The organism is Natrinema sp. CRL1 (assembly GCF_059162405.1).
This window is the reverse complement of record NZ_JBLVOY010000003.1, coordinates 55,472-277,149: the sequence shown is the minus strand read 5'-3', so window position 1 is coordinate 277,149 and position 221,678 is coordinate 55,472. Positions and strand designations below refer to the sequence as shown.

The following is a 221,678-nucleotide window of genomic DNA, read 5'->3' as shown; positions in this document are numbered from 1 at the left end:
CGGCGTCTCCTCGCGCTCGCTCGATACGATGGTCTGGGCGGCTCGGGACGCGGGTGCCCACGGCGCGAAGCTCACCGGGGCCGGCGGCGGCGGCTGTATCGTCGCGCTCGACCCCACAGAAGAGACGGAGACGGGACTGTCCTTTACGCCGGGCTGTAAGGAGGCCTTCCGCGCGGAACTCGCCGAAACCGGGGTGAAGCGGCTCGAATGATCGTCCTGAAACTCGGCGGGAGCGTCATCACCGAAAAGGACCGTCCGGAGACCCTCGACGGCGCGACCCTCGAGCGAGCGGCCGACGCGATCGCCGCGGCGATCGATGCCGGGCTCGAGGATCTCGTGGTCGTCCACGGCGGCGGGAGTTTCGGACACCACAACGCCAGCGAACACGGCATCAGCACGACTGATGGGACCCACGACGCGAGCGCGGCACTCGACGTCCACGGTGCGATGAAAACGTTGAACCAGTTCGTTTTGAGCCGCCTCCTCGAGCGCGACGTGGACGCGGTGCCGGTCCACCCGTTCTCGGCGGCCCACCGGGATAGCGCGGGGGACCTCGACCTGCCGACCGGCCAGATCGAAACGATGCTCGGCGAGGGGTTCGTCCCGGTCATCCACGGCGACATGATCGCCCACGCCGGCGCGGGTGCGACCGTGATCAGCGGGGACGAACTGGTCGCGGCGCTGGCTCGTGACCTCGAGGCCGACCGGGTCGGTCTCTGCTCGACGGTTCCCGGCGTGTTAGACGACGATGATGGGGTAATCGGCCGGATCGACGATTTCGAAACCGTCGCCGACGTGCTCGGGGCCAGCGACGCGACGGACGTGACCGGCGGGATGGCCGGCAAGGTGCAGACGTTGCTCGAACTCGAGGCCGAGGCGTCGATCTTCGGGCTCGAGGAACTGGAATCGTTCCTCGAGGGCGAGAATCCGGGGACGACGATCGACTGAACTCATCGCGGTCGGTGGATCGTGATAAGAACGATAGTAGCAACTGAAACAATTCCCACACTGATCGCGAAGCTGTCATCCAATTTGGTCTGCAGTGGCTTTCGGTGAAGGTGTCATAGAACCGTGCAGACATCAACAGTGTTGACCTCACCTATCGTTAAATACAGAAGGTGTATTAATTAATAATGCCACAGGTACAATGGGATTGTCAGAACGAGCATGAATGGGGTGAATAAGTCACCTTCAGTGACACGTAGGTTAGCTATGTCCCCGAAGCGGCGAACCATTCTCCTGGGCGGTGCGGCGGTGGCTGGGTTTGGAGCTATTAGCTATCACCAATTGACAGCCTGTGACGAGATTGCTTGCTTTTCATTTGAGTATCAAGGTGCTGATGACGCACCCAACAGATTAGATATTCAGCATACGGGTGGACAGGAGACCCTGCAAGCGGGTGACGTGTACTTTAGCGAGGTTGTTGTCGATTGGGAAGCCCGAGAGACAGATACCCTCGCGTGGTCTGAGTTGGATGATGAAATGGAGCCAGGTGACACGATCGATGGGGATGAAATACGGCTCATGACGAAGACCGATATTGTGGAGATTCACTGGCGTCAGGGTAATGGCGAGGAAGTCATCGGAGCCTGGGTGTACGATGACGATGTTTCATAAGCAGACCTACCTAGCGGCTGGTTCGATCATACAACTGTTAAAATAAACCCCGTAGCAAGAATTCTGTGACGCCATTTTTCAGTGGCTACGAGAGTGGCGTTCGAAATTCGCCGGCGGCTCAGCGGGTCCAGAACCCGCCCGTGAACATGACGAGCACGGGGATAATCTCGAGGCGGCCGATCCACATCAGGAAGATCATCAGGAGCTTCGAGGGGATCGGGAAGGCCAGATAACTGCCGAACGGGCCGAGGAATCCGAACCCGGGGCCGATGTTCCCGATCGTCGCGAGGCTCGCGCTGAACGCCTCAAGCGGCGTTACGTTGTCGATGGCGGCGACGCGACTGGCGTCGAGGGCGATGAGCAACGTTGCGAGCGCGAAGATGAGGAGGTACATGAACGTAAAGCCGAGCACGCCGCGGATGGCGTCCTCGTCGACGACGTTGCCGGCGAGCCGGATCGGGCGGACGACCTCGGGGTGGGAGGCCGTAAACAGCTCTCGGCGGAGCACCTTGAAGACGATCAGCCACCGGACGACCTTGACGCCGCCGCCGGTCGAGCCGGCACAGCCACCGACGAGCATGGCGAACAGAAGAACGATCTTACCCGTCGAACTCCACTCGACGAAGTCACTCGTCGCGTACCCGGTCGAGGTCAGCAGCGACGCGATCTGGAAGGCGCTCTGTCGCAGCGAGTTCTCGAGGACACCATCGGTCACGCCGCCGAGGTCGCCGAGGGCCGGCGCGGCACCGGTATAGAGGATTCCAGCCAGGAGAACGGTCAGCGCACCGATCGCGCCGATATAGGCGCGAAACTCCGAATTGCGGACGAAGCGGTGGCCCTCTCCGCTGAAGACGTGCCAGAAGAGGGCGAAGTTCGTCCCCGCGATGATCATAAACGGGATCGCGGTCCACTGGACAATCGCGGAGAACGCCGCGACGCTGTCGGCCTCTGGCGAGAACCCGCCCGTCGGAAGCGTCGTGAACCCGTGGGCGACGGCGTTGTAGAGGTTCATTTTGGGTGCCATCCCCGCGTGGTGGAGCCCGTAGAGAATGGCGATATACACGATGGTAAAGGCGAAGTAGACGAGCCAGAGGATCCGCGCCGTTTCGGCGATTCGCGGCGTGAGCTTCTGTAGCTCCGGTCCCGGTGCTTCCGACTCGACGAGCTGTGCGCCGCTGACGGCGATCTCCGGCAGGATCGCGACCATCAACACGATGATCCCCATCCCGCCGAGCCACTGGGTGAGCTGTCGCCACATCATCACGGCATGGGAGTGGCGCTCGAGCGAGATCTCGCCGAGCACCGTCGCCCCAGTCGTCGTGAATCCGGACATCGACTCGAAGAGGGCGTTGACGGGATGGGCGAGCGTCGATTCGGTCCCCCAGCCCGCGAGCACGTACGGCACCGCGCCGACGACCGCGACGGCCAGCCACGAGATCGCCACGAACAACATCGCCTCGCGGACCTCCAAGTCCGGTTCGGGCCTGAGTTGCTCGAGGCCGTGACCGACGGCGATCGTCAGCGCGATCGTCGCGACGAACGGGAACGCGGGATCACCGTAGATGAGCGCCACGACGAGCGGGATCACCAGCGGGACAGAAAGATACTTGAGGACGGTTCCGACGAGCGCCAGACTGGCCCGCCAATCAGTACGGAGCCGCATAGCACACCCCGATTTCGCAGTCACGTCTGGACACGATATCTAACGGCATTTCGATTCGGTCGTATTAATCCATCGTAAGCACACGTCACTGCAACGGTCGTCGATCCCGTCTCCCCGCGAATCGTGGTGTAACTCGGATCAATTCGGCGTGAGACTCCCGTATCAATAGACCGTCGCAAGAGACTATATACGAACGGCGCGTATACTCCACCATGAGCGTTCGACTACCAAGCGTTCGCCATCCGCACTCGTTTTACGACGTGTTCAGCGTCGTCGCCGCGGCGGTGGCGATCATGGCCCTCGTCCTCGCGGTGCGATACGGGTCGGTCATCCGACTCGAGCTGGTCGTCTTCATGGCGATCGTCTTCCTGTGGGTCGGCTGGGCGATCGAACGGATTCTGGCCGAATCCGAAGCGCGGTCGAAACGGCGACGGCAGACGCCGCCATGGAAGTAACCCCGTCGCGGTCGGCTCCTCGATACCGGCCTGCGCGGTGACGGGACGAAGACGGGCCGGCCGGTTCGGACTCGAGGTCGACGGTCCTGTTCGGGTTCAGTAAAACGATATATTTTCAACGGATACTCGACAAGATCGGTGTAATGTATATCGTCATCGTCGGTGCGGGCGATATCGGGATGCCGCTCATCGATATCGCGACCCAATCGGGAAACGAGGTCGTCGTCATCGAGACCGACCCCGAACGCGCGGATCGGGTCGCCGGTGAATACGATTGTCTGGTTCTGAACGACGATGCGACGGCCCACGATGCTCTTTTAGATGCCGGAATCGAGAAAGCCGATGCCCTGATCAGTACGACCGACCGGGACCCGACCAACATCATGGTCTGCCTGCTCGGGCAGGAACACGAGGTCCCCACGATCGTCTCGGTGGTCCACGATCCCGAACACATGAACGTGTTCCGCCAGATCGGCGTCAACACCATGGAAAACCCCCAAGAGCTCATCGCCGAATACCTCTACCGAGCGGTCGCTCGCCCGGCAATCGTCGACTACATGCAGATCGGCGAGCAAGCAGAGGTGTTCGAGATCCGGGTCACCGAAAACACGCCGATCGACGGGAAGACGCTCATCGAGGCGGCGGACGAGAACCTCCTCTCCGAGGACGTACTGATCGTCGCGATCGAACGCAACGGGCGAGACCAGCCGATCACGCCGCGAGGCGGGACGACGGTTCAGGCCGGCGATTTGCTCACGGTCTACTCGGCGTTCGGCGCCGATCCCGAACTCACCGACGTGTTCGGCCACCCCGAAGACCGATTACGATGATGGCGGACGCGAGCGGGCGGGACACCCGTCCCGATCGACCGCGACGGATGGCCTCGAGCGAGCGGCCCCGAACTCGAGGGCGTGATCGGCGGCGCGGTGCAGACTCGAGTTCGACGGGTGCGAGGAGGGACGCATGAACGAGGCGGCGGAAACGATCGGTCGGGACTTGGGGCGCATGTTTCAGGCACTGGCCGGTCTCCTGTTCGTCTCGATCCTCATTCCGCTGGTCTGGGGCGAGTACTACGCGATTCCGGCGTTACTCGTCTCTGCGCTGATCCCGTTCGGTATCGGCTACGTCCTGAGTTCACGGTTCCGGAAGGCGGCCAAGCCCGGCAAGCTCCACGGGATGATCATCGCCGCGCTGGGCTGGTTCTGTGTCGCGATTTTCGGCTCGCTTCCCTTCGTCTTCATCGCGTGGACCGTCGAGTTCGCGCCGCCGGCTTTGGGTGGCGCGTCACAGGCGTCGACGTCGACGCTCGCGGCGTTTACGAACCCGCTCAATGCGCTGTTCGAGAGCATGAGCGGCTTTACTGGCACCGGGCTGACGATGACCGATAACGAGGAGGTCCTGCCCCGTACGCTCCAGTGGTGGCGCTCGTTCATCGAGTGGGTCGGTGGCGTCGGCGTGATCGTCCTCACGACGGCGATCCTCGCCCGGCCGGGAAGCGGATCGCTTACACTCTATGAAAGTGAGGCCCGCTCAGAACGGATCCATCCGAGCATCGTCTCGACAGTGCAGACGATCTGGTGGATCTTCATCCTGTTTACCTTCGTCTCGATCCTGCTGCTCTGGGTCGTCGGGATGCCGATCTGGGGGGCGATCAACCACGGGATGACCGGCCTCGCGACCGGCGGGTTCTCGATCACCGACAACTCGATCGCCACCTACGACAGCGCCGCCATCGACTTCGCGTTGCTGCCGATCATGCTGCTGGGCAGCATCGCCTTCCCGGTCCACTACCTCATCTTACAGGGCGACCTGCGGAACCTCTACGCTGACCTCCAGACCCGCTGGGTGTTCATCTACATAGGGATCGGGACGGTTCTGCTCACCGCGTTAGTGTACGTCGGCGACACGTACGACTCCCTGTTTACGGCGTTCCGGTACGGCTCGTTCCAGTTCGTCTCGGCGGCGACCTGCGCCGGCTTTCAGACCGCCGTCGACGCGACCAACGTGGCCCTCGGACGCTGGCCGACCCAAGCCCAGCTCACCGTCTCCTTCGGGATGCTCATCGGCGGCGCGGCCGGATCGACCGTCGGTGGGATCAAGCTGATCCGCGCGCTCACGCTGCTGAAGGGCATCCGATTCCGTATTTCGGACGTCTTCTATCCGGAGACTGCCGTTCGCCGGCTCCGAATCAACGGCCGCCGTCTCAACGAACAGGAGGTGCGCCAAGAATTCGAGGAAGCGGCGATCATCACCGCCCTCTGGTTGATCTTCCTCGGAATCGGCACGTTCGTGCTCCTCCTGTTGCTCCCCCAAGGCGAGTACACCCTCGAGAACGTGCTCTTCGAAGTCGCGAGCGCACAGGGGAACGTCGGCCTCTCCGCAGGCATCACCGGCCCCGAATCGCTGCCGACGCTCGGCAAGATCATGTTCCTGTTCAACATGTGGATCGGCCGCCTCGAGATCATCCCGGTGTTGGTGTTGCTACGAGCCGGCTTCCGCCGCGGAGGGCTCTACTAATGCTTGGAAGCGAGCTGCCGATCGTCGGCGAACTTCTCGAGTCGGGTGCCGAAGATCGGGTCTTCGATTCGCTCCTGCTCGTCGGCCCGCTCCTGATACTCGTGATCGCGGTCGCCGGCAGGTCGATGCTGACGACCGGACTCGCCGCCGCCTACGTCGTGTTCTTCGTCGCGTACGTCCTCTACCGCGGCGTTCGGCACTGAAGCGGGCGTTCGAACGCGAGGTCGGGGGATCGGGAATTGGGCTCGAGGTCGGGGATCGGGAACGCGAGTCTCGAGCGGCCGCAATCCCGAGTTGCGGATACTATCCGGCGACGGGTTCGTCTACTAGCTATCCGACGGCGATCGACTGCGCACCTCGAAAGAAGACGACCAGAGGGGGTTCCTAAATCAGTTCGACGACCTCGTCGAGCGCGGCCGCGTCGACGAAGACGATGACGTGGTCGCCGGGCTGGACGACCGTGGACCCACGCGGCGTGATGTGTTCGCCGCCCCGGGAGATCGCACCGATGACGACGCCGTCGGGGAGGTCGTTCGTCGCAGCGGCGATGTTCCGGCCGACGAGGACGCTCTCTTCCCCGACCTCGATCTCGATGACCTCCGCCCGGTCGTGCTCGAGCATCGCCACCTTCTCGGTGTTATCGGTCCGGGTAAAGCGGACGATTTCCTCGGCGGTCTCCTCGCGGGGGTTGATCGCGACGTCGACCCCGACGGTCTCGAAGAGGTCGGCGTACTCGGGGTTCTCGATGATCGCGACGGTCCGATCGACGCCGAGCCGGTCGGCGAGCAGGGAGACGAGCAGGTTCTTCTCGTCGCTGTCGAGGGCGGCGATCACGACGTCGGCCTCGCCGACGTGCTCGCGGGCGAGGAACTCGGAGTTGGTCGCGTCGCTTTCCATAACCATCGTGTTCGGCAACTCTTCGGCGACCTCGCGGGCCCGGTCGTGGTCGCGTTCGATCAATCGCGGCCGGAACCCGTGGTCCTCGAACTCGCGAGCGGTCTGGAAGCCGATCTCGCTCGCGCCGACGATGACGACCTCTTCTGCCTCGTCCGGCGTGCAGGCGACCTCGTCGGCGAACTCATTGATCGACTCCGGACTGCCGATCACGACGACCCGGTCCCCGCCTCGAATCACCGTGTCGCCTCTCGTGACGACCATCTCGTCGCCCCGGAAGATCGCGGCGAACGTGAGCGAATCGTAACAGTCGGCCTCGCTGACGGTCAGATCGGCGATCGGGCTGTCCGTCACGATATCGAACTCGGCCATACGGACGAGCCCGCCGGCGAACGTATCGACGTCGTGAGCGCTCGGAAGTCCGGAAATTCTGAAGATCGCCTGTGCAGTCAGCAGGTCCGTACAGACCATGAAATCGACGCCGAAGGCCCCCTGTGACCCCTGCCACGTCTCGAGCAGCGTGCGACGGCGGACCCGCGCGATGGTAAACACCTCGCTCGTCGCCTTCGCCGCGCCACAGACGACCGCGTTCGTCTCGTCGTTGTCCGTACAGGCGATGACGAGACTCGCCTGTTCGAGGCCGGCCTCGCGCAGCGTCTCGAGGTCGGTCCCGTCGCCGTGGATCGTGAGCACGTCGAGCGAGTAGGTGAGTTCTTCGACCAGTTCGGCGTCCTGATCGATGACGGCTACGTTGTGGCCGTCTTCCAGATTCGCGGCGATCGATCGGCCGACCTCGCCGGCTCCGACGATGATTACGTACACGACGATCCCTCCGAAAGCATGATAGTGGCAACCGGTTTCGGAGCGACCGGCAAATGGATTGCGGTGTCAGAAGGGGGCGGGCCGATTCCAACGAAGATGGCCTCAGTCGGCGATACGGGCTGCGTGAGGCGAAACGAGCTAACCCACTGCGTTTTTAACACCCGGGCGTGTATGGGCCAGTAGCGAAACCCGCGGGCAAGTGCGTTCGGGGCTTGCGATGTCGCGAGCTATCGAAGACGGAACCGCCGTCACGCCGAGCGCATAGCGGGATGGCCGACGCGCTGCAAGACGCCGGGGCCGTACACGACTAGGCGTCCGCGGACCGTTTCGATGAGAGTCCATTCAGCGGCTTTCAGTGCTACGAACCATGGAAATCGAAATCGCAACCATTGGCGGCTACGAAGAAGTCGGACGGCAGATGACCGCCGTCCGCGCCGGCGACGACGTCGTCATCTTCGACATGGGTCTGAACCTGTCACAGGTTCTGATCCACGACAACGTCGAAACCGAGCGGATGCACAGTCTCGACTTGATCGACATGGGCGCAATTCCGGACGACCGGATCATGAGCGACCTCGAGGGCGATGTCAAAGCCATCGTGCCGACTCACGGCCACCTCGACCACATCGGTGCCATCTCGAAGCTGGCACACCGATACGACGCGCCGATCGTCGCGTCGCCGTTTACGATCGAGCTGGTCAAACAGCAGATCGAGGGCGAACAGAAGTTCGGCGTCGAAAACGACCTCGTCAAGATGGAGGCCGGCGAGACGATGTCGATCGGTGACCGCAACGAACTCGAGTTCGTCAACGTCACCCACTCGATCATCGATGCGATCAACCCCGTCCTCCACACGCCCGAGGGGGCCATCGTCTACGGCCTCGACAAGCGGATGGACCACACGCCGGTCATCGGCGACCCGATCGACATGGAGCGGTTCCGCGAGATCGGCCGCGAAGGCGAGGGCGTCCTCTGTTACATCGAAGACTGTACCAACGCGAGCAAGAAAGGGCGCACCCCCTCCGAGAAGGTCGCCCGCGAACACCTCCGGGACGTTCTCTACAGCATCGAGGACTACGACGGCGGTATCGTCGCAACCACCTTCTCGAGTCACATCGCCCGCGTGAAGAGCCTCGTCGAGTTCGCGGACGATATCGGTCGCCAGCCGGTCTTGCTCGGCCGCTCGATGGAGAAGTACTCCGGGACCGCCGAACGGCTCGACTTCGTCGACTTCCCCTCGGATCTGGGGATGTTCGGCCACCGCAAGTCTGTCGACCGCACGTTCAAGCGGATCATGAACGAGGGCAAAGAGAACTACCTGCCGATCGTCACCGGCCACCAGGGCGAACCGCGTGCGATGCTCACCCGGATGGCCCGCGGCGAGACCCCATACGAACTCGAGGAAGGGGACAAGGTTGTCTTCTCGGCTCGCGTCATTCCGGAGCCGACCAACGAGGGCCAGCGCTATCAGGCCGAAAAGCTACTCGGCATGCAGGGCGCACGGGTCTACGACGATATTCACGTCTCCGGCCACCTCAACCAGGAGGGCCACTACGAGATGCTCGACGCGCTCCAACCCGAGAACATCATCCCGGCCCACCAAGATATGAGCGGCTTCTCGAGCTACGTTAACCTCTGTGAGAGCGAGGGGTACAAGATGGGGCGAGATCTTCACGTGACGCGCAACGGCAACCTCATCCAACTAGTCGACTGATATGACGAGTCCCGAGGCACGCGAAGAGGCGGTGCTCGAGGCGATTCGGCAGCGCCGCGAGCAGGTTAACGAAGCGATTCCAGAGGAGTTACCGATCCAGCGGCCCGAACGGCTCTACGAGGCCTCCCGATATCTGCTGGACGCAGGCGGCAAGCGGCTGCGGCCGGCAGTACTCTTGACGACCGCGGAGGCACTGACCGATACTGAGCCGCTGTCGGCGGAGTACCGGTCGTTTACATCGCTCCAGCAGGGCCACGCGGTGGACGTAATGGCTGCCGCGGTCAGCGTCGAGGTCATCCAGTCGTTTACCCTAATCCACGACGACATCATGGACGACGACGACCTCCGGCGCGGTGTCCCGGCCGTTCACAAGGAATACGACCTCGAAACGGCCATTCTCGCGGGCGATACGCTCTACTCGAAGGCCTTCGAGATCATGCTCGAGACCGGCGCGGAGCCGGACCGCATCGTCGAGGCCTTAGACGTGCTCGCGACCACCTGTACGAAGATCTGCGAGGGCCAGTCCCTCGACGTGACGTTCGAGGAACGGATCGACGTTTCACCGGACGAATACCTCGAGATGGTCGAGCAGAAGACGGCCGTGCTGTACGCTGCCTCGGCGTCGCTTCCGGCGATCCTGTTGGGTGCCGACGAGGAGACGGTCGACGCGCTCTACGGCTACGGACTCGACATCGGCCGCGCGTTCCAGATCCAAGACGACGTGCTCGATCTGACCGTGCCGAGCGAGCAACTCGGCAAACAGCGCGGCAGCGACCTTGTCGAAAACAAACAGACCCTGATTACCGTCCATGCCCGCGAACAGGGCGTCGACGTTGACAACCTGGTCGACACCGACGACGTCGATGCGGTCACCGAGGCCGAGATCGACGAGGCCGTCACCGAACTCGAGGCCGCCGGGTCGATCTCCTACGCCAACGAAACGGCCCAGGACCTCGTCGAACAGGGGCAGAACCGACTCGAGGTGCTGCCGGACAACGAGGCCCGTGACCTGCTCTGTGAGATCGCGGATTACCTGATCCAGCGCGGGTACTGAGACGCCCAGCGCGCTCGCGGCGGCTATTCTTGTCTCGGTCCACGAGTTTCTAACAGTCTGCCGCTCGAGCGAGAGATCGTATCGTCTGCCGGCCGAACTCAGCGTTCGATATCGTCCGGGTCTTTTTGCAGGTTCCTCCCCGAGCGGTGAGTATGACTGACGACTCCCCGCACGGATCGACCGGGACCCCCTCTCGACGGCACTTTCTCGGCACGGCCGCGGCCGTCGGCACGGCCGCGACCGCCGGCTGTGTCGGCTCGCTGCTCGGGACGACCGGAGCGGACGAGAACGAAATCGAGCCAGTCGAGCCGAGCGAGCCCCGGAAGGGAACGCCCGGCGAGTTCTACGCGCTCGTCGAACGAAACGACCTGGCAGTCCAGTCGCTTCGCAAAGACGGCTCCGATCTGGTACTGATCTACGAATCCAACGCCGCGACCGAATCGGAGTCGACGACGGAACTCGAGGTCATCACGACCGTCTACAACGAGAACCTCGTGAAAAACGACGCGGGGATCGACATGCTCTACGCGGAGGTAGCGAACCCGTTCGACGGGCAGGCACACGGCTGGGGCGTCAAGACCGAGTGGTGCGAGCGGTACAACGCGGCCGTCGAAGGCAGCGGCAACGAGAGCAGTAGCGACGACGGCGACTCGAGTGACGGAGCCGCGGGTGACGGCGGGTCGATGGACGACGGCGAGGACGCCGAGACCAACGAATCCACGGGCGGCGAGTCCACCGATGATGGTTCGGACTCCGAGGGCGGCGAAACGGACGCTACCGAGAGCACGACCGGCAACGCGAGCGCAAACGAGACCGACGGTGGGACGGCCGCCGCGAACACGGCCGCGATGGTCCTCATGAGCAACGTCCTCAACTCGAGAGTGTACGCCGAGGATCTCGAGGACTGAGACCGAAACTGCGCCCGCGGTCTTCGGACCGGACGACACGGCGAATCGCGAGGGTTTTGGGCCGGGCGCGACTATCCCGAGGTAATGAACGACGAGTTACGCGAGCGCGTCGAGCGCGAGGCCGAAAAGCACGCGCTGTTAAACGCCGTCAAACACGAGAGCGACGCCGATGTCGGCGCGATCATGGGGCCGCTGATGGGCGACAATCCCGACTTCCGCGAGCACGGCGACGAGATCCCGGGGATCGCCGGCGGCGTTATCGGTCGGGTCAACGACCTCGAGTACGAGGAAAAACGCGAGCGCCTCGAGGAACTCGCACCCGAGGAACTCGCGGAGATCGAGGCCGAAGACGAGGACGACGAACACGACCTGCCGGACCTGCCGAACGCCGAGGAATACGACGAGATTCGGATGCGGTGTGCACCGAACCCGAACGGGCCGTGGCACGTCGGCCACGCCCGGATGCCCGCGGTCATCGGCACCTATCGCGAGCGCTACGACGGCTGGTTTTGCGTGCGCTTCGACGACACCGACCCCGAGACCAAGCGCCCCGATCTCGAGGCCTACGGCGCGATCCTCGACGATCTGGACTATCTCGGCTTCGAACCCGACGCGACGTACAAGGCGAGCGACCGGCTCGAGACCTACTACGATCATGCCCGCGACCTCATCGAAATGGGCGGGGCCTACACCTGCTCGTGTTCGGGCGAGGAATTCTCGGAACTGAAAAATTCCGGCGAGGCCTGTCCCCACCGCGACAAGGACTCGGAGACGGTGCTCGAGGAGTTCGAGGCCATGATCGACGGCGAGTACAGCAGCGGCGAGATGGTCCTCCGCGTGAAGACGGACATCGAACACAAGAATCCCGCCCTGCGTGACTGGGTCGCCTTCCGGATGATCGATACGCCCCATCCCCGCGAGGAAGCCAGCGAGTACCGCTGCTGGCCGATGCTCGACTTCCAGTCCGGCGTCGACGACCACCTGCTCGAGGTCACCCACATCATCCGCGGAATCGATCTGCAGGATTCGGCCAAACGCCAGCAGTTCGTCTACGACTACTTCGGCTGGGAGTACCCCGAGGTCATCCACTGGGGTCACGTCCAACTCGACGACTACGACGTCAAAGTAAGCACGTCGACCATCTCGGAACTGATCGAGAACGGGGAACTCGACGGCTGGGACGACCCGCGAGCACCGACGCTGAAGAGCCTGCGCCGCCGGGGCATCCGCGGCGAGGCCATCGTCGAGGCGATGACCGGCCTCGGCACCTCGACCACTGACGTCGACCTCGCGATGAGTTCGGTGTATGCGAACAACCGCGACCTCATCGACGAGGAGACCGATCGCCGATTCTTCGTTCGCGACGGCAATCAGATCCCCCTCGCCGGAGAGCCGCCGGCCGAAGCGACCCCGCCGCTGCACCCCAACCACGAGGAGCGCGGCGTCCGCGAGATTCCCGTCGGCGACTCGGTCATGCTCGAGGTAGACGACATTCCCGACGGCGAGGACGGAGACCAGCGCATCTGGCTGAAAGGATTCGGCTGTTTCCGCTTCGACGACGGCGTCCTCCGGTACACGGACGACGACATCGACGCGGTCCGCGAGGGCGGCGTCGACGTCGTCCACTGGGTTCCCGCGGACGAGAGCGTCCCGGTCCGCATGCGGACGATGGACGGCGACGTTCGAGGTCACGCCGAACCGGGCGTCGGCGACCTCGAGCCCGACGAAATGGTGCAGTTCGAGCGCGTCGGATTCGCGCGAATCGACCGACACGAAGCCGAAAGCGACGACGAGGACGAGGAGACGGTCGCGTACTACGCCCACCCCTAATCGGGATCGCCGCCAGTCGAGTATCCTATAGTAGCCACTGAAACGATTTACACACTGATCGCGACTCGGTCGTGCGATCAGGTGTGCACTGACTGTCAGTGGCTACTATATTTTGAGCCGTTTCGTGACGCGCTCGTCCGAACCGTGACGTTCAGTTCCGTCGTTCGGCCGAATTTGACCTGCACGTTGCCCGCGACGTGTCGATACCCGGCCGCATCGATCACGAGACGGTGCTGGCCGTGCTCGAGTTCGAGGGCGAATTCGCCCTCCCCGTCGACCGATACTCGCCGGTCGCCCGTCCGGATCGTCGCGTCGGTGACGGCGGCTCCGCTCGCGTCGACGACGCGGCCCTCGATTCGCCCCGACGGCGAAATCTCGCCGTCACCTTCCTCGAGTTGGACCCAGCCGAAAGCGGTCTCGCCGTCTTCGACCAGCACTTCCTGATAGCCGTCGCTGTACCCCTCGGCGTCCGTGACCAAGATCTCCCACCACCCTTCGCTCACGTCGAAGCCGCTCCCCCAGCGGTCGCCGTCGGGGACAGAGCCGCGCGGTGCGGTGACGTCGTACCGGCCGGCACCGAAAACCGTGATCTCACACGGGATCGTGCTACCGCCACCGACCGGCGTCGCGTACACCTCGAGTTCGCCGGTTCCCGGTCCCCACTCGGGCTCGAGGTCGAACTCCCTCGTTTGGGTCTCGTTGCTCCCAACGGCGACGCTGGTCGATACCGGTGTGTATCCGGGAGCGGTGACCGTGAGGGTGTACTCGCCGGGAGTGAGGGCCAGCGTGTACGCGCCCGTTTCGCTGGTCGCGGTTTCGGTCCCGTCGTTGGCCGCCACCGTCGCTTCAGTGACCGGTGTGCCGAAATGGGTTACCGTTCCCTCGAGCCGTCCCGCGTTGGTTTCACTGGCAGCCGCCGCGGTGATTCCGGACGCAGTTGCGAACAGTCCCGACCCGAGCAGCGCCGCCCGTCGGAGAACCTGCCGGCGATAGTTCGACATGGGTATCGACCGTACTGCCGGGAGGTTCCTGCATAACAGTTCCGTCCGAGAAAACCGTCAGAAGCGCCGATAGACGCGGAATACTGTCTTTCCGGTACCTCAACCCAATCGCGGAGACGGCTCAGTCTCGTAGTCGGCACACGCCATTCGCTCGCGCGAACGATACCCACCGATACACTCTCGCCGCGACTCAGAGCACGAAGACGGCCACGACGAACCCGAGCAGGATCGAGGCCGTCAACAGGACCTGTACCGCCGTCGAGGCGAGGGTCCCGAGGGTCGTGTAGACCGCCGAGCGAGCGCTCCCCTCGAGTTCCTCGCCCCGAGCGAACTCGAGGACGAAGACGGTGCCGAAGAGGCCGGCGAGCAGCCCCAGCGGGCCGGTAACGAGCATGAGGGCGATCCCGACCACGGCGGCGACCGCCGTCGTCACCCACGATGCGCCGCCGGCGCGTGCGGCGATCGACCCGCCGAAGAACTCGACGAGCGCGGTGACGACGGCGATAAAGGCGAGCACGGCGAAGGTGAGGGCGCTCAGTTCGGCGGGCCCGCTACCCCACCAGTAGACGGCGAGGCCGGCCAGCGAGAGGAAACCGCTCGGCACCATCGGGACGGCCGCGCCGACGATTGCACCGGCGAGCAACGCGATCGCGACGACGAGAGCGACATCGACCATACCGGGGCGACGGCGGACCGCGGCAAAGGCCTACCGCCTTCAGTAGCTACTATAGGCGGCCGGCTCCGACCCCATCGATATGGCGCACTCGCGCGGAGCGATCATCGTCGGCGCGTCGTCGGGGATCGGCGAAGCGCTGGCCCGACGACTCGCAGCGGACGGCTATCGGATCGGCCTGACGGCACGGCGGACGGAACGATTGCGGGAGATCGGCGGGGAACTGCCGACCAAATCGTCCGTCGCGACGATGGACGTCACGGAACCCGACGCCGCTCGAGACGCGTTTTTCGAACTGGCCGAGGCGATGCCCGCGGTCGATCTCGTCGTCGTCAGCGCCGGGGTCGCGAGCGTCAACCGGGACCTCGAGTGGGAACCGGAACGACAGACGGTCGACGTCAACGTGGGCGGCTTTACCGCCATCGCAACGGCGGCGATGGAGTACTTCGAGCGCGACCGGGACCCCGCGAGCGGGACCGACGGGCACCTCGTCGGGATTTCATCGGTCGCGGCACACATCGGCAGCGGCGACGTGCCGGCGTACAACGCGTCCAAGGCCTACGTTTCGACGTATCTCAAGGGGCTTCGGTATCGACAGTCCGATCGAGACGCCGACGTGACGATCACGACCGTCGAGCCCGGCTTCGTCGACACCAAACTCTCGCTGGGCGGGTTCTGGGAGTGTTCACCCGAGACGGCGGCCGAGCAGATCGCTCGAGCGATCCGGACCGAGCGGACGCACGTCTACGTGACGCGGCGGTGGCGAGTCGTCGCGTGGGTACTGGAGCTCTTGCCGGAGCGGCTGTGTCGGCGACTGTTCTGAGTTCGGTGTGACCCCGGTATTTTCCACCAGAACAATCACCGTATTCTACATGAACGACTATATCAGCGGTTCCCGATAGGCCGTTCCACAGTGACAGATCAAACCGAGAGTGAGATCGTCCATCGCACGCTCGATCCGGACGGCGACAACCCGACAGTACAGGTCATCGAAGCGGTCATGGACCTCGAGGGCGTCGATTCGACCGAGCTACCGACGATATACGACTGCATAGACGGGATGCTCAACGAACTGTTTTCGAATCCGCCGTCACCGGAGGCACAGATGGAGGTCGAGTTCAGTTATCACCGGTATCGAATCACCGTCGAGCAAAACGGGACGGCGAAATTCGTGAAAACCGGGTAAGCGGGTATTTCACCGCCGGGAGAGCCCTTCGACGCTCACTGAGTAGCGAACGGGAAGTCCGACTCGAGCGCGGTCGCGTGGAGTCTGTCGCGACATCGTGGCGTCGCCACGCTTTCCCGGCCGATTCGGTTGCGGTACTGAACGCAGCCCCATCGAATCACTCGTCGGCGAACCGGTCCCGGACCTCGAGCGCCGCGTTCGTCCCGTAGAAATCGACGAGCGGGCGGAAGGCGTCGCCGAGTGCGCGCATGCACTGACTCGAGGAGTGATAGCCGAGGTGGTCGGCGACGGCGGCCACGTCCCGGCCCTGCAGCACGCGGCAGACGAGCAGGCGTTCCTCCCGTTTCGTCAGGCCGATCGCGTCGGGGTTGTCGACGAAGTACCGCACGGCGAGGTCCCTGAACGGGCCGGGATCGATGGCGAACAGCCCCGGGCCGTAGGCCGCGCTCGCGACGAGGTCCCACTCGTGGTCAGTCAGCGCGAGCGGCGGTCCGGCGTCTGCGTCGACGCTCCGGAGCGCTGCGCGAGCCACGTCGGGCTCGAGGTCGTCGAGTGAGTCCGAACAGAGCGCGGCGAACCGGCGGACGAACCGATCGGCGTGGCGGTCGTGTAACGCCTTCCCGGCGTCGCTCGTCGGCGCGAGCATGAGTACGGAGTACTCGCCGCTGGCGTCGTTGCGGGTCGTCGAGACGAAGACCGTTCGGTAGCCGTTCTCGCGCCAGAACGCGAGCAGGCTGGGCGTCGCGCCGAAGCCGGTGCCGAGCCAGTCGATGCCGCCGGGCTCGTCGCCGGCGTCTCCCCCGTCGGCGAATTCCTCGTGTACGTACTCGAGCAGGCGCGACCCCAGCCCCCGGGAGCGGGCCGCGTGGTGGGTCGCGATGCGGACGACCCGGAGGCCGGCCGGCTCGCCCGCCGCCTCGTCTCGGAGTTGGCTCGTCAGCACGTCCGGCAGCATGTTGCCCCGCACCCGGCCGCCCTCGTACATCATCGAGCGGGTGTCGGCCGGCAGGTTCCCTTCGCGTGCGAGCAGGGCGACGCTGACGACGTGGCCGTCGTGAAGGAGCGCCCGCGCCTCGAGGTTGGGCGCATCGAGTAGCCGCGCGAGGTCGTTGGGTTCGGTCCGGTAGTGGGCGAGGACGAGCAGCCCGAACGCTTCCCGCAGCAGGCGGTCGTCGGCGAGGAGGGCGTCGGGCTCGAGTCGCCGGTACTCGACCGATTCGGGTGTCGCGTCGGCCACGAGCGGGTCGACCGGCGGCCGAGCGTCGAGCAACAGCGCGCGGAAGGCCCACACCTCGACGGGATCGCCCGCCGCGTACCGGATCGGCTCGACGAGCGTGCAGTCGGTCACCGTGTGGTCGCTCTCGGCGAGGTGGTCCCGGAATCGGACCGAAAAGCCCCGCCCCGCGCCCTCGTAGCCGTGGATAGTCGTCGCGAACGCGACGCGGTCGGCCGCGAGCAGCGAGTCGAGCGTCGCGACCGGGAGCGCGGCGGCCTCGTCGACGATGACGATATCGGCCGACTCGAGGTTGTCGACGGCCGTGCTCGGCTCGAGAAATCGAATAGATCCCCCGGCGGCCGTCTCGATACGTTGGGGTTCGACAGTCGGGCCGTGCTCGGAGTCGTCCGCGAGCGTCGTACAGAGTTCCGCCGCCCGGTCGAACAGTTCCGCGGCGTTCCGCGCGGCGGGGGCAGTCACGAGCACGTCTTCGCCGTCGGCGGCGAATGTCCCCGCAGCCAGCCCCGCGGCACTCGACTTGCCGCGGCCGCGGTCGGCCTCGAGAACGACGGCCTGGCCATCCTCGAACAGCGACTCGAAGGCGGCGACGGCCTCGACCTGATCGGCCGTCAGGCAGGCCTCGTAGGTGGCGGCCGGAAACCGGTGATCCGACGGGGGAGCCGGCGCTGCCGTCGCCAGTCGGGGAGCCGGATCGGTCAGTCCGTCGGTCTCGAGTCGATCGGCATCGAGGTCGACGATCGCGATCCCGCGGTGGGCCCGCAGCGTCTCGACGAGCCGGCGTCTGAACCGGCCAGTGACCGCGTCCAGTTCGAACGGCGGGATGGCCAGCGACGCGTCGAACTCGCCGCGACGGGCCGCCCATGCCTCGAGCGGCGGCGTCAGCAGTATCAGGAGGCCGCCGCCGTCGACCGCGCCGGCGACTTTCCCGAGCGCGTTCGGCTGGAGTTCCGCGTGGGCGTCGACCGCGATCGCGTCCCGCGTCGTCCCGAGGAGGTCGTCCGCGCTGACCTGTCGAAGTTGTTCACAGCGGAGTCGGTCGTCGGGGCCGACGAGGGTCGTCCCGGTGATCGGGATCGACAGCGTCTCGAGGATCGACTCGAGAGTATCGTACCCTCGCTCGCGGTCGCCCGCGAGCACCACTAGCCGTCGCTCGTTCGCTCGTTTGGCTTCCTCGCGGAGCGATTCGGCGAGGGCGGCCGCGTCGACGTCCATGCGTTCGCTGGGGCTTCTCGAGAGTAATAGGCACCGGAACGTGCCGACGGCGACGAGTTCACGGCCGATCCGTGCCGAGCGCACATGTACGGGAGTACCGTTATCGGGATCTCGAGCAGGGGTTTCGGTATGTCAGACGCATCCGACGACCGCCCGCTGGTGTACTCCTGTTCGGGCTGCTCGAGCGCAGCGCAGATGGCGAACGATCTGGCCGTCTCGTTAGACAGGGACGGCGTCGCCGAGATGTCGTGTATTGCCGGGGTCGGCGGCGACGTGGCCCCACTGGTCGACACCGCGACCTCTGGCCGGGAGATCGTCGTCATCGACGGCTGCCCGCTCGAATGCGCAAAACAGTGTCTCGATCATCACGACGTCTCGCCGGGCCTGCACTACAATCTCGCAGCGGAGGGGGTGGCGAAGGAGTACCACACGGACTACGACGACGACGAAGCCGAGACGTTGCGGCGAGAACTGGAATCGGACATCGAAGAGCATATGAAACAGAACTGATTGGTCAGCACGGATTTGGGGCATCTGGCCGTGCGGTGGTATCCCACGGCCTCGTGCGTTTGAACACGCTTTTAAGGGGGGCAGCGCTATTCGAGTGTACACCCTACGCGGGGTTGATGATGCTCCTAGCTTCACAGGACTTCCGCCGGAATCGGTCCGGCACGGGTACCCAGTGCCCGGACGGCAGGGGAGCGCGAGCCCACGTGTAGGAGAGGTGAACAACCAATGTCAGTCTACGTCAATACCGACATCCCAGCCGACCTCGCCGACGACGCCCTCGAGGCGCTCGAGGTCGCACGAGACACCGGACGCGTAAAGAAAGGAACGAACGAAACCACGAAGGCGATCGAGCGCGGCAACGCCGAGCTCGTCTACGTCGCCGAAGACGTCTCCCCCGAGGAGATCGTCATGCACCTGCCCGAACTCGCCGACGAGAAGGGTATTCCCGTCGTCTTTATCGAGACCCAAGACGACGTCGGCCACGCGGCCGGCCTCGAGGTCGGCTCGGCCGCCGCGGCGGTCGTCGACGCCGGCGAGGCAGACGACGACGTCGAGGACATCGCCAGTAAGCTCGAGGACCTCGACTGAGGTGATCAGAGATGAGTGCTGAAGAGGAAGAAAGCGGCTCCACGCCCGCCGAGGTCATCGAGATCGTCGGCAAGACCGGCATGCACGGCGAAGCCATGCAGGTCAAATGCCGAATCAAGGAGGGCGAGAATCAGGGACGCATCATCACCCGTAACTGCCTCGGCCCGGTCCGCGAAGGGGACGTACTCCAACTTCGCGAGACCGCCCGCGAGGCCGACTCCATCGGAGGACAATAATGGTCGAGAAACGAACCTGCGACTACACGGGCGAAGAGATCGAACCCGGAACGGGCATCATGTACGTCAAAAACGACGGCAGCGTGCTCCACTTCGTCGACTCCAAGGCGGAGAAAAACTACAAGCTCGGGCGCGAACCGCGCGACCTCGAGTGGACCGAAGAGGGTCGTCGCGGCAAGGGTCCCGCACAGGACGACACGCCTGCTGCGGCGGACGCCGACGAGACCGAGGAGGTCGAGGTCGGCGAGGACGAGGACCTCGAAACGGAGTCCGACGCAGAGGGCGAGGAAGACGTGCCCGCCGAGGACGAGACCGAGGAAACCGAGGCCGAGGAAGCATGAGCGATCACGAGCGAACCTTCGTGATGGTCAAGCCCGACGCCTTCGCGCGCGGTCTCGTGGGCGAAGTCGTCTCTCGACTCGAGGACCGCGGGCTCAAACTCGTCGGTATCAAAGTCGAGACCATGCCCCGTGAACGAGCGGAAGAGCATTACGGTGAACACGAGGACAAGCCGTTCTACGACGACCTCGTCGACTTCATCACCTCGGGACCGGTCGTCCCGATGGTCTGGGAGGGCCAAGACGCGACCCGACAGGTCCGCCAGATGATCGGCGAGACCGACCCGCTCGAGGCCGAACCCGGCACGATCCGGGGCGACTACGCGCTCGATCTCGGTCGGAACGTCGTTCACGCGGCCGACCACGAGGACGAGGGCGCAAACGAACGCGAAATCGGGATCCACTTCGACGACGACGAACTGATCGACTACGATCAGCACGACGCCGAGTGGCTCTACGAGTAAGCTTCTCGACGGCTTGAGCGCCGTTTCATTTTGGAGAGAAACTGGTAGTGGGCACGATTCGTCGCGAGTCACGATAGGTCCGCTGCGAGCGGAATCGCTGATAGCGGTCCAGTACCCGCCGTTCGTCGAGTCGTCGGGCCGGCACGATTCCGTCTTCACGAATACCATCGGATTTAACACACGTATCTTTCTAGGGAGACGTAAGGTCTAATGCGGGGGCTGTGGTAGGATCCCGTGGTGGTTTCGAATGGTAACATACGGTAGGTGGTTCGTGAATGCGTGAAACGGAGGGCGAGGCGGCGGCATTAACGGGGGAGGCAACGCCCTCGTTGAATCTCGTTTTCGATCTGCTCTCGAACAGTCGGCGACGGTACGCACTCTACTACCTCAACGACCAGTCCGACGGTGTCGCAACGATTGAGACCCTCGCCGAGAACGTTCTCGCCTTCGAACGGACGATAGACGGCGGCGAGACGGATGCGGCAGAAACGAGTGCGGTCGCCGACTCCACGTCGGTCGACCGACAAACGACGGTCCTGACGGAACTCCAGCACAGCCACCTTCCGAAACTCGAGGACGCGGGAATCCTCGAACACGATCGGCGAAGCGAGACGGTTCGGTACTGGGGCCAACCGTCGCTCGAGGAGTGGCTCGAACACGCCCGCCACAAGGAACTCGAGTAGTCGCCGGGAGTCGGCGGCGATCGAACCGACGGGGGATGGCAAGCGGGAGTTGCTGAAAGCTTTAAGACTGCGTCCGTGGTTGAACCAGTGGAGTGTCGGTAAATCGCATGACGGAGCGGCCGTGACTTTATGAGGTGTGATATCGTCTCACTCCTCAAAACTTAACAAGCGAGATACCGATACAGAACGTGAGGTGCATACTATGGCTGATCACGAACTTCCACCACTACCGTACGATTACGACGCGCTCGAACCGGCTCTGTCCGAACAGGTACTGACCTGGCATCACGATACGCATCATCAGGGCTATGTCAACGGCCTCAATGGTGCCGAGGAGACCCTCGCCGAGAACCGCGAGGACGGCGACTTCGGCTCGACGCCGGGAGCGCTCAAAAACGTCACCCACAACGGCTGTGGTCACTATCTCCACACGCTGTTCTGGGAGAACATGTCGCCGAACGGCGGCGGCGAACCCGAGGGCGACCTCGCCGATCGCATCGAGGAGGACTTCGGATCCTACGAGGGCTGGAAGGGCGAGTTCGAGGCCGCAGCCGGTGCCGCCGGTGGCTGGGCGCTGCTGGTCTACGACCCGGTTGCAAAGCAGCTCCGCAACATCGCGGTCGACAAGCACGATCAGGGTGCGCTCTGGGGCGCACATCCCGTGCTCGCGCTGGACGTCTGGGAGCACTCCTACTACTACGACTACGGTCCGGACCGCGGGGACTTCATCGACGCCTTCTTCGACGTCGTCAACTGGGAGAAGGCCGAAGAGGAGTACCAGACGTGCCTCGATCACTTCGAGTGATCTAGCCGGCAGTAGACGCGACGAGTTGTCAATCTCGACTTTTTGCGGACCACGTCCAATAGCGGATAGCGACGACAGCGGTCGCGTTCACTCGTCCTCACCCGTTCGCTCGAGACACCGATCAGCCATTTCCTCGAGAACTCGACTGTCCGTTCCCGACACCGCACGGACTGTGAGTGAGGACCACGGTTTAACTACGTGTATCACGATGAATGGTTACATATGGCCGCCGAGGACAGCAGCGTCGATGCGACGGTCGAGGATCGGAGTCGAGAGCGACAGGGTACACCGCTCGAGACGGGACCGGACGATGACGGCGAGGCACTCGCGGTCGACCTTCGGGCCGCCTGCGACGGTGACGTGCGGTTCGATGAGTACACGCGCGTTCTCTACGCCACTGATGGAAGCATCTACGGCGCGCAGCCGGCGGGCGTCGTCTTCCCGCGGGATACCGACGATGTCCGTGCAGCAATGCGTGTCGCAGCGAACCACGACGTGCCGGTTCTCCCACGAGGGGCCGGCTCCTCGCTTGCCGGACAAACGGTCGGTCCGGGCTGTGTCGTCCTCGATCTATCGCGACACATGGACAAGATCCGAGCGATCGATCCCGAGGCGCGGACCGCCGTCGTGCAGCCGGGTGTCGTCCAGGACGACCTCGACGCCGCACTCGAGCCCCACGGTCTTCGATTCGCCCCTGACCCGGCTTCCTCGAACCGGGCGACGATCGGCGGCGGGATCGGGAACAACTCGACGGGCGCACATTCGGTGCGGTACGGAATCACGGACGCCTACGTCGAGGAGTGCGAGGTCGTCCTCGCCGACGGCTCGGAGATTCGCACTCGAGATGTCGTCCTCGATAGCCCCGAATGGGATCGCATCGTCTCGAAAGACGACCGCGAGGCCGAGCTTTACCGGACGGTGCGATCCCTCGTCGAGGACAACGCCGCGGAGATCGAGGAGCGGTATCCCGATCTCAAGCGGAGTGTCAGCGGCTACAACCTCCAGAAAGTGATCAGAGAGACCGCAGACGGGGATCGAGTCATCAACCTCTCTAAACTGCTCGTGGGGGCCGAAGGAACGCTCGGCGTCGTCGTCGAGGCGACGCTCTCACTCGTGACCCGACCCGACGAGACCGCACTCGCGGTCTACTGTTACGACGACCTGCTCGAGGCGCTGTCGGCCGTTCCCGCGGCGCTCGAACTCGAGGCCAGCGCGGTCGAACTCATGGACGACGAGGTGTTCCGGCTGGCCGCGGCGTCGGCGGAGTACGCCGAGTACGCGGAGCCGATTCCGGCGGGGACCGAGGCGGCGCTGATGCTCGAGTTCGACTCGGAAGTCGTCGACGATCTGCCGGATGCGATCGCAACTGCGACGGCCGGTCTCGTCGACGACGGGGCGGCCTTTGGCTCGATCGAGGCGTTCTCGCCGGCGAAACAGGACCAGCTCTGGAAGCTTCGAAAGGCTGCCATCCCGCTGTTGATGAGCATGGACGGTGACCCGAAGCCGTACCCGTTCGTCGAGGACGCTTCCGTGCCGCCGGCGGAACTCGCCGAGTACGTGGCCGGCTTTCGGGAGATCCTCGAGGACCACGATACCACGGCGGCTTACTTCGCCCACGCGGGGGTCGGCACGCTCCACATTCGACCAGTGTTGAACCTTAAGGCCGAAGACGATGTCGAGAAAATGCGTGCGATTGCCGACGACGTCACCGATCTCGTCCGCGAGCACAACGGCTCCTTCTCGGGCGAGCACGGCGACGGTCTCGCGCGGACGGAGTTCAACCCGAAGCTGTACGGGCCGACCCTCTGGGATGCTTTTCAAGACCTCAAATCGGCGTTCGATCCGGACTGGCGGCTGAATCCCGGAAAGGTGGTCTACCGCGACGAGGATCCGACCGACATCCGCGACCATCTCCGATACGGCCCGGACTACGCCGCGCTCGAGCCCCGAACGACGCTGGATTTCGACGACGAGGGCGGGTTCGCCGACCTCGTGGAACTCTGTAACGGCTGTGGCACCTGCCGGCAGACCGACGGCGACGTGATGTGTCCGACATACCGGGCGACGGAAGAAGAGATCGCGACCACGCGGGGGCGGGCTAACCTGCTCCGCGCGGCGATCAGCGGCGAGATCGATCCCGACGAACTCTACGGCGAGCGGTTTCAGGACGAGGTGCTCGATCTCTGTATCGGCTGCAAGGGCTGTCAGAGCGACTGTCCGACCGGGGTCGATCTCGCGAAGCTCAAAGCCGAGGTGAAACACCAGTACCACGACCGCGAGGGGACGAGCCTACGCGAACGGCTGTTTACGAACATCGACCGGCTCGCCGCGGTCGGGAGTACGTTTGCGCCGCTTACGAACCGCGCGACGGAACTACCGGGTGCCAGAACCGTCCTCGAGAAAACCGTCGGAATCGCACCCGAGCGCACGTTGCCGACGTTCCGGCGGGAGTCGCTGGTCGATTGGTTCCGGCAGCGAGGGGGGCCACAGGTGGCCGCCGGAGACGCGACGGCCGGCGTCGTCCTTTTTCCCGATACGGAGACGAACTACTCGAATCCCGAACTCGGGAAGGCAGCCGTCGAGGTCCTCGAGGCCGCAAACGTCCGGGTCGCGATTCCGGACCTCGGCCCGACCGGGCGGGCAGCCTACTCGACCGGCATGCTCGATGTCGCGGCGGAGCAGGGCCGGGACCTGCTCGGGGACCTCGAGCCCTATCTCGATCGCGGCTGGTCGGTCCTGTTCGTCGAGCCCTCGGATGCGGCGATGGTCGTCGACGAGTACCGGAGCCTGCTCGCGGACGACCGGGTCGAAACGCTCGCGGCGAACGCTTTCGGCGTCTGCGAGTACGTCGACGAGCGGCGGCTGGACGAGGACCTGCCGTTCGCTCAGTCCGAGAACGCGGACACGCGACTGACCTTCCACGGCCATTGCCACCAGAAGGCCCGCGGCGCGGACCACCACGCCGTCGGCGTGCTCCGACGGGCCGGCTACGCCGTCGAGCCCGTCGATTCGGGCTGTTGTGGCATGGCCGGCAGCTTCGGCTACGAGACCGAACACTACGATCTCTCGAAAGCGATCGGCTCGCTATTGCGCGAGCAACTCGAGGCCAGTGCGGCCGGGCGGGCGGACGGTGACGGCGAGTCGATCGTCGTCGCCCCGGGGACCTCCTGCCGAACGCAGGTGGGCGACTTCGAGGGGTACGATCGGCCCGCACACCCCGTCGAACTGCTCGCGCGTGGCCTCGAGTCGTAGCGGCCGGTGAGCCGCTACCGGCGATCTGGGTGAACTCGCTGCCGGTGGCGGGGGCGAAACCGGCGTGGACGATATCGCGACTCGAGCGCGAACGAATCATTTAGGCGTCGGCCCCCGGTACAGAAGGTATGCCCGTCCCGAAATCGGAGTTCGAGGAGCTGCCGCCGTGTGACTTCTATACGCCGGCGGAACTCTTCGAGGACGACCAGATGTACACCGTCTACGAGATTGCTCGCATGCTACAGGGAGTCGAGCCCGACGCCGAACTCGACCCCGAGACCGAGAACATCCTGCTGGACTGGGCGATTCCGTGGGTTATGACCAACGCGGACGACCTCGTGGTGGCCGAGCCGCGAGACGAGGACGAACCCGGCTACTACGGCCTGAAAGAATGATCCTCCTCGTGGTCGGTGCCGACCGCGTCGACGCCGGCAAGACCACGTTTTCGGCCGGCCTGCTCGAGCGAACCGGAGCCGTCGGCTACAAACCCCGCGCCGGCAACGACTTCTGGTTCGACCACGACGACTGTCAGCGAGCGCTCGCCGACGGCCGACTGTACGGCAAAGACGCGGCCCGGCTCTCGGCGGCGGACGGCCGCAACCGCCCGCCCGAGCGACTCAATCCCGTCCACCGGCTGTGGCGGCCCGCCCCCGACGGCGGGACCGGACTGTTCGGCCGTGCCGACAGGGAATTCCTCGTGGATCGGGTCGGTCGCGACGGCGACGACCCGCTGTTCGTCCACAATGCGACCGCCGAGATCCCGGACGCGGTCGCCGAAGCGCTCCCGCTCGAGGAGGCGATTCCCGTCGAGACCGTCGACGAGTTTAACGACCTCGCCCGACAGCAGTACGTCCCCGCATTCGAGCGACTCGCCGCCGATATCGAGGCGACCGACATCGCCGTCGTCGAGTCCTACAGCGACATCGCACGGCCGCTCGAGGCGCTCGATCCGTCTTCGGTCGCCGCGGTCGCGGCCGTCGAACCCGGCCGCGTGCGGACCTACGCCGGCGACCGCTACTGTCGCGCCTGCGAGATCGCGAGTTCGAGTCCCAGAGACGGGGCCGTCGAGAAGCGCGTCGGCGACGCCCTCGACTATCTCGACCCGCTCGAGCGCGTGTCGCTGCCAGCACTCGGGAAGGACGCCAGAACCGATCCCGCGCAGGTTGCGGACGCGTACGCCGACGCCTACGACGCGGTACTCGACGCCGCCGCCCAACGCTAACCTCACTCGAGTCTGGCGCTTCCGGTCGCAAGCGGCGGAAGAGTGAACGCCGGACAACGGCTGACTCGCTCGTGCTCGGTCCGACTCAGGACTGCCGCGCCATCCGAGCCGAGCGTTCGACGTGATCGTATGGGTCACTCGTCACGCTCGGCCCGTGGCCGGTGTGCATTGCCGCGAGGGTCGGGTCGATCCGCTCGAGCACGCGGTCGATGCTCTCGATCAGGGTCGCCCGATCGCCCTCCTCGAGATCGGTGCGGCCGAAGCTCCCGTTCTGGAAGATCAAATCACCCGCGAAGAGGATTCCCGGCCCCTCGGCGTAGAAACAGAGGTGGTCGTCCTTGTGACCGGGCGTGTGAAGCGCGACGTACTCGTGGTCGCCCAACCGGACCCGCTCCTCGTCGGCGATCGCGTGGTCGACGCCCTCGATCGAGGTGTCGTACCCCCACGCGTCGACGCCGAAGGCGTCTTTGACCGCCTCGAGATTGCCGACGTGGTCGCGGTGTGTATGTGTGAGGATCACTGCCTCGAGGTCGTCGACCTCGGAACGGACGGCGTCGACCACATCGAAGTTTGCCCCGGTATCGACGAGCACGGGTCGGTCGCCGGTCACCAGAAAGACGTTGCTCGTAAACGCTTGGACGTTCCGCGCGAGATTGGTGATCACGGGATCTGGTATGTGGCCGACTGATTTGTGGGTATCGACACGAACAACGACGACGGAAAGAGAAACTGAAAGCGAGTTATTAGCCGTTTACTCCGCCGAAAATCCCGAACAACCGCGTCCGATCCGGGCGACCGCAGTATTCACAAGCATTTTTAGCTCCGGCACGTAGTGGTAGACGAATGAATCGGCCGGTCTCCGTCGGACTCGTCGCTCTCGTGATCCTCGCGTCCGTTGCCGGCGTCAGCGGATCGGTCGTCTCGACAAGTACCGGCTCGGCCGCCCCCTCGGCGACGGAGCCGGCCCCAGTCGAGAGACAACTCGAGACGACGGCTGACGGTGCGGAGACGAGCCCGTTCGTCTCGCAGGAAGCCCAGAACTTCGACAATCGAACGTTCGACATCACGATTTACGAAAACGGAAGTGCAACGTGGACGTTCCGGTACGAACGCTACTTCGCGAACGAGGACAACGCCACGGAGGCCGAAGCAAACTTCGAGACTTTCATGGATCGCTTCGAAGCGAACGAAACCGGCCTCTACGACCAGTTCATCAACCGGTCACAGTTACTGACCGAAGCCGGGGCAGCGGAGACCGACCGAGAGATGACGGCCACCGATTTCCGACGATCGGCCCGAATCGAGGAGTGGCCGAGCAAGCGCGGCGTCGTCGAAATGTCGTTTACGTGGAACGGGTTCGCGGCCGTCAACGAGGACACCGTCGTCGCGGGTGACGTGTTCCAAGACCTCTATTTGCCCTCCGGGCAAGCGATCGTGTACGAAGCCGGCGGCGATCTCACCTTCCGCTCTATCGAACCGAACGGAGAGTACGCGGGAGACTCGCTCGAGTCGGCGAATTCGGTCCAGTGGAACGGCCAAAACCAGTTCGTCGATGGCCGGCCCCGCGCAGTTTTCGATCGACCCGGCGGTGTCGCGGCCACCAATAGCGGTGGCGACGACCCGATTGCGGCGATGACCGGTTCCGACATCATCTGGTATCTCGCCGGTGGGCTCCTCGTCGCCGGGATCGGAGTCGCAGCCGTCGTCTGGTATCGGCGATACGGCCCTGGGGCGGACGATCCCACCGATACCAGCGGCCCAGCAACGCACCCGTCGGAATCGGATCGATCGCCTGCGGCAGACACCGGTGCACCGACACCGAACACCGATGCGACGCCCGACTCCGGGGACGCCACCCCGCTCACCGACGACGCGCTCATGACCGACGAGGACCGCGTCGTCAAGCTCATCCGCGAGAACGGCGGCCGGATGAAACAGGTCAACATCGTCGACGAAACTGGCTGGTCGAAATCCAAGGTCAGCATGCTGCTTTCGGACATGGAAGACGACGGCACCATCAGCAAACTCCGCGTCGGCCGCGAGAACATCATCAGCCTCGAGGGCTTCGAACCCGAAGCGACGAAGTCGCCTTTCGAAGAGTGACATCCCGACACCGCGTCGCTGACAGGATCTCGCGTGGGACAGTCCGACACTCTCGAAACGAAACGGAATCCTTAAACATCGTACTGCGCTACGATTGAGTGGAGACAAAGCCCGCTCCGATGGTGTAGTCCGGCCAATCATATTGCCCTCTCACGGCAATGACCAGGGTTCGAATCCCTGTCGGAGCATTCTACCCCGCCGCCTTCTCGTGGTTTTCACCGTGAACTAACCACAGGTAAACGTATGTTCACGGGCAATGCGGTTCAGATGGTGCACCGACCCCGGCGCCGTCTTGCGATTACACTGCGTCGTGAGGCAATGAAGTTCAAGGGGGAAGATCGGCCGCCGTCTTGCGATTGCCGAAATCGAGAGGCAATGATCTGGGTTCCCGTCACGGAGGTCAGGCAATGAAAGACGCGGACCAGGCAACCGACCCCCTCGAAGACATCACGCTCATCCCTGGGCCGACAGAAGAATTGCTAAATGAGCGGCAATTCCTCGACTACCGAAGTGAGCGAGAACAGTGCCTTGATTGGCTGTTAACATTCGGCATAGATCCGAAGACAGCTGATGGGTACGCAAAAACAACCGTCAGCAATCGCGCGTTCCGAATGGACCAGTTCTACCGCTGGGCCTGGGAGCAGGAAGGCGGGTACACTACAAGTCTCACTCACGACCACGCTGACAATTACTTGCGCCACTTAGCTGGCCAACAGAAGTCAAACGCGCACAAGAATTCGTGTCGGAAGGCCTTGATGATGCTTTACAAGTGGCGCCATCATCAACGGGGTGCAGACAAGTGGGAGCCAAAGATTACGTTCTCACGCAAAAACCAATCAACGACGCCACGGGATTACTTAACGCGCGAAGAGCGGACTGCCATCCGCGACGCGTCACTGGAGTATGGAAGTGTCCCTAGTCGTGATAGCGTTCACGGTGACGAACGAGACCAGTGGGTTGCGTACCTGGCACAACGATTCGAGAAGCCGAAAACAGAAGTGACGAAAGCAGATTGGGAACGCGCGAACAAATGGAAGATACCGAGCCTTGTCGCCGCGAGCCTCGATGGAGGTCTACGCCCGATCGAGGTTGAACGCGCACGAACGTCGTGGGTGGACGTCGACAACGGTGTCCTTCGAATCCCGAAAGAAGAGTCCTCGAAGAACACAGAGCACTGGATCGTTAGTCTCCAGACCCAGACTGTCGAGATGCTGGATCGCTGGTTGACACAACGAGCAACGATCGAAAAGTACGATGACACGGATGCACTTTGGTTGACGAGAAGAAGCAACCCGTACCAGACCTCGTCACTCCGGAATTTGCTTCACCGACTCTGTGAGATTGCAGGAATCTCCACAGAGAATCGGCAAATGAGTTGGTATGCCATCAGACATTCGACAGGAACGCATATGGCGCGTGAGGAACGAGTGGCTCGGTCCCGAGAACCTCCAGGATAGTCGCCATAGGTGACCGTACGAGATACTCAATGTAATAATTGGTGTACGCTGAGGTGAGTGAGGTGTTGGACGAGGTGATGAGAGAAGTACTTGGGAAGGATACGGATTGGAGAAGAACTGGTGACAAACGGTCTGCTTCGAACTCCTCGTACGTCTATTTCTGTCCTCAGGAATTGCTATCGGAAGTGATCAGATCAGATAATTCGAAGAGGAGGACGTCGTCACGCGCATCGGCGGTGCGTTCGAGGTCGTCGGTGTATCCGGAGCGGCTGAACAAGATGTACAGCGTCTCCCCGTCTGCTGGCTCTTCTGACCACCGTACTTCTGACGCTGTTCGTTCGAGATCGGCGAGGACAGCTTCGCTCACTGGTCGAGAAGTGAACTTGCACTCGCCTGTGACGAGCCCCTCATCAGTGAGGCCAACGACATCCAGTTCGTGTTCCTTGAACCACCACTGCCCGATATCAAGGAACCGTCGCTCGATGAGATCCGGGAGCTCGCGCTGGCAGAGGCGTTCAAACAACGGGCTCACGTAATCCGCTAGCTCGGGCGCGATGAGTTCGTCGTACGCGTCGTCGCCGAGTATACGAAGTTGATCCTGGTTGCCATACACGAACCGGAACCAGAACCGGAACAACGGAGCTGCGACGCGATATCGACCGCGTTTTGAAGATGTCGGCGATTCCGTTACGGGGATGTGGCGCTCGACGAGGCGGAGCCGGCGGAGTTTTTGAAGGTATGTGCTGAGCGATCCGGACTCCACGCCAGCCATGCCTGCGATTTCGTTCGGGGTGCGACGCCCGTGGGCGAGCGCACGGAGGATACTGAAGTACGTATTCGGCTGTCGGAGTTCGGTACGGAGCAGGAACTCGGGCTCGGAGTATAGGAGACCACGCTCCGACAGAATTGCTTGCTGGACGTTCGTTCCTAACGGTTGGTCAGGGTCGATGGTCTGGAGGTAGTACGGTGTGCCGCCGTAGATCGACCACGCGGTGATGGCAGTTTCGGGATCGTACTCGGGGAAGAACTGCCGTGTATTGGCTACGTCGAGTGGTTTGAGATCGATCGTTGCCGTCCGCCGACCGTACAGCGGTGCGCTTCCAGAGAGTACCTTGTCCTCCATAACGCTGATTGACGAACCGACGAGCACGAGTGTAATCCCCGTGTCCTCTAATTCCATGTCCCAGACGCGTTGGATCCGTGAGGGGAGTGATTCGTCTTCCTCGATGAGGAACGGGAACTCGTCAATAACGACGATCGCGTCTTCCTCGCCGAGTGCTTCAAGAAGGGCTTCCCAGTCGCGGCGGACATTCCGCAACGACGGGAACTGTGCGGTGGCGGTGTCGACGAACTGTTCGAGTTGGTTCTGTGCTGTGGACTCGACTGCTTGGTAGTAGACAGCGTCGTCCCGATCAGCGATGGACTGGCGAACGAGCTCGCTCTTACCCAGGCGACGGCGACCGTAGATCACGACGAAGTCCCCCGTCTCAGACTCGTAGCAGTCTGTGAGTTGATCGAGTTCGATGTCTCGATCAACGAATTGCTCCATACAGCCAGTAGCATCTCCGACTAAATGGAATTTTCGATTTCAGAAATCACGATTTCCGAACGTGTGGTTTCCTTCTACAGAGAGAAGCTGAAGGGAATGTCCCAGACGCTGTGAAACGGGGCCCACTCCTTTGTAGGCCGTGGAATTTTCCGTCTCTATAACCCTCTGCACCATCTATGGCTGGATTGACCCAGCGAACGACACAGGCGATCGATGATATGTGGCAGTCGATATGGAACAGCTCGAGTTGCGCCGAGAAAGCCGTGATCGCCATCGTGCTTTAGGTCACCGGATTGGCCATCCCGATGATCCCGATCGTCTGGATCGCCCCGGATTATTGCCAGCTAATCAATAGAGCAACGGGGAGAAATACGCACTGTCTATTCAACGAGATTCTGTCAACAACTCCGATAGAGGAGGAACATGTCTACGCTCCGTTCGGACACATAGCACAGTCCCAGAGGGTGTCATAGAACTCTCTCCACGGTATTGATTACACCCACACGATGGTGAATTGGCTGATAAGTAGGGATGCGAACTTATCGAAGCAGTCGCATTGTTAATAGAATCACGATAGGACAGAGGAACAAAATCAAACACCCACCGAGAAGTAACAATTCCAGCGGGAGAATAAAGATAAGCAGCAGCACAAGGTTGCTAAGCAGCAGTGCGATAATCAGATTGAGGCGGAAGATAATCTGTTTATTGCCCATTGTATAGGTGTTTTAACTATTCCTTCATATATCTTATCTGCTAACTACTTGTCCTGTACTTAGCGAATTAGGATGCCTGCATAGTGGGTGTGAGAGGTGTTCTACGACACCCTACAGTCCCATGGTACACTGACGCGGAACGCTACTGTGTATCCGGTCTGTGGAACACAGACGTGATACAGAATCATGGTTCTGTACCGCGGTACAGTATCTTGATCTGCTGATCAGGTACTGTCCGATGGTACGGTATCACGGTACTGGTACCCGTTACAGTCCCATCGAAACCGACCTCAATACAGTACAATACAGACGTGAGTGTCCCGAGCGATATTCCAGGATCATGGCTACAGCCAGCCGATGCTATCACGATCCGGATGTCGAAATAATACCGGTTTGGTGAATTCTCCCCTCGCTTATAAAGGGAACGAGGCAATCTTTATCGGAATGAGGGTTCTGGATGAATAGAACCGTGGTTAACTTAAAGAATCTCGAAATTGGCGATCCCGGTTCGGTGCCTCTATTTGCCCACAACGAACACTCATCTGGGTACGCTCAATCGAGTCACAAATCGTTAGGATAGGTCGGGTGTCCCGCTAAGGCAATTAACTGGGTGTCTTTTTAATCTCCAGACCATAGTATCGCTCACACGGTCGAAAACCATGGTCTCAGCGGACGGGTAATTGAGTGAGACGGGAATTGACAGTGGGGCAAAGTATACCCTCTCACGGCAATGACCTGGGTTCGAATCCCAGTCGGAGCATCCCCCGTTTTCACTCGGTTATTTGATCTCTACTCGAGGGTCTCGACTATACTTCGTTTGACTGTTCCAGAGCGGACTCCGTGACCCGCTTATTTTTGTAGCGTAGCAACCACGACCGGCACATGGTCGACGCTGACGTGACGCCGGTCGCAATTCCGCTTACTACCGGAAACCCAGACACCGTAACGGTTCCCGCCGAGACGCACGTGATGTACTGGTGTCGGCTCAGTCCGGTCGTTCGGGACGAAAAGCTATCGACACAGGAACGGGAGCGCCAGCAGTCTCAGCTTTTCCACTCGCTACTGGACGATGTCGATGTCGGGCTGACCGTCGACGGTAACGCTGTCCATCTCGTTGGCGAGGTGATCCGGCCGGATGGCGATCGAGAGTACGGGTTTTGGACCCTTGGGGACCCACTCTCACCGGGCGAGCATACCGTCTCGGTATCGTTCACGGCGACCGGCGACTCTACCGTCGACGGCGACCGCCCGCTGACGTACCGTCAGTATCCGTCCGACGAACCTGTCCGAGTGACTGCGGAACGAACTCTCACCGGTGAGACGACGGTCCGTGCGATCGAAACAGGGCCGGAGCGCTTTCAGTCGGACAGCGACCCATTCTGGAACCGGCGGGACGTGTACGTCCCGCATCAGGGGCAGGGCTCAGAGTGAACGTCGCGGTCTAAATCCGTCTCGGCGTCGGCCGGGGAACGGATTCCGCTGATGCAGCCGCCATCTTATTGCTTGTACCGGCTCGGGACGTAGTCGTCGACGGACTCGGGGACGGCGTCGAAGACGACCGGCGCGGCGTTTGCGAGTCGTCGGCGAAGGAGGACATACAGCCCGCCGACGACCAGTGCGGCACCGACGAGCCACCGGAACGGCCCATCGAGAAGTATCCACAGCGGGATACCGGCGGTCGTCGCGAGCAACAGGTCTTCCGGCGCGCCGTCGTACCGAATCCACCGCTTTGGCGCTCGCCAGCGGCGTTGTACGTGATCGTAGACCGCTCGGTCGGAGGTCCCCTCCCACGGCCGAAGCTCGAGGCCGCCGCCGTAGCGGTCCATCCGACAGTGAAGGGCGGCCCCGACGAACAGGAACGCGGCGGCGACGAGCCACGGGGCCGCAACGAGTGCCGCCGCGATCGTGATCGGGACGGCGGCGATGGCGTAGATCGTCGGATAGTGGAGCGTCCGGCGGTGGCCCGCATAGAGGTCGAAATCGGGGGCCAGACTGCCGACGAACGCGCCGACCAGTGCCGCCGGTGCGAGATCCGGGGCGACCGCGACGAGCGGCGCTGCGATCGCGAGTCCAACGAGCGCGTGCGTCGGAAGCATCATAGCAACCGGAAGGGGAGTCGGAGAGATAAGCCCACCGGCGGATTTATGATTCGATAGTGTCTGGCATCCGGACATGCCGGGCAATAGCGGGAATCCGTCCCGGGAGGCCCGTTCGGACGACGCGAAAGCGGTGTTCGAACGGCTGTTCCGGAGCGGGCGACTCAACGGCCTCTTCGCGTGGCTGGTGGTCGGCGTCCTCGTGACGGTCTTCCTCGAGAGCGCGCTCGATCTCGACTATCAGTGGCTGGTCTTCGTGACCGGCGTCGGCGTGATCGTGTTGATTCCGCCCGCGGCCTACCGCGACTGGCGGATCATGCTGCCGTGGGAACTGCTCGCCCTCGCAACGTTACCCATCCTCGTTCGGGGCTTGTTCGGCGGGAGCGTCGGAACGTTCGCCGCCTACCTCGCGGTCGCCGGGCTGGCGTTGCTCGTGACGGTCGAACTGCACATGTTCACGTCGCTGCGAGTCACCCAGTGGTTCGCCGTCGCCTTCGTCGTGTTACTGACGTTGGCGTCGGTCGCGGCATGGACCGTGCTCCGCTGGAACCTCGATCGAATCGTCGGCACCTCGTATCTCTCGACGAACGAGGCGTTGATGGCCGAGTTCCTCTCCGTGACCGTCGCCGGGCTGGCCGCCGGCGTGTTGTTCGACGCGTATTTCAGACGCCGCGATCGACAGCTCCGGCGCGCGCTCAGGCAGGTGGTGCGCCGATGACGCGGCTTCCGCGGCCCTCGATACGGAACCAGCGACGGCTCACGCGAACGATGCAAGTCGTCTTGGTCGCGCTCGTCGGGTACGGCCTCCTCGACGGACAACCGAAAGCGATCGTCAACGGGAGCGTCGCGCTCCTGATCACGTTCCTGCCGGCGCTGTTAGAACGTAACTACGACCTGCCGTTGGATCCGTGGCTCGCCCTCTGGATCACGTCCGCCGTATTCCTCCACACGCTCGGGTCGGCCGGGCTGTACGGACGGGTCGGCTGGTGGGATCACCTCACGCACGCGCTGTCGGCGTCGCTTATCGCCGGCGTCGGCTACACGGTCGCTCGAGCGATCGACCTCCACGCCGACGACATCCACATCCCGAGCCGAATCGCGTTCGTCTACATCTTCGCGGTCGTGATGGCCTTCGGCGTCATCTGGGAACTGTTCGAGTTCGGCCTGGACATCCTCGCCGCGGAGACGGGCCTAACCATGCCGCTGGCCCAGCACGGACTCGACGACACGGTCCGCGATCTGATGTTCAACTCGCTTGGCGCGCTCGTCGTCGGACTGTTCGGACAGGTCCACCTGACCGATGTCGCCGAGACGGTCCGGGAGCGGCTGCTATCGGTCTCGTCCTGACAGGGCGAGGCGGTCTCTCTGTTTCTCGTCCGCCGACGGCGAAACGGACTCGCACAATTACTGACCTCGATCGGGGTCCGCAGAGAACCCGAGGTGTCCCGTTGGAAACTGCCAGAGAACCGGCACCGAATCCGCATGCGGATCGAACGCGGTGTAGGCAAACGCCTGCCACAGCACGCGCTCGGGATAGGGACGATCGGACAGGTCGACGCCCAGCGACGCCGCGAGAGCCTCGTGATCGAGTTCCCCGTTCGCCGTCGGAACGGCAAGCGGGGATGGGACGCTCTCGAGGTCGAGGCCGAACGACGGGAACAGCCGATAGTCCGCCCCGAGTGCCGGATGGTGTAGCTCCCGTTCGCCGGGGAATCGAACGCGGAGTTCGGGCGTCGTCTCCGTCAGTCTGTCCTCCCCGTCGACTCGTTCTACCGTCCGTTCGGCGAGCGAGACGTGTCGTCGCGTCCCCGCCGGAACGACGACCACGGAGCCCTCGACCAGCACCTCGAGTCGGGACTCGGATAGCGCCCGGATTCGAACGTCGGGCACGGCGTACGACTCGATCAGCGCTCGCGTCGAATCGCCGGCGATCGTCCCCTCGACAGTCACCGCCGTCGTCCCGTCACGTCGCGACACGAGGTCGAAGTCGGTCGACGCTCGAGCCGTGACTGGGGAAAGCGAATCCGGCGTCGCACAGATCCCGCTCCACTCGCCGGGGTCGCTCGATCCGGGCTCGAGGGTCGGCCGCCAGTAAACGACCCGATGGGTCCCCTCGAGCGCGTACGGGACCGCGGCCGGAAAGAACGACTCGCCGTACGCGGTCGGCTCGAGATCCGGGTGCTCGAGCGCGAGTTCGACGTACGGACGGCGCTCGACGATCGGTTCCGCGGGGTTCGCGCCGGATGCCCGTTCCCAGCGGAGTTCCGTCGGTCGGTCGACAGCGGCTGCTGGTTCGTCCATCGGGTACTCGCCACAACTCGGGGTCGGCCGACCGAAACGCTGTTTCCGGAGATGTTCGGCCCGCGCTGTGCCGCGAGGCGAATATGTCCGCGATCGAACTTAGCGTCCGTGAGCGATACCCTTCGAGTGAGACCAGCTATGCCTGATTCACGGACGGGCGTTCGGACGACCGTCTCGACCGATCTCTTCGACAGATACCTCCTGCCGAAGATCGCACTCGCCGTTATTCTAACCGGGTCGTTGCTCGGCACATGGGTGTCCGGGCGGTTCGGCGGCCAGTCGATCGCCGTCACGCTCGCCAAGTGGTCGTACCTCGTCGCGGTGGGCGTGCTCACTGGCGGGCTCGTCTGGAAACACTGCTTCGTGCGGCCGCGGGATCTCGGGGCAAACGCCGGCGACTACTGCGGGGAGATGTACGCGCGATTCGATCGAATCGCGGTCGGGGCCGTCGCTGTCCTCGCGGTGGCCGGTCCGATCGTCCTCGCGGCGTACGTCTCGGCGCTCGGAACCGGGCCGCTCACGGTCGGGTTGGGGGCCGTGCTCGCTGCATTGCTCGGGACCGTCGCCGTGACGGCGCACCGTTCGGCGGCCGCCGAGGCCCAGTTTCGGAGTCCAGCCGGACTCTTCGCCCTGGCACTCGCGCTGGCGGTCGTCGCGGGAACGGGCATCGCCGAGGTGAGTCTGCGCGGGTTCGACCCGGTCGCCGCGGGCGTCCGAACGACACACCTGTTCGCGTTCGCCGCGTGGATCGGGGGTGCCGTCTGGAACATCTTTATCGCCGTCCCGACGGGACAGCAGCGACCGACGACCGCCGTCGTTCGCGCGGCGGGTGACCAACTCGAGCGTTTCCGGTGGACGGTTCGGTTCATCATTCCGCTCATCTTCCTGACTGGACTGTATCAGGCCATCACCGTCCTCGGCGTCAGTCTCGAGAGCTACGCGGTGACACCGGTCGGGTGGGCCGTGATCGCCAAGATCGGCATCATCGGGCTGTTAGCCGTCATCTTCAAACTCTGTCCGATGTGGCGGGCCTGCTCGCCCATCGAGGGCGTCTGCGACCTCGAGGAGACCGGCACCGGTTTCGGGTCGGGAACCGCCGGCGGGGGAGACGACGATGACTAAGGTCGAGACTCCCGAGACGGCCCCCAACGTCGAACCCGATTTGACTGTCGACAACCGGGGCCGGGGCTGTGCGAGCGGCATCGCTCGCGTCCAACGCGCGCTCGAGGACCTCGAGACCGGGTCGATACTTCGCGTTCGGAGCACGGACCGACGGGCGAAACGCGAGTACTCACAACTGGCGGCACAGACCGATCACGAACTGCTGGCGATCGAAACGAACCGGGACAAGCTGATTCGAAAAGAGTACACGACGTACCTCGAGATACACCGCTCCTGAGGCGGTCGCCCGCATCCCGGTTTCGACGCGGATCCGTCGAACGCAGTACGTTCCGGCGGCCGCTATCGTCGGGGACTCAGTCGTCCCCCGGATGTCGGCGCGCGATCATGCCGAGACTGATCCACGAGATGACAACGTCGCCGTCCTGCGTGATTCCCTCGAGGCGGCTATCGACGTAGCCACGCTCGTGATCGCTCTCGGAGACGCGCTTGTCGATGACTTCGGTGCGAATCGACAGCGTGTCGCCGGGCCTGACGGGCCGTTTCCACCGGAGTTCGTCGACCCCGCGGGCACCCATGCCGGCTTGGTCCTGCATCGGGCCGTCCACGAGCATTCGCATACACATCGCGGCGGTGTGCCAACCCGAAGCGACCAGTTCGCCGAACGCCGACTCTTCGGCGGCCGCCTCGTCGGTGTGAAACGGCTGGGGATCGTACTGTTCCGCAAACTCGAGGATCTCTTCTTTCGTGACGTGATACTCGCCGAATTCCCGGGTTTCGCCGACCTCGATATCTTCGTAGTAACGCATAGCCGTGTGGTGTGTGACGTATCGGCAAGAACCTGTGGGCAGAGGCAGAACGGAGCACGGTTATGCGATGCTCGCGGCCGCGGAAGGTAGTCCGTCGGCTGTTGGCAGTTCGGCGAATCGGTCGTCGAACTGCAACAGAGCGGAGTCGATCGCGATCATGGGACGGCGCTGGTGTCGGGCCGTCTGTAGCCGAACTTTCACAACATCTATTCGTTGCCGGGTGGGTGGTTTCGGTATGACCCTCGAGGAGCAGGCCGTTCTCGTCACCGGTGGCGCAGGCTTTATTGGCTCGAATCTGGCGAACCATCTCGCCGAGACGAACGACGTGACCGTCGTCGACGACTGTTATCTGGGGACGCCGGAAAACCTGACCGACGACGTCGAGTTCGTCGATGCGAGCGTTCTGGACGACGATCTGCCGGCGGACGTCGACGTGGTGTTTCACTTGGCGGCGCTGTCCTCGTACGCGATGCACGAGGAGGATCCGACGACGGGTACCAGAGTGAACGTCGAGGGGTTCGTCAACGTGGTCGAGCAGGCCCGACAGGAGGGCTGCGAGACAGTGGTCTACGCCTCGACGTCGTCGATCTACGGTAGTCGAACCGAGCCCTCGCCCGAGGCAATGGATGTCAGCGTCAACACCGGCTACGAAGCCTCGAAACTGGCCCGCGAGCGCTACGGGGAGTACTTCTCGAATCACTACGACATGTCGATGGCCGGAATGCGATTTTTCTCGGTCTATCAGGGCTACGGCGGAGCCGAGGAACACAAAGGCGAGTACGCCAACGTGATCGCGCAGTTCGCTGACGACATCGCTAACGGCGAAGCGCCGGTCCTGTACGGCGACGGCACCCAGACGCGGGACTTTACCCACGTCTCCGATATCGTCCGCGGCCTCGAGTCCGCCGGCGCGGCGGAACTCGACGGGATTTACAATCTGGGGACCGGTGACGCCTACGATTTCAACACGGTCGTCGAGATGCTCAACGACGAACTCGGTACCGACGTGGAACCGGAGTACGTCGAGAACCCGATTCCGGATTCGGTCTACGTCCACGACACCTGTGCCGACGCCTCGAAGATCCGCGACGAAGTCGGCTGGGAACCCCGGATCGATTTCGAGGAGGGCATTCGTCGCGTCTGTGCCCAGTACACCGACGAGTAACGGTTATCGCACGCCGTCGACCGTCGATAGTTGTCGCTGGCTGTTCGTCTCGAGACCGTTCAGTTCGAACTCGAGCGACTGTCGACTTCCGTGCGAGATGTTTTGCCATGATATAAATAAGAGAGGATCCCCTTCTCGACGTATACGCCATGATGAATTATGGACAATTAGCGTCTGTCGGCCTGAGATTTTCGATACCGCGCGCTCGTTAGTCGAGGGATGTAATTTACATTCGTAGTAAATTCCTCGTCTCAATCTGGTGGTTTTCACGCTGATTATCCGCACTGATTGCCGAGTCGACATTGCGTGTTCGTCGACTGTCGAACTCTGTTAATAGTCATCACGCGGGGCGATGAACGGACGATTCAGTGCTCCTGCGAGGGATTTTTACCATGGCATGTTCATCCCCATGATATGCGACTTCACAACAGGGATGTCCGACAGGACGTCCGCGAACTGGGTGCGTTACTCGGGGATGTTCTCGAGGAACAAACGTCTCGCAGAGCGTTCGAGACCGTCGAATCGTGTCGGCAGGCCGCCATCGAATACCGGTCGGGCGAACTCGAGTCCCGGGACCCTCTCGTTACCGAACTCGAGAACCTCTCGCCACACCAACAGCGGATCGTCGCCCGCGCGTTCACGACCTACTTCGAGTTGATTAACCTCGCCGAAGAGCGCGAACGGGTCCGGACGATTCGGACTGAATCCCAGGAGGGAACCCTCGAGGACAGCCTCGAGACGGCGGCCGAAGAACTCGGAGAGGCCGACCTCGAGACCGTCCAGCAGGTATTAGACGACGTACTGATCGAGCCGACGTTTACAGCCCATCCGACCGAGGCGCGCCGCAAGACGGTCAAGTCCAAACTCCGCGAGATTTCGACGTATATCGAAACGCTGGACGAACGGCTGCTAACCGACAAGGAAGAGAGTCAGGTCTGGCGGGACATCGACGCGGAGGTGACGAGCCTCTGGCAGACCCCTCAAGTCCGCAATCGACAGCCCGAACCCGAAGACGAGGCCCGCAACGTCCAGTGGTACCTCGAGAACACGCTGTTCGACGTGGTCGGGGAGGTTTACGACGAACTCGACGACGCCATCGACGCGGAAGTCCCCGGCGACCTCGAGATTCCGAAACTCTTCGAGTTCCGGTCGTGGGCGGGCAGCGACCGCGACGGCAACCCCTACGTGACTCCCGACGTGACCGCCAACACGCTCGAGCGCCAGCGGTCGGTCATCGTCGAGCAGTACCGAACCCAACTCAAGCGCCTGTCGGGTGTCCTGAGTCAGGACGGGAGCCGGATCGACGCCGGTTCCGCGTTCCAGGCCTCCCTCGAGGCGGATCGGGAGCGGCTGCCGGGCAGCGCCCGCACGGCCGAAGAGCGCTATCCCGGCGAGCCCTACCGACAGAAGCTCAAGCTCATGCGCGAGCGGCTGCGCCGCGTCGGGGACGTTCGCCCGGGCGGCTACGACGAGGTCGACGACCTCCTCGAGGACCTCGAGGTAATCGCGGCGAGCCTGCGAAACAACGGGGCCGAGAGCGTCGTCGACGCCCACGTCGATCCCATCCGCCGACAGGTCGCCACGTTCGGCTTCTCGCTTGCGAGTCTCGACCTGCGCGAGCACCAGGCGAAACACACCGACGCGATCGCCGAGGCCCTCGAGGCCGAGGGGATCGACTACCACGGGCTCTCGGAGGACGAGCGCGTCGAGTTCCTGACCGACGCCGTCCTCCAGGAGGAATCGGTGATCGATCTCGGTGACACCGCGGACCTCTCGGACGATTCGGCGCGCGTCCTCCGGCTGTTCGACAGCCTCGCCGACTGGCAGACCGAGTACGGCAGTCACGCTATCGACACCTACTGTATCTCGATGACCGAAGAACCCAGCCACGTCCTCGAGGTACTGTTCTTGGCCGATCAGGCCGGAGTGGTGTCGCTACCCGAGCACGCGGGTATCGACATCGTCCCGCTGCTGGAGACCGAATATGCCCTTTCAGGGGCCCGCCGGATCATGGGCACGCTGTTCGAAAACGAGGCCTACGCGCAGGTCCTCGAGGCCCGCGGGCAGACCCAGGAGATCATGCTGGGGTACTCGGACTCGAACAAGGAGAACGGCTTTCTGGCGGCGAACTGGTCGCTGTACAAGAACCAACGTCGCCTCGGCGAGATCTGCGACGACCACGACGTGACGATGCGGCTGTTCCACGGCCGCGGCGGCTCGATCTCGCGCGGTGGCGGGCCGATGAACGAGGCGCTGCTCGCGCTGCCGAATTCGACGGTGACTGGCCAGGTCAAGTTCACCGAACAGGGCGAAGCCATCGCCGAGAAGTACGCCAACCCGCGCATCGCCGAGCGCAACATCGAGCAGATGCTCAACGCCCAACTGCGGGCGCGCAAGCAGGCGATCGACCAACCGGAAGAAGAGGTCCGTGAGGAGTGGGTCGACGCCATGGAGATCATGGCCGATACCGCCCGGCAGGAGTACCGCGACCTCCTTGAGAGCGAAGGATTCGTCCAGTACTTCGAGCAGGCGACGCCAATCACGGTCATTGAAGACCTCGATCTGGGGTCGCGGCCGGCGTCTCGATCGGGCGAGCGCACGGTCGAGGACCTGCGGGCGATTCCGTGGGTGTTCTCGTGGACCCAATCGCGGTGTATCCTCCCGGGCTGGTACGCTATCGCGACCGGTATGGAGGCCTATCTAGAGGATGGCGGGTCGATGGAAACCCTCCGAGCGATGTACGACAAGTGGCCGTTCTTCCGCACCACCCTCGACAACGCCGCGCTCTCGCTGTCCCGGACCGAACTCGAGATCGCCGAGCGGTACGCGGAGATGGCCGACCCCGAACTCCGCGAGCGGTTCTTCCCCCGCGTCTCCGCGGAGTACGAGCGGGCCGCGGAGCTGATCACCGAAATCGGCCAGCGCGACCGCCTGCATACTCGCGACTGGCTCGGCGAGAATCTGGACCGCCGGAACCCGTACGTCGACCCGTTGAACGTCCTTCAGGTCCACCTGCTCAATCGGAACCACCGAACGGATATCGAAGAGCGGACGCTCCGACTCACCGTCAAGGGAATCGCGGCCGGCATGAAGAACACGGGATAGAGGAACGCGAGTTCGCTCGAGGTTCGAACTGATTGCCGCTTCGATCGCGTGAGCGAACCGGTCACAGGGAGCGGGGAAATCGAAACGGGTAAAAACGTCACTCGGGTAGGTAGGAGTGAGCCGAGATAGCCTAGCCCGGCCAAGGCGGTAGATTCGAAATCTACTGTCCTCACGGACTCGGGAGTTCAAATCTCCCTCTCGGCGCTTTTCCAGCAGCAAACCGATGAGCGCCGCGTAGCGGCGCGAATCAACATCTGTCGTGGTAAAACGACTACAGAAATTTGAACGAATCGGGGTTCTGCGCCGAGGGCACAGATTCCCGAGCGGTGTCTAAATTTCCCTGTCACACTTTGTAGCGACACACGGCGACGAAAGCGGAATTTCCTGTGGCCGCTGGATGCGGGCAGTCCATACCGGTAGTCGGATGTGAGCAGCCGCTGTTCGGTTGCTTCTCGAGTCCCATACTGCGGGGAGCTCAACGTCCGAGCGACTCCTCGCCCGTCATTCGCAGGCAGGGTCACTACGGCCATACTAGTGATATGTGCAGTGATTCAAGCCACAATGATCGCCACTCGAGACCCGACAGCTACGACGGGGTGGGACCGATGAGTTTCGACGACGAGCCGGCAGACGAGGAGGCGTTTCATCCGCTCGGAGAGGCGTGGCAAGACGAACTCGAGGACGTACTCGAGGACACGGAGTACGACACGGAACTCGGGATGGAGATGGCGAAAGACGCCATGCGGGTGACCAAGGGTGAGCTAGCGGAGGAGGAGTTCCACGAGCGGTACCACGACGACGTCATGGAAGAGTTCGGCGAGGACGAACGACCGATCGCCAGCCCGGACGACGGCGACGAGGGTGGGATGGGATCGATGCTTTCGCAGTTGGGTGCCAGCCAGGAGTCTCGACGGGAGATGCTCAAGAAAGCGAGCGCGGGTGCCGGCTTCCTCGGACTCGGCGCGTGGGCCACAGTGGAGGACCGCGAGCCCGCCGATATCGCCGCCGAGGAGACGACCGAAACCGAAGACACCGGGGGGACCCAGTGGGGGATGACGATCGACCTCGAGCACTGCGACGGCTGTCTCTCATGTGTGACCGCCTGCAATCAGGAACACCAGTGGGACGAGGGAGCCAACTGGATGTACGTCCTCGCCTACGAGGACGGCAACGTCGAGTCGCCGGATCCGGACAATTTCGACAGCGTTCGGGATTTCAACTATCTGGTGCGGCCCTGCCAGCACTGTACTGACGCTCCCTGCGAGAAGGTCTGCCCGACGACCGCCCGCCACACGCGCGATGAGGGTGGACTCGTTCTGACGGACTACGAGGTCTGTATCGGCTGCCGGTACTGTCAGGTCGCCTGCCCCTACGGCGTCAACTACTTTCAGTGGGACGAGCCCGATGTCGAGCGAGAGGAGCTCGATTCGGAGGGGATCTACGACGAGCGCGGACGGCCGGTCAGTCGGCGCGCACCGCGGGGCGTCATGTCGAAGTGCGTTTTCGACCCAGCTCGCCAAGACGGCAACGCCGGCGAGGAACTCGTCGGAACGACCGCCTGTGAGCAGGCCTGTCCGCCGAACGTGATCCAGTTCGGGGACAAGAACAATCCCGCGAGCGATCCGCAGCGATACGAGGAGAATCCGAGTCGGGCGCGGACGGTAATCCTGCTGAACTCCGAACTCCCGTCGCCGAACTCGGTCGAATCGTCACTCGAAGGTGTCGACAACGATCTGGACGCCGTTCTCGACGCCGTCGACGACCTCACCGAAGAAATGGTCGCCCTCGCGAAAGGGGTCGAGTTGACGGTCGAGGAGTACGAGCAGGACGCGCCCGCGGGCGATACTCTGCCGGACAAGGAGGAAACGGTGCTTGCCGTCGTCAGCGCGATCGAGGACAGCGGGCTCGACCTCGAGAGTCAAGCGATCCTCCTTCGGCTCGAACTCGCGGAGGAACCCGAGGACGGCGAGGAATTTCAGGGGCCGAGCGAGGAACTCGTACAGGAGCGATTTGATGGGTTCGCCGACGGCCCCGAATCGCAGTTCGAACTCCTCGAGGACATCGGGACGAACCCGAACGTCACCTATCTCGGGAACCAGCCGGGGCCAAACGCCGAGCAGGTCGAAGGGCCGACCAGCTACGAGGACGTTGGCATGGTCGACGTTCGACAGGAGGTCCTCGACGAGCAGACGATCGGTCTCGATTACTCCTAACCGGCGGCAGGGGCCGGCTCGAGTTCGGATTGCTCCCGCTTCCGGTCGACCAGCGGGAATCAAACGTCAAAGCCGAAGTTAAAGTCGCCTTGCCACTGCAATCGCGTCCCCCGAAAGTCGGTCCCGCCGCGGTGGCGATTGCCCGTCCACAGAACCGTCGAGAGGGTCGTCTCGGGGTCGCTCGTGACGAGTCCTTCGAAAAACGAGCTCTCGACGGTGTGGTCGGCTCCGCTCTCGGCGAACCGAAGGCTCGCGCCATCGGGGTCGATCGCGCAGTTCTCGAGTGTGAGCCGGTCGAGATCGTCGCCGCCGTTGGTGACGAAGACGCCGTGTCGATCCGTCGACGACTGCGGCGCGATATCGAACTCGCAGTTGTCGAAGGTGACGTTCGACGATCTGACGTAGACCGCGTAATCGGATGTCGACGGGCTCGAGCGGTCGGTAATCGTACAGCCATCGAACGCGGTCGGCGCGTCATCGTTGTCGTTGACACGGATCGCCCGGCCGTCGGTGCCTTCGTCGGTGATGTGGACGTCGGTCAACCGCGCCGGCCCGTCTTGAGTCAGGCGGACGATTTCGGTGTCCTTCTTGATCTGGTTGTTCACCAAGAGCTGGGATACCAGTTGCCCGCCGCCGTTCTCGAGCCAGAGGCCGGACCACGGGAACCCGGGGTGGTCGGTCATGGTGACCTGGCAATCCTGAACGTAGTCGTTCGGGCCGATTCGGATGCCAGCGCCGGCGCAGTTACGAACGTGGCAGCCGGTGATAATGTTTCGGCCGTCGTCGCCCGAGACGTAGATGCCGTTGTCGATGTACTCCGAGACCTGACAGCCGTCCCAGTAGTTCGTACCATGGTTGTAGACGTCCGAACTGAACGGGATCGCGTGGCCGACGTGGGTCGATCGGTCGTACGCCGTATCGCCGTTGTTGAGGTGGCAGCCGCTGATGACGTTGGTCGTCGAGGACCGAACGCCGTCGACCAGAATCGTGTGCCGGTCGCCGCCGTACTCGGGGTTGAGCTTGTCCCGTTTTCCCCGCATCGAGATGTTCTCCATGTGCCCGTACCGATAGGTGAACCAGCGGGCGATGCCGGCGTCGTAGTCGCCCCGAATATCGACCCGGAGGTCGCGCATGACGGTCCGTTGGGCGTGGGGGAGTGACGCGTCAAGCGATCCAACGGTCATCAGTCGGTCGGTGTCCTGATCGGCGACCTCGAGAGCGGCGAAGGGAGCGCCGACGATGCCCAGGAATTCGTGAGCGTCGAAGTGGACGTCGTCGGTTTCGACGCGCCACGTTCCCGCGGGAATCTGATAGCAGTGGTTTCGGTCCGGTGGCGCGAACGAGGCGTAGTGGGTCTCGATCGCACCCCACAGGTCGTCTCTTCCGGGTTCGACGCCGAGGTCCTCGCGGACGTCGACGTAATTCGGATTCGTCTCGCCTCGCACGGTGACGGTCTCCGAACCCGACTCGGTTGCCGAGAGCGACGCCCCGAAATCGACTTGGCTCACGTCGTCGCTGACTGCGGTTCCCGAATCGCTCACGCGGATCCCGCCCGCAGAACCATTGTCGTTGCTCTGTGCCACAGCGACGCCGCCTCGTGAACCCGTCCCGGCGGCCCCGATGATCGAACCACCGAGTCCCAGCGTACCGAGCAAGCGAACGTACGAACGGCGCGTTGTCTCACCAGTAGCGCTAGCTGATCGATCTCGCTGATGGTTATCTTCCATCACGCCAGAAGTGTCACGGATTCGTACGATTTGTTATAGCCGGTCTACCGACACTTGCGGCACTAGCAACCGCTCGCACTCCGTTTCCTGCCTGCAATCGTTCCGAACGGCTCGGTAGGGCCCGACATATCCAGCTGCAGTCATCCCGATGCCGTCGTGGAGAAATCGGCGACTATACCGCGTCAGATCAAACGCGTCTCGATCCGATCGGAGCGGCAAGCCGACAGCTACGGACGGCTATAGTAGCCACTGTCACTACACACCCGATCACAAGACTACTTCGACGATTGGTGTGTTATTCGTTTCAATGGCTACTGTCGTTCAGCGCTCTCGACTGGCCGAACTGCCGCGCATTGGATCGACTCGAGTCGAATGGCGGCCGACGAATCGTCGAAAGAACGGCTGCTCGGCAGCGGTCGCTGGTCGGTGCCGTCGAGTGGGAACTGAAAACCGCGAGGCGCGCAGTCGCTCAGTCGTCGGCCGGCGCGAGCGGCTGCTGGTCGGACGCGAGCAGTCGGTCGAGCGCGTCGACCATTGCCGTGACGCTCGCCCGGGTGATGTCGGCCTCGCTGCGGGCGACCGTCACCGAGCGATCGTTGCGAACCATCGTCACCTCGACGGTGACGACGGCGTCCGTGCCGCCGGTGACGGCGTCGACGTGATAGGACTCGAGTTCGGCATCGGCCATCGAGCCGAGCGCCTCGCGGACGGCGGAGACGGCGGCGTCGACGGGGCCGGAACCGGTGCCGCTGGCGACGCGTTCCTCGCCGTCGACGGACAGCCGGACGCTGGCCGTGGGGACGGCACCGCCGCTAGTGGCCGAGAGATCGAGCAGGTCGACGACGCGCTCGCGGTCGTCGCCGGTGACGTCCTCGGCGATCGCCAGCAGGTCGGCGTCGGTGACCCGGCGGCCGCGATCGCCGAGCTCGGTCACACGGTTTGCGATTTCGGCGATGTCATCGTCGTCGGCCTCGACGCCGTGTTCCTCGAGCGTGGCCTTGACGCCCGCGCGGCCGGTGTGTTTGCCGAGCGCGAGCCGGCGTTCCCGCCCGACGGTCTCGGGCGCGTAGGGCTCGTACATCTTGTCGTCTTTGAGGGTGCCGTCGGTGTGGATGCCGCTCTCGTGGGTGAAGGCGTTCTCGCCGATGACGGCCTTGTTCGGCGCGAGTTGGATGCCCGTCGCCCGAGAGACGATCTGTGCCAGATCGTACAGCTCCTCGAGTTCGAGCGTCTCGAGGTCGTAGACGTGCGAGAGGGCGATCGCGACCTCCTCTAAGGCGACGTTGCCGGCGCGTTCGCCCAGTCCGTTGACGGTGCAGTGAACGAGGTCGGCACCGGCCGAAATCGCCGCGAGCGCGTTGGTCACGCCCAGTCCGAGGTCGTCGTGGGTGTGTGCGCTTACGGGTCCGAGTTCTGCGAGCCGGGAAACGGCCTCGTAGGTGTGTTCCGGCCCCGTGTGGCCGACGGTGTCGGCGAAGCAGAACCGTTCTGCGCCCGCGTCGAGGGACGTTTCGGCTAACGCCTCGAGGTAGTCCAGGTCCGCGCGGGAGCCGTCCTCGCCGATGACCTCGACCCAGAGGTCGTGGTCTTTCGCGTAGGCGACGAGTTCGGCGGTCTTCTCGAGGTTGTCCTCGCGGGAGGTGCCAACCTTGCCCTCGACGTGGCGGTCGCTGGCGGGGACGACGATGTGGACGCCGTCGACATCGCACTCGAGTGCGAGGTCGATGTCGCCTTTCATCCCGCGGCAGAAACTGGTGACGCGGGCGTCGAGATCGAGGTCGGTCACCCGCGAAATCGCCTGTCGCTCACCCGCGCCGGTACAGGCGCTGCCGGCCTCGATCACCGAGACGCCGGCGCGTTCTAACGAGCGGGCGATCTCGACTTTCTCGTCGGGGGAAAGCGAGACGCCCGGCGCTTGTTCGCCGTCGCGAAGCGTCGTGTCGAGAAGGCGCACTGTACGGTCCGATTCGATCGTCTGTTCGGCGGAGTGAGGTACGGGCACGGGTGATGAAGTAGGCTTAGTTTCGTCGGAGAATTTCGCATCCAGCCGGGTTGCCCCGACTTCCTCTATCCTCGTCGTGCGGCGGTGAGACGGAATCTCGTGCCATTGTACTGTGGGCTAACGTATCATGCTGACTTAAATCCGCCGGTCACGGCTCGGTGCAACCGGGTTCGGTGTCCCGCGCTCTCGGCGCGAAGCGTCTCGTGATCGCCGCGACGACCCGGTCCGTTCACTCGTCCTCGAGAACCAGCCGATCGCCGGGCTCGACACCGGCCGCAGTGCCGGCGGGAAGTTCAACGATCAGATCGGCCTCGGCACGAGCGAAACTCCGCCACGGGCGGAGGGTTTCGACGCGCTGGACGACACCGTCGGTGATCCAGACGGCGTCGATCGGGAAGAAGACGAACAGCATGTGGAGGTCCCGTGTCGTCGCCGACCCGAACTGGAACGCCAGCGCGTAGTCGTCCGGAATCGATCGCCGGAACATGAGCCCCAGCGTCTGGCTCACGATCGAGTCCGCGAGGTCCACCTGCGTCGCCAGTACCCGAGCGTCGCGGTCAGTGTCGTCGGCGTTGGAATCGTCGTCAGCAGAGACCGGGTCGTGGACGAGTCGCACGCCCTCGAGTCGGAACGGCGATAGCAAAAACCTTCCCGCCGATGGCGATCCCCCGGGTCGAACAGGTTGGTCGAGTCCGCGGACGCCGGCCCGGTCTCGCGGTCGATCGGGCGCGATCAGCCGAACGCCGCCGCGACGAGACTGACTGTCGAGACGGTATTGATCAGGACGTGTGTGACCGCGCTGCTGGCGGTCCCCCACCGATGGCGGACGACACCGAAGAGGAAGCCGAGGGTTAGCAGCGTCGTGACGCGGACCACCGACAGATCCACGACCACGTGCTTGCCGGCGAACAGGATCGCCGTCACCGCGATCCCCGCGGGAGCACCCCACTCGGCGACGAGATCGGTCTGGACGATTCCCCGCCAGACCTGCTCCTCCGCGATCGGGACGACCAGCCCGTTCCCGACGAGTAACAGGAGCGCGGTCCACACGGGCAGTCCGCCGCGGCCCGTCGCGGTGGTGTTGTCGAGACCGAACAACGCCGCATCGACCTGTGCAGCGCCGGCGACCAGTACGAAGCCGACGACCGCCGCGAGGATGCCGGCTCCGAGGGCTCGCGGCGCCCACTCCCACCCCCAGCGCTCGCGGTCCTGTCCCCGCTCGAGCGCGTACCAGGAGAGAACCGCCGCGATAGCGGGGAATCCAACTGCGAGGGCGAGGGCATCGACCAGCCCCGAATCGACGCCGACGGCAGCACCGGCGAAGACGAGACCGCGTCGAAGCGCGAACTCGAGGACGATCCATCCGGCGACGACGACGGCGGCGAGTCTAACAGAGTTCGACTTGCTCATAGATTCGAGTTGTAAACATAACATATTCTAACTTTCCGTGTCGGACCGCAGCCGCCGGACGCCAGCTTCAACTACCCGGTGACCCAAGGACGGCCGAGCGACGATGGAGAAAACGCCGCAGGGAACTTCGGTCGGCGTCGACGACCCCTACGAGTTCGCGGGGCTCTGTGACCATCTCACCGGCGAGGGCCAGTGCCGGTACGCCCTCGAGCACCACGGCCACGACCCGGAATTCGGTCGCGAGCGCGCGGCCGACGACTACGCGTGTCCCGTGGTCGACCCCGAATCGGACTGGGCGTGGGGCGACTGTCCGCACTTCCGCTCGCGCAACCGCGACCGCGAGTGCGTCCGCTGCGGGCTCGAGGAAAAGCGGATGGCCCACGACGACGAGCGCCCGCTGCTCGAGGAACACCACCTCTCGTATGCGCGCGACGGCGAGAGCCTCTCCCACGAGATCACGATCTACCTCTGTCGATGGTGTCACGCCAAAGTCCACAACTCGTGGGCGCGGATCACCGACGACGCCGCGCCCGAACCCGACGCGATCGCCGCGCTCGAGGACCGTCGCGGCCGCGAGCAGTCTGAACTGGGCTTCGAGTCGGCGGCCGACCGATACGACAGCGACGACGGATAAGCGGCGTTCGTTCGCTGCGCGGGGATTCAGACGAGTTTTCGAAGAAGGCCGTAGACCGCATCCCGCAGTCGATCCGGCAGGTAGCGCGCGTAGAGTCCGTACTGGGCGAGCGGGCCGACCGGGTACCGCGCCGGCGGATCGGGACTGGTCGCGGATTCGACGATCGCTTCCGCGACATCTTCGGGATCGGACGCGAACGGCCCGCCACCGCCGCCGATCAGTTGCGCGTCGTCGTAGAGGTCGTACAGCGACTCGTATGCCGGCGTCCGCTCGTCGTCGGGCAGTTCGTCGTCGACGCGGTCGGTGAAGTTCGTATCGACCGGGCCGGGTTCGATCACGACGACGTCGATCCCGAACTCGTCGACTTCGGCGCGCAGGGAGTCGCTCATCGCCTCGAGCGCGTGTTTCGAGCCGGCGTAGGAACCCGCGCCGGGGAACGAGATCCGCCCGATGACACTCGAGACGTTGACGATCCGCCCCTCGCCCTGTGCTCGCATGTGCGGCAGCGCGGCGCGGGCGAGCCGGTGGGGGCCGTAGACGTTGACGTCGAACTGTCGGTGGAGATCGACCGTCGGGACGTCCTCGAGCGGCCCCATCTGGGCGTAGCCGGCGTTGTTGACGACGCAGTCGATCGCGCCGGCGACGTCGACGACCCGCTCGACGACCGACGCGACCTGTTCGGGATCGGTGACGTCCAACTCGAGGGTCTCACAGCCCGCCTCCTCGAGGGCCGCGATGTCGTCGACGTTGCGCGCCGTCGCGAAGACCTGCCAGTCCTCGGCGAGGAAGGCCTGTGCGGTCGCGCGGCCGATGCCTGACGAACAGCCGGTGATGAGGACCGATTTCTTGCGCGTGTAGCGGTCGTCGTCGGTTCCGGCGGTCTCGCGGCCGCGGTCGTCCTCGACGACGGTCCCGTCCGGCCCGTCATCGGCTGTCCTCTCGACGTCCTCAGCGGTGGCCATGTGTGACGGGTTCGAGAGACGATACCTAAGTATCGACGGTTTGTCGCGCTATCCGTACTGTCCGTATTCGGAGGGTATCGCAGAGGGGAAAATGGTGTACAACGGCACTGAACGGCACTCTGAAAGCCCCAGTTCCTTTCTCCCGCCCACAGCGATCGGTTTGGCGAGCAGCTGTGACCGATGGCTAGGTCGGCTTAGTCGCCGAGGGTTTGCTTCGCATCGTCTGCGTATTTGTCCGCCAGTCGGACCGGCTCCGGGAGTTTGTACGATGAGGACAGCGCAAGCGCGATGTCGGCGGCGGTCTCGGGGCCGACGCGGTGACCGGGGCTGACGTAGAGCGGGTTGATGTACCGGTTCGGCGACTCGTACTGTCGGGTCTGGACGGCGTAGCCGAGCAGGGTCCCGTCGGGCGCGTCGACCCTCGAGTTGGATTCGATACCGACCGTGGTCCCTTCGGGGAGGTCCTCGAGATTTCCGCGCGGAGACCCACAGAGCAGGCTCTTGGCGACGCCGATGCTTGGCACGTCCTTGACCACGCCCATGTGGGTCGCGATGCCGGCCTGCCGGAAGTGGATGCGGCCGCTGCCGTCGAACAGGAACAGGTCCGGCTCGACGGACAGTTCCTCGATCGCCGCGAGGATCGGCGCGCCTTCGCGGAAGGAGAGAAGGCCGGGGATGTAGGGGATCTCGAGGGGCGTCACGGCGAAGACGCGCTCGATGACCTCGCCGCCGCGCATCGCGACGACGGCGGAAAGCGCGCGGTCCTGCTCGCCGTCCGCGTTCGTGAGGAACGATTGGTCGACGCCGACGACGACCGGTGGTCGCCCGCCGCTCGAGGTCGCCGCGAGCGGGTTCGAGAGCGCGTCGGGGTCGAACGCGAACTCGTCGTCGAAGACGGCGACGTCGGCGATCTCGCGCTGGAGCGTTTCCATTTCATCGCGCGAGAGGCCGGCGTCGGGGGCGAGATCGGGACGTGGCTGACTCATCTGAGTGGAGATAGACGCCGGGTGAAAATCAGTTGCGGGGGTATGGCGGGACGACGGTACCGCAGAGGGGTCGAGCTATCAGAACCGACGGCGACCGCCGGGTCCGCCGGGACCGCCCGGCCCGCCGCCACCACCGCCGAACTGCAGTTGATTCGGCGCGCTGACGTTCCGGTTTCGCTTGACGTACTCGCCGTAGCCGAGGCCGATCACGAGGCCGACGAGGTGGGCCATGTGGGCGATTCCGCCGCCGCCACCGCCGGTCGAGAGGAATGCGACGCTAATGAACGCGTAGCCGGCGGTCAACAGCCAGATCGGCACCGGGAGAATGAAGTAGAGGTACACCTTGAGTCCGGGGTTCAGGACCGTCAAGACGCCCATAATCGCGAGTGCTGCACCGCTGGCTCCGAGGACGGCCGTCGGATTTCCTTGGGCGATCGAGATCCCGACCTGACTGAGCCCGGCGAGGACGCCGCTGACGATGAACAGGATCGCGAAATTCCGCGAGCCGACGTAGCGCTCGACGAGCGGGCCGAAGAAGAATATCACGATGCTGTTCCCGACGATGTGCATGAAGTTGTACGGGCTGTGTGCGAAGATCGACGTGATCCACGTCCAGACGTATTCGACGTGCCCCGAGGACAGCGTGAACACCGTCTGGTGGATGGATGCACCCCCGATTAACAGCGTGGCCCACTGGGCCAGAAACGTCAGCCACATCAACGCGAGGAACGTGTAGGTCGCGTTCCCGCGGAAGTACGCGAGCGGGCCGCCCGGCCCGGTATCGATCGGGAGCTTATCCGTGAGACTCGAGGCCCGAGCGGTGCTCTCGCCGGAACTGACGCTGTCGTCGAAGCCACTGTCGAAGACGCCCTGTGGATCGTTCCAGTCTTGCAGCCCCGAGCAGTCGTGGTTCTCGGGGAGCCGGTGGTCGGCACAGTAGGTCCCACCGCAGTGCCGACAATTGTACGGCATGTTTTCGTCCTTCCCACACACGTCGCACTTGGCCATTGACCGGGGGTATGTGGGGAGCCGCTAAGGGATTTGGGGTTTGACGTGATAACGATCGGCGCGCAACCGGCCAAAAGATCGGCGCTGGGCCCCTGGCGCTGGCGACAGTGCCGTGTAGACTGTACATTTTTGCCTCCCCGTCCCCCATCACCGGACGTGCAAGAGTACGAGCGCAAGCAACTGCTCGAGCGCGTCGAGCGCGAGGGCGCGACCGTCGGCGCGGACATTCCGGAGACGATCACGGTCCAGGGGGAGGAGATCGACCTCCGGACGTTCGTCTTCGAGATCAAGCGCCGCGAGACGGTCCCGGCCGGCGAACGCGACCGCGTCGAGCAGGCAAAGCGGAACCTGCGACGCGAGCGACTCGAGCGACTCGAGCGGATCGAAGAGGACGATATCAGCCGCGAGGTGGGCGACGACCTCGCCCAGAGTATCATCGGCATCGACCGGGCGTTAAACGCCCTCGAGAGTCTGGGGCCGACGGACTTAGAGCGCGAGCAGCAGGTCCAGCAAGCCCAGGATCGCAAGCGCTGGATGTCGTTCCTCAAGAAGGCGCTGGGACAGGACGACGACACCAGTTCCCGGAGGGGCCGATGACGACCAACGCCGAACTCGCCGCCCGCTTCGAGGAGTTCGCCGACCTGCTCGAGGCCGACGGCGTCGAGTACAAACCCCGCGCGTACCGCCGTGCGGCCGAGAACATCCGCGCACATCCCGTGCCGATCGCCGACCGAATCGAGGCGGGCGACCGCACGGCCGTCGAGAACATCGACGGGGTCGGCGACGCCATCTCCTCGAAGGTCGTCGAGTACGTCGAGACCGGCGAGATCGACGAACTCGAAGAACTGCGGACCGACCTCCCGATCGATATCGCCGACATCACCCGCATCGAGGGCGTCGGCCCCAAGACCGCGGGTAAGCTCTACCGCGAACTCGGCGTGCAGACCTTAGATGACCTCGAGGCGGCTGCTGAAGCCGGCGAGGTACAGGAAGTCAAGGGCTTCGGCCCGAAGACCGAACAGAACATCCTCGAGAACCTCGAGTTCGCCCGGACCGTCGGCCAGCGCCAGTTGCTGGGCGAGGCGCGACCGCTCGCCGACGACGTGCTCGCGTTCCTCGGGTCGACCGATGCGGTCGAGCGCTGCGAGGTGGCAGGGTCGATCCGGCGGTGGCGCGAGACGATCGGCGACGTGGACGTGCTCGCGGCGACGAACGCGGGCGAAGCTGTCGTCGAGGCGTTCGTCGACTGGGATTCGGTCGACGACGAGATCGAATCCGGCCCGGAGAAGGCAAGCGTCCGCGTCGGCGAGAGCCGCGTCGATCTGCGCGTGGTCGTTCCCGAGGAGTTCGGCGCCGCCTTGCAGTACTTCACGGGAAGCAAGGACCACAACGTCGCCCTGCGCAACTACGCGATCGACCGCGGGATGAAGTTGAACGAGTACGGGGCCTTCGATGTCTCCGACGTCGAGGACCCGGAGGGCGGACAGCGCGTCGGCGAGCGCGTCGCCGGCGAAACCGAGGACGGGATGTACGAAGCGCTCGGCCTGCCGTGGATCCCGCCGGAACTCAGAACGGATCGCGGCGAGATCGCCGCCGCGGAACGCGGCGAGTTGCCCGCGCTGATCGTGCGCGAGGACATCCGCGGCGACCTGCACAGCCACACCGAGTGGTCCGACGGCAACACCGACGTTGCCGCGATGGTCGACGCCGCCGCCGAGCGGGGCTACGACTACTTCGGGATCGCCGACCACGCCGAAGGCCCCGGAATCGTCGGCGGCATGGGGCTCTCCGACACCGAGATCCTCGAGTACGCCGAGGAGGTCCGCGCGGTCGGCGACGAGGCCGAGATCGAGGTCTTCGCCGGCATCGAAGCGAACGTCGACGCCGACGGCGAGATCGACCTCTCCGCAGAGGTAATCGAAACCTTGGACGTGATCGTCGCCTCGACCCACAGCGCCCTCGATCAGGACGCCGAAACCGCCACCGAGCGGCTCGTCCACGCCGTCGAGAACCCGGCGATCGACGTGCTGGGCCATCCCAGCGGCCGCCTGCTCAACCAGCGCTCCGGGCTCGAGTTCGACGCGACCGCGCTCGGGGAAGCCGCCGCCGCCCACGGCACCGCACTCGAGGTTAACTCCGATCCCCGCCGGCTGGATCTGTGGGGCAGCGCCGTCCAAGCCGCGCTCGAGGAGGGCGCGCCGATTTCGATCAACACCGACTCCCACCGGCCCGCGACGCTCGAGTACATGCGCTGGGGCGTCCACACCGCGCGCCGCGGGTGGGCAGAACCCGACGACGTGATCAACACGTGGGCGGTCGGGGACCTTCGCGAGTTCCTTCACTGATCGATTCTGACCTTCCCCTGAGAACGCACCAAACCGATGCGACTCCTCCTCGATGTCATGTGCGGCGGGCTCGTCGCTTACCTGCGAATATGTAACCACGACACCGCCTACGCCGGCGGTCGCGGACTCGAGGCCGACGACGATCTGCTCGCCGTCGCCCGGGACGAGGGCCGTACGGTCGTCACTCGAGACGTCGAACTCGCGGCTCGTGCCGACGAGGCGATCTTGCTCGAGTCCCGCGAGGTCGACGCCCAACTCGCCGAACTAGACGCCGCCGGACTCGCCTTCTCGCCGGCGGCCGAACCCGCGTTCTGTGGTCGCTGTAACGGCCCGCTGGCGGATGTCGATCCGGCGACTTCGACGCCGGCGTACGCCCCGGATCCCTCGGAAGTCGAGATGTGGGTCTGTCGCGACTGCGGGCAGTATTTCTGGCGCGGCAGTCACTGGGACCGAGTCGTAGCGACGCTTTCGGAAATCTGAGACGCGAAGCCGTCGCTATCGAACGGGAGGGCGCGGACGACAGGGAGTTCTAATAGACGGCGACATCGTCGAACCGGCCGTCGTAGGCGATGTGCTGTGGATGTGTCGGCTCCGTCCCCGAGAGAAACAGTCGGTCGACCTTCTTCCACGTGTTCTCGTAGACGAGGTGGCCGAGCTCCGCCGTCGTCGTCGCCCACCGGTCGAAGCCGTTATCGTAGACGACGCGGCGAGCGATGCCGTCCTCGAGTGCGGTCAGGAGAGCAGCTTCGCTCTCGATGGTCGCGTCGAAGGCGGTGTGGGCCACGCCGACGGATCGGGGGAGGTGGGCGTACGAGGAGGTAAACGGCGGCATCGACAGGTCGTCGGCGAGTTCCCGCGCCCGGCGATTGTCCGGCGGGAAGTGGCGCGGGTTAAAGATTTCGATCGCGTCAATCGTCTCCGCATACGTTCGGAGGTCTGCCTCGTCGAGGCTCACGTTCGCAAAGTCCGGGTGGGGGACGAGCACCGTGGCGTCCTGGCGCTCGAACTCGGCCATCGCCGACTCGAACGGGATGAAGTCCGGCACGGGCTCCTCGAGGCCCAGCGCGAGGACGTGTCTCCGGTTTCGCCACGTCCCGGTAAACACCTCGCGGGCGGGGATCACCAGCAGATCCTCGCTCGAGTACGCGGCCGCCCGCTCGCGGATCTCGGGAAGGCGGGTAAAGTGAGGGGCGTAGACGATCGCATCGAGGCCGGCCCGCTTGGCTCGCTCGACGACGCGATCGGAGAGCACCTTCACGTGACAGTCGATTCGGAACGTCACTCCATCGGTCACGACCACTACTTCCGGGACAGCCGAGTTATGAATTCTGATTCGGCGGCCACTCGAGAGTCCCCTTGATCGCGTCGACGATGGGGACGACTGGCTCGTCCGGGTCGATCGAGATGAACAGCCCGTCCTCGCCGACGTAGACCCGGAGGATCTTCAAAAAGTCCATCGACGTGGTGATGTATTCGACTCGCTCGGCTTCGGGAAACAGCGTGTTCCGGAAGAGTTTGCTCTGCATGAAATCCATGTGGACGTTCGTGTGAATCTGCTCGAAATGCTCGAGCATCGCCTCGCGGCTGTCGTACATCGAGATCGTCCGGTCGTCGATGTACAGCGGCCGAAACGACTCCGTGTCGTACTCACAGAAGGCGTACAACGGCCCTGACACCGTCTCTTGGACGACACGGCGAACGCGGTCGGCGTCGAACGTGGCCAGTGTCGACCTGTTAGTCGCCGGCATGACCGATGAGATGTGCCGCAGGGTCGAAGGGTTGTCGGGCACACCTCTTCGAGCCGAGAGGAATCGCTGCGAAAGGATCATTAGGGCGGCCGTTCGAGTGGCAGTATCGAATGGCCTGGGAATGCGGAATCGACGGCTGTGGCGCAGTTTTCGAGGACGTCGAGTCGGCCGTCGTCCATCAGGCGACGGAACACCAGCGCCGCGAGTGTAAGGTCTGTGGGACCGTCGTCCCCGACGGCTATCTCGCGATCCGACACGCCTTTACCGACCACAGCCGCGCCGAATACGTCCGCGCCTACGGCGCTAGCTCCGAGGAAGTACGGGAGCGCGAAGAGCTACTCGAGGAGATCGAATCGGAAGCGGACATGCAAGCGATCGCGACGGAACTGAAGCGGTAACGAGCGGTCTCGGAGTCGACCCGTCTCGGAACCACGGCCGGTTTCTCGCTAGATTTGACCCTCTTTCTCGGAAAATGGAGTAGAAAACGGTCTCAGTGCTCATTCGAGGCTGAACACTGAGAGAACCGACTCGCTATCGCTCGTCGGACGAGCACGCGAATCTGGTCGCCCCGCACCGTCACGGGAATCGGAACCGTCGCGCTCCTAAATTTTACATCGTCGGGTCGCCTCGCATCGGCGACTACTCCTCGCAAAATTTAGTATAAAACTTCCCTCGGCGCTCGCTGCTCACGGGTGCGCAGCACCCGTTCGCATGGTCCGATGAACTACCGCTCGTCGGAATCGAGCACGCGAATCTGGTCGCCCCGCACCGTCACGGGAATCGGAACCGTCGCCTCGTACAGTTCGACGGTGACCTGATCCTTGCCCTCGTCGATCCGCTGGACCTGCGCCTTCTCGCCTTTGAATGGGCCGGCGATGAGTTCGACGATGTCGCCCTCGGCGATCCCTTCGACATCCGGCTTCGGCGAGAGGAAGTGCTCGACTTCCGAGATGTCGGACTCGCCGGGGACGATGCTGCGCGCGTGAGGAATGTCCTCGAGGACGCGGTTGAGGACCGCGTTGCCTTCGGCTTCGACCATCACGTAGGAAGTCAGCGAGTCGGGGGCGAGGGCGGCGTGGATCTCCGGCTCCTCGCGGTTGATGATCATGTCCGCGACGGTGCGCTCTTGACTCGCCGTCGTTTTGACAGCAAAGATCCCCATTAGACGCCACCCGGCAGTAACAGCATGATCGCACCGATGAGGAATCCGACGAGACCGACCAGGAGGATCCCTGCACCGGCGATTTTCGACACCTGGAAGAACTCGTTAGTCGTGGGTGTCGTCGCCATTTTCAACACCCGAATGTACGAGGTGAGGTCGTACGGAACGTCCATATCTGTCTATTCACAGCGTAGGGTCTTTTATCTGTCTTTCGTGTCTCGTGAACGTTCCCGGGCGACCGCCGGCGCTGTCGGCAGACGTTGCACTCGACGGCCCCGCGTCCAAACGGCTCGGCGACGAACGTCGCTGCATGGCCGAAGACGACTCCGACAGAGCACACGAGTACGAGGCAGAACGAGAAGCCGAAATCGAGGACGAACTCGAGCGGATCGACCGCGATCCGGACGAAGTCGACGAGGGCGACGGCACTCTCGGCACGCAGAACGCGCCCCGCGAGGACGCGGACGACCTCGAGGAAGCCGAAGAGGCAGACGAGTCCGACGCAAACGAAAACGCGGACTGAGGGCAGCGATCCGCTGCGAGGCGACCTACATCTCGAGCGGGGAGCCGATGTCGATTATAGTAGCTCTTGAAACGATTTACACACCGATCGCAACGCTATCCTGCGATCGGGTGTGCATTGACTTTCAAGAGCTACTATAGGGATCCGTTGGCGGCGGTGCCTCGCGCGGGCCGCCGATCGGGGTCCGCGGTTGCTCGGCTTCCGGCCGTTCTGCCAGCGTCAACTCGACGGACTGGCGCTCGCCGTCGCCGATGATCTCGAGTTCGATCGTCTCGCCGGGCGACGCCTCGAGAGCGAGATACGACGAGAGCGCCGACTGGTTCGGGATCTCTTGGCCGTCGATGGCGACGATGACGTCACCGCTGCCCGGCCGAGCCGTACTGGCCGGCTGGAGGACCCCGTCGGCGGGGCCATCGGGGACGACCTCCATGACGAGCACGCCGGTCGCCTCCTCGAGGCCGATTTCGGCGGCGATTTCCGGACCGACGGGCTGGACGCCGACACCCAGGTAGGCGTGGTCGTACGAGCCGTCCTCGATGAGCGCGGGCACGACGCGATTCGCCAGCGCCGCGGAGATGGCAAAGCCGATGGTCTGGCCGGCACCGGCGAAGACGACGCCGAGTACCTCGCCCTCGAGGCTCACGAGCGGCCCGCCGCTGTTCCCGGGGTTGATCGGCGCGTCGGTCTGGATCGCGGCCGGGATCGAGAAGCCGGAGGGACTGGGTAGCGAGCGGCCGGTCCCGCTGACGATTCCCTGTGAGACCGACGCGTCGAGCCCGAGCGGGTTGCCGATCGCGAGCACCTCTTGGCCGATGATCGGCTCGGACTCGGCGAGCGAGAGGGGAGAAGCGACATCGGGCATGTCCTCGACGCGGAGGACCGCGAGGTCGCTGTAGGCGTCCGTCCCGACGATCGACGCGGGTCGCCACTCTTCGTTGCTGAACTGGAGTTCGATGCCGCCCTCCGTGGCAGCCTCGACGACGTGGTTGTTCGTCAGGACGTATTCGTCGTCGATGACGAACCCGGTTCCGAGTCCACCGCCGCCGGTTCCGGGCCCGCCCGTTCCGGTGACGGTAACGAGAACGACCGAATCGATCGTGTCGCGGTACACCGCTGCATATTCGCTGCCGACCTCATCTGCCTCCGGCTGTCCCGCCCCCTCCGAGGCGTTCGAGGCGTTGGACTCGTCTTGAGCCACGCCGGCACTGGAGCCGCCGAGACCGAACGCCGCGGCGACCCCGGCCGCACCGACCACACCGGTCGCACGCAGTAACCGTCTTCGAGTGCAGTGATCTGGATCTGAAGCCACGCCCATTGCCACCCCAACGAACGGTATAAAACGGGTCCCGGCAACAGCCGATTATCGGGCCGCATCCAGCGTGGTCGCCGAGAGCGTTTCGCCCGCTTGCACTATCACTCGCTTCGCGCTGCCTCGACGGCCTCGACGAACGACGCCGCCGTCTCTCGAACTCGATCCATGTCGCCGTCGGCGACGGCGGAATCGTCCACGAGAGCACCGCCAGCACCGACGGCCACCGCGCCGGCCTCGAAGAAGTCGGCGACGTTATCCCGGGAGACGCCGCCCGTCGGGATAATGTCGACGTCGCCCAGCGGCCCCGCGAGCGCGCCGATGTGGTCCGGGCCGACCGTCGACGCGGGGAACATCTTGAGGAGGTCCGCGCCGGCTTCCATCGCCGTCACGGCCTCCGTCGGCGTCATGACCCCGGGCGCGACGAGGACGCCGTGGCGGTTGCAGGTCCGCACCACGTCCGCGTTCGTATGCGGCGAAACGACGAACGACGCGCCCGCGTCGATCGCGGCCTGTGCGGTCGGCGCGTCGAGGACGGTCCCCGCCCCGACGACCGCATCGGTGTCCGCGAGCTCGCGGTCGACGGCCGCGATCTGCTCGGCCGCGCGCGTCCCGTCCGCCGTGATCTCGAGTGCGTCGACCCCGGCGTCGTAGATTGCACGAGCGACCGGGACGATCTGGTCCTCGTCGATACCCCGGAGGACTGCGATGACGCCGCCCTCAGTGATCCGCTCCCTGACGGTTGCCTTCTCGGTCATTCGTCCGCCCCTCCCGCGACCGCCGTTCGCCGCTCGTTCTCGAGCCGTTCGCACCGTGTACCGTAACGTTCCATCACGGCGAACTCCGTGCCGTACCTTCAATAAATTTACTCACGGTCGAAAAAGCAGACAAGGTCGGTACCGTTCACTCCTCGGGCGGCGATCGGATCCGCGAAGCGTCGTCCTCGCGGCGTCTCGGTTTAGGCCTCGTCGAAGAGTTCCTCGCCCTCGACCATGTGCTCCTCGACGACGTCCATGTCGAGCGTGACGCCAAGTCCGGGCTCCTCGGGGATTTCGATGTAGCCGTCCTCGATGACGTCTTCCTCGACGAGGTCCTCCCACCAGTCGAGTTCGTAGGAGTGGTATTCGACGGCAAGCGAGTTCGAAATGGCCGCGCCGACGTGGGATCCGGCCATCGTCGCCACGGGCGAGGCGACGTTGTGCATCGCGACCGGGACGTAGTACATGTCCGCGAGATCGGCGATCTTTCGGGTTTCGCGCATCCCGCCGACCTTGGGCATGTCCGGCGCGACGATGTCCAGTGCCTGCTCCTCGATCAGGCGGCGCTGGCCGTGCTTGCGGTAGACGTTCTCGCCGACCGTAATCGGCGTCGACGTGTTCTGGGTGACCTCGCGCTGGACGTCGTGGTTCTCCGGCGGGACGGGGTCCTCGAGCCACCAGATATCGTACTCCTCGAGTCGCTTTGCGAGCCGCTTTGCGCTGCCGCCGGAGAAGGTCCAGTGACAGTCGAAGGCGACGTCGGCGCGGTCGCCGACGCGTTCGGTGACTTTCTCGACGATTTCGGCCTTGTGCTCGATTTCGGGCTCGCGGAGGTGGCGGTTCGCGCGGTCTTTCTCGTGCCCGCTGGGCACGTCGAGGTCGAATTTCAGGGCGTCGTAGCCGAGGTCCTCGACGACGCGTTCGGCCTCGTCGGCGCAGGCCTCGGGATCGGCCTCGTCCTCGGTGTGACAATCACAGTAGACGCGGACCTCGTCGCGGTACTTGCCGCCCAGCAGCTGATAGGCCGGCACCTCGAGGATCTTCCCGGCCAGATCGTGCAGAGCGACCTCGATACCCGAGATCGCGGTGACGGTGACGCCGCCGATCGAGCCCTCGCCGGACATCTTCTGGACGAGGTGTTCGGTCAGTCGGTCGATGTCGAGCGGGTTCTCGCCGACGAGGAACGGTGTCATCCGCTGGATCAGTTCCGGGACGCCAGCGCCCCAGTAGGCTTCCCCGGTGCCGACGATGCCGGAATCGGTGTAGATTCGGACCAGCGTCCACGGGAAGTTCCCGTCGATCATCGTCGTCTGGATGTCGGTGATCTCGATGTCTCGGCCGCCGCCGCGCTCGTTCGTGACACCCATCGTTTCTGCCGAGAGGTCCCGCATCGTGTACTCGGCGTTCGGATCGTGTAGTTGCGAGTAATCGATTCCCATGGGCACCAATTCACTCGGAAGTTAGTAATAGTTTCTACCTCCGACAGGAGGTCTCGCCGGTATCTCCGGTCGAGGACTGGAAGCGGGCAGGGATGAATTCACTGCTTGCAAGCGGTAGTGTCACCCGCCCCAATGAGTGTCGTTGCCTACTGTCAGTCGCCGCTACTGCCGACCGCTGGCGGGTCGCACGCGCTCGAGTTCGTCGCCAACCTCCTCGAGATCGGCATCCAGCGCCGATGTCGCGGCGAAAGCCGCCCGCTTCTCCGCGGTCCGGCGCTCGATCGCCTGTGGGCCGACGGCGAATTCGATCCGGGTCACGTCCGACTCGGGACTCGAGCCGCCGAGCACCGTGACGGGCCCGACCTCGCGGGTGTTCCGGACGTGGGTGCCGCCACAGGCCGATACGTCCCACGGGTCCGTCGGGCCGGCCGTCCCGGAGAGACGGTTTCCGCTTCGGTTGTCGTTCTCGGCTTCGATCGTGACGAGGCGGACTCGTCCCTTTTGGACCGCACCCGCATCGGCCGCTCTCTCGGCGTCGAACGCGACCGCGTCGCGCTCGCGGGCCGCCGAAATCGACACGTCGTCCCACGACACCGGCCGCGACTCCCAGACCACGCGGTTGACGGTCTCGTCCAATTCGATCAGCGTCTCGTCGTCGAGAGCCGTACCCGTCTCGAGGTCGAGACGAACCGTCTCCGGGCCGATTTCGAGGCCAACATAGGCCGCCCCCTCGAGCAGTCGCCGGGCGGCCCCGACGAGGACGTGACTGGCGGTGTGGGCCCGCATGCAGTACATCCGAAAGGACCAGTCGACCGAACAGAGGACGCGGTGGCCCGGTTTGAACGACGGTTCCTCGACCAATACATGGACCTGTTCGCCGTCGACGAACTGCACGTCCGCGATCGCGATATCGCCGATCGTGCCGCGGTCTGCCGGCTGTCCGCCGCTCGCGCCGTAGAAGTGACTGCGCTCGAGCCAGACCCGTCGGCCGTCGATCGACATCACCTCGGTCTCGAACCGCGTGGCGTACGGCTCCGCTGCCGCCCGTTGCCCGGTCATCGGTCACAGTCTGTCGTCTGCGCTTAAAAGTCTGCTCGCCGAGAGGGTCACGACCTCGAGAAAATTCTCTCGCTTACTCCGCGAGAGTTACGTCGAGGCGCTCCTCGAGGGCCTCGATCAGCCCGCCGCCGACGCCGGCTTGGGTGGCACGTCCTTGTTCGACAGCGAGAACGTCTTTGGCCGGTGCACCGAGTTCCTCGGCCAGTTCCTCGCGCTGGAGGCCGGCGTCTTGCCGGGCCTCGACGAGCGCTTCGCCGTAGTCCGAGACGAGATAGGGCAGCGGGTCGTCGTCGTAGTTCGTCCCCTCGCTTTCCCAGTGTTCGGAGTCGCCATCCCAGACCGGGTTCGCTTTCGCGACGTTCTGGGCCGCCTTCCGCTTGCGACTGGTCTCGTCGTTCGAGCCGGCGTCCTGGTCGCTCCGATTCCGATTTTTGTCCCGCCCGTGCGTCTCGGAATCGTCGTGGGGCGCACAGTCCGGACAGACCTCGAGTTCGGCTCCGGCGACCGATGCGAGCGTAAGCGAGTCGCTCTCGGCACCGCAGAGTTCGCAGTTCGTCCCGCCACCACCACCGGACGAACCGGTCGAGTATTTGGCCATGCGAGGCTTTGGCATCTGTCGCATTTCAACTGTTCGGTAGTGCAGGCGGTCCGCGCCGTCACACCACGGCACGGTCGGCCACTCGAGGCCTCGTCTCGAGCTGACCAGCGAAAAATCAGCGGTCGAAGTGCTTCCGAATAGTCGCCCGCAGCGGCAGTCCCAGCGCGCCCGCAAGCGGGAAGAGTACGAACGCGGCGAGATCGATCGGGAGCGAGGCGACGCCGGCCGCGGCGATGCCGAACCCGGCCAGTGGCGCGAGGACCGGGAGGACGTAGCCGTAGGACGGTTTCCAGCCGGGCCCGCGTCTGGTTCGGCGGACGATCACGCCGAACAGCAGCGGCATGAGTACCGCACCAGCGAGCAGGGGGCCACCGACCAACGTCGTCGTCGCACCGAGCGCGAACGCGACGACGATCGTCTCGTTGATCGTCAGCCGCCCCCACGTGTTCTCTCTGGAGACTCCGCGAACGACGAGCAGACTCACCAGTGCGAGCGCGACGACACCCGCCAGCGCGCCGTACCATACCGTCGTCTCGAGCGGCGGGGTGACGAACTCGACACCGTGAACGAACATCAGCGTCGTCTCGAGCCCGTGGCGGCTCGCCGAGAGCAGCGTCCAGAGCCCGGACGGGTCGGCACCGATGGACTGAATCTCGGCCCATAGCGAGCCGAGGGGCTCCCGATTCTCGAGGCCGAAGTGGCCGAGGCCGGCGGCGTAGACGAGCACGGAGAGCCAGATCAGCGGCAGGGAAAAATTCTGCCGTCGCCACCAGCGGGTGATGGGGTTGCCGGCGGTATCGGCGGTTCCGGACCCGGAACCGGTCGCGGTCCCGCCGGATCGAGCGGTTCCGCGAGCGGATCCGCTGTCGGTCCCACCGGTTCGGTTACTGGTCCCCGAACCGCTACCGGCGGCAGACCCCGTTCCCGTTCCGGAGCCGGTTCCAGTCCCGGTACTGGCCGTACTCGAGGCACCGCTCGCGGTCCCAGTTGAGGCTGACGCCGTTCCGGCCGTCGATGTCGTCCCGCTCGAGCCGGTGGTCGACGACGACCGACCGGCGGTCGACGAACTGGACGCCGCGGCACCGGCCGACGACGACGCGGTCGACGCTTCGGCGGATGCCGTCTCCGATTCCGAATAGCTCAGTTCCGTGCCGCTCGAGTCGTCCTCGTCTTCGTCGTCGCTCTTCCAGACGTCTGGGGAGGGGAGGCCGCTGGTACGCTTCGCGACGTAATCTTCGTGGCCGAGTCGGTCGTAGGCCTGCCGTTCGACCGGATCACCGAGGATGTCGTAAGCCGTTTTGACCGCGGTGAACTGGGCCTGTGCGCGGTCGTCGTCGTTCAGATCGGGGTGGTAGACGCGGACCTGGTCGCGATAGGCGTCCTTGATCTCGTCTTGGGAGGCGTCGGGCGGGATCTCGAGAAGGTCGTAGAAATCTTCTGTCATATGAGCATGAGGCCGATGTGGTCTGTGACGATGATTATCGGGGCGGGGTTATAATTTCGGTGTTCTTTCCAGTTCGGTATACTGTTGGCTCGAGATGGGTGGCTGTTTCGGCCGGTTGCGGTCCGTGGATGGCCGCTTACGAAAAGTCCGCGAGGGAGGTTTGCCCAACCAAGCGGTCGCCACTGGCCGGATCCGGCTCCGGATCGGAGTCCGCCTCGGGCCCGAGTTCGACCGCGGACTCCCGTTCGCCCTCAGTCTCGGGGTCAGATTCGGAATCGGGTTCCGGGTCGGACCCGGCCGCGGACTCCCACCCCTCGAGGCTGGTCTGGTCGGCCGTCGCGAACTCGAGGTTTGCCACCCGGACCCCAAGCTTGCGGACGGGCTCGCGCTCGAACTCGGCGAACAGGTCGCGAGCGATGCGGTCGACGAGGTCGGGGTCGTCGATCGGGCCGGGCAGCGATTTTTCGCGGGTGTTGACGTCGTAGGGTGGCGTGACGGCTTTGACGCCGATGGTCCGGTACAGCGCGCCCTCGCGGCGGGCGCGATCCGCGACGGCCGCCGCGAGCGTCTCGATCAGATCGTACTTCGGGTCGGGGTCCTCGACCGGTTCGGCGAAGGCCGATTCCCGCGAGAAGCTCTTGGGATCGCCCTTCGGCTCGACCCGGCGGTCATCCTCGCCGCGCGCGCGGTCGTACAGTTCCCGGCCGCGCTCGCCGAACCGCTCGACCAGCGGCTCCGGATCGGTCGCGGCCACGTCGCCCGCCGTTTCGAGGCCCATCTCCCGGAGCTCGCGGGCCGTTACGGGGCCGACGCCGTGGAGCAGGTCGACCTCGAGGGGCGCGAGGAATTCCCGGATGTCGCCGGGTTCGACGACGGTGAGCCCGTCGGGTTTGTCGAAGTCGCTGGCGATCTTGGCCGCGCTCATCGTGGGGGCGACGCCGACGCTGACGGTGACGCCGACCTCCCGGCGGATGCGGTCCCTGATGTGGCGGGCGAAGCCGTCCGCGACTTCCCACGCGGTCCGTTCGGTCACGTCGAGGTAGGCCTCGTCGATACTGACCTCGCGGACGACGCCGGCGCAGTCGTGGAGGATCTCCCGAACCTCGGCCGCGACGGACTCGTAGTAGTCCATGTCGACGGGCCGGTAGTAGCCGGTCTCCTCGCGTGAGAGGTCGGAATCGTCGATCGCCCCGTCTTCGAACGCCGCGCGTCTGGGGAGTCGCTCGAGGGCCGTCGAGATGGCCTGTGCGCTCTCGACGCCGAACTCGCGGGCCTCGTAGCTGGCGGTGGCGACGGCACCGATCGTCTCGCCTTCCTCGTAACCCATGCCGACAACGAGGGGTTCCTCGCGGAGTTCGGGCTCGCGCAGTCGCTCGCAGGAAGCATAGAAGCAGTCGGCGTCGACGTGACAGACGATGCGGTCCTCGTCGGCCTCGCGCTCGACGCCCGGCAGCCGCGGCCCGTCGGACATTCGTCTACCGGTGGATTCGTCCGGACCGACGTGAACGTTGCGCCCGCGATGTGGGTGGGCTTGCAGTCACGGCCGACGGTTGGCGGTCGCGATAGGCGAACCGCCGCCCGGCAGCGCCGCTACAGTTCGCGCGCCATCATCACTTCGTCGACGTACTCGCCGTCGATCGTGTAGTGGTCCCGACGGATCGCCTCGGTATCCCAGCCGTGTGCGGTCAGGAACTCGAGTGCGGTGTCGTTGACGACCGGGACGCTGTTGTAGAGTTTCCGGTAGCCGTTCGCTTCGGCCCACTCGAGGCCGCGCTGTAGGAGTTTGCTGCCGATCCCACACCCCCGATGGGCCTCGCGGACGCCGACGGTCTGCTGGGCGACTTCCCGAACCGGATCGGTCTGCTCGCACTCGAGGTGTGTCCAGCCGACGACCTCGCCGTCGACGGTCGCGACGAAGAACGTCCGGGATTGGACCGCGTTGTGTCTGGTGACGGCGTCTTCGTACAGCAGTTGCTCGGCGATCGTCTCGGCGACGACGTAGGTCTCCGCTGCCGTAACGTCGCGGATGGTGTCGACGAGGCCGTCGAAATCCGCCTGCCGAGCGGGGCGAACGGTGACGGTGAGATCGTCTAACTCGTGTTTCTCGACCGCCCCGAACTCGAGTGCGATCCGGAGCGTGCCGCCCTCCTCCTCGAGATAGCCGTCCGATTTCAACTCCTCGAGGCGGGTTCGAAACTCCTCGGCGGGCAGGGTGAGGATCTCCAATACTTTGTGGCGCTCGACGGTTCCGTGCCGTTCGACGTACTCGTAGATGCGTCTGCTGGCGTCGGACGCAAACGTCGGCCGTTCAATCGCGTCCATACCCCCGATACGCGGGCCGGCCGCTTAGTCCTTGTTCATTGGTATCATGGACCAACTGTGGCGGACCGGTCACGATCGATCGCGGCCCGGCCACTCCGCGGCGAGTCGGAAGACTCCCAAGAACCGTCCTCGAGCCGGCATCCTGCGAAGAAGACGGCCGACGGCCGCCACGAACCGGTATTGGATCGCTGGACTCAGTTGTATTCCCGCCAGCGGTTCCCACAGTCGGTGCACTTGAAAAAGCGCGTCGGCGGCTCGTCGGCCGAAGCGGTTTGCTTGAGGGTGTACCACGCTTCCTCGGCACCGCACTCGTCACAGATCACGTCGTTCGCCTTCGGCTTCCCCTCGAAGTTGGCCTCCTCGCTGGACTCGATCACGTCGGCGTCGGTCTGTGACTCCGTCGTGACGAAGGCGTCTTCCTGCTCGCGGTCCCGCTCGTTCGAGGCCCCGCAGTCGTCGTTCGTACAGACCATGCGGTCCCCCGCCGCCTTCATCATCGAGCCGCAGTCGTCGCAGAATTGCATATCGATCCGCTACGGGCTCGGGAGGCAAAAACGCTCCACTTCGATCGACTCGAGCGGCCTCAGTCCGTCGTCCGGACTCGAGCCCCGGCCTCGGCCGGCTCCGCAAGGATAACCCGTCCGCCGAGTCCGCGGTCCGCGAGCGCGTCTTCGGCCGCGGCCTCGGCCTCGGCGGCGTGGGCGGTATCGGTCACGCCGTAGACGACCGGGCCCCACGACGATTGGCCGACGCCGGAGAGGACCGGGCAGTCCTCGAGCGCCTCGACGAGTTCGCCCGCAGGCGGCCGGAAGACGCCGCCCTGGGCGTCGGCGTACCACGCCCCGTTCTTGCGGCCGATTTCGGCGATCGCCTCGCCGAAGGGCTCGAGGCGGCCCGCGGCGGCAGCCGGCAGCAGTTTTCGGGTGACGACGCCGGCGAGTTCGTCGGCGACGGCGGGATCGGCGCGTTCGACGACCGAGCGCATGCTCGCATCCTCGTCGTCGCCGCTGCGGCCGGGTTCGGCGTTGGGGACGACGACAAGGAATCGCCATTCCGGCGGCAGGTCGTGGCGGGCGACGACCGGCGGCACCGTCCAGTCGCCCTCCGCCGGCGGCTCGGTGGTAAACCGGTTCGTCGGATGGCCCGCGTCGACGACGAAGCCGCCGCCCTCGAAGGTCGCGACGCCGACGCCGCTGCGGCCGCCCCGCCCCATCGCCGGCGCGCGCTCCCGAACTCGCGGCTCGAGGCCGTGGGCTCGCGCCGTCGCCGTGAGCACGGCGAGGGCGAGTTGGGTCCCGCTGCCGAGTCCGACGTGGCGCGGCAGGGACTCCTCGAGTGAAAGTGCGACGCCTGGGACCTCGAGAATGTCGACTGCGCGGCGCGCGTACGTCCGAAGCAGCGGATCGGCAGCCTCGACGGCGGCGGCGGGCTCGGCCGTAACGGTCGCTCGCGGTTCCGCGAGTCCGACGCCGATGCCGCCGTAGAGCCGCTCGCGAGCGAGCGAGAGGTTCTGGAAGCCGACGTGGAGGCGTGCGCCCGCGCTGACGGTCGCGGTCGTCATGGGTCGTGATCGTGCCCGGCTACGAACCCCCTCGGGAAGGGGGTTTCGACGGTGGCAACGACTGAGACGGGTTGCTGTAACGGTTCACCGGCCCAACCCCGATCGCACTGGGGTTGGGCCGGCACTGACTTACAGGAGGCCGTCTGCGAGCGTCACGACAGTGTGGCCGCGCGGCGCGGTCGACAGACACAGCGGTTATGTCGGTCGCCCCGACAGTCCCCGACGATGTCGTCAGTCGACGCCTCAGTCGTCGTTCCCGCCCGCGAGGAGGGCACCCGCCTCGAGCGAACGCTGGACTCGCTCGCGGCACAGACCTTCGACGACCGGCTCGAGGTCATCGTCGTCGCGAGCGGGGCGACGACGGAGCGCGTCGCTCGAACGCATCCGGCGGTCGACCGCGTGTTGATCGACGACCGTCGGGCGGGTCCCGGGCCGGCCAGAAATCTGGGTACGGCGGTCGCCGGTGGCGAGGTGGTGTTGTTCACCGACGCCGATACGGTGGTTCCGCCCCAGTGGGTACGCCGCCATTACCGTCACTACGCGGCTCCCGAGGTCGTCGGCGTCGGCGGGCCGCTCCGGCCGCTCGAGGGTGGGCTCCGTCACCGCGCGCTCTTTCGGGTCCTCTCAGACTGGTGGTATCGGGCCTGCTGGCCGGTCGGGTTCGTCCAGCAGGCGGGCTGTAACTGCAGCGTCCGCCGGACGGCGTTCGAGGCGATCGGTGGGTTCGACGACGACTTACGGTTTCTCGAGGACACCGACCTCTCCTTGCGGCTCTCCCGAGAGGGACCGATCGTCTACGATCACACCTGCCCCGTCGAAACGTCGGCCCGCCGGCAGAGTCGGGTCGGCTATGTCCGGCTCTTCTGGACCTATCTCGTCGGCTACCTCGAGTACGCGCTGCCCGGGTCGTCGCCGACTCGAGACTACTTCTGACGCAGCGAACGACAACCCCCCGTTCTCGCCCGAACGTGTTCGTCCGGACGGAACTGCCACGAACGATTGGCCGAGAAAGGGTGACTTATACCCCTCCGACGCAAGGTCCGACCATGAGCAGCGACGACGAGTTCGACTACGGAAAAGACGAGCAGTTGCGGAGCCGCGAGGTGACGGAAGGTCCGGACAAAGCCCCCCACCGCGCGATGTTCCGCGCGATGGGGTTCGACGACGAGGACTTCGGGTCGCCGATGATCGGCGTGCCGAACCCAGCGGCCGATATCACGCCGTGTAACGTCCACCTCGACGATGTCGCCGACGCCGCACTCGAGGGGATCGACGACTCCGGCGGCATGCCCATCGAGTTCGGGACGATCACTATCTCCGACGCTATCTCGATGGGGACCGAGGGGATGAAGGCCTCGCTGATCTCCCGGGAACTGATCGCCGACTCCGTCGAACTGGTCTCCTTCGGCGAGCGCATGGACGGGCTGGTCACGATCGGCGGCTGCGACAAGAACATGCCCGGCATGATGATGGCCGCGATCCGAACGGATCTCCCCAGCGTCTTCCTCTACGGCGGCTCGATCATGCCCGGCGAACACGAGGGCCGGGAGGTCACCGTCCAGAACCTCTTCGAGGGCGTCGGTGCCGTCGCCGACGGCGAGATGGAAAGCGAGGAACTCGACGAGATGGAGCGCAACGCCTGTCCGGGCGCGGGCTCCTGTGGCGGCATGTTCACCGCCAACACGATGGCCTCGATCTCCGAGGCGCTCGGCTTCGCGCCGCTGGGCAGCGCCAGCCCGCCCGCCGAGGCCGACTCGCGCTACGACGTCGCCCGCGAGGCCGGCGAACTCGCCGTCGAGGTCGTCGAGGAGCAACGCAAGCCCTCCGACTTCCTCAGCAAGGAGTCCTTCGAGAACGCCATCGCCCTGCAGGTCGCCGTCGGCGGCTCGACCAACGCCGTCCTCCACCTGCTGGCGATGGCCGCCGAAGCCGGCGTCGACCTCTCCATCGAGGAGTTCGACGAGATCAGCCGGCGCACCCCGAAGATCGCGAACCTCCAGCCCGGCGGCTCCCGCGTCATGAACGACCTCCACGAGGTCGGCGGCGTCCCGGTCGTTCTCAACGCCCTCTACGAGGCCGACCTGCTCCACGGCGACGCGCTGACGGTCACCGGCAACACGATCGGCGAGGAACTCGAGGCGCTCGATCCGCCGACGATCGAGGACCTCGACGTGGACTTCCTCTACACCGTCGACGAGCCGAAAGACGAGCAGGGTGCGATCCGCATTCTGACGGGTAACCTCGCGCCCGGCGGCTCCGTCCTCAAGGTCACCGGCGACGACGAACTTCACCACGAAGGCCCCGTCCGCGTCTTCGAGAACGAGGAAAACGCCATGGCGTACGTCCAAGAGGGACACGTCGAGAGCGGCGACGTGATCGTCATCCGCAACGAGGGGCCACAGGGCGGCCCCGGCATGCGGGAGATGCTCGGCGTCACGAGCGCGGTCGCCGGACAGGGCCACGCCGAAGACGTAGCGCTCATCACCGACGGCCGCTTCTCCGGCGCGACGCGCGGGTTCTCGATCGGCCACGTTGCCCCCGAGGCGTTCGCCGGCGGCCCCATCGGTCTCATCGAGGACGGCGACGTGATCACCATCGACATCGAAGACCGGACCCTCGCGGTGGACCTGAGCGAGGAAGAACTCGAGGCCCGCCGTGAGGAGTGGGAACAACCCGACCCCAACTACGACAGTGGTGTGCTGGCGAAATTCGGCAATACGTTCGGCTCGGCGGCCAACGGCGCGGTGACCAACCCCGGCGTCAAAGAGGAGTAATCGGCGGACGTATCCGATCGGGCTAATTCACCCGCTTACGGGTGACAATTACGCGATACCGCCCCCTTCGATTTCCTGCACGAGTCTTTCCCGCCTCTGTGACCGACTACCAGGTAGACAGACGAATGTGTAAATACTGCCTCGAGTGTGATTGGCAGGCGAGTACTGCCGACGGCTACACGGAGAAGGAGGTGTCTGAAAAGGCGATCGAGCACTTCGTCGAGACGGGACATACAGTCGATTCGCTCCGGCTGCCGCCGCCAGTCATCCTCGAAAACTGAACCGATCGAGTCATCGGCCGAGCAATCAACTGGGCCAGTACCGGCCCGATGACGATTTCTCGACGCTGCCGTCGTCCGCGAGCTGCCCGCGAGACGACTCTCTTCTCTCGACCGTCTCACCCGCGGCGCTCGAGGATCCGATCGATGATCAGCCGCGTCGAGAGCAGCTGTTCGTCGGCGTTGTCGCCCGCCTCTCGAGCGCTCGCCCGACGGACCTCGCAGTCGATGCCGCGGGACTCGAGTTCGGCCGCGATGGCTGCGTCGTCGTGGTGCTGGTCGTGGCCCAGCGCGATCACGTCCGGGTCGATCTCCTCGATTGGGACGAAAATGTCCTCCTCGTGGCCGAGTCTGGCCTCGTCGACGGTCTCGAGCGCGGCGACCATATCCCGACGCTGAGTGGCCGGACAGATCGGTGTCTCCTTGTGGTCGACGTTGGTCGTGCGCGCGACGATGACGTGGAGTTCGTCGCCCATCGCGGCGGCCTCCTTGAGGTAGTGGACGTGGCCGGGGTGGAGGATGTCGAAGGTTCCCTGGGCGATGACTGTCTGACTCATGATCGCCTCGCATCCGATCGGGCGGCGTGTGGTTTCCGTGGCGATCCCGTCGTCGGTCGTGCGGTAGTCACTGATAGCATCGTCTCGAGAGGCGAGGGGTGGCTCATCGCAGTTCCTCGTCGATGTCCGCCTGCGTGAAATCGAAGAAGTCGTCGGTCTCGGGCAGGTCGACGTCGATCACGTTCAGTTGGGTCGGCTTCCCTTGGGAATCGAAGGCCTTCCAGTCGGTCCGGCGGTAGGGCGCGCCGATAATGACGTGGACGCTACCCCGGCCGAACGTGTCCAGATCCGCGTCGCTCGGGCGAATAACGCCGTTTGGATGGGAGTGGATGCTCCCCAGCGCCTTCACGTCGTTGGGAATCTGGTTCGTCTTGACGGTCGCGCTGACGCTGTTGGACTCGGTGCCGGGCACCACGAGAATATCCGTGATGACCAGCCCCTTTCGGTCCAGATCGAGTCGCTCAGCCTCGGTTCCCCGCAGAAACCCCATGTACTCGTTCGGGTGGGTGGCCTCCGAGGATTCGAGGGCGAACTCGAGGGTTTCCTCGGCAATACCGAGGATCTCGCTCGAGCGAAACAGCGCGTCGAACAACCCCATACTCCCACCTGCGGTCTTGCGGTTGCTAAACGTTCCGATGCGCCGGTTTGCCTCGACCGGCACCCACGGCCCTACGCGTCCGGAACCGCGTCTTTCGGAATGATGCCGTCGACATCGGCGCACAGGACGTCCTCGCCGTCTTCGTTCGTACAGACCGCGGTACTCTGGACGTCGTAGTACGCATCGCGTTCGGTTACCGACTCGAGGCGACAAGTGCAGGTGATCCGCTCGCCGGTGTGGACCGGTTGTACGAACTCGAACTCCATTCCGCGGGCGATGTAGTTGAGTTCGCCGCCGATCTTCGTCGGCAACGTTGCGGTGAGCAACCCCTGTGCGGTCAGTCGTCCCGCCTCGTCCGGCTCGGTGTGGATCGGCTGCTGATCGCCCGATAGTTCGCCGAATTCCCGAACGTCCTCGTGATCGAAGGTCCGTTCGACGGTGTACTCGTCGCCCTCCTCGGGCGGGTGTGAAACGTCCATGCTGTGAATGGTCCCGACGATACCTTTTGTAGCTACTGCTCAGACCGCCGTGATACTCGAGATCGATAGCCCCGACCCCGCTGGGGACTGGCATCGCCGATTATCGACGGGGTGTGGAGGCAGCGGCGACAGGCACCATCGTTTCGACCAGCTACCGCTTCCGCGGGACCCCCGCCGTTCGAGGCCCCATCGCTTCTTGACAAGGGTTATACGCGACCACCCCAAACAGCGAACCAAGATGACGCGTGACTCCGCCGGGGAACCCGGCGCAGACGACGGGGATTCCGTCGTCTACGATCTCGCTTCCGATTGTACCGCCGACGATGTCGAGCAAGGCCGTTACTATCTCGCCGAAATCAACGGTATCGTCGACTACGGCGTTTTCGTCGATCTCTCCGACTCCGTCTCCGGACTCGTCCACGAATCCGTCCTCGAGGGCACCTTCGCCGTCGGCGACGAACTCGTCGTCGAACTCGAGAGTGTCAGAGAAAACGGTGACATGGCCTTCGAACCAGCCGATGTCGAGGACTACGAGGTCGAAACGGTCGGCCACGACTACTCGCTGACCGGGACCGACCGCCTCGAGAGCGCCATCGGCGAACAGATCCACCTCGAAGGAACGGTCACGCAGGTCAAACAGACCGGCGGCCCGACGATCTTCCACGTCTCCGACGAGCAAGGCGTCGTCCCCTGTGCCGCCTTCGAGGAGGCCGGCGTTCGCGCCTACCCGACCATCGAGGTCGGCGACGTCGTCCGAGTCACCGGCGCGCCCGAACACCGAGAGGGCTCGGTCCAGATCGAGGTCGACGGCCTCTCGAAACTCGAGGGCGAAGACGCCGCCGAGGCCCGCGAGCGACTCGAGGACGCGCTCGACGCCCGCGCCGAACCCCACGATGTCGAGCCGCTGATCGACTGGCCGGCATTCGAGAAGCTGCGCCCGGACTTAGAGGAAGTCGCTCGACTGCTCCGCCGAACGGTTCTCGAGGGACGGCCGATCCGCGTGCGCCACCACGCCGACGGCGACGGGATGTGCGCCGCGGTCCCCGTCCAAATCGCGCTCCAGCGGTTTATCGCCGATGTCCACGAAGACGAGGACGCCCCGCGCCACCTCATCAAGCGGCTGCCCGCGAAAGCGCCGTTCTACGAGATGGAAGACGCCACGCGGGATCTGAACTTCGCGCTCGAGGACCGCGAGAAACACGGTCAGCAACTCCCGCTCTTGTTGATGCTCGATAACGGCTCGACGGCCGAGGACGTCCCGGCCTACGAGACGCTGGCCCACTACGACATCCCGATCGTCACGGTCGACCACCACCACCCCGACCCGGACGCGGTCGAGGATCTGCTCGACGCCCACGTCAACCCCTACCTCCACGACGAGGACTACCGGATCACGACCGGGATGCTCTGTGTGGAACTCGCGCGGATGATCTACCCCGATCTGGGCGACGAACTCCGACACGTCCCCGCCGTTGCCGGCCTCTCGGATCGCTCGAAGGCCGACGCGATGGACGACTACATCGAGTTGGCCGCCGAGGAAGGCTACGACGAACAGCGCCTGCAAGACGTCAGCGAGGCGCTGGACTACGCCGCCTTCTGGCTGCGCTACAACTCCGGCGACCAGCTGATTCAGGACCTGCTGCAGGTCGACGGCGACGACGAACAGCGCCACCGCGAACTCGTGGACTTCTTCGCCGACCGCGGCCGCGAGGAAGTCGACGAGCAACTCGAGGCCGCGATGTCCCACCTCGAGCACGAAACCCTCGACAACGGTGCTCACCTCTACCGGATCGACGTCGAGAACTACGCCCACCGGTTTACCTACCCCGCACCGGGCAAGACCACGGGCGAGATTCACGACCGCAAGATCGAGGAGACCGGCGACCCGGTTATCACGGTCGGCTACGGCCCGGACTTCGCCGTGCTCCGCAGTGACGGCGTCCGGCTGGACATCCCGAACATGGTCTCCGAACTCGAGGCCGAGATCGCCGGCGGCGGCGTCTCGGGCGGCGGCCACCTCGTCGTCGGCTCGATCAAGTTCGTCACCGGGCGGCGCGAAGAAGTGATCGACGCCCTGGTCGAGAAGATGGCCGAGGCCGACATCGACGAAGCGCTCTCGAGTGCGGCCCCGATCGACGACTGAGACGCGACTCGACGAGGTCGGATCGGCGAAAAATTCGTTTTCTAGCAGTACTGGATCTCTGTCTCGAGGAGCCGAATCGCCGGCTCAGTCAGCGCCGTGACGCGGCGTGTAGCCGCAGTCGTCACAGGCGAGTGACTCGTATCGGGCCGAGAGCGAGCCCGAACATTCGGGACAATGGTATTCGGATTCGAGTGAATGTTGACTGATTGCCATATGTGACTCGAGGAGGCGAGCGCTGATAAGTTCGCCTATTATGGCGATTCGAGACTGCATAGTGCTAGAATGCGTCGACATATCACGAGCGAACTATCGTTGAGAATTTCCCGTTCGCCGGCGAGTCGCCGACGGGCGCGAGTGGTAGCAGTAGATAGTAGTACGGTTTCTGTCTATGAACTTGTGAAACTCGCGATACGTACGGGTGTGCACGGACCGTTTAGCAACGGGGAATAAATAATATATTACAGAGATACAAAACATACTATATGGCATCTACTCGGCGGAATCTCATACGTGGAAGTTGTAGTGCGATAACATTGCTTTCCGGATGCACTAACCTCGGCAACAATACAGTCACTGTTTCTGAAATAGATGTAGAATTGGTGAATAATACAGACGACGACCATATATTCCACGTCGCTATTGAAACAGCAGATGGGCTTCAAGAATGGATCCCACAAAAGGTACATTCGGAGGCGGGGACGGTACGGACAATAGAACCACCTCAAGACGAGGATCTCATCGCAATCCACGGTTTCGTTGACGACCAGTCCTTTTCTGGGGAGTTGAATGGACTCGATTCTAGTGATGACTGTATACACGTGATAACTGAGTACGGGGCTACCGTAGGAGGTGGGCCCACACTCGTATATAAGCCATCAGAGAGTTGCTAAGGAGAAGTACGGGTTCGATTCGTCTACGTAGTTGCCGTTCAGTACAATTAGGCCCCTATAGTATCATTACCATATGGTATATTTGATGGTGGTTCGCAGATACACTTATCCGATCGGGTGTATCAGTTTCGCGCCCAATTCCGAATAAAGGAGCGTAGGACCAACTACTGTTAGAACTGGTAGCGGCGCTCGTCGTCCATCGACGGATACTGGTCCGCACCGGTCATCTCCTCGAAGGTCATCCCCGAGAGGTACTCGTCGTAGGTCACGTCGTAGGCCGTCCGTAGCTGGAAGTCGAGCTTGCCGGTGTCGACGGTCGACTGAAAGAGCATGTGGACCGCCCGGCGGACGAGTTCGTCCGTCTCCTCGGGTTCTAAGGCGGCCTCGAGCAAGGCGAGTTCGTTGCGCGTCTCGCTGTCGAGCGAGACGGAGAGAGTGTCGCCGATATCGGTGTACGAGTCCGTGACGTCGTCGGTGAGATCGTCGAGGCTCATACGGGAGGGGACTCGAGCCCGTCGGATAGACCTTTCGTGGTCGTCCGAACGCGTCACGACGGGCTGTGCCGGGCCGAAATCGGATCCGTGTGGCGTCCGCGGACCATCACTCATAAACCGTGGCTTCCCTAACCCTCGCCGATGACAACAGGGGCCCAGGAGTGGGCGTTGCCGGACGATCTCGAGGGAGTTCACGAGGCGCTGATCGCGTGGTACGAGGACGACCACCGCGAGTTCCCGTGGCGACGCACGGACGACCCCTACGAAATCCTCGTCAGCGAGGTCATGAGCCAGCAGACCCAACTCGGCCGCGTCGTCGAGGCCTGGGAGGGCTTCCTCGAGCGGTGGCCGACCACCGCCGAGTTGGCCGACGCCGACCGCGCGGACGTCGTCGGGTTCTGGACCGACCACAGTCTGGGGTACAACAACCGGGCGAAGTACCTCCACGAGGCTGCCGGTCAGGTTGAGGAGGAGTACGACGGCGAGTTCCCCGAAATGCCCGACGAGCTGCAGGAGCTGATGGGCGTGGGTCCGTACACCGCCAACGCAGTGGCGAGTTTCGCGTTCAACAACGGCGACGCAGTCGTCGACACGAACGTCAAACGAGTGCTATACCGCGCATTCGACGTGCCGGACGACGACGCGGCCTTCGAGGACGCGGCGAGCGATCTCATGCCCGACGGCGAGTCGCGGGTCTGGAACAACGCGATCATGGAACTGGGCGGAATCGCCTGCGAGCAGACGCCGAAGTGTGACGAGGCCGGCTGTCCGTGGCGGGAGTGGTGTGGGGCCTACGCTAGCGGGGATTTCACCGCCCCCGACGTGCCGACGCAACCGAGTTTCGAGGGGAGCCGCCGGCAGTTCCGCGGCCGCGTGATCGGCACACTGCGAGAGTACGACGAACTCGAGCTCGATACCCTCGGCCACCGCATCCGAGTCGACTACACCCCCGACGGCGAGTACGGCCGCGAGTGGCTTGCGGGCCTGCTGACCGACCTCGAGTCGGACGGGCTAGTCGAATTTGACGACGGCGGGGCCGAGCCGGTCGCACGGCTCCAGCGCTAACCGAGCGGTTCATCGAGAGTCAATTCCGTTGCCGTGTTTGCTCGAGTCGGAAACCCGTCTCCCATAGTAAGCGAACTCGGTCCGCCGCCGGGCGTGCAGCCGTCGCAGACTGCACCGGCGAAGACAACGGGCGGCGGTCGCCGTGCATTCCCTGTCGGTCAGTTTCGATCGGTGACCGGTCGAAAGAAGATGGCGACGGTACTTGTACCTGCCCGGGAATTGCACGGATTGAGAACACTCCCGATCGGCGGCAAGTCGCTCGGTTCTCGCGTCTCTTATCTCGCTCTGTGTAGGCCCCACAAAGGAGAAGTACGGAGCCACATCCACCGAATTCGGACGGTCATAACGCCGCCAAATCGGTTTTCGCGGACCGAATGGTTATTGCAGTGAACCGTCGGTCGAGAGTGAGAGTCACCGGAATTGGGTGGCGGGAAAGGCTACCGGAAACCAAATCCGTCTATACGTCTCTGTGGTGGGCTTTGGTGATGACCACAGTCGTCGAACTCGGGATTCCGGCCGATCGGCTCGGGCTCGCTCGCACGTTCGATCGAGCGTCGGGCTTCGAGTTTCAGGTCGGCGGAATGATCGGTGGCTCGCCGCCGCTCGTCTGGACGAGCGGCTCGGACCGCGACAGCGTTCGCCGGGCGCTCGAGGCGGATCCGTCGGTCGACGTGATCGCGAGCGTCGCCGACGACACCGGAGAGTCTACGACGGACGACGGAACCGCGTTCACCCAACGCGACCGCTGGCTGTTCCGCCTCGAGTTCGGCGACGGCGTGAAACTGTTCGAGCAGATCGTCACCGAAAACGACGGTGCGATCCTGACCGCGCGGGGCCGCGAGGGCCAGTGGGCGGTGAAACTGCTCTTTCACGATCGGGAGTCAGTCTCGGCGTGTCACGACCTGCTCGAGCAGTACGAGTTCGGGGCCAACGTCACCCGAATCAGCGGGGTCAACGACCTCGCGAGCGCGCGGACGCCGCTGACGGAGACGCAGTACGAAACGATTCACAAGGCCCACGAACTCGGCTACTTCGACGTTCCGAGAGGAGTGACACTCAAGGAGTTGGCCGCGGAGCTAGACGTGTCACATCAGGCGCTCTCCGAGCGACTCCGGCGGAGCCACGCTGCCCTCGTCAGTGCGGAGTTAACCGACCGGACCGCGCCGATGGAGATCGATCCGTGAACCGACTGCGTCTCGGCGACTCGAAGAAGAAGTCACACGCCTGAGCATGAACTGGAATGCCGCGTCACCGCTCTCCTCTCTTGCTCTCGACGTCTCAGTGCTCTCGCGAGGATAATGGACATAAGACTAATTGGGAGACTATTTTGATTACTACATTCGGCTCTTCACCCAGTATTGGGTCTATTTGAGTCAACGAATAGCTTTATTACTGGACAGACCAATAACAGACCGTCGGCGTGGTGCCGACCGACCGACGCACCGTACGTCGCTGTGAGCCCCGGTGGATCACCCGGACGCAACTACCGATTCGCGGTCATTCGTGGCTGTGTGGCCGCTCGAAATCGGACCACCAATGGGCCGTCTCACGGCCCGAAATCGGCTTCTCCGACGGCTGAATCCCGCCGAGCCAGTGCCTAGTTTTATCTGTTGGACGAGAATACAGTCAGGCGAGAGTCGAAGTGATCGGACGCAGCCGAACGGACGGCGTCGACGAACCGCCTCGAGCGTCCGATACGAACGCCGGTCCGTCGGAGCTCTCGCTGGACGATATCTATCACCTCTTACAAACGAAACGCCGTCGAGACGTGCTCCGATATCTCCGCACAGCGGACGGGCCTGTCCGGTTGCGCGAACTGGCCGAACAGGTCGCGGCGTGGGAACAGGAGACGACTGTCGACCAGCTCAGTTCGAGCGAACGCCAGCGCGTCTATATCTCGCTGTACCAGTCCCACCTTCCAAAACTCGACAACCACGGAATCGTCGACTATGATAAGGACCGCGGCAGGGTCGAAGCGACACCGCTGACCCCACAACTCGACGCGTACCTCGAGCCCGCTCGGAAAACCGACTCGGCCGACCCGTGGCTCCGGCGGTACATTGGGACAGCCACATTCTGTACGCTCGCGGTTGGAGCAATCGCGACGGGGCTCGTCCCGGTGTCCGGACTGGTCGGCGCGGGATTCGTACTCGCCTCGTTTGCGGTCGTCACGGGTGCATACGCGTGGTCGGCCGGCGTGTTCCGTCGATAACTAGTTCTCGCGCCGCGAGGTCCTACCGAGCGGTTGCGACGGGTTCGAAACCGGCAGCCGAGCGACGACCGTCAGTCGGCGCGGGAGGGGGCTGCCGCGTTGGGCTCGGGGGACTGCTCGAGGAGTCGATGGGCATGAAAGGCGACCGAGAAGTCCTGCGGGCTCGGGAGCGCGCAGGCGAGCCAGCCGATTGCCGCCGCGGCGACGACCGGCGTGTCGGTCGTCACGTAGCCGACGGCGGCGAGTCCGAAGACGGGAATCGCGAGGAGGGCGGGCGCGAGCGCCGCGAGGCGAAGCGTCCACGGTGGTTCGCCGCCGGTCGGACGGGGGTAGACGGCGGCCCACGGACGGGTCGTCAGGAGGGCGAGGACCCCGTCGGGGCGACCGGGGAAATAGGAGACGGAATACTCGACGCGTGCCAGTCGAAGGGCCGCCGCGTGTGTCCACTCGTGGGCTACCAGTCCGACCGCTACCGCGAGGGCGAGCGCACAGCCAGCAACCACCACGTTCGATCCGATCATTGCGACGCGAGATGCACACTGCCGGCGTCGGCCGGCCGGGGCGCTCATCTCGCGTCCGGTGTCGATGGGTTCCCGGCTGAAGGTCCCCCGCCTGTACCAGTTGTCGCCTTAAGAGCCGAAGACAGCGAGACGAGGACTTCGATCTCGGCTCGAGTCCGGTCGCGTTCGCAACCGCTCGACACGAACGAACTCCGAGCGTCACACTGGGAGATTCCGGAGTGGCATACCGGGGAGACGGGCCAGTCGCGACGAGGCGGTCGGCCAGCCAAGAACTATATATTGATGAATGGTGCCATACACCATGGAATCGACTGAGACCCTCGAGTTCGGTCACGCAGACCGGAAAGGGATCTACGAGTACGTCGAACGCCACGGCGCGGTCGATCCCGAGGAAACTCGGGACCGACTCGGCCTCGATTCGAGCAGGTTCCGCCATCACATCGCGATCCTCAAACGGGACGGGCGACTCGAGGAAGCGAACGGAAAACTACGAGTCACGATCGATGCGGGTGCTGAAGAAGAGTATATCGCCGACGACCTCGAGTTCCACATCCGGCCGGCGCGACAGGAGGATCTGGCGGGGATCGTCGGTGCGATCCGGCAGGTCGTAGCGGAGAGGACGTACATCGAGGCCGAGAGTGTCGCCGACGAGATCGACCACGAGAACGCCTTGCTCCGGCACAACGAACTCCAGTCGCGGCTGTTTTTCGTCGCCACGGTCGACGACGAGGTCGTCGGCTGGGTCCACCTGCACGCGCCCGAGATCGACAAACTGAGCCACACCGCCGAACTCACTGTCGGCGTCTTAGAGGGGTACCGCGGCCGCGGGATCGGTTCACATCTCCTCTCGCGGGGCCTCGAGTGGGCCGGCGCGAACCGCTACGAGAAGGTCTACCAGAGCGTGCCCGCGACCAACGAGGAGGCGATCGCGTTCCTCGAGGACCACGATTGGGAGACCGAGGCGATCCGCGAGGATCACTACAAACTCGACGGTCACTACGTCGACGAGGTAATGATGGCTGTCGAACTCTGAGTTGACAGTTCGATTTATATAACCATCCCTGAAACCGAAGGGTATGCGCTACGTGACCCCTGCGCGGTTCGAACCCGAGGGGTGGGGTGAATCGACCGCGGCCATCGTCGGGATGGGGCTCGTTCTCTCGATCGCCGGCATCGTCCAGACGCTCGGCACGCCGGCCTCCCGGCCGGTCGTCGCGCTCGAACTGTTCGTCTCGTTGCTCGTCCCGACCGGGCTGGCCACCGGCGGCTACTGGCTGGCCGGCCGAAACGTCTCGTCGGCCGATCGCTGGCGAGCCGTGACCCAGGTGTCGGTCGGGATCGTCCTCGCCTGCGCGCTCGCGCTCTGGCTGACGGGCTACGTCACCCTCGAGGGCAGTGCGATCCGCGACCCGCTGGGACTGACGACGACGCTTGCCGGCGTCGGCGGTGCGACCGGCTTCGTGAGCGCCGTCCGGGAGCTACCGGACGAGGCGATCGGCTCGAGCGGCCCGCCGAGAGCCGCCGGTGCCGAGCTGCCGGCACCGGTCTCCCCCGTTACCCCCGTCGGCCGGTCCAACGCGGCGGCGAGGGTCAGCGCCTCGAGCGACTCGACGGCGATCACTGCGCTTCCGCCGGCCACACTCGAGTCGCCGATCGACGTGCCGGCGGTCTCCGAGCCACCGACTACCACTGCGGCGGCGAGAATCGCTCCATCGGAGGACTTCGGCGTGGCAAGCGCTCGAGAGCCGCGGATGTCGACCCCGCTCTGGACCGACGTCGATCCGCACGGGCGAACCGGCGCTCCCGCACAACCAGTGGTGCCGTCCGAACGGACCGCGATCGAGGGCACCCTCCCCGACGCGCTCGAGTCGTCCGTCGACGGTGTGACCGCCGATACCCTCAACTCGCACGACCCGCTCGAGTCGCCGACGCCGGCACGGGATCCCGGGGTCGACGCCGTCGCAGCCGTTCCATCGACGGCCGAGACGGTCCTCGGCGTCCTCCGGCGCGAGCGGGCCCGCATCGCCCTCGCGATCCTGTATCACGAGTGGGACGGCACGGAGCGGTCGGTCGAAGCCCTCGCCCGCGCGGTCTCCGATCACGTCGACGACTCGGCCGACACCGTCGCGATCGGACTGCGACACGCGACGCTGCCCGAGCTATCGAAACTCCGGGCGATCGACTGGGACCCCCGGACCGGTCGCGTCTCGGCGTCCGACCACGCCGTCTTCGAAGAGGGCGTCCGCGAAGCGGCGGTGCTCCTCGAGTCGTTCGAACCGGGAACGCGGTAGCGCTCGAGGGGTTCGAACCACAGTTGGGATCGCCAGAATCGAAAGACAATTCCTCCGGACGGCGCTACCGAAAGGCATGCTTTCGATCGCACTTGCCGGGAAACCGAACGCCGGCAAGTCCACGTTCTACACGGCGGCGACCATGGCGGAGGTAGACGTCGCCAACTATCCGTTCACGACGATCGACGCCAACCGAGGGGTGAGCTACGTCAGGACCGACTGTCCCTGCCTCGAGCGCGAGGAGCGCTGTAACGCGGACAACTGCGAGGACGGCAAGCGCTACGTCCCGATCGAACTGCTCGACGTGGCGGGGCTCGTCCCCGGCGCTCACGAGGGGAAAGGGCTGGGCAACCAGTTCCTCGACGAACTCACCAACGCGGACGTGATCGTCAACGTCGTCGACGCCTCCGGCGGCACCAACGCAAAGGGCGAACCCGTCGACATCGGCGACCACGACCCGCTCGAGGACATCGACTTCATCGAGGAGGAGATGGACCTCTGGCTCGCCGGCATCGTCGAACGCAACTGGGAGTCCGTCGAACGCAAGTCCCGATCACCCGATTTCGACATCGACGAGGCGCTGGCGGACATGCTCTCGGGCTTCGGTGCCTCTCCGAAACAGATCGCGATGACCCTCCGGGACCTCGACTACCCCGACGACCCCATCCAGTGGGAGGACGAACACCGCGAGGCGCTCGCACGCGACGTTCGCCAGCGGACCAAGCCGATCGTCGTCGCCGCGAACAAGATCGACGTCGCACCCGAGGAGAACGTCGAGCGCCTGCTCGAACTGGACAAGCCCGTAATCCCGACCACCGCGGAGGGCGAACTCGCGCTCCGCCGAGCCGCCGACAACGGCCTCATCGAGTACGATCCCGGCGACGAGACGATCGAGATCGGCGACGACGTCAACGACGCCCAGCGCGAGGCCCTCGAGGGCCTTGCGGACACGATGGCCGAGTGGGGCGGCACGGGCGTCCAGACGGCGCTCGATCACGCAGTCTACGACCTGCTCGACCACCTCACCGCCTACCCGGTCGAGGACGCCGCGAAGTGGTCCGACGGGAGCGGTAACGTCCTGCCCGACGCATTCTTGCTCCCCAAGGGCTCGACGCCGGTCGACCTCGCCTATAGCGTCCACTCCGACATTGGCGACGGCTACCTGCACGCTGTCAACGCCAAGTCGAACCGGGAGATCGGCGAGGAGTACGAACTCGAGGAGGGTGACGTGATCAAGATCGTAAGCACCAATTGATAAACGATCCAATATATCCGCATAGCTTCGTCGAGAACGGCGTTCAGTACCGCTCGAGTAGCGAACGGTCGGAGGGTAATTATGACGAAAGCATCTACTGGTCAACTTCTTCGTGCACTGACTCTCCCTTCCCGGGCTTCGATTCCCATTCCCACTTATCTTCAACTCTAATACGACCATCGTCGAGAAGTTCGACATCACCGATGGAGTGGCCGGTAGCGGTTTCGTTTTCTGTATTTATTTGAGTGTACCGAATATTCCACTGTTCTCCATCGAAGGTTCCAACCAAATGTCCGTCCACAACACTGCCACCAGAATAGTTCGCGTATATTCGTTCGCCGTTCTGCTCGAAGTGAAAGATAGTATCTGCACCCACTTCACCGCCCTCATCATTTGCAATGCCAGCAAGTGTCCGTCCATCCAGTGAAATATCGTCTGCCATACGCTACCAGTGTCAGTTCAGCGGATAATACTTCTGCCGTTTCATTCACATCTGCGGTGACCGCGAAAATCGAAGCAGATCAAAATAGAATGTATACGTTGTGTCCACTGTGTGTACTCAGAAATAGTAATCAAGAGCGTGAGCACCAACTGATACAATTGGAACTGTAGCGTGTTACTCGTGTTCGAGCGCGTCGTAGATATCTCGATTTTCGTCCCGGTCAGCTGCTGCTACCCGACGGACGAGTTCACCTCGGATATCCTCCATCACTTTATCGAGTGAGGTCTCGGACTCTGAACTTTCCTTGGTCGCCATAGTTGTCGTATCGCCCCGACTGCGGTTAATCGTTCGGGTTAGACGAATCACCGGTCAGTTCGTCCAGTCCGTACTGGATGAGATCGTCACGCCACTGTTCGATCTCTCCCACGAGGTCGATTTCCTCAGTGTGAGAACGAAGGTATTCGATGGTTTCTGCTTCTTCGACGGTCGTCTGATCGGTGCCGAACTGCTTGAGGATCGTCCTAATTTCGTCGTCGTACGCGAACCGATATCCGTTGAGAAAGTAAAATACGACCGTCGTGTTGAGCGCGGTGCGTTTGTTTGCATCGACGAATGGGTGGTTCGCCACTAACAGTCGAAGGAGGTGAAACGCCTTCTCGTGAATCGTTTCGGGTACCGTTCCGAAACTCCCACTCTCGATGTAGTTCAAGGCAAACTTGATATCGCCACGATTCTGGACGCCAGCATGCGTGTCAGAGTACTCTGAGACGATGTCGTCGTGGATGGCGAGAATGTCGCCCACTGACGGATACCAGAACGAGTCTGCCATTCGTTCGTTCAATCAGACTGCACCCGAGGTAATCATTGCTATTGCAGCTCACGGAGTCTGGCTGTATTTATCCGTGTGTGCGTTGTGTGTACTCAGAAATACTGATCAAGATCGTTTCGACCGCATCCTGACGGTACGGGATAAATTAGGCAGCCTGAAAGACTCTCTCGAGTGAATATCACACAGCTAAACCGGTGCGAAAGCTGTTCTCCACCGGAATAGCGTCGTTAGGGCGACGATTTATTCTGGGGGTCGTGGTGGGACCTCTATGGTGGACAAGACACTCTCCGCCGAGGAAGTCACGCGCGAAGAGGCCGCCGAACGGCTCCGCGCACTGGCCGACGAACTCGAGAGCGAGGGGCAGGCGACGATTCGAACGGGGAACAAGACGGTCGATCTGCGGCCGTCGGAGTCGATCGCCTACGAGGTCGGAGTCCGCGAGCGGTCGTCGATCCTGCGCGGGAATCGTGAGACGGTGACGGTCAAACTGGACTGGAAACCCCCGAGCGGCTCCGAGGGGTCCACGGAGGCCGAGGCCGAATAGCGACCGGCGACCGGCTGCTCGAGCACACAGTCACGTGCGCGCTGCGGTCAGCGCCGTCTCAGCCGAAGCACAGAAGACACGATTTCGTAGTGTCACGGCCGCTGTCCGGTAGAGATTAGCTTTTCGTCACTGGCGACGTAGACGGGCCATGGCGCCCCATCCCACCCGCGTTTCACAGCCCCGGCGCGAGCGAACGATTCCGGCGCAGTTAGCCGCGCTGAACGAGCGTCTCGAGTCGGCCGAGCACCAGCAACGGCAGTTGAAGAACACGATCGCCGCACTCGGGAGCGAGGTGGGCGTTTCAGTGGGCTGTCCGTGCGGTCGCTGTAACGAGAGTTTTACGCTCATCAAGTCGGGGAGCATGTACTGCCCCCGGTGTGGCTTCCAGGAATCGCTGTAAGCACGTTTCAGTTTTCATCGGCAGCAACTACCTCACACGAGCGCGGCGAGCGGGTCGAATCGGACGGCGGCCACGAGTACGGCGAGGAAGACGTAGGAGCCGCGGATGAGCAACATGGTCGCGAGTTCGGGGTCTGCCCGCCGCGCGATCGCGGCAACAGCGGCGAACGCCGCGGCCGCGAGCAGCGCCGTCAGGGGGAAGACACGAGCGATAGCGAAGGCGGTGACGGCGACTAATGCGACGGCCATCAGCCCGTAGGCGACGCCGTAGGCGCGGTCGGGACCGACCGCCACCGCGACGGTCCGTTTCTGAATCGACCGGTCGTAGGCGTAGTCCTGCGCGTCGTCGATCACTTTGATCCCCGAGAGGAGCGCGAGGAAGACCACGGCGAAGCCAAGCGGGACGGCGGTGATCGTCCCGGCCTGTACGTAGAATCCTCCGAGCACGGACAGGGCGATACCGAGCGGGTAGCCTGTGGTCGCCGTCACGGGGTTCATATCGAGCTGTGGCGCGTGGTGGTAGGCGATCAGCCACGCGGGGAGGGTCAGCGCGACCGCGACCGGGCCGACGAGCACTCCGAGCGCAACACAGCACAGCGCAAACGTCGCCGTTGACAGCGCGAGTGCGACACGACAGCCGGTCGCGGTCAGCGGGTGGTCGTCGTCCTCGCCGCGGACGTGGAAATCGACGTAGCCGTCTTTCACGTGGGCCGTATAGACCGCCGCGAACATCGCGACGACGTGGATCGCGGCGAGTAACGGATCGACGCTCCCCGCGAGGATCGCCCCGAACAGCGACGCGGCCAGCGGCGGCGTCATGAAGACGGGATGGACCTGCGAACGGAACGCTCGAGCCGTCGCACCGATACCCGTCCCGTCTCTCGCAAGGGGCATGCCTCGAATGACAACGAACTGCTGTATAATACCCGGGCCGGGACCGCACGCGCTGGAACCGATCGGGGACCCCGCCGGTGGCTTCCGAAACACACAATTTGATGTATTGTGCCGTGCCACGAGGGTGCATGACGGATGGTTACACCGGTGCGGATCTCTTCACTGACGCTCTGGAATCCTACGGGGTCGACTACGTCTTCGGCAACCCGGGGACGACCGAACTGCCGATCATGGACGCGATCGGCGACAGCGACCTCGAGTACCGGCTTGGGCTCCACGAGGACATCGCGGTCGGGATGGCCGGCGGCTACGCCCAGCGCCGGCGGTACCAGGCCCACCACGACGACTCGATCACCCCGGTCGGCGTGGCGAATCTCCACATTGCACCGGGGCTGGCCCACGGACTGGGCAACCTCTACGCGGCCAAGATCGCCGGTGCGCCGCTGGTCGTGACCGCGGGCAATCACAGCACGGACTTCCGCCACGAGGAGCCGATCCTCTCGGGCCGGATCGACGACATGGCCCGGCAGTTCTGCAAGTGGTCCGACGAGGTACTCGACGTCTCGGCGCTGCCGACGATGCTCCGGCGGGCGTTCCGAGTGGCGATGACGCCGCCGACCGGACCGGTCTTCCTCGGGCTTCCGCTGGACGTAATGATGAGCGAAACCGACGCCGAACCCGAACGGCTCGGCCCGATACCAAACGCCGGCAGCGGCGACCCCGCCCAACTCGAGCGCGCGACGGACCTGCTGGTCGAGGCCGACAACCCGGTGTTGGTCGTCGGCGATCACGTCGCCCGCTCGGGTGCCGACGCCGTCGCCGCGGCGGTCGACCTCGCGGAGGCGACGGGGGCTCGCGTCCACGGCGAGATCCTCTCCTGTGAAGTCGACTTCCCGACCGATCACGAGCAGTGGGTCTCGTACTTGCCGACCAACGAGGACTTGGCGTCGATGCTGATGGACACCGACACGATCGTCTTCGCGGGCTGTTCGACGAACACGACGCTGACCCGCCACGAGGAGGCGCTGGTCGATTCCGACACGACCTGCATCCACCTGAGCGACGACAGTTGGCAGATCGGCAAGAACCAGCCCGCCGACGCGGCCGTGATCGGCGATCCGGGGCTCGTTCTACAGGGTCTCACCGAGCGGGTCCAACAGCGTCTTTCGGACGACGTTGTCGCTGATCGACTCGAGGCCGTCGCCGAGGTCAAGGAAACTGTCGAGGCCCAGATGGGCAGCTACGGCGAGGGCGACCGGGAAGACGATCCTCGCTCTTCGAAGGCCGAACTGGTCGACGCCATGGAGCGGGTGGCCGGCGACGCGGCCATCGTCGACGAGGGCGTCACCTCGAAGTATGCCATGCTGGTGCGGTGGGATCTCGCGCCCGAGCAATACATGTCGAACAAGGGCGGCGGGCTCGGATACGGGCTGCCAGCGGCGGTCGGTGCCGCCGTCGCGGAGGAACAGCGAGACGATCCCCGCGACGTGGTCGGCTTCATCGGGGACGGCTCTTACCAGTACTATCCCCACTCTATCTACAGCGCCGCCCGCTACGATCTGGATCTCACCGTCGTCATCTCGGACAACCGCAACTACCGCATCCTGAAGGACAACACGCTCAAGATCATGGGCGGCGAGGAAGCTGACTACGACTTCGTCGGCATGGACTTCGACCCGGCCGTCGACCTCGTCAAAAACGCCGAGAGCCACGGTGCTCGTGCCGAACGCATCGAAACGCCCGACGAGATCGAAGCGCGTCTCGAGGACGCCCTCGAGCGCGACGGCCCCGACGTGCTCGACGTGTTGGTCCACGACTGATACGGGTTACTGTACCGGCTTGCCAAGTGGGACCGCAGGGCGGTCGCGGTCCCACTGGCAATGACTTCCAGTAGACCGTATGAGGCCGCCCGCCGGCCACTTGGCGATTCCGGCCGCCGATCCGGCCCGGTTCGCCACCGCGCAGCCGGTAGACACTTGGATATCCTCTCCTCAGAACAAGTATTCACGGATGGGCTGGGTGATCAACCCCTACAGCGTCGTCCTGGTACTCTCCTTCGTCGTCGCCGTCGGAACCGCAGTTGCGGCGTCGCGGTCGCGTCCAGCCGCCGGCTCGGTTCCCCTGACCGCGCTCATGGCGAGTGTCGCGGTCTGGCTGGGCGCACACGTCCTCGAGATCGAATCGACGACGTTCCTCTGGAAGGCGCGCTGGGCGGACCTCCAGTGGCTGCCGGCCGCCGTCATCCCGACGCTATTTCTCGTGTTCGCCCTCGAGTACACGGGCAGGGATCGGTGGCTCACCCGCCGTCGGCTGGGGCTGCTCGCGATCGAGCCGGTCGGTATGATCGGGCTGTTGGCAGTAAATGACCAAACGAGGGTTCTGTGGGGCACGTCCGTCGAGGCGGCGGTCGCGCTGGATATCCCGTGGGGGCAGCCGGCGACCGTCGCCACCGCGACGCCGAATATTGGCCTGTTCGCCCACCTCGGATACGCGACGTTTTGTCTCGCGGCCACCGCGATTATCGTCCTGGAACTGGTCGTCCGGAGCAACCGCCTCCACCGCTGGCAGGGGCTCGCCGTCCTGATCGCGGTCGCGGTTCCGTGGGCGACGGCCGTCGTCGCGTCGTCGTCGCTCGAGATCATCGGGACGACGCCGATCGGCCTGACGGTCACCGGCCTCGCGCTGACGATCGGCCTCTACCGCTACCGGCTCCTCGAGATCACGCCGATCGCCAGAAACGAGGTCGTTGCGAACCTCGAGGACGGCGTCATCGTCGTCGACTCGAATCGGCGAATCGTCGACAGCAACCCGATCGCGCGGTCTCGCTTTGGCCGCGACGAACTCGTCGGCGAACCGATCGACACCGTCCTGCCGGTCGATTTCGACGCGGTCATCGACGCAGCCGAGCATCGCGAACGCGGCGAGGAATCGGCCGACGAGACCGAAACCGTTGCCGTGCAGTTCTCGCTTGGGGACGGCGGCGATCGGTGCCACTACGAACTCGCTGCTGCGCCGATCGACGACGGCCGCGGCTACTCGATGGGCTGGACCATCGTCGTCCACGACGTGACCGAGCGAGTCCGCCGAGAACGCGAACTCGAGCGGAAAAATCGGAAGTTAGACGAGTTCGCGAGCGTCGTCAGCCACGACCTGCGGAACCCGCTTTCGGTCTCGAAGGGCTACCTCGAACTCCTCGAGGAAGAGTACGACCCGGAACACGTCGAAACCATCGCGGCTGCCCACGAGCGGATGGAACGGCTTATCGACGACGTCCTCACGCTCGCCCGGGAGGGGCGGACCGCACTCGAGATGCAGCCGGTCGCGCTCGCCGACGTTGCGACCGAAGCGTGGTCGACGGTCGAAACCGACGGGGCTACCCTTTCGATCGACGGCGAGCGAACGCTCGAGGCGGACCGAACGCAACTCCGACAGTTGCTCGAAAACCTGTTTCGAAACGCGATCGATCACGGATCGCCGGCCGGGGACCTGCGATCGGACGGGAGCGAAACGCGCGACGAGACGCCACTCGCCGTCACGATTGGGGCACTCGAGGACGGGTTCTACGTTGCCGACTCGGGGACCGGGTTCGATGGCGATCCGGCGGCGGTCTTCGAGGCGGGGTACACGACGAGCGAGCACGGGACGGGGCTCGGACTCTCGATCGTCGCGGACATCTGTGCCGATCACGGCTGGTCCGTGACGGCGACCGAGGCCGCGACCGGCGGCGCGAGATTCGAGATCACCGGTGTGACGGTTGCCGAGTCATCGCCCGAGCCAGTAGACCGGCCGTCGGAGGACCAATCGTCGGTTGCTCCCGCCGGCGACCGCGAATGAACGATAATCGGCGTTACGACCGCCAGTACGCCGGCGTCAGGATGACCAGCACGGAGAGGATCTCCAGCCGACCGATCCACATGAGAAAGACCATGTACAGCTTCGCGGCGTCGGAGAACGACTCGTAGCTGTTCATCGGCCCGACGACGCCAACGCCGGGGCCGACGTTTCCGAGGGTTGCGATCGTGGCGCTCGTCGCCTCGAGCGCCGACAGCGAGAGCCCGGGGGTGCGGTGGGCGTCGAGAAACAGCACTACCGTCGAGACGACGAACAGCGTCAGAAAGAGCGCCATGAAGACGAAGATGCTGTGGATCGTATCCTCGTCGATGACGTCTCCGGTCCCGCCCATTCGAACCGGCTGGACGGCGTGGGGATGGACCGTCTTGAACAGTTCGCGTCGAATCGATTTCCCGACGACGTACCAGCGGACGATCTTGATCGACCCGGCAGCAGAACCCGCGGAACCGCCCAGAAACATCGCGAAGAGCAGGATCGCCTGTGCCGACTCGCTCCACGTATTGAAGTCCATGCTGGCGTAGCCGGTCGTGGTCACGATCGCGAGCGTCTGAAAGAGCCCGTGGCGAAGCGAGCGCTCGAGGCTGCCCGGAATCGCGGCGACGCCCTCCGGGACAGTCGCGAGGCCGACACCGAGGAACAACAGCGAGGAGAGGAGGCCGCCGACGATTCCCATCGACAGCAGGTACGACCGGAACTCGGCGTTGCCGGTCAGGCGCTCGGGCTGACCGCGCCAGGCGTACCAGTAGAGTGCGAAGTTCGCCCCGGCGATGACCATGAACGGCATGAACGCCCACTGGACGATCGGCTTGAAGGCCTCGACGCTGCGCCCTTCCGGCGAGAAGCCGCCGGTCGGCAGGGTCGTGAGCGCGTGGGCGACGGCGTTGTAAAACGTCATGTTCTCGGCGAGCCCCACGAGTTGGAGCCCGTAGTAGACGACCACGGCGGCGAGGGTAAACCACGCATAGAGCAGCCACAGCGCCCGCGCCGTCTGCTTGATCCGCGGCGTGAGCTTCTCGACTTGCAGCCCCGGTGATTCCTCCCGGATGAGCTGTGTGCCGCCCACGGAGAGCTCCGAGAGGATCGCGACCATGAGCACGAGAATGCCCATCCCGCCGAGCCACTGGGTGACTTGTCGCCACATCATCACGGAACGGGAGTGGGTGTCGACGGAAATCTCGCCCATGACCGTCGCGCCGGTGGTCGTAAAGCCGCTCACGCTCTCGAACAGCGCGTTGACGGGATCGGCGATCGTCCCCGTGCCGGCGACGAGATACGGGATCATCCCGACGGCCGGCACGACCAGCCACGTCAACGCGACCATTAGGAACGCCTCGCGGTGCTCGAGCGAGGGGTCCGTCTCGAGGCGCTCGAGTCCCGTCCCGACGGCGATCGCGACGGCGAGTGCGACGAGGAACGGCAGGGGAGACTCCCGGTAGTACAGCGCGACGCCCATCGGAAACAGGAGTGTCAGCGAGAGATACTTCAGTACCGTCCCGAGAAGGCTACAACTAGATCGAACGTCGACGTGAATCCTGGGTGACATACGTGGTAGGTATCCGTCGGACAGCGAACGGCTGCAACACTAACGGAACGGTCTCTATCTCCGACAGATTCGGCGTTTGGCAATAAAAACTGTGTCTCGGTCGTGAGCGAGCGATGTCGCGAGTTGCGACCGCTCAGTCTCGGTCGTGAGCGAGCGATGTCGCGAGTTGCGACCGCTCAGTCTCGGCGCTCGAGCCCCCGGATCCGCTCACCGTCGGCCGTTTCGGGGAAGATCTTCCCCGGATTGAGCGTGTCGGTCGGATCGAGCGCCCGCTTGATCGTTCGCATGGTCTCGACCGCCCCGGCCCCGTGTTCCGGCTCGAGGTATCGCTGTTTGCCCTCGCCGATGCCGTGTTCGCCCGTCGCGGTCCCACCCAGTTCGATCGCGAGTTCGACGATCGTCCGGTACAGATCCTCCCCGCGCTCGACCTGTTCGGAATCGTCGAGATCGACGAGGATACTGTAGTGGAGGTTGCCGTCGCCCGCGTGACCGAAACAGGGGACCGACAGGTCGTGTTCATCGGCGAGCCGTTTCGTCTCGCGGACGACCTCGGGGTAGGAACTGATCGGGACCGTCACGTCGCCGGGGTGGAGCGGCTCGAGGTCGGGATCGTAGCTCGAGACGGCGTAGGCCATTTCTCGGCGGGCTTTCCAGAGTTGGGCCATTTCGGCATCGTCGTCGCTCATCTCGAAGCGGGCGACGTCGTGGTCCTCGAAGATCGTCCGGCAGAGGTCGATCTCCTCGTCGACGCCGTGGTTGGCGTGGAACTCGAGGAAGACCATCGGCGCGTCGGGCAGGTCGCTGCCGAGGTAGTCGTTTGCCATCGTCGCGCTCAGCCCGTCGACGAGTTCGATCCGAGCGACGCCGACGTCGGTCCGGACCGCGTCGAAGACCGCCTCGGCCGCGTCGTCGAGGGTCTCGAAGATCGCCCGGCCGCCGCGGATCTGCTCGGGGCGGCCCGCGAGTTCCAGCGTCGCTTCGGTGACAACTGCCAGCGTGCCCTCGCTGCCGACGATGAGGTCGGTCAGGTTGTAGCCGCTCGAGGTCTTGCTCGCTCGCGAACCCGTCTCGATGACGGTGCCGTCGGCGAGCACCGCCTCGAGGCCGAGCACCCAGTCAGCGATCTCGCCGTAGCGGACCGTCTTCATGCCGCTTGCGTCCGTCGCGATCATCCCGCCGATCGTCGAGATATCGCCCGAGGAGGGCAACGGGGGGAAGAAAAGCCCGTCACTGGCGACGTACTCGTCGACATCCGAGCCGATGATCCCCGGGCCGACGTCGATCTGGAAGTCATCGGGCCGGTAGTCGACCACGCTGTCCATGCGCGTGAGATCGAGGCTGATCCCTCCGTGGGCCGGGACCGCGTTCCCCTCGAGTCCCGTACCCGCGGCGTAGGGGGTCACCGGGACGCCGCGGTCGGTCGCGGCGGCGAGGACCGCCGACACGTCGGCCGTGGACTCGGGCCAGACGACGGCGTCGGGGAGCATCCCCCCATTGGTCCGCTCCGCCCCGAAATCAGTCGCGTGGGATTCCAGTCGCCCGGCGGCGAACGAGACCTGATCGTCCGCGAGGTCGAGTTCCTCGAGAAACGAACAGTCGTGTGTCATACGACCACGTTAGTCACCGACAGTATCAACGTTTCCCACTGGCTCGCGCGCTGAACGCGGGTACGGCGGGACGGAACGACCCGGAGACCGCGACTCGACTCGAGTCTCGAACCGTGCGCCTCGCTCAATCGAATACGACGGATGCCGAGAGCGAAACGACGACTGCGACCACGAGGGCGACGAGGATCCCGAGGAGGGGGTCCGGTTCGTTACGGGCAAACCCGGCAGCGAGCATGCTGATACCGCCGAGTTCCATTCCGAGGCCGACCACGCCCGTTCGGACGCTACCGCCCGCGCGATTGGCGGCTTCGGAGAACCCTAACTCGTCGTCCGTCTCGTCCTGGGCGGCGCTAAAGCGGAGAAACCACGGCAGAAACAGCGACGCGCCGGCACCCGCGAAGACACCCGCGATCGCCCCGTAGACGAGGTTGTCCAGCGCGAGCATCCCCACGGCGGTAAAGGCGACGGCGTTCATCACCGCCGACCCGCCGCCGATGACTTTGAATACGCGATCGTCGACGTCCGAATTCGAGACCGACATAGACAGTGATATACTGTTAGCAAGAAAGAACGTTCCGGTTTTGGAACCCGGTCACGAGCGACTACGAGCGTCGCCACCACCGCTCGGCCGTCGACGAGTCCACCGCCGGCGAGGAAACGCCCACTGCGGGGCGACCCGGCGATCGTGTACAGCGGCCTCGAGCGGCGTCCCTATCGCAGGTCGCAACCACTTTGCACGAACGGACGGAAACGGTCCACGTTTATGTGAGTGCATAACGCGGTCAAGGATGATGACAGTTTACTGTGTGACTCGAGGACGATCGCGGAGGGGAGCACTGTGACCGTCGAACTGGATCTGTTGGTGCGCCTCGGCGACTACGACCGGCCACAGGGCGTCGCTGAGCGGGCCGTTCAAGCCGAAGAACTGGGCTTTGACCGGATCACGGTCGGCGAAACGACCGGCTGGAACATCGTGCCGCCGCTGACGTTGGCGGCCGACCGCACCGAGGAACTGGGCATCTCCAATGACGTGATCTCACCGTACGGGCGCACGCCGTCGATGCTCGCCCAGACTGCACTCACGATGCAAGACGCCACGGACGGCCGGTTCCGGTTCGGGATCGGCCCGAGTTCGCCCGCGATCACCGAGCGCTGGCACGGCCAAGAGTTCGATCGGCCGCTCCGGCGCACTCGCGAAGTGATCGAGATCATGCGCAACGTCTACGAGGAGGGAAATCCGGCCTACGAGGGCGAGATTTTCGAGATCCCCGGTTTAGGTTACGAACGCGGTCCCTCGGAGAACCCGCCGCCGATCGACGTCGGCACCCTCGGCCCCAAGGCCACCGAGATGGCCGGCCGCTTCGGCGACGGTTGGGCCCCGCAACTGTTCACGAAAGACGGTCTTCGGGATCGACTCGAGGACTTAGAACGCGGTGCCGAGCTCGGCGGCAAGGACCTGTCGGACCTGCGGGTCGCGCCGATCATCCGCGGCGTCGCGAGCGAGGACCGCGAGGCGGCACGCGAGACGGCCCGCGGAACGATCGCGTTCATGCTCGGTGCCTACGGCCCCTACTACGGCGATTCGGTCGCCGAGCAGGGCTACCCCGACGTGGTCGCGGAGATCCGGGCCGCGTGGGAGGAGCGGGATACGGACGCGATGGCCGCGGCCCTGCCCGACGACGTGCTCGACGAACTGGCCTTCGCGGGCACGCCCGAGGAGGCCCGCGAGTGGCTCGAAGACTACGCCGCCATCGAGGGCGTCGACGCCGTCCGGATCGGGTTCGTCAACGGGATGACCGAAGACGACAAGCGAACGACGATGGAGGCGGTCGCCGACATCGTCTGATCGCCCGCCGTCGTTCGTGCGGGTCGGGTCCGCCTCGGACCGCGGCTGCTGTCACGATCGACGTGACACGCGGCGTGGTATTTCGATCGGACTCACACGTTGTATATATACGTTCCGTGGCCTATCGGAGGTATGATCCCACTGTTAGGCTCGCCTGAGAACCTCACTGCGTTCGGCGAGGACGCCGATGCTGTCGATACGGCGATGGATCTGTTGGCCGACAAGCGACGCCGCGCGGCGCTGCAGTACCTCGCGGAGACCGGCGGCGACGCCACGCTCACGGAACTGGCAGTCGAGATCGCCGCCCAGGAGGCCGGCGCGGAACCGAACGCGATCTCGGATCACGGCGACGTTTCCTCGCGGGACCGCCGCACAGTCCAGATCTCGCTCCATCACACGCACGTGCCGAAACTGCAGCACGCCGAGATCGTCGAGTACGATACCGAGACGGAAACGATCGAACTCACCGACCGCGGGCGGACCCTGCTCGAGCGCCGGGACGCGGTCGAGGTCTCGCCGGACCGACCGTAAACTGCATTTCTCGAGCATCTGAGACCCGCTCAGTCCGACCGTCGGGTAGCGACAGCCGTGAGTCTCCATCTCTCGACGTGGGGCCGGCTTCGTTCCCGTTCGGTTCAGGGCTCGATCACGAGTTTTCCGAGGAAGCTGTCGTTCATGACCGCCCGCTGGGCCTCGGCCGCTTCCTCGAGGTCGTACGACCGCGCGACATCGATCGAGAGGTTGCCGACGTTCATGAGGTGGGCGACGCCGCGCAGCGGGACGCGCAGGTCCGGCGTATTGAACATACTCATGAACTGGTAGGAAACGTCCTTCGAGCGGGCGGCACCGTCGTTCGTGAAGCCCGGGTCCGGACTGTTTTCGCCGATTCCGATGACGCGTGCGCCGGTCGCGGCAACGTCGGCATCGAACTGCAGGTAGTCGTCGAGTCGGTGGTCGAGTATCACATCGACACCACCATCGGAAGCGTCGCGGACGGCGTCGGCGAGGTCATCGCGCGCGTAGTCGAGTACCGTCTCGGCCCCGTAGTCGGCGAGCGCGTCGTGGTACTCCTCGGACGCGGTGGTGGTGACCCGCGCGCTCACGGCCGCCCCGATCTGGACCGCCGCGTGCCCGACGCCGCCGGAGCCGCCGTGGACCAGACAGTGTTCCGCGGGCTCGAGGTCGGCGTGATCGACCAGCGCGCGCCACGCGGTGACCGCGGCGACGCCCGCGCCGCCGGCTTCGGTCAGATCCGCGCCGTCGGGGAGGTGGACGACGCGATCGCTCGGGATCGTCGCGTACTCCGCGTAGGCTCCCTGCGAGGAGCCGTTTCCGATACCGGTGCCGTAGACGCGGTCGCCCGTCTCGAAGCCGTCGACGGCGGCCCCCGTCTCGGCGACGATGCCCGCGACGTCGACGCCGGGAGTGAACGGCACGTCGACCGGTGTGTACGATCCGTCGCGGAAGTAGGTGTCGACGGGGTTAACGCCGGCCGAAGCCACTTCGACCAGTAGTTCGTCCGCGGCCGGGTCCGGCCGGTCGATCTCGTCTACCTGCAGTACGTCCGCATCGCCGTGTTCGTGAAGGCGTACAGCTCGCATCCTACTCGATGGCACGCAGCGGGACCGTAAAATGGTATACGTGACGGCAGGGCAGACACCACACTGCAGGCGACACGCACCCGCCACAGCATCAGTTCCGGCTTCCGCTGTCCGCTGTTGCACCAGCAAGTGCAACCCTTGTCCGCACGAGGACCCTCGCTGTCGATATGAGCGAATCCGATCAGCAGCCACTCGAGGACACCACAGTCGGCATCTTCCTCGCCGCAGAGGGAACCGAAGAGATCGAGTTCACCGAGCCGAAGGCGACCATCGCCGACGCCGGCGCGACCGTCGACGTACTCGGCGACGAACCCGGCGAGGCCCAAACTGTGAACAACGACCTCGAGTGGAGCGAGAGCTACGAGGTCGAGAAATCCTTCGCGGACGTTTCAACAGACGACTACGACGCGCTGATCGTTCCGGGCGGGACCGTCGGCGCGGACACGCTCCGGACGAACGAGGCCGGCGTCGACCTCCTGGGCCAGCACCTCGAGGCCGGTAAGCCGGCGGGCGTGATCTGTCACGGCCCGTGGACGCTGATCGAGGCCGATGTCGTCGACGGACGGCAGCTGACGTCCTACCACAGTCTGCAGACCGACGTTCGCAACGCCGGCGGCGAGTGGGTCGACGAGGAAGTCGTCGTCGACGACGGCCTCATCACGAGTCGGAATCCCGACGATCTCGAGGCGTTCTGCGAGCAACTGCTCGAGGAGTTCGCGGCGGACGGATAAGCTCGGGCACGAGAGCTACTGTGGCTCCGTCGCCGATTCCGCCGTTCGAATCTCGATTCTGGCACCGCCGTCCCGACCGTCGGTAACGGAGAGCGTCCAGTCGTGTGCCTCGGCGATCCGGCGAACTGTCGCGAGACCGAGCCCGGTTCCGTTCTCGCGGGTCGTATACCCGACCGAGAGGACGCGCTCGCGGTCCGCCGGCGGGATCCCCGGCCCGTCGTCTTCGACGTAAAATCCCGTTCCCTCCTTGAGCGTGCCGACCCGAATCCTCGTGTCGCGACCGGCGTGCTCGACAGCGTTCCCAAAGAGGTTTTCGAAGAGCTGTCGGAGACGGCTCCGATCGGCTGCTAGACGGCTATCCGCGCAATCGATCGACAGCGTCGCGTCGTCTGCATCGATCATCTCCCACGCGTCGGTCGCCACCGCGACGAGACTCACCCGCGTTTTGGTCTCGATCGTCCGGCCGGAGCGAGCCAGGTCCAACAGGTCGGCGATCAGGTGATCCATTCGCTCGAGGGCCGTTTCGACCTCGAGTAACCGCGGGCTATCGCACTCCTCCATCGCGAGTTCGAGGTTTCCGCTGGCGATCGCAAGCGGGTTCCGCAGGTCGTGACTGACGACGCTCGCGAACTCGTCTAAGCGGTCGTTCTGGTGCTCGAGTTCCCGCCGTTGGGATCGGAGCCGCTGTTCGCGTTCGACCCGATCGAGGACCGCGCTCGCGGCCGAGGCCAAGAGGCGTGCGGTCGAGACGTCGACATCGTCGAAGGCGTTCGGTTCCGGCGAGCCGATATTGACGACGCCGTGGGAACCAAGCGGCAAGACGATCTCGCTTCGAACGACTGTCTCCGCGTTGGCTCGCTCGGAATGTTCGCGGACGTCGGCGTAGATCTGTGGCTCACCCTCGATAAACGCCCGCCAGGAGAGGCTCTCGTCGTCGGTGTAGACCGGTATTTCGTCGAACGTCGCTCGAGCCGCGTCGGGAACCGCAACCGGCTCGAGTCGATCGGTGGCGTCGTCGTACAGCCATGCGCCGGTCAGCGGCGTGTTCAGCTCGGTCGCCGCGATCCCGACGACGAGATTGCAGACCTCTTCTTTCGTCGTCGCCTCGACGAAGTCGCTCGTCGCCTGCTGTAGGGCCCTGACACGGTCGGAGCGCCGTTGCAGTCGGACATGAGAAAGCCCGATCAGGAACCCCGCGATCGAACCGCCGGTGGCGGCCGCCGCGAGTTGAAACACGACATCGGCTGGACTGTGGCCGGCCAGCGACTCGTATACGACGATCGCGCCGACGAGCGTTATCATCCCGAGACAGCCAAGAGCCGTCCACTGCGCGAGTCGCATCCCGTACTTCGGTTCGAACCCTCGTCGGACCGTCCAGTACCCCGCGTAGACGAGCGTCGACGAGAACGCGACCGGAACGACGACGCCGATAGCGATCCCGAGAACGGACCGCTCGTGGAGCAACCCGTGTCCGCCGTGCAGAGCGACGAGAACGACGCCGATGGCACTGATAGCGGCCCCCGCACCGATAGTGCCCCATCTTCTTCTTCGGAAACCACCGTTCACTGTTCGAGTTACCGAGAAATTGGCGTGTCGAGTATAGAAGGTCGTCGGAACTCTTCGTCCGCGCCGCTGGGCGCTCACTCAACGACACGAGAGCGAAACCCCACCCGAATCGGGACCGAAATCGAAAGGACATTCGAGACTTGCCGGAGCGAGTCTCGCCGCCGAGGCCGACTGCCGACTACCGAATCGCCTTCGTCGCATCGGCCATGATCTCGAGCGCTTCCTTCAACTCCTCCGTGCCGGTCGCATACGACAGGCGCGCGTAGCCCTCGCCGTTCGCGCCGAAGGCGTCGCCGGGGACGACGACGACGCCGCGCTCGAGGACTTCGTCACACCAGCCGTCGGGGACCTTCGGCATCGCGTAAAAGGCTCCTTCGGGTGTGGGGACCTCGAGGCCGGCGTCGGTCAGCCCGTCGAGAACGAGATCCCGTCGTCGTTCGAACGTCTCGACCATCTCCTCGACCGGCTCTTGGGGGCCGGTCAGGGCGGCCTCGGCGGCGAACTGCGCGGGTGCGGAGGCACAGGCTTGGCCGTACTGATGGACCCGGAGCATGCGCTCGATGCGGCGATTGGAGCCGAGGACCCAACCGAGCCGCCAGCCGGTCATCGAGTAGGTCTTCGAGCAGGCGCTGATGACGACGACGTTGTCCGTCTCGGCGAATGCAAGCGGCGAATGGTGCTCGCCCTCGAAGACGATGTGTTCGTAGACCTCGTCGGAGATGCAGAGTACGTCGTGTTCGTCCGCGATGCGGGCGAACTCGCGCATATCGGCCTCGCTTTGGACCGCGCCCGTCGGGTTCGCGGGGCTGTTGACGATGAACGCCGCCGTCTCGTCCGTGATGGCCTCCTCGACCGTCGCCGGATCGAGGGTGAGATTCTCCCGCAGCCCGACCGGCTTCGGCGTGCCGTCGGCGATGTGGGTCAACGCGTCGTAGGAGACGAAGCCGGGGTCCGGGAAGATGACCTCCTCGCCGGGATCGACGTGGGCCTCGAGCGCGAGATGCAGCGCCTCGCTCCCGCCGGAGGTGGCGATCACGTCACCGGGGTCGACCTCGAGGCCGTAGTCACGGTCGTACTTCGCCGAGATAGCCTCCCGGAGCTGGTGAGTGCCCTTGTTGGAGGTGTAGGCGTCGGCTCGCCCGGACTCGATCGCTTCGATCGCGCCGCGGCGAGCGTGGGCCGGCGTCGGGAAGTCGGGCTGTCCGAGCCCGAGGTTGATCGCGTCGTCGCCCGCGGCCTCGAACACTTCGCGGATGCCGCTGATCGACACCTGCTCGACTCGACGTGCGAATTCGGTCATGGCTACACGGGGGTTGTCGACCCCGATAACTCTTGATGTGTTCGCCAGTCGCGTCAATCCGCTATCAGAAGCCGTGAGACTCTTGTCTACGAGACTAACAGTGCCACAAGGAATATGCCCTTCCTCTCGAATTCTGGGGTAATGACGACATCTCGACGATCGCTGCTCGCCGCGGGCGCGACCGGAACGCTCGCACTCACAGCGGGTTGTCTCGACTTCGTGCTCGGCAACGGACCGCTCGAGTTCAACTCCGACCGCGTCGCACCTACCGACGGGGCACTCGAGGAGACCGGCTACGACGAGAAAGAGGTCACCGAGGAGACGATGAGCCGAACCGTCGAACTCCCCGGGGGCGTCGAACGCGACGTGGAGGCCTCGATCTGGACTTCGATCTACGCCAAACAACTCGAATACAGGGGCCAAGAGCGCGAGGGCAGCGCCTTCGCGGCCGTCTCGATCCCGGGAATGGAGGTCGCCGGCCGCTCGGTCAACCCGCTCGATGACATGTCGAACGAGGAATTGCTCGAGGAGTTTCTGAACCAGATCGGCGGCGAGCGCGGCGAGATCCGCAACATCCAACACGAGGAGTCGTTCGAACTCTCGATTCTGGATGGGGCACGCGAAACCGACGTTTTCATCGGCGAATCCGAACTCGAGGGCGAGCCGATCGATATCGAGATCAAGATCACGTCGTTCGATCACGAGGACGACCTGCTCGTCTTGCTCGGAACCCTCCCCAAGATGAACACGAAAGAATCCGCGAACGTCGAGGTCCTAATGGAGTCCGTCGAGCATCCGGTCGATAGCTAACGTCGTCTCGAGCCGGTAGTGAGGACGGCCACATCTCTGTTTTCTCGATCGGTCCGGATACATAGCTCTGTTTTCTCGAGTGCTTCCTGCTTAGTGGCGCGGCTCTCGATCAGTGAAACCGGCCGAAATACGGAGAGCGGTCGAACGACGAAACGGCGTTAGTAGAACTCGCGAACGAGATCCATCGCGTCCTCGGGCGCGCCGTCGGGGATCTCGGACATGTCCTCGGTCACGCCGTGTTGTTCGTGGTACGGCACGGAGTTTTCGTCCTGGTACATGACACCCTGGTACTCCTTGTCGGCGTCGAGGATGACTTCCTTGGCGGCCTCGTAATCGGTCGGGTCGTGGCCCTCTTCCTCGAGGTCGACGAGGCTGTCGCGGAAGTAGTCGTAGGTGTCGACGTCGTTGAACGTGACACACGGACTGAAGACGTTGACGAAGCCGAAGCCGTCGTGTTCGATGGCTTCTTGGACGATCTCGGCGTGGCGCATCGCGTCGGAACTGAACGACTGCGCGATGAAGGACGCACCAGAGGCAAGCGCGAGCGCGAGCGGGTTGACCGGCGGCTGCTTGGGGCCTTCGGGGGTCGTGCTGGTCTCGAAGTCCGAGCGCGAGGTCGGCGAGGCCTGTCCCTTCGTCAGGCCGTAGATGCGGTTGTCCATGACACAGTATGTCATGTCAACGTTCCGGCGGACCGCGTGGACGAAGTGACCGGCACCGATCGAGTAGCCGTCACCGTCGCCGCCGGCGACCATGACCTCGACGTCGGGACGGGCCATCTTGACGCCGGTCCCAACGGGCAGGGCACGACCGTGGACCCCGTGCAGCGCGTAGCTGTGCATGTAGGTCCCGATCTTGCCGGAACAGCCGATCCCGGCCACCACGAAGGTGTTGTCGGGATCGTTGCCGGTGTTCGCGAGGGCTTTCATCATGCCGTTCATCGTCCCGAAGTCGCCGCATCCGGGACACCACGTCGGCTGCTTGTCGGACTTGAAGTCGGTAAATCGTACGTCGGAGCTCATTATGCTGGCACCTCTTCGGTGAGTTTGTCGCTAATGTCGTCTGCGAGTTCGTCCGCCTTGAATCGAACGCCCGTATATTTGTTAATGCGTTTCACGCGGGTAAGCACGTCGTGTTCGATCACGTCGGCGAACTGTCCGGTCGCGTTACACTCGACGACGATGGTCTCCTCGGCGGCTTCGATCTCCTCGGTCAGGTCCGGCCGCGGGAAGATGTAGGGCACCGAGATGACGCGAACGTCGATCCCGTCGTCCTCGAGGTAGTCGAGCGCTTCGATGAGTGCGCCCTCGTTCGACCCCCACGAGATGATGAGGTTGTCAGCGTCGGAATCGCCGAACTCGCGGTAGTCCCAGTCCTCTTGCTCTCGAGCGGTCTCGACTTTGCGGTTTCGCTTGTCGACCTGGTGGACGCGCTCGTCTTCTTCTTCAGTTCGGCGGCCGAGCTCGTCGTGCTCGAGGCCGGTAGACATGTGGGCGGCGTCGGTCGTGCCGGGGATGGCACGCGGGCTGACGCCGTCTTCGGTGACGGCGTGGGCACGGAAGTGACCCTGTGCGTCGAGCCACTCGTCGACCTCGTCTTCGTCGACGAGCTTGCCGCGGTCGATTTCGACCTCGTCCATGTCGAAGGCCTCCGGCGGGAACGTCTGCTCGGTGACCGACATCGCCAGATCCGAGACCAGGAAGACCGGCGTCTGGTACTTCTCCGCGAGGTTGAACGCCTCGATCGTCTTCCAGAAACACTCGGTGATCGACGTGGGGGCGACGACGAACCGCGGGACCTCGCCGTGGCCGCCGTACAGGGCCATGTTGAGGTCGCCCTGTTCCTGTTTCGTTGGCATCCCCGTCGAGGGACCCGAGCGCTGGACATCGGCGATGACAAGCGGCGTCTCGCTGGTGGCGACCAGTCCGAACGTTTCGGTCATCAGGTCGATCCCGGCCCCGGATGTCGCGGTCATGGCTCGAGCGCCAGCGCGTGCGCCGCCGAGTGCCATGTTGATCGCCGAGAGCTCGTCTTCGGCCTGGACGACGTGGCCGCCGTAGTCCTCGATCCGTTCGGTCAGATACTCCATGATCGACGTCGCGGGCGTGATCGGATAGCCGGCGTAGAACCGACAGCCGGCCGCGAGCGCGCCCATGCCGACGGCCTCGTTCCCGTTGAGGAGGACGTAATCGTTGTCCGTCGTGTCGATGTTGTAGCCGAGGTGGTCAAGATCGTAGTTCTCCTGAACGTATTCCTGTCCCGCGCGGGCGGCTTCCTTGTTGTTCTCGACGATCTTCGAGCCCTTGCCGCCGAAGCGTTTCTCGAGGGCTTCGTCCAGATATTCGACGTCGAAGCCGGTGATCTCACACGCGGCACCGAGCGCGACGATGTTGCGCATGATCGCGCCGCCGGCCTCCTCGGCCAGCGACTTCAGCGGGACGTCGACCGCCGTCATCTCCTCGGGAATCTCGGCGTCCCACGAGCGCTCGCCGTCGTAGATGATGGCGCTCCCTTCGTGGAGTTCGTCCAGGTTCTCGTCGATCGTTCGCTGAGTGAGCGCGACCAAGATATCCAGTCGGTCGACGACGCTCTGGACCTTGTCGACGGAGGTCCGAATCTTGTAGGCCGTGTACCCGCCGCGGATACGCGACGCGAAGTCTTTGGAGGTGAATACGTGCCGTCCGGCTCGAGCGAGTGCCTGAGCGAAGATCTTACCCGTGGAGTCGATGCCATCCCCGGCCTCGCCTCCGACCGCCCAGTTGAGGTCCTCAGCCATGTTGTCCTGAGCCTTACCCCCCATAAATGAAAAGGCTTCTGAAACCCCAACCGGACGATTGCGACGACGAATGATATATTCGGCATAGGCAAACACGACGAGTAGTCGTTACTAATTGAGAAGGTGGCGGTATCACGGGAAAGAAACGGTGACGCGGAGAATTTGTAACTGACTTCCGAGTTACCGTTCGGGCCTCCGAACAGGTACGAAAGCCGACCCGTCGCCGATAGCCGAACGGAACGCCTTTTCAATCAGCCGCCGAACGAATTCGACATGGAAGGGACGCCAGTCACCGTCGAATCGGTCAGCGAAGTCGGCCCGGATACCGTCACGCTCGAGCTCACGACGCCCGACGGGTTCGACGCGCTGCCGGGACAGTTCGTCTTGCTCCGAGCGGCACCGGACGACGAGGTGCTCTCCCGTCACTACACGCTCTCGTCGCCTTCGGTCGGCGAAACGTTCGAACTCACTGTGGGCATCGATCCCGACGGCGACCTCTCGCCGTGGCTCGCAGCCCTCGAGGGCGGCGAAACCGTCCACGTCGAGGGGCCGTTCGGCCACGTCACCTACGAGGGCGAGACCGACATCGTCGCGGCCGCCGGCGGCCCGGGGGTCGGCCCCGCCGTCGCGATCGCCGAAGCGGCCCACGACGCGGGACACGAGGCCGTCGTGATCTATCAGGCCGACGAGCCGGCCCACACCGAGCGCCTCGAGGCGCTCGCGGACGCGGGTGCGACGGTCGTCTTCGTCGATGGCGATGCGGACGCCGAGTTAGCGGACGCGATCGCGGCCCACCGCGAGGACGGCCAGCTGTACGCCTTCGGCTTCGACGGCTTCGTTACGGCCGTCGCCGACGCGATCGAAGACGCCGGCGGCGACGACGACGCGCTGATCGAGAACTTCGGCTGACGAGGCGACCCGCACCCGTGCTTTCGGGCCGGCCTCGAGTCGCCGACCGACGGCTACGGTTTCACTCCTGTGACTCCTCGGACAGTCCCAGTTTCACGAACGCGAGCGCCGCCCCCAGCAGCGCGGCATTCTTCGCGAAGTGGAAGAACTCCTGTTGTCGCAGTTCGGGATCGTCGATCGACCAGAAGTCGTGCATCAGCGGCGTCGCACCGATGAAAAAGGCCGCGACCGCGGCGGCCGACGCGGCGGGGACCCGCCACAGCGCCACGCCGAGCCCGCCGAACAGGAGCCCGCCGCTCGTCGCCGGCACCGACAGCGACGGGATCGGCGCGTTCTTGGACTCGGCGTACTGGATCCGCTCCTCGAGGTTCCGGAGATTGTCCACCGCCATGAACGCGAGGACGGCACCGAACAGCACCCGCCCGAGTCGGAACGGCCCGCTCGAGGCGATCGAGTCCTCAGTTGCCGTTCGACGGAGCGTTCCGTCCTCGCTATCCTGTCGCGTCTCGCGCTGGAAGGGGCTACGCATACGGTCGCGTAGGCCCGCGACGGGTTTCAGTACGGCCGTGACATTTGCGTGTCTATCGAGCACTGACAATCACGCAAAATCACAGGTTAGTAACTGTGACAAAGGTGTTTATCCCTCATTGTGGTGCGATCGCGTATGCGACGACGCGACCTCCTCGCCGGCACGACCGGCGCGGTCTGTGGACTGGCCGGCTGTACGGGTTCGACGTTCGAACGGCTCCAGTCGGAACGCCCGGCCGACAACGAGTCCGTTGACTCGAGCGGCGGCACGGATCGAGACGCCGCCGGCTCGGAAGCGGACGAGCCGGTCGTCGTCGGCGACCCCGACGAGGTGCCGTTCCCCGCCGCGCACCCGCCACACGAACTCGAGTTCCGGAACGAGGGCGAGACGGACCGCACGGTCTCCGTCGAGATCACGAGTGACGGGGGCAATGGGAGCGACGACGATAGCGGGGGCGACGGTGACGACCGAACTGACGAGCGAGACGACGAGGGCGCGTTGCTCGAGCGCGATCTCGACCTTGCGGCGGGCGAGACGCTCGAACTCGTCCTCGTCGAGCCGCAGTCGTACACGGTCACTGTGACGACGAGTAGCGATGACGGCTCGAGTCAGTCGACTGTGACCGACAGCGTCGACCGGCAACCGTTCGACTGCACTCGCTCGCAAACGACTATCGCGCTCAGCGAGTCTGGTGTCCAGACCGAATCGACCTCGGCATCGATCCCTTGTCCAACCCCCGAAGTCACGGACGCGTCGCTCGAGGCCGGCGAGGGGGAGTGTGCCGGACGGACCGACGGCGACGGCGCGACCGTCGAATTCGCGGACGAAGCCGTGATCATCGACGGCGAGATTGGAACGCCGACGCCCTGTCACGGCCTGTCGCTCGCGGACGCGGCCTACGACGAGGACAGTGACGTGCTCACGGTGACTGTCGCCGTCGGCGAACAAGATGCGGAGAACTGCGTCGACTGCCTCGGCGTCGTCGACTACGAGGCGCGGATCGACCTCGCTGGGCGCTATCCCGACCGCGTCGACGTGACCCATCGGAGTCGCGACGAGCAGCAGGTTACCGTCGCCGAATATTCGGCGGACTAACGGTCGCAAATCGGCAGCAAATCGGTGCGGTTCCGGCGAGCCGAATCAGTGCTCGACGAGTTCGATCAGAATCCCGCCGGTATCGCGCGGATGGAGGAACGCCACCGAATGCCCCCACGCGCCCGGTCGCGGCTCCTCGTCGATCAGCGTCACGTCGTGGCCGCGGACCGTCTCGAGGGCCCCCTCGAGATCGTCCGTCGCAAGCGCGAGGTGGTGGACCCCCGCCCCGTTGTCCTCGAGGTATCGCGAAATCGTCCCCTCCTCGAGGGGTTCGAGCAGTTCGAAATAGCCGTCGCCACAGTCGAGGAAGACGACGCGCATCCCGTCGAATACCTCTTCGTGGGCGACCTCGAGGCCGAAGAGATCGCCGTACAGTGCCGCGAGGTCCGCTGCGTCGTCGGTCGCGATCCCGGCGTGATCGAAGTGCATCGGTTCGTATTGTGCGGAGCGGCCGTGTTACTGTTATGATTTTTCGTCGGGTTCGTACGGGGTTGCGTAGGAGATTGCGGGATCGATGGCTCGTCATTCGAGGGATATGTGTTCGCGCACGTCCGCGGGGCCGCGTTATCAGGATGTACCGTCGTCAGGACGAAAACGTCCTGGCGGTCGGTCGCTTTCGGCGGTCGCCCGCTCGAGCGCGGCCTCGGTGTCGTACAGCGTGGCGTCGCGACGTGCCGGTATGCCGGCAGTCCGTACGATGACGGACCCGGTCGTCGTATTCGTATTCACGGACGGCCGGATACACACGACGAACCTCGAAAAAAGCCATCGACGGCACATGTCGATCGGTTCTCGTTCGAGTGTGACCCGAGGCGTTACGCGTCGGTTGTGTTGGTCGCGTTGTCGTCGGTCGCGGTATCGTTCATCGCGCTTTCGTTGTCCGCAGTCTCGTTGTCTGCCTCGATGGGCTCGTCCTGCGTGTCCTCCGTCGCGTTCTCGTCGGCTTCCTGCTCCTCGGGAGCCGCCTCGTCGTCCGTCTCGGGTGCCGAGAGGGAATCGCCCTCCTCCGGCGGGACGATCTGCATGACCGCGCCCGTGTCGCCTTCCGGAACGCCCTCCTGATTCGCGAGCACGTAGACGTTCCCGTCGGCGTCCTGTCCGAACTGCCGGACGAAGTAGGGGAACGAGCCGTCTTCGGTGCCCGAGACTTGGAGCGCTTCCATGTCCCAGAGTTCGTCTCGAGGGACGACCTCCTGATCCGCGGCGTCCGCGCCCGCTTCGCCGTCATCTTCCGCGGTCTCGTTCATCTCGGCCGTTTCGTTCATGCCGGCCGACTCGTTCATGCCAGCCGACTCGTTCATGCCAGCCGACTCGTTCATGCCGGCCGACTCGTTCATGTCCGCGGTTTCGTTCATCGCTACCGTCTCGTTCCCGCTGGTGTCGGTTTCGTTGCCGGCGCCGTCGGTCATCGAGTCACCGCCGCCGTCTTCAGGATCCGCGGCGGCGAGCAGCCGTCCCGCGGGCTCCTGACGGGCCGGGTCGGCGGTCCAGTCGCCGAAGACGTACTTGCCCTCCAGCTCTTGGACGTCGGCCGCTTCGTACACGTGGCCGCCGATGATCGTGATCCCGACCGATTCGCCGTTGTAGACGTGCGGGTACTCGACGATCGGGTCCTGAAGCTCCTGCCCGTCGTAGGGCGGTTCGTCGGGGGCCGAGTCGGGACAGTCCGCTGGCGGGTCGCTCGGGCTCTCCGTGCTAAAGCAGTGGGTCCCTTCCTTGACGTTCCAGCCGTAGTTGCCGCCGGCCTCGACGATGTTCGCTTCCTCGAAGAGGTCTTGCCCGGCGTCGGAGGCGAACAGCCGGCCCTCGCTGTCGAACGAGATGCCGAACGGATTGCGCATCCCCCACGCGTAATACTCGTCGCGGGCGTCCTCGACGTCGACGAGCGGGTTGTCGTCCGGAATGCCGTACGGCCGCTCGTCGCTCTCGACGTCGACATCGATTCGATGGATGCCGCCGAGCAGGTTCTCGCTAACGTCCTGTCCGTTGCCGCCCGCGTTGCCGTCGTACCAGTCCTCGACGTGGCCCTCCATGTCGTCGTTCGCCCCGCCACCGTCGCCCATCGGGACGTAGAGGTAGCCGTCGGGACCGAACGCCATCGGTCCGGCGTCGTGGTTGTACTGGGGCTTCTGGAACTCCAGTAGGACCCGCTCGGAGTCGGGGTCGGCCCGACTCATGTCCTCGTTGGCCCGATACTCGGAGACGACTTCGACGTGGCTCCAGCCATCGGGCGTCTCGTCGTTCGGCGGGGCGCTGTAGTGGACGAAAAAGCGGCGGTTCTCCGCGAAGTCGGGGTGGAACTCGACGCCGAGCAGTCCCCGCTCGTCGTAGTCCTGATTCGGGTCCGCGTAGTCGCCCTCGAAGGTGCCGAGTTCGACGAGTTGGTCGCTAACGTCGAGGAACGGCTCGTCCTGCAACCCGTCGTCGGTGACGATCCAGAGCTCGCCGGTCTGGTCGGCGACGAAGTACCGGTCCTGATCTTCGTCCGCCACCGCGAAGTCCGTCGGCGCGGTCATTCCCTCGGCGATCGTCTGGACGCCGATCTCGGTTCCCGCCTCGAAGAAGGCCTCCGACTGCCCGTCGTCGGATTCTTCCTCGGCCGCTCCGTTACCGCCGCCCCCGACCGAGATCTCCCCGCGCATCGTCGCCCGGTGGGGCTCGCAGTAGTACTCGGCCATCTCGCTCGTCGCCTCGAACTCGAGCGACTGGGTCTCGCCCTGCTCGCTCATGAGTTCGGTGCGCTCTAAATCCTCGCCTTCGCTGTCGACGATGACGAAGTTGTGGGCGGCACCGTCGAGGTTCTCCCACGTTACCTCGTAGGTGGTTCCCTCCTCGAGGTCCAGCGTGGGGTTCGTTTCGTCCGCGATCTCCTCGGGCGCGACGCCGATCCAACCGCTCGTCTCGCCCCCGAGTTCGATCGACTGGGTCTCTTGGGCGAGCGCGACGTTGCCCAGACCGACGACCCCGCCCGCGACCGCGGCGGCCTGCAGTACGCGGCGACGGGACGCCGATGGATAGTTGCCGGCCGACTCCACTTCGGGGGTCGATCGCTCGTCGGGTTGCTCGCTCATGGTAGACTCACACCAGCGCCGTTGCCCGATATGTGGATAAACCGGTCCGACCGTTTCCCCGAATTTCTAGCCCAATAGTAGATTGCCTTCGAATCGCCCGGCGGAACCGGCTGTAAAACGATATTACTCGAGAGAGATCGATGATGTTACGCGAGTCTAATACGACGTTCAACCGCTCGGACTGCGCTCTCTGGCCGTCGTCTGCGAGTCGGTCGCACGGATCGGCGCGGATCCGACGGGGAGCCTCGCGACCGACTCGACTCCGACGCCGAGAGCCGAACCCCGTCGAGGCTCTCAGACCGCGCCGCCGGGCTGATACTCCCCGAACTCGTCGCGCATGACGTTACAGATCTCGCCGACCGTCGCGTAGGCCTTGACCGCGTCGATGATATACGGCATGAGGTTCTGCTCGCTCTGTGCCGCGTCCCGAAGCGCCTCGAGAGCGGCATCGACGGCTTCGGCGTCGCGGGACTCGCGGACCGACTCGAGGCTGTCGATCTGTCGCTGCTGGTCTTCCTCGGTGACCTCCTCGACGTCCATCGCCGGGTCCTCGTCGACCTCGAACTCGTTGACCCCGACGATGATCCGCTCTTTTGCCTCGATTTCCTTCTGGCGGTCGAAGGCCGTGTCCTGGATTTGGCGCTGAACCCACTGTTGCTCGACAGCCTCGAGCATGCCGCCGCGGTCGTCGACCTCGGCCATGATCTCGTAGGCCTCTTCCTCGACATCGTCGGTCAGCGATTCGACGTAGTAGCTGCCCGCCAGCGGGTCGATGGTGTCGGCCGCACCGGACTCGTGAGCGAGGATCTGCTGGGTGCGCAGGGCGGTACGGACGGACTCCTCGGTCGGCAGGGCCAGCGCCTCGTCTTTCCCGTTCGTGTGCAGGCTCTGGGTACCGCCGAGAACGGCCGCGAGCGCCTGATAGGCGACGCGGACGACGTTGTTCTCGATCTGCTGGGCGGTCAGCATCGAGCCCGCGGTCTGGGTGTGGAACTTGAGCTGTTTGGACTTGGGATCGTCCGGATCGAAGCGCTCCTCGATGATGTCGTGCCACATCCGGCGGGCCGCGCGGAACTTGGCGACCTCCTCGAAGATGTTGTTGTGGCCGTTGAAGAAAAAGGAGAGTTGCGGCGCGAAGTCGTCGACGTCGAGCCCCGCTTCGATCGCCGTCTCGACATACTCGATGCCGTTGCCCAGCGTGAAGGCCAGTTCCTGTGCGGCGGTCGAGCCGGCCTCGCGGATGTGGTAGCCCGAAATGGAGATGGTGTTGAACTTCGGGGTCTCCTCGGCGCAAAACTCGAAGATGTCCGTGATGATCCGCATCGACGGCTCGGGCGGGTAGATGTACGTATTGCGGGCGATATACTCCTTGAGAATGTCGTTTTGAATCGTCCCGCGAAGCTCCGAGCGGTCGACGCCCTGCTGGTCGCCCACCGCGATGTACATCGCCAGCAGCACCGACGCCGGCGCGTTGATCGTCATCGATGTCGAGACTTCGTCGAGCGGAATCCCGTCGAAAACGGTCTCCATGTCGTCGAGCGAGTCGATCGCGACGCCGGCTTTCCCCACCTCACCCGCGGCCATCGGGGCGTCGGAATCGTAGCCCATCTGTGTCGGCAGATCGAAGGCCATCGAGAGCCCGGTCTGGCCCTCGTCGAGCAGGTAGTGATAGCGCTCGTTCGTATCTTCCGGCGTCGAAAATCCGGCGTACTGGCGCATCGTCCAGAGCCGACCCCGGTAGCCGGTGGAGTAGACCCCGCGCGTGTACGGCGGTTCCCCCGGATTGCCGAGATCCTCCTCGTAGTCGAGGTCGCCGACATCGTCGGGCGTGTAAAGCCGGTCGACCTCCTGGCCCCCGGTATCAGTCGTGAACGTTTCCTTGCGCTCGCCGAACCGCTCGAGGACCGGCTCGACTTCGGCCTCGTGCCAGTCGTCCCTGCCGGCACGGATCTCCTCGAGTTCATCGGGGTCGAACATTATGATTATCGTAGACCGGCCGGGGCTTCAACTTTGATGAACACGTCAAGCTTTCCCGTTCGACCCGCCGGAACTTCGAAACCGCTTCAAACGGTGTCCTCGGGGCCGTGTTTGTCGGCCATCCGCGACGCCTCCTCGGCGTAGCGCTCCCGGGTCGCCGGGTCGTCGACGGATCCGAGCGCGTCCGGCGAGACGCGGAGACTCGCCTTCGTCTCTCGAGCGGGGCCGGTAAAGCTCGTCAGCGCTCGCTCGCGGCGGTGGTACCGGCTGCCGTCTGCGGTCGCGTAGACGAGGATGACGAGATTGAGTTCGTCGTCTCCATATGTTCGTTCGACGAGCCAGACGCGCGCGTCGTCTTCGCCGTCGGCTGACTCGGCGCGGTCGACCGTCGGATCGGGTTCGTTCGAAGTCATGACTGTCACTCGAATCGTCACTGGCGCTTTTGTCTCGAGGCGTCGACGATCCGCCCATGACCGGGGATTCGCCGGGACCGTCGGAGTCGGGGCTGCCGGAGCCGTCGAGACGGGCGGACGACGCGGGCGACCGTCGCCGCGCCGCCCGCTACGTCGCGCCGTTTCTGGCCCTCGGATTGCTGAATCTCGGGCTCTTGCTTCGCTGGGGACTGGACCCGCTGTGGGCCTTCGCGATCCTCCCGCCGATGCTCTTCCTCTCGGGAATCGCCTGGGTCGCGTTCCGCCACGGCTTCGACCAGCGGCCCGCCGGCGCGGGATCGGACCGGTGAGACGGACCGAACGGCCGGTGTCATTCGCATGGATTACCGGCCCGTATCGTACTTGTACGTGGCCGAATCGGGGTCGATACCGAAGTCCTCCGGCGACTCCTCGTCGTCCGTCTCGTCGCGTCCCTCCGGCGCGCGCTTGAACGCCTCCCTGAGCCGGTCGGGCATCCGAAACTCGTCGACGTCGATCGTCAGCGGCACTGCGTCCGGATCAGACCCCTCCCGTTTGTCCTCGAGGCGCTCTTGCAGGACCGCCGGCAGTTCGGAGTCGTCGAGCCGCTGGAAGCCGAACTGGGCGAGGTAGGCACCCACACCGGTCAGGACGTAGACGGTCTCGAACCCCTGGTCGCCGGCGTACTCTACGAGCCGTTCGACGATGTGGGCCCCGACGCCCTGTTCGCGCCAGCCCTCGAGGACGCCGATGCTGGTTAGTTCGCAGACGGAGTCACCGTCGTCGGTCTTGTGGACGCGGATGCGACCGAACCCGGCCTTTTCGCCGGATTCCTCGTCGATGGCGATGACGTAGTCACGGGAGCGAAACGCCGTCTCGTCGAGTCCCATCGACTCGATGTGATCCAGCAACCAGACCTCTTCCCTGTTTTTCGCGTCCCGAACGTACATGATCCGACGTAGGAGGTGTGCAGCCAAAAGCGTTTGTGGGTTGCCAGTATCTCGTCAGTGCCGCGCTGTCGCCGCTGTGACGGTGCCGTCGATCAAGCTCTTTCCAGAATTGAGGGTTTCGGCTCTGTTGAGATAATAACAACCCATATGTCCACCCTCTCCCAGTAGTATTTCCTTACCAGTTCCAAGATGCAGCGATAGTCGAATATATGGGCAAGACTTTTGACCCACAATGTTGATTGTTATCATATCATGGCCGAATGCGAACGCTGCGGTGACGAGGTCGTACAACGGTTCACGCACCGAATTCGAACCGAAACCATGACGCACAGACGGTCCCAGCACGTGTGTGCGGCGTGTCATCCGGCCCTTCCGGACTCGCTCGAGGAAGAGCGGTCGTCGGATCGGGTCGTCGCCGACGGCGGCACCCTCGCGACCGACTGTCCGGTCTGTTCCGGCTACACGGTACCCGACGGTGCATCCGACGTCTGCGTCGATTGCGGCTGGACCAACGTCCGGTAGCGACGAACGATCCGCGACCGCGGGCGGTTCCGGTGATCGGATCGAACGCGATCCGGTAGCGTCGCTCACCGAACGGAGTCTCGAGACAGATCGCGAGCGGGTTGGGACTGCTCGAGCAGCCGTTCGATCCGGTCGTCCGTCGAGGGATGGGTCGAGAGGAGCCGCGTTAACTCGTCTTCCTCTTCGGTGTGGATATACAGGGTCGAGAGCAACCCCTGCGAGGGCTCGGCGGCGCGCTGGATCGTCCGGAGCGCGCGAGCGAGCGCGACCGGCTTGCCGGTGACTGCGGCGGCGCGGTCGTCGGCGGCATACTCCCGCCGGCGCGAGTGTGCGCGGACGGCGAGGGTCACGAGGAGAAAGCCGGCGACGACGCCTCCCTCGACGAGCCCCACTAGCCGGCCGAACGCCGTCCGGGACCACGACGCCGGATCGCCGCGGATCCACGCGACCGCCCGAGCGATCCCCGCGAGCGGGAAGAGAAACGGGGCCAACACCAAAAAGACGAGCCCCGCGACGGTCCGGAAGACGCCGTAGGCGAGCGTCTGGACGAACGCGTCGTAGCGCTCGAGGTGGGCGAGTTCGTGGGCCGCGAGCGCCTCGAGTTCGTCGATCGACAGCAATCGGAGAAGCGAACGATCGAGGACGACGACGCCGTTTCGCTTGCTGCCCAGCGCGAAGGCGTTGGGCATCGGCAGCCGGGCGATCAGGATTGTCGGCGAACCAGCGTTCATCCGGGACTCGAGGCCGTCGATCCGCCGGTAGAATCCGGGCGCGTGCGAACGCGGCAGTTCGACCGCGTCGAGACTCGAGAGGAGGTGGTTCGTCCCGAGCCGATAGCTGAGATAGCCGCCGAAAATCCCGATCGCGACGATCAACAGAACCGCCGTCGCAGGATCGGGCACGGAGGCCCGAAGCACCGACAGCGCCCAATAACTAAGCGCCGCTAGTCCGAGATACCACACCAACAGCAGGCAGCCGACGAGCGCCATCAGGAGCCGGGTCCCCGCGGGACGAGCAGACATCGGTGTCGAACCGACCTACGGCCGGCCGGTTGAAACGGGTATCGGACGTGCGCTCAGTCGGCCGACAGCGCCGCCTCGAGTTGCTCCTCGAGGGCGTCCAGTTCCTCGCGGAGGACCGTACCCTCCGCGCCCTCGAGGTCATCGATCCGGTCGGCGATTCCCTGCAGACGGGAGTACTTCTCGTCCTCGTCGACGCCGGTCTTCTGGACGTAGACGTCCTCCTCGACGTCGTAGACCTCGCTCTCCTCGAGGTCGGTCACGGCGAGGACGACGTCCAGTTTGTCCCGATCGACGCCCGTGACCCACTCGCGGGGGATGCCGCGATCGTCGAGGGCGGCGAAGATCGTTTCGGCGTCTTTGGGCTGTCGTCGCTCCCGAGTCGTCCGTCGAACGGTCCCGTAGCGCCCGTGAAGCTCCTGGTCGGGGCCGAGTCGCTCGAGCAGCGGATCCCGTGCCGATCGCCGGACCCGGTCGGAGCCGTGCTGGACGTCCGACGCGAGCACGTAGAGATCCGTCAGCGAGTCAGTCTCGAGGACCGCAGGATCGTCGGCATCGAGTTCCTCGAGCAGCGCGGCCAGTACCAGGGCGTCGTCGTGGACGCGTTCGGGCGGCTTCCGCGCGTCCGCTGCGGGAACGAGAAACGGGCTGTCCCCGGCGGTCCCGTCGGCATCGTACCTGATCGTGTCGCCGTCGGCAGCGTACTCGTCGGCGAGTGTCACGACGCTGGCGTAGGGCTCGACCCCCGGCTGGAGGTGGTCGATCGAAACCTCACCTTCGTCGAGTTGCTCGAGAAAGACGACGAACTGCTCGCGCCAGAGCGGGCGCGTCTCCCCGCTGTCGCCAAAGCGAACGACGATCCGGTCGTCGCCGGTCCCTTCGATTTCGAACGGGCGCTCGGAGACTGGCGTCAGCAGTTCGGTGCCCGGCTCGAGGGCCTCGCACTGCCGCCGAAGGCTCGCCCACGTGTCGTCGGGTTCCATACGATGGCTACGGCGAGCGAGCGCAAAAAGCGCGACCACGAATCTGCCACCGTCGAACGTCGGGTTCGCTGGCGAGAAGGCCGCGGCTTACTCGAGAACGGACGGAAGCTGCGAGAGCGACGGGAGCTGGTAGGTCGGGTTGATGTCGGCCTCGACTCGTTCGTCCCCATCGGATCGCGAGAGCAACACCGAATCGATACCCGCGTTGTCGGCCGCCCGCACGTCGACGGCTCGGTCGCCGACGTACAGCGCGTCGTCGACTTCCAGAGAGTCCATCGCGGTTTCGATGTTCGTCGGATCGGGCTTGCGCCGGGCGAGTCCGTCGGGGGTCAGCGGACAGCCGTAGACAGTCTCGAACAGCGATCGCAGCCCGAACCGATCGAGCAGCGTCGAGACCACGGTCGGGTGATTGTCACTGACGATGCCGAGGGGCAACTCGAGCGACCGAATCGCGGTAACGTCGTCGTAGGCCGATCGCAGTCCGCGCTCGACTTCCTCGCGCTGGGTGCGGACCATCTCGCGGGCGGCCTGTGCACAGAACGCGTTCGTCTCGATCCCGAGGCTGCGACAGCGCTCGGCGATCGATTCGAAGTCGCCCCGAAGGAGCGCCTGCAGCGTCTCGGTCGCCGGTTCGGACCGGCCGAGGTGCTCGTACGTTCGGCCGAGCGCGGCGGACAGCCGCTGGGAGGACGGATTCTCGACGACGACCCCGTCGAAGTCGAACAGGACCGCATCGTACGTCATACTGGCACAGCTATTGCCGTCGGGATTATAATTCTGTTGAGATCACTGGCTCGACGATATCGCAACCGCCGGGTCGATCGGGGCCAGATCTAAGGCGATTCTTGTGGTGAATGGTCCCATGTTGCACTCGAAAGGTCCGCTTCTCACCGTCGACGTGGGCGACCGCACGGCGACCGAGACGAGCATCGACGGCACGCTCGAGGCGGCCGTCGGCGGGCGGGCGGTCGCGACGGCGCTCGCCCACGAGCGGATCCCGTTCGACGCGGACCCGTTCGGTCCCGAGAACCGCGCCTATCTCGCTCCGGGACCGCTCCAGCAGTCGCGGATGTCCTTTACCGGCCGGCTGAACATGACCGCCCTCTCGCCGCTGACCGACGGACTGGTCTCGAGCAACGCCGGCGGCTACCTCTCGCGGAACGTCGTCGGGACGGGGATCGGCGTCCTCGAGCTCGCGGGGACGAGCGACGAGTTGCTGGCCGTCCACGTCACCGACCGCGGCGTCGAGTTCGAGGAGGTACCCGACCTCGAGGGTGCGACGGTACCCGAAACATCCGAGTACATGGCCGAACGCCGCGACCTCGGACCGGACAACTGCATCGCGATCGGGCCGGCCGGCGAGAACCGGGTCCGGTTCGCCTCGGTGATGACCTTCGACTCGCGAGCGTTCGGCCGCGGCGGGCTGGGTGCCGTGCTGGGGTCGAAGAACGTCAAGTGCGTCACGTTCGAGGGCGATGCGGAACCCTCGGTCGAAATCCCGAACCCGCCGGAGATGGACATCCACCGGGAGGCGTCCCAGTCGGACGACCTGCTGCGGCGACAGGGAACGACGGGCAGCACCGAGTTCATCAACGACAACTTCGCGCTGCCAACCCGGTACTTCGCGGACGATACGTTCGAACACGCCGACCGGATCGGCGGCACCGCCGTCGAGGCGAAGAAATACGAGAAAGGCGCGTGCTCGGCCTGTGCCTACGCCTGCAAACTCCCGACGCGAGACGAGGCGGCCGGCGTCGAAACCGAGGGCCCGGAGTTCGAAACCGTCTACGCGTTCGGCTCGAGCCAAGGCGTCGGGGACATCGTCGACGTGATGAAGGCCAACGAACTGTGTGACACCCTTGGCATGGACACGATTTCCGCCGGGGTCACTGTGGCGGCCTACCTCGCGAGCGCGGACGAGTTCGGCAACGCCGACCTCGCGCGGGAACTCACCGAGAAGATCGCCTACCGCGAGGGGATCGGCGACCGCCTCGCGGAGGGCATCGACCGCTGTCACGACGACCTCGGCGTCGACAACTACACCGTCAAGGGCATGGAGTTCGCCGCCCACGACGGGCGCATCCTCCACGGGCAGGGGCTCTCCTACGCCGTCGCGAACCGGGGCGCAGACCACATGTACGCCGGCATGCTGACCCCCGAGTACAGCGGCGAACTCGATCCGGAGGGGACTTTGGGGAAGGCCGAGCGGCTCGTCCACGAGGAAAACGCCTCGGCGTTCCGGGACACCGGCATCGTCTGTGCCTTCGGCAGCGACTACGTCTCCCCGAACCGACTCGAGGCGCTGTTCGACGCCGACTACGCCGACCTCATGGAAATCGGCGCGCGGACCGTTCGCCGCGAGCGCCACTTCAACAACCAGCGGGGGTTCGACCGGAACGACGACGGTCTCCCCTACGAGATTCCGGACCTCGAGGCGGCGATCGACGAGTACTACGCGGCGCGGGGCTGGACCACGGACGGCGTCGTTCCGGATTCGGAACTCGAGCCGATCGCGCCGTCGGCGGACTAACGAGAGAGTGACGGGAACGGAGCCACCGCGCTCAGCCGCCGTACACCGACGGCACCAGCCGGATCACGGCACCCGCTTCGAGGGTCGTCTCGAGACCGTCGATGTGGACGACGTGTTTCGTATCCTTCGTGACGACCGTCTCCCCTGCCAGCCCGTCACCGTCCGCAGCCACGAGTTCGCCCTCGAGGCCCGGGTACGTCGCCTCGAGTTCGGCCAAGAGGTCGCCGACGGTGTCGGCGTCCGTCTCGTACCGGACCGTCTTCTCGCCGACGGCGTCGCGAAACGGACCGAAGAAGACGCACTCGAGTTTCACACGGTGTCGTTCGACGCGGCGTCGCTTGTATCGAGGGGGCAACGGTCGAACGGGTCGACCACGCCCGTCAACTGGCATGCACCGACCTCTATCTGGCCGCCAACGGTGCTGCGGGCGCGGTTTCGCCGACCACTGCGGCGTCTTCGGAGCCGCCGTAGCGATTGCCGGTCTAGCCGCCCTCGGATTCGGCGCGAGCCGAGTCGGTGGCTCGAGAGCCTGAGACGGTTTACTGTACGTCATTTCCGGCGCAACCGCCGCCCGGATCGCGGTTGCGCCGGTAACGGTACAGCAATCCGTCTGAGTCGGCGACCCACCCCCCAGCCCTTTTGTCTGGGTGTGGATAGCCCGACTCGCTGATCCCGATGTCGAACCCGACCAAATCAGAACCGCGTCCGGAGTCGCTGTGGCTCGCGACGACCCCCACGACGGAGTACGGCCCCCTGGAGGATGGGCTGCCCGTCGACGTGGCTATCGTCGGCGGCGGTATCACCGGCCTGAGCGCCGCGATCGAACTACAAGAAGCCGGCCGGTCGGTCGCGGTCCTCGAAGCTGACCGGATCGTCGAGAGCACGACCGGACACACGACGGCCAAGCTCACTTCCCAGCACGGGCTGTGCTACGACCGGCTCGTCTCTCAGTTCGGTGAGGAGAAGGCGAGCCAGTACGCCGACGCCAACGAGGCGGCGATCGACACCGTCGAGCGGCGCGTCGAAGAGTTAGACATCGACTGTGACTTCCGGCGCACCGAGGCCTACACCTACGCCGCCTCGCCCGACGACGTGTCGCAGGTCCGCGACGAGGTCGACGCAGCCCAGCAGCTCGGGCTCCCCGCCTCGTTCGTCGAGGAGATGCCGCTTCCGTACGAGGTCGACGGTGCGGTTCGCTTCGACGAACAGGCGGCGTTCCACCCGCGGAAGTACCTCCTATCGATCGCCGAGCGGATTCACGGCGACGACAGCTACGTCTTCGAGGAGACCCGCGCGCTCGAGGTCGATCCGGGCTCCCCGTGTCGTGTCGAAACGGAGCACGGAGACGTCGTCGCCGACGACGTGGTCGTCGCGACCCACTTTCCGGTGCTGGATCGGGCGGGCTACTTCGCGCGGATGCACCCCCATCGAGCCTATCTGCTCGCCGTCCGCATCGACGGACCGCCGCCCGAAGGGATGTACTACAACACGGCCTCGCCGCCGGCGACGATCCGGCGGTATCCGGTGACCGAGTCGGCGGAAACGGACGAGAGAGGAGAAGCCGAGGAACTCCTGATCGTCGGCGGCCAGAGCCACAAGCCGAGCGTCGACGGGGTGGCGACCTCCGAGCGCTACCGGCGCTGCGAGGCATTCGCTCGCGAGCACTTCGACGTGGAGTCGATCGAGTATCGGTGGTCGACGATGGACTACTCTCCGGTCGATCAGGTACCCTTTATCGGCCGGATCGACCCGCTCTCCGAGCACGTCTACGTCGGCACCGGCTTCAACGGCTGGGGGATGACCGGCGGCACCGCCGCGGGGATGATCCTCTCCGATCTAATCACCGAGGGAGAACACAACTGGGCCGACGTGTTCGACCCCCAGCGGCTCACGCTCGGCGCGTCCGCGAAGAACTTTCTCGAGGAGAACGTCAAAGTCGGCGGGAGTTTCGTCGGCGATCGGATCAAGTCGCTGCTGGCGTCGCTCGGAGCCGACGGCGCAGACGAGCTGTCCCCTGGCGACGCTTGCGTCGTCCGTCGCGCGAGCGAGCCGGTAGGACTCTACCGTGACGAGGACGGCACGACCCACGCCGTCTCGGCTACCTGTCCGCACATGGGCTGTCTCGTCCGGTGGAACGACGCCGAACGGACGTGGGACTGTCCCTGTCACGGTTCGCGGTTCACCTACGACGGCGAGGTGCTCTCGGGGCCGGCGATCGAGGGGTTGCTGTACCGGCGGCTGTGACTCTCGGTGCCAGTTTCCCGGGGCCGTCACGTGAAAGGCGCTCCTTGATACCAGTGGTCAGGGTACGGCTCATCGCATGCCTCGGATCGAAACTGACGATGACGTCACCGTATTCGCCCGTGACCTCGGCGAGGGCGATCCCATCGTCTTCCTCCACGGCTGGCCGCTCAATCACCGGATGTTCGAATACCAGTTCAACTACCTCCTCGAGGAGGGGGTTCGCTGCATCGGGATCGATCTCCGCGGGTACGGAAAATCGGAGAAACCGTACGGCGATTACAGCTACGACCGCTTTGCCGATGACGTGTATGCGGTACTCGACGAGCTGGACGTCGACGGCGCAACGTTAGCGGGGTTCTCGATGGGCGGCGGAACGGCGACCCACTACATGAGTCGACACGACGAGGCCTACGTCGACAAACTCGCGCTGCTGGCCCCCGCGAGTCCGGTCATCACCGAGAAGCCGGACTTCCCCGAGGGTCTCGACGAGTCGGAGGTAAACCCGCTTATCGAAGGCGCACGAACCGACCGCGCGAAGATGAACGCCGATTTCGCCGAGTTGCTGTTCCACACCGACCAGAGCGACGAGATGATGGACTGGGTCTGGAGCCTCGGAATGGAAGCGTCCGGACAGGCGACGATCGCCTCCGCCGAGACGTGGCGCGACGCCGATCTCCGGCCGGACATGGACGATATCACCGTTCCGACGAAGATCTATCACGGCGTCCACGACGAGGTCACCCCGATCGAGAGCACCGGTGAGGTGCTCGAGGAGGGCATTCGGAGCGCTGAACTGATCCGCTTCGAGAACAGCGGCCACGGTCTCGTCGCCGACGAGACGGAGACACTCAACGAGGAACTGGCCGAGTTCGCCGGCTGACCGACGGACCGGAAGCGACGATGAGAGTGCTTGCCGGACGCTGGGCGAATCGCCGAATCCCGGTGTGACAGTCCTCAGGAAAACGGATTCCCGGGCGTTTCTCCGCGTACAGCACGCCGTTGTCGGCGGCTGTCAGTGAAACGGACCGCTGTTCCGTTCCGGTAGCGCCGAACGACGAACTCCCGCGCCGGCTATAGTAGCCACTGAAACGATTCACACACTGATCGCGACGCAGTCGTGAGATCGGGTGTGCAATGACTTTCAGTGGCTACCATACAGCGACACCGACTCGAGACCGATGCGGTTCGATTCGGGAACGGACTCAACCCCGTCACTCGAGACGGCGTAGTCCCCCAGTTCCTCACCGTCGTTCGTGTCCTCCGGCAGCACGATTACGGCCTTTGCGAGCAGCGGCGCGATTACGCCCGCGACGACGGTTCGGGGGTCCGACAGGGGCCCGCGTACCACGACGCGGTCGTCAGCGCCGAGGCCGGTAGCTCCGACGACGCCGCGTGCGGCCTCGAGGACCTGGCCGTGGGTCACGGTCCGTTCGCCGTCGGTCAGAATATGGGTCTCCGGATTGATCGCCAGCGGCGGGAACGACGGGTTCTCGCTCCAGAGCCCCGCATCGAAGTGGTGGACATCGGGCGCATCCGGTTCGTCGCCGTAACCAACGCGCTGTGCGCCTGCGGGGAGGTCGTAGTCCTCGAGGGACTCGACGGGCGCGACGAGCGTGCGGAAATCGTCCTCGTCCGCGAGGTCCGTCGGCGGGTCGAATCGAGTGGTCCCCTCGAGCAGCGTCGTCCCGAAGCAGGCGAGTAGGGCAAGGGGGCCGTCGCCGACGACGCCGACGGTGACGCCCTCGCGAACGCCCGAGTGGCGCAGGAAGTTGCCGGCCTTCCATGCAGTCGTACAGAGCCAGTGGTAGTCGTACTCCCGGCCCGTCGCGTCGACGAGGGCGATCCGGTCGTCCCGCAACTCGCGGGTGAGCAGGTCGTCGACCGTCTCAGCGTTCATACGCGAGACTGGGTCCCGGGGAAGAAAAAGGACGCCGACTCGCGTCGCCCGTCTCGCCGTCGATGCCCGCTATACGGCGGGGTTCGTTCCCCGTCGTTCGCGATCAGTCGTCCGCTGCCGCCGGCTCGGCGTGGTCGACATCGGTTCCGAGGACCTCGAGGAACTGCGCGAGCCACTCGGGATGGTCGGGCCACGCCTGTCCGGTCACGAGGTTGCCGTCGCGCGTGACGCCGTCTTCCCACTCGCCGCCGGAAATCCGGACGTCCGCCTCGAGAGCCGGATAGCCGGTACAGGTCCGGCCCTCGAGCACGTCCGCGGCCGCGAGGATCTGGACGCCGTGACACAGCGCCGCGACGGGTTTGTCCGCCGCGAAGAAGTGGCGGGTGATCTCGAGGACCTCGTCGTAAGTACGGAGGTACTCGGGCGCGCGGCCGCCGGGGACGACGAGCGCGTCGTAGTCAGCGGGATCGACGGCGTCAAAGTCGTAATTCAACTCGAAGTTATGCCCCGGCTTCTCGGTGTAGGTCTGGTCGCCCTCGAAGTCGTGAATCGCGGTCGGACAGCTGTCGCCGGCCTCCTTTTCGGGACAGACGGCGTGGACCTCGTGGCCGACCATCTGAAGCGCCTGAAACGGGACCATTACCTCGTAGTCCTCGACGTAGTCGCCGGCGAGGAGCAGGATTTGGTGTGCTGGCATGGGTATTCCCGTCTACCTATTCGGTCGCAGCGGGCATAACCATGTTGAATGGTATCATGACTGTCAGGCGGACATCGACCAGCGTCCCCCGGGCGTCGATCCTCAGATGACGCCGTGGTCGCGATAGAACCGCCGCGTTCGGTCGTCGGCCAGCAGCGGCCGGTGGACCTGGAGCGAGGCGACGCCCGGATAGCTGTTGGCCTCGATGATCCGGAACTCGCCCTCGTCGGTGACAACCAGATCCCAGCCGACGTAAGGGACGTGCGAGAGCGTCTCCGCGATCTCGAGCAGGCGATCATGGATTTCGTCCCAGCCCGGAACCGCCGTCCCCTCGATGCGAGCGTCGGTTCCGGGGTGGGTCTCGTGCCAGTCGACGGCACCGTCGTGTGGATATTCGGCCCCCGCGCTGAGACGGCCCGTCTCGCGGTCGATATTGGCGCTCAGTCCGCCGTTCGAGAAGTTGTCCACGGGGGCGGAGGCCGCGGTCCCGATCCGGTGGATCGCGATCGGGACGAACGCCTCCCCCGCGCGCTCGTCGTACATCGTCAGGGCCCGGAGCGTGTTCGCCGTCTCGGGGAACAACTCGGCCGCGTAATCGCCCTGTTCGACGAACTCACAGACGAGGTAGTGGTCGAGGGCCGCGAGTTTCTCGGCGAGGGCGGACTCGGTCGTCGGCTCGCCGTCGAACCGGTACTCGCCGCCCGCCCGCTCGAGGAAGTGAACGTTGTTCCCACCGCCGCCGCTGAACCACTTCAAGACGAGTCGGTCCCCCGCCGAGAGGTGGTCGTCGAGCCACTCGAGCGGGTCCACCGTCGGCCCTGCGGTCGCCGACTCGCTCGAGTGCTCGAGTTCGACGCCGCCGTCGGAGGGGACCTTCGACGAGGATTGCGAACCGAAGGTTCGCTCACCGCCATCCGTCAGGCTCACCCGCTCGGCGGCCGAGTCGAACGTGTGAAATCGCCCGTCCGCGAGCAGTCCGTACACCGCCGGACGGTGTGTCGGGAACTCTCCGAGGACACGGTGAAAAGCGAGTTTGTTGTCGAGCAACGCGTTCCAGTGGCCGTTGATCCGCTTCGTCCCGAGGAACCGCTGGTAGTCGGTGAGATACGCGGCCGGATCGTTCGACTCGAAATCGTAGATGACGCCGGACTTGCTCAAAAAACCGCGTCGGTAGAGCTCGAGTCGGCGACGGGGGGAGAGATCGAACGACGACCCCGTCCGCCGTTCTGCGCGGAGTAGCTTGCGTCCCTGATCCGCCGTCCGATAGAGTCGAGCGAGGTCCATCGCCGACGACTGCGGCGGCGTGGCCCATACTTATCGGCGAGATAACGACCTGCCCGCTCTCGAGAACTGTTTCGCTCGCTAAAACGCCCGCTTGATCTTCTCGAAGAAGCCTTCCTTCACGTCGATCTCGTCGCCCCCGGCTTCGGCGAACTCCTCGAGTGCATCGCGCTGTTCTTCGTTCAGGCTGTCGGGGGTGACGACCTGGACCTGCACGTAGAGGTCACCCTGTCCGCGTCCGCGCAGCCGCGGCATGCCCTTGCCCTCGAGGCGGAAGGTCTCGCCACTCTGGGTCCCGTCGGGGATCTCGAACTCGGCGGCCCCCTCGAGCGTCGGGACTTCGACGGTGTCGCCGAAGGTGGCCTGCGGGAACGAGATCGGCAGCCGATACTGGAGGTCGTCGCCGTCGCGTTCGAACTCCTCGTGGTCACGGATCGAGACGTCGATCAGCAGGTCGCCGTGGCGACCGCCTTCGGGACTGGGCGCGCCCTCGCCTTCCATACGGAGCGTCTGGCCCTCCTGAATACCGGCCGGGACCTCGACGGTCAGCGACGCCTCGTTGCGGACGTAGCCCTCGCCGCGGCACTCGCCGCAGGTCTCGGAGTACAGCGTCCCCTCGCCCTCACAGCGGGGACAGGCCGTCGTCTGCTGGACTCGACCGAGCGGCGTCTGCTGGACCTGGGTCACCTGTCCGCGGCCCTGACACTGCGAACAGGTTTCGGCGTCGGCCTCCGGCGGGTGTCCCTCGCCCTCGCAGACCTCGCACTCCTCGGGGCGCTCGACGGTGAACTGCTTTTCCGCGCCCTCGTAGGCTTCCTCCAAGTCTATCTCGAGTTCAGTGCGAAAGTCTCGCCCTTTGCGGGGACGCCGCCGACCGCGACCCCCGCCGCCACCGCCGCCGCCGAAGACCTGCTCGAAGAGGTCGCCGAGCCCGCCACCACCCATGCCACCGCCGCCCATTCCGCCACCGCCCATCCCGCCGAACGGGCCGCCGCCCATCCCGCCGGCACCGCCGGCGTCGCTGGCGTCGAAGCCGTGTTTCTCGGCCTGCTCGTAGCGGTCGTGACCCATCTGGTCGTAGGCCTCGCGTTTCTCCTCGTCGGTCAACACCTGCTTGGCTTTCTGGATCTTCTTGAACTTCTCCTCGGCGTCGGGGTCGTCGCTCACGTCCGGATGGTACTCGGTAGCCTTCGACCGATACGCCTGTTTTATCTCCTCGGTAGACGCGTCGGGGCTCACGCCGAGAACGTCATAGAAGTCCTCGCTCATTCGTTGTCCCACCGATACTCGGTTGAGACACTTGAAACGACCGTTCCGAACTTTTTCCGCCTCGGGTTCGCCACGGGCGAACCACTCGGCGCAAAAACTTCGATGAAAAAGACCGCCTCCGCGGACTTCGTCCGCTTCGGCGGGGAACCGCTCGCTACGCTCGCGGATGCTCACCGCGGTACTACGCTCCGCGGAATTCAACGTCGGGCGTCGAAATAGGGTCGAGTGGCGAGCTAGCGGACGTTACTCCTCGTCTTCGTCTTCCTCGAAGTCGACATCCTCGAAGTCGGCATCGACGAACTCCTCGCCCTCGTCGCCGGCAGCGCCGGCGTCGGGACCGGGGTTCGGACCGCCGCCCATGCCGCCCATACCGGCACCGCCAGCGCCCGCTGCGCCGCCGGCCGCACCGCCCGCTGCGCCGCCGGCCGCACCGCCCGCTGCGCCCGCACCGGCTTCCTGCTGGTAGACCTGCTTGCCGATCTCCTGGAGTTCCTCGCTCAGGGCCTCGGTCGCGGACTCGATGGCCTCGGCGTCGGCCTCGTCGTCGTCGATCGTCGCCTCGAGGTCGTCGATTGCGCCCTCGATGTCGGCGCGCAGGTCGTCGTCGACCTGCTCGTCGTTCTCCTCGAGGAGCGTTTCGGCGCGCTGAATCGTGGCCTCGGCCGCGTTGCGGGCCTCGATGCGCTCGCGCTTTTGCTGGTCCTCTTCGGCGTGTTTCTCCGCTTCCTCCTGCATCTTCTCGATCTGGTCGTCGGAGAGGCCGGCACCGCCTTCGATGGTGATTTCCTCGGTGGTGCCGCTGCCCTTGTCCTCCGCCGAGACGTTGACGATGCCGTTCTCGTCGATCGAGAACGTGACCTCGATCTGCGGAGTCCCGGCGGGGGCCGGCGGGATGCCGGTCAGGTGGAACTCGCCGAGCATCTCGTTTTCTTCGGCGAGTTCGCGCTCGCCCTGGAAGACCCGGACCTGGACCGTGGTCTGGTTGTCCGCCGCCGTAGTGAAGATCTTCGACTCCTCGGTCGGAATCGTCGTGTTCTTCTCGATGAGTCGCTCGAAGAGGCCGCCCTTGACCTCGATACCGAGCGAGAGCGGGGTCACGTCGAGCAGGACGATATCGTCGACTTCGCCGCCCAGGACGCCGCCCTGGATCGCTGCGCCCAGCGAGACGGCCTCGTCGGGGTTGACGTTCTTCTGGGGCTCCTTGCCGGTCAACTCTTCGACCTTCTCGGCGACCTGTGGCATCCGGGTCGAACCGCCGACCAGCAGGACCTCGTCGATGTCGTCCTCGCTATAGCCGGCGTCCTCGAGGGCTTGTTCGGTCGGTTCGACGGTCCGGTCGATCAGGTCCTGCGTGAGCGACTCGAACTTGGCGCGGGTCATCGACTCCTCTAAGTGGATCGGGCCGTCGTCGGTCGCCGTGATGAACGGGAGGTTGATCTCGGTCTCCTTGCGCGAGGAGAGTTCGATCTTGGCCTCCTCGGCGGCGTCTTTGAGCCGCTGGAGGGCCTGCCGGTCGTCCCGGAGATCGATCCCGTGTTCGTCCTCGAACTCCTCGGCGAGCCAGTCGATGATGGCCTCGTCCCAGTCGTCGCCACCGAGGTCGTTGTCACCGTTGGTCGCGACGACCTCGTAGACGCCGCCGCCGAGATCGAGAATAGAGACGTCGAAGGTGCCGCCACCGAGGTCGTATACGAGGACGGTCTGGTCCTGATCGTCCTCGAGGCCGTAGGCCATCGAGGCGGCCGTCGGTTCGTTGATGATGCGCTCGACCTCGAAGCCGGCGATCTCGCCGGCGTCTTTGGTCGCCTGGCGCTGTCGGTCGGAGAAGTATGCGGGGACCGTGATGACCGCCTTTTCGACCTCGTCGCCGAGGTAGTCCTCGGCGTCGCGTTTGATCTTCTGGAGGATCATCGCCGAGATCTCTTCGGGCGTATACTCCTCGCCTTCGATCTCGACGGTGTAGTCCTCTTCGCCGATGTGGCGCTTGATCGAGGCGATCGTCTTTTCGGGGTTCTGGATCGCCTGGTTCTTCGCCGGTTTGCCGACGAGACGCTCGTCGTCGGTAAAGGCGACGACGGAGGGCGTCGTCCGTTCGCCTTCGGCGTTGACGATGATCTCCGGATCGCCGCCTTCCATCACCGCGAACGCGCTGTTCGTCGTCCCAAGGTCGATTCCGAGAATCTTGTTGCTGGCCATCGTGGAGGGGTATTGTGCGCACTTTGTTTTAAAGGTTACTAGCCGGATAGCAGGACCGAATAAAATCCGGAAACCGGAGACTACAGCCTCGCTCGCGGCAGTTGGGCCACAGTAAAAACGCGGTAAAATCCGGGTCGGCTCGAGCGGTCAGACGACGGATCTCGGTCGCGGGTGGGTTCGCTCGGGCTACTCGTCCGCTTCGTCCGCCGGGGGCTCCTCGCGGTCGTCGGCGACTTCGCCGCCGAGTTCGATCGCCTCGTCGCCGTCGTCGGCTTCCCCGGCGTCGCCGGCCACCGAATCGTCTCCATCGCCCGGTTGGTCGTCGTCGGCGTCGATGTCGGCTAATGTGTCCTCGCTGTCAACGGATTCGGTGGTTTCGTCTGCCACGTCGCCGTCGGCATCGTCGGCATCGTCGGCCTGCTCATCCGCTTCTTCGGCCGCGCCGCCGTCACCTTCCGCATCAGCGAGTTCGCCGTTCGAGACGGTCACCTGCGCGTTCTGGATGACCTTCTCGCCCATCTCGTAGCCGGGCGTGTAGACGTCAGCCACAGTCCCCTCCGGCTGGTCGCTGTCGACCTGCATCATGACCTCGTGGCGCTGCGGGTCGGTTTCGCTGCCCGGGTCGGGCTCGATCTCGGAGACGTTCTCATCCTCGAGGATGCGATCGAACTCCCGCAGCGTCATCTCGACGCCGTCCTGGAGGCTCTCGGCGTCGCCGCTTTCCTCCTCGAGTGCGCGTTTGAGGTTGTCGCGGACGCCGATGAGTCGCTCGACGAGGTCCTCGGTCGCGCGGTCTTTGATCTGTTGCTGGCGCTTTTTGGCGCGTTTCTTGTAGTTCTGGAAGTCGGCCTGTTTGCGCTTGAGCCGGCTCTTGAGGTCCTCGACTTCCTCCTCGTACTCCGCGAGTTGCTCGTCGCGCTCGTCGAGAGCCCGTTCGTACTCGTCGAGTTCGTCCTGCAGTTCGCCGATGGTCTCGGCTTGGGACTCGATGCGCTCCGTGAGGTCCTCGAGTTCCTCGCGCTGGTGAGAGACGGTCCCATTGAGATCGCGGGCCTCCTCGACGATCGAGTTGACTTTGCGGGCGAGTTCGTCGTCGTACTCGGTGACCCGGTCGAGGACCCGCTGGACGTCCTCGCTCGTTTCGGGTGTGTCCGCCGCCGCGTCAGCCCCGGTCGTGCCTGCGGGCTCGGTTCCCCCTGCCGCATCGGCGTCCCCGTCGGTCGTGTCGCGACTCGAGTCGGCGTCCGCGTTCGCGGAGGCCGCCGTCGCGTCGTCCGAGTCGGGAGTCGGTTCCGCTTCCCCGTTCGTCGACGCCGCGGGATCCGCGTCGGCCGTCTCGCCGTCGTCGGATTCCTCCTCGGACGGGACACCCTGGGCGGACGTGTTCGTGCCCTCGTCTTCGCTCATGTCCCAGTCAACGAACAGCGGTAATAAAAGGGTTGAGGTAGCCGGATCGTGGCGGCCGGTCCGGAGCACAGCGCAGTCCCCGTCTGGAGACACCGAGCCGCGATCGCCGGTTCGATGCCCGATGCCCGATCCCCGACGGGATCGCTGCGTCGACGGAAAATATCATATCAACCGTTCCCGTTGTAGCACTATGGGAAATTCTGACAAGGAAACCGTCGAAGACGTGATGTCCACGCCGCTGGAAACGATTTCGGGAGACACAACGGTGATGGAAGCGACGAAACGGATGCGCGAGACGGACATCAACGCCTTGGTTGTCCGAACCTCGCCGCGGGCGATCATCAGCAGTACGGACGTGCTCGACGCCGTCGCCGAGGGACGAGACGTCTCGGAGTTGGCAGTGAGCGACGTGATGACGACGGACGTCGAAACCGCAACCCCGGATCTCTACATGGAAGAGGTCGCCGCGATGATGACCACCTACGGGATCAAGCACCTCCCCGTCGTCGACGACGACTACGTCGGGATGGTCTCCTCGACCGACGTGACCGCTCACCTCTCCTAACTTCGAGCGGAGAGTCGGTGGTCTGGCCGCGAGTCGCCCGCCGCTCGAGGCCGCCGAACACCCGACAGTATTTGTACGTCCTGCCCCGAGTGTGGCCCGTGACGCGGGCATCGAGCGACGGCACGACCTCGATCGAACTCCGGTACGAGGACGGCACGGTCCGGATCGACGGCCTCGAGGAGGCGTCGGTCTCGCCGCTGTCGCTCCGCGAGTCGGTCCCCGCTCTCGAGGCCGATCCGCGAACCGACGGCTGGCGCGTTCCGGCCGGGAGCTACGCCGACCTGCGGGCGGCTCTAACCGATGCTGGGGCCGCGATCGACGACCGCGTTCTCGACCTCGATCTCGCGGCCGCCTCCGATCTGCACTCGGCGTACGAACTCCGGGACTATCAGGAAACGGCCCTCGAGGCGTGGCTCGAGACCGATCGCTGGGCCACCGCCCCCGCTCTCGACTCGGTCCCGCGAGCGCCCGCCGGCGTCCTCGAACTGCCGACCGGCAGCGGCAAGACCGTCATCGCGCTGGCGGCGATCGAGCGGCTCTCGGTGCCGACACTCGTCGTCGTCCCGACGATCGACCTGCTCGAGCAGTGGGTCGGTGAACTCGAGCGCGAGTTTGGCACTCCGATCGGCCGCTTCGGCGGCGGGGAACAGCGCCTCGAGCCGATCACGGTCTCGACGTACGATTCGGCGTACCTCAAAGCCGACTCGGTGGGCGACCGCTTCGGCTGTGTCGTCTTCGACGAGGTCCACCACCTCGGCGGCGAGGGTTACCGCGAAATCGCGCGGCTGCTCGCCGCGCCCGTCCGGTTGGGACTGACCGCGACCTTCGAGCGCCCCGACGGCGCACACGAGGTCATCGAGGAAATCGTCGGGCCGCTGGTCCACCGGGTCGCCGTGGACGACCTCGCCGGTGACCACCTCGCGAACTACGACGTCAAGCGACTCGAGGTGTCGCTCACCCCCGACGAGCGCGAGGAATATGAGCAAGCACAGGGGACCTTCACGGACTACCTGGCGAAATCGAACATCGAGATGCGCAGCGGTTCGGACTATCAGGAACTCGTCAAGCGGTCGGGGACCGATCCCGAAGCACGGGAGGCGCTACTCGCGCGCCAGCGCGCACGAGAGATCATGCTCGGCAGCGAGAACAAGCTCGCGACGCTCGCGGACATCCTCGATGACCACCGCGGCGAGCGGACCATCGTCTTCACGGCGCACAACGACCTCGCGTACGATGTCAGCGAGCGGTTCCTACTGCCGACGATCACCCACCAGACCGGGGCCGCGGAACGACGGGAGGTCCTCGAGCGCTTCCGCGAGGGGACCTACACCCGGATCGCGACCTCGAACGTACTCGACGAGGGCGTCGACGTGCCCGACGCGAACGTCGCGGTCGTGCTCTCGGGCAGCGGCAGCGAACGCGAGTTCACGCAGCGGTTGGGACGCATTCTGCGGCCGACGGCCGACGGGAGCCGCGCGCTGCTCTACGAAGTGGTGAGCGAGGACACCGGAGAGGAACGCGTCGCCAGTCGGCGGCGATGATCGCACCCGGCAGGTCTCCTCGGAGCGTGACCGGCGAGAGGGAAAAGACGGCTCGAGCCGCTGCCGTCCGGGCCACTTTTGGCGACGCCGCGCCGACACGGGATAGATGCTGACGAAGGACCTGCTGCGCGTCTCGCGGGCCGGCGGCGGCTACCACCCGCAGTTCGCCGCCCGCGAGCACCGGCCGCTCGCGGCCCGGGTTATCGGCACGTATCAGGGCCACGTCGGACAGCCCCGTGCCGATCTCGAGGCGGCGCTGACCGACCTCGAGCGCGACGCCGACGATTTCAAACTCGTCCGTGGGCTCTCGGCGCTGCTCGAGCGCGAGGCAACCCTCGAGACGGACGCAGAAATCGATCCCGAGCGCGCCCGCAAAGCCGCGTTCGAAGCCGCCGAAGCGGTCGGCGTCGTCACCGACGACGAGCGCGCGATGGCGCTCATCCGGGCGAGCGAGTCCCTCGGCGTGTCGGCGGATGCCCTCGAGACCGCGCTCTACGCCGACCTCGAGTCGCGACAGGTCCTCACCGCGGTCGACGCTCGCTGGGACCCGGACGAACTGCTCGATCGGTACAACCTCTCGCTCTGTCAGACCGCCCTGTTCGACGCGACCGAGGTCCGCGTGCGCTCGAGCGATCCGAAAGCGCTGATCTCGGCGATCAAGCGGCTGCGACTGATGTACGAGATCCGGCGACTCGAGGGCGAATCGGCGGCCGGGGCCGACGGGCGCTCGGAGCGCGAAGTCGTCGTCACGGGGCCGACCCGCCTCTTCCGGGCGACGCGGCGCTACGGCACTCGGTTCGCGCGGCTCCTCCGGACCGTCGCGAAGAGCGAGGCGTGGTCGCTCGAGGCGACGATCGACGATCGGGGCACCGAACGTACGCTCGAACTCTCCAGTTCGGACCCGATTCGGGTGCCCGACGCGGAGCCGATCGCGGACGTGACCTTCGACAGCGGCGTCGAAGCCGATTTCGCCGCTCGCTTCTCGAATCTGGACCTCGACTGGCGACTCGTCCGCGAGCCGGAGCCCCTCGAGACGGGATCGACGGTAATGATCCCGGATTTCGCGTTCGAGTACGAGTACGGCGACTTCCGTCTCTATTTCGAAATCATGGGCTTCTGGACGCCTGAGTACGTCACAAAGAAGCTCTCGCAGCTCTCCTCTCTCGAGGACGTGGACATGCTGGTCGCGGTCGACGAATCGCTCGGCGTTGGCGAGGAGATCGCCGCCCGCGACCACCGGGCGATCCCCTACTCGGGGAGGGTGCGGGTCAAAGACGTCGCCGACGTCCTCCGAGAATACGAGCGCCAGTTGGTGGCCGAGAGCGCGGCCGGACTGCCCGACGAACTGCGGCCGGCAGAAGACGCGATCGCACTCGAGACGCTGGCCGAACGCCGCGGCGTGAGCGTGGACGCGCTCGCAGACGTCGACTTCCCCGAGCACGACCGCGTCGGACGGACGCTGATCCGCCCCGCCGTCCTCGAGTCGCTCGCGGACGCGATCGAGCCGGAAATGGCGCTTTCGGACACCGAACCGTTTCTCGAGGAACACGGAATTTCCGACTCGAGTGCGGTTCTCTCGCGGCTCGGGTACCGCGTCGAGTGGGACGGGCTGGCCGGCGGGACGATCCTCGAACGGAGCGAGTAGTACGTATCACATATCGAAGCGGCGGGAGTCGAGTGACGGCAAGCGGTCCGACACCGAACCCAACACCCAACGTACTTTGTAATCAGCCTTAACGGGGTGAGGGCCTATTCATCTATAGTGTCCAACTCCCCCTCCAGCACTCCCGTCTCCATTTTGCTCGTCGAGGACAACCCCGGCGATGTCCGGCTCATAGAGGAGGCGTTCAAATCGGCGGGGTTCGAAACGACGTTTCATACCGTTACCGACGGTGCCGCCGCGATCGACTTTCTCCAAGACCGGGCCATGACAGACTCCGGCCCCGATCTGGATCTAATGCTACTGGATCTGAACCTCCCGCGAACGGACGGGTTCGAAGTGCTCGAGACGATCAAAAACGATCCGGCGCTGGCCTCGCTGCCCGTGCTCGTCCTCACGAGTTCGGAAGCGACCGAGGACATCGTCAAGAGTTACGAACTATGTGCGAACGCCTACCTCACCAAGCCGACCGACCCCGCCGAGTTCGCCGAAATCGGCCGGGCGGTCGAGGCCTTCTGGATCAACGAGGCGACGCTGCCGCCGGTGCCCTCGTAAGTTACGACTCGAGGTCGCGCTGTCTACCCTTCGGGACCATCGAACGCAGTTCCCCGTGGACGTAGAGGCCGACGCCGATCGGCTCGGGCTCGCCTGCGACCTCGTGTGCGGCAATGAGGTATCCCCAGTCGCCGTCCCACCACTCGAGGTCCTGGTCCTCGCCGCTCGCAAACCGGCGGGCCTGCTCGCGGTCGAGTTCGATTACGCAGTCGGTCGCATGCGTACCGAACCGCTGGACGAAGTCCGTCGTCGGCTTCCAGTGTTCCTGTCTGGTGCGGAGACAGGTCATGCCGATCGCTTCTATCTCGATCGGGGACGGCGCGTCGCCGCCGTAGATCCATATCTTACCCGCGCCCTTCTCCCAAAACGTGTAGTCGTCGAACGTTTCCCGTGGAATACCGAACCGATCGGCGAAGAGATCGACCACGTCCTCGCGCGTCGCACGGCCGTCGACGGTGCGGTCGGCCTCGGTGGCCGGCAGTCGATCGAACCGCTGGCCGTCGTTTCCGTCGGTCATCAGGCGGTCACCTCCAGTTTCGCGACGAAGAAGCCGCCGGTATCGTTCTGGTGTGGATAAATGCGGGCCGCCTTCTCGAGACTCGAGTCGAATTCGTCGTCCTCCCACTGAGTCAGCCCCGGGGAGTGCTCGAGGCCGAGATCGAAGTCGACGACGCGACAGGATTCGGTGTCGAGCGCGTGCTGGACGATGGCCTCGTTTTCCTCGGGCGCGAAGGTACACGTCGAATAGACGACGGTGCCGCCCTCGCGGGTGGCCTGAATCGCCCGGCGGATGATCCCCTTCTGGATGCCTGCAACCGATGAAATGTGCCCTTCCGACCAGTTGTCGAGCGCGTCGGGGTTCTTCCGGATCGTCCCCTCGCAGGAACAGGGAGCGTCGACGAGGGTGCGGTCGAACTCGTCGAACTCGAAGCGGGACAGCGAGTAGTTGCGGGCGTCGGCGTTGGTCACCGCGAGGCTGGTCGCGCCGAGCCGTTCGGCGTTAAAACGCAGCGCCGAGATCCGGCCGAGATTGTTGTCGTTCGCGACGACCGTTCCGCGGTCGTCCATCAGCGCCGCGATCTGGGTCGCCTTCCCGCCGGGGGCCGCACAGCAGTCCCAGACCCGCTCGCCGGGCACGGGGTCGAGGACGACCGGTGGCACCGCCGAGACCTCCTCTTGGCCGTGGGTGAAGCCGTGAAAGGAGGTCCACGTCGATCCCGGCGAATCGGTCTCGAGGTCCAAAACGCGGGGATTCCAGTCAGCCTGCTCGTAGCCGATTCCCTCCCGCTCTAGGGCCGCGAGCGTGCGCTCGACGGTCGCCTTGATCGTGTTCACGCGGACGGCGTTGCCGAGCGGCCGCTCGCAGGCCGCCAGAAAGGCCTCGAAATCGTCGATGATCGGTCGATACCGCTCGAGTGGCTCCATTTGCTCTGGGTTCGAGCGACTGGCGTTTGTGGGTTTCGAAGCGAGCGGCACCCGGTACCCAACGGCTGCGGGCCGCCTTCGTCGCCGCCGCCCTCGATTTTATGCCGCTGACGCGCATCGATCCGACTATGGCAGCAATCCGCCTACAGGGACCGGACGCGGACCTCGAGAACCCGACGCTGGTCGAAGGGTTCCCGGGCGTCGGCCTCGTCGGCAAGATCGCGACGGACCACCTCGTCGAGCAACTCGACATGCGCTACTACGCGAGCGTGCACTGCGAGGGGCTCCCCCGGATCGGCGTCTACCGCGGCGGCGACCGGACGGCCCGCCCGCCGGTCCGCCTCTACGTCAGCGAGGAGCACGACCTCATCGCGCTCCAGAGCGACGCGCCGATCGCCTCGCAGGCCGTCGAGAGCGTCGCCGACTGTCTCACCGGCTGGATCGTCGAGCAGGACGCGACCCCGATCTATCTCAGCGGACTCCCGGCCGAGCGCGACGAAGACCGACCTGACATCTACGGCATCGCGACCGGCGATGGCGGCGAGGCACTCGAGGAGACCGAGATCCCGGTCCCGCCGGAAGACGGCGTCATCACCGGGCCGACGGGAGCGCTCATCAACCGCGCGGCACAGGAGGGATACGGCAGCCTCGGACTCGTCGTCGAGTGCGATCCCCAGTTCCCCGATCCGGAATCCGCGAGCGTCCTGCTCGAGGACGGCATCGGCCCGGTCACCGATCTCACGGTCGACGTGGCGGAACTCGTCGACCGCGCCGAGGAGATCCGAGCGAAACGTGAGCAGCTGGCCCAGCAGATGCAGGCGATCGGCCAAGACGAGAGTTCGCAGGCCCAGCCGCTCCGGATGTACCAGTAGGTCCGCTCATCCGACCAGCAGGGATAGACCGATTTCGCGGCGAACACGCTTTCTCGGTACCGAATCCCACACACCCTTTGCGGTAGACGCTACTGCAAACACAACCCCTTTTCTCGTCGTTCCCCACCCTCCGACTATGATGGAACAAATCGACGCTGAGACGTGTCCGACTGCGAACGGCATGCCGATGCTCGGCCTCGGAACGTGGCAAAACGACGATCCCGAGCAGTGTGCCGAAAGCGTCCGGACGGCCCTCGAGATGGGGTATCGGCACATCGACACCGCTCAGGCCTACGAGAACGAGGCAGCCGTCGGCGAGGGCATCGCGGCCGCCGACGTCGACCGAGACGACATCTTCCTCGCGACGAAGATCTGGACCAAGAATCTCGCACACGACGACGTCCTCGAGACGGCTCGGGCCAGCCTCGACCGACTCGGCGTCGACTCTCTCGACCTACTCTACATCCACTGGCCGACCGACGAGTACGACGCCGAAGACACGCTCTCGGCCTTTTCGGAACTCTACGACGAGGGCCTGATCGAGAACATCGGCGTGAGCAACTTCGAGCCCGAGCAACTCGAGGAGGCCGTCGAGGTCTGTGACGCGCCGATCTTCTCGAATCAGGTCGAACTCCACCCGCTGCTCCCACAAGAGGAGATCCGGGCTGCGTGTGACGACCACGATATCGAGGTCGTCGGCTACTCACCGCTGGCGCGCGGACAGGTCTTCGACCAGCCCGAGATTCAGGAGATCGCGGAGAAACACGACGCCAGCGAGGCACAGGTCAGTCTCGCGTGGGCACGCGAGCAGGGCGTCACCGCCATCCCGAAAGCGACCGGCGAGGACCACATCGGCGACAACTGGGCGTCGCTGACCGTCGACCTCGATCAGGATGACCTCGAGACGATCGACGCGATCGACGAGACGAGCCGCGAAGTCGACCCCGGCTTCGCGCCCTGGAACTAATCGGCGACGGCTTCCCGGGCTCACTCGTCACCACGTTCTCTGAACCGGGTCGAATACCCTTTTTCGCGCCCGAGCGGCTGAGTTCTGAGACGTGTCGCTTCCGAAGAAAAAGCAGGAAAGTTTACGGTACACCGGCTTTTTGGCTCGCGTATGTCTACCCGCTCGAAAAGCGGTGGCGGTGGTGGGCTCGTCGGCGCGGTTAGAGCCGACATTCGGCGGTTACACGGTGCCTGGATGGAGATTGTCTTCCCCCGGCAACGTGGCCGCGGCCACTCCGTCATGGGCAAGTGGAAGCCCGAGACGCTCCCACAGAAGATCGGCTATCACGGCTGGAGCGTCCTCGGCGTCATCGGCTTGCTCGTCCTCTATCCGCTTACCGTTCTCGGCCTCGGCACCCGCTACTACGCGGCGAAACTCGACTCGACACGAACCCGCCTCGGCATCGTCGGCGTCACGGGCATCGCGCTGCTCGGCTGGGGGCTGTTGACGCTCGCCTGGGGTGCGATGTCGTACATGGAACAGATCGACATCCCGCTCAACTCAGTGCTCGCCGTCGCCGCAGCCAGCGGGGTTGCGACGATTGCCACCGCACTCGCCGCCTCGTGCGCCAAGTTCGGCGGCCGCGTCACGACCGTCGTCCTCGCCTACCCCTTCGCGATGACGGCGCTGTTCCTGCCGCCGGTCGTCGCCGCCTTGGTGACGCCCGCCCTCGAACCGCACGTCCTCGAGCCGAGCTACGCGTTCGCCGCCTGGCTGCTCGAGAACCCGCTGTCGATCGGCGGCATCAACGAGTACCTCTGGGCAAACTACAGCCTCGAGGGGGCGGCCTACGCCGGGATGTGGTTCGGGCTCTCGTTCCCGCTTGGCTGGTTCTTCGGGAGCGTCGTCGCGCTGGCGAATCTGGTTCGACCCTCCCAGTAAGCCGCGCCGGTTCTTTTCCGACCAACGGTCGTGAACGGACTGCCGATTCCCGATACCATTAGGAGGCCCCCTCCTAAGGACCGACCATGGAGTTCGACCTCACGAAGACGGCAGTGGTCTTTCTCATCGTAATCGCCCTCGGCGTCGGCGGGTTGGTCGCCGCACCGATGATGGGCACAGGAACCGTACTGATGATGGTCGCGCCGTCGATGATCGTCTTCGGGCTGCTCATGCTCGCCCTCGGCGTCAAACACGGAGAGTACCGCGCGACGGCTCGGGGCCGGTAACGACTTCTGGTCGCATCTGTCGTTCTCGCTATCGGCACAATGTGACTGCGATCGATTGTGACACAGCAGCGGCACTCGAGCGACCGAAACCGAGAAAAGCGGTGGTGAAAAGCCAGTCAGCGGTCGACTGCGGGCGGCCTACATGTAGCCGAGGTCGCGCAGGCGCTCCATCAGGTCTTCCTTGTCCTGGGCGCGGCCCGCGCGTTCGGTGGTTCCCTCGAGGTCCTGCAGCCACGCGGGGTCCTCGTCGGACTTCTCGGTACTGACCTCGCTACCCAGCGAGCGGAAGCCGGCGAAGTACTTCGGCGAGATCGGGATGTCGTCCTGTTCGACGCCCTCGGGGAGGTCGTCGTCGGCTTCGGGAACGTAGCCCTCCTCGGGGAAGTTCTCGACCGTGTCCGGCACCACGAAGTTCCAGAAGGCGTCCCAGACGGCGGCCTCGTCGAACTGCAGGATGGGTTGGATGCGGTCGTGGGGCGGGTAGATGTCCGGGTCGTGGCGCGGCGAGAAGAACGTTTCGTCGGCGCGGGCCTCCTGTTCGTCCCAGCGGACGCCCGAGATGACGCCGTCGATGTCGTGCTCCTCGAGCGCGTCGTTGAGCGCGACCGTCTTCAGCAGGTGGTTGCCGACGTAGGTGTCGAGCAGGAACGGGAACGTGTCCTCCTCGTACTCGAGGATGTCCTCGACGTGGTGTTGGTTGTGCTCGGAGAGCTCCGAGATGTCGATGTCGTCGCCGGGCTCGAGGCCGTGTTCGTCGACGTACTCGCCGACGTCCTCGTTGCGCGCGTAGATTACCTCGAGATCCCACTCGTCGGCCCAGTGGTCGACGAAGTCGTGAATCTCGTCGAAGTGCTGGTAGTGGTCGATAAAGACCGCGGGGGGTACCTCGAGGTCGAAGCGGTCGGCGACCTCCTTGATGAAGTACAGCGTGAGCGTCGAGTCCTTGCCGCCGGTCCACATGACCGCCGGGTTCTCGTACTCTTCTAAGCCCTCGCGGGTGACTTCGATCGCCTTCTCGATCTTGTCCTGAATGTGGGGATACTCTTCGGGCTCTTCACCCTCGCCGTCGGCATAGTCGACGTCGACGTAGTCGGGAAAGTTCTCGGCCATCTCGTAATTAGATATAATTAGCAGGTGTAAATCCTTTGGGTCGGCGGAAAGCTCTGTCGGCACTCCGGATCCTGCGACGGCGGGTCAAGTCGGCTGACAGTCGCCGCACAGCGGCGCGTCTCGCGAGTGACGCCGCTCGAATATCCGTCTCGCCTTCGAGTTCCGTATCGCGGCGGGGCGGATCGTCGGAGGTATCGGCAAAAATCTCGCACTCGAGGCGGCGAGTTCGGCTCTCGTCGGACAGGCGGTTCGAGACGACCCGGCGTACCGCGGTTTGAAGCGAATATTTCCGACCACGAAAATTTCTTGTACGTCCTCGTCAGCAGTTATCGTGTGATGCGGTAGCAAAGAACAAATTAGATGATACCGGCGGGCGATCCGACGGGTCGGCCGCGCCGAAACCGCGACAGAGCACACCGTGTCAGTACACGAATCCCGACCGATACGACGGAGCATCGAAGTCGAGTACTGGGTCATCGACGACGACGGACGGCTCGTCGAACCGGGCGCGCTCGTCGACGCGTCGCCGGGAGCCGAGACCGAGTTCGTCGAGCCAGTGCTCGAGATCAAAACAACGCCCTGCGAGACGACCGCGGAACTGCGGGACGAACTGTTCGACCGGATCGAAGCGGTCCTGCGACGGGCCGACGAACTCGAGAAGGGACTAGTCCCGCTCGCCACGCCGATCAACCACGACGAGATTCGAGATCGAGCGAGCGACCGGACTCGAATACAGGACCAGGTCATCGGCGACGATTTCGAGTACGTTCGCCACTGTGCGGGCACTCACATCCACGTCGAACAACAACCGGACCGCGCGATCGATCAACTCAACGCGCTCATCGCGCTCGATCCGGCGCTCGCGCTGGTCAACTCCTCGCCGTACTTTCGAGGGCGGAACCTGGCTGCGGGCGCGCGGTCGAAACTGTACCGGTGGATGGCCTACGACGACGTCCCCCATCAGGGCCGGCTGTGGCCCTACGCCGACGATACCGAGGAGTGGACCCGGCGACTCGAGCGACGGTACGAGGAGTTCGTGACGGCGGCGATCGAAGCGGGTGCCGACCGAGCGACGATCCGGTCGCATTTCGACCCCGAAAGCGCGGTCTGGACGCCGGTCCAGCTCCGAGAGACGTTTACCACCGTCGAGTGGCGCTCGCCCGATACCGCGCTTCCGAGTCAGGTCGTCCAACTCGCCGATCGAGTAGCCACCATCGTCGACCACCTCGGCGACGCCGAGGTCCGTATCGAGGGCGACACCGGCCGCGTAGCCGACGACGAAATCGTCCTCCCGGAGTTCGACGCCGTCATCGAATACGTCAACGCCGCGATCCGGGACGGGCTGGACTCGGACGCGGTCCGGTCCTACCTCGAGCGCCTGGGATTCGACGTCGAGGCCTACGAGCCGGTCTCCAACGAGATCGTCGGACGGGGACCGATCTCCCCGGAAGAGGCGCGGCACATCCGGCTCGAGCACGCCGAGCGACTCGAGGAAAACGTTCGGCGGGCGCAGCCGATTAGCGGCGATTGACCTGCCCGGAATCGACCGACGCGGCCGTCACGACGAGGGGAGTCGGCGCTGACAGTCACGACAGAACGAGACTCCCGCCCGGTTCGGCGTCCCACACGACGGACAGCGCACGCTCGAGGAGTCGGCGGCCCCGATATCCATCTCGGTGGCCAGCACGGCGAGTACGTCGTCGTTCGGCGCGGTATCGTGGCCGTCGCCCCGGCCTCGCGTCCGCGCCCACGCGTCGATTACCTCGTCGTCCCGCAGCCGCTCGAGTCCCCGGACCAGTCCCAGAAAGCAAAGCGTCGGCGCGATCATCACGAACGCCGCGACGGCGAGGCGACCGAGGAGCGCGTAGGGGCCCGGATCGTCCATACCCGTCGTTCGCTATCGGAAGTACAAACGTCTATCGCCGGTCGCTCCGAACAGTCGACTCTTCGAACGGCGGACCTGGGGAACTCACAGCGAACGTAGTCGAGACTTATGCCTCGGGTCTCATCCGATAGAGACCGCTTCCGTCGGCACCGGTTCCGAGTACGTATACGTTCCCTGCGCTGTCACGGCCGAACGAGAGGATTTGCTCGAGTCGGTCTTCCTCGGTGACATCGATGACGGCCGTCGGCCACGGATCGTCCTCGTTGTCGGGACGGATCGCAGCGAACAATCGCCCCGCTGCCTGGAAATCGCCGAAAACGTACGCGCCCGATAGCGCCGGCAGTGCAGTGCCGCGGTAGACGTAGCCGCCGATGACCGATACGCCGCTCGGGCCCGAATCCGTCGTTTCGTGTGGATACTCGACGATCGGATCGCGGAGCGGTTCACCACCGCGGACATCTTCCGGTGTCTCGTCCCGACAGTCGTCCTCCCGAAAGCAGTGCGTACCCTCCTTCCGGTTCCACCCGTAGTTACCGCCCGCTTCGACAAGGTTGACCTCCTCGTAGTCACTCTCGCCGACGTCCGCGACGAAGCAGTCGTCACCATCGAACGACAGCCGCCACGGGTTCCGAAAGCCCCACGCGTAGTATTCGTCGAGGCCCTCCCGGCCGACGAGCGGGTTCTCCTCGGGTATAGCGTACCCTTGCTCGGCAGTCCGATCGTCGACGTCGAGACGCAGGATGCTTCCGAGAAAATCGCTCGTCACGTCCTGCCCGCCCCCGCCACCAGCCCCTCCGGCTCCGATACCGGCATAGAGGTAGCCGTCCGGACCGAACGCGATACCGCCACCGTTGTGATAGTCTTTCGGTTGCGGAATCTCGAGGACGACGCGTCCGGACTCCCGGTCCACTCGGAGTCCGTCGTCGACCGCTTCGAACGCCGCGAGAACACCTGTATGGTCGTAGTCCGACGGCGTTCCGGACCGACGAGGGGTACTACAGTGAACGAACAGCCGGCGATTCTCGGCGAAGTTGGGATGGAGCGCCATTCCCAACAGGCCGCGTTCGCCACCGGTGACGACGAGTTCGCGAAGGTCGAGAAACGGCTCGTCGCGGAGCCCGTTCGGTCCGTGGACCAAGATGCGGCCCCCTCGTTGCGCAACATACTGTCGGTTGTCCCCAGCCGCGAATTCGACGGCCAGCGGCGATGTCAGACCGTCGATTACCGTCTCGAGGCCGACCGTCTCCGGAATTCGATCGATTTCCGTCGGCGATTCGTCTGTCTCAGGGCTGGCAGCGGACGACTGCAACGCGGACCCGGCGAGTCCCGCAGTCACACCGACGCCAGCAACCGTCAAAAACCGTCGTCGGCTGGTCGGAGAACGCATCCGGATTCCTCCGACCTCGAGGGAGAAATAAGGCGTTCGACCTGCGCTGAACACTATCCATGCGTGACCGGTATCGACTCGATTTCTAGCGTCTCGATAGCGGCGACACTGTTCGTCTCGAAGAGATATTCGGCTGCCCTGCCCCCGTTGGGCGGTCAGTCCGTAATGAACTTGTTGTCGCGCCAGTTGACGCCGCCCTGTCCGGACCCGTGATCTCGCGGGCCCTCGACGACCTCGATGTCGGCGGGTCGCGGCTCGCCGTCGACGATTCGGGTCGCCTCGAGGTCGCCGTCGTGTTCCGAAATCGCTGTGAGAGTGCCTTTCTCGGCGGCTTCGGCGATCCCACAGAGGACGAGGAACATCTGATACTGCAACAGCGAGTTCTGGAGGACGGTCTCGCGGTCGCCCTTGAACGCGGCGAACTCGACGAGTTCGGATTCGATCTCCTCCTCTTCTTCCTCGTCCCAACTGAAGGACTTCTGGCGTCGCTCGTCCGGATCCTCCTCGTAGACCCGGTTTTCCGTGACGCTTGCCTTGAGCTGTGCCGTGGGGGTGTACTTGCTGACGGACTGGTCCTCGGCGACGGCCTTGAGGATCAGCGTATTATTGCGCCGCGTGATCTCGACGTCCGTGACTCCCTCCGGAAACGTCGCGTCGTCGATGTGGTCGTGGAGATCTTCGAGGGGCAGTTCGAGTGTCGAATGCAGCCGATAAACGTGTCTGGATTCCTCTGTTGACATTGTGGGAAGGTGTGTACGGCGATACTCGTGATCTGTTAGTACGAGCGCGTGACTTATATGACCTGCTATTAAATCCGTGAGATATCAATATTTATAAATAAATCGCAGCGTCGCGACAGTTACGCCTCGGTCAGCGTCTCCTCGAGTTCGCCGCGTTCCTCGAGTTCCTCGAGAATGTCGGAGCCGCCGACGAACTCGCCGTCGACAAACGTCTGCGGAATGGTCTCCCAGCCGCTCTCCTCGTTGAGCGCCGCACGGTACTCGTCGAGAGAGTCGAGGACATCGATGGTCTCGAAGTCGTCGCGATACTGGTCGATCAGGCCGAGGGCCTTGCGGGAGTAGCCACATTGGGGCATCAGTTCCGTCCCCTTCATGAAGAGGACGACTTCGTTTTCCGCGATGGCGTCGGCGACCTGCTCGTTGACCTCTTCCTGATCGTGACCCTGATTCGGTGGGAATTCCATGTCCGTCGCTACGGCCGTGACGGGGATATGCTTTGCGTCATCGGCACTCACGATCGGACTCGAATCGTGATCGACCAGTGGCTCAGCGGCTGTGGTCCGAAAACGGTTCCGCCAGTACCGGCAGGGAACAGCGAGAATCGACGCCTCAGTCCGCCGCAGTCGGCGTCTCGAGGACCTCGAGTTTCTCCGCGGCGTAGCCGAAGACGTTTCGGTAACCGTTCGGAGACATGAGTACCGGGTAGAACGCCTCGTCGGCGACCTGCTCGTTGCCATCGGCCGCGGCGAAGGGGTCGCCTGCTTTGACTTCCGTAAAGTTATCGACGAAGACCTCGTAGGTGTCGGCTTGGCCTTTGCGAATCACGTCGGTGAGACGGTAGACTGGGAGGTCGCGCTGGACGGTATCGCCGGGCAGCGCGCCGACAGCGGTGAGGAAGGCGCGAGTCAGCCGGTCGGCGTTCTGGGCGGCCGTCTCGGAACCCTGTAGTCCACACTCGACTTCGACGGTGTCGACGGCCGAGAAGAGCCGCCCCTCCGCGAAGTTGCTCGTCTCGACCATCGCCGAGACGGGCAGTTGCGGGACGATTTCTTTTGCCGTCTCGCTGACCCCGTTGACGATGGCGAACGGATCGGCGTGGCTTTGCGTGGAGTGCATCGAGAAGGTCAGACAGCCGTCGAGTTCGGCCACGAGTTCGGCCGCGAGCCGACCCTCGTGGGTCTGTGCGTCCGGACTGCCCGGGAATGCGCGGTTGAGATCTTCGTCGACGAAACGAACTTGCCGCTCGAGGGCGTCCTCGTTGGCGACGATGAGTTTGACGGGCCGTTTGACGGTCGGGCGCTCGTCGAGTAATCGCTCGACGGCCCGGACGCCACAGGGTTCGTCCCCGTGAACGCCCGCGACGACTGCGATTTCCGGCGTTCCCGACCCAAGCTGTGCAACTCTCATTACGTGATAATTGGGCCGAAACGGGAAAGGCGATTCGGTCTTTCACAGCGCGGACGGGTCAGCCGTCGGATCCGAACCGCCGTCACCGTGCCAACGGCCCGCATCGAGAGTGGACTCGACGAATCGAGGGCCCCGACCTGTCACACTCGGTGAACCCCAACGGCGACGGGCCGCCCGTCCTCAAGGGCGTAGTGAGAGGTGAACGATCTGAACGGCTGTGACGGACCCACCCCGCCGACGCGGTTACGTGAGTAGGGCTATAACGAACAGTCATGGACGACCACACCCGCGACGACTCCGTCGGGCCGCCGATCGCCGACACACCGACCGGGTGGGACGCCGATCGCGGCCCGTCGAACGGGTGGGAGCACGGAACGCTCCGTCGAGCCGTGCTTCACGGCGTCCGGCTGTACAACGCCGGCGACTTCCATGAGTCACACGACTGTTTCGAAGCGGAGTGGTACAACTACGGCACCGGAACTACGGAGAGCGCGTTCCTTCACGGGATGGTGCAGGTAGCCGCCGGGGCGTACAAACACTTCGACTTCGAGGACGATGCCGGAATGCGGTCGCTCTTCGAAACGGCACTCCAATACCTCCGCGGTGTCCCCCGAGACTACTACGGCGTCGCCCTTCTGGACGTGCGGAGCACGCTCACCGACGCGCTCGAGGACCCAACGGTACTCGACGGGTGGCAGATCGAACTCGACGGGGAGTACCCGGTGGCGAGCGAGGTGGACCGAGAGTATGCGACACGACTCGAGTAACCGGGCTCCACGGGAACCGCCGCCGATCGCGCCGATCGGCGCACGTGTAAGTGCGGTATTTATCCCGATTCGGAACTCCATACCGAGTAGATGGCACAGCCCTACGGCCGGTGTGAGCACTGCGGGGAACGACTCTACGCCCACATCGAAGGCGGCTACCAGTGCGTGAACTGCGGTCGCCGGTACACCGAGTCGGCCCTCGAGACCCGGGCGACGTGATCGAGTCGAGTCCGTCTTCGACGGCGTATTCTCGGCGGTCCTCGAGCGGCTCGTAGCGCAGTCTCGTCCCGGAATCGGTTCTCGGTACGCCCTCGATAGACATCGGAATCGGAAAATCACCGAACGGAATCGGACGATTTAACCGCTGGGATGGCTTCAGAAGCAACTGCGTGCGAGGGTAGCCAAGCGGTCAACGGCGGCGGACTCAAGATCCGCTCTCGTAGGAGTTCGTGGGTTCGATCCCCTCCCCTCGCACTCACCACAGTGCGCGGCAAGACGGAGCGTCTTGCCCTCGCAAACCTTCTGCCGACACTCGCGTTCCTATAGTAGCTACTGAAACGATTCACACACTGATCGCGACGCAATCGTGCGATCAGGTGTGCACTGACTGTCGGTGCTACTATAGTCACTGGAGCGTCGAGACCTTTGAATCGGTTCGCGAATGATGGAGGCAGTATCCGTGTAGCGGACATATCTCTGCCAACGATATTTGGGGTAACAATCAATGTGGTCTACTCCCTATCAGAAATTACTATAGACAATGATGGGTTCGAATGTGTCGTTACCGCCGATACTGGACCGGTTGGATACCGGCATCACGTTACACGATCCGGAGACGGGAGCGATTCTGGATATCAACGATCGACTAGAGCAACTGTACGGCTATTCTGCGAGCGAAATCCGGACGATGAACGTCGAGGAGTATACGGCACCCATGACGAGGTGTACGCAAACGGAAGCCGGCACCCGAATTCGGGCCGCTGCCGACGGCGATCCACAGACTCTCGAGTGGCAGATCGAACGGAAAAACGGGGAGTTCCGCTGGGTAAGCATCTATCTGACACTCGCGACCGTCGAGGGCGAAGAATACGTGCTCGGCGAAGTCAGCGATATCACCGAGTACAGGGTCCGCGAGCAGTTGCTCCGTCTTTTAAACCGGGTCGTCCGTCACAACCTCAGAAACGAGATGAACGTTCTCATCGGCTACGCCGATCGGATCAAGACGGCCATCGAAAACGATCAACTCGAGGAAGAAGTCGAGACGATCCTAGATATCGCCGCCGAGGTCGGGACGCTTAGCGACTCGCTCAATCAGGTCGAGCAAATTATCGAGCCCGATGCGGCCCAGCGAGAACCGACCAATCTACGGACCGCCGTTCGCACGTGTGCGATGAAGGCCGCATCGGAATATCCTGAAACTGACCTCATGGTCGATATCTCGACGGATCTGTGGGTGATCGCCGACAAAGGGCTCGAGTACGCGCTCGATCACGCACTCGAGAACGCGATCGTCCACAACGACCATGCCGTCGACGAGACGGAGGTAACGGTGACGGTGACCGACGATCCCGAGAACAATCTCGGCATCATCCAGATCGCCGATAACGGGCCGCCGATTCCGGACATCGAAATCGACGTTTTAGACGACGAAGGGACGGTCAGCAGCACGTATCACGGGTCTGGCGTCGGGCTCTGGGTAATGAAATGGTGTGTCGACTCCCTCGGCGGACAGCTGTCGTTCGCGGAGAACACGCCTCGCGGCAACCGGGTTCGGATAGCGTTGCCGAAGGCTGATCCACCTACCAGCGGTGGGTAGGCCACCTGTATCGAGGGGTAGCGAAACCACGCGACGAAGTCGACGCGGCCGGCGTTGACCTCGGGGAGCTCGGTGTCGGGAATCCGAACTGATTGCAAGCCGTCACAAGTCGATCGCGCGGACGAAATGACCGCTCCCTGTATCCGCTCTCTCTGTGTCGCTTGAAGCCGCTTCGACCCATCCGAAGTTATGGCGGAACTGGTACTTCTGATAGCCGGCAGACGAGTCACTATAGTAGCCACTGAAACGATTTACACACTGATCTCGACGTAGTCATGCGATCAGGTGTGCAATGATTTTCAGTGGCTACTATAGTACGACCACTTTTGAGTCCGGCCCACCGATACTAGGCAATGAGCGAAGCCGACTCCAACGGCGAGCGTGCGGCCGTCGCCGTTCGCGCCGCGAACGCGGGTGCCGCCGTCGCAGCCGACTCGTTTCGAACCGATCTCGCCGTCGAGGAGAAAGACGGGAAAACCGATGTCGTGACCCAGATCGATCGCGACGCACAGGAGACCGTCATCGAGACCGTCCGCGAGTCGTTTCCGGACGATCCGATCGTCGGCGAGGAGAAGGGCGCGCTGAAGGCGGTCCCCGAGGACGGGCCGGCGTGGATCGTCGACCCGATCGACGGGACGAGCAACTACGTCGACGGTGTACAGACGTTCGGAACCGCCGTCGCCGCCGTCGTCGATGGGGACCCGGTCGGCGCTGCCTTCGACTGCCCCGCGCTGGGTGACACCTACCGCGTCGGGCCGGACGGCGCGTTCTGTAACGACGAGCCGCTGTCGGTCAGCGACTGTACCGACCCCGAGGCGGCCACCGTCTGCCCGACCTTTTGGTGGGACTTCGACCAGCGCGAGCAGTTCGCCGCGGCCACCCGCGCGATCGGCGACCGATTCGGCGACATGCGCCGATTCGGCTGTGCCCAACTCGAGCTCGCGATGGTCGCCTCGGGCGCGCTCGAGGGGGCGGTGACCGACCTGCCGACGAACTCGTGGGACACCGTCGCCGGCGTCGGGCTGATCCGCGAGGCCGGCGGCGTCGTGACCGACCTCGAGGGCGAGCGCTGGCGACACGATAGCCGGGGGCTGGTCGCCTCGAACGGCGAGATTCACGACGAGGTGCTCGCGGCCGCTTGCGAGGCCGAGAACTGAGAGAGCATGTTCGCGGTCGACAAAACGAATTGTCACGCGCATTGAAACCGGAAACGGTAAGCGCTCCCCCCAACGGGATTCGGTATGGACGACTTCATCGACCGGTACGGGCCCGAGCGGATCTGGGCCGCAACCGTCGCGAGTCTCGCCGCCATCGTGGTCCTCGGCGCGGTCTTGTTCCCCCAGCGAGTGTACGTCGACATTATCTGGCAGTACTTCTGGGGGCCGGTCGTCGCCGACGCTCACAGTTGGAACTGCGTCGCGTGGGCCGGCGGTCAGGAACTCCCCTGTCGCGAGGCCGGTACCGGCGCGGGTCCGACAGCAGAGCCCGGCTATACCTTCGTCTCGTATTCCGGCTACATCCCGACGTTAGTCCTGTTGCTCGTCGGGGTCATCTTCCTCGTCCGCCGCCTCGAGATCGAGCGCTATCGCGCGGGCTTTTTCGCGCTGTTCCCGTTCATGCTCTTTGGCGGGGCGCTGCGGGTCGTCGAGGACGTCAACGCCACCGCCTTCGAAGCGACCGGCGAGATGGCGATCCAGTTGCCCTGGTCCGGGTTTATCATCAGCCCGCTGATCTACTTTACCGTCTTCTTCATCGCCCTCGTTTCGGTCATCACCTCCGTCTGGCTCGACCGCAACGGCCACGTCTCGGGCTATGAGTACCCCCTCGCCGGGATCGGTACGACCGTACTGACGATTACGATCGCCTATCTGGCCTACGTCGCGGCGACAGAACCCTACGCCGAGTTCTATCCGCTCATTCCGCTCGTGATCCTCGTCGGCGCGACCCTGACCACGGCGATCACGTGGGTCGCACTCGAGCGCTTCGCCCCCGAACTGAACCGCGGAACCGAGTCGATGGGGATTATCGTCATCTGGGCCCACGCGGTCGACGGGGTCGCGAACGTCATCGGCCTCGACTGGGCGACGAGCCTCGGCCTGCCGGCCAACCTCGTCCCGAAGCACCCGATCAACCGGGCGATCGCGAACACGACGGCGGACGTCCTCCCCGCCGATATCGTCGCAGTCACCGGATCGGCGTGGCCGTTCCTGCTCGTGAAAGTCGCCGCCGCCGTCTTCGTCATCTGGATCTTCGACGAGACGGTCTTCGAGGACAGCCCCCGCTACGCGATCCTCCTCATGATCACCGTCGTCGCCGTCGGCCTCGGTCCCGGCACCCGCGACATGCTGCGGGCGACGTTCGGCGTCTAAGTCGGCTCGTTTTCGCGGTTCAGCGGGTTTAGTTCTGCTCTCGAGAGCGACTGTCCGGTCTCTTTTGTCCGAGCCCGTGAACGGGGCCTTTAATCGCCCGCGGCGGGAACGAACGTGCATGAGTAATACGGACGGGTGGTTCGCGGTCGGGGACCGCGACGATCCCGATGCGACGATCACTGCGGTTCGCGAGGGGAGCGCCGACGAACCCCGCGACTGGCCCGCCCTCGCGCTCGAGGCCGGGTTCGCGAGCGACGAAGACGAGTACTACGACGCCCTCCGCGAGGCGACGACCGAGGCCACCCGGGCCGCGGTGACCGAACGCGAGCGGGCCGACGACCGACAACTGGTCCACGCGATCCGGGCGATGGACGACTGCGATCGCACCGCAAACGAACTCGCCGAGCGGCTGGCCGAGTGGGCCGGCACCGTCGACCCCGACGCGGGAACCGGCGTCGAGTACGCGCGGGAGTTGGCGAGGGCCGACTCGGACGACCTCGAGGAGCCCGCGGTCCGCTCGCTCGCCGAACGGGTCGCCGACCTCGCGGACGAGGCAGACGAACTCCGGGAGTTCGTCCAGCGCCAAACGCCGGCCGTCGCGCCGAACCTCGCGGCGCTGGCCGACCCCGTCCTCGCGGCCCGGCTGATCTCGCTCGCCGGCGGCCTCGAGGAACTGGCGAAGAAACCCAGCGGGACGATTCAGGTCCTCGGGGCCGAGGACGCCCTGTTCGCCCACCTGCGGGGCCACGCGCCCTCGCCCAAGCACGGCATCATCTACACGCACGACGCGGTCCGGGGCACACATCCTGACGAGCGGGGCTCCGCGGCGCGTGCGGTCGCCGGGAAACTCGCCATCGCCGCCCGGGTCGATCACTACTCCGGCGAGTCAAAGCCCAAACTCGAGGCGGAACTGGCCGAGCGGATCGAGACGATTCAGTCGCGGACCGTCGACGATGACGGCGACAGCAACGGAAGTGTCGGCGATGAGTGAGGCACTTCCAACGGGAGTCCAGCGCCGCGAATTCGACGGAACCGAGCGACTCGCGACACAGGGCGAGCCGGTCTACGGCGAGCCCACCGAGGGAGAGTGGCGCGCGTGGAATCCGAATCGCTCGAAGCTCGGTGCCATGCTCGAGTTGGGGATGGACACCGGCCTCGCGGGCGGGGAAACCGTCCTCTATCTGGGCGCAGCCAGCGGGACCACCGTGAGCCACGTGGCCGATTTCGCCGGTCCGACCTACGCCGTCGAGTTCGCCGCCCGGCCGGTCCGGGACCTGCTCGAGGCTGCCGAGAGCCGCGAGCGGCTCTTCCCGCTGCTGAAAGACGCTCGCAAGCCCGAGACCTACGCCCACGTCGTCGAGTCCGACGTCGATGTGCTCGTCCAGGACGTGGCGACGCGCGGACAGGCGCGGGTCGCCCTCGAGAACCGGCAGTTCTTGGCCGACGACGGGCGGCTCCTATTGGCCGTGAAGGCTCGGAGCGAGGACGTGACTCGAGAACCGTCGGCCGTGTTCGAGGACGTTCGCGAGGAGCTTTCGACGGGGTACGAGATCGAAGAGAGTCGGCGGCTCGAGGAGTATCACGCGGATCACCTCGGGGTCGTCGCGCGGCCGCGGTGAGTCGGGCGGGTGTCCCATTTGGTCGTGTCGTGAGCATATTCTCCGCAACGTCTCCATCTGCACTCGCTGAGAATCACGCATTACAGAACGTGAGTCCACCGAAATACCCATATCTATCTAGCTCCCAGACAGCTATTGTATGGTCCGCTATGCCGAAGAGCCCTGCGCTGACTGTCGTGGAAAGAGGATTCGACGGACGGATGGATCGGTCTGGTGTCCGAACTGCGCGTTATTCGATCCGCGTCAGCAGGCAATATGAGACGGTCGACTGTAAGGGACACCAGCACGGTAGCGCCGTGAGCGGTCGGACGCGATCCGCCAAGGGGCTGATGGCTCTGCGGTGACTGTGAGCGTGCAGTCGACGGACGGTATGCGGATCACGGAATCGAGTGGTCGTGAACGGAGATTGTGGTACGAAACGACTAGCAGGTCTCGTATGAACTGCTATCGCTTTCGCTCATCACAGATCTATTCCAAGCGGTAGTATCACACTCAGTGGCATACTATCAGATTCTGTTGTGGACACCTCGAGAGATTCTCCCAACCAGAGTCGCGGGCGAGACGGGTTTGAGACGGTCCCAAAATATGCTGTCCCCGTGAGCGGTTCCCGATAGCACGGAATCAGGACTCCCGATTTCGGGGCTCGTACAACTCTGGAGACGGCGATCGAGCACACTTCTCCCTCCGGGAGGACGTGCGGTACCAACCTATAGTAGCCATTGACAGTCAGTGCACACCTGATCGCACGACTGCGTCGCGATCAGTGTGTACATCGCTTTCGTGGCTACTATAGCTCAAACGTGTGTTTCAGCCACTAGAAACGTTTTACGAAATCTGCCCGTAGGGGCGGATAGATGACACTCGATCGACGGCAGTTCCTCGCCGGCACCGCCCTCGCGACGGTCGGGTCGGCCGGCTGTCTACAAGCCGACGATAGCAGCGAGAGCGGAAACGGCAACGGCGGGACGGAGCCGACGAGTGCAGTTCTGGAAGACCCTCGCGTCGACCAACCGCCCTACAAAATCGCGGAGCAACCGGCCGATCGTGAGGCGTGGAACGAGTTGAATCTCTGTGCGAACATGTCGGCCGATTCCGACCTCGAGTTGCAGCCGGTGTCGGCTCCCCGCGCTGACCTGCTGCTCTCGACCGCCGATACTGGGGACGAGGTGTACGCCGTCCGTGCCCTCACGAGTGCAGACGAGGTTCGGGAAGTCTTCGACCTCGAGAGCGGCGACAGCGACGACGGCAGCGGCGAGGAGCCCGAAGAGCCTATCGACGAAATCGATTTCGACGCAAATATCCTGCTCGTCGTCGAATCCGGCTTCGGCTCGGGATCGATCGCCCACCACTGGAAGCGCGCCGAGCGGACCGATCGCGGTCTGCGTCTCCACGGGTGCCAGACGACGCCGTACGAACGGACGGATGACCTGACCTCGCGGCACTCGGTTGTGCGCGTCGAGCGCCCCGAAAACTTCGAAATCGCCCGCGTGAGCCTCACCGTCGACGAGGAGCGACGTGTCCACTTCAATTCCACCGAGGACGTAGTCTCAGTATCGCCATGAACCGGCGCTCGATTCTCGCGGCGGGAGGGATGTCCGTCAGTCTTAGCGGCTGCCTCGAGTCGGACGGGACGACCGATCCCAATTCGGATTCCGACGAGGACGGAGTCGATACGACCGAAAACGGCACCCCGAAATCGACGACGGAGGGGGAGTTCGAACGGTGTCACCTCGTGTCGATCGACTACGAGTCACTGCCCGATCCGATCCGGGCAGAGGTCGACGCCGCACTCAAGGACGGACGGTACGAGACGGAGAGCCTCCTGTTCGACGACGCCGTCGATCCCGACCGGTCGTTCGTCGTGATCGACGACGCGCCCTACGACCCCTGCGTCGAAACGGACGGCGAGACGCGGACGCTCGAACTCGAGGCGACTGACACGATCAGACTGCCGGAACCGGCGGTCGTCCGCGTCACCAACAGCGCCGACCGCGATCACGAGGTGCGCGTCGAACTGACCACCGCCGACGGCGAGACGGTCGTCGACGAGACGGTCTCGCTCGAGCCGGGCGAGGAACGCGAACTCGAGGCGACCGATGAGTTCGGCAGGTACGAGTTGACCGCTCGAGCGCGAACGGGTCACGGAGCGGCGGACGAGTTCGACGCTCGAATCAGCGATTCGCGCTCCGATGGAACGGTCTCGGTCACCAACGACGGGATCGTGGCCACCCAGTCGGTCGCTGATGTGTTTCCGTGTTCCTGGGGCGTTCGATACGACTGACGACTGCCGTCGACGGGATTGCGATCGGTGTGATCGAAGAAGACAGCGACGCGTAGGGCATTTCACTCGATAAAGAATATAAGGACCATCGTGGTACGGGGCCATGGTATGTCAGAACACCCCACGATTGGCGATACGCTCGAGCAGACGGTCGACCGGTATCCCGACCGGGACGCGATCGTCTATCCGCGGAAGGGCCAGCGGTGGACCTACGCCGAGTTCGACGAGCGGGTGAATCGACTGGCGAACGCCTTGCTCGAGGCCGGAATCGAGAAGGGAGATAGGGTCGCAACTGTGCTCTACAACAGATCGGAGATGGCACTCACCGTTTACGCCTGTGCGAAGATCGGTGCCGTCTTCACCCCGCTGAACTTCCGCCTGCCGGCGGGCGAGATCGAGTACATCGTCGACGATGCCGAAGCCGAGCTGGTTGTCTTCGAGTCCGAGACGCAGGAGGCGGTCGAGGGGGCGCGTCCCAGTCTCGAGACCGTTGGGGAGTACGTGTTCATCGACGACGACCGCGACGATCCTCCGGCGTATGCGACCGAGTTCTACGACATGCTCGAGTCGGGATCGCCGGAGCAACCCGGGGTTTCAGTCGCGGAAGACGACGTGTACGCCTTCATCTACACGTCGGGGACGACGGGCCGCCCGAAGGGCGTCGTCCACGAACACCGGAACATGGTCGAACACGACCTCCTCTGTATCGCGGAGATGAACCTCACCCGCGACGATATCGGGCTGTCGATGATGCCGTTGTACCACTGCGCCGAACTCCACTGCAACCTGTTCGCCCGGGTCCACCGCGGCGCGGCGACCGTTATCCACCACGAGTTCGAACCGGCGGCCGTGCTCGAGGCGATCGAGGACCACGGCGTCACGGTCCTGTTCGCGGCACCGACCGCCTGGAACGCGCTCTCGATGGCCGCCGCCGAGTCGCCCGTCGACGTCTCGTCGCTCCGACTCGGGCTATACGGTGCGGCCCCGATGCCCGAACAGGTGCTCGAGAACTGTATGGACCACCTCTGTAAGGACTACGTTCAGGCGTACGGCATGACCGAGATCGGCCCCGCCGGCGTCTTCCAGTCGGCAGCTGACCAACTTTCCAAACAGGGCTCAGCCGGCTTACCCGGGCTCAATCACGAACTGCGCATCGTCGAACCCGACGCGGACCCGGACCGGGAGGTCGAACCGGGAGCGATCGGCGAGATCCTGATCGCCAGCCCGTGTACGATGCGGGAGTACTGGAACCGGCCCGAAGCGACCGCGCGATCCCTGCGCGAGGCCGACGGCACGACGTGGTACTACACCGGCGACCTGGGGTATCGCGACGACGACGGCTACCTCTACGTCGTCGACCGGAAAGACGACATGATCGTCTCCGGCGGCGAGAACGTCTACCCGGCCGAGGTCGAGGACGTGCTGTTCGGCCACGACGCCGTCGACGAAGCGGCCGTCGTCGGCGAACCGGACGAAGAGTGGGGCGAACTGGTCGTCGCGTACGTCGTTACCGACGACGGCATTAGCGCGACCGATCTCGCCTCGTTCGTCCTCGAGAGCGACCGGCTCGCCGATTTCAAGCGACCGCGGACGTACTACTTCGTCGACGAACTCCCGAAGAATCCCAGCGGCAAGATCCAGAAATTCAAGCTCCGCGAGGACGAGGCAGACCTCGAGTCCGAGGCCGAAACCGTCGCGTCCTGAGACGCGGGCCGATCTCGGTGACGTCGGCGAATCACACCCGAGACCCCGAGTCTCGAACATTCATCGTTGCCCGCGCCGTCTGGGGACGGTCCCGTGACACGATCCAGTTCCGGCCGAACGGTTCCGAGTCCAAATCGTATTTATCGCCGCGGGCAAAACGTGGCAACGATGGAACGCGGGTCCCGGGAATCGTTTACGCGCATGGGTACGCTGGGGATCGAAGAGGAGTGTTTCGTCGTCGACGAGGACGGCCGCCCGACCAGCGGAACCGACGAACTCGTCTACGAACACGAACCCCCCGAAATCCTCGAGGGCCGATTGGACCACGAACTGTTCAAGTTCGTCATCGAGACCCAGACGCCGCTGATCGAAGACCCCGAGGACGCCCGCGACTCGCTGCTCGAGATCCGACAAGCGCTCGTCGACCACGCCGAGGCCCACGGCTACCGGATCGCCGCCGCCGGCCTCCACCCGCTCGCGAAGTGGCGCGAACTCGAGCACGCCGAAAAGCCCCGTTATCGCTCGCAACTCGACCGAATTCAGTACCCACAGCACCGGAACACGACCGCGGGGGTCCACGTCCACGTCGGCGTCGACGACGCCGACAAGGCGGTCTGGATCGCCAACGAGCTGCGGTGGTACGTGCCGATCATGCTCGCGTTGTCGGCGAATTCGCCGTACTGGAACGGGTTCGACACCGGCCTCCAATCGGCCCGCGCGAAAATTTTCGAGGCGCTGCCCAACACCGGGATGCCGACCCACTTCGAGGACTTCGAGGCCTTCGACCGGTTCGAACGCCGGATGCTCGAGACCGACTCGATCAGCGACCGCGGCGAACTCTGGTACGACGTGCGCCCCCACACGGCCCACGGAAGCGTCGAGGTGCGGACCCCGGACGGGCAGGCCGATCCCGACATCGTGCTCGCCTTCGTCGAATACACCCACGCGCTCGTCGAGGCGCTGGCCGAGGCCTACGAGGACGGCACGAACGGCCACCGCCACCGCCGGGAACTGCTCGACGAGAACAAGTGGCGGGCCATCCGCTACGGGCAGGACGCCTCCTTCATCGACCGCGATCTCGAGGGGACCGTCGGACTGGGCGAACTCGTCGATCGGGAGTGTGAGCGGTTGGGGATCGACGGCATCAAAGAGGTGTACGAACGCGAAAGCGGGGCGGATCGCCAACGTCGCCTGCTCGAGGACGAGGGTCCCGACGCGCTGTGTGACTCGCTCCGTCTGCAGACGGAGTAGAGCCGCAGAAACCCCCGAGAATCCGTCCTCGTGTCGTTCTGCCGACACACCGTCGCTATTTACAGCTCTGGTCGCGTTGCCACCCCCACAAAGGTTTAACTCCGCTCGAAGCCTCGTCCTGTACGAGAAGCCACATGAGTTCCGACGACACTGACGAGCGCCCGGGCGGCGCGGACGGCGGAGACGAATCGCTCGAGGGGGCAGACGAGTTCGTCGAGCACACTGGAGATGACTTCGGTCGGAACCCGACCGTCGAGGAACTCGACCAACGGATCGTCGACCTGCTCTCGTGGATTCTGGACACGGAGACTCGCGCGAAGATCTACGTATATCTGCTAGCGAACCCGGGCAGTACCTCCGAAGAGGTCGCGAAGGGGACCGGCCTCTATCCCAGTACGGTTCGCGAAGCGCTCGCGGAACTCCACGAGGAAGACCGCGTGACCCGAGAGAAACGCGCCAACGAGGGCGCGGGGAACAACCCCTACGAGTACACGGCGATCCAGCCGAGCGAACTCGTCGGCGGCGTCGTCGATCAAGTCCAACACGAACTGAACACCATCTTCACGCTCGACCGCGTCCTCGACCGCGAGGACGAACGCAATGCCGGGGTCGAACTCGAGGAGGACGTCGAACCGGTGACGATCACCGTCGACGACACGGCACCGCCGCCGGCCGACGAGATAGAATCGGACGCGGACGCCGATCGTGACTCCGAAGCCGATGTCGACGCCGACGCTCCTGGCGACACCGAGACCGACGTCATCGAGTTCGAAGACGACACCGACCGCGATGACGCCGGCGATCGGGATAGCGACAACTAACGCAGAATCAAACCGGATTTCGAATCGAGTCCGGAATCAGAACCGGGAAAGCGACCACAACTCGCCAGCTCGCTGGTCCATCGTTACGCCTCGAGGTCGAGGATATCGTGTCGCTCGAGTTCGAGATCCCGACCGACCGCGTCGACGGTCGTCGTCGGCCATCGATCCGTCGCGGTTAGGACCTCGACCTCGTCGTCGGTGACGAGTGCGGTATCTTCGCTTTTCGCCCCCTGGACGGTCGGATTCCACGCGTAGGCCATCGGTACGTTGACCGGTGCGTCGTGGTCCGGCGTGGCGATCCACTCTCGGCCCGCGAAGCCGGCGGCCCCGCCCTGATGGTGGTGTTCCCACTCGCCCGCGTAGCCGACCGCGTCATAGGCGTCCTGAACGGCGGCGAAGACGTCGCCCGCCTCGCCGCCGTCTTCGGCCACCGCCTGCGTCGCCGCCAGCGCCGTCGTCTCGACACGGGCCGCGGCTTCGTGTCGTTCCTCGAGCCACGACGGGGGATCGAAGGCGACGGTTCGGGTACAACTGGCGTGGAGCCCGGCGCGCTCGGCGGTTACGGAGACCAGTGCGTAGTCGCCGAGTTCGGCCTCGGTCGGCGTGTAGTGGCGGTACTGCTGGGCGCGTTCGGCACCGCCGACGAGCACGACGGGCGCTTCGATGTCCCGCGCCGAGAGGGCGATCCGCAACGCCGACGCCACCTCGTGTTCGGTGTCCTCGGGCTGGAGTTCTCGACAGACCGATTCGACGGCCGAGGCCGTCTGCCCGCCGAGTTCGCGGTAGTGCTCGCGGTCGCGCTCGGTCAGCGGCTGGCGTACCGCCGACGGGTCGACGCGCTCGAGGCCGGGGATATCGATGTCGGCAGCGGCCCGCTCGTCGCCGTCGACGCGCTCGGCGACGGCCTCGGAAAGCGACGACGCGTGCCACGGGAACCGCTCGATCGACACCTCGCTCGCCTCGAGGTCGGGCAGTTCCTCCGCTTCGATGCGGTCGGCTTCGATATTGTTCGTCACGAGGCGGAGATCGGTGCCGTCGTAGCCGATCGCGGCGACGCCGGTATCGCTCTCGCGGTCGATCACGCTGTTCCCGCCGGTGAGCCACGCAAACGAGTTCGGCCGGGCGAACCAGACCGAATCGAGGTCGTGTGACTCGAGGACGGCCTCGAGTCGCTCGCGTTTGTCCATGTCGTGTGCTGGCGTGGGGTGTTCTTGAATGCGGCGAACGTCGGGTCGTCACCGTCGGGGTCGGCGAGCGGGCCGCCGAAACCGTCGCGCTGTGTTACGATCGCGTGACTCGGTCAACATAAGTACGGCCCGTCCTAACTCCCGCTGAACGACCGTGTCGTACGATAATCACGCGCCCGACTCGAGGTTTCGATCGTTGATCGATCGGTTCGGCTTTCCGCACCTGCTGACCGTCACGCTCGTCATGGTCGCGGCGACGATCCTGCTGGGTATCGCCGCGAAGGCGACGGGCTCCGGGCTGGCCTGCGAGGCCAACTGGCCCCAGTGTGACGCCGGGCCGTACAACCTGTTGCCGGGGAGCCTGCCGAGTTTCTACGAGTGGTTCCACCGCTTCGTCGCGATGTTCGCCGGCTTTGCCATCATCGGCTCCGCGCTCGCAGCGTGGCGACTCCCCGACGTTGACCGGCGAGTAGCCGGGCTGGTCGTCCTCGGAATGGTCCTGACGCCGGTACAGGTCGTCCTCGGCCGCGAGACCGTCACGACCTACACGATGGACATCCTCTCGTTGCACTTCTGGACCGCCGTCCTCATCTTCACCCTGTTCCTCGTTGCTACCGTCTTGGTCTGGGCCCACCGACTGACGGGCTCTCACGTCACCGGCGCGCTCGCGGTCGGCATCGTCGCGTTGCCCGCACACGTCGTGCTCAGCCCGGTCGTCGGCTCCGAAATTTCGAGTTACTCGCCGACGATGCAGATGGCACAGTACGGCGTGACCCTCACGCTCTTGGGCGCGGCGATCGTCGCGACGATGATCGGCCGGCGTCGCTTCGCGGGCCGCGCCGTGGTCTCACTGCTCGCGGCACCGCCGATTGTCATTGCCGTCCTCTTTTTCGGCCGGCAGGCCGTCGATCCGGCACTCGAGATGCCCTATCTCGTCGCTTCGGCCGCGCTCTTCGTGACCTTCGTCGCGGGGATCGTCCTCACTCGCGGCGCGGACGACTCGAGCCGAGCGGCCGATGCGCTCTCGCGGTAGGTCCGTCGAATCGTCACGGCAATTTTCGAACCGAACTCAGCTGATAGTGACGACGATGAGGGTCCCGACGAGGACGGCCCCGACGCCGAGTCCGAACAGGCCGTAGTTGGCAAGCGGGTTCGCCGCCGTCGTCAGATCGACGGAGTAGCGACGCCGCGAGAGCGGCCAGAAGGGGCGGACGCCCATCGGTGTCAGGGCATCGACGAGGAGGTGCGAACCGATCGAGAGGAGGCCGACGAGAAAGGCGAAGGTGACGAAGCCGGCGTCGGCAAAGGCCGAGGACGCGTCGACGAGGACGGCGGCCAAGGCGGCGAGGCCGGCACCGACGAGCAACGCGAAGGGGACCGTGTGGGTCGGGCCGCGGTGCTCGATCAGCGGGAGGCGGTGATCGCAGTCGGGAAGCGTCGACAGCCCCACACAGACGAGACCGCCGACGATCGCGACCGCCGCGTGTCCCCAGAGGGAAACGACGGTGCCGACGGGCGCGTACGCCAGCAGCGCACCGCCGTAGTGGCCCTCCTGATACATATACAACACGACCCGACGGCTGAAATATAAACTTACCGTCGTCGAGTCGATGGTCAGACCGGCCGTCGGCTCCGGCCGGAGCGGCGAGCGCGGCGGTCCGCCGAATCCGCCCGGCGCGACCGCTAGGGTTTTGACCGCAGATCGCTTCCTCCCGTGCGTGCAAAACGTCACCGACAGGACGAGCAACCCGTTCGGACTGCGACCGCCGTTCGACCGCTCCGATCCGGGCGACCGGGCGGCCGCGTTCGGCTACGGTGACGCCAACGCCGACTTCCACGTCATCGGCGACTTTCCCGGCGTCCACGGCGGCGAAACCACTGGCATTCCTTTCACCGAAACCGAAGCCGGAATCGCTATCCAAAACGTCCTCCGCGAGACCGGTTTCGCAAGCGGACCGCAAGCCGAACCCGTCCTCGAGAACTGTTTCTGGAGCTACGTCCACATGTGCAGCCTTCCAGACGGGGAGCGACCGACCGACGAGGATTACGCCGACCTCGAGCGGTTTTTCGACGCCGAACTCCGCGCGATCAACGCCCACATCCTGCTGCCGGTCGGGGCTCGTGCGACCGATCACGTCCTCCGGGAGTACACGACCCAGCGCCGCCGGTTCGACCTCGACATGCCGTCGTTACACGCCCGCGACATCCGCGGCCGCGGGTTCATGGTCGTTCCCGTCGCCGACCCGGTCGAGTGGGTCGACGGCGACCGCGAGGCGATCGTCTCGAAACTCGAGGCGATACTCGCGAGCGATTACCGGCAGACGAAAGGCGTCGCGACGCTGGTCGGCTGACGGCGGGACGTTACGAATCCGTTTTCGGCGCGAAAACGACCAGCGCCGTACTATCCTCCACCGCGTAGGGTGACACGTCCTGATCGCCGTCGAATCGGACGACATCGCCCGACTCGAGGTCGTAGACTTCCTCGCCGAGCGTGAGGTCGACGGCACCGTCGATGACGTGGATGACGACGTTCGACTCCGGATGGCGGTGTTTCGGGACCCGCTCGTCCGCGTCGAGTTGCAGTCGCACGGTTCGCGGGGTTCGCTCCTCGAATACCTCGGCGTGGGGCGCTTCCTCGAGCGTCTCGAGCGACGTGGCTTCGGGCATACGCGAACAGTGGGGATACGCGTGCATGTAGTTTGGAACGAACACGTTCGGGTAAGGGAGCGGAGGGTGTAATTTCCTCGAGCGGATCGATGTTTCGTCGACAGGCCGAAATAATATCCTGTTTTAGGCTGAGGTACAGCTATTCGGGGGAAAATTAAACAAGGTATAATGAACAACGGGAGTGCATGGAGGTCGTCAACCCGGCTACCGGCGAACGAGAGGAGACGGTCGAGGAACACACTGAGGCGGACGTCGAGGCGGCCCTCGAGCGCGCGACCGACGCCTTCGCGGAGTGGCGCGAGCGACCGGTTCGCGAACGCGAGGAGTTGCTCGCGGCGGCGGGAGACGTGCTCCGTGAGAACAAACGCGAGTACGCCGAGACGATGACCCGAGAGATGGGAAAGCCCATCTCGCAGGCGATCGGCGAGGTCGAAAAGTGCGCGTGGGTCTGTGACCACTACGCCGAACACGGCAGCGCCTACCTCGAGGCCGACGCGCATCCGAGTCCGCCCGGAACGGACGTGAAGACTGTCTACGATCCGCTCGGGCCGGTTCTAGCGGTGATGCCGTGGAACTTCCCGTTCTGGCAGGTGTTCCGGTTTGCCGCGCCGCATCTCACCTCGGGGAACGTCGGACTGCTCAAACACGCCTCGAACGTTCCCGGCTGCGCGCAGGCAATCGAGGACGTGTTCCGAAAGGCCGGCTATCCCGAGGACGTCTTCCAGTCGCTGCTGATCCCGTCGGATCTCGTCGCCGACCTCATCGAGGACGACCGCGTCGAGGCCGCGACCGTTACCGGAAGCGGCCCGGCGGGTCGTGCGGTCGCCTCGACGGCGGGCGACCAGCTCAAGAGATCGGTCCTCGAACTCGGCGGGAGCGACCCGTTCGTCGTCCTCGACGACGCCGACATCGCGGAGGCGGCCGAGACGGGCGCGTGGGCGCGCAATCAAAACGGCGGGCAGTCCTGTATCGCCGGCAAGCGGTTCTTCGTCCACACCGATGTCTATAACGAATTCCTCGAGCAGTTCCTCGCAGAAATCGAATCGCTCACGGTCGGCGACCCGATGGACGAGTCGACCGACATCGGCCCGCAGGCCCGCGCTGATCTCATGGAAGAACTCCACGAACAGGTCGACGCAAGCGTCGAAGCCGGTGCCGAGGTACTCACCGGCGGGGAACCGCTGGACCGCGAGGGTGCGTTCTACCCGCCGACCGTGCTCGCGGACGTGCCAGCGGACTGTCCGGCCGCCACCGAAGAGCTGTTCGGGCCGGTCGCCGCCGTCTTCGAAGTCGACGATGAAACCGAGGCCGTCGCGAGAGCGAACGACACCCGATTCGGCCTCGGCGCAAGCGTCTGGACGGCCGACCGCGAGCGCGGCCAGCGTCTCGCGAGAGAGATCGACGCCGGCTGCGTCTATATCAATCAGCTCGTCAAATCCGACCCGCGAGTCCCCTTCGGCGGCGTCAACGACTCCGGGTACGGCCGCGAACTCGCCCGCGAAGGAATGCTCGAGTTCGTCAACCGAAAGACGGTCTGGGTCGAGTAACGGCCGGCCGACGCGGCTTCAGTTTCGAGATCCGAATTCGGGTTACGACGCGGACCGGGTTTTGGCTCGGTCTCGAGGCGTGGTGGTCCCCGTTTAAATACTCAGAGAGAACATGTTCTCGGGACTTCCCGATTCCTAAGAACCTGCTCGACCCGTTATACACGGGGCCTTCTTAGGACCAGTTGTCATGAGCGATCGTATCGGCGCACCCGGATTGGGGCTATCGCGACGCGAATTCGTTGCTGCGACCGGCGGTGTAGCGGCACTGACCGGACTTGCCGGCTGTACGGGTCAGGGAGCCCAGCAGGACTCCCAGCCGGAGGAATCTGGCGAGGGTTCGACGGAGTCGTCGAACTCCGACCTCCCGTGGACGAGCGCGCCGGAGGTCGTCCACGTCGACGAGCAGGGCGGCAGCGTGACGCTGCAGTCGGTGTCGGCCCAACACGCGGTCCACCCGATGGACTCGATGGGCGGACCGGTCGAACTGCCCCGCGTCTGGGCGTTCAAGGCCGACGACGGGCAGCCGAGCGTTCCGGGACCGATCCTTCGGACGACCGAGGGCAACGATATCGAGGTGACCCTCGACAACACGGACGCCGACATGCCCCACACGCTACACTTCCACGGGGCACAGAAGACCTGGGAGAACGACGGCGTGCCGACGACGACGGGGATCACGGTCAACCCCGGCGAGAAACACACCTACACGATCCCGGCGAACGTCCCGGGGACTCACCTCTATCACTGCCACTACCAGACCCACCGGCACATCGACATGGGGATGTACGGCATTTTCCGCGTCGATCCGAAAGGGTACGAGCCGGCCGATAAGGAGTACTTCTTCACGCTGAAAGACTGGGACTCCCGGGTCAACCGCCAGTTCGCCGGCGAGGACGTCGACTACAGCCCACGGAACCGCAACCCCGACGTGTTCACGATCAACGGGAAAAGCCTGCCGCGGACGCTCCACCCCGAAGAGGGATCGCCGATCATCGTCGATCACGGCGATACCGTCCGACTGCACATGGTCAACGCGGGTTACATGTCCCACCCGATGCACACGCACAACCACCGCTTCCGTCTCGTCGAGAAAGACGGCGGCCAGATCCCCGAGGCGGCCCAGTACGAACAGGACGTCACGAACATCGCGCCCGCGGAACGACACACCGTCGAGTTCGAGGCAGACGCCGATCCCGGCATCTACCTCATGCACTGCCACAAGGTCAACCACGCGATGAACGGCAACTCCTACCCCGGCGGCATGGTCAACGGCATCGTCTACCGCGACGCGATGGACACCGACGTCTTCGCCGACCTCATGCAGTACGCGGGCTACGAAGGCTGACCGCCGAGAAACGGTGAAAACACGGAGATAGCACCGATCACGGTTACGATCGACTTTCGGTTTTCGCCGAGACAGCCGGCCCGCCGGTCGTCGGTTTTACGTCGTCGATCCGCCGACGCCCGGCCGCGGTGATCTCGTACCGGCGACAACCGATCGAACGAACGTCCTCCTCGTCACGCAGTCGGCTACAGGCCTGTTCGACCGCGATCGGGTGTTCGTCGATCGCCGCGGCGAGATCCACGACGTAGCGGGGCGACTCGTCTACGAGCACGTCGAGGACAGCCAACTCGAGTCGTCGTCGGGACATCTATCGCTCCCGTGTCTCCCCGTAGGCGTCCAGTAACTCTCGGTATCGGTTTCGGACCGTGACCCGGCTCACGCCGGTTTCCTCGCCGATCCGTTCCTGTGTGAGTCGCTCGTTTGCGAGCCGCGCAGCCCCGTAGATCGCCGCCGCCGCGAGTCCGGCGGGGCTTCGCCCGCTGTGGAGCCCCTGGGCTTTCGCCGCCTCGAGGATCTCTCGGGCCAGCCGCTCGGCGTCGTCGCTGATCTCGAGTACCGACGCGTACTGCGGGAGGTAATGGATCGGATCCGCGGGTTCGATCCGGAGCCCGAGTTCGCTCGAGAGGTAGCGATAGGCTCGCTGAATGGGGAGTTTGTCGACGCGGCTCACTGATGTGAACGCGACCAGCGTCCGTGGCGTGCCGTGTTGTCTGGCGGCCGCGTACAGGGAGGCGGTCGACATCGCCTCGATCGAGCGGCCGGGCAACAGGCCCTCGTCGACGGCGCGGCGGTACAGAACGCCGGCCGTTTCGCGACACGGGTCCGGCAGCCCGAGTGCCGACGCCATGCGTTCGATCTCGCCGAAGGCCTGTTTCAGGTTCCGCTCGGCGGCGTCTTTCGAGGTGAATCGCTCGTTCCACGTCCGCAGCCGCCGGAGCTGTTCGCGCTTTCGACCCGAAATCTGATTGCCGTACGCGTCCTCGTCTCGCCAGCCGATCGTCGTACTGAGACCCTTGTCGTGACGGAGGTTCGAGACCGGTGCGCCGACCCGCCGTCTATCGTCGGCGTCGTCGAAATTCCGCCACTCGGGGCCGTAATCGATCGCGTCCGCATCGAGGACGAGCCCACACTCCGCACACGTCCGCTCGCCGTGTTCCTCGTCGCGATGGATCGACCCGGCACACTCCGGACACTCCGCTCCCCGCCGCTCAGGAGCGATCTCGCGCTCTCCGTTCCGGGTCGATTCCTCAGTAGCCGTACCGACGATCGTCTGAGTCATTGGTTCTGTCTCCGCCGGGACACGGCCCGGCCGTGTGTGAGGTCTTCGCTTGGATTGGAGGGAAGCATGGGTATCAACGACCGGCGGATTCCCAGCGCGTGGGAACGGTCAGCGAGCGGCGTCGATACCGCGGCCGGCGGGCGGGTTCGAGAGGAGCAACGTTTATTCGCCGCGAGACGACAGCACAGACAATGACTCGCGACGGGGATCGGACCGAAAGCAGCCGTGAATCCGGCGTCGACACGAACCTCGAGGCCGAGGACGACCGCGTCGAACTGGGGCTCGCGCTGCTCGCCCGCCTCGAGCACGAATCGCTCTCGCTCGCCGACGCCGTCGACCGAATCGAGACGGTCACGGCCGATCCGACGGTGACTCGAACGATCCTCGATCAGGCGGAACTCCGCGGAATCATCGAACGCGACGACGGTATCGTCCGCCCGAAGAGTTCCCAGTACGTCCGCTTCGAGCGCGACGTGATCACGAAAGAGGGAGAGTTCTCCTGTCGGCGCTGTGGCTCCGGACTGTCGACCGGTTACTTCATCGATCTCGAGGCCGGGGAACTCGGCCCCTTTGGCTCCTCGTGTATCCGAAAAGTGACGGGACGGGACGACTAACGGCCCTGCCGGAGTTCCGCGATCAGCTGATCGATCGTCTGTTGCTGTTGTTCGATGATCTCGCTCTGCCGTTCGACCGCCGCCTCGAGCGAGTCGAGTCGTTCCAGTAGTTCGGGATCGGTCTCGGCAACGGGTGCAGACTCAGCGGGTGCCGACGGCGGCGACTCGGAAGCAGCGGGGGCTGGGTCCGTCTCGGCGGCCTCCTCGAAGACCGAGCCGGTCTCCGCTTCCCTCTTCGCTGCGGTATCGGGCTCGGTCGCGCGGTCGTCCGTCTCGGCGGCCGCTCGAGTCGATGATTGGACCGACTGTCCGTCGCTCCCGTTGGCTCCCGCCACCGATTCGGCGGTCGCGACATCGTCCCCCGCCCCGCCGGCGAGCGGATCGGTCGATTCGGAACCCGCCGCTTCGGTGGTCTGTTCGGCGGTCACCTCGCGCTCCTCGGGCTCGGGCGGGTCGGCATCGAGCGGGTCGACGCCGCCGCCGAAGTCGACCGAACCCCCGCTACTGGTCGGCTCGTCGTCCTCGACGCCGATCGTCTCGTTGAGTTCCTCGAGCGAGCCGACGTCGTGGTAGTCGAACAGCGCCCGCTGGAGACGCTCCCGGAGATCGTTCGCTTCCTCGTTGGGGGCCTTGATCCGCTGGGGCCGGCCGTTGGCCGTGAGGACGATCTGGGTGGCGACGCTCCCGTCCTCGAACGAGAGGCTGGTCACGTCATCGAACTGGTACTCCTCGAAGTCCTCGTCCCAGACCGCGCCGCCGATGTGTTTGACGAGTCGGTCGCTCGTAACAATCAGCGTCAGTTCGCTAAATCGATAGGGCTTGATGACCGTCTCGCCGGGCCCGGTGATCCCGTTGCCGTTTAACACTCCGGCGAGGACGGGGTGTAACACCTCGTCGGTTTTCCCCGCGGGCACGGAGAACGATCGCTTGCCCTCGAGTGCGTACTCGAGGGTGAATTTCGTTTTGCGCCGCCCTTCGGAGAGGGTCAACCGATCGGCGTCGTGGGGGTACTCGTCGGCCGATTCGTCGCTCAGGAGACCGTCGGCACGGTAGACGATCGTCCTCGTGGGAGTGATGAAGAGTTCGTCGTCGCTGCCGAGAGAGACCCGGGCTGCGATCTCCTCGCCATCGAGAGTCGAGTGGACGATGCCGGGAACGCTCATGCGGCGCTGTTCGTAACACCGTTTGATAAAGATTGCTAGCCCGCAACCACGGGTCCGCACAGATCACGCGAGCACAGCGGTCGTTCTCGCCGAATCCAACCCGGTGGTGGCGGGCGATCACCACCCGTGGGTCGGCGTTGCACGGCGGATCCGAATACAAAGGTTAAAGAAACGGACCGCACTACTCGTAACCGAGCCCGGGTGGCTTAGCTGGACATAGCGCCGCACTCATAGGGTTCAGAGATTCGGTGCGGTTTCGCCTTGGAAGCCTCCGTGTCCCTCGAGGACTGCCGAGCCTCGAACCTGGGACATGCGGAGATCGAGGGTTCGGAGCCCTCCCCGGGCATTTTTCACACGAACGTCACGAACGGAGTGAGTGACGACGCCGTGAAAATGCCCGGGGAGGCGGAGAACCCGGTGGTCTTTGCCGAGCGAAGCGAGGCGAAGGCAGGAAAGACGAACGCAGTGAGTCTTTCCGTGGTTCGGAGCCCTCCCCGGGCACTACCCAAATTCTTCACATGGGCACATAAGCACCCCTTATAGTGCGAACTCAAATCCTGATATTGCCTCAGTAGACGCGCCGAGAACACCTATCTGAGGTCATACACCAGATCTGATTTATCGAGTAACGGAAAGTCTGCTGGGAGTGTCAGGGCATGAGCGCCAAGAGTAACTACTTCGACCAGCTCCCGACATGTCCGGAGTGCAGCCGGATCCTCGGTGAGCCGACATGACTCGAACCACGAGCGGACCTATCTCGGGATCAACAACGCCGACGCCCTCGAGAGCAAGATTCGCGAGTACCACGACTGATCCGGGCGGACGACCTGCAACGGGGCGAGCTGTCTCAAGGTCGCGAACCAGCGCGTCGACGACCTCCGAGGTGAGGACGATGGGTGATAAGTACAGCAGCGAGATTTATCGTTCGTTGTCACCCGAAAACCAGGCCCAGGGCACCGATGATCGCCATTCCGCCCCCCACAATTCGGTTGAGTCCCACTTTCCAATCTGCCGGTTCGACTTCGGACCAGGACCGCTTACTCCCGATCGAGTCAAGTCGCTCCTCGAACCGTGCGATCTTATACGGCCAGATCGCACTCGGGGTCCCGAAAACAAGAAGAATGATTGCCAATGGCGGTTCCATATTTCGCTCTGCGAGTGTCAGGTGATAATTCTTTTGAGACACCTCTTCAGGTCAGTAGTCGCTTCAGATCTCGGCTCGGTACTGCTTTTGCGCGATCAAGAGCGATCATCGACGCGTCTCACAGGGCACGCAAGGCCAAGACACCGAGCCAAAGGCGACCCGGCTCGAGTCCGTCCGGAAACACAAGATCAAGGCCGGCGAGATCGGTCCCGAAGGGCCGGTTGAGGGGACTTGGCAGGTCGACAACAGGGCGATCGCAGCCTATCCAGTCCGAACGATCTTGGCCTCGAGGAACAGCGAGCGAGTACGATTTCACAGGTTCGATGGGACGATTCTTACTCACTCGGAATCGGGGCGACGTTGATATACACCAAGGCGAACATATTCACTGTCGCGTTCCCTGCGCGACACGAAATCAGCACCCGATTCCAACCCCATCCATGCCCGATCCGCCCGGCGGCCATCCCCCTGTGCCCATCCGGGCGGCCTTTTGAGGTCTTTCTCGAAGCACTCAGACGCCGAGCGATGGCTCTATTGAAATCCAATTCTTCATATGTATTTCAGCGTGAAACGCATGCTCACTACGAGTACAAGTATATCGGAGAGCGAGGGTTTATTTTCCAATATTTGTAGTGCTATAGTATGATGGAAACGCTCATAGCCCTCTACCAGCGCAACGAAGTATTCTGGATGGGATTGTCCATAGTCTTTCTTGGTGTATTGATTCCCGAAGCCCTCGCATTCAGAGCAATCAATCTCTCAAGTCTATTCGTCGTCACTGGAGGTGGCCTCCTAATTACGAGTGTATTTGTCGGTATCTACAGATTTTTTATCCCAACGTAACTGCTGGAGCAGTCGACAAGAGTGTGAGCGATACATAGAAACTCTGAATTGAGCGACAGTTACACAGATAATTCTGAATAAAGAACCTATATTGCAACCCACTGGTGTTATAATTCTATACCAATTCCCTCACTGAACGTATTTCCGATACCCATTGTCAGTCGAAGGCGAGTAACAACGTCGAAATGCCGGGGAGGGCACGACACTCGAGATTTGTAGTCACTGGCGTTCTATAATACGCTCTCAGATAGCAAACTCCTCGTCACACTCTCCCCCTCACTCGAGAAAACTCTGAAGCGATCAGGAGCCATCAGTGACAGCGTCCCAGTCGGTCCTGCAGTCTTCGGGTCGAACCTCTCGAATCGCGTCCATCCCTTCACTCGGAATGTGTTTGAAACAGCGCGGTTCGTGCTCCGTTTCGGCGATCCACGCCGCCTCGTCGCCACAGACCGCACAGCGAGGCGCGCCGGCAACTCGCAGCGCGTACCACCAGCGAAGCCGCTCGAGTCGATCCCTGACCCCGGTCCTCACTCGAGTTCGAAGGTGTGACAGGCGACTTCCGGTTGCGGTCTCTCCTTCGAGTCGGTCATCGTCGGCCATTATGCGAGAACGTCGCGTCGCGTGCGGGTTACGTCTTCGCATGCGATCACGGTCGGCGACGGCCACAGCCGATCGATCGAACCAAAAAGCGTATTCCACCGCTCGCGAAGCAGTGGGGCAGAGTGAGCCGAGCGAACCCCGATCGGCCCGCAATGGCCGTCGAGAGCGGGACAGAGACTGACGGCGACGACCGGCCGGTCCTCGAGTCGCGACGCCGCCGGTTGGTTGCCTATTGCCGCCACAACGGCGAGCGGATCTGTCGCGATACGGCGGTACTCGTCGCGTGGGCGCTGGTGATGACGATCTGGATGCAGGGCTTTGGCGTCCCGCGCTGGCTCTGCTACGTCGTCACGTTCGTAGGCGTCGTGGGCTACACGCAGGCGACGACCCAGTGGTCGCGGCCGTATCGGAGCCCCGACGATTTGGAGCCCTGACCGGACTACAGGAATCGGACCAGCGGCACGAGCAGCGTCACGACCCAGAGGAGCGCCCCCAGGCGCACGAAGCCGTGGTCCTCGGGGTCGATCCGTTCGGTGTGTGACGCGCCGACGGCGATGAAGCCGAGCGCGACCGCCGTCGAGAACCGGTGGACGAAGACGTTGACCGGCAGTCGCGTGACGCCGAGCAGGGTGTAATCGAGCAAGATTGCCGTCGCGAAGCCGACCGAGGCGGCGGCGAAGGCCGTCGACCGATCGAGCGGGCGCGCGAAGGCGTACGTACAGACCGGGAGTCCGACCACGAGCAGCGGATAGAACGCGCCCGCGACGATCCGTGGGTCGCCATCGCCGAGCCGCGACTCGAGGGCGATCGCGCCGAACCTGACAAAGAGGTAGAGCCCGATCAGCGAGCCGGCCAATAGGAACGAGCGACGGATCCGCGGGGTGACCAGTTCTCGAGGAGCGGTCCGTGAGGTGACGTGGCCGACGAGCATCGCACCCGAGAGGGCGGCGACCATCCCCACGGGGACCGGTGAGTTGTCGCCGTCAGACTCGAGGTCGATGATCGCAACCCAGCCGTCGGAATCGAAGCCGCGGCCGTTCCCCAGATGCTCGCGCGAGACGGACGAGGGTGATCGGCGGTCCATGAACTCGCGTTCGACGTACCGCTGTGAGTCCTCGGCGCTGGTGACCGTGTGGCTGAGTCGGAACCAGTCCCAGTGTTCCTGATGGGCCTGCATCGCCGTCCACTCGTCCCCGTCGTGGGGAGACTCGTAGGCCCGAATGTGGTGGCGCGAGCCGAGGTACTCGCCGTCGTGTAACTGGTAGCTCTCGTCGAGCCACACGCCGTCGGTCGGATCGTCTTCGGCGGCGACGTAGACGTATCGAGTCGAGCCGTCGGCCCGTCCCCACGATGTCGATGTCGCCGCGCCGGCGCGTTCGTCGGCCGCTACGGTTTCGTTTTCCGTCGCGGTCGCCGTCCCCGTCTCCTCGCTTGCCGTCCCGACGTCCTCCTGCTCGGGACTGGTCTCGTTCCAGTCGCCGCGGCTCCGCTCCTCTAAGTGACGACGCGTGTCCGAGGGATCACCGGCGACGATCACGTTGATCGCGAGCGTCCGCTCCTCGAACGTCGTCGCGCTGCTCGTGTACGGCCACAGCGACGAATCCTCATCGACGGTGACGAACTGCTCCTGCCGGTCGACAGCCGAGTCCGCCGACGGAGCGGAGGTGCTCGCGGTCGACCCGAGGACCAGCACGACGAAAACGAGGGCTACCGCTCCGAGCGCGATCACCGTCCGTCGATCGATGGTCGGTCACCCCCGTCCGTGCGTGTTCGAAGTGACATGGTAGCGAACGACGGGTTCGATCCCGTCCGTTGAGTTATGTGGCAGGCTAGACGGTTCGTATATAGGTCTTCTCGTCGGCCGCGTCAGCCACTCTCCGCGTGAAATTCAATATTTCCAGTCAATCACTAGAGCCGAAGAGTACTGCCGCTGCCGATCCGATTCGCTCGAGCCGATCGAGAGAACAACGCGACTACCGAGTATCGCCTCAGCTTCGCTCTTCGTCGGGGAGCCCCCACGGGCTCTCGACATCGGTCGCAGTCTCGTCCGTCGAGAGCGGCACGTCCTGATACAATTGCTCGAGGTTGGTCATCGTGTACTCGACCGAGTAGCGCTCGACGGCCGCTCTGGTCTCGTGATCGGCCGCCAGCGACGTTTCGATCGCCTCGACCATCGAGTCGAGATCGCCGTACTCGAAGCGCTCGCCGTTGTCGGGGCCGATCGTTCGGTCGAACGGCGGCGCGTCGGTGGCCGCGACGGGGGTCCCGCAGGCGTTGGCCTCGAGCGTCGAGAGCCCGAGCGTGTCCGCGGTCGAGGCGGTGACGAAGGTGTCGATCGAAGAGTAAAACACGGGCAGGTCCTCGCGGGGGAGGAACTCTCGGAGTTCGACGTTGTCCGGCGCGTTTCGCTCGAGGGAGTCGCGGTAGGGGCCTTCGCCGACGATGACGAAGTCGTATTCCGGGAGCTCCTCGGCGGCCCGCAGGATTTCGTTGACGTTTTTCTCCATGCTGAGCCGCCCGCTGTAGCCGATCACGGTCCGATCGGGGTACCAGTCTTCGGCAGTCGGCTGGAAGAAGTCCATGTCGATGCCCACCGGGAGCTGGACGTGTTCGACCTCGCGGTCGATCCGCTCGGTCGAGGCGGTAACGATATCGAAGCTTCGGAGGAAGGCGTTCTCCGCGGGCACGTACGCCGCCGAGAGCGCCGCCGCGGCCGACTCGAGTTTGATGCTCTGGTGAAAGTACTCCTCGATCGGCGTGTGGTGGGTGTAGATCGTTGGCAGATCGCGTTTCCAGGCGTAGTAGCGACCGAGAATACCGATCGGTGCGGGACCGTGACAGTGGACGACGTCGAGATCGGGCAGCGTCGCGGTGCGTTTGGTAAGCGGGATCCGATAGCCGGCGTAGAACGGGTTCGGCAGCGATCTGACCGGGATTTCGCGGTCGCCCGGTTCGTAGTCGCCGTCCGGATAGATGACGTAGACCTCGTGTCCTTTGCGTTCTAACTCCTCGCGCCAGAGCTTGATCGTATACGTTACGCCGTCGATCTCGGGGAAATAACTGTCAGTAAAGAAGCCGATTTTCATTCAGGCCACCTCCTCGTACAGCGACTGGTACTGGGTCGCGACCGACGACAGCGAGAACGCCTCGCTGCGGTCGGCCGCGTTCGTTCCGAGTTGGTCCCGGAGCGTGGAATCGGTGAGTCGCTCCAGCGCGTCGACGAAACCGTCGACGCCCGAGTCAGCGACTTTCAGGCAGTCCTCGCCGTCCTCGAGCCACGAGAACGTCTCGATGTCCCGGACGAGAAGCGGCTTGCCGGCGGTCATCGCCTCGAGCAGGGCGATCCCCTCGTTTTCCTCGTGGGTCGGGAAACAGAAGATGTCGCCCGCCGCGTACGCGCCGCGGATGTCGTCGACGTAGCCGGTGAACGTGCAGTTGTCCGGCGACTCCTCGATCAGCCGCGTCGTTTCCCGTCCCTTCAGGGAGAGATCGAGCGGGCCAAACCACGCGAAGTCCAGATCGGGCAGTCGGCGAGCCAGTTCGACGAACGTCTCGAGACCCTTGCGCTTGATGACGTGGCCAACGAGAAAGACGGTAGGCGACTCGAGGTCGTAGCGTTCACGGTACTCGGCCTCGAGCGATTCGAAACCCTCGAGTTTCTCGCGGTCGACGCCGTTCGAGATCACGGTCGTCGGCGCGTCCGCGTAGGTTTCGATCAGCCCACGGTTGTACGCCGAGGGACAGACCAAGGCGTCGGCCAGCCCGTAGGCTCGCTCGAGGTACGGCCGAAGCGGTTTGGCGAGGGCGTTCGTAAACCGGAAGCTATCTCCGAAGTCCTCCGCGGTGACGTGGGTGTTCGCGACGACGGGAACGCCGCGATCGCGGGCCCGCTTTGCGTACCAGACGGATCGAGGCCCCATGAGATTGCAGTGAAAAACGTCGGTCTCGAGCGTCGGCTCGGTCGTATAGCGCAGGTCCAACCCGTCCAGCATCTTCCGCTGGTGGACGACGGACTCACGGATCCCGCCGGTCACGTGATCCTCGAACTCGAAGTAGTGGCTGATCTTCATACCGGGCTACACCAATCGGAGTGACCGTCCGACGCTCGCGGACGCGGGGCCGAATCGAGGCTCGCGACGGTCGGTCGACGGCGGCGTTACTCGACTTCGAGCCACGGTACCTCCATCAGCGGCGGAATATGCGTCTCGATGTGGTGTTCCCAGACGCCCTCCTCGCCGAAGGCCTCCCCGTGGTCGGCCGTCACGACGACGCGACCGTCGAGTTCGTCGACCAGTTCCGCGACGGACTCGAGTGCGATCCGCAGGTTCTCTTCGTACAGTTCCAGGGCCGCCTCTCGAGTCCCGTTCTTGACGAGGTCCGCGGGATCGAGTTCGAGCCAGAGACCTGCCTTCTGGGCGAGTTCGCTGCCCTCGAGTTTGTCTTCGACTTTCGGGCGAATGGTATCGCCGAGCGACGAGAGCGCGCCGCCGCCGTCGGTTTCGGCGTTTTCGGCCTCCTCCTGTTTGCGGATCCCCTTCTGGATCTGCTTGAGCTTCTGGCCTTTGCCACGGGAGAGGTAGGGCGCGTGTGGCTGCATGTAGTGAAGCACCGTTCGGTCGGCCTGCTCGACGGCCGCCGTATTGTCGCGGAACGCCTCCGCGAGACTCTCCGGAGGCACCGTCCCCAGATCGTCGTCCCAGCCGGTCTTCCAGACGTCGAACACGTTGCTGATGTGCTCGGTTGCCGTCCACTCGTAGTCGCAACTGGCCCCCCATTTGAGCTCGTTCAGTGGGATACCGAGGTCGTTAATAAACGGATTCCCTGAAAAGTACGCGATATCGTGGTCGCCGGTAAACGTCCGGTAGGCCCACTCCGGCGTCGACGACCCGACGCTCCAGCGTTTTTCCAGCGTCCCGTCGAGATACTCGTCGTAAACCTCGCTGAACACGTCGTACCGACACGCATCCAGCACGAGACAGTAGTCCCACTCCGACTCGAGGAAGTGCTGGTCGTCCATTAGTTGCGGTACCTTTCGATTCGACCACTGTATTCTTATTGGTTCCTGAAGGTCGCCGGAACCGACTCGTTCGATCGGATCGATCACCGCGCCCGCCCGGGGTTTCGTCAGTCGAATCGAGACGGCGGTTCACTCCAGATAGCCGAGTTCGCGGAGCCGATCCTGCGTCGCCTCGTCGGCCTCCTCGAGCGCGTCCGCTGCGTCGGTATTCGTCTCGGTCGGGTCGTCCCACGCGCCGCCGACCGCCTCCTCGAACCGGCCGAGCGCCCGCTCGGCGGCCGCGACGAGGTCGTCGTCCGCGGGTTCGATCGGCGACGACTCGTGCGGATCGGCGTCGAGCCGGTACCCTTCGTCGGGAACGAGATCCGCGCGGACGTACTTCCGGTCGGTGCCCCGCGCGGCGCGCAGCCGCGAGTAGGCCCGGTGATCCGCCGGCAGCGTGACGCCGGCCTCGCTCGCCTTCTGCTCTAAGTGGTGTAACTCGATGACCGGCTGGGCGTACTCGATAAACGCGTAGTCGGCGTCGCCGTCGGCCTCGAGAACGGCTCGCTGGCCGGGGTCCGGATCCGAAACGCCGTCGAACGCTCGGTACTCGCTCGAGAGCAGCGACCGCGTCGGGTCCAGCGCGACGGGGCCGTCGTCCGCGCTCGTACCGACCGCAGCGCCGGGATCGACGGCCAGCGCGTCGAGGACCGTGTGATAGCAGTCGAGCAGTTCGACGAGGTCGTCGCGCCGGCCGGCCTCGAGGGCAGGGTGTTTCACCAGCAACGGGACGTTGATTAGTTCGTCATAGAGCGCGAACTCGTGGCCGTAGAGGTCATGTTCGCCGTGGAGTTCGCCGTGGTCGGCCGCGACGACGACGGTCGTTTCCTCCCACTGGCCGGTCGCGCGCAGCCAGTCGAAGAGACGGCCGAGTTCGGCGTCCATGTGTGCGATTTCGGCGTCGTACAGCCCACGGATGTCCGCCCACTCCTCGTCGTCGATGTTCCGGACGCCGGCGTTGTACTCTTTCGAGTTCTGGCAGACCGCATCGGGGTCGACGCCGGGAGCGAACGCCTCGCGGTACTCCTCGGGCGGGTAGTACGGCAGGTGCGCGTCCATCAGATTGACGAACGCGAACCAGCCCCGGTCGCTCTCGCTGTCGTCGATGAAGGACCTCGTTCGGTCGATAACCGACGGCGTCTTCGTGTCGGCCCCCTCGCCGCTGGCGAGTTTCTCGTGGGCGATCGCGCCGAGCCTGACGAGTTTCGACGCCATCTCGCGGAGGTAGTCGTTGTCGTTGACCGCCTGCCACGCGTTCGCGAGCGGTCCCGAGAGCACGTCTCGAGGCAGGACTTCGAAGAACGAGTCGTGGGCGTCGAAGCCGTCGGTGAGGCCGGTGTAGGGGGTGATCCAGGCGTTCGAGGAGAAACACGCCGTGTCATAGTCCGCCGCCGACAGCACCGACGCGAGGGTGGTGACGTCGTCGAGATACGGACTTCCCTGATCGGCCCCGTGCTGGCTCGGATAGAGGCCGGTAAAGAGCGAGGCATGGACCGGCAGGGTCCACGGCGCGGGCGCGACCGCGGACTCGAAGACGGTCGCCTCCTCGGCGAACGCCGAGAGCTCGGGCGTCGTCCCCCGGTCGTAGCCGTACGGGCCGAGACGATCCTTCCGGACGGTATCGAGCACGACGAAGAGGACGTTCGACTGGCGGGTGCCGGATTCCGTCTCCGTCGCTGTTCTCGTCCCCTGTACGGCCGCAGTCTCACGAGCGGTCGACTGTGGTCGCCCCTCGGTACTGCAGCGGAGAGCGGGCGCTGACGGGACGGGAGAAGGGTTCAGGTAACTCACTGGGTGTATTCGACCGAACGCACAATTTGTTATGGAGCGGATACGATCTCGGAACCGTCTCGCCGTCGCCGTAGTGACTCATTGACCGGGACACCCTGAAGGACGCGGCCGTCGACAGCGGAGGCGAGAGCAGTCTCTCGGAACGACTCGAGCGACCCTGTCAGACCGAGAGAAACGAACGCTCGGTCGACGAGCGGGTATCGCAACCGCCGGCCGCTTCCGCTGTTGCGATCGATCAGACGTTTCAAGTCGACTGAGAATCCATACCCGCCATGGACGAGCAAAATCGGCGCGCGTTTCTCATCGGTGCCTTCGGTGCGATCGCGGTCTTTGCCGTCCTCGTGTTCATCGTCGGCGCGCGCTCGATTCTCGATTCCCTGCTCTCGGCACAACCGTCGCTCGTCGCGGCGACGTTTGCACTCGCGCTCTGTTGGCTGGCCGTCTGGAGTCTGATGCTCCGAACCGTCCTCGGGACGCTCGGCGTCGAGATTCCGCTGGGCAAGTCGTTTCTCGTCTACGCCGGGGCCGTCTTCGCCAACAACGTTACCCCGTTCGGACAGGCCGGCGGCGAACCGATCGCGGCGCTGCTCATCTCGAAGGTCTCCGATTCCCGCTACGAAACCGGTCTCGTCGGGATCGCGAGCGTCGATGTGCTCAACGTGATCCCCTCGATCTCGCTCGTCTTCGTGGGGATCGGCTACTACGCGACCACTGCCGCCGTCGGCGAGCGCCTCGAGACGGCCGTCGGCTCGGCCGTCGTGCTGATCAGTGCCATCCTGCTCGTCATGGGACTCGTCTGGCGGTACCGAGAGCGGATCATCGACCGCCTGCCGGCCGTCATCGCGCCCCGCCTCGGGAAGCTCGGTCTCGAGCGCTTCGACTCGGAGACGCTCGAGGCAGACCTCGCGGACCGAATGGGCCGGTTCTTCGAGAACATCGAGCGGCTCGCGACGAACCGCTGGCGGCTCGGGGCCGTGATCGGGCTCTCGCTGTGTGGCTGGCTCTTTCAGGTGGTCGCGCTGCTTGCGGCCTTCGCCGCCCTCGGCCACAGCGTCCCGCCCTACGTCCTGCTGTTTGTAATTCCGCTCGCGAACATCGCCGGCGCGGCCCCGCTCCCGGGCGGCCTCGGCGGTATCGAGGCCGCATTCGTCACGCTGCTCGTCCCGACGACGGGCATCGAAGCGTCGGCCGTCACCGCGGCAGTCTTGATCTTCCGCGGTGCGGTCTACTGGATGCCCATCCTCATCGGCGGCGCTTCGGTGTCGGCGCTGGGGATTCGGACCATCCGATGAGCCAGCCGAGCAGTTAACCGCGCGGACCGCCGACTAGAAACCGACTCGAGACCGATGTATCGAGACGGTCACGCCGGCTTCAACGCGCTCCTGTACGCGCCGTTCGTGCCGACGGTAACCGCCGCCTACTCGCTCGAGACGGCGCTCTGGGGCGCGGTTATCGCACTCGCCGCGGCGAACCTGCCCGATCTCGACCAGAACGTCGAGCGGATCGACCACCGCGGCCCGACTCATACCGTCTGGTTTGCCCTTCTGTTCGGCTTCGTCGCGGGAGTCGGAACCGTACTCGTCGCTCGCTCGGGGTTTGGCTCCAGTGGCAGTTTCAGCTTCGGATTCGCCGTCGGCACCTGCGGGATTCTCGCCCACCTCGCGGGCGACGTCGTGACGCCGATGGGACTCTCCCCGTTCGCACCGGTTTCGCGGGTCCACGTCACGCTCGAGTGGTTCAAATCGAAAAACGGGACAGTCAACCGCGCGTTTCTGCTCGTCGGATCGGTGGCGTTGGTGGCGTCGCTGCTGTTGGCGGCCGCCCAGCCGGTGACAGTGCCGATTCCGATTCAGTGGCGGTGACAACCGGCGAGTTACTCCGACTGCCGCCGTAGAACGCCGGCGTCCCGATTCCGCCAGCGCCCGATCACCGCCAGATCGTCCGTGCGCCACGCGAGGACGCCGACCGACGACGACCAAAGCAGGACCGTCGCGATCACGCCGTGGACGTCCAGTCCGGGGCTCCACGTCGCCCGCAGCGGGAACAGCCACGGGATCGCCATCGGGGACAGCGAATCGATGACGAGGTGAGAACCGATCGCGAGCCCGACGGCGAGCGTGATCTCGCGGTTTCGACAGAGCGCGTACACCCCAGCGATGACCGACAGCGCGAACAGCGGCGAATGCAACACGCCGCGGTGAACGAACGGCCACCCCCACGCCGCCGGAAAGAGAAAGTCCGCGTCCGGAGCGAGCCCGAAGACGATTCCCACCCACACCCCGGCTCGCGGACCGACGTCGGCGACCCCCCGGACGAGCGCGACGCCGACGATAGCGTGTGTCGCGAACGCGACGGTAAGGAATACTATCAGTTCGAGTGACATTAGCTTACCCATCGGCCGAGGTCCCGATATACGTTGTGGCGCGCTCCGATCGCGGGCACGGATTCGGAGCCGAGAGCGGGTGTATTTACGGCGGCTGCAATTGCAAGCCCACGACTTCAGTCGTCCGACGAGGTCAGAGTCGAGATGACAGACGGCGATGGTCTCCCTCCAACTCACCGAAACGCCGCCGTGGCTCGAGTCCCTGTTCACCTCGGAACTCGGCTTTGCGGTCCTGTTCGGCATCTGCGTCCTCGAGGGAGCGATGTTGCTGCGGTTCATGCCCAGCGAACTCGTCGTGCCGTCGGCGCTGGCGTTGATCGGCTCGTCGGTCCCGACGGCGGCCTCGATCGTCGCCCTCGCAGTCGTCGGGACGACGGTCGGTCAACTCCTGTTGTTCGGACTCGTCCGTCGCGCCGGCCGGGAGTACGTCCTTCAAAAGCGGTGGTTCCCCGTCACCGAGTCGCGCCTCGAGCGGTTCGACGGCTGGTTCGACCGGTGGGGACATCTCGCCGTTGCCGCGAGCAATACGATGCTGTTCGTCCGCGGGTTGCTCACCGTCCCCGCCGGCCTCTCGGAGATGGACGGCCGCTCGTTTCTCGTGCTATCGGCGGTCGGATCGCTGTCCTTCCAGTCGATTCTAGCCGGTCTCTACCTGCTCGGCGGCTATCTGCTCGTCTGAGCAGGCGGCGACGCCGAGAACCGAAGACGTGAGCGCGTCGGTTTAGTGAACGGTATCACTCACGCCGAGTGATTTCTTCGGAATGAACCGGCGAACGGCACTGGCTGCGACGGGAACCCTCCTGAGTATGAGCGCGGCTGGCTGTCTCTTCGAGCAGACCGAATCGGAGCCACAGTTCACTCTCCGAGACGTTCGATCGCATCTGGCCGACGCGGGGACGATGGTCGTCGTCGGGACGGTCACGAAGCAGGGAAGCGACGCCGGCGAGGTCACGATCAGGGCCGAACTCCTCATCGAGGACGACTACGATCACGCGAGTGTGCAGACGTTCGTCATCCGCGCCGATATCGACGAGCGCGTCGTCGCACTTCCGTTTACGTCCGAGTCGGACTTCTACGGCGAGCGAACGTTTTCCGCTCGAGCGAAGATTGTCCGAGACGGCGCCGCAGACGGGGAGTGGGTCACCGAGACCGAGTGAGTCCGCTGGTGGGGCTCAGTCCCCGCCCTGTCGGGTAACCGGTAGCCGGAATCTAACTCCCGCGTCCCGGAGCTGCCACCTGATCTCGAGGCCGGCCCAGAGCAGCCCCGTCAGGAGCGCGATACCGACGGCCGCAAACTCCGATGCCCCCATCCAGACGGGGGTCGCGAAGAGGAGGCCGTTGTAGATCCGATGGGGCAGGATCGACTCGAGGAGGCCGCCAAGGAAGCCGAGCGGATCGAATCCGAAGATCCCGCCGCTTTCGTCGTCGCTTTCGGTCGTCGTTCGTGACTCGAGGCCGAGTGCCGCGGCGCTCTGGCCGCCCTCGCTCTCGGCTCCGGTCTCTAACCGTTCGGCCTCGTAGGGGAGTGTCGACTCGACCTGCCAGACGATCTCTCCGGATTCGTTGACCTCCATAACGCGGTTGCCGTGGGTGTCGGTGATGAGCGTGTTCCCGTTGGGCAGTCGATCGGCGTCTCGCGGCCACTGGATGCGGTCGTCTTCCCACTCCCAGCTACGAGTCCACTCGCCGTCTTCGCGCTGGAACTCCTGGACGCGGCCGTTTTCGGAGTCGGCGACGACGACGGCCGGCCCGCCCTCGCTCTCAGGGATGTAATCGGGGTTGTGCTGTTCGTACTGGATGTCGTACTCGTCTTCTTCTCCGAGGGTCCAGTCCTCGACCAGCCCCTCCTCCCGGTCGAGGAAGACGACCTGGTCCTGATTCCGAAGGCTGGCCATGATTCGGCCCTCCATCTCGCCGTCCTCGATGTATTCGACGTCGTTGATATGCGCCCAGTCCTCTGGGTACGAGCCGCCGCCCTCGACGGGGAACTCGCTCTGGGCGTCCCAGAGCCACTCGACGACCTCGGTCTCGGTGTTCACGATGAACACCTGATCCGCGACGATGTCGGCGACGACGACGTGGGTCTCATTGATGCGGTCCGCGTCGTGCCACTCGCCGGCGGTCTCCTTGTAATCGTAGCGCTCGTAGACGACCTCGACCTCGCCGGTCGAGAGGTTCGCGCGCTCGATGACGTTGCGCGCACACGGCGGATCGGAACAGGTCGGTCCCGCCGAGTGAATCGTATCCGTCGCGGTGTACTCGACGGTCAGCGGGTCCCCCTCGACGGGGTCGACGTCGAAGTACTTCGTCCGCGAGTTGTTGTAATAGAGAACGTCGCCGCTGGGTTCGTAGGCGGTGATGGTGCCGGCCCGCCCCGATTCGGTGACGACCGTGTGGTTCTCGGTCGGCGGTGCCTCGGGTACATCGTCCTCCGTGGCCGTCGAGAGGTCGTTCGACGCCGCGCTGGCGACGACGGCCGCCGAAAGGAGGATCACGGCGATGAACACGACCCGGAGTCGGGTTCGCGTAAGGATCGATCGGAGCCGAGCGAGCGGGGAGCGTGATCGGTCAGACATTGGTCATACCGGATACTGCCGGGCCATCCGAAGTACCATTATCCGTCGTTTGCAGTCTGTGACAGACAGGGTCGAACGCGGATCGCTTGAGGTCAGTGGCGGGTCAGCAGTGAGTCAGCGACACGTTGGGTCGCCGCGACTCACTCCAGTTCGTCTGCGCGTCTCGTGGTCAGGACGGGTACGGGCGAGGTCCGAATCACCCGCTCGGTGAAGCTCCCGAGCAGGTGGCGGTCGAGCCCGGTGTGGCCGTGGGTCCCCATCACGACGAGATCGACGCCCTCCTCGTCGACGTAGGTCGTGATCTCTCGAGGCACCGAGCCGGCCGTAATGGTGGTCTCGACCTCGTCGACACCCGCCTGCCTCGCGGTCGTTTCAGCCTTATCGAGGACCGTCTGTATGTTCTCCTCGAGTTGCGAGGAGAGCTGTGTCGATCCCGCATCGATCACCTCCGGCAGTTCGTCGACGACCGACAGCAGGTGCAACGTCGCACCGTGGCGCGCGGCGATCGACGCGGCCTGCTCGAGCGCCACGGACGCGTGATCGCTGCCGTCGGTCGGGACGAGCACGTCGCTGTAGGGGTAGTTACGTCTCACCCCCTCGGCCGAGCGAACGGTCAGTACGGGACTCTCGCTCCGGTTCACGACGCAATCCGTAGTGCTTCCGAGGACGTACTCGCCGATCCCGCGCCGGCCATGGGCACCCATCACGACGAGGTCGAACTCGTCGGTGGCGTAGTCGACGATCGCGGTTCGGGGATCGCCCTGGACGAGATCCGTCTCGACCGCGACGCCGCGGTCCTCGGCCAGCGCGGCCGCGGCAGCGAGGATCTCGTCGCCCTCTCGCTCGAGGACGTCGACGATGTCCGTTCCGAGCCGGGTTAGACTCGGTTCCTTCGTGTCCGCGACGTAGAGCAGTTGGATCGTGGCCTCCCGGTCGGCAGCGATATCGAGCGCGTGCTCGAGGGCCGCCCTCGCGGGGTCGCTCCCGTCGGTCGGCACGAGGAGTTGCGTAGTCATGGATGGCGGTTCGGCACCGACCCGCTTACCATTGTGGGATGCTATCGTCGGCGACAGCTCTCGTCGGCATCGAGAGAAACGAGAAGGAGACGTCTCGCGGGCTATCGAGGCGCGACGGAAGCCGCTACGCCGCTTCGACGCGAATCTCGCCGTCGGCAGCGACGGTCACCAGACAGTCGCTGTACTCGAACGTGACCGAGCCGGCGGACCGCACTCCGTTCGGGCGCGGCTCGAACAGCCGCTCGAGCGCGTCGGCGTTGATCGCGTAGTGGAGCGGCTCGAGTTCGGTGATAGCGTGGTCGCGAAACGTTGCGACGGCGTCCGCGACGGCGACGCTGAGCGGTTCATCGTCGAGTCTATCATACTGTACCGAATACTGCTCCCCCATCGTGGTCGACGGCGATCGTGAACTCATTTCTGTCATTGATTGTACGTACCCCCAGTACGTCGGTGGGACACTACTCCCCCGTTCTCGAGTTACCGTAAAGAGCCTGATTGTTAACTCTGTAACCCCGCTCGAAAACGGTGGTTAATCAGTTAACCCCGGCAGTGGCCGTCCCCTCGAACAGTGCCGCGAACAGCTTCCGTTCCGCGGACCGGACGTGCTTGTGGAAGGCAGGCGGGGAGATCTCCAGCGACGCGGCGATTTCCTCGCCGGTCGCCCGTCGAGGCCACTCGAAAAAGCCGCCGTGGTAAGCCGTCTGGACGACCTCACGTTGCCGATCGGTAAACCGGTCGAGCAAGGCGGTGCGGGCGGGGCCGCCGACCGCCGACGGCTCGTCGGTTCGCTGCTCGCGGCGGGCGACCATCGAGACGGACGGCCCGTTTCGCGTGATCGCGGAGAGGACGGCACGAATTTCGGCGGTCTCCGGCACGTCGACGATCGCGCGGCCGCCGGCCTCGTCGGCCGCGAACTCGCGCAGTCGCGCGCCGCGCGAATCGGCGATCGATCCGAGGAACGGTTCGGTCAACCGTACCTGGAGCACCGTTTCGCCCTCGTGCTCGGCGATCATCGACACCGCGCCGATCCCGTCGATCGCACTGCAGTCGACGGTCTCCGCCGGATCGTCGACGGCTTCCTCGACGGCGACGAACGCGACCCGCGAGCCGTCGGCCCGCATCGTCGTGCCCTCGTAGGTGACCGGCTCGTCGAGCACCGCCGCGAGCCGACACAGGGCCGCGTCGGCCGCGACCTCGAGTTCCACTTCGGTGTACTCGTCGCCGACGAGCGCGTTTTTGCGCTTGACCGCGTCGATCGCGTAGGCGATCGTTTCGCCGAGTTCCGCCACCGTCGACCGGAACGTCTCGTCGAAGGCCTCGCGCTCCTCGCCGTAGAGCGAGAGCACGCCGTAGAGGAAGCCGTCGTAGACCAACGGCACGGCGTAGACGGACTGGAAGTTCCGCGATAGCGCGTCGCCGCGCCACTCGCCGTCGTGGACCGCGTCGGCGACATTGTCGACGGCGACCGGGGTCCGCGTCCGAGCGGCCCGACCCGCCGGCTCGGCGGCCGACTCGTCGACCGCCGTTACCGTCACCGCATCGAGATACCCCCGATCGAGTCCGGCGCGGGCTCGCGGCTCGAGGCGATTACCGCTCGGGTCCGGTTCGCCGATCCACGCGAACGAACACGCCTCGAGGTCGGCGAGTCGGTCGGGGATTTCGCGTTCGATCTCGGCGCGGGAGTCGGCCAGCAGGAGGTGCTGTTCGATCGCCTGCCGGACCTCGTTCGCCTCGTTGAGCCGCTCGAGGTGCCGGTTCTGTCGCTCGAGTTCGCGCTCGCGCTCGCGTAACCGGCGGGTCCGGCCGATGCGATCGAGCGCGGCCTCGGCCGTCGCCGCGAACAACTGGGCGAGTTCGACCGTCTCGTCGTCGTACCCTTCGGGGTCGGTCGAGAGCGCGACGAAGACGCCGTGCTCGCCGAGCGGGACACAGAGGCCGCTCCGAGCGGCAGTCGGCTCGTCGTAGACACCGACTGCGCCCCCGATATCGTCAGCGACCACCGACTCGCCGTCGACGAACGCCTGCCAGACGATGCCGTCGTTTGGCTGCAGCCGCGGCGGCGGGCCAAAGACCGATTCGAGGGCCGGCGAACACGCCGCCGGAACGAGTTCGTTCTCTTGGTCGTCGAACCGGTAGACAGCGCCGTCGAGATCGAGCACGTCGGTCGCGATGTCGACGACGTATTCGGAGGCGTCCGCTTTCGAGTCGACGGACAGCAGGTGCCGTGACGCCTCGTGGACGGCGTTGAGCGCCTCCTGATACTGGACGCGCTCGGTCACGTCCGTGGCGACGCCGATCACGCGGTCGACGGTCTCCTCGTCGTCCGTGATCGGGCGATACCACATTTCGAAGACGCGATCGCCGAGCCGTCTGCGCGAATCGACCGTCTCCCCCTCGAGGGCCGTCTCCGCGTCGGCACGGGCCTCGGGGCAGTCCTCGAGCAGGTCGGCGACCGAGTTGCCGACGACGTCCTCGGGGTCGAAGCCGAGGTTTGCGAGCCCGCGGCCCTCAGAGAGCGTGAAGGTTCCCTCGTCGTCGAGACTGAACAGGACGACGGGCGCGTTCTCGACCAGCGCCTGTAACCGCTCGGTGCGCTCGGTCAGATTCCGTTCGCGGTCGATTCGCTCGGTCACGTCCCGCCAGTAGACGGAGATTCCCGACGGCGACGGATAGATCCGCGCTTCGATCCACGCGTCGTAGCGCTCGTAGTAGCCCTCGGCTGTCTGGGGCTCTTGAGACGCCATCGCCTCGATTGCCTCGTACTGGAAGACGGTGCCGTGTATCTCCGGAAACACGTCGAGAAACCGCCGGCCGAGGAGCTCCGAACGGTCGAAATCGAGCAACTCGAGCGCGCGGTCGTTGACGTAGGTAAACCGCCAGTCCGCGTCGAGCGCGTAGAACGCGTCGGTGACGCGTTTGAACGACGCGCTCAACTCCTGCTCGATGCGGTTGTACTCGGTGATGTCCCGAATCGACGCGACGATGCCGTCGATGGCATCGTCCCCGAACCGGTTCGTCAGGGTGGCCTCGTGGACGTATTCCTCCCCGTCCGTGTGCCGACACGCGTACTCGACGGTTCGTGACGCGCCGTACTCGGCCGCGCGGACGGCGGCGAAGGCGTTCATCACCGCCTGTACGTCGTCGGAATGGACGTGATCGCGGATGTGGGACCCGCACAGACCATCGGCGTCGACGCCCCCGACGCGTTCGCCGGCCGGCCCGGCGTGAGTGATCTCGCCGTCGTCGTCCGCGACGAGTAACACGTCAGACGAATGTTCGAGCAGCGCCCGGAACCGCTCCGTTCGCCGGTCGACCGTTCGCCGCATTGTGGCGAACGCGACGGCCCGTCGAAGCCGCTGGGCTAAGAGCCGCGGCTCCTGAATCGTCGTCTTGGCGATCACGTCGGGATCACCGGGGACTCGATCGATCGACTCGGTTCGTGCCGGATCGACGGCGTAGACGATCGGATACGCCTCGTCGACGGCGGCGACGGCCTCCCGATCGTCGGTCAGGAGGCAGTTCGCCGCCTCGAGTTGGTCGTCCGTGAGCGCAGCGGCGGTCGCGACCGAGTCCGTCACGGTCACCGACTCGTCTGCCAGCCCTGCCATCGCTGTCTGCAGCCACTCCGACGAGCCGACGGCGAGGGCACGTACCGGGGTCGTCTTCCCGTCCTCGAGACCGCGAACCATACCGCTGGGTTGGACGGCACGAATAAAAACTTCGTGTCGATTTCGGTTGTATCGATCGGACAACTGTCGGTACTATTCCGATTGCAAGACGGTCTCGATCGGGTCGAAGTCCTCGGCGTACCCGCCACTCGCCGGTCTCGTCCTCGCCGGCACTCACTCGAGGGCGAGCGGGGCGTGCTCGACCCGGTAGCCGTCGGCGATCCCCTCGATGTCGCGGACTTCGCGCAGCCGGATCCCGCGTTCCATCCCCGTCACGACCGGCGTCTCGTAGTAGTCGGCCTCGTACTCGAACCCCTCGCCCTCCTCGCGGCGGCGCTCGACGAACTCCCGGTGGCGCTCGAGACGCGCTCGACCGACCGACCGCGACAGCGCCGGAATGTCCTCGACGCCGTCGTCGAACACCTCGAGAAAGGCGTCCTCGAGTTCGGAGCCGACCGAGTTCCGGCCGGCACACATCGCCGCGAGCGTGGTCGTCCCGGTCCCCCAGAACGGATCGAGGACGGTGTCGCCGTAGGCCGAGTACATACAGAGCAGCCGGTAGGGGATCTCGAGCGGGTAGGCCGCCGAGCGCTCCCGGAGTTCGTCGTCGGTCGTCTCGATCGACTGCAGTTCGCCCGTCACGTCGGTCCAGACGTCCGTGAACCACTGGTTGCGCTCCTCCCAGAAGTAGGCGGCCTCGTACCGGCGGTCGGCCTTGGGCTCGAACGCGCGACTCTCGGCTCCCTTTCGGAACACCAGAATGTACTCGTGCTCGAGCGTGACGTAGGCGTTTGGCGGGATCATCCCGCTGCCCATGAACTTGGCCGCGCTGTTGGCCGGCTTGCGCCAGAGCACGTCCGGTAACGGCTCGAAGCCGCGCTCCTCGAAGGCCTCGAGCACGCGGGCGTGATTCTGATAGACCCGGAAGCTGCCGTCGATCGACCGGGTCGCATCGCCCACGTTGATACAGGCGATCCCCCCGTCGACCAACACCCGCTCGAGTTCGTCCCAGACGCGCTCGAGTTGGGCGTGCATCGCATCGAACGCGGCGCGTCCGTCCCCCTCGGCCAGCGCGTCGCCGACGGCGGGATCGAGCTCGGTAAAGAGGTCGTCCCACATTTCGATCATCGGATACGGTGGGGACGTGACGACGAGTTCGACCGACTCGTCGTCGACCGCCGAGAGATCGCGAGAATCGCCGACGAACACGCGGTGGGTCGTCTCCATTGGGTTCACACTGTCGGCGTGGCTCCCTTAGGTGCTTCGTCAGGCCGACGCTCGTGCGGCGGCTCCGGGATTGGCGATGTGACACACGTTCGGGGATCGAAACAGACGAGAGATGCCAGCGGGAATCAGAAAACCGTCGAATCCAGTCGGGGCGGCGGGTCGATGTTACTCCTCGGTTTCCTCGTCCGTCTCCTCGGCTCCGGACTCGTCCATGTCTTCCGTCTCGCTTTCCTCCTCTGACTCCCCGCCCGTCGCCGGTTCGAACTCCTCGATCGGCTCCCACTCTTCTTCCTCGTCGGAGGAGAGGCGACGGCGGAGGAACACTGCCCCCGCGACGGCACCGAGCATGAGGAGGATCCCCGGCAGTCGTCGCGAGCCGGAGTCGTCCGTCTCCGACTCGGACTCCGCCGTTACCTCGGCCATCGCTTCCGTCTCCTCTGTCGACTCCATCACGTCCTCGATGATCTCCGGCTCCTCTAGGTCCTCGATCGGCGAGTCCTCGAGTTCCGGAGACTGTCGGCCGACCAGAAAGCCGACGGCCGCGCCGAGGCCGAACAGGGCCCCCGCGAGCGGCAGTCGACCGCCGGACCGAGAGCCGTCGGCCTCGTCGACGGCCTCGAGAATCGAGTCGCGCATCGGGGAATCCATGCCTTTGTTGACCGCTTCTTTGACGATGAGCTCGGACAGCGTTTTGTCTTGTTGTTCCGTCTCGGGCATAATCCGCCACGACCACACCGCCGTACATAGTTCTATCCCCCGTTTCCGTCAGTGGCCCAGCCCCGACACGCATTATTCCAATGTTACCCGCCACAACATGTCGTATAATTACCGTCTACTGGGGCCCGGCTGTCCGCGTGCGAAGGGATAGCAGTATGCATTGGCGATCGGCGACTCGAGCGGGTCCCCGAACTGCACCCTCTTCCGAACGAAATCGACGGTGTCTGCGTTCACTCATCCACTGATCGACCGGCATCGCCTTCGGAGGGGACTCGCCGAGCTGACGAGGACGATCGACGGGCGCGCGGAGCGCGACGAGCGCCGTCGGCTGCGATCGAACGGCCATCGCGGTCGATAAATCGATTTCTTCCCGTCGTATAAACTCGTCTCGAGGGGGCACTCGGCGGTTCAGCTCCGCGAAGGCCTTCCATAACGAAAGGGGTGCCGCCGAAAGGAGTCGGGATATGAGCGTGATCCGCCAGCCGGAGGTGCTCGGCCGAACGACGCGGCGACGCGTCGTCGGGGTCACCGCCGCGCTCTCGGCCGCGGCCGTCGAAACCCTCGCGGTCGGCCTCTGGTTCGGTCTCGTCGTCGGCTCGCGGACGTCCTCGACCGCACTCGCGGGGCTCGGGATCCTCTTCTGTGGGGCCCTGCTCAGAACTGGAGTCGTCGGCGCGACGGTCAGCGACCTCGGCGACCTCCTCGAGCCTCATCGACTCGGTGCGGCGGTCGTCCTCACCGGCGGCTGGGTCGTCTGGCTGCTCACCGCCGAACGGATCGGCGGCCGCGCGGGCGTCGCCGTCGCGACGGTCCTCCTCGCTGCCATCCTCGGCGGCCAGTTCGTCCTCGAGCGGTACGCCTTCAGGCTGGCGTCGAACGACGGCCCGATCGTCGCGCCGATACTCTCGGGAGTGGTGATGGCCGCCGGCGCGTCGGCGCTGCTCGCGACCGCGTGGTTTACCGACTGGGCGCTCTCGTCGGCCCCGATTGCCCTCGGCTTCACGACGGTCGTCGTCCGGATCGACGCCCTGCACGTCGGCGCGATTATATTCGCGCTCTTTGCCTTCCTCGCCCACCAGCGCCGGTTTCAGCGGCTCCTCGATCCGTGAAGACGGCGACCGGCCGGTCGGTTACTTCCCTCGCGCGCCGACGTTGTGATCGCTCTCGAAGGAGTCCGGGTCCGGTTCGATCGATGCGTACTGAACTGCTCGCCGGCCCAGCGTTCGGACTCGTTTCTCGAGTTTCGGGTCGACGAACGCGCCGTCATCGAAGGCGGCGCTCGCGTTCGGTACCGCGGCCTCGTGGGGGATCACCCAGGCATTCAGCGCCCGACAGACCGAGCGCATGTGCTCGAGGGTCGTCACGGGAAAGGCCCCACCCGAGACGGCGAGCAGGCCGACGGTCTTGTCCGCGAATTCGTCGAACCCGCAGTAGTCGATCGCCGTCTTCAGCGGCGAGGAATACGAGCCGTGGTACATCGGCGACCCGAGAACGATCGTGTCGGCCGCGCGCACGCGAGCCGCCAGTTTCTCGGCGTCACCGGCCGCCGCGCGGTCGCGGTCCGCGTCGAAGATCGGCAACTCGTACTCGCGGAGGTCGAGCAGTTCCGTCTCGGCACCGGCGTCGGCGGCGGCCGAGAGCACGGCCTCGAGTGCGGTCCGGGTGTGGCTCTCCTCGCGAAGGCTCCCACAGAGTGCGGCTACGCGGACATCACTATCGCTCATGGCCCTCCGGACGACCGGCAGCGGGAAAAGCGGTCCGAACGGCACAGGTTCTGACACGAATCGAGTTCGACGCGGTGGGCCGACGACTGGACCGTCGTTTCGGGAAAATATCGGTACTCGAATCGGTTCGGTCGGCTGTGAAAGCGGACGGCGGAGAAACGCGGAACCGGTCTTACGCGCTCGCTGCAGCGTTCTTCGACGTCTGGACGCTGCCGTAAACGCCGGCGAGCGACAGGATCGCGATGAGCGCTCCGGCGACGCCGCAGATCCCGAGCACCAACTGGCGGTCGACGCCGAAGGCGACTATCGGCGCGATCGCGATCCAGATGCCAAGCAGCGCGAGGATCGCCGCCAGGACGATACTCGGCGATCGCATCTCACCGGTCCGGTACGCGTGCAACGACGCGATGACCGCGACCAGTGCGCCGAGGAGAACGTTGTGAATCCCCAACGTTCCCGTGACCGTGAAGATGACGGTCGATGCCATGACGAGCACGCCGAGTACCGCCGTCAGCCCGGCCGCTCGTTCGACCAGTACCGAGGCATCGTCCGCGGATCGTGTCCGGCTCATACGTGTTCCTAGCGAGTGCCAGCTATTTGAGAGCGTCGGTGGTGTATACAAAATGATAGCTTCACCGTGCCACGAAATCGAGCAACAGACGCCGGAGCCGACGGCTCGACGGGGCCACGACCGGCCAATCGGCCCATCGGCCGACCGGAGCGGCCCCACACGTCGGGAGATTTATGCGGCGGAGGGGCGATTGCTGTTCGCATGAGCGACCGGGGCACGGGTATCGGAGCAGCCGTTCTCGAGGACGAAAACGACCCGGTGACGCGACAGCGGTACCGAACGCTCACAGCACTCCTCGACGACGGACTCTACCGGCTCGACGCGACCGGCCGATTCGTCGCCGTCAACGACGTGCTCATCGAGCGACTGGGGTACGCTCGCGACGCCCTCCTCGGCGAGCACCTCACGACTATCCTCGAGGACACCGAGTGCGACCGCGTTCGCGACGCGCTCGCTGACTATCAGATGGGCGAACGCGACGGCACGACGACCCTCGAGGCCGTCGTCCGAGCCGCGGACGGGCAGCGATTGACCTGCGAGTTTCGGCTCCAACCGATCGCGGTCGACGGCGAAGCCCGCGGCGTCCTCGGACTCGCTCGAGACATCACCGCGCAGACGGAACGCGAACGGGAACTGGCGGAATCGGAGCGACGCTACCGCACGCTCGCGGAGTCGTTCCCGAACGGCGTCGTCACCCTGTTCGATCGCGACCTCGAGTACACGTTGGCCACGGGGCAGGGCTTTGCGGATCTCGACGCCGATCCGGCCGATATCGAGGGTCAGCACTTCCGCGACGTCGTTCCCGAGGGAACCGCCGACGCGCTCGAACCTGCGTTCCGGGCGGCGCTCGAGGGAGCCGAACGAACGGTCGAACTCGAGTTCAACGGCCGCATCTGGTCGGTTCGGACGGTTCCGGTCACCGACGGCGGCGACGTTTCGGGCGGGATGGCCGTGGCCCGGGAGATCACCGAGCGCAAGAATCGGGAGCGAGAGTTAGCCAAGTACGAGACGATCGTCGAGACGATCAACGACGGGATCTACGTCAAAGACGAGGACGGACGATTCACGATGGTCAACGACGCATACGCCTCGTTGACCGGCTACTCGCGGGCGGAACTCGTCGGCGAACACGCCTCGCTGGTCGTCGACGAGGCGACGCTCACCCAGTCGGAAGCCCGACGCGAGGCGATGGCGACGGGCGACGTGACGACTCCGACCATGGAGGCGATGATCCAGCGAGCGGACGGCAAACAGGTCCCGGCGGAAGGCACCTTCGCGACGCTTCGGACCGGCGCGGAGACGAAACAGATCGGCGTCGTCCGCGACATCACCGAGCGAAAGCGGATGGAGCGGGACCTCCGCGAGAGCGAGGCCCGGTTCCGACTGCTCGCGGACAACCTCGAGGATGTCGTCTGGCTCTCGACGACGGAGACCAAGGAGATACTCTACATCAACCCCGCCTACGAGGAGCTGTGGGGGCGCGACCCGGCAGCATTGGACGACGACCCGCTCGCGTTCGCCGACGGAATCCACCCGGACGACCGCGAGCGAGTCATGGCGGCCTACGCCGACCTGCCGGACGACGAGTTCGACGAGGAGTTCCGGATCGTCACGCCCGACGGCGAGCGCCGCTGGATCCACGCCCGGGCGGCGGTGATCCACGACGAGGATCGCGACGTGTCCCGGATCGTCGGCATCGCCGAGGACGTCTCCGAGCGAACGGAACGCCAACGCGCCCTCGAGCAGTCCGAGCGCCGGTACCGAACGCTCGCGGAGAACTTCCCGAACGGCGCGGTCGGCGTCTACGACACGACCCTTCGATATACGCTAACGAGGGGCGCGGTCCTCGGCGATCACCTGCCGAGTGCGGACCGCCTCGAGGGCAGCCATCCCTCTGACGTCTTCCCCGACGAACTGGCAACGGATCTCGATGCGCTGTTGGGGGCCGCCGTCGAGGACGGCGAGACCGGCAGTATCACGATCGAGTTCGACGGCCGAAACTGGCGCGTTTGGGCCGCGCCGCTCCGGGACGGCGACGGCGAAATTTTCGCCGGATTGAGCTTTACCCAAGACGTCACCGAGCAGGTCGAACGCGAGCAGCGACTCGAGGAACTCGTCGCGAAGTTAGAACAGTCGAACGAGCGCTTAGAGCAGTTCGCCTACGCCGCTTCCCACGACTTACAGGAACCGCTCCGGATGGTCTCGAGCTACCTCCAGTTGATCGACGGCCGGTACGCCGACGACCTCGACGACGAGGCCGAAGAGTTCCTCGCTTACGCGGTCGACGGTGCCGAGCGCATGCGGGACATGATCGACGCCCTGCTCGAGTACTCCCGGATCGATACGCGGGGCGAGCCCCTCGAGCCCGTCGACCTCGAGGCGGTCTTCGAGAACGTACTCGACGATCTCCAGTTGCAGATCGAGGACGCGGACGCGGCGGTTACCGCAGACGAACTGCCGCGCGTGGAGGGCGACGGGGATCAGTTACGACAGGTGCTCCAGAACCTGCTCTCGAACGCGATCACGTACAGCGGCGACGAACCGCCGGACGTGTCGGTCTCGGCCGAACGCGACGGCGACGAGTGGATCGTCTCGGTCCACGACGAGGGGATCGGGATCGCAGCCGAGGAACAGGACCGGATTTTCGAGGTGTTCCAGCGCCTGCACAGCCGCGAGGACTACGCCGGCACCGGGATCGGCCTCGCGCTCTGTCAGCGGATCGTCGAACGCCACGGCGGCGACATCTGGGTTGACTCCACAGCGGGCGAGGGCGCGACGTTCTCGATTACGCTCCCTGCGGTGGAGTCAGCGCGGTGATCGGCTCCCGCCGTCACTTTCGAGTCAGAACGTGACTCGGTGGACCACCAACGACAGCGGTGAAAAGATACCGATAGTAGCCACTGAAACGATTTACACACTGATTGCGACGGAGTCGTGCGATCAGGTGTGCACTGACTTTCAGTGGCTACTATAGTCGCTGGCGAAACCAACTCAACGACGACCGGGACAGCGTTACTCGGCCGCGGGAAGCGTAATCGAGAACGTCGTTCCGTCGCCGGGTTCGGACTCGAGCCAGATCTCGCCGCCATGGCGCTCGACGATCCGCTGGCAGAGTGCGAGCCCGATGCCGGTCCCTTCGTACTCTTCGTGGGTGTGTAGCCGGTCGAAGACGGTGAACACGCGGTCCTGGTCGTCGGGATCGATTCCGATTCCCGAATCGCGGACCGAGAGTTCCCACTGCCTGCCTCGGCGTTCCGCAGCGACGTGTACTTGCGGGGGTTCGTCGCCGTGATAGGTGAAGGCGTTATCGAGGAGGTTCTGGAAGACCTGTCGCAGTTGACTGGCGTCGCCCTCGACGACGGGGAGGTCGTCGACAACCACGTCGGCCTCGGTTTCCTCGATGTGGAGCTGCAGATCGTCGAGCACGTCGGCGAGGACGCAGTCGAGATCGACCGGCTCGAGCGGATCGCCGCCGGTTTCGACGCGAGAGTACGCCAGCAGGCCGTCGATCATCTCGTGCATACGCTCGGCCCCGTCGACGGCGTAGGCGAGAAACTCCCGTCCGTCCTCGTCGAAGGCGTCGTCGTACCGGGCCTCGAGGAGTTGCAGATAGCTCGTGATCATTCGCAGGGGCTCCTGTAAGTCGTGGGAAGCCGCGTAGGCGAACTGTTCGAGCCGTTCGTTCGAGTCCTTGAGGTCGTTCTCCAGTCGCTTTCGGTCGGTGATGTCGGAGATGATCCCCTCGAGGGTTGCGGCCCCGTCGCCGGCAGCGAGGACCCGGCCGAACGAGCGGACCCATCGAATCTCGCCGTCGGCGGTTTCGATGCGGTAGGTCACCGAGAACGGCTCCCGGTCGTCGGTCGTCCGCTGGATCGCGTTCCAGACCGACTCGCGGTCCTCCTCGAGCATGATATCCTCGCCGTAGTCGACCGTGCCCCGCTCCAGTGCATCCGGCTCGTAGCCGGTAATTTCGCGACAGGCCTCGCTGACGAACTCCATCGGCCAGCCCTGCTCGTTGCGGCAGCGATAGACCATCCCGGGCACGTTCTCCATGAGCGTCGAGAGTTGGCGTTCGCGCTCCTCGAGAGCCTGTTCGTACTCCCGGCGCTCGGTGATGTCGGTCAGCGTCACGACGGCGCGGCTTACGTTCCCGCGGTCGTCTCGGACCGGCATGCCGTGTTCCATGATGATCCGCCGGTCGCCGTCGAACGCCTCGATCTCGTAGACGTTCGGCTCCGAGACCGCCTCGCCCCGGAGCACCTGCGACATCGTCCACTCCTCGGGATCGACGGGCTCACCCGTCTCCGCCCAGACAGCCGGGTACTTGTCGTACTCCGCGACGCTGTCCGCATCGAAGACGTCACCGCCCCAGATCTCCTTTGCGGCGTCGTTTGCCCTGAGCAGCGATCCGTCCTCGTCCGCGACCACGGCACCGACGGGCAACACATCGAACAAGATCTGGATCTCCTTTCGCTGCTTCTCGGCCTCGAGTTCGGCCCGTTTGCGGTCCGTGATATCCGTGAGCGCGCCGGGAAACGTGACCGGCGTTCCGTCCTCGTCTCGTTCGACGTGGCCGCGAGCGACGACCCAGCGAAGTTCGTCATCCGCGTTCCAGACGCGATACTCCACCTCGTAGTCGCCATCGGTCTCGACGGCCGCATCGATCGCCGTCGTGACGCGGTCGCGGTCGTCCTCGTGGATCGCGTCGATGAACTGCTCGATGGGGACGCCGTCGCGAGCGTCATCGGGATCGATTCCGAACGTTTCCGCGAACGAGGCCCCCACAGTCAGCCGGTTTTCAGGGATATGCCACTCCCACGTCCCGACCGCACCCGCCTCCGTCGCGGCCTCGAGCTGTTCTTTCGCATCGCGCAGGGACCGCTCGCGCTGCTTTCGCTCGGTGACGTCGCGGTCGGAGACGATGATCGAGACGACATCGCCGTCGTCGTTCGTGACCGGTCTGAAAACGCCGTTGACCGTGTACCGGTCGCCGTTCGGCCGGGCGAGTTCGGTCTCGAACTCGACGTACTCGCCGGTCGCCGCCCGTTCGGTCCATTCGCGGGCGTCGGCCTGGAGGGCGTCGGCTCGCTCGCCCTCGTCACCCGCGATCCACCACGGCGTCTCCCAGAAGGGGGTCCCGGTCACGTCCGCGAGGTCGGCATCGATGTACTCCATCGCGGTTCCGTTGATATCCAGTACCGTCCCGTCGGGCTCGAGCAGGCCGACGAGGATGTTCGGATCGTCGAAGACCGCGTCGAAGCGGCGCTCGGTCCGGGCGTGCTCGATCGCCGTCGCGAGGAGGTTCGCGACGCTCCGGACGAAGGTCGCGTCGAGTTCCGTGAACTCTCGCTGCTCAGTCGCGTGCACACCCAGAACGCCCCACGGGTCGTCGGCCGCGCCGATCACGACGCTGATCCCACTGACGATGCCGTGCTCGGCGAGTAACTCGGACCCGGAAACCACCCCTGTGTGCAGATCCTCGACGACGACCGGGCCGTCAGAACGCAGCGCGCGCCCCGCCTGCGAGCCGGGTGCGGTCGAAACGCGGGTTCCAATACACTCCTCATCCCATCCGGACCCCTGCCGAAGGCGTCCCCCGGTTCCCTCAGGAGACACCTCGAGTACCGAGGTGAACGCGACATCGAGCGTCTCGGCGACGGCACCGGCGGCATCGGCGAGCAACCGCTCGAGATCGTCGGTCTCGAGGGCGCGGTCCCCGAGGTCGGCGACGACTTCCTGTCGGCGGAGGGAGGCCCGGGCTGCAGAATCGAGGTCCGCACGCGAAGATGAAGTCATTCGTGGCACATATTATCGGGAGCAGGATAAGCGCTTTCCCACCGGGTCCATGCGGTTGCGCCGTTCGCTGTCGGGGAATGCGGAACGCCCATTACCGGTGGCCATCGAATCGCTCGTATGGAGATGCCAACAAAATGATGGGAAACGCCCGGCTCCGGCTGTCGCTGCTCTCGCGGATGGGCGTCGCACTGGCCGTCTTGCTCGTCGTCTCGAGCGCCGTCGCCGTCACGGCGATCGTCACCGGCGGCGCGCTCGCGTGGCTCGCGCTCCTGCCGGTCCTCTACGCGCTCGAGACGCTCCTGTTGCCGGTCTTCGGCGAGTACTACGGACTGCTCGACTGGGTGCTTACGAACCCCGCTCCCGTCGTAATCACTGCCGGGACCGTCCTGCTTCCGGTTCTCTACGTTTGGCCGGTCCAGGCCGAGATCCGAGCGTTTCGGACGGAACTGGGGAAAGCGGGTGCACCGGCGTCCGAAACGCATTCCGAACTGGCCGACGCGGTCCGGCGGCTCGCCCAGCAGGCAGACGTTCCGGTGCCGGCCGTCTACGTCGCCGACCGGCAGCGGCCGGAGTCCTACGCCATCGGCGGGCGCTCCGACGGGACCGTCATCGTCACGACCGGGCTTCTGAATCGGCTCTCGACGGCGGAGCTTGAGGCCGTCCTCGCCCACGAACTCAGTCACCTCGTCAACGGCGACAGCCGCATCATGAGCCTCGTACTCGTTCCGATGCTCGTGGCCGAACACGTCGGCTCGGACGACCCGCCGTCGCGGAAACTGCTCGTCTCCCAGCCGCTCGCCTATCTGGCCAACCTCGTGCTGTGGGCCGCCCTGTCGGTGCTGACGACCGTCCAGCAGTGGTCCTGTCAGATCGCGATCGCCGTCCTCTCGCGCAGTCGGGAACTCGCCGCCGACCGCGGCGCTGCGGCACTGACTGGCTCCCCGAGTGACCTCGCCAGCGCGCTCGAGACGCTCTCCGGCGACCGAGAACGCCCACACGAGGACAAACGTACGTGGGCGAAATCCGCCGGCGCGCTGGACATCCTCCCGCGCGAGACGGCGGTCGGCTCGCGGGGACTGCTCCGAACCCACCCCGATATCGAGACGCGACTCGAGCACCTCGAGCGGCTGGTTGGGGACCACATAGACGGGTCGTGAAGCAGTATTGGGGCCGCTCGAAACGGCCCCGTCGATCAGAACTCTCGTAGCGACTCGCTTCCGCAGGCACACACCCGCTGTGTGCTCGCGGGATCGACGATCGTCACACGAGCGCAGTCCTCACACCGGCGAACGGCCCACGTCTCCTGTGTGCTCATTACCGCGTCTCGGACGGCAGCGGGCTTAAAAAGCGTGTGAGTTCGGTGGTCGTGCTCGTCGTGTTGTTACGGCAGGGAAAACGGGTGTGGCTCGAGCAGGCCGCGGGTCCGCGGCTGGTCGTTCCAAGACAGTTCACTCGTGCTTGAGGTCGTCGCGCTCGAGGACTTGACGAGAGCCCTGAATGAATTTCGGAACGTCGTCGCAGGCGCTCACCACTGCTTTCGTCTTGTTGTAGTCGTAGAAGTCAGCTGCCCGTTCGATCGCGTCTCGTCGGTATGCGTAGTCGCCGTCGGTCCTGAGTCGCATACTCGTACACACGATCCCCCGAAATCCTCGTTTTTCGGCTCACTGAATGGCCCATTTCGGGCCGAAATCAGCGAAACGTGGTGGCCATCCAGAGACGAACGGCGGCGCGAGCGATGGATCGACTCGCAATATGCATACGCCGAGTCGCGGCTCGTGTGCATATTTGAGAAACGGATGCTGTCGACATGCAACCCTGGGGGTTGATCGAAACAGTGATTCACCATCTTCTATTCACTCAATAGTTGACTGAACGTCTCGACAACCAGATGTGCGAACTAACAGTTGGGGATTCTACAAGTAGCAAGATATATTTCGATGTTCTTGCGAGAGATGACTCGCAAATGCCCAATAAGAGTTGGGATGATTTACTTTTCTATTTGATTGATTCGAGAAACTCATCTAACGTATCTGTAAGTTCATCGACTTGCCCACCATCTGTATCGGCAGAGTACCGGACGATGTAGACGTCTTTTTCGTTTGCTTCCCGGGTGGTATCAACCCCATTGACCCCTTTCCAAATGGCGGTAACCTCAACGACACCGTGCGCCTGGTGTTCGTACGTTTCCTCGCGTTCGATTACTTTGTCAGCCCCGGAGCTGGGTAGATCATCTGAATCACCCATTATACTTCGTGCTTTGAGACTGATTTTCTACCTCCACGCGCCCACACGCAGCCACTGTGATGTCGAATCCGTCATATGGAAAGTTGAGAGTGCACCGTTTACACCGATTCGATCCGGACATCAGTTTGTTGAGGGCGCTTGTATCAATCGCGGAGTGTAACGGTTCAAGACCGAGAGGGTCTGTCTGTGAAGCTGTTGCAATGCCAGCGATGGTGGCAAGACTCGCAGAATCCAGAGCGGGGTCGAAATCCAGTCGGTAGATTGCACGTTCGTCGTCGAAATGGACCGTATCTGCTGATTGGTGAAGGCCGGTCGATTGATTTTCGGCGTAATTAGTGAAGCTCACATCCTACATAAGGGGGTCGAACGGAGTAGGGATGACTTTTGCTTGGGTAAGCCGTTTAAATGGCTACTTTGCACTTCTAATTAGCGTGCTTGCAATTAACCGTCTGGTGCCTCGCTGGAGACGGGACGCTACTGCTTGTCTCGTGATCCCGAGTTCATCCGCCACGTCCTCTTGGGAAACCTGCCGTGGCGAGTCATAGAACCCGCGAGCATACGCTACTGTTAGTGCCTTCCGTTGTGCATCGGTGAGGTCGTATTCCTGTCCGGATCTCAGCGGTGACAGTGCATGTAATTGCGTTAATTCTACTGGGATATCGTTTTCTTTACAGTACGAATGAAAATCAGACACAGCTTGCTGATCCTCACCACGAACCTCAAACGTCCACTTTTCGTCCCGTCCAACAGCTGAGATGAGTACAACATCCGTTCCCAGAATCGCAGTCAATACGCTTTCATACTCGAAATCCCACTCGATACGGATCAACACCTCATCGCCAACCGTATCGACGACGTGGAGACTTTCAAGACCAGGATGTTCAATCCCGGTCATTTCGATGTCCGTCGAATCAATATCGCTCAGCCAAAAGTATGGAATGATCAGTTCGTTCGTTGGAACAACCCTGTCTAATTCGATTTGGCCTGCCGGGAATTTTGAGAACACTTCAGCGAGCGGAAAATCACCCTCTGTCGTCGTAAACGACGCTTCGATTGCCATGATCGAAATAAGTATGGCCAGTACAAGGGCTCACTCCCAATTCAATTTGATAATCTTTAATTACATGTTCCCAAGTATATTCGCCGAACCAAGCTCGGTATTCAGTGCATTGTTCTTGACAGTTGTTATTGAATTTGGTTGCGGGCTCAATGCCTACTTGCCCTGTCTTGAACGCTGACTGCACGTCCAAATTGCGAGGTGATCGAACCCCCGCTTCGTTTGGATCAAGTGGATATTTTCGCCCGGAAGTACGGGTGGGGCGTTGTGATTTTTTGGCGCTCTCGCCTTGGCGACACCCACCAAGGTTTTCGCGCGAAGCGCGAAACGACCCCGCCAGCGTTGCGGTGCGATCGCGGTGCTGACCCCCGTCTTCGAGCCACTGGCTACAACCAGAGTTGCATACGAAACCGTGATAGTCAACCTACGTTGCAGAAAAGAGAGGTGCCGTGAGTGTTGCCACTATGCAGGCCGCTTCAGCGATCGGCGATCACACCGACGAATCCGGTTTCAGTTCCGCCGCCGGGAGCCTTTCAGGTCAACTCAATGCTACGGAGTGCCGTCGGATCGTTCCCCGACTTTGACCACTTCTCGAGGGCCTCGTTCGCTCGTGTCGATCCACATTTGCCGGGACTCGCCGTTCTCGTCAAACTCGAGGGTACACCAAAAGGGTCGGAAGGATTTGAACAACGCCTGCGAACCTGCTCCCTGCGGTCGCAGAACCGCAGTCTCGTTCAAACCCGCTTCGTCAAATACGCGCCGCTCGCGAATTTGCGAGCGGCGAGAATATGGGGTCGGAGGGATTTGAACCCCCGATCTACTGATATCTCCGGTGCGCCTCGGAACTCCAGAGGGTCATCACACGAGCACTGATCAGGTGCCCGATCAGTATATCAGTCTGGAGTGTCGTCCCGGGCGCGTTGCCTCTGGAGTCAGCCGCCATGCCTGGCTTGGCCACGACCCCTCGAGTCTTCGTTGGGCCATCCACCCTAAAGTGGTTTCGATTCAGAATCGCCCTACAGCCACGGGGCTCGGCCCGCGGTGTCCGTGCCGTCGTCGCCCGGATACGCCTCCGGCTCGTCCTCGCTTTCGACGGCCATCGGCTCGCTCGAGTCGCCGTGCTCTCCGCCGTCGGCCACCGCGCCCATCTGGGCGGCCGCGTCGTTTGGCTCGGCACTCGAGTCGGCGTCGTCCCGGAACGGGAAGTCGATGGCGAACAGGGCGGCGACGATCAGGGCGGCCAGCGGGGCCTGTCCGAAGGCCATCCCGAGCAGCGAGAGCGGCAGCAGACCGAGTGCGACGGCGCTGCCGAAGCGGAAGCGATCGATGTCCATGTACTCCCGCAGATAGGGGCCGGTCAGTGCGATCGCGAGCGCGAAGCCGACGCCAACGGCCGCGGCCAGCGTCGCGTTGGCCACGAGGACGGGATCGCTCATCACCTCGAACGTCGCCCCCGAGGGGTCGACGCTCGCGACTAGCCCCAGTCCGATGACGACGACGGGATTGGGGAGGTACTCGCCGATCGTCGCGCTGGCGGTTTTGGCCGCGATGGCGAGGATGACCAGGGCCGCGAATCGGGTGATAATGGCGTCGTCGAGGACGCTGCCGATCGCCGGCGCGAGCGCGGCCTGGATCGCCGCGAGTAGTATCAACGGGATCCCGACGAGCAAGACGACCGTCGCCTGTTCGCGGGGCGTGCCGTTCATGTCAGCCAGGATCACCGCGACGGTCGCGCTCCCGCCGAAGATCAGCAGGCCGACCTGAACCGCGCCCAGCGGCTTATCGAGCGCGCCGGCCAGGATCAACGCGGGGAAAACACCGTCGACTAACGGCAGCATCATCACCAGCGCCAGCAGCCTGGCGTCACCCCCGACGATGCGCTCCATCTGGAGCGCGACCGGGTGTTGTGACGTACTCATCGGTCAGGGCCGATGGCCGTGACCCGAGGCCTGTGGGCGATATGACGGGCGGTCCCGTACCAACCGGTCTGCACACCGGTCGATCGCATCGAATTTCGGGCCTCGCGCTGTGAGTTTTGGTGTAAAATTCCCGAACTGGGCAGCGGCGGAGTCGAAACTCGTCCGGCCAGCGGTTCGGGCGACGGCTGCACTCACAGCGTACATACCGAAAGAGACGAGAGGACCGTCAATAAACGTTGTGTGAGACAGGATTTCACGACCCGTCACCGTTTCGCCAGTAGCGGGCAGATCTGTACTGGAATGTACAGATCCGGACGCGATGTGTGCAGCCGTCGTGGCGTTTGCCTCGAGTATCGGCGATCGACCGCACGCCCGCGAACGAAAACGAGATAGGGACAGCGCAGGCCGATACCGAAACTCGAGTCCGACTCGTCTGACCCTGGAGCCGCACCCGAATCGGACCACGGTCGACGGAGTTCCACCGAGACTAGACGAATCGGCCGTTTCCGGCCCCGTTAACCGTTCACAACCGGATTCATCTCGCAACGTTTTTTGCCCGGGGGTCCGGACGGTTTACATGGCGAACGACGTTCCCGAGCACGAGCCCTATTCTTCGAAACTGCAGGTACCGGAAGCGCTAACGTTCGACGACGTCCTTCTCCGCCCGAAGGAGAGCCGCGTCGAACCCGACGATGCGGACCTCACGTCCCGCGTCTCGAAAAACGTCGAGGTCTCGGTACCGATCCTTTCGGCGGCAATGGACACCGTCACCGAGAGCGACATGGCGATCGCGATGGCCCGCCACGGTGGCCTCGGTGTGCTCCATCGCAACATGAATATCGACGAGATGGTCGAGGAGATCGGCCGCGTCAAGAGCGCGGACGAACTCATCATCCCCCTCGATTCGGTCGTCACCGCCGATCCGGAGATGTCGGTCCGCGAGGTCGACGAACGGATGGCCCACCAGGGCGTCGGCGGCGCACCCGTCGTCAACACCAACGGCGAGGTCCTCGGGATCATCTCGAGTACGGACATCCGACCCCACCTCGAGGTCAACGAGGACGACCCGGTCACCGAGGCGATGACCGACGAGGTCATCACGGCCCACGAGGACATCGACGCCCGCGAGGCGTTCGACCTGATGTACGAGCACAAGATCGAGCGCGTGCCGGTCGTCGACGACGAGAACCTGCTCGTCGGCCTCGTCACCATGCAGGGCATTCTCCAGCGTCGCGAGTACGGCGAGGCGGTCCGCGACGAGGATGGTCGGCTGCGCTGTGGCGTTGCCGTCAGCCCCTTCGAACAGGACCGCGCCGAAGCCGCAGACGAGGCCGGTGCGGACGTCCTCTTCATCGACACCGCACACGCGCACAACCTGAACGTCATCGACGGCGCTCGCGAAATTAAGGAGTCCGTCGATGCCGACGTCGTCGTCGGTAACATCGGCACTCGAGAGGCCGCCGAGGACCTCGTCGAGTTTGCAGACGGGCTCAAAGTTGGCATCGGCCCGGGATCGATCTGTACCACGCGCATCGTCTCCGGCTCGGGCATGCCCCAGATCACGGCCGTCGCGCAGGTCGCCGACGTGGCCGCCGAACACGACGTGCCGGTGATCGCCGACGGCGGCATCCGGTACTCCGGCGACGCGATCAAGGCCGTCGCCGCTGGCGCGGACGCGGTCATGCTCGGCTCCTACTTCGCTGGCACCGACGAAGCGCCGGGTCGCGTCGTCACGATGAACGGCAAGAAGTACAAGCAGTACCGCGGCATGGGATCGGTCGGTGCGATGAAATCGGGCGACAGCGACCGATACCTCAAGGACGAACCCGACGAGGAAGACGAGTACGTCCCCGAGGGCGTCGAAGCCGCGACGCCGTACAAGGGCACGCTGAAGTCCGAACTCCACCAGCTCGCGGGAGGGATGCAGTCCGGTATGGGCTACGTCGGCGCGGAGACGATCCCCGGGTTCAAAGAGCGCAGCGAGTTCGTTCGCGTCTCCTCGGCCGGACAGGCAGAGAGTCACGCCCACGACGTCGTCATCACCGACGAAGCGCCGAACTACTCGCCGGACAGCGAGTGATCTCTTAGGGGTCCATCGGCGGCGTTCGAAACGCCCCCTCGTCGATCTCGGGGTCGTACTCCTCGATTGCGGCCCGGACGATGGTAAACACGGCGTGCTTGCTCCAGCGGGCCGTATTGACGTGGAGGTCGTAGAACTCCCGATCGTCGATGTCGATCTCGTAGTAGGACTCGTAGCGACCCGCCTCGCTGACCTCGCGGACCCGCATCTCGGCCTCAGTCTCGATGCGGTCGTCGATCCGCTCGAGGCGGACGTCTTCCGGCGCGTCGAGCCAGAGCCGCAGGTCGGCGCGCTCGCCGGCGATCCAGCCCGCCAGCCGCGACTCGAGGATGAAGGGTTTGTTCGACATGCCCCACTTTTCGGCGATCTGCTGGAGCCGCTGATCGAGGGCCCGGTCGATCTCGTCGGATTCGTCGGCCTTGGCAATGAGCTGGTTGAGACTCATATCGCGGTCCTCGGCGAGTTCGCGAAAGACCTCGCCGCCCGAGACGTAGGGACAGCCGATCGCATCGGCGAGCTGTTCACACAGCGTCGTCGCCCCACAGCCGGGCGGGCCGGAGACGGTGATGAAAAGCGACGTGTCGATCTCGACGGTCGAACTGTCTTGGGTAGCCATACGTCGACACTCTCGATCCTGGGTGAACAATTTTCCCTTACTCGATGAGCGCCGACAGCGGTCGAGCCGATGCTACGCAGGGTGGCGAGACCGGCCGAGACTGGCTCCCGACGCCCCGCGTAGTCGCATTACGACGGGACGAACGTGTGCTCGCACTCGGTACAGGTCAGCCGGAAGTTCCCCTCGTCGGTGAGTGCGAGGCCGTGGCCGACCTCTTCCTCGCAGTCCTGACAGTAGATCAGCGACTCGATCTGGTCCCAGTCGTGTTTCGATTTGGGGGCGCCGAACGCGAAGCCGACGACCTGCTCGTCGGTGTCGTTGTAGCCGGTCTGGAAGTCGCCGGGTTCGAACCGTATCACCTCGCCGGACTCGACGGTGATTTCTCTCACCTCCTCGCTCGCGGCGTCACCGCTCGCGTCGTCCGCATCGGGTTGTGACGCGCGCGTCTCGAAGGTCGCGGTTCCCTCCTGAATATAGAAGACCTCTTCCTGATCGTGATGGGTGTGCATCCCGCCGGAAAACGACTCGTCGGGCTCGAGTTCGAAGTAGTTCATCGCGAAATCGGAGAACCCGAGGGCGTCCGAGATTGGCCGCCTGATAGAGTGGACGTTCATGGGGTTGACTTCGATACCGACATCGTCGATTGCGACTTTCTCCATGCCATGTCGTATCACCGCACCAGCAAAAATCCCGTGGGAGGGGACCACAGAAGAATCTGATCGGTGGGGCCGCCGCGAAGAGTAACGCCTACAGTCGTCGGTCCCTGAGGAGCACACGTGAACCGTCGTACGGTACTTCGAACCGCCGGAGTGACCGCAGTCGCGGGACTCGCAGGCTGTGTCGAGAACTTACGAGAGCACTATGAGGGCAGCTTTCAGGGGCTGGTTCCCATCGAGGTCCACAGCGAATCCGATCGCCACTACGACCTCACGCTCGAGGCCTACGAGACCGGGACGAACCGCCAAACCTACGACGAGAGTTACACGGTCACGGCAAACGAGTCGGCGTCGTTGCCCCATCTCGACGCGACCGAGCAACTCCTCCGCGTGACCAGATACGCACGGGAAACCGACGAGGAGACGTTCGAGGAAGTCACGATCACCTCGAGTACCAAAGCCGTCACCGTCCGACTCACCGACGAGGAACTGATTTTAGACGTTGATCGAGGAGACGGAGCGGACGAAGCGAGTCCGACCGGCGAGCCCGGAGCGGGCGATCCGGAGACGAACGCGTCCGACCTAAACGAGACGACGAGCGACCCGACGGACGAGACAGCAAACGAGTCGACGAGCTAACGGCCCACCAGTCCGAACCCGGAAGAGACGCTCGAGGACAGATTCTATCGATCCAACTCCGCCAAGCCGACGGTATCTTCGCCGTTGATCCGTCGCCTGTACCGGCCGTCAGGGGTAGGGATGGAACGCCCGCTCGAGGCGCGGTTCGAAGCCGAGGTCCGCCGGGACGGTCCGGGCCCGCTCGCCGAAGAACGGCTCGCCGGTAAACAGCGGCTGTGCGCCGGGGACCAGCACGCGAACCGCTTCGAAGCCGATCGCCTCGATATCGCGGGTCGTCAACCGCGCCGCGTACGGCATCAGCCCGGCGTCGGCGGTCCGCGAGCACAGCGCCTCGAGCCCCTCGACCCCCGTCGGAACGGGATCGGGGCCGACGCTCGCCGCCGGAACCGTCCGCTCGGCGTCGACGAACGCCCGTGCTCGCGCGGGGAACGAGGCGTACGCGCCGATTTCGCCGCCCGCGTCGTCGGCCTCGTCCGGCCCGAGGTTCCGCAGTTCCATCCAGTTTTGCAGCGCCTCCTCGAGCGCCGAGGCCGCGGCCGCTTCGGCGTCGAGCCCGGCCGCCGACCCGACCGCGAAGGCCGGCCACGCGTCGTCGTCGGCCGAAACCGGGTCGTCCGCGAGCGCGTCGGGGTCCCGGTGGACGGCCGCGGCGACCACGGGCACGTCGATATCTTGGGTGACCAGCAGCGGCGTCACGGACAGCCCCTCGCTCCGGGCCCGGCGCTCGAGCGCGTCGAATTCTGCCGTCTCGACCGACAGTCCGAGCGGGTCGAACGTCGAGTACCACGCGAGCATCGTCGCGTCGCGCTCGATCACTTCCGTCAGTCCGGAGACCAGCGCGTCGACGGTCGAGGAACCCAGCCCCAACCCGGTCGTGATCGCCGGGACCAGCGACGCGCCGGGCTGGGGGAACTGGACCGCCGCAGCGGGCAGGTGGACCGACTCGCCGGTCGCGATATTTTCGCCCGGGACCCAGCGGTGGTCATCGTCGGCATCGTACGCTGGCGCGTCGTCCGGTCGGACGAGAGCCGTCGGAGCGACTGCGCTCTCGAGGTCGGCTTCGCTCGCGCGAACGAAATCGTCCTCGCGGTAGACGCCGGCGCAGTAGCGCTCGAGGCCCTCGCCGACGGCCTTCATCAGCGCGGCGTTCCAGTCAGTGGCGACGCCGGCGGCCTGTCTTGGCGCGCTCGCGTCGCTGTACGCGCTCGTGTCCGCGACCGTCGACAGGTAGTAGGGGGCCGGGAACGACTCGATTTCACCGATGCTCGCTATCGGGCCGACGCGGTCGTCGATCGCCCGCTCGGCGCGTTCGACGGCGGCATCGAGGGCGAGCGTCTCGTCGTCGCGCTCGAGCGTGCGGTCCCGGTCGCCCCCCGCACACGCACAGCCGGGGACCGGCAGGAGCTCCCGCCGGGTGTGTGGCACCTCGAGCGTGTGTCCCATAATCGAGTCCTCGTCGCCCGAGAAGATGCGCACGCACTCCCGGCCCGCGATCGCACCGGCGAGTCGGGCCGCGGCGCGATCGGCCTGTGGGCCGTCGGCTCGCTCCTCGAGGTTCGACGCGACGCGGGCGCGCAGACAGTCGAAACAGCCCGTTGCAGGCGCGAATCCGGAGACTGCCGCGTCGACGGTCGGGAGCGGCTGGCCGCCGACGCCGCCGATCTCGACGGCGACCCAGGGCGTGCCGCCGGTTCGGGCGGCCTCGTTCGCCCGCTCGAACGTCGGCGATCCGGCGACGTCGCTGACGACCGCGAAGCGAGCGTCGTCGAGGTCCGCCGGACTGGCGTCGCGGACGCCGACGTCGACATCATCGAGCGCGGTGACGACGGCCTCGCGGACGGGGTCGTCACCCACGACGTGGACTTGCATACCCCTACCTGCTGGCGCGGGCGGCAAAAACGCCCCGCTCGAGGCCCGCGGGCCTCGAGCGGGTGCGAGCGGAGAGAACGGCAGGCGAGAGGCGGTGAGTCAGTTCTCGGTCGTCGCCGCCGAATCGACGTAGACGAGTTCGTCCGCCGCCTCGAGCAGGCGCACGCCCCAGGTGACGGTGACGGGGACGAGCGCAGTGGTAAAGATCGCGATGAAGACGAGGATCGAGAACATTTCCGCGCCGATGACCCCGGCCTCGTAGGCGACCTGCGCGATGATGATCTCGACGGTTCCGCGGCCGTTCATGCCGAAGCCGACGACGAGACCCTCGCGAGAGGTCAGCGAGGTCGGGAGCGAGAACAGCCACGAGCCGATGATTTTGCCGAGGAACGCGATGACCACCAGGCCGGCGAGCACGGCAAAGGAGTCGAAAAACACGTCAAACGTGATCTGGAAGCCGACCGTGACGAAGAAGACGGGCGCGAACAGCCCCATGGCGAGGTCGTACATGACCGTGTGCATGTGCTCGTAGAGCCCCGGCTCGACGTCTGCCTGCCGGAGGAACATGCCCGCCATGAAGCCGCCGATGATCATGTGCAGGTCCGCAAGCGTCGCGAGGTGGGCGAACAGCAGGGAGACGAGCAGCGCGAAGGTGAAGGCGGTGGTCCGGTCGACGAACCCGTACCGCTCGCGCTGGCGTTCGATGTACCGCCACGCGACCGGCAAGAAGCGGTAGCCGAGCAGGAGCGTCACCACGAAAAAGCCGATCGCCTGCAGGAGGATCACGCCGAGTTCGGCTGGGTCGAACGCGCCCGCGGTGACGTAGCTGTCGACGCCGGCGAACGCGATGAGCACCCCCACGTCCGAGGCGAGCGCGCCGCCGAGTAACACGTTCGCGATCCGGGTGTCGAGGAGTTCGAGGTCGGCCAGAATCCGGGACTTCGTCGCCAGCGACGTGGCGGCCATGGCCAGTCCGAGGAACAGCGCCGCGCCGACGGAGACCTCGAGCCAGACGCCGGCCGCGTAGCCGAGGCCGAACGGGATGACGAAGGCTCCGAAGGCGATCAGCAGCGACTGGGGGCCGAGTTCGAACAGTTCCCGGAGATCGACCTCCATCCCGACGTAGACCATCAGGAGGAAGACGCCGAGTTCGGACAGCACCGAGAGCAGTTCCGAGGGGTGTAAGAGCCCGAGCAACGCGGGTCCGAAGGCGATGCCGGCGAACAGTTCCCCCATCATCGTCGGGTAGCCAAAGCGCTCGGCGACCGCGCCGAACACCCACGCGACCGAGAGGACGAGCAGGAGACTCAGGATATCGATCGAGACGGTTTCGACCATCGATCACCACCGCGCGCCGCGAATCGGGTAGTTGCGCCGCTGTACGCGACCGTTTCCCCGCTGACAGTCGCTCGTCTCTGTCCGTTCCATCGTGTTGGGTCGATCGAATACGTCGCCTCAGAGGCACTTTACTGGCGTGGCTACCGCAGCTATTGGCGCGACTGTCGTCTTCAGTCGTCGGTGCTCGCGTCCGGTTCGCCGATCCCCGGTGTCGCCGGGTCGTCGGTCACGTCGGCGCTGCGCCAGGTTCCTCGGCGGTACCAGGCGTAGGCGAGTCCCGCGCCGACGACGTTCGAGGCGGCGAAGGCGACCCAGATGCCGCGGTACTCCATCGTCGTCTGCGAGAGGCCGTACGCGATCGGGAGCCGGACGACCGCGTAGGTCACGAGGACGATCGCGGCGGCGGTGAGCGTCTTGCCGGTGCCCCGGAAGCTGCCGTTGTAGGCCCGCATGACGCCGATGAAGCCGAAGGAAGGTGCGACGTACCGGAGGAACGTGACGCCGACCTCGATGACTTCGGGGTCGTCGGTGAAGGCGGCGGTAATCGGCTCCGCGGCGAGCCACGCTACAACGCCGAGCGCGCCGAGAATGACGAACATGGTTTTGGCCGCGAAGTCGGCGGCGGCTTCCGCGCGGTCGGGTTTGTCCGCGCCGACGTTCTGTCCGGTCATCGTCTCGACGCCGCGGGCTACCGCGATCGCCGGGAGGAAGATGACCGAGAAGACCCGGGTGCCGATCCCGTACGCTGCAACGACGTAAGTCGGGAACAGACCGACGATCACCAGCAACAGGTTGATCGACAGCGCGCGACCCATTCCCTCGATCGATGCCGGGAAGCCGATCGAAACGAGTTTCTTGGCGAACGAAAGGTCCGGCCGCATCTGCCCGAGCCGGATTCGAACGCCCCGCGTCCCGCGGAACATGATCGCGAGTCCGACGACGAGTGCGAGTGCGCGGGAGAAGACCGTCGCGATCGCCGCGCCCTCGATCCCGAGTTCGGGGAACGGCCCCCAGCCAAAGATCAGGAACGGGTCGAGAATCACGTTGAGGACCACCGAGCCGAACATCACGAGCATCGGTGTGATCGTATCGCCGTAGCCGCGCATGAGCGCGATGAAGACGAAGAAGCCGAACATGAAGGCCATTCCCAGCGAGATGACTTGCATGTAGTCGGTCGCCAGCGGCAACACGTCCGGCGACGCCCCGAGCAGACCCAGCAGTTCCTCGACGAAGGCGAAACCGACGAGGCCGAGGAGCACCGCCCCGAGCAGCGACAGGGCCACCGTCTGGGAGGCGGCGTACTCAGCCTCGCTCTCCTCGTCCGCACCGATGTGTTGGGCGACGAGGACGCTCCCGGCGACCGATAACCCCATCCCGACCGAGATGAGCAGGAAGACCATCGGGAACGCGAAGCTGATCGCTGCGAGCGCTTCGGTGCTGTACTGGCCCAGCCAGAACGTGTCGATGAGGTTGTAGGCCGTCTGCAACAGGTTCGTCACGATGATCGGCAGCGACAGGTAGAACAGCGGCTTCGCAATGTCGCCCTCCGTCAGGTCGAACTCCTCGCGGCCCTTGAACAGACCGGAGATCCGGTCTAACAGGCTCATTCACTGGCCTCCGTGAGATCCCGGGTCGATGTCTCCGAATCGTCGTCCGTCGCGTTCGCCCGCAACGTGTCGTCGATGTAGTCGTGGACGTACCGCTTCGTTCGCTCGGGCGATCGATCGACGGCCACAGCCCGGGTCTGTGCGCCGTGGAACACCGTCACGAGGAAGTCGGCCGTCTCGTCGGGGTCGACGCCCTCGCGGAACTCGCCCGACTCGAGGCCGTCCGCGACGAGGCTGGCGATCCGATCGTGGAGCGCGCTATCGAACTCGCTCAGTTGGTCCTGATAGGCCTCGTTGTACGGCGCTTGGGCCTTGATCTCGAGGATGGCCGTGCGGAACTCCTCGGCGGAGTCGTCGTCCGATGGCGTCAGGAGTTCGTCGAGAAACTCGTGGAGTCGTTCGGCCGGCGTCTCGCCGGGAACCGTCTGGGTCCGCTCCTCGAATCGGTCCAGTAGATACTCCAGAAACGACTCGAGGAGGTCCCCCTTGCCCTCGAAGTGGTAGTGCAGCGTGCCCTTGCTCTTGGTCGATTCCTCGGCGATATCTTGCATTGTCAGCTCCGCGTACCCGTGTTTGCAGAGCGCTCGATACGTCGCCTCCATAAGATCGTCTCTCGTCTCGTCCGTCATTCAGAATGGTCCTATACTGGCTTACTGACTGGCCAGTCAAAAGCGCTTCGCAACCGGAGGGTCGTGTTCGGTCTGATAGTAAGCAGTCGTCGCTCGAAAACCAGAGGGCGAGAGGGCGAGAAGCGAGACCGCGAGTCAGTCCTGTTTGCGCAGTCGCTCGAGGACCTCTTCAGCGTTCTCGACGGCCTGTTCCTTTTTCGCGGGATAGGCCTCGACTTTCCCGCGGAAGGTGATGCCGGCACCGAGGCGAACGTCGCCCGCAAAGGCGGCCTGTTTGTCGAGTCGCAGGAACAGTTCCGTGTTCTCGGTGACCCGCTCGTCGAGTTCGTCGATCAACGCGTCGAAGGACTCGAGGTCGGCCAGCCGCGAGAGGACGTGGCGAACGTCGTCGGCGTTCTCGACGCGGGCCGAGAGGACGAGGATGCGGTCGCCGTAGTGGCCCTCGCTCTCGGCGCGCTCGATCTCGAACTCCTCGGGGAGGAAGGTCCGAAGCGCCTCCTCGACGCGCTTTTCGTCCTCGGTGGCGTAGCAAAACGTCCGTAAATCGACGTAGTGAAGCGGGATCTGTGGCATCTGCGATTCGAAGTGTAATGTGGTCTGCGGGCGCAGTGGTGTCGGTCCGGTGTGATGACAGTGGGCGAGCGGACCCGACAGAACCGGCCCGTGAGCGGGGTTATTCCTCGTCGTCTTCGGCGTCGGCCTCGTCGGCCGCCTCGAGGTCGTCCTCGGGAACGCCGGCCTCTTGGCCGTCCTCGAAGCTGATGGTGTAGGTGACGTCGCCGAACATCGACTCCATCGTCTGGGAGACGGTACCGGTTTCGCCGTCGAACTCGCTGTGCTCGTCGTGCAGGACGACGCGATCGTCTTCCTCGAAGCTCATAGCCTGTCGTTCCCCGTCTGCGTGTAAAAAGGGACTGATTTGGACGTATCGTTATTGAAGGCTTCAAGAAGACTCAGACAGTGTTCAGACTAATCTACGGCGTTCTCCCCAAAGATCCTTCTGGTGTACCCAGAGCCCCGAGGAGCAGGGTATTAGAGGCGTTGAGTGTAGGGGAAGATACACGAAGGTCCCCCCTTCCAAAATCTCTCTATCTAAGCGATCAGAAGCTACGAATCCCTTGGGCTCGAGACGATCAGAACCTGAAGGGCGTTGGAGCATGATGAACCTACACACATCACGGATGTCCTCGAGCCGATGGAATTTTTTTAAACGAGTAGGTTCAGGTCGATAGGATTGCCTGGCTGACCGGATTTAGAAATGGCTCAGATTTTGTCGTACCAATGGGTCCTCTACTTGTACTGTCTTTTATGAAAAACGTTCTTAGGTAGGTGACACGAATCTCGAGTGATGACCGTCACTCGGCAGATCAAGTACAACGAACAAACCATCGAGGCATTCGTGGAATATCTGTCTAATGTAGATGAGATTGAGTCGGTCATCGATGTTAGGGCATTAGAGCCTCTTCTAAAGAGAAGTGAATCAGATGATATTAAACAAGGTTCTATTCGATTCTCATTCGCAGGAGAGACGTTTAGGATTAAATGGGGTGGTGAATATCTCTATCTTACACTTCCTGAAACGGTCTCCACAGAGGGGCTTCCAGAGTCAAAGGACAGTCCAGAAGAGATAGATCTCCTGAGATTGAACTTCTTCTTCGCCAGCCTCTTCTTTAAAACAAAGCTCTCTGAGCAACAGCAAGTCGTCGCCATTGCCCTCATGTTGACGATGTTATCGGCAGCGACACCCGACGAGTATTCAGTTCTTCTTGAGCCCGTCTACTACCTTGCTGCGGCGGATTGGATAATCCAGTCGATTGATTAGATAAGTGAGTCTTCTCTGATTTCTACGCATAGAACACCTGAGACTACATATTATACTTTCAGTGTGGCAGCGACAATATTAATAATGTAACAGTAATACTGATTTTCAGATATTGATATATGGCCGATACAAAGAGGCTATTCGACTATTTCCGGGTTGATCTTGATGATCTACAGTCGGCAGCGATGAATGCCCTCTGGGCGTCACTTTTTGCGTTCACTTTTGGGATACTCCTGATCGTCTTCCCGCTTATTCTGGTGATCTCTTCAGAGCTAATACCATCACCAGAAGAGGAGATGATACGATCATTCGTAGTTTCAAGAGTCTTAGCGCTCTCACTTACACTCGTTGTACTGATTCCGCTCATCAAATTTCTACGATGGGTGACAGAGAAGACGAACCAAAGCCGTTATTGGATCATAACTCATTCAGACCCCATAATCGCTCTCTTCTTGATGGCCCTTGCACCAATCACCGTATTCCTTGCCGCAGATCGAATACCAACAGATCCCTTTATAAACTCAGATGCAGATATTTTCTTTACATCAGGCATTTATCTTCTCTTTTCTGCGGTTGGTGTTGCCAGTGCAGCGGGATTCGTTACCGGAATCACTATTTTTGGTCTCTATTTCAAATGGTTGGATGTAGATCGAGTGATAACGGCTCTCAGGAAAATCTATCAATGGATCTTGTTACGGAAACCTATCCAACTGATTATCCAATTCAAACGGTACTCATACCGGACAAATAGGACTTACTTCGAGGCAATCTATGCGATCATCGAATCCGGAGCCAAAGGAATGGCAGCTGAGCTGAGCAATGCCGATTCAAACGATGAAAGTGATGATGAAGGCGGTGAGGAGAACGGAGGCAATGACGATTCAGTGGAGTTAGTGCACAACTCAAATTGAGCATTGACTTATCGCTCGACTTCTTCTGGCAGATCCATCAGGGCAGCAGATTCCTCAACAACGACTTCCTTCGGAGCATCCCAGCCAACCTTTCGATAGAAGTCTTGCCGCTTGAGAAGTTCGAGGATGCTGGCGTTAGCATTGAAATCCGTATCTCTCTTTTGCTCGAGTTCCTGCTCAACCGTATCTTTGATCGCCTCGAGTTCTTCAACAGAGAGATTAGAAACGTCACTCATTATATCTCCTCACAGTCGGCCACTACGACCCCCTGATTATCAGGGATAGTCGCATACACTCTGTAGATCCTGCCGGTGCCAACGACTTCTATTTCAGTCCCCTGAATATGGTCTTCGTCGGCTTCATGGATATCAATCGTATCGGGCAAGAACATGCGTACATCGTATTGAGTTCGTTCACCCGACGCACTGTCTATTTGCTCCGGTCTCTGAGCGGCTTGGACCACTGCATGAGACTCCACTTCTGACGACGACACCTGATTCGGATCTCCATATTTATCGGTATCGTCTGGGTTCTCGTTAGCGAAGTTTCGGACAATGACCTCAGACCCGAGACGGCGGATAGATCTACGGTGGTATGGGGAATTACTCATCTTTCTCCTCCTCAATTTCTTCGATTACATTCTCGAGATATTCCGCCGACTCGTACCATCCCATCCGCTCATAGAACTCTTTACGCTCTCGCATTTCCTCAAGATTGTATGCTTCCGCCGTTGGCACCATCGAATCATCAACATCAAGAATCCTTGAGGTATACTTCTGTACATCTTTGAGAACGCAAAGGATTTCAGCTGATAGCGGGTTGATGGGTGTGGGATCTTCGCCTCGAGCGATTTTGCGGATATCTTCGGGAACTTCCTCGTCGGCGTCACTCATTGTTCTCCTCCACATTGCTTTCTCCTAACATCTCATCAATACATTCGAGGGCCTTCTTCCGCTCGCCTCGCTGGCAAAAGTATTGTACACGCTCAAAGAGATCCTCAGGCTCCGGACTGTTGTGTTCGGTGGACTCACTCATCAATGAGCCTGTCAATTTCCTGTTGAAGGTAGTCGATAGCTGTACCAAACTCTCCTCTGTCTCTCCAGTAATCAGCACGCTCGAGGAGATCATCTGATTCTGCATCAAATTCTGCTTGGAGTTCCGCTGCCGACATTGCCGTTGCCGCACCAAGCTGGACTTCGTTTGAAGGGGAGGCCCCCTTATTCACCAGAGACAGATTATCGAAGACAGCTGGCGATTCAACGATATACGCATCTGTCTCAGCATCCTTATCCAACTCCTCTTTAGGAAGGTGTTTGATTCGAGCAGAGACATCGAGACGGCCTTTCTCAATTTTATCAGCTAATTCTTCGCTGTCCAATTCAGCTTCGAACAGAACGCCCACGCCCTCCTTGTATTTCGCATCGATGACCTCCCCAACATTCCCGACTGTTGAGTTAATGTGATCTCTCACAAGCGAGCGGCCTTCAAGTGAATCCGCAGCCTCCTTGAGAGTCTCCTCGGGCCACAGCTTCTTCCCCTCCTTGCCATTGGTCACGTCACCGGGACCAAGAGCGATACCATGGACCAGGTATGCGTCATTCGGAGAGTCAGAGGCAATCGTATGGCGGGCCTTGAGTTCTGCACTCTGTTCGAGTTTGGCTTCTCTCCTCGCAGTGATCTCAGACTCGAGTTCATCAGCGGCAGAATGCCAGCACCTGTCCCTATACCACTGGATTCTCTCTCGGAGTTCCTCAATGGACTCATCGTCAGAACTCATTTTACAGCCCCTTCATCAGTTCGGCAATGATGATAATCTGGATCGATATTCATCTGTGCTTGAGTTCCTGAGAAACTTTTACCGCAGTTTTCGCAGTAGTACCGACCGACTAAATCCTGATTGAGTAACGGTCGGTCCATAGAAACATTGACAAAATCACTTGTATCGAGAAGCTCCTGCGCATTCCGAATTAGGTCGCGGGAGGTGTTGGGTATCTGATCGAAGTAGAGGAGATTTGCGAACGCCACATCCTCTGCATATTCGTAGCCATGCTGTCGTAGACTCGAGGCTTTTTCTTCGCCAACGCCTTCGATTTCTGTTAGTCTCATCTTCATTACTACATAATATAGCCAGCAATTTAATATTTTCGGGTAGAATTTTGGAAAATTATGTCTAATTCTCAGCGGTCATATATCAGGGATTCCGACGATTCACATGATGAATCGCCCGTTTATCGGGAGATGAGCCTGAGATATTTCTGCATTATTTCTCAAATTGTTACCAGAAATTTTAAATGGTTTGATCCCTTATAGGTATATGTGGGATCTCAGTCCCCCACCAATCTGCGGTCAAAGGAATCCAATTCCTCAAGGTTTCTGGGTTCGATGCGTGTCGCGGCGAGGAGGGATATTCCCCTCCCTCAACCGTTTTGAAATCTCAAACTACCAAGAGCCTTTTATGTCAACAGATATAAATATAATGCATGAAGGGAGAATACCCGGTTCCGGAAGGGGATGCGAGTCATCCAAGTTATGATGCGATATGCGAATGGCTGGAGATTGACGAAACAGTGACAATCACTTGGGAACCAGCTGGTGAGTTCCTTGTAGAGTGCTGGCTGATCCATGAAGAGGGCGATTCAGACGAATTAGATGCGATTCAGGGCCTCCTCACCAAGAAGGGTGTCGAACTCCAGAAGGCATATGAAGCGGACGATGCCGACATTGAGAAACTTGAGAGACAGGCCGATCAGGTCTTCGACGCTATTTATGATCTGATCGAGGAGGAGTATTTCGCCGAAGAACTCCCATCGACCACGGACTATATCACTCCAGAGGGGAAGAAGTCACTCCACGATAGATAAACCACTTCATTGACATTTCTTTCTGAAGTATTGGCCCTGAGATTCTGCCATGCAATAATCATGTTGGATATCGTAGGTACTAGTAGATCATGTCAGATATGGCAGAGGAGATCCCTGATGGTGCAGAACTTCGAGAGACTCCCGCCGGGAAAATGGTGTATATGCGAACGGCTCCGGGCCAATACGACTTGTTGGGTTTCGCCTCCGTCACCGATTGGGACGAAATGCGAAAGGAACTTCGGAAGAAAGGGCACGACGAACACTTAGCAGATCTCCGAGCGGCATTTCCCGAATTTAATCTCCCTGAAGAATAGATAAGTCAGCCGATATATTTTTATTCTTGAAGATCATAATTTTTGGTGAGAATCAGTGGTTCCGGTCGAAAGAGTTGGCTTGCTCGAAGCCCGGAAGTACTGATCCTCATATTAGCCACTTAATGTGGCTTCCAGTCGTGCGAGCATATCTCCGCTCAAACTGACCGGCATTGTATAGGAGGGACACCCCTCCTATCCTTCCTACAATTAGCGTGAGTCATGCTCTGAGATAGCGGAATCAGATACGTCCTATCAGTCATGGCTATCGCTTGATCCGATCACGCAGCAAGTGAACCGGGCAGAAATGGCTCCGAAGACGGCAATTATCACGAGTTGAGAGACGACCGGATGTTTACTGTGAAAATTATGGTATCTTCGTCAATGCTACTCCGTTGTCTTGAACACGGGCCAGAAGTGATTGGAAAAGGGACTACCAATCCAACTCTTGCATATGGTGATGAAAAATATAAGGCTGCTATCATACCTACAGAGAGAGATACCGTAGTTCCTACGGGTGACTTCAAGTGTACAGAACCAAACTGCTCTAAAAATGCGTACGCCTGGGTCACGCCATCTGAATATGAGGAATACGAGAATGGAAAGCGGAAATTCGCTTTAAATGATAACTGTGATATTCGACTTTCCACAGAAACACCTTATCTTGGAGTCTATCTTGGCACTGATCCACAAGCAGAAGAAGATGGTACGTGGCGTTCGCAACATCACTTTGATTTATAACCGTCTCACGCCGTTTCTGAGGGATTCGAGTATTCCAAGGGGAATCCATCGGATTAATGTTTTGGATTTGTCACTCGTCCACTCAGCCGGGCAGAAATCGGCGTGATGGGCTATCTCCTCTTTGGATCAGATAATGATATCCGCTCGAGGAGGGCTTCTTCTTGCTCCTCATCCAGTGGCCATCCAGCTGGTCGTCGTGCTGGACCATTCTTGAGTTCGTGCTTCTGTAACCACCGGACGATGGTGGCCTCGCAGACCACGAACTGATTTGCTATCTCGGTAGGAGTTAGCCCGTTCTCTGAATACATCTCCTCGAGTGTGCTTCTGTCCTGCCAAGGAGGATCATGGATTTTGCCAATATGGTTATGAAGGGCACGCTCAGAATCGAAAGACTCCTCGCATCCCTCGCACTGATATTCGGGACACATTGGATTAGGGCAGATTCTCACTCTGAAGGGCTTTCTTCAGTTCCTGGCCAGCTTCCCGACCTTCACGCCGTCCACTCGCAACAATCTTCTCAATATTGATATTAACCCCTTGATCGGTGGTTGGAGAGACCGTGACCGGATCACCCACACTCTCACGTGGCTTCTGAACCTGTTGGGCAGGATCTGAAATCTGAGCATCCTTAATCGAATCAATGGTGGCATTGGGGCTCGAGATAGCTGTCTCTGTTAGATCACTCAGGGGCCCTTTCGCACCTGAAATACGAGACTTCGCAGATTTGGCTACTTCCGTCGCAGCATTAGCGACTTCAGATGCATTGCTTTCGATGCCATCAGCAAACATGCCAGTAAGGGTTGGACCCCACTCGGAAATCGTTGAGAGAGGACCTTCCTCCGCATCAGAACCGGGCATCTTCTTATCGACGGCTTCAGCTACGTTTCCGGCGGCATCTTTGACTTCTCCAATTTTATCTTCGATACCGTCAGCGAATGAGGAGATCATGTCTTTCCCTTCTTGGAGGAGGTCAATATCGAACATCCCCTTTACATCGTCAATCTTGTTCGTAACGGTCGTTTTGACATCCTCTAAGCCATTGGAGACGGCTGTTTCGACATCAGAGATAGCGTTCTCCACCGTCGTTTTGACATTGTTCCATGCGTCGGTGATAGTCGTTTTGACATTATTCATCGCATCCGTCACGGTGGATTTGATTCCGTTCCACACGTCCGTCACCGTGGACTTGATCGAGTTCAGAGCGTCAGTGATAGTTGTCTTGACACCATTCCAAATATTCGTCACCGTGGTCTTGATGCCGTTCAGGGTATCTGAAATGGTGGATTTGATCCCACTCCAAATTCTCGAGACTGTAGACTTGATTCCCGAGAGGACCGAGCTAATCAGACCCTTGATGCGATTGAAGGTTCTCTGAATTAGGTTCTTGATTCTGGTGACAGTGCGTTTGATGAAGCCCCAGATCTCGTCCCAGACTTTAGACCAGTTCCCATTGATGGCAGCCAGAGCGATATCGATAGCAGTCTCAATTGCATCCAGAGCGCCGCCGATGACGGTAGTGATTATGTCCATCGCCATCTCCACGACGACTTTAATCTCATCACCCCACTTATTCCACGCAGCTTGGATTGTCTCGAGGATCGGCATAATGATATCGAGAATGCCATTCATCGTTTTACCGATCACAGTGGAAACCAGCGTGAATGCCTTCGTGACGATTCTCTGGATTTGCTCGCCGTGCTGGCTCCAGAACTTCTGAATT

The 221,678-nt window shown here is 64.0% G+C and carries 220 protein-coding genes, 5 tRNA genes and 1 pseudogene (2 of these 226 running past the window's edge); 110 read left to right on the top strand and 116 right to left on the bottom strand.

The genetic code is table 11. The annotated features are described in order from the left end of the window. The 3 genes from mvk to ACJYUO_RS12245 form a co-directional block, all read left to right on the top strand. A protein-coding gene (gene mvk, locus ACJYUO_RS12255; protein WP_494345647.1) for a mevalonate kinase crosses the window boundary here: on the top strand, positions 1–211 show its final stretch. 776 nt of this gene lie to the left of the window's left edge; the window shows 211 of its 987 coding nt (coding positions 777–987); its start codon lies off the left edge, out of view; its stop codon occupies positions 209–211. Further along, positions 208–948 carry an isopentenyl phosphate kinase gene (locus tag ACJYUO_RS12250; RefSeq protein WP_494345646.1) on the top strand — a complete coding sequence of 247 codons (741 nt, stop codon included), beginning with the start codon at positions 208–210 and terminating at the stop codon, positions 946–948. The genes mvk and ACJYUO_RS12250 overlap by 4 nt, the downstream gene beginning before the upstream one ends. Positions 949–1,212: 264 nt before the next feature. Then, complete coding sequence (locus ACJYUO_RS12245; RefSeq protein ID WP_494345645.1) at positions 1,213–1,617, top strand: hypothetical protein; 405 nt, start codon at positions 1,213–1,215, stop codon at positions 1,615–1,617. 118 nt (positions 1,618–1,735) lie between these two features. On the opposite strand, the gene ACJYUO_RS12240 is transcribed toward ACJYUO_RS12245, so the two are convergent. Beyond that, complete coding sequence (locus tag ACJYUO_RS12240) at positions 1,736–3,280, bottom strand: TrkH family potassium uptake protein (protein ID WP_494345644.1); 1,545 nt, start codon at positions 3,278–3,280, stop codon at positions 1,736–1,738. 212 nt (positions 3,281–3,492) lie between these two features. On the opposite strand from ACJYUO_RS12240, the gene ACJYUO_RS12235 reads away from it, so the two are divergent. The 4 genes from ACJYUO_RS12235 (at position 3,493) to ACJYUO_RS12220 (ending at position 6,455) form a co-directional block, all read left to right on the top strand. Further along, the gene (locus tag ACJYUO_RS12235) at positions 3,493–3,735 is read left to right on the top strand and encodes a hypothetical protein (protein ID WP_494345643.1); all 243 of its coding nucleotides are present in this window, start codon (positions 3,493–3,495) and stop codon (positions 3,733–3,735) included. A 143-nt stretch (positions 3,736–3,878) separates the two neighbouring features. After that, positions 3,879–4,565, top strand: a complete 687-nt coding sequence (locus tag ACJYUO_RS12230) for a potassium channel family protein (protein ID WP_494345642.1) — start codon at positions 3,879–3,881, stop codon at positions 4,563–4,565. Positions 4,566–4,698: 133 nt separating this feature from the next. Then, on the top strand, positions 4,699–6,252 hold the full coding sequence (locus ACJYUO_RS12225; protein WP_494345641.1) for a TrkH family potassium uptake protein: 1,554 nt from the start codon (positions 4,699–4,701) through the stop codon (positions 6,250–6,252). Next, a complete protein-coding gene (locus ACJYUO_RS12220; protein ID WP_494345640.1) occupies positions 6,252–6,455 on the top strand; it encodes a hypothetical protein in 204 nt (67 codons plus the stop codon). The genes ACJYUO_RS12225 and ACJYUO_RS12220 overlap by 1 nt, the downstream gene beginning before the upstream one ends. Before the next feature lie 181 nt (positions 6,456–6,636). On the opposite strand, the gene trkA is transcribed toward ACJYUO_RS12220, so the two are convergent. Next, positions 6,637–7,968, bottom strand: coding sequence for a Trk system potassium transporter TrkA (gene trkA, locus ACJYUO_RS12215; protein WP_494345639.1), 1,332 nt, complete (start codon positions 7,966–7,968; stop codon positions 6,637–6,639). A gap of 367 nt (positions 7,969–8,335) precedes the next feature. Between trkA and ACJYUO_RS12210 the strand changes: the two genes are divergently transcribed. The 4 genes from ACJYUO_RS12210 (at position 8,336) to ACJYUO_RS12195 (ending at position 13,474) form a co-directional block, all read left to right on the top strand. Further along, on the top strand, positions 8,336–9,682 hold the full coding sequence (locus ACJYUO_RS12210; RefSeq protein ID WP_494345638.1) for an RNase J family beta-CASP ribonuclease: 1,347 nt from the start codon (positions 8,336–8,338) through the stop codon (positions 9,680–9,682). Between the two features lies 1 nt (position 9,683). Continuing rightward, positions 9,684–10,736 (top strand): geranylfarnesyl diphosphate synthase, encoded by a 1,053-nt coding sequence (gene idsA3 / locus ACJYUO_RS12205; protein WP_494345637.1) that lies wholly within the window; start codon positions 9,684–9,686, stop codon positions 10,734–10,736. Between the two features lie 152 nt (positions 10,737–10,888). Further along, positions 10,889–11,644, top strand: coding sequence for a DUF8159 domain-containing protein (locus ACJYUO_RS12200; RefSeq protein WP_494345636.1), 756 nt, complete (start codon positions 10,889–10,891; stop codon positions 11,642–11,644). 84 nt (positions 11,645–11,728) lie between these two features. Further along, positions 11,729–13,474, top strand: coding sequence for a glutamate--tRNA ligase (locus ACJYUO_RS12195; RefSeq protein WP_494345635.1), 1,746 nt, complete (start codon positions 11,729–11,731; stop codon positions 13,472–13,474). 95 nt (positions 13,475–13,569) lie between these two features. Here the strand turns inward: ACJYUO_RS12195 and ACJYUO_RS12190 are convergent, their stop codons facing one another. Next, entirely contained in the window at positions 13,570–14,475 is a 906-nt protein-coding gene (locus ACJYUO_RS12190; protein ID WP_494345634.1) for a carboxypeptidase regulatory-like domain-containing protein, read from the bottom strand. Between the two features lie 190 nt (positions 14,476–14,665). Further along, positions 14,666–15,151, bottom strand: coding sequence for a DUF456 domain-containing protein (locus ACJYUO_RS12185; protein WP_494345633.1), 486 nt, complete (start codon positions 15,149–15,151; stop codon positions 14,666–14,668). Positions 15,152–15,230: 79 nt separating this feature from the next. On the opposite strand from ACJYUO_RS12185, the gene ACJYUO_RS12180 reads away from it, so the two are divergent. Together ACJYUO_RS12180 and ACJYUO_RS12175 are read left to right on the top strand one after the other, a co-directional pair. After that, complete coding sequence (locus tag ACJYUO_RS12180; protein ID WP_494345632.1) at positions 15,231–15,971, top strand: SDR family NAD(P)-dependent oxidoreductase; 741 nt, start codon at positions 15,231–15,233, stop codon at positions 15,969–15,971. A gap of 90 nt (positions 15,972–16,061) precedes the next feature. Beyond that, on the top strand, positions 16,062–16,334 hold the full coding sequence (locus ACJYUO_RS12175) for a HalOD1 output domain-containing protein (RefSeq protein WP_494345631.1): 273 nt from the start codon (positions 16,062–16,064) through the stop codon (positions 16,332–16,334). A 157-nt stretch (positions 16,335–16,491) separates the two neighbouring features. Here the strand turns inward: ACJYUO_RS12175 and tmcA are convergent, their stop codons facing one another. Continuing rightward, complete coding sequence (tmcA, locus tag ACJYUO_RS12170; RefSeq protein ID WP_494345630.1) at positions 16,492–18,783, bottom strand: tRNA(Met) cytidine acetyltransferase TmcA; 2,292 nt, start codon at positions 18,781–18,783, stop codon at positions 16,492–16,494. Positions 18,784–18,912: 129 nt separating this feature from the next. Here tmcA and ACJYUO_RS12165 point away from each other — a divergent pair, with 129 nt between their 5' ends. From ACJYUO_RS12165 to ACJYUO_RS12120, 10 genes are all read left to right on the top strand, one after another. After that, positions 18,913–19,293 carry a putative zinc-binding protein gene (locus tag ACJYUO_RS12165; protein ID WP_494345629.1) on the top strand — a complete coding sequence of 127 codons (381 nt, stop codon included), beginning with the start codon at positions 18,913–18,915 and terminating at the stop codon, positions 19,291–19,293. A 225-nt stretch (positions 19,294–19,518) separates the two neighbouring features. Continuing rightward, complete coding sequence (gene rpl7ae / locus ACJYUO_RS12160) at positions 19,519–19,881, top strand: 50S ribosomal protein L7Ae (RefSeq protein ID WP_006432515.1); 363 nt, start codon at positions 19,519–19,521, stop codon at positions 19,879–19,881. Positions 19,882–19,892: 11 nt separating this feature from the next. Then, entirely contained in the window at positions 19,893–20,117 is a 225-nt protein-coding gene (locus tag ACJYUO_RS12155) for a 30S ribosomal protein S28e (protein WP_006064297.1), read from the top strand. After that, a complete protein-coding gene (locus ACJYUO_RS12150) occupies positions 20,117–20,458 on the top strand; it encodes a 50S ribosomal protein L24e (RefSeq protein WP_494345628.1) in 342 nt (113 codons plus the stop codon). The genes ACJYUO_RS12155 and ACJYUO_RS12150 overlap by 1 nt, the downstream gene beginning before the upstream one ends. Beyond that, positions 20,455–20,919, top strand: a complete 465-nt coding sequence (gene ndk, locus ACJYUO_RS12145; RefSeq protein WP_006432517.1) for a nucleoside-diphosphate kinase — start codon at positions 20,455–20,457, stop codon at positions 20,917–20,919. The genes ACJYUO_RS12150 and ndk overlap by 4 nt, the downstream gene beginning before the upstream one ends. Before the next feature lie 275 nt (positions 20,920–21,194). Further along, entirely contained in the window at positions 21,195–21,602 is a 408-nt protein-coding gene (locus ACJYUO_RS12140) for a DUF7344 domain-containing protein (RefSeq protein ID WP_494345627.1), read from the top strand. Positions 21,603–21,804: 202 nt separating this feature from the next. Beyond that, complete coding sequence (sod, locus tag ACJYUO_RS12135) at positions 21,805–22,407, top strand: superoxide dismutase [Mn] (protein ID WP_494345626.1); 603 nt, start codon at positions 21,805–21,807, stop codon at positions 22,405–22,407. Positions 22,408–22,629: 222 nt separating this feature from the next. After that, positions 22,630–25,659, top strand: a complete 3,030-nt coding sequence (locus ACJYUO_RS12130; RefSeq protein WP_494345625.1) for an FAD-binding and (Fe-S)-binding domain-containing protein — start codon at positions 22,630–22,632, stop codon at positions 25,657–25,659. 128 nt (positions 25,660–25,787) lie between these two features. Continuing rightward, positions 25,788–26,054 carry a DUF5827 family protein gene (locus ACJYUO_RS12125; RefSeq protein ID WP_494345624.1) on the top strand — a complete coding sequence of 89 codons (267 nt, stop codon included), beginning with the start codon at positions 25,788–25,790 and terminating at the stop codon, positions 26,052–26,054. Continuing rightward, a complete protein-coding gene (locus tag ACJYUO_RS12120; RefSeq protein WP_494345623.1) occupies positions 26,051–26,881 on the top strand; it encodes an ATPase in 831 nt (276 codons plus the stop codon). Before ACJYUO_RS12125 ends, ACJYUO_RS12120 begins: the two co-directional genes overlap by 4 nt. Before the next feature lie 85 nt (positions 26,882–26,966). Here the strand turns inward: ACJYUO_RS12120 and ACJYUO_RS12115 are convergent, their stop codons facing one another. After that, complete coding sequence (locus tag ACJYUO_RS12115; RefSeq protein WP_494345622.1) at positions 26,967–27,545, bottom strand: MBL fold metallo-hydrolase; 579 nt, start codon at positions 27,543–27,545, stop codon at positions 26,967–26,969. A 179-nt stretch (positions 27,546–27,724) separates the two neighbouring features. On the opposite strand from ACJYUO_RS12115, the gene ACJYUO_RS12110 reads away from it, so the two are divergent. The 3 genes from ACJYUO_RS12110 (at position 27,725) to ACJYUO_RS12100 (ending at position 30,441) form a co-directional block, all read left to right on the top strand. Further along, positions 27,725–28,984: a helix-turn-helix transcriptional regulator gene (locus ACJYUO_RS12110; protein WP_494345621.1), complete on the top strand. Its 1,260-nt coding sequence runs from the start codon at positions 27,725–27,727 to the stop codon at positions 28,982–28,984. Between the two features lie 113 nt (positions 28,985–29,097). Beyond that, a tRNA-Glu gene (locus ACJYUO_RS12105) sits at positions 29,098–29,172 on the top strand. A 219-nt stretch (positions 29,173–29,391) separates the two neighbouring features. Further along, on the top strand, positions 29,392–30,441 hold the full coding sequence (locus ACJYUO_RS12100) for a tyrosine-type recombinase/integrase (protein WP_494345620.1): 1,050 nt from the start codon (positions 29,392–29,394) through the stop codon (positions 30,439–30,441). 166 nt (positions 30,442–30,607) lie between these two features. On the opposite strand, the gene ACJYUO_RS12095 is transcribed toward ACJYUO_RS12100, so the two are convergent. Then, positions 30,608–31,990: an ATP-binding protein gene (locus ACJYUO_RS12095; protein ID WP_494345619.1), complete on the bottom strand. Its 1,383-nt coding sequence runs from the start codon at positions 31,988–31,990 to the stop codon at positions 30,608–30,610. Positions 31,991–33,585: 1,595 nt separating this feature from the next. On the opposite strand from ACJYUO_RS12095, the gene ACJYUO_RS12090 reads away from it, so the two are divergent. Beyond that, positions 33,586–34,134: a hypothetical protein gene (locus tag ACJYUO_RS12090; RefSeq protein WP_494345618.1), complete on the top strand. Its 549-nt coding sequence runs from the start codon at positions 33,586–33,588 to the stop codon at positions 34,132–34,134. Between the two features lie 65 nt (positions 34,135–34,199). Here ACJYUO_RS12090 and ACJYUO_RS12085 read toward each other — a convergent pair whose 3' ends face one another. After that, a complete protein-coding gene (locus tag ACJYUO_RS12085; RefSeq protein WP_494345617.1) occupies positions 34,200–34,802 on the bottom strand; it encodes a metal-dependent hydrolase in 603 nt (200 codons plus the stop codon). A 73-nt stretch (positions 34,803–34,875) separates the two neighbouring features. On the opposite strand from ACJYUO_RS12085, the gene ACJYUO_RS12080 reads away from it, so the two are divergent. Both ACJYUO_RS12080 and ACJYUO_RS12075 read left to right on the top strand, forming a co-directional pair. Then, complete coding sequence (locus tag ACJYUO_RS12080; RefSeq protein ID WP_494345616.1) at positions 34,876–35,517, top strand: hypothetical protein; 642 nt, start codon at positions 34,876–34,878, stop codon at positions 35,515–35,517. 20 nt (positions 35,518–35,537) lie between these two features. Continuing rightward, positions 35,538–36,146 carry a DUF2238 domain-containing protein gene (locus ACJYUO_RS12075; protein WP_494345992.1) on the top strand — a complete coding sequence of 203 codons (609 nt, stop codon included), beginning with the start codon at positions 35,538–35,540 and terminating at the stop codon, positions 36,144–36,146. Between the two features lie 57 nt (positions 36,147–36,203). Here ACJYUO_RS12075 and ACJYUO_RS12070 read toward each other — a convergent pair whose 3' ends face one another. Next, a complete protein-coding gene (locus tag ACJYUO_RS12070; RefSeq protein ID WP_494345615.1) occupies positions 36,204–37,100 on the bottom strand; it encodes a hypothetical protein in 897 nt (298 codons plus the stop codon). A gap of 138 nt (positions 37,101–37,238) precedes the next feature. On the opposite strand from ACJYUO_RS12070, the gene ACJYUO_RS12065 reads away from it, so the two are divergent. Further along, complete coding sequence (locus ACJYUO_RS12065; RefSeq protein WP_494345614.1) at positions 37,239–38,222, top strand: hypothetical protein; 984 nt, start codon at positions 37,239–37,241, stop codon at positions 38,220–38,222. Then, complete coding sequence (locus ACJYUO_RS12060; RefSeq protein WP_494345613.1) at positions 38,215–38,499, top strand: sulfurtransferase TusA family protein; 285 nt, start codon at positions 38,215–38,217, stop codon at positions 38,497–38,499. The genes ACJYUO_RS12065 and ACJYUO_RS12060 overlap by 8 nt, the downstream gene beginning before the upstream one ends. A 76-nt stretch (positions 38,500–38,575) precedes the next feature. Here ACJYUO_RS12060 and ACJYUO_RS12055 read toward each other — a convergent pair whose 3' ends face one another. Next, the gene (locus ACJYUO_RS12055; protein WP_494345612.1) at positions 38,576–39,028 is read right to left on the bottom strand and encodes a MaoC family dehydratase; all 453 of its coding nucleotides are present in this window, start codon (positions 39,026–39,028) and stop codon (positions 38,576–38,578) included. Between the two features lie 235 nt (positions 39,029–39,263). Here ACJYUO_RS12055 and ACJYUO_RS12050 point away from each other — a divergent pair, with 235 nt between their 5' ends. The 4 genes from ACJYUO_RS12050 to ACJYUO_RS12035 all read left to right on the top strand — a co-directional run bounded on the left by ACJYUO_RS12050 (position 39,264) and on the right by ACJYUO_RS12035 (position 45,511). Beyond that, positions 39,264–40,193 carry an NAD-dependent epimerase/dehydratase family protein gene (locus tag ACJYUO_RS12050; protein WP_494345611.1) on the top strand — a complete coding sequence of 310 codons (930 nt, stop codon included), beginning with the start codon at positions 39,264–39,266 and terminating at the stop codon, positions 40,191–40,193. A gap of 414 nt (positions 40,194–40,607) precedes the next feature. Further along, a complete protein-coding gene (ppc, locus tag ACJYUO_RS12045; RefSeq protein WP_494345610.1) occupies positions 40,608–43,298 on the top strand; it encodes a phosphoenolpyruvate carboxylase in 2,691 nt (896 codons plus the stop codon). Between the two features lie 119 nt (positions 43,299–43,417). Then, positions 43,418–43,502 (top strand) — tRNA-Ser (locus ACJYUO_RS12040). A gap of 401 nt (positions 43,503–43,903) precedes the next feature. Then, positions 43,904–45,511: a 4Fe-4S ferredoxin N-terminal domain-containing protein gene (locus ACJYUO_RS12035; protein WP_494345609.1), complete on the top strand. Its 1,608-nt coding sequence runs from the start codon at positions 43,904–43,906 to the stop codon at positions 45,509–45,511. 59 nt (positions 45,512–45,570) lie between these two features. On the opposite strand, the gene ACJYUO_RS12030 is transcribed toward ACJYUO_RS12035, so the two are convergent. From ACJYUO_RS12030 to ACJYUO_RS12015, 4 genes are all read right to left on the bottom strand, one after another. Further along, complete coding sequence (locus ACJYUO_RS12030; protein ID WP_494345608.1) at positions 45,571–47,094, bottom strand: right-handed parallel beta-helix repeat-containing protein; 1,524 nt, start codon at positions 47,092–47,094, stop codon at positions 45,571–45,573. 613 nt (positions 47,095–47,707) lie between these two features. Then, positions 47,708–49,240 (bottom strand): (R)-citramalate synthase, encoded by a 1,533-nt coding sequence (locus ACJYUO_RS12025; protein ID WP_494345607.1) that lies wholly within the window; start codon positions 49,238–49,240, stop codon positions 47,708–47,710. 229 nt (positions 49,241–49,469) lie between these two features. Further along, entirely contained in the window at positions 49,470–49,856 is a 387-nt protein-coding gene (locus ACJYUO_RS12020; RefSeq protein ID WP_494345606.1) for a DUF192 domain-containing protein, read from the bottom strand. Positions 49,857–49,972: 116 nt separating this feature from the next. After that, entirely contained in the window at positions 49,973–50,650 is a 678-nt protein-coding gene (locus tag ACJYUO_RS12015) for a CPBP family intramembrane glutamic endopeptidase (protein WP_494345605.1), read from the bottom strand. 103 nt (positions 50,651–50,753) lie between these two features. On the opposite strand from ACJYUO_RS12015, the gene ACJYUO_RS12010 reads away from it, so the two are divergent. Next, the gene (locus tag ACJYUO_RS12010; RefSeq protein ID WP_494345604.1) at positions 50,754–51,284 is read left to right on the top strand and encodes a DUF7097 family protein; all 531 of its coding nucleotides are present in this window, start codon (positions 50,754–50,756) and stop codon (positions 51,282–51,284) included. A gap of 26 nt (positions 51,285–51,310) precedes the next feature. On the opposite strand, the gene ACJYUO_RS12005 is transcribed toward ACJYUO_RS12010, so the two are convergent. From ACJYUO_RS12005 to ACJYUO_RS11995, 3 genes are all read right to left on the bottom strand, one after another. Beyond that, positions 51,311–52,246: an SDR family oxidoreductase gene (locus ACJYUO_RS12005; RefSeq protein WP_494345603.1), complete on the bottom strand. Its 936-nt coding sequence runs from the start codon at positions 52,244–52,246 to the stop codon at positions 51,311–51,313. A 194-nt stretch (positions 52,247–52,440) separates the two neighbouring features. Next, positions 52,441–53,232, bottom strand: coding sequence for an endonuclease V (locus ACJYUO_RS12000; RefSeq protein WP_494345602.1), 792 nt, complete (start codon positions 53,230–53,232; stop codon positions 52,441–52,443). Between the two features lie 78 nt (positions 53,233–53,310). Continuing rightward, the gene (locus ACJYUO_RS11995) at positions 53,311–54,240 is read right to left on the bottom strand and encodes a rhomboid family intramembrane serine protease (protein WP_494345601.1); all 930 of its coding nucleotides are present in this window, start codon (positions 54,238–54,240) and stop codon (positions 53,311–53,313) included. Between the two features lie 156 nt (positions 54,241–54,396). Between ACJYUO_RS11995 and ACJYUO_RS11990 the strand changes: the two genes are divergently transcribed. Genes ACJYUO_RS11990 through ACJYUO_RS11980 form a run of 3 tightly spaced genes read left to right on the top strand, consistent with a single transcriptional unit; the run spans position 54,397 to position 57,065 of the window. Then, positions 54,397–54,837: a DUF5788 family protein gene (locus ACJYUO_RS11990; protein WP_494345600.1), complete on the top strand. Its 441-nt coding sequence runs from the start codon at positions 54,397–54,399 to the stop codon at positions 54,835–54,837. Beyond that, a complete protein-coding gene (polX, locus tag ACJYUO_RS11985) occupies positions 54,834–56,585 on the top strand; it encodes a DNA polymerase/3'-5' exonuclease PolX (RefSeq protein ID WP_494345599.1) in 1,752 nt (583 codons plus the stop codon). Before ACJYUO_RS11990 ends, polX begins: the two co-directional genes overlap by 4 nt. A gap of 36 nt (positions 56,586–56,621) precedes the next feature. Next, a complete protein-coding gene (locus tag ACJYUO_RS11980; protein ID WP_494345598.1) occupies positions 56,622–57,065 on the top strand; it encodes a Mut7-C RNAse domain-containing protein in 444 nt (147 codons plus the stop codon). A 49-nt stretch (positions 57,066–57,114) separates the two neighbouring features. Here the strand turns inward: ACJYUO_RS11980 and ACJYUO_RS11975 are convergent, their stop codons facing one another. Both ACJYUO_RS11975 and ACJYUO_RS11970 read right to left on the bottom strand, forming a co-directional pair. Further along, entirely contained in the window at positions 57,115–57,867 is a 753-nt protein-coding gene (locus tag ACJYUO_RS11975) for a PHP domain-containing protein (RefSeq protein WP_494345991.1), read from the bottom strand. A 37-nt stretch (positions 57,868–57,904) separates the two neighbouring features. Next, positions 57,905–58,333 carry a hypothetical protein gene (locus tag ACJYUO_RS11970; protein ID WP_494345597.1) on the bottom strand — a complete coding sequence of 143 codons (429 nt, stop codon included), beginning with the start codon at positions 58,331–58,333 and terminating at the stop codon, positions 57,905–57,907. A gap of 110 nt (positions 58,334–58,443) precedes the next feature. Between ACJYUO_RS11970 and ACJYUO_RS11965 the strand changes: the two genes are divergently transcribed. Next, positions 58,444–58,731 (top strand): DUF7565 family protein, encoded by a 288-nt coding sequence (locus ACJYUO_RS11965; protein WP_138244970.1) that lies wholly within the window; start codon positions 58,444–58,446, stop codon positions 58,729–58,731. A 326-nt stretch (positions 58,732–59,057) separates the two neighbouring features. Here the strand turns inward: ACJYUO_RS11965 and ACJYUO_RS11960 are convergent, their stop codons facing one another. Further along, positions 59,058–59,495, bottom strand: coding sequence for a transcription elongation factor Spt5 (locus tag ACJYUO_RS11960; RefSeq protein WP_004217006.1), 438 nt, complete (start codon positions 59,493–59,495; stop codon positions 59,058–59,060). Continuing rightward, positions 59,495–59,668, bottom strand: coding sequence for a protein translocase SEC61 complex subunit gamma (locus ACJYUO_RS11955; RefSeq protein ID WP_006432548.1), 174 nt, complete (start codon positions 59,666–59,668; stop codon positions 59,495–59,497). Before ACJYUO_RS11955 ends, ACJYUO_RS11960 begins: the two co-directional genes overlap by 1 nt. A gap of 137 nt (positions 59,669–59,805) precedes the next feature. On the opposite strand from ACJYUO_RS11955, the gene ACJYUO_RS11950 reads away from it, so the two are divergent. Continuing rightward, positions 59,806–60,018, top strand: a complete 213-nt coding sequence (locus ACJYUO_RS11950; protein ID WP_494345990.1) for a hypothetical protein — start codon at positions 59,806–59,808, stop codon at positions 60,016–60,018. A 124-nt stretch (positions 60,019–60,142) separates the two neighbouring features. On the opposite strand, the gene ACJYUO_RS11945 is transcribed toward ACJYUO_RS11950, so the two are convergent. The 10 genes from ACJYUO_RS11945 to ACJYUO_RS11900 all read right to left on the bottom strand — a co-directional run bounded on the left by ACJYUO_RS11945 (position 60,143) and on the right by ACJYUO_RS11900 (position 70,508). Continuing rightward, entirely contained in the window at positions 60,143–61,354 is a 1,212-nt protein-coding gene (locus ACJYUO_RS11945) for a S1C family serine protease (protein ID WP_494345989.1), read from the bottom strand. A gap of 77 nt (positions 61,355–61,431) precedes the next feature. Next, complete coding sequence (locus tag ACJYUO_RS11940) at positions 61,432–62,085, bottom strand: bifunctional 4-hydroxy-2-oxoglutarate aldolase/2-dehydro-3-deoxy-phosphogluconate aldolase (RefSeq protein ID WP_494345596.1); 654 nt, start codon at positions 62,083–62,085, stop codon at positions 61,432–61,434. Positions 62,086–62,285: 200 nt separating this feature from the next. Beyond that, on the bottom strand, positions 62,286–63,524 hold the full coding sequence (locus ACJYUO_RS11935) for a mandelate racemase/muconate lactonizing enzyme family protein (protein ID WP_494345595.1): 1,239 nt from the start codon (positions 63,522–63,524) through the stop codon (positions 62,286–62,288). A 162-nt stretch (positions 63,525–63,686) separates the two neighbouring features. Next, positions 63,687–64,583: an alanine--tRNA ligase-related protein gene (locus ACJYUO_RS11930; protein ID WP_494345594.1), complete on the bottom strand. Its 897-nt coding sequence runs from the start codon at positions 64,581–64,583 to the stop codon at positions 63,687–63,689. Positions 64,584–64,656: 73 nt separating this feature from the next. Then, positions 64,657–65,181, bottom strand: a complete 525-nt coding sequence (locus ACJYUO_RS11925; RefSeq protein ID WP_494345593.1) for a transcriptional regulator — start codon at positions 65,179–65,181, stop codon at positions 64,657–64,659. 115 nt (positions 65,182–65,296) lie between these two features. After that, the gene (locus tag ACJYUO_RS11920) at positions 65,297–66,625 is read right to left on the bottom strand and encodes a J domain-containing protein (RefSeq protein WP_494345592.1); all 1,329 of its coding nucleotides are present in this window, start codon (positions 66,623–66,625) and stop codon (positions 65,297–65,299) included. Positions 66,626–66,761: 136 nt separating this feature from the next. Further along, positions 66,762–68,096 (bottom strand): DNA polymerase Y family protein, encoded by a 1,335-nt coding sequence (locus ACJYUO_RS11915; protein ID WP_494345591.1) that lies wholly within the window; start codon positions 68,094–68,096, stop codon positions 66,762–66,764. 119 nt (positions 68,097–68,215) lie between these two features. Continuing rightward, a complete protein-coding gene (locus ACJYUO_RS11910) occupies positions 68,216–68,947 on the bottom strand; it encodes a GNAT family N-acetyltransferase (protein ID WP_494345590.1) in 732 nt (243 codons plus the stop codon). Positions 68,948–69,141: 194 nt separating this feature from the next. Next, positions 69,142–69,471 carry a transcription factor S gene (locus ACJYUO_RS11905; RefSeq protein WP_494345589.1) on the bottom strand — a complete coding sequence of 110 codons (330 nt, stop codon included), beginning with the start codon at positions 69,469–69,471 and terminating at the stop codon, positions 69,142–69,144. 59 nt (positions 69,472–69,530) lie between these two features. Beyond that, positions 69,531–70,508, bottom strand: a complete 978-nt coding sequence (locus tag ACJYUO_RS11900) for a beta-ribofuranosylaminobenzene 5'-phosphate synthase family protein (protein ID WP_494345588.1) — start codon at positions 70,506–70,508, stop codon at positions 69,531–69,533. Between the two features lie 225 nt (positions 70,509–70,733). Between ACJYUO_RS11900 and ACJYUO_RS11895 the strand changes: the two genes are divergently transcribed. The 3 genes from ACJYUO_RS11895 (at position 70,734) to ACJYUO_RS11885 (ending at position 73,563) form a co-directional block, all read left to right on the top strand. Then, positions 70,734–71,441, top strand: coding sequence for a glycosyltransferase family 2 protein (locus ACJYUO_RS11895; RefSeq protein ID WP_494345587.1), 708 nt, complete (start codon positions 70,734–70,736; stop codon positions 71,439–71,441). A 113-nt stretch (positions 71,442–71,554) separates the two neighbouring features. Continuing rightward, entirely contained in the window at positions 71,555–73,282 is a 1,728-nt protein-coding gene (gene ilvD / locus ACJYUO_RS11890) for a dihydroxy-acid dehydratase (RefSeq protein ID WP_494345586.1), read from the top strand. Between the two features lie 125 nt (positions 73,283–73,407). Continuing rightward, positions 73,408–73,563 carry a hypothetical protein gene (locus ACJYUO_RS11885; protein ID WP_254764309.1) on the top strand — a complete coding sequence of 52 codons (156 nt, stop codon included), beginning with the start codon at positions 73,408–73,410 and terminating at the stop codon, positions 73,561–73,563. 116 nt (positions 73,564–73,679) lie between these two features. On the opposite strand, the gene ACJYUO_RS11880 is transcribed toward ACJYUO_RS11885, so the two are convergent. The 3 genes from ACJYUO_RS11880 to ACJYUO_RS11870 form a co-directional block, all read right to left on the bottom strand. Further along, entirely contained in the window at positions 73,680–74,117 is a 438-nt protein-coding gene (locus ACJYUO_RS11880) for an FAD synthase family protein (protein ID WP_494345585.1), read from the bottom strand. A 103-nt stretch (positions 74,118–74,220) separates the two neighbouring features. Next, the gene (locus ACJYUO_RS11875) at positions 74,221–74,715 is read right to left on the bottom strand and encodes a Mov34/MPN/PAD-1 family protein (RefSeq protein ID WP_494345584.1); all 495 of its coding nucleotides are present in this window, start codon (positions 74,713–74,715) and stop codon (positions 74,221–74,223) included. Positions 74,716–74,786: 71 nt separating this feature from the next. Then, entirely contained in the window at positions 74,787–75,194 is a 408-nt protein-coding gene (locus tag ACJYUO_RS11870; protein ID WP_494345583.1) for an FAS1-like dehydratase domain-containing protein, read from the bottom strand. 238 nt (positions 75,195–75,432) lie between these two features. Between ACJYUO_RS11870 and han the strand changes: the two genes are divergently transcribed. After that, positions 75,433–77,337, top strand: coding sequence for a Hef-associated nuclease (gene han, locus ACJYUO_RS11865; protein ID WP_494345582.1), 1,905 nt, complete (start codon positions 75,433–75,435; stop codon positions 77,335–77,337). Positions 77,338–78,397: 1,060 nt separating this feature from the next. Here han and ACJYUO_RS11860 read toward each other — a convergent pair. Next, on the bottom strand, positions 78,398–78,721 hold the full coding sequence (locus ACJYUO_RS11860; RefSeq protein WP_494345581.1) for a ribbon-helix-helix protein: 324 nt from the start codon (positions 78,719–78,721) through the stop codon (positions 78,398–78,400). A gap of 141 nt (positions 78,722–78,862) precedes the next feature. Between ACJYUO_RS11860 and ACJYUO_RS11855 the strand changes: the two genes are divergently transcribed. The 3 genes from ACJYUO_RS11855 to ACJYUO_RS11845 all read left to right on the top strand — a co-directional run bounded on the left by ACJYUO_RS11855 (position 78,863) and on the right by ACJYUO_RS11845 (position 81,998). Beyond that, positions 78,863–79,786 carry an HhH-GPD family protein gene (locus ACJYUO_RS11855; RefSeq protein WP_494345580.1) on the top strand — a complete coding sequence of 308 codons (924 nt, stop codon included), beginning with the start codon at positions 78,863–78,865 and terminating at the stop codon, positions 79,784–79,786. 485 nt (positions 79,787–80,271) lie between these two features. Next, the gene (locus ACJYUO_RS11850) at positions 80,272–80,970 is read left to right on the top strand and encodes a helix-turn-helix domain-containing protein (RefSeq protein WP_494345579.1); all 699 of its coding nucleotides are present in this window, start codon (positions 80,272–80,274) and stop codon (positions 80,968–80,970) included. A 458-nt stretch (positions 80,971–81,428) separates the two neighbouring features. Beyond that, on the top strand, positions 81,429–81,998 hold the full coding sequence (locus ACJYUO_RS11845; RefSeq protein WP_494345578.1) for a DUF7344 domain-containing protein: 570 nt from the start codon (positions 81,429–81,431) through the stop codon (positions 81,996–81,998). 71 nt (positions 81,999–82,069) lie between these two features. On the opposite strand, the gene ACJYUO_RS11840 is transcribed toward ACJYUO_RS11845, so the two are convergent. Continuing rightward, positions 82,070–82,519 (bottom strand): hypothetical protein, encoded by a 450-nt coding sequence (locus tag ACJYUO_RS11840; RefSeq protein ID WP_494345577.1) that lies wholly within the window; start codon positions 82,517–82,519, stop codon positions 82,070–82,072. Between the two features lie 301 nt (positions 82,520–82,820). On the opposite strand from ACJYUO_RS11840, the gene ACJYUO_RS11835 reads away from it, so the two are divergent. From ACJYUO_RS11835 to ACJYUO_RS11825, 3 genes are all read left to right on the top strand, one after another. Further along, the gene (locus tag ACJYUO_RS11835; protein WP_494345576.1) at positions 82,821–83,552 is read left to right on the top strand and encodes a GNAT family N-acetyltransferase; all 732 of its coding nucleotides are present in this window, start codon (positions 82,821–82,823) and stop codon (positions 83,550–83,552) included. Between the two features lie 43 nt (positions 83,553–83,595). Continuing rightward, the gene (locus tag ACJYUO_RS11830; protein WP_494345575.1) at positions 83,596–84,810 is read left to right on the top strand and encodes a hypothetical protein; all 1,215 of its coding nucleotides are present in this window, start codon (positions 83,596–83,598) and stop codon (positions 84,808–84,810) included. A 76-nt stretch (positions 84,811–84,886) separates the two neighbouring features. Beyond that, the gene (locus tag ACJYUO_RS11825; RefSeq protein ID WP_494345574.1) at positions 84,887–86,065 is read left to right on the top strand and encodes a redox-regulated ATPase YchF; all 1,179 of its coding nucleotides are present in this window, start codon (positions 84,887–84,889) and stop codon (positions 86,063–86,065) included. Between the two features lie 94 nt (positions 86,066–86,159). Here the strand turns inward: ACJYUO_RS11825 and ACJYUO_RS11820 are convergent, their stop codons facing one another. The 3 genes from ACJYUO_RS11820 to ACJYUO_RS11810 all read right to left on the bottom strand — a co-directional run bounded on the left by ACJYUO_RS11820 (position 86,160) and on the right by ACJYUO_RS11810 (position 87,336). Beyond that, positions 86,160–86,507, bottom strand: a complete 348-nt coding sequence (locus ACJYUO_RS11820; RefSeq protein WP_494345573.1) for an avidin-fold protein — start codon at positions 86,505–86,507, stop codon at positions 86,160–86,162. Between the two features lie 174 nt (positions 86,508–86,681). Further along, entirely contained in the window at positions 86,682–86,822 is a 141-nt protein-coding gene (locus tag ACJYUO_RS11815) for a hypothetical protein (RefSeq protein ID WP_494345572.1), read from the bottom strand. Positions 86,823–86,847: 25 nt separating this feature from the next. Next, complete coding sequence (locus ACJYUO_RS11810) at positions 86,848–87,336, bottom strand: type II toxin-antitoxin system death-on-curing family toxin (RefSeq protein WP_494345571.1); 489 nt, start codon at positions 87,334–87,336, stop codon at positions 86,848–86,850. A gap of 268 nt (positions 87,337–87,604) precedes the next feature. On the opposite strand from ACJYUO_RS11810, the gene ACJYUO_RS11805 reads away from it, so the two are divergent. Together ACJYUO_RS11805 and ACJYUO_RS11800 are read left to right on the top strand one after the other, a co-directional pair. After that, positions 87,605–87,880, top strand: a complete 276-nt coding sequence (locus ACJYUO_RS11805) for an amphi-Trp domain-containing protein (RefSeq protein ID WP_494345570.1) — start codon at positions 87,605–87,607, stop codon at positions 87,878–87,880. Between the two features lie 148 nt (positions 87,881–88,028). Continuing rightward, entirely contained in the window at positions 88,029–88,280 is a 252-nt protein-coding gene (locus tag ACJYUO_RS11800; RefSeq protein ID WP_494345569.1) for a hypothetical protein, read from the top strand. Positions 88,281–88,312: 32 nt separating this feature from the next. Here ACJYUO_RS11800 and ACJYUO_RS11795 read toward each other — a convergent pair whose 3' ends face one another. Next, entirely contained in the window at positions 88,313–89,173 is an 861-nt protein-coding gene (locus ACJYUO_RS11795) for a UbiA family prenyltransferase (RefSeq protein ID WP_494345568.1), read from the bottom strand. Positions 89,174–89,301: 128 nt separating this feature from the next. On the opposite strand from ACJYUO_RS11795, the gene ACJYUO_RS11790 reads away from it, so the two are divergent. After that, positions 89,302–90,993 carry a thiamine pyrophosphate-binding protein gene (locus tag ACJYUO_RS11790; RefSeq protein WP_494345567.1) on the top strand — a complete coding sequence of 564 codons (1,692 nt, stop codon included), beginning with the start codon at positions 89,302–89,304 and terminating at the stop codon, positions 90,991–90,993. A gap of 190 nt (positions 90,994–91,183) precedes the next feature. Then, on the top strand, positions 91,184–93,007 hold the full coding sequence (locus ACJYUO_RS11785) for a histidine kinase N-terminal 7TM domain-containing protein (RefSeq protein ID WP_494345566.1): 1,824 nt from the start codon (positions 91,184–91,186) through the stop codon (positions 93,005–93,007). Between the two features lie 13 nt (positions 93,008–93,020). Here the strand turns inward: ACJYUO_RS11785 and ACJYUO_RS11780 are convergent, their stop codons facing one another. From ACJYUO_RS11780 to ACJYUO_RS11770, 3 genes are all read right to left on the bottom strand, one after another. Next, entirely contained in the window at positions 93,021–94,568 is a 1,548-nt protein-coding gene (locus ACJYUO_RS11780; protein ID WP_494345565.1) for a TrkH family potassium uptake protein, read from the bottom strand. Positions 94,569–94,744: 176 nt separating this feature from the next. Then, positions 94,745–96,175 (bottom strand): FAD-binding oxidoreductase, encoded by a 1,431-nt coding sequence (locus ACJYUO_RS11775; RefSeq protein ID WP_494345564.1) that lies wholly within the window; start codon positions 96,173–96,175, stop codon positions 94,745–94,747. A gap of 124 nt (positions 96,176–96,299) precedes the next feature. Beyond that, the gene (locus tag ACJYUO_RS11770; RefSeq protein WP_494345563.1) at positions 96,300–96,716 is read right to left on the bottom strand and encodes a hypothetical protein; all 417 of its coding nucleotides are present in this window, start codon (positions 96,714–96,716) and stop codon (positions 96,300–96,302) included. Positions 96,717–97,013: 297 nt separating this feature from the next. Here ACJYUO_RS11770 and ACJYUO_RS11765 point away from each other — a divergent pair, with 297 nt between their 5' ends. Further along, positions 97,014–98,021, top strand: coding sequence for a TIGR04024 family LLM class F420-dependent oxidoreductase (locus ACJYUO_RS11765; protein ID WP_494345562.1), 1,008 nt, complete (start codon positions 97,014–97,016; stop codon positions 98,019–98,021). A 132-nt stretch (positions 98,022–98,153) separates the two neighbouring features. Further along, on the top strand, positions 98,154–98,552 hold the full coding sequence (locus tag ACJYUO_RS11760) for a DUF7344 domain-containing protein (protein ID WP_494345561.1): 399 nt from the start codon (positions 98,154–98,156) through the stop codon (positions 98,550–98,552). A gap of 104 nt (positions 98,553–98,656) precedes the next feature. On the opposite strand, the gene ACJYUO_RS11755 is transcribed toward ACJYUO_RS11760, so the two are convergent. After that, on the bottom strand, positions 98,657–99,622 hold the full coding sequence (locus ACJYUO_RS11755) for an NADPH:quinone reductase (RefSeq protein ID WP_494345560.1): 966 nt from the start codon (positions 99,620–99,622) through the stop codon (positions 98,657–98,659). A 167-nt stretch (positions 99,623–99,789) separates the two neighbouring features. Here ACJYUO_RS11755 and ACJYUO_RS11750 point away from each other — a divergent pair, with 167 nt between their 5' ends. Next, positions 99,790–100,353: a type 1 glutamine amidotransferase domain-containing protein gene (locus ACJYUO_RS11750; protein WP_494345559.1), complete on the top strand. Its 564-nt coding sequence runs from the start codon at positions 99,790–99,792 to the stop codon at positions 100,351–100,353. Positions 100,354–100,368: 15 nt separating this feature from the next. Here ACJYUO_RS11750 and ACJYUO_RS11745 read toward each other — a convergent pair whose 3' ends face one another. Then, complete coding sequence (locus ACJYUO_RS11745; RefSeq protein ID WP_494345558.1) at positions 100,369–101,919, bottom strand: ATP-binding protein; 1,551 nt, start codon at positions 101,917–101,919, stop codon at positions 100,369–100,371. 178 nt (positions 101,920–102,097) lie between these two features. After that, positions 102,098–103,219, bottom strand: coding sequence for a pyridoxal phosphate-dependent aminotransferase (locus ACJYUO_RS11740; protein ID WP_494345557.1), 1,122 nt, complete (start codon positions 103,217–103,219; stop codon positions 102,098–102,100). Between the two features lie 141 nt (positions 103,220–103,360). Between ACJYUO_RS11740 and ACJYUO_RS11735 the strand changes: the two genes are divergently transcribed. Continuing rightward, entirely contained in the window at positions 103,361–104,029 is a 669-nt protein-coding gene (locus ACJYUO_RS11735; protein WP_494345556.1) for a DUF6517 family protein, read from the top strand. Between the two features lie 158 nt (positions 104,030–104,187). On the opposite strand, the gene ACJYUO_RS11730 is transcribed toward ACJYUO_RS11735, so the two are convergent. After that, positions 104,188–105,051: a 2-oxoacid:ferredoxin oxidoreductase subunit beta gene (locus ACJYUO_RS11730; protein ID WP_494345555.1), complete on the bottom strand. Its 864-nt coding sequence runs from the start codon at positions 105,049–105,051 to the stop codon at positions 104,188–104,190. Beyond that, positions 105,051–106,805, bottom strand: coding sequence for a 2-oxoacid:acceptor oxidoreductase subunit alpha (locus ACJYUO_RS11725; RefSeq protein ID WP_494345554.1), 1,755 nt, complete (start codon positions 106,803–106,805; stop codon positions 105,051–105,053). Before ACJYUO_RS11725 ends, ACJYUO_RS11730 begins: the two co-directional genes overlap by 1 nt. A 273-nt stretch (positions 106,806–107,078) precedes the next feature. Between ACJYUO_RS11725 and ACJYUO_RS11720 the strand changes: the two genes are divergently transcribed. Further along, positions 107,079–107,714 carry a ferredoxin--NADP reductase gene (locus ACJYUO_RS11720; RefSeq protein ID WP_494345553.1) on the top strand — a complete coding sequence of 212 codons (636 nt, stop codon included), beginning with the start codon at positions 107,079–107,081 and terminating at the stop codon, positions 107,712–107,714. A gap of 61 nt (positions 107,715–107,775) precedes the next feature. Here ACJYUO_RS11720 and ACJYUO_RS11715 read toward each other — a convergent pair whose 3' ends face one another. Next, on the bottom strand, positions 107,776–108,243 hold the full coding sequence (locus ACJYUO_RS11715; protein WP_494345552.1) for a DoxX family membrane protein: 468 nt from the start codon (positions 108,241–108,243) through the stop codon (positions 107,776–107,778). A 135-nt stretch (positions 108,244–108,378) separates the two neighbouring features. Here ACJYUO_RS11715 and ACJYUO_RS11710 point away from each other — a divergent pair, with 135 nt between their 5' ends. Beyond that, positions 108,379–109,338, top strand: a complete 960-nt coding sequence (locus ACJYUO_RS11710) for a hypothetical protein (protein WP_494345551.1) — start codon at positions 108,379–108,381, stop codon at positions 109,336–109,338. 45 nt (positions 109,339–109,383) lie between these two features. On the opposite strand, the gene mce is transcribed toward ACJYUO_RS11710, so the two are convergent. The 4 genes from mce to ACJYUO_RS11690 form a co-directional block, all read right to left on the bottom strand. Continuing rightward, on the bottom strand, positions 109,384–109,767 hold the full coding sequence (gene mce, locus ACJYUO_RS11705) for a methylmalonyl-CoA epimerase (RefSeq protein ID WP_494345550.1): 384 nt from the start codon (positions 109,765–109,767) through the stop codon (positions 109,384–109,386). A 386-nt stretch (positions 109,768–110,153) separates the two neighbouring features. Next, the gene (locus ACJYUO_RS11700) at positions 110,154–112,409 is read right to left on the bottom strand and encodes a PQQ-dependent sugar dehydrogenase (RefSeq protein WP_494345549.1); all 2,256 of its coding nucleotides are present in this window, start codon (positions 112,407–112,409) and stop codon (positions 110,154–110,156) included. A gap of 294 nt (positions 112,410–112,703) precedes the next feature. After that, on the bottom strand, positions 112,704–114,386 hold the full coding sequence (locus tag ACJYUO_RS11695; RefSeq protein ID WP_494345548.1) for an acyl-CoA mutase large subunit family protein: 1,683 nt from the start codon (positions 114,384–114,386) through the stop codon (positions 112,704–112,706). Between the two features lie 86 nt (positions 114,387–114,472). Then, positions 114,473–114,799: a DUF7967 family protein gene (locus ACJYUO_RS11690; RefSeq protein ID WP_494345547.1), complete on the bottom strand. Its 327-nt coding sequence runs from the start codon at positions 114,797–114,799 to the stop codon at positions 114,473–114,475. Between the two features lie 56 nt (positions 114,800–114,855). On the opposite strand from ACJYUO_RS11690, the gene ACJYUO_RS11685 reads away from it, so the two are divergent. Continuing rightward, the gene (locus ACJYUO_RS11685; protein WP_494345546.1) at positions 114,856–115,128 is read left to right on the top strand and encodes a DUF8142 family protein; all 273 of its coding nucleotides are present in this window, start codon (positions 114,856–114,858) and stop codon (positions 115,126–115,128) included. Positions 115,129–115,161: 33 nt separating this feature from the next. Here the strand turns inward: ACJYUO_RS11685 and ACJYUO_RS11680 are convergent, their stop codons facing one another. Next, positions 115,162–115,746 (bottom strand): GNAT family N-acetyltransferase, encoded by a 585-nt coding sequence (locus tag ACJYUO_RS11680; RefSeq protein ID WP_494345545.1) that lies wholly within the window; start codon positions 115,744–115,746, stop codon positions 115,162–115,164. A 321-nt stretch (positions 115,747–116,067) separates the two neighbouring features. Between ACJYUO_RS11680 and ACJYUO_RS11675 the strand changes: the two genes are divergently transcribed. Continuing rightward, on the top strand, positions 116,068–116,268 hold the full coding sequence (locus tag ACJYUO_RS11675; RefSeq protein ID WP_494345544.1) for a hypothetical protein: 201 nt from the start codon (positions 116,068–116,070) through the stop codon (positions 116,266–116,268). A gap of 65 nt (positions 116,269–116,333) precedes the next feature. Here ACJYUO_RS11675 and ACJYUO_RS11670 read toward each other — a convergent pair whose 3' ends face one another. The 3 genes from ACJYUO_RS11670 to ACJYUO_RS11660 form a co-directional block, all read right to left on the bottom strand. Then, complete coding sequence (locus tag ACJYUO_RS11670) at positions 116,334–117,257, bottom strand: M48 family metallopeptidase (protein ID WP_494345988.1); 924 nt, start codon at positions 117,255–117,257, stop codon at positions 116,334–116,336. Between the two features lie 86 nt (positions 117,258–117,343). Next, positions 117,344–118,270 carry a DUF7983 family protein gene (locus ACJYUO_RS11665; protein ID WP_494345543.1) on the bottom strand — a complete coding sequence of 309 codons (927 nt, stop codon included), beginning with the start codon at positions 118,268–118,270 and terminating at the stop codon, positions 117,344–117,346. A gap of 87 nt (positions 118,271–118,357) precedes the next feature. Next, the gene (locus ACJYUO_RS11660; protein WP_494345542.1) at positions 118,358–119,014 is read right to left on the bottom strand and encodes an HAD family hydrolase; all 657 of its coding nucleotides are present in this window, start codon (positions 119,012–119,014) and stop codon (positions 118,358–118,360) included. 118 nt (positions 119,015–119,132) lie between these two features. Here ACJYUO_RS11660 and ACJYUO_RS11655 point away from each other — a divergent pair, with 118 nt between their 5' ends. Beyond that, positions 119,133–120,800 carry an aldehyde ferredoxin oxidoreductase C-terminal domain-containing protein gene (locus ACJYUO_RS11655; RefSeq protein WP_494345541.1) on the top strand — a complete coding sequence of 556 codons (1,668 nt, stop codon included), beginning with the start codon at positions 119,133–119,135 and terminating at the stop codon, positions 120,798–120,800. A gap of 31 nt (positions 120,801–120,831) precedes the next feature. Here the strand turns inward: ACJYUO_RS11655 and ACJYUO_RS11650 are convergent, their stop codons facing one another. Continuing rightward, the gene (locus ACJYUO_RS11650; protein ID WP_494345540.1) at positions 120,832–121,113 is read right to left on the bottom strand and encodes a ubiquitin-like small modifier protein 1; all 282 of its coding nucleotides are present in this window, start codon (positions 121,111–121,113) and stop codon (positions 120,832–120,834) included. A 362-nt stretch (positions 121,114–121,475) separates the two neighbouring features. Between ACJYUO_RS11650 and ACJYUO_RS11645 the strand changes: the two genes are divergently transcribed. Further along, positions 121,476–123,044, top strand: coding sequence for an FAD-dependent oxidoreductase (locus ACJYUO_RS11645; protein WP_494345539.1), 1,569 nt, complete (start codon positions 121,476–121,478; stop codon positions 123,042–123,044). 76 nt (positions 123,045–123,120) lie between these two features. Then, the gene (locus ACJYUO_RS11640) at positions 123,121–123,924 is read left to right on the top strand and encodes an alpha/beta fold hydrolase (protein ID WP_494345538.1); all 804 of its coding nucleotides are present in this window, start codon (positions 123,121–123,123) and stop codon (positions 123,922–123,924) included. Positions 123,925–124,185: 261 nt separating this feature from the next. Here ACJYUO_RS11640 and ACJYUO_RS11635 read toward each other — a convergent pair whose 3' ends face one another. The 6 genes from ACJYUO_RS11635 to ACJYUO_RS11610 all read right to left on the bottom strand — a co-directional run bounded on the left by ACJYUO_RS11635 (position 124,186) and on the right by ACJYUO_RS11610 (position 131,791). Further along, the gene (locus tag ACJYUO_RS11635; RefSeq protein WP_494345537.1) at positions 124,186–124,941 is read right to left on the bottom strand and encodes a hypothetical protein; all 756 of its coding nucleotides are present in this window, start codon (positions 124,939–124,941) and stop codon (positions 124,186–124,188) included. Between the two features lie 103 nt (positions 124,942–125,044). Then, on the bottom strand, positions 125,045–125,638 hold the full coding sequence (locus ACJYUO_RS11630) for a DJ-1/PfpI family protein (protein WP_494345536.1): 594 nt from the start codon (positions 125,636–125,638) through the stop codon (positions 125,045–125,047). 102 nt (positions 125,639–125,740) lie between these two features. Beyond that, positions 125,741–126,922 carry a sugar-transfer associated ATP-grasp domain-containing protein gene (locus ACJYUO_RS11625; protein WP_494345535.1) on the bottom strand — a complete coding sequence of 394 codons (1,182 nt, stop codon included), beginning with the start codon at positions 126,920–126,922 and terminating at the stop codon, positions 125,741–125,743. 78 nt (positions 126,923–127,000) lie between these two features. Beyond that, the gene (gene dnaJ, locus ACJYUO_RS11620) at positions 127,001–128,188 is read right to left on the bottom strand and encodes a molecular chaperone DnaJ (RefSeq protein ID WP_494345534.1); all 1,188 of its coding nucleotides are present in this window, start codon (positions 128,186–128,188) and stop codon (positions 127,001–127,003) included. A 243-nt stretch (positions 128,189–128,431) separates the two neighbouring features. Then, a complete protein-coding gene (dnaK, locus tag ACJYUO_RS11615; RefSeq protein ID WP_494345533.1) occupies positions 128,432–130,384 on the bottom strand; it encodes a molecular chaperone DnaK in 1,953 nt (650 codons plus the stop codon). Between the two features lie 186 nt (positions 130,385–130,570). After that, complete coding sequence (locus ACJYUO_RS11610) at positions 130,571–131,791, bottom strand: nucleotide exchange factor GrpE (RefSeq protein ID WP_494345532.1); 1,221 nt, start codon at positions 131,789–131,791, stop codon at positions 130,571–130,573. Positions 131,792–131,981: 190 nt separating this feature from the next. Here ACJYUO_RS11610 and ACJYUO_RS11605 point away from each other — a divergent pair, with 190 nt between their 5' ends. The 4 genes from ACJYUO_RS11605 to ACJYUO_RS11590 all read left to right on the top strand — a co-directional run bounded on the left by ACJYUO_RS11605 (position 131,982) and on the right by ACJYUO_RS11590 (position 136,112). Further along, a complete protein-coding gene (locus ACJYUO_RS11605; protein WP_494345531.1) occupies positions 131,982–132,356 on the top strand; it encodes a CBS domain-containing protein in 375 nt (124 codons plus the stop codon). Positions 132,357–132,454: 98 nt separating this feature from the next. Continuing rightward, entirely contained in the window at positions 132,455–133,897 is a 1,443-nt protein-coding gene (locus tag ACJYUO_RS11600) for a DEAD/DEAH box helicase family protein (protein ID WP_494345530.1), read from the top strand. Positions 133,898–134,003: 106 nt separating this feature from the next. Further along, entirely contained in the window at positions 134,004–135,542 is a 1,539-nt protein-coding gene (locus ACJYUO_RS11595; RefSeq protein WP_494345529.1) for a DUF790 family protein, read from the top strand. 117 nt (positions 135,543–135,659) lie between these two features. After that, positions 135,660–136,112 carry a response regulator gene (locus ACJYUO_RS11590; RefSeq protein ID WP_494345528.1) on the top strand — a complete coding sequence of 151 codons (453 nt, stop codon included), beginning with the start codon at positions 135,660–135,662 and terminating at the stop codon, positions 136,110–136,112. Position 136,113: 1 nt separating this feature from the next. Here ACJYUO_RS11590 and ACJYUO_RS11585 read toward each other — a convergent pair whose 3' ends face one another. Both ACJYUO_RS11585 and ACJYUO_RS11580 read right to left on the bottom strand, forming a co-directional pair. Next, positions 136,114–136,629, bottom strand: coding sequence for a DUF7122 family protein (locus ACJYUO_RS11585; RefSeq protein ID WP_494345527.1), 516 nt, complete (start codon positions 136,627–136,629; stop codon positions 136,114–136,116). Next, positions 136,629–137,537 carry an RsmB/NOP family class I SAM-dependent RNA methyltransferase gene (locus ACJYUO_RS11580; RefSeq protein ID WP_494345526.1) on the bottom strand — a complete coding sequence of 303 codons (909 nt, stop codon included), beginning with the start codon at positions 137,535–137,537 and terminating at the stop codon, positions 136,629–136,631. The genes ACJYUO_RS11585 and ACJYUO_RS11580 overlap by 1 nt, the downstream gene beginning before the upstream one ends. Before the next feature lie 128 nt (positions 137,538–137,665). On the opposite strand from ACJYUO_RS11580, the gene ACJYUO_RS11575 reads away from it, so the two are divergent. The 4 genes from ACJYUO_RS11575 (at position 137,666) to ACJYUO_RS11560 (ending at position 140,584) form a co-directional block, all read left to right on the top strand. Then, positions 137,666–138,409, top strand: coding sequence for a proteasome assembly chaperone family protein (locus ACJYUO_RS11575; protein WP_494345525.1), 744 nt, complete (start codon positions 137,666–137,668; stop codon positions 138,407–138,409). A gap of 139 nt (positions 138,410–138,548) precedes the next feature. Then, on the top strand, positions 138,549–139,376 hold the full coding sequence (locus ACJYUO_RS11570) for an aldo/keto reductase (protein ID WP_494345987.1): 828 nt from the start codon (positions 138,549–138,551) through the stop codon (positions 139,374–139,376). A 150-nt stretch (positions 139,377–139,526) separates the two neighbouring features. Further along, positions 139,527–140,297 carry a hypothetical protein gene (locus ACJYUO_RS11565; RefSeq protein WP_494345524.1) on the top strand — a complete coding sequence of 257 codons (771 nt, stop codon included), beginning with the start codon at positions 139,527–139,529 and terminating at the stop codon, positions 140,295–140,297. Between the two features lie 86 nt (positions 140,298–140,383). Continuing rightward, a complete protein-coding gene (locus ACJYUO_RS11560) occupies positions 140,384–140,584 on the top strand; it encodes a DUF7333 family protein (protein WP_494345523.1) in 201 nt (66 codons plus the stop codon). 138 nt (positions 140,585–140,722) lie between these two features. Here ACJYUO_RS11560 and ACJYUO_RS11555 read toward each other — a convergent pair whose 3' ends face one another. Next, positions 140,723–141,694, bottom strand: a complete 972-nt coding sequence (locus ACJYUO_RS11555) for a phosphoadenosine phosphosulfate reductase family protein (RefSeq protein WP_494345522.1) — start codon at positions 141,692–141,694, stop codon at positions 140,723–140,725. Positions 141,695–142,112: 418 nt separating this feature from the next. On the opposite strand from ACJYUO_RS11555, the gene ACJYUO_RS11550 reads away from it, so the two are divergent. After that, positions 142,113–143,225 (top strand): glutamate-cysteine ligase family protein, encoded by a 1,113-nt coding sequence (locus ACJYUO_RS11550; RefSeq protein WP_494345521.1) that lies wholly within the window; start codon positions 142,113–142,115, stop codon positions 143,223–143,225. Between the two features lie 27 nt (positions 143,226–143,252). Here the strand turns inward: ACJYUO_RS11550 and ACJYUO_RS11545 are convergent, their stop codons facing one another. The 5 genes from ACJYUO_RS11545 to ACJYUO_RS11525 all read right to left on the bottom strand — a co-directional run bounded on the left by ACJYUO_RS11545 (position 143,253) and on the right by ACJYUO_RS11525 (position 147,113). Further along, positions 143,253–143,579: a DUF7577 domain-containing protein gene (locus tag ACJYUO_RS11545; protein ID WP_494345520.1), complete on the bottom strand. Its 327-nt coding sequence runs from the start codon at positions 143,577–143,579 to the stop codon at positions 143,253–143,255. 106 nt (positions 143,580–143,685) lie between these two features. Next, a complete protein-coding gene (locus tag ACJYUO_RS11540) occupies positions 143,686–144,966 on the bottom strand; it encodes a PQQ-dependent sugar dehydrogenase (protein ID WP_494345519.1) in 1,281 nt (426 codons plus the stop codon). 155 nt (positions 144,967–145,121) lie between these two features. Then, on the bottom strand, positions 145,122–145,706 hold the full coding sequence (locus tag ACJYUO_RS11535; RefSeq protein ID WP_494345518.1) for a DUF7110 family protein: 585 nt from the start codon (positions 145,704–145,706) through the stop codon (positions 145,122–145,124). Positions 145,707–145,825: 119 nt separating this feature from the next. Further along, complete coding sequence (locus ACJYUO_RS11530) at positions 145,826–146,170, bottom strand: glutaredoxin family protein (protein ID WP_494345517.1); 345 nt, start codon at positions 146,168–146,170, stop codon at positions 145,826–145,828. Between the two features lie 145 nt (positions 146,171–146,315). Continuing rightward, positions 146,316–147,113 carry a M14 family metallopeptidase gene (locus ACJYUO_RS11525; protein WP_494345516.1) on the bottom strand — a complete coding sequence of 266 codons (798 nt, stop codon included), beginning with the start codon at positions 147,111–147,113 and terminating at the stop codon, positions 146,316–146,318. Between the two features lie 272 nt (positions 147,114–147,385). Here ACJYUO_RS11525 and ACJYUO_RS11520 point away from each other — a divergent pair, with 272 nt between their 5' ends. From ACJYUO_RS11520 to ACJYUO_RS11460, 13 genes are all read left to right on the top strand, one after another. After that, positions 147,386–147,880, top strand: coding sequence for a DUF309 domain-containing protein (locus ACJYUO_RS11520; RefSeq protein WP_494345515.1), 495 nt, complete (start codon positions 147,386–147,388; stop codon positions 147,878–147,880). A 90-nt stretch (positions 147,881–147,970) separates the two neighbouring features. Next, a complete protein-coding gene (locus ACJYUO_RS11515; RefSeq protein WP_494345514.1) occupies positions 147,971–148,099 on the top strand; it encodes a hypothetical protein in 129 nt (42 codons plus the stop codon). Between the two features lie 172 nt (positions 148,100–148,271). Then, a tRNA-Leu gene (locus ACJYUO_RS11510) sits at positions 148,272–148,354 on the top strand. A gap of 286 nt (positions 148,355–148,640) precedes the next feature. After that, complete coding sequence (locus ACJYUO_RS11505; protein WP_494345513.1) at positions 148,641–149,696, top strand: ATP-binding protein; 1,056 nt, start codon at positions 148,641–148,643, stop codon at positions 149,694–149,696. A gap of 353 nt (positions 149,697–150,049) precedes the next feature. After that, a complete protein-coding gene (locus ACJYUO_RS11500; RefSeq protein ID WP_494345512.1) occupies positions 150,050–150,853 on the top strand; it encodes an inositol monophosphatase family protein in 804 nt (267 codons plus the stop codon). An 84-nt stretch (positions 150,854–150,937) separates the two neighbouring features. After that, positions 150,938–152,065, top strand: a complete 1,128-nt coding sequence (locus tag ACJYUO_RS11495) for a DUF63 family protein (protein ID WP_494345511.1) — start codon at positions 150,938–150,940, stop codon at positions 152,063–152,065. 118 nt (positions 152,066–152,183) lie between these two features. Next, the gene (locus ACJYUO_RS11490; protein ID WP_494345510.1) at positions 152,184–153,056 is read left to right on the top strand and encodes an NOP5/NOP56 family protein; all 873 of its coding nucleotides are present in this window, start codon (positions 152,184–152,186) and stop codon (positions 153,054–153,056) included. Beyond that, positions 153,049–153,684 carry a fibrillarin-like rRNA/tRNA 2'-O-methyltransferase gene (locus tag ACJYUO_RS11485; RefSeq protein ID WP_494345509.1) on the top strand — a complete coding sequence of 212 codons (636 nt, stop codon included), beginning with the start codon at positions 153,049–153,051 and terminating at the stop codon, positions 153,682–153,684. The genes ACJYUO_RS11490 and ACJYUO_RS11485 overlap by 8 nt, the downstream gene beginning before the upstream one ends. Positions 153,685–154,538: 854 nt before the next feature. After that, the gene (locus ACJYUO_RS11480; protein ID WP_494345508.1) at positions 154,539–155,246 is read left to right on the top strand and encodes a hypothetical protein; all 708 of its coding nucleotides are present in this window, start codon (positions 154,539–154,541) and stop codon (positions 155,244–155,246) included. 29 nt (positions 155,247–155,275) lie between these two features. Beyond that, positions 155,276–155,965 (top strand): Ig-like domain-containing protein, encoded by a 690-nt coding sequence (locus ACJYUO_RS11475; RefSeq protein WP_494345507.1) that lies wholly within the window; start codon positions 155,276–155,278, stop codon positions 155,963–155,965. A 108-nt stretch (positions 155,966–156,073) separates the two neighbouring features. Further along, on the top strand, positions 156,074–157,669 hold the full coding sequence (locus ACJYUO_RS11470) for a fatty acid--CoA ligase (protein ID WP_494345506.1): 1,596 nt from the start codon (positions 156,074–156,076) through the stop codon (positions 157,667–157,669). Positions 157,670–157,837: 168 nt separating this feature from the next. After that, the gene (locus ACJYUO_RS11465) at positions 157,838–158,920 is read left to right on the top strand and encodes a glutamate--cysteine ligase (RefSeq protein WP_494345505.1); all 1,083 of its coding nucleotides are present in this window, start codon (positions 157,838–157,840) and stop codon (positions 158,918–158,920) included. Positions 158,921–159,054: 134 nt separating this feature from the next. After that, the gene (locus ACJYUO_RS11460) at positions 159,055–159,741 is read left to right on the top strand and encodes a helix-turn-helix domain-containing protein (protein ID WP_494345504.1); all 687 of its coding nucleotides are present in this window, start codon (positions 159,055–159,057) and stop codon (positions 159,739–159,741) included. Between the two features lie 83 nt (positions 159,742–159,824). Here the strand turns inward: ACJYUO_RS11460 and ACJYUO_RS11455 are convergent, their stop codons facing one another. Next, positions 159,825–160,928 (bottom strand): M24 family metallopeptidase, encoded by a 1,104-nt coding sequence (locus ACJYUO_RS11455; protein WP_494345503.1) that lies wholly within the window; start codon positions 160,926–160,928, stop codon positions 159,825–159,827. Positions 160,929–161,082: 154 nt separating this feature from the next. On the opposite strand from ACJYUO_RS11455, the gene ACJYUO_RS11450 reads away from it, so the two are divergent. Continuing rightward, positions 161,083–161,961 carry a COX15/CtaA family protein gene (locus ACJYUO_RS11450; protein WP_494345502.1) on the top strand — a complete coding sequence of 293 codons (879 nt, stop codon included), beginning with the start codon at positions 161,083–161,085 and terminating at the stop codon, positions 161,959–161,961. A 36-nt stretch (positions 161,962–161,997) separates the two neighbouring features. On the opposite strand, the gene ACJYUO_RS11445 is transcribed toward ACJYUO_RS11450, so the two are convergent. Next, complete coding sequence (locus ACJYUO_RS11445; protein ID WP_494345501.1) at positions 161,998–162,489, bottom strand: metal-dependent hydrolase; 492 nt, start codon at positions 162,487–162,489, stop codon at positions 161,998–162,000. 157 nt (positions 162,490–162,646) lie between these two features. Here ACJYUO_RS11445 and ACJYUO_RS11440 point away from each other — a divergent pair, with 157 nt between their 5' ends. Next, positions 162,647–163,279: a uracil-DNA glycosylase family protein gene (locus ACJYUO_RS11440; RefSeq protein ID WP_494345986.1), complete on the top strand. Its 633-nt coding sequence runs from the start codon at positions 162,647–162,649 to the stop codon at positions 163,277–163,279. Between the two features lie 10 nt (positions 163,280–163,289). On the opposite strand, the gene ACJYUO_RS11435 is transcribed toward ACJYUO_RS11440, so the two are convergent. Then, on the bottom strand, positions 163,290–163,595 hold the full coding sequence (locus ACJYUO_RS11435) for a cupin domain-containing protein (protein WP_494345500.1): 306 nt from the start codon (positions 163,593–163,595) through the stop codon (positions 163,290–163,292). A gap of 182 nt (positions 163,596–163,777) precedes the next feature. Between ACJYUO_RS11435 and ACJYUO_RS11430 the strand changes: the two are divergent. Together ACJYUO_RS11430 and ACJYUO_RS11425 are read left to right on the top strand one after the other, a co-directional pair. Further along, a pseudogene (locus ACJYUO_RS11430) lies at positions 163,778–165,142 on the top strand (NAD-dependent succinate-semialdehyde dehydrogenase); the annotation flags it as partial. Positions 165,143–165,329: 187 nt separating this feature from the next. Next, a complete protein-coding gene (locus ACJYUO_RS11425) occupies positions 165,330–166,487 on the top strand; it encodes a multicopper oxidase domain-containing protein (RefSeq protein WP_494345499.1) in 1,158 nt (385 codons plus the stop codon). Between the two features lie 43 nt (positions 166,488–166,530). Here the strand turns inward: ACJYUO_RS11425 and ACJYUO_RS11420 are convergent, their stop codons facing one another. Both ACJYUO_RS11420 and ACJYUO_RS11415 read right to left on the bottom strand, forming a co-directional pair. Next, positions 166,531–166,794 carry a MarR family transcriptional regulator gene (locus ACJYUO_RS11420; RefSeq protein WP_494345498.1) on the bottom strand — a complete coding sequence of 88 codons (264 nt, stop codon included), beginning with the start codon at positions 166,792–166,794 and terminating at the stop codon, positions 166,531–166,533. Next, complete coding sequence (locus ACJYUO_RS11415) at positions 166,795–167,766, bottom strand: transcription initiation factor IIB (protein WP_494345497.1); 972 nt, start codon at positions 167,764–167,766, stop codon at positions 166,795–166,797. Positions 167,767–167,957: 191 nt separating this feature from the next. Between ACJYUO_RS11415 and ACJYUO_RS11410 the strand changes: the two genes are divergently transcribed. Further along, positions 167,958–168,380 (top strand): DUF5830 family protein, encoded by a 423-nt coding sequence (locus ACJYUO_RS11410; protein ID WP_494345496.1) that lies wholly within the window; start codon positions 167,958–167,960, stop codon positions 168,378–168,380. Here the strand turns inward: ACJYUO_RS11410 and ACJYUO_RS11405 are convergent. Beyond that, complete coding sequence (locus tag ACJYUO_RS11405; RefSeq protein WP_494345495.1) at positions 168,377–169,543, bottom strand: DUF7115 domain-containing protein; 1,167 nt, start codon at positions 169,541–169,543, stop codon at positions 168,377–168,379. The genes ACJYUO_RS11410 and ACJYUO_RS11405 overlap by 4 nt on opposite strands. Positions 169,544–169,738: 195 nt before the next feature. Between ACJYUO_RS11405 and ACJYUO_RS11400 the strand changes: the two genes are divergently transcribed. Beyond that, positions 169,739–169,889 (top strand) — tRNA-Met (locus ACJYUO_RS11400). Positions 169,890–170,474: 585 nt separating this feature from the next. Here ACJYUO_RS11400 and ACJYUO_RS11395 read toward each other — a convergent pair. Further along, positions 170,475–170,687: a DUF6199 family natural product biosynthesis protein gene (locus ACJYUO_RS11395; protein ID WP_494345494.1), complete on the bottom strand. Its 213-nt coding sequence runs from the start codon at positions 170,685–170,687 to the stop codon at positions 170,475–170,477. A gap of 642 nt (positions 170,688–171,329) precedes the next feature. On the opposite strand from ACJYUO_RS11395, the gene ACJYUO_RS11390 reads away from it, so the two are divergent. Continuing rightward, positions 171,330–171,530: a hypothetical protein gene (locus ACJYUO_RS11390; protein WP_494345493.1), complete on the top strand. Its 201-nt coding sequence runs from the start codon at positions 171,330–171,332 to the stop codon at positions 171,528–171,530. Between the two features lie 300 nt (positions 171,531–171,830). Here ACJYUO_RS11390 and ACJYUO_RS11385 read toward each other — a convergent pair whose 3' ends face one another. Continuing rightward, complete coding sequence (locus tag ACJYUO_RS11385) at positions 171,831–172,130, bottom strand: hypothetical protein (protein ID WP_494345492.1); 300 nt, start codon at positions 172,128–172,130, stop codon at positions 171,831–171,833. Between the two features lie 122 nt (positions 172,131–172,252). On the opposite strand from ACJYUO_RS11385, the gene ACJYUO_RS11380 reads away from it, so the two are divergent. Beyond that, positions 172,253–172,564: a DUF8119 family protein gene (locus tag ACJYUO_RS11380; protein WP_494345491.1), complete on the top strand. Its 312-nt coding sequence runs from the start codon at positions 172,253–172,255 to the stop codon at positions 172,562–172,564. Between the two features lie 5 nt (positions 172,565–172,569). Here the strand turns inward: ACJYUO_RS11380 and ACJYUO_RS11375 are convergent, their stop codons facing one another. The 5 genes from ACJYUO_RS11375 to ACJYUO_RS11355 all read right to left on the bottom strand — a co-directional run bounded on the left by ACJYUO_RS11375 (position 172,570) and on the right by ACJYUO_RS11355 (position 178,980). Further along, positions 172,570–173,859, bottom strand: coding sequence for a UbiA prenyltransferase family protein (locus ACJYUO_RS11375; protein ID WP_494345490.1), 1,290 nt, complete (start codon positions 173,857–173,859; stop codon positions 172,570–172,572). A 259-nt stretch (positions 173,860–174,118) separates the two neighbouring features. Further along, positions 174,119–175,216, bottom strand: a complete 1,098-nt coding sequence (locus ACJYUO_RS11370) for a glycosyltransferase (RefSeq protein ID WP_494345489.1) — start codon at positions 175,214–175,216, stop codon at positions 174,119–174,121. After that, positions 175,217–176,200, bottom strand: a complete 984-nt coding sequence (locus ACJYUO_RS11365) for a glycosyltransferase family 4 protein (RefSeq protein WP_494345488.1) — start codon at positions 176,198–176,200, stop codon at positions 175,217–175,219. An 86-nt stretch (positions 176,201–176,286) separates the two neighbouring features. Then, a complete protein-coding gene (locus ACJYUO_RS11360) occupies positions 176,287–177,147 on the bottom strand; it encodes a hypothetical protein (protein WP_494345487.1) in 861 nt (286 codons plus the stop codon). 129 nt (positions 177,148–177,276) lie between these two features. Continuing rightward, positions 177,277–178,980 carry a sulfatase gene (locus ACJYUO_RS11355; RefSeq protein ID WP_494345486.1) on the bottom strand — a complete coding sequence of 568 codons (1,704 nt, stop codon included), beginning with the start codon at positions 178,978–178,980 and terminating at the stop codon, positions 177,277–177,279. Positions 178,981–179,252: 272 nt separating this feature from the next. Here ACJYUO_RS11355 and ACJYUO_RS11350 point away from each other — a divergent pair, with 272 nt between their 5' ends. Both ACJYUO_RS11350 and ACJYUO_RS11345 read left to right on the top strand, forming a co-directional pair. Further along, entirely contained in the window at positions 179,253–180,272 is a 1,020-nt protein-coding gene (locus ACJYUO_RS11350; RefSeq protein WP_494345485.1) for a lysylphosphatidylglycerol synthase transmembrane domain-containing protein, read from the top strand. Positions 180,273–180,326: 54 nt separating this feature from the next. Further along, the gene (locus tag ACJYUO_RS11345; protein ID WP_494345484.1) at positions 180,327–180,842 is read left to right on the top strand and encodes a metal-dependent hydrolase; all 516 of its coding nucleotides are present in this window, start codon (positions 180,327–180,329) and stop codon (positions 180,840–180,842) included. An 11-nt stretch (positions 180,843–180,853) separates the two neighbouring features. On the opposite strand, the gene ACJYUO_RS11340 is transcribed toward ACJYUO_RS11345, so the two are convergent. Then, complete coding sequence (locus ACJYUO_RS11340; RefSeq protein WP_494345483.1) at positions 180,854–181,363, bottom strand: metal-dependent hydrolase; 510 nt, start codon at positions 181,361–181,363, stop codon at positions 180,854–180,856. A 157-nt stretch (positions 181,364–181,520) separates the two neighbouring features. On the opposite strand from ACJYUO_RS11340, the gene ACJYUO_RS11335 reads away from it, so the two are divergent. Together ACJYUO_RS11335 and ACJYUO_RS11330 are read left to right on the top strand one after the other, a co-directional pair. Continuing rightward, positions 181,521–182,042, top strand: a complete 522-nt coding sequence (locus ACJYUO_RS11335; protein ID WP_494345482.1) for a DedA family protein — start codon at positions 181,521–181,523, stop codon at positions 182,040–182,042. An 82-nt stretch (positions 182,043–182,124) separates the two neighbouring features. Then, entirely contained in the window at positions 182,125–182,520 is a 396-nt protein-coding gene (locus tag ACJYUO_RS11330; RefSeq protein ID WP_494345481.1) for a hypothetical protein, read from the top strand. 15 nt (positions 182,521–182,535) lie between these two features. Here ACJYUO_RS11330 and ACJYUO_RS11325 read toward each other — a convergent pair whose 3' ends face one another. The 6 genes from ACJYUO_RS11325 to ACJYUO_RS11300 all read right to left on the bottom strand — a co-directional run bounded on the left by ACJYUO_RS11325 (position 182,536) and on the right by ACJYUO_RS11300 (position 190,567). After that, positions 182,536–183,939, bottom strand: a complete 1,404-nt coding sequence (locus ACJYUO_RS11325; RefSeq protein WP_494345480.1) for an aryl-sulfate sulfotransferase — start codon at positions 183,937–183,939, stop codon at positions 182,536–182,538. A gap of 140 nt (positions 183,940–184,079) precedes the next feature. Continuing rightward, complete coding sequence (locus ACJYUO_RS11320) at positions 184,080–184,955, bottom strand: universal stress protein (protein ID WP_494345479.1); 876 nt, start codon at positions 184,953–184,955, stop codon at positions 184,080–184,082. 124 nt (positions 184,956–185,079) lie between these two features. Beyond that, positions 185,080–185,379, bottom strand: coding sequence for a HalOD1 output domain-containing protein (locus ACJYUO_RS11315; RefSeq protein WP_494345478.1), 300 nt, complete (start codon positions 185,377–185,379; stop codon positions 185,080–185,082). 109 nt (positions 185,380–185,488) lie between these two features. Then, positions 185,489–188,644, bottom strand: coding sequence for a PAS domain S-box protein (locus ACJYUO_RS11310; protein WP_494345477.1), 3,156 nt, complete (start codon positions 188,642–188,644; stop codon positions 185,489–185,491). 153 nt (positions 188,645–188,797) lie between these two features. Then, entirely contained in the window at positions 188,798–189,850 is a 1,053-nt protein-coding gene (locus tag ACJYUO_RS11305; protein ID WP_494345476.1) for a DNA-methyltransferase, read from the bottom strand. Between the two features lie 165 nt (positions 189,851–190,015). Further along, positions 190,016–190,567: a hypothetical protein gene (locus ACJYUO_RS11300; RefSeq protein ID WP_494345475.1), complete on the bottom strand. Its 552-nt coding sequence runs from the start codon at positions 190,565–190,567 to the stop codon at positions 190,016–190,018. Positions 190,568–191,031: 464 nt separating this feature from the next. On the opposite strand from ACJYUO_RS11300, the gene ACJYUO_RS11295 reads away from it, so the two are divergent. Further along, positions 191,032–191,676, top strand: a complete 645-nt coding sequence (locus ACJYUO_RS11295; RefSeq protein WP_494345474.1) for a hypothetical protein — start codon at positions 191,032–191,034, stop codon at positions 191,674–191,676. Between the two features lie 21 nt (positions 191,677–191,697). Here the strand turns inward: ACJYUO_RS11295 and ACJYUO_RS11290 are convergent, their stop codons facing one another. After that, the gene (locus ACJYUO_RS11290; protein ID WP_494345473.1) at positions 191,698–192,291 is read right to left on the bottom strand and encodes an NADPH-dependent FMN reductase; all 594 of its coding nucleotides are present in this window, start codon (positions 192,289–192,291) and stop codon (positions 191,698–191,700) included. A gap of 172 nt (positions 192,292–192,463) precedes the next feature. Beyond that, complete coding sequence (locus tag ACJYUO_RS11285; RefSeq protein WP_494345472.1) at positions 192,464–192,862, bottom strand: hypothetical protein; 399 nt, start codon at positions 192,860–192,862, stop codon at positions 192,464–192,466. A 201-nt stretch (positions 192,863–193,063) separates the two neighbouring features. On the opposite strand from ACJYUO_RS11285, the gene ACJYUO_RS11280 reads away from it, so the two are divergent. Next, a complete protein-coding gene (locus tag ACJYUO_RS11280; protein WP_494345471.1) occupies positions 193,064–195,679 on the top strand; it encodes a PAS domain S-box protein in 2,616 nt (871 codons plus the stop codon). A 195-nt stretch (positions 195,680–195,874) separates the two neighbouring features. Here ACJYUO_RS11280 and ACJYUO_RS11275 read toward each other — a convergent pair whose 3' ends face one another. Next, positions 195,875–198,658: a PAS domain-containing protein gene (locus tag ACJYUO_RS11275; protein ID WP_494345470.1), complete on the bottom strand. Its 2,784-nt coding sequence runs from the start codon at positions 198,656–198,658 to the stop codon at positions 195,875–195,877. Between the two features lie 134 nt (positions 198,659–198,792). Here ACJYUO_RS11275 and ACJYUO_RS11270 point away from each other — a divergent pair, with 134 nt between their 5' ends. Then, positions 198,793–199,815, top strand: coding sequence for a M48 family metallopeptidase (locus ACJYUO_RS11270; RefSeq protein WP_494345469.1), 1,023 nt, complete (start codon positions 198,793–198,795; stop codon positions 199,813–199,815). A gap of 35 nt (positions 199,816–199,850) precedes the next feature. On the opposite strand, the gene ACJYUO_RS11265 is transcribed toward ACJYUO_RS11270, so the two are convergent. The 7 genes from ACJYUO_RS11265 to ACJYUO_RS11235 form a co-directional block, all read right to left on the bottom strand. Then, positions 199,851–199,973 (bottom strand): hypothetical protein, encoded by a 123-nt coding sequence (locus ACJYUO_RS11265; protein ID WP_494345468.1) that lies wholly within the window; start codon positions 199,971–199,973, stop codon positions 199,851–199,853. A gap of 133 nt (positions 199,974–200,106) precedes the next feature. Continuing rightward, positions 200,107–200,280 carry a DUF7692 domain-containing protein gene (locus ACJYUO_RS11260; protein ID WP_494345467.1) on the bottom strand — a complete coding sequence of 58 codons (174 nt, stop codon included), beginning with the start codon at positions 200,278–200,280 and terminating at the stop codon, positions 200,107–200,109. A 373-nt stretch (positions 200,281–200,653) separates the two neighbouring features. After that, positions 200,654–200,902: a hypothetical protein gene (locus ACJYUO_RS11255; RefSeq protein ID WP_494345466.1), complete on the bottom strand. Its 249-nt coding sequence runs from the start codon at positions 200,900–200,902 to the stop codon at positions 200,654–200,656. Next, on the bottom strand, positions 200,895–201,248 hold the full coding sequence (locus ACJYUO_RS11250; RefSeq protein ID WP_494345465.1) for a HalOD1 output domain-containing protein: 354 nt from the start codon (positions 201,246–201,248) through the stop codon (positions 200,895–200,897). The genes ACJYUO_RS11255 and ACJYUO_RS11250 overlap by 8 nt, the downstream gene beginning before the upstream one ends. Positions 201,249–201,311: 63 nt before the next feature. After that, complete coding sequence (locus ACJYUO_RS11245; protein ID WP_494345464.1) at positions 201,312–201,962, bottom strand: helix-turn-helix domain-containing protein; 651 nt, start codon at positions 201,960–201,962, stop codon at positions 201,312–201,314. Between the two features lie 786 nt (positions 201,963–202,748). Then, a tRNA-Trp gene (locus ACJYUO_RS11240) sits at positions 202,749–202,923 on the bottom strand. Positions 202,924–202,975: 52 nt separating this feature from the next. Beyond that, positions 202,976–203,878: a DUF5794 domain-containing protein gene (locus ACJYUO_RS11235; RefSeq protein ID WP_494345463.1), complete on the bottom strand. Its 903-nt coding sequence runs from the start codon at positions 203,876–203,878 to the stop codon at positions 202,976–202,978. A 577-nt stretch (positions 203,879–204,455) separates the two neighbouring features. On the opposite strand from ACJYUO_RS11235, the gene guaB reads away from it, so the two are divergent. Next, on the top strand, positions 204,456–205,958 hold the full coding sequence (guaB, locus tag ACJYUO_RS11230; protein WP_494345462.1) for an IMP dehydrogenase: 1,503 nt from the start codon (positions 204,456–204,458) through the stop codon (positions 205,956–205,958). Positions 205,959–205,962: 4 nt separating this feature from the next. Here the strand turns inward: guaB and cmk are convergent, their stop codons facing one another. Further along, positions 205,963–206,574 (bottom strand): (d)CMP kinase, encoded by a 612-nt coding sequence (cmk, locus tag ACJYUO_RS11225; protein ID WP_494345461.1) that lies wholly within the window; start codon positions 206,572–206,574, stop codon positions 205,963–205,965. Positions 206,575–206,702: 128 nt separating this feature from the next. After that, positions 206,703–207,233 (bottom strand): cupin domain-containing protein, encoded by a 531-nt coding sequence (locus ACJYUO_RS11220; protein ID WP_494345460.1) that lies wholly within the window; start codon positions 207,231–207,233, stop codon positions 206,703–206,705. 150 nt (positions 207,234–207,383) lie between these two features. Here ACJYUO_RS11220 and ACJYUO_RS11215 point away from each other — a divergent pair, with 150 nt between their 5' ends. Next, positions 207,384–207,869: a hypothetical protein gene (locus ACJYUO_RS11215; RefSeq protein WP_494345985.1), complete on the top strand. Its 486-nt coding sequence runs from the start codon at positions 207,384–207,386 to the stop codon at positions 207,867–207,869. Positions 207,870–207,977: 108 nt separating this feature from the next. Here ACJYUO_RS11215 and ACJYUO_RS11210 read toward each other — a convergent pair whose 3' ends face one another. From ACJYUO_RS11210 to ACJYUO_RS11185, 6 genes are all read right to left on the bottom strand, one after another. Beyond that, positions 207,978–209,738 carry a YcaO-like family protein gene (locus tag ACJYUO_RS11210; RefSeq protein WP_494345459.1) on the bottom strand — a complete coding sequence of 587 codons (1,761 nt, stop codon included), beginning with the start codon at positions 209,736–209,738 and terminating at the stop codon, positions 207,978–207,980. Between the two features lie 99 nt (positions 209,739–209,837). Beyond that, positions 209,838–211,076, bottom strand: coding sequence for a cation:proton antiporter (locus ACJYUO_RS11205; protein ID WP_494345458.1), 1,239 nt, complete (start codon positions 211,074–211,076; stop codon positions 209,838–209,840). A 170-nt stretch (positions 211,077–211,246) separates the two neighbouring features. Beyond that, positions 211,247–212,683 carry an MATE family efflux transporter gene (locus tag ACJYUO_RS11200; protein ID WP_494345457.1) on the bottom strand — a complete coding sequence of 479 codons (1,437 nt, stop codon included), beginning with the start codon at positions 212,681–212,683 and terminating at the stop codon, positions 211,247–211,249. Then, complete coding sequence (locus ACJYUO_RS11195) at positions 212,680–213,312, bottom strand: TetR/AcrR family transcriptional regulator (RefSeq protein WP_494345456.1); 633 nt, start codon at positions 213,310–213,312, stop codon at positions 212,680–212,682. Before ACJYUO_RS11195 ends, ACJYUO_RS11200 begins: the two co-directional genes overlap by 4 nt. A 135-nt stretch (positions 213,313–213,447) precedes the next feature. Beyond that, positions 213,448–213,885, bottom strand: coding sequence for an RNA-binding protein (locus tag ACJYUO_RS11190; RefSeq protein WP_494345455.1), 438 nt, complete (start codon positions 213,883–213,885; stop codon positions 213,448–213,450). Positions 213,886–213,985: 100 nt separating this feature from the next. Then, complete coding sequence (locus tag ACJYUO_RS11185) at positions 213,986–214,192, bottom strand: hypothetical protein (protein WP_006432697.1); 207 nt, start codon at positions 214,190–214,192, stop codon at positions 213,986–213,988. A 468-nt stretch (positions 214,193–214,660) separates the two neighbouring features. Between ACJYUO_RS11185 and ACJYUO_RS11180 the strand changes: the two genes are divergently transcribed. Both ACJYUO_RS11180 and ACJYUO_RS11175 read left to right on the top strand, forming a co-directional pair. Continuing rightward, positions 214,661–215,134, top strand: coding sequence for a hypothetical protein (locus ACJYUO_RS11180; protein ID WP_494345454.1), 474 nt, complete (start codon positions 214,661–214,663; stop codon positions 215,132–215,134). A gap of 119 nt (positions 215,135–215,253) precedes the next feature. Continuing rightward, positions 215,254–216,045, top strand: a complete 792-nt coding sequence (locus ACJYUO_RS11175) for a hypothetical protein (RefSeq protein ID WP_494345453.1) — start codon at positions 215,254–215,256, stop codon at positions 216,043–216,045. Positions 216,046–216,053: 8 nt separating this feature from the next. Here the strand turns inward: ACJYUO_RS11175 and ACJYUO_RS11170 are convergent, their stop codons facing one another. The 5 genes from ACJYUO_RS11170 to ACJYUO_RS11150 form a co-directional block, all read right to left on the bottom strand. Continuing rightward, complete coding sequence (locus tag ACJYUO_RS11170) at positions 216,054–216,281, bottom strand: hypothetical protein (RefSeq protein WP_494345452.1); 228 nt, start codon at positions 216,279–216,281, stop codon at positions 216,054–216,056. Further along, positions 216,281–216,655: a hypothetical protein gene (locus ACJYUO_RS11165; RefSeq protein ID WP_494345451.1), complete on the bottom strand. Its 375-nt coding sequence runs from the start codon at positions 216,653–216,655 to the stop codon at positions 216,281–216,283. Before ACJYUO_RS11165 ends, ACJYUO_RS11170 begins: the two co-directional genes overlap by 1 nt. After that, positions 216,648–216,938, bottom strand: a complete 291-nt coding sequence (locus ACJYUO_RS11160; protein WP_494345450.1) for a hypothetical protein — start codon at positions 216,936–216,938, stop codon at positions 216,648–216,650. Before ACJYUO_RS11160 ends, ACJYUO_RS11165 begins: the two co-directional genes overlap by 8 nt. 134 nt (positions 216,939–217,072) lie before the next feature. After that, positions 217,073–217,822: a hypothetical protein gene (locus ACJYUO_RS11155; protein WP_494345449.1), complete on the bottom strand. Its 750-nt coding sequence runs from the start codon at positions 217,820–217,822 to the stop codon at positions 217,073–217,075. Further along, the gene (locus ACJYUO_RS11150; RefSeq protein WP_494345448.1) at positions 217,819–218,157 is read right to left on the bottom strand and encodes a hypothetical protein; all 339 of its coding nucleotides are present in this window, start codon (positions 218,155–218,157) and stop codon (positions 217,819–217,821) included. Before ACJYUO_RS11150 ends, ACJYUO_RS11155 begins: the two co-directional genes overlap by 4 nt. 368 nt (positions 218,158–218,525) lie before the next feature. Between ACJYUO_RS11150 and ACJYUO_RS11145 the strand changes: the two genes are divergently transcribed. From ACJYUO_RS11145 to ACJYUO_RS11135, 3 genes are all read left to right on the top strand, one after another. Beyond that, positions 218,526–218,906, top strand: a complete 381-nt coding sequence (locus ACJYUO_RS11145) for a hypothetical protein (RefSeq protein WP_494345447.1) — start codon at positions 218,526–218,528, stop codon at positions 218,904–218,906. 89 nt (positions 218,907–218,995) lie between these two features. Continuing rightward, positions 218,996–219,220 (top strand): hypothetical protein, encoded by a 225-nt coding sequence (locus ACJYUO_RS11140; protein WP_494345446.1) that lies wholly within the window; start codon positions 218,996–218,998, stop codon positions 219,218–219,220. Positions 219,221–219,601: 381 nt separating this feature from the next. Further along, positions 219,602–219,958 carry a hypothetical protein gene (locus tag ACJYUO_RS11135; RefSeq protein WP_494345445.1) on the top strand — a complete coding sequence of 119 codons (357 nt, stop codon included), beginning with the start codon at positions 219,602–219,604 and terminating at the stop codon, positions 219,956–219,958. A 432-nt stretch (positions 219,959–220,390) separates the two neighbouring features. On the opposite strand, the gene ACJYUO_RS11130 is transcribed toward ACJYUO_RS11135, so the two are convergent. Further along, positions 220,391–221,678, bottom strand: partial view of a phage tail protein gene (locus ACJYUO_RS11130; RefSeq protein WP_494345444.1) — the final stretch only. 1,601 nt of this gene lie beyond the right edge of the window; 1,288 of the gene's 2,889 nt are visible here — the last part of the coding sequence; the start codon falls outside the window, past its right edge; it ends in the stop codon at positions 220,391–220,393.

What these genes read in the sequence shown, in the direction of transcription:
- ACJYUO_RS12250 (WP_494345646.1), top strand. Translation starts at nt 208, where the DNA reads ATGATCGTCCTGAAACTCGGCGGGAGCGTCATCACCGAAAAGGACCGT.
- ACJYUO_RS12245 (WP_494345645.1), top strand. Translation starts at nt 1,213, where the DNA reads ATGTCCCCGAAGCGGCGAACCATTCTCCTGGGCGGTGCGGCGGTGGCT.
- ACJYUO_RS12240 (WP_494345644.1), bottom strand. Translation starts at nt 3,280, where the DNA reads ATGCGGCTCCGTACTGATTGGCGGGCCAGTCTGGCGCTCGTCGGAACC.
- ACJYUO_RS12235 (WP_494345643.1), top strand. Translation starts at nt 3,493, where the DNA reads ATGAGCGTTCGACTACCAAGCGTTCGCCATCCGCACTCGTTTTACGAC.
- ACJYUO_RS12230 (WP_494345642.1), top strand. Translation starts at nt 3,879, where the DNA reads ATGTATATCGTCATCGTCGGTGCGGGCGATATCGGGATGCCGCTCATC.
- ACJYUO_RS12225 (WP_494345641.1), top strand. Translation starts at nt 4,699, where the DNA reads ATGAACGAGGCGGCGGAAACGATCGGTCGGGACTTGGGGCGCATGTTT.
- ACJYUO_RS12220 (WP_494345640.1), top strand. Translation starts at nt 6,252, where the DNA reads ATGCTTGGAAGCGAGCTGCCGATCGTCGGCGAACTTCTCGAGTCGGGT.
- ACJYUO_RS12210 (WP_494345638.1), top strand. Translation starts at nt 8,336, where the DNA reads ATGGAAATCGAAATCGCAACCATTGGCGGCTACGAAGAAGTCGGACGG.
- idsA3 (WP_494345637.1), top strand. Translation starts at nt 9,684, where the DNA reads ATGACGAGTCCCGAGGCACGCGAAGAGGCGGTGCTCGAGGCGATTCGG.
- ACJYUO_RS12200 (WP_494345636.1), top strand. Translation starts at nt 10,889, where the DNA reads ATGACTGACGACTCCCCGCACGGATCGACCGGGACCCCCTCTCGACGG.
- ACJYUO_RS12195 (WP_494345635.1), top strand. Translation starts at nt 11,729, where the DNA reads ATGAACGACGAGTTACGCGAGCGCGTCGAGCGCGAGGCCGAAAAGCAC.
- ACJYUO_RS12190 (WP_494345634.1), bottom strand. Translation starts at nt 14,475, where the DNA reads ATGTCGAACTATCGCCGGCAGGTTCTCCGACGGGCGGCGCTGCTCGGG.
- ACJYUO_RS12185 (WP_494345633.1), bottom strand. Translation starts at nt 15,151, where the DNA reads ATGGTCGATGTCGCTCTCGTCGTCGCGATCGCGTTGCTCGCCGGTGCA.
- ACJYUO_RS12180 (WP_494345632.1), top strand. Translation starts at nt 15,231, where the DNA reads ATGGCGCACTCGCGCGGAGCGATCATCGTCGGCGCGTCGTCGGGGATC.
- tmcA (WP_494345630.1), bottom strand. Translation starts at nt 18,783, where the DNA reads ATGGACGTCGACGCGGCCGCCCTCGCCGAATCGCTCCGCGAGGAAGCC.
- ACJYUO_RS12165 (WP_494345629.1), top strand. Translation starts at nt 18,913, where the DNA reads ATGTCAGACGCATCCGACGACCGCCCGCTGGTGTACTCCTGTTCGGGC.
- rpl7ae (WP_006432515.1), top strand. Translation starts at nt 19,519, where the DNA reads ATGTCAGTCTACGTCAATACCGACATCCCAGCCGACCTCGCCGACGAC.
- ACJYUO_RS12155 (WP_006064297.1), top strand. Translation starts at nt 19,893, where the DNA reads ATGAGTGCTGAAGAGGAAGAAAGCGGCTCCACGCCCGCCGAGGTCATC.
- ACJYUO_RS12150 (WP_494345628.1), top strand. Translation starts at nt 20,117, where the DNA reads ATGGTCGAGAAACGAACCTGCGACTACACGGGCGAAGAGATCGAACCC.
- ndk (WP_006432517.1), top strand. Translation starts at nt 20,455, where the DNA reads ATGAGCGATCACGAGCGAACCTTCGTGATGGTCAAGCCCGACGCCTTC.
- ACJYUO_RS12140 (WP_494345627.1), top strand. Translation starts at nt 21,195, where the DNA reads ATGCGTGAAACGGAGGGCGAGGCGGCGGCATTAACGGGGGAGGCAACG.
- sod (WP_494345626.1), top strand. Translation starts at nt 21,805, where the DNA reads ATGGCTGATCACGAACTTCCACCACTACCGTACGATTACGACGCGCTC.
- ACJYUO_RS12130 (WP_494345625.1), top strand. Translation starts at nt 22,630, where the DNA reads ATGGCCGCCGAGGACAGCAGCGTCGATGCGACGGTCGAGGATCGGAGT.
- ACJYUO_RS12125 (WP_494345624.1), top strand. Translation starts at nt 25,788, where the DNA reads ATGCCCGTCCCGAAATCGGAGTTCGAGGAGCTGCCGCCGTGTGACTTC.
- ACJYUO_RS12120 (WP_494345623.1), top strand. Translation starts at nt 26,051, where the DNA reads ATGATCCTCCTCGTGGTCGGTGCCGACCGCGTCGACGCCGGCAAGACC.
- ACJYUO_RS12110 (WP_494345621.1), top strand. Translation starts at nt 27,725, where the DNA reads ATGAATCGGCCGGTCTCCGTCGGACTCGTCGCTCTCGTGATCCTCGCG.
- ACJYUO_RS12100 (WP_494345620.1), top strand. Translation starts at nt 29,392, where the DNA reads ATGAAAGACGCGGACCAGGCAACCGACCCCCTCGAAGACATCACGCTC.
- ACJYUO_RS12095 (WP_494345619.1), bottom strand. Translation starts at nt 31,990, where the DNA reads ATGGAGCAATTCGTTGATCGAGACATCGAACTCGATCAACTCACAGAC.
- ACJYUO_RS12090 (WP_494345618.1), top strand. Translation starts at nt 33,586, where the DNA reads ATGGTCGACGCTGACGTGACGCCGGTCGCAATTCCGCTTACTACCGGA.
- ACJYUO_RS12085 (WP_494345617.1), bottom strand. Translation starts at nt 34,802, where the DNA reads ATGATGCTTCCGACGCACGCGCTCGTTGGACTCGCGATCGCAGCGCCG.
- ACJYUO_RS12080 (WP_494345616.1), top strand. Translation starts at nt 34,876, where the DNA reads ATGCCGGGCAATAGCGGGAATCCGTCCCGGGAGGCCCGTTCGGACGAC.
- ACJYUO_RS12070 (WP_494345615.1), bottom strand. Translation starts at nt 37,100, where the DNA reads ATGGACGAACCAGCAGCCGCTGTCGACCGACCGACGGAACTCCGCTGG.
- ACJYUO_RS12065 (WP_494345614.1), top strand. Translation starts at nt 37,239, where the DNA reads ATGCCTGATTCACGGACGGGCGTTCGGACGACCGTCTCGACCGATCTC.
- ACJYUO_RS12060 (WP_494345613.1), top strand. Translation starts at nt 38,215, where the DNA reads ATGACTAAGGTCGAGACTCCCGAGACGGCCCCCAACGTCGAACCCGAT.
- ACJYUO_RS12055 (WP_494345612.1), bottom strand. Translation starts at nt 39,028, where the DNA reads ATGCGTTACTACGAAGATATCGAGGTCGGCGAAACCCGGGAATTCGGC.
- ACJYUO_RS12050 (WP_494345611.1), top strand. Translation starts at nt 39,264, where the DNA reads ATGACCCTCGAGGAGCAGGCCGTTCTCGTCACCGGTGGCGCAGGCTTT.
- ppc (WP_494345610.1), top strand. Translation starts at nt 40,608, where the DNA reads ATGCGACTTCACAACAGGGATGTCCGACAGGACGTCCGCGAACTGGGT.
- ACJYUO_RS12035 (WP_494345609.1), top strand. Translation starts at nt 43,904, where the DNA reads ATGAGTTTCGACGACGAGCCGGCAGACGAGGAGGCGTTTCATCCGCTC.
- ACJYUO_RS12015 (WP_494345605.1), bottom strand. Translation starts at nt 50,650, where the DNA reads ATGAGCAAGTCGAACTCTGTTAGACTCGCCGCCGTCGTCGTCGCCGGA.
- ACJYUO_RS12010 (WP_494345604.1), top strand. Translation starts at nt 50,754, where the DNA reads ATGGAGAAAACGCCGCAGGGAACTTCGGTCGGCGTCGACGACCCCTAC.
- ACJYUO_RS12005 (WP_494345603.1), bottom strand. Translation starts at nt 52,246, where the DNA reads ATGGCCACCGCTGAGGACGTCGAGAGGACAGCCGATGACGGGCCGGAC.
- ACJYUO_RS12000 (WP_494345602.1), bottom strand. Translation starts at nt 53,232, where the DNA reads ATGAGTCAGCCACGTCCCGATCTCGCCCCCGACGCCGGCCTCTCGCGC.
- ACJYUO_RS11995 (WP_494345601.1), bottom strand. Translation starts at nt 54,240, where the DNA reads ATGGCCAAGTGCGACGTGTGTGGGAAGGACGAAAACATGCCGTACAAT.
- polX (WP_494345599.1), top strand. Translation starts at nt 54,834, where the DNA reads ATGACGACCAACGCCGAACTCGCCGCCCGCTTCGAGGAGTTCGCCGAC.
- ACJYUO_RS11980 (WP_494345598.1), top strand. Translation starts at nt 56,622, where the DNA reads ATGCGACTCCTCCTCGATGTCATGTGCGGCGGGCTCGTCGCTTACCTG.
- ACJYUO_RS11970 (WP_494345597.1), bottom strand. Translation starts at nt 58,333, where the DNA reads ATGCCGGCGACTAACAGGTCGACACTGGCCACGTTCGACGCCGACCGC.
- ACJYUO_RS11965 (WP_138244970.1), top strand. Translation starts at nt 58,444, where the DNA reads ATGGCCTGGGAATGCGGAATCGACGGCTGTGGCGCAGTTTTCGAGGAC.
- ACJYUO_RS11960 (WP_004217006.1), bottom strand. Translation starts at nt 59,495, where the DNA reads ATGGGGATCTTTGCTGTCAAAACGACGGCGAGTCAAGAGCGCACCGTC.
- ACJYUO_RS11955 (WP_006432548.1), bottom strand. Translation starts at nt 59,668, where the DNA reads ATGGACGTTCCGTACGACCTCACCTCGTACATTCGGGTGTTGAAAATG.
- ACJYUO_RS11950 (WP_494345990.1), top strand. Translation starts at nt 59,806, where the DNA reads ATGGCCGAAGACGACTCCGACAGAGCACACGAGTACGAGGCAGAACGA.
- ACJYUO_RS11940 (WP_494345596.1), bottom strand. Translation starts at nt 62,085, where the DNA reads ATGACCGAGAAGGCAACCGTCAGGGAGCGGATCACTGAGGGCGGCGTC.
- ACJYUO_RS11935 (WP_494345595.1), bottom strand. Translation starts at nt 63,524, where the DNA reads ATGGGAATCGATTACTCGCAACTACACGATCCGAACGCCGAGTACACG.
- ACJYUO_RS11930 (WP_494345594.1), bottom strand. Translation starts at nt 64,583, where the DNA reads ATGACCGGGCAACGGGCGGCAGCGGAGCCGTACGCCACGCGGTTCGAG.
- ACJYUO_RS11925 (WP_494345593.1), bottom strand. Translation starts at nt 65,181, where the DNA reads ATGGCCAAATACTCGACCGGTTCGTCCGGTGGTGGTGGCGGGACGAAC.
- ACJYUO_RS11920 (WP_494345592.1), bottom strand. Translation starts at nt 66,625, where the DNA reads ATGACAGAAGATTTCTACGACCTTCTCGAGATCCCGCCCGACGCCTCC.
- ACJYUO_RS11915 (WP_494345591.1), bottom strand. Translation starts at nt 68,096, where the DNA reads ATGTCCGACGGGCCGCGGCTGCCGGGCGTCGAGCGCGAGGCCGACGAG.
- ACJYUO_RS11910 (WP_494345590.1), bottom strand. Translation starts at nt 68,947, where the DNA reads ATGGACGCGATTGAACGGCCGACGTTTGCGTCCGACGCCAGCAGACGC.
- ACJYUO_RS11905 (WP_494345589.1), bottom strand. Translation starts at nt 69,471, where the DNA reads ATGCAATTCTGCGACGACTGCGGCTCGATGATGAAGGCGGCGGGGGAC.
- ACJYUO_RS11900 (WP_494345588.1), bottom strand. Translation starts at nt 70,508, where the DNA reads ATGACGACCGCGACCGTCAGCGCGGGCGCACGCCTCCACGTCGGCTTC.
- ACJYUO_RS11895 (WP_494345587.1), top strand. Translation starts at nt 70,734, where the DNA reads ATGTCGTCAGTCGACGCCTCAGTCGTCGTTCCCGCCCGCGAGGAGGGC.
- ilvD (WP_494345586.1), top strand. Translation starts at nt 71,555, where the DNA reads ATGAGCAGCGACGACGAGTTCGACTACGGAAAAGACGAGCAGTTGCGG.
- ACJYUO_RS11885 (WP_254764309.1), top strand. Translation starts at nt 73,408, where the DNA reads ATGTGTAAATACTGCCTCGAGTGTGATTGGCAGGCGAGTACTGCCGAC.
- ACJYUO_RS11880 (WP_494345585.1), bottom strand. Translation starts at nt 74,117, where the DNA reads ATGAGTCAGACAGTCATCGCCCAGGGAACCTTCGACATCCTCCACCCC.
- ACJYUO_RS11875 (WP_494345584.1), bottom strand. Translation starts at nt 74,715, where the DNA reads ATGGGGTTGTTCGACGCGCTGTTTCGCTCGAGCGAGATCCTCGGTATT.
- ACJYUO_RS11870 (WP_494345583.1), bottom strand. Translation starts at nt 75,194, where the DNA reads ATGGACGTTTCACACCCGCCCGAGGAGGGCGACGAGTACACCGTCGAA.
- han (WP_494345582.1), top strand. Translation starts at nt 75,433, where the DNA reads ATGACGCGTGACTCCGCCGGGGAACCCGGCGCAGACGACGGGGATTCC.
- ACJYUO_RS11860 (WP_494345581.1), bottom strand. Translation starts at nt 78,721, where the DNA reads ATGAGCCTCGACGATCTCACCGACGACGTCACGGACTCGTACACCGAT.
- ACJYUO_RS11855 (WP_494345580.1), top strand. Translation starts at nt 78,863, where the DNA reads ATGACAACAGGGGCCCAGGAGTGGGCGTTGCCGGACGATCTCGAGGGA.
- ACJYUO_RS11850 (WP_494345579.1), top strand. Translation starts at nt 80,272, where the DNA reads ATGACCACAGTCGTCGAACTCGGGATTCCGGCCGATCGGCTCGGGCTC.
- ACJYUO_RS11840 (WP_494345577.1), bottom strand. Translation starts at nt 82,519, where the DNA reads ATGATCGGATCGAACGTGGTGGTTGCTGGCTGTGCGCTCGCCCTCGCG.
- ACJYUO_RS11835 (WP_494345576.1), top strand. Translation starts at nt 82,821, where the DNA reads ATGGAATCGACTGAGACCCTCGAGTTCGGTCACGCAGACCGGAAAGGG.
- ACJYUO_RS11830 (WP_494345575.1), top strand. Translation starts at nt 83,596, where the DNA reads ATGCGCTACGTGACCCCTGCGCGGTTCGAACCCGAGGGGTGGGGTGAA.
- ACJYUO_RS11825 (WP_494345574.1), top strand. Translation starts at nt 84,887, where the DNA reads ATGCTTTCGATCGCACTTGCCGGGAAACCGAACGCCGGCAAGTCCACG.
- ACJYUO_RS11820 (WP_494345573.1), bottom strand. Translation starts at nt 86,507, where the DNA reads ATGGCAGACGATATTTCACTGGATGGACGGACACTTGCTGGCATTGCA.
- ACJYUO_RS11815 (WP_494345572.1), bottom strand. Translation starts at nt 86,822, where the DNA reads ATGGCGACCAAGGAAAGTTCAGAGTCCGAGACCTCACTCGATAAAGTG.
- ACJYUO_RS11810 (WP_494345571.1), bottom strand. Translation starts at nt 87,336, where the DNA reads ATGGCAGACTCGTTCTGGTATCCGTCAGTGGGCGACATTCTCGCCATC.
- ACJYUO_RS11805 (WP_494345570.1), top strand. Translation starts at nt 87,605, where the DNA reads ATGGTGGACAAGACACTCTCCGCCGAGGAAGTCACGCGCGAAGAGGCC.
- ACJYUO_RS11800 (WP_494345569.1), top strand. Translation starts at nt 88,029, where the DNA reads ATGGCGCCCCATCCCACCCGCGTTTCACAGCCCCGGCGCGAGCGAACG.
- ACJYUO_RS11795 (WP_494345568.1), bottom strand. Translation starts at nt 89,173, where the DNA reads ATGCCCCTTGCGAGAGACGGGACGGGTATCGGTGCGACGGCTCGAGCG.
- ACJYUO_RS11790 (WP_494345567.1), top strand. Translation starts at nt 89,302, where the DNA reads ATGACGGATGGTTACACCGGTGCGGATCTCTTCACTGACGCTCTGGAA.
- ACJYUO_RS11785 (WP_494345566.1), top strand. Translation starts at nt 91,184, where the DNA reads ATGGGCTGGGTGATCAACCCCTACAGCGTCGTCCTGGTACTCTCCTTC.
- ACJYUO_RS11780 (WP_494345565.1), bottom strand. Translation starts at nt 94,568, where the DNA reads ATGTCACCCAGGATTCACGTCGACGTTCGATCTAGTTGTAGCCTTCTC.
- ACJYUO_RS11775 (WP_494345564.1), bottom strand. Translation starts at nt 96,175, where the DNA reads ATGACACACGACTGTTCGTTTCTCGAGGAACTCGACCTCGCGGACGAT.
- ACJYUO_RS11770 (WP_494345563.1), bottom strand. Translation starts at nt 96,716, where the DNA reads ATGTCGGTCTCGAATTCGGACGTCGACGATCGCGTATTCAAAGTCATC.
- ACJYUO_RS11760 (WP_494345561.1), top strand. Translation starts at nt 98,154, where the DNA reads ATGATCCCACTGTTAGGCTCGCCTGAGAACCTCACTGCGTTCGGCGAG.
- ACJYUO_RS11755 (WP_494345560.1), bottom strand. Translation starts at nt 99,622, where the DNA reads ATGCGAGCTGTACGCCTTCACGAACACGGCGATGCGGACGTACTGCAG.
- ACJYUO_RS11750 (WP_494345559.1), top strand. Translation starts at nt 99,790, where the DNA reads ATGAGCGAATCCGATCAGCAGCCACTCGAGGACACCACAGTCGGCATC.
- ACJYUO_RS11740 (WP_494345557.1), bottom strand. Translation starts at nt 103,219, where the DNA reads ATGACCGAATTCGCACGTCGAGTCGAGCAGGTGTCGATCAGCGGCATC.
- ACJYUO_RS11735 (WP_494345556.1), top strand. Translation starts at nt 103,361, where the DNA reads ATGACGACATCTCGACGATCGCTGCTCGCCGCGGGCGCGACCGGAACG.
- ACJYUO_RS11730 (WP_494345555.1), bottom strand. Translation starts at nt 105,051, where the DNA reads ATGAGCTCCGACGTACGATTTACCGACTTCAAGTCCGACAAGCAGCCG.
- ACJYUO_RS11725 (WP_494345554.1), bottom strand. Translation starts at nt 106,805, where the DNA reads ATGGCTGAGGACCTCAACTGGGCGGTCGGAGGCGAGGCCGGGGATGGC.
- ACJYUO_RS11720 (WP_494345553.1), top strand. Translation starts at nt 107,079, where the DNA reads ATGGAAGGGACGCCAGTCACCGTCGAATCGGTCAGCGAAGTCGGCCCG.
- ACJYUO_RS11715 (WP_494345552.1), bottom strand. Translation starts at nt 108,243, where the DNA reads ATGCGTAGCCCCTTCCAGCGCGAGACGCGACAGGATAGCGAGGACGGA.
- ACJYUO_RS11710 (WP_494345551.1), top strand. Translation starts at nt 108,379, where the DNA reads ATGCGACGACGCGACCTCCTCGCCGGCACGACCGGCGCGGTCTGTGGA.
- mce (WP_494345550.1), bottom strand. Translation starts at nt 109,767, where the DNA reads ATGCACTTCGATCACGCCGGGATCGCGACCGACGACGCAGCGGACCTC.
- ACJYUO_RS11700 (WP_494345549.1), bottom strand. Translation starts at nt 112,409, where the DNA reads ATGAGCGAGCAACCCGACGAGCGATCGACCCCCGAAGTGGAGTCGGCC.
- ACJYUO_RS11695 (WP_494345548.1), bottom strand. Translation starts at nt 114,386, where the DNA reads ATGTTCGACCCCGATGAACTCGAGGAGATCCGTGCCGGCAGGGACGAC.
- ACJYUO_RS11690 (WP_494345547.1), bottom strand. Translation starts at nt 114,799, where the DNA reads ATGACTTCGAACGAACCCGATCCGACGGTCGACCGCGCCGAGTCAGCC.
- ACJYUO_RS11685 (WP_494345546.1), top strand. Translation starts at nt 114,856, where the DNA reads ATGACCGGGGATTCGCCGGGACCGTCGGAGTCGGGGCTGCCGGAGCCG.
- ACJYUO_RS11680 (WP_494345545.1), bottom strand. Translation starts at nt 115,746, where the DNA reads ATGTACGTTCGGGACGCGAAAAACAGGGAAGAGGTCTGGTTGCTGGAT.
- ACJYUO_RS11675 (WP_494345544.1), top strand. Translation starts at nt 116,068, where the DNA reads ATGACGCACAGACGGTCCCAGCACGTGTGTGCGGCGTGTCATCCGGCC.
- ACJYUO_RS11670 (WP_494345988.1), bottom strand. Translation starts at nt 117,257, where the DNA reads ATGGCGCTCGTCGGCTGCCTGCTGTTGGTGTGGTATCTCGGACTAGCG.
- ACJYUO_RS11665 (WP_494345543.1), bottom strand. Translation starts at nt 118,270, where the DNA reads ATGGAACCCGACGACACGTGGGCGAGCCTTCGGCGGCAGTGCGAGGCC.
- ACJYUO_RS11660 (WP_494345542.1), bottom strand. Translation starts at nt 119,014, where the DNA reads ATGACGTACGATGCGGTCCTGTTCGACTTCGACGGGGTCGTCGTCGAG.
- ACJYUO_RS11655 (WP_494345541.1), top strand. Translation starts at nt 119,133, where the DNA reads ATGTTGCACTCGAAAGGTCCGCTTCTCACCGTCGACGTGGGCGACCGC.
- ACJYUO_RS11645 (WP_494345539.1), top strand. Translation starts at nt 121,476, where the DNA reads ATGTCGAACCCGACCAAATCAGAACCGCGTCCGGAGTCGCTGTGGCTC.
- ACJYUO_RS11640 (WP_494345538.1), top strand. Translation starts at nt 123,121, where the DNA reads ATGCCTCGGATCGAAACTGACGATGACGTCACCGTATTCGCCCGTGAC.
- ACJYUO_RS11635 (WP_494345537.1), bottom strand. Translation starts at nt 124,941, where the DNA reads ATGAACGCTGAGACGGTCGACGACCTGCTCACCCGCGAGTTGCGGGAC.
- ACJYUO_RS11630 (WP_494345536.1), bottom strand. Translation starts at nt 125,638, where the DNA reads ATGCCAGCACACCAAATCCTGCTCCTCGCCGGCGACTACGTCGAGGAC.
- ACJYUO_RS11625 (WP_494345535.1), bottom strand. Translation starts at nt 126,922, where the DNA reads ATGGACCTCGCTCGACTCTATCGGACGGCGGATCAGGGACGCAAGCTA.
- dnaJ (WP_494345534.1), bottom strand. Translation starts at nt 128,188, where the DNA reads ATGAGCGAGGACTTCTATGACGTTCTCGGCGTGAGCCCCGACGCGTCT.
- dnaK (WP_494345533.1), bottom strand. Translation starts at nt 130,384, where the DNA reads ATGGCCAGCAACAAGATTCTCGGAATCGACCTTGGGACGACGAACAGC.
- ACJYUO_RS11610 (WP_494345532.1), bottom strand. Translation starts at nt 131,791, where the DNA reads ATGAGCGAAGACGAGGGCACGAACACGTCCGCCCAGGGTGTCCCGTCC.
- ACJYUO_RS11605 (WP_494345531.1), top strand. Translation starts at nt 131,982, where the DNA reads ATGGGAAATTCTGACAAGGAAACCGTCGAAGACGTGATGTCCACGCCG.
- ACJYUO_RS11595 (WP_494345529.1), top strand. Translation starts at nt 134,004, where the DNA reads ATGCTGACGAAGGACCTGCTGCGCGTCTCGCGGGCCGGCGGCGGCTAC.
- ACJYUO_RS11585 (WP_494345527.1), bottom strand. Translation starts at nt 136,629, where the DNA reads ATGACCGACGGAAACGACGGCCAGCGGTTCGATCGACTGCCGGCCACC.
- ACJYUO_RS11580 (WP_494345526.1), bottom strand. Translation starts at nt 137,537, where the DNA reads ATGGAGCCACTCGAGCGGTATCGACCGATCATCGACGATTTCGAGGCC.
- ACJYUO_RS11575 (WP_494345525.1), top strand. Translation starts at nt 137,666, where the DNA reads ATGGCAGCAATCCGCCTACAGGGACCGGACGCGGACCTCGAGAACCCG.
- ACJYUO_RS11570 (WP_494345987.1), top strand. Translation starts at nt 138,549, where the DNA reads ATGGAACAAATCGACGCTGAGACGTGTCCGACTGCGAACGGCATGCCG.
- ACJYUO_RS11565 (WP_494345524.1), top strand. Translation starts at nt 139,527, where the DNA reads ATGTCTACCCGCTCGAAAAGCGGTGGCGGTGGTGGGCTCGTCGGCGCG.
- ACJYUO_RS11560 (WP_494345523.1), top strand. Translation starts at nt 140,384, where the DNA reads ATGGAGTTCGACCTCACGAAGACGGCAGTGGTCTTTCTCATCGTAATC.
- ACJYUO_RS11555 (WP_494345522.1), bottom strand. Translation starts at nt 141,694, where the DNA reads ATGGCCGAGAACTTTCCCGACTACGTCGACGTCGACTATGCCGACGGC.
- ACJYUO_RS11545 (WP_494345520.1), bottom strand. Translation starts at nt 143,579, where the DNA reads ATGGACGATCCGGGCCCCTACGCGCTCCTCGGTCGCCTCGCCGTCGCG.
- ACJYUO_RS11540 (WP_494345519.1), bottom strand. Translation starts at nt 144,966, where the DNA reads ATGCGTTCTCCGACCAGCCGACGACGGTTTTTGACGGTTGCTGGCGTC.
- ACJYUO_RS11535 (WP_494345518.1), bottom strand. Translation starts at nt 145,706, where the DNA reads ATGTCAACAGAGGAATCCAGACACGTTTATCGGCTGCATTCGACACTC.
- ACJYUO_RS11530 (WP_494345517.1), bottom strand. Translation starts at nt 146,170, where the DNA reads ATGGAATTCCCACCGAATCAGGGTCACGATCAGGAAGAGGTCAACGAG.
- ACJYUO_RS11525 (WP_494345516.1), bottom strand. Translation starts at nt 147,113, where the DNA reads ATGAGAGTTGCACAGCTTGGGTCGGGAACGCCGGAAATCGCAGTCGTC.
- ACJYUO_RS11520 (WP_494345515.1), top strand. Translation starts at nt 147,386, where the DNA reads ATGGACGACCACACCCGCGACGACTCCGTCGGGCCGCCGATCGCCGAC.
- ACJYUO_RS11515 (WP_494345514.1), top strand. Translation starts at nt 147,971, where the DNA reads ATGGCACAGCCCTACGGCCGGTGTGAGCACTGCGGGGAACGACTCTAC.
- ACJYUO_RS11505 (WP_494345513.1), top strand. Translation starts at nt 148,641, where the DNA reads ATGATGGGTTCGAATGTGTCGTTACCGCCGATACTGGACCGGTTGGAT.
- ACJYUO_RS11500 (WP_494345512.1), top strand. Translation starts at nt 150,050, where the DNA reads ATGAGCGAAGCCGACTCCAACGGCGAGCGTGCGGCCGTCGCCGTTCGC.
- ACJYUO_RS11495 (WP_494345511.1), top strand. Translation starts at nt 150,938, where the DNA reads ATGGACGACTTCATCGACCGGTACGGGCCCGAGCGGATCTGGGCCGCA.
- ACJYUO_RS11490 (WP_494345510.1), top strand. Translation starts at nt 152,184, where the DNA reads ATGAGTAATACGGACGGGTGGTTCGCGGTCGGGGACCGCGACGATCCC.
- ACJYUO_RS11485 (WP_494345509.1), top strand. Translation starts at nt 153,049, where the DNA reads ATGAGTGAGGCACTTCCAACGGGAGTCCAGCGCCGCGAATTCGACGGA.
- ACJYUO_RS11480 (WP_494345508.1), top strand. Translation starts at nt 154,539, where the DNA reads ATGACACTCGATCGACGGCAGTTCCTCGCCGGCACCGCCCTCGCGACG.
- ACJYUO_RS11475 (WP_494345507.1), top strand. Translation starts at nt 155,276, where the DNA reads ATGTCCGTCAGTCTTAGCGGCTGCCTCGAGTCGGACGGGACGACCGAT.
- ACJYUO_RS11470 (WP_494345506.1), top strand. Translation starts at nt 156,074, where the DNA reads ATGTCAGAACACCCCACGATTGGCGATACGCTCGAGCAGACGGTCGAC.
- ACJYUO_RS11465 (WP_494345505.1), top strand. Translation starts at nt 157,838, where the DNA reads ATGGAACGCGGGTCCCGGGAATCGTTTACGCGCATGGGTACGCTGGGG.
- ACJYUO_RS11460 (WP_494345504.1), top strand. Translation starts at nt 159,055, where the DNA reads ATGAGTTCCGACGACACTGACGAGCGCCCGGGCGGCGCGGACGGCGGA.
- ACJYUO_RS11455 (WP_494345503.1), bottom strand. Translation starts at nt 160,928, where the DNA reads ATGGACAAACGCGAGCGACTCGAGGCCGTCCTCGAGTCACACGACCTC.
- ACJYUO_RS11445 (WP_494345501.1), bottom strand. Translation starts at nt 162,489, where the DNA reads ATGTATCAGGAGGGCCACTACGGCGGTGCGCTGCTGGCGTACGCGCCC.
- ACJYUO_RS11435 (WP_494345500.1), bottom strand. Translation starts at nt 163,595, where the DNA reads ATGCCCGAAGCCACGTCGCTCGAGACGCTCGAGGAAGCGCCCCACGCC.
- ACJYUO_RS11425 (WP_494345499.1), top strand. Translation starts at nt 165,330, where the DNA reads ATGAGCGATCGTATCGGCGCACCCGGATTGGGGCTATCGCGACGCGAA.
- ACJYUO_RS11420 (WP_494345498.1), bottom strand. Translation starts at nt 166,794, where the DNA reads ATGTCCCGACGACGACTCGAGTTGGCTGTCCTCGACGTGCTCGTAGAC.
- ACJYUO_RS11415 (WP_494345497.1), bottom strand. Translation starts at nt 167,766, where the DNA reads ATGACTCAGACGATCGTCGGTACGGCTACTGAGGAATCGACCCGGAAC.
- ACJYUO_RS11410 (WP_494345496.1), top strand. Translation starts at nt 167,958, where the DNA reads ATGACTCGCGACGGGGATCGGACCGAAAGCAGCCGTGAATCCGGCGTC.
- ACJYUO_RS11405 (WP_494345495.1), bottom strand. Translation starts at nt 169,543, where the DNA reads ATGAGCGTTCCCGGCATCGTCCACTCGACTCTCGATGGCGAGGAGATC.
- ACJYUO_RS11395 (WP_494345494.1), bottom strand. Translation starts at nt 170,687, where the DNA reads ATGGAACCGCCATTGGCAATCATTCTTCTTGTTTTCGGGACCCCGAGT.
- ACJYUO_RS11390 (WP_494345493.1), top strand. Translation starts at nt 171,330, where the DNA reads ATGATGGAAACGCTCATAGCCCTCTACCAGCGCAACGAAGTATTCTGG.
- ACJYUO_RS11385 (WP_494345492.1), bottom strand. Translation starts at nt 172,130, where the DNA reads ATGGCCGACGATGACCGACTCGAAGGAGAGACCGCAACCGGAAGTCGC.
- ACJYUO_RS11370 (WP_494345489.1), bottom strand. Translation starts at nt 175,216, where the DNA reads ATGAAAATCGGCTTCTTTACTGACAGTTATTTCCCCGAGATCGACGGC.
- ACJYUO_RS11365 (WP_494345488.1), bottom strand. Translation starts at nt 176,200, where the DNA reads ATGAAGATCAGCCACTACTTCGAGTTCGAGGATCACGTGACCGGCGGG.
- ACJYUO_RS11360 (WP_494345487.1), bottom strand. Translation starts at nt 177,147, where the DNA reads ATGGACGACCAGCACTTCCTCGAGTCGGAGTGGGACTACTGTCTCGTG.
- ACJYUO_RS11350 (WP_494345485.1), top strand. Translation starts at nt 179,253, where the DNA reads ATGGACGAGCAAAATCGGCGCGCGTTTCTCATCGGTGCCTTCGGTGCG.
- ACJYUO_RS11345 (WP_494345484.1), top strand. Translation starts at nt 180,327, where the DNA reads ATGTATCGAGACGGTCACGCCGGCTTCAACGCGCTCCTGTACGCGCCG.
- ACJYUO_RS11340 (WP_494345483.1), bottom strand. Translation starts at nt 181,363, where the DNA reads ATGTCACTCGAACTGATAGTATTCCTTACCGTCGCGTTCGCGACACAC.
- ACJYUO_RS11335 (WP_494345482.1), top strand. Translation starts at nt 181,521, where the DNA reads ATGGTCTCCCTCCAACTCACCGAAACGCCGCCGTGGCTCGAGTCCCTG.
- ACJYUO_RS11330 (WP_494345481.1), top strand. Translation starts at nt 182,125, where the DNA reads ATGAACCGGCGAACGGCACTGGCTGCGACGGGAACCCTCCTGAGTATG.
- ACJYUO_RS11325 (WP_494345480.1), bottom strand. Translation starts at nt 183,939, where the DNA reads ATGTCTGACCGATCACGCTCCCCGCTCGCTCGGCTCCGATCGATCCTT.
- ACJYUO_RS11320 (WP_494345479.1), bottom strand. Translation starts at nt 184,955, where the DNA reads ATGACTACGCAACTCCTCGTGCCGACCGACGGGAGCGACCCCGCGAGG.
- ACJYUO_RS11315 (WP_494345478.1), bottom strand. Translation starts at nt 185,379, where the DNA reads ATGACAGAAATGAGTTCACGATCGCCGTCGACCACGATGGGGGAGCAG.
- ACJYUO_RS11310 (WP_494345477.1), bottom strand. Translation starts at nt 188,644, where the DNA reads ATGGTTCGCGGTCTCGAGGACGGGAAGACGACCCCGGTACGTGCCCTC.
- ACJYUO_RS11305 (WP_494345476.1), bottom strand. Translation starts at nt 189,850, where the DNA reads ATGGAGACGACCCACCGCGTGTTCGTCGGCGATTCTCGCGATCTCTCG.
- ACJYUO_RS11300 (WP_494345475.1), bottom strand. Translation starts at nt 190,567, where the DNA reads ATGCCCGAGACGGAACAACAAGACAAAACGCTGTCCGAGCTCATCGTC.
- ACJYUO_RS11295 (WP_494345474.1), top strand. Translation starts at nt 191,032, where the DNA reads ATGAGCGTGATCCGCCAGCCGGAGGTGCTCGGCCGAACGACGCGGCGA.
- ACJYUO_RS11290 (WP_494345473.1), bottom strand. Translation starts at nt 192,291, where the DNA reads ATGAGCGATAGTGATGTCCGCGTAGCCGCACTCTGTGGGAGCCTTCGC.
- ACJYUO_RS11285 (WP_494345472.1), bottom strand. Translation starts at nt 192,862, where the DNA reads ATGAGCCGGACACGATCCGCGGACGATGCCTCGGTACTGGTCGAACGA.
- ACJYUO_RS11280 (WP_494345471.1), top strand. Translation starts at nt 193,064, where the DNA reads ATGAGCGACCGGGGCACGGGTATCGGAGCAGCCGTTCTCGAGGACGAA.
- ACJYUO_RS11275 (WP_494345470.1), bottom strand. Translation starts at nt 198,658, where the DNA reads ATGACTTCATCTTCGCGTGCGGACCTCGATTCTGCAGCCCGGGCCTCC.
- ACJYUO_RS11270 (WP_494345469.1), top strand. Translation starts at nt 198,793, where the DNA reads ATGATGGGAAACGCCCGGCTCCGGCTGTCGCTGCTCTCGCGGATGGGC.
- ACJYUO_RS11265 (WP_494345468.1), bottom strand. Translation starts at nt 199,973, where the DNA reads ATGAGCACACAGGAGACGTGGGCCGTTCGCCGGTGTGAGGACTGCGCT.
- ACJYUO_RS11260 (WP_494345467.1), bottom strand. Translation starts at nt 200,280, where the DNA reads ATGCGACTCAGGACCGACGGCGACTACGCATACCGACGAGACGCGATC.
- ACJYUO_RS11255 (WP_494345466.1), bottom strand. Translation starts at nt 200,902, where the DNA reads ATGGGTGATTCAGATGATCTACCCAGCTCCGGGGCTGACAAAGTAATC.
- ACJYUO_RS11245 (WP_494345464.1), bottom strand. Translation starts at nt 201,962, where the DNA reads ATGGCAATCGAAGCGTCGTTTACGACGACAGAGGGTGATTTTCCGCTC.
- ACJYUO_RS11235 (WP_494345463.1), bottom strand. Translation starts at nt 203,878, where the DNA reads ATGAGTACGTCACAACACCCGGTCGCGCTCCAGATGGAGCGCATCGTC.
- guaB (WP_494345462.1), top strand. Translation starts at nt 204,456, where the DNA reads ATGGCGAACGACGTTCCCGAGCACGAGCCCTATTCTTCGAAACTGCAG.
- cmk (WP_494345461.1), bottom strand. Translation starts at nt 206,574, where the DNA reads ATGGCTACCCAAGACAGTTCGACCGTCGAGATCGACACGTCGCTTTTC.
- ACJYUO_RS11220 (WP_494345460.1), bottom strand. Translation starts at nt 207,233, where the DNA reads ATGGAGAAAGTCGCAATCGACGATGTCGGTATCGAAGTCAACCCCATG.
- ACJYUO_RS11210 (WP_494345459.1), bottom strand. Translation starts at nt 209,738, where the DNA reads ATGCAAGTCCACGTCGTGGGTGACGACCCCGTCCGCGAGGCCGTCGTC.
- ACJYUO_RS11205 (WP_494345458.1), bottom strand. Translation starts at nt 211,076, where the DNA reads ATGGTCGAAACCGTCTCGATCGATATCCTGAGTCTCCTGCTCGTCCTC.
- ACJYUO_RS11200 (WP_494345457.1), bottom strand. Translation starts at nt 212,683, where the DNA reads ATGAGCCTGTTAGACCGGATCTCCGGTCTGTTCAAGGGCCGCGAGGAG.
- ACJYUO_RS11195 (WP_494345456.1), bottom strand. Translation starts at nt 213,312, where the DNA reads ATGACGGACGAGACGAGAGACGATCTTATGGAGGCGACGTATCGAGCG.
- ACJYUO_RS11190 (WP_494345455.1), bottom strand. Translation starts at nt 213,885, where the DNA reads ATGCCACAGATCCCGCTTCACTACGTCGATTTACGGACGTTTTGCTAC.
- ACJYUO_RS11185 (WP_006432697.1), bottom strand. Translation starts at nt 214,192, where the DNA reads ATGAGCTTCGAGGAAGACGATCGCGTCGTCCTGCACGACGAGCACAGC.
- ACJYUO_RS11180 (WP_494345454.1), top strand. Translation starts at nt 214,661, where the DNA reads ATGACCGTCACTCGGCAGATCAAGTACAACGAACAAACCATCGAGGCA.
- ACJYUO_RS11175 (WP_494345453.1), top strand. Translation starts at nt 215,254, where the DNA reads ATGGCCGATACAAAGAGGCTATTCGACTATTTCCGGGTTGATCTTGAT.
- ACJYUO_RS11170 (WP_494345452.1), bottom strand. Translation starts at nt 216,281, where the DNA reads ATGAGTGACGTTTCTAATCTCTCTGTTGAAGAACTCGAGGCGATCAAA.
- ACJYUO_RS11165 (WP_494345451.1), bottom strand. Translation starts at nt 216,655, where the DNA reads ATGAGTAATTCCCCATACCACCGTAGATCTATCCGCCGTCTCGGGTCT.
- ACJYUO_RS11160 (WP_494345450.1), bottom strand. Translation starts at nt 216,938, where the DNA reads ATGAGTGACGCCGACGAGGAAGTTCCCGAAGATATCCGCAAAATCGCT.
- ACJYUO_RS11155 (WP_494345449.1), bottom strand. Translation starts at nt 217,822, where the DNA reads ATGAGTTCTGACGATGAGTCCATTGAGGAACTCCGAGAGAGAATCCAG.
- ACJYUO_RS11150 (WP_494345448.1), bottom strand. Translation starts at nt 218,157, where the DNA reads ATGAAGATGAGACTAACAGAAATCGAAGGCGTTGGCGAAGAAAAAGCC.
- ACJYUO_RS11145 (WP_494345447.1), top strand. Translation starts at nt 218,526, where the DNA reads ATGAAGGGAGAATACCCGGTTCCGGAAGGGGATGCGAGTCATCCAAGT.
- ACJYUO_RS11140 (WP_494345446.1), top strand. Translation starts at nt 218,996, where the DNA reads ATGTCAGATATGGCAGAGGAGATCCCTGATGGTGCAGAACTTCGAGAG.
- ACJYUO_RS11135 (WP_494345445.1), top strand. Translation starts at nt 219,602, where the DNA reads ATGCTACTCCGTTGTCTTGAACACGGGCCAGAAGTGATTGGAAAAGGG.